This is a genomic window from Geobacter anodireducens (genome assembly GCA_001628815.1).
GTDB lineage: Bacteria > Desulfobacterota > Desulfuromonadia > Geobacterales > Geobacteraceae > Geobacter > Geobacter anodireducens.
In genome coordinates, this window is the sequence record CP014963.1 from 2216957 (window position 1) to 2417500 (window position 200544).

Below are 200544 nucleotides of genomic sequence, written 5' to 3' on the forward strand. Positions count from 1 at the left end.
AATCCCATGTTCAAGGGCAAGGGGCAACTGCTCCTGAGCGGCGAGTTCCCGGCCAGCTTCCCCCTCAAGCACATGCAGAAGGACCTGCGCCTGGCCGTCGAGCTGGGCGACCGGCTCGGCCAGCCGCTCCACGGCGCGGCCACGGCCAACGAGAGCTTCAAGCGCGCCCGTGCCGCCGGCCATGCCGACGAGGATTTCGCGGCGGTCTTCCGGGTGCTGGAGTAGCGCCATTCCGGCCGGAGCACGCGCCCCGGTTCGCAACGGCGAATTCGGTGCTATGCTGTAACCAGGGCACCGGAATCACCGGCTGCCCGGACCGGGCGCCCTGCCCGCGAACCACGTTCCAAGGAGGCATGCCATGTCACATCTCTTCGAGCCCTTGACCATACGCAGCCTGACCCTGCCCAACCGCATCGCCGTATCCCCCATGTGCATGTATTCCAGCGAAGACGGCTTTGCCAACGACTGGCACCTGGTCCACCTGGGCAGCCGCGCAACCGGCGGCGCCGGCCTGGTGCTGACCGAGGCCACCGCCGTCACCCCCCAGGGGCGGATCAGCCCCCAAGACCTCGGCATCTGGCGCGACGAGCACATCGAATTTCTGGCCCGCATCGTCCACTTCATCACCCGGCGCGGTAGCGCCGCCGGCATCCAGCTGGCCCATGCCGGCCGCAAGGCGAGCACCCCGGCCCCGTGGGAACAGCGGACCGCCACCCTGTCCGGGGCCGAGGGGGGCTGGCCCATCGTGGCCCCCAGCCCCATCCCCTTTGACGAGGGGTGCATCGTACCGCAGGAACTGAGCACCGGGGAGATCGACGCCATCACGGCGGCCTTCGTGGACGCGGCCCGCCGCTCCCTGCTGGCCGGGTTCCAGATCGCCGAGATCCACGCAGCCCACGGCTACCTGCTGCACCAGTTCCTCTCGCCCCTCAGCAACCAGCGCACCGACCAGTACGGCGGCAGCTTCGAAAACCGCACCCGGCTGCTCCGGACCGTCGTTACCGCGGTCAGGGAGGTCTGGCCCGAGCACCTGCCGCTCTGGGTCAGGATCTCGGCCACCGACTGGGTCGAAGGGGGCTGGGACATCGAGCAGTCGGTGGAACTGGTGCGCCGGCTCCTGCCGCTGGGGGTCGATCTGATCGACTGCTCGTCCGGCGGCAGCGCCCCCCATGCCCGGATCCCCCTGGGCGCCGGCTACCAGACCCAGTTTGCCGAACGGATCAGGCGGGAGACCGGCGGCAAAACCGGGTCAGTCGGCCTGATCACGGCCCCGGCCCAGGCAGACCACATCATCCGTTCCGGCCAGGCCGACCTGGTGCTGCTGGCGCGGGAACTGCTGCGCGATCCCTACTGGCCCCTCAGGGCGGCCCGGGAACTGGGGCATCCATCCCCCTGGCCCGCCCAGTACGTCCGGGCCGCGCCGCACAACACCCCGGCCTATCTGCCGAAGAGTTGACGGGCTGAAACACGAACCTCTATGCAAAACTGCTGCGGGGCCGGCCTGCTCTGTTGCCGCCTGCCCAACAGCTCAACGTGCCAACACGTAGGCCTCGCTACCTCGTTCGCGTGCGCCGCGCATTCCGCCCTCCCCGCTACGTTGTGCACGAACCCGGCACATCAGTTTGAGGTGACCAGATGAAATACCTGCCGCTCGGCTCCACCGACCTGACCGTTTCGGAATGCGGTTTCGGCTGCATCCCCATTATCCGCCTGCCCCAGGACGAAGCGGTCCGGGTCCTCCGGCACGCCTTCGACCGGGGGATCACCTTCTTCGACACGGCCAACGCCTATCGCGACAGCGAAGAGAAGATGGGGATCGCCTTTGCCGGCATCCGCCACAAGGTGGTCATCGCCACCAAGAGCCTGCTGCGGAGCGCCGAGGGCGTAACCGGCCACGTGGAGAACAGCCTCCGGAAGCTGGGCACCGATTACCTGGACCTCTACCAACTGCACCAGATCGCCCAGGGAAAGGACTGGGCCGAGGTCACGGGCCCGTCGGGCGCGCTGGAAGCGGCCATGGCCGCCAAGGCCGCCGGCAAGGTCAGGCACGTGGGGGTCACCTCCCATAACCTGGAGATGGCCCTCAAGCTGGTCCGCACCGGCCTGTTCGACACGATCCAGTTCCCCTTCAACCTGATCGAGGAAGGGGCCAGGGATGAGTTGCTCGGCGCGGCCCGCAACGCGGGCATGGCCTTCATCTGCATGAAACCGTTCGGGGGCGGCGTGATCGACAATGCCGCCGTGGCCTTTACCTACCTCCGCAGCCACGACGGCATCTTCCCGATCCCGGGATTCGAGTCCTGCGCCCAGGTGGACGAGGTCCTTTCATTCTACGAACGCGACAACGTCGTCACCGAGCAGGACCTGGCGATCATGGAACAGTACCGCCGCGAGCTGGGCAAACGGTTCTGCCGCCGCTGCGAATACTGCCAGCCCTGCCCCCAGGGGGTGATGATCACCCCGGCCATGGGCTACCCGATCGTTGCCTCGCGCATGTCGCCGGCCGTTGCGGCGGATTTCTGCAGGAAAGCCATGGAAACGGTGCCCCTTTGCACCGAATGCGGGGCCTGCATCGCGCGCTGTCCGTACGAATTGCCGATCAGCGACATTCTCAAGGCGAATTATGCGATGTACCGGGGGCATGTGGCGGGGAGTCAGGGGGGATTCGCAGGTGGTAAATCTTCGTAACTGACGAATCATAATGACAAGCTGCTGAAACAAGACGGCCGCCGGACAAAATGCTCAATTGCGGCAACGCAGTATTATCGTGCAGGATCAAAAATATCCGCAGCTCTTGTGCAACGCAAAGCAGAAGGTTCAACAAAAACAAAAAGGCCTGCAACGATTGCTGCAGGCCTTTGATGTTAACGGCATCCCTTGGTTGTCGCACTTACGAGCGTTATCGGGTGGTGAAATGAGCTTGTTACTGCTCGACTAAGTAGAAACTGCCTGGTGTTTCAGGGGAATACTGCCTATCTATTCAAATAGGTTTTACTTCAGTTGACTATCTTTGCTCCCTCTTCGATTATAGAGCGCTGCTGACTTCTGATTTCTTTCGACTTCCGATTGACAAGCAACACAATAGCGAACTCCGGGCAGTGCCTTGCGGCGTGCTTCTGGTATGGCAGCATCGCACTCCTCACAATGGGTCAAACTTTCGCCGACCGGCAGTCGTTTTCTCGCCAACTCGATTTCAGACTCCACCGTAGCGTCTATCTGTTCCTGCACGGCACCATCGCGGGACCAACCAACAGCCATGGCTATCTCCAATATACGTGGAATTGAGCTACCCCATTTACAGGGCATCAGTCTTGTTACAAAAAATGACTAGAATTTTAAGATCTTGCCGTCAAAACATGCTTCAAATATCTTTTTCATCTCTTCCAAAGTCGGTTTCCGTGGATTGGTACCAGTGCAGGGATCATCCATGGCATTCTGCACCATGGCGTCAAGCTTTTCCTTCCAGGCCGTCGGGTCAATACCGTAGGCCTTGAAGCTCCCCTCAATCCCCACACGTTGCCTGAGGCGCTCGATCTCTCCGGCAAAATCCTCAGCGGTTTCCTTGCCAAGAGCCTGGGCCAGAAGTCGATACTTGTCTGTGTCGCGGCTATTGAAGCGTATCACGTTCGGCATCAGGATGGCGTTGGCGCGACCGTGCGGGATGCTGAACATGCCGCCGATCTGGTGGGCAATGGAGTGAACAATCCCGAGTAATGCATTGGAAAAGGCCACCCCTCCCATACAGGAGGCATCGTGCATGGCTTGCCGAACCTCCAGGTTGTTTCCGTCCTCAAAAGCCCGCGGAAGATTGACAAAGATCGAGCGGATTGAATCGAGGGCCATGGCATCGCTGTAAGGGCTTGCCAATGCGGCAACAAAGGCCTCCACATCATGGGACAACGCATCCATGCCCGTGTCGGCGGTGACATTCTTCGGCATGCTCTTGGCCAAGTCCCCATCGACAATGGCGATGTCAGGACATATCTCGTACGAGACAATGGGATATTTAATCCCTTTGCCGGTGTCGGTGATAATTGATGCGCACGTGGCTTCGGTGCCTGTCCCGCTGGTGGAAGGGATCGCCACGAAACGCGCCTTGTTGCGCAGTGGTTTTACCGAAAAAGGCTTGATGATTTCCTCAAAAGTTGCCTCTGGATATTCATAGAAAACCCACATGGCTTTGGCTGCATCAATGGCCGAGCACCCTCCCAGGCCTATTATGATATCAGGTTTCTCACGGTTAAAAAACGCCACGCCTCTCATCACTGTTTCGACTGATGGATCAGCCTCGACCCCCTCGAAAACAGCCGACTCCATACCGGCTTCCTTTAACAAGTTGATGGTCTTGTCAAGGAATCCGTATTTCTTCATGGAACCACTGCCAGTAACAATAACAGCTTTTTTACCTTCAATTGCTTTCAGGTTTTCCAACGAACCGAGACCGTGGTACGTTTCGCGCGGGACAATGAATGTTGACATGATATTTCTCCTTTGTGTTTTTGTGCAACGCTGTGTTGCCGGTTACCTGCACATGGGCGATGATTGGTACACATGCTGCCTTTTTGCCGCGCATATTTGGCGCGAACCATGGTCAGATACTAAGCTGAATCGATTGAGCCGACAATATACATTCCTATTGAAGTATTGCCTATTTCTGCCGACCAACACATGATATTGCAATAAATTACGTATATCTGTTATATTTTCGAACGAAACACAATAATGCCGCAGGGGGGCCAAATGACGCAGGCATCAGAATCGCTGCGAGAACGAAGATTGGTGGAATTACTTGATTCCCTGGCAACGGGAGAAGGGCTTTCTTCCTCAATTCTTGAGGGGGTTCAATTCATGCGGTCGGATAAATACAGCCCCCCCATTCCCATGCTCTATGACCCCTGTATCGTGATTGTGGGGCAAGGGCGCAAGACAAGTTACCTGGGAGATCAGGTCTATACTTATGATCCGTACAATTACCTGGTGCTTTCGGTACCATTGCCGCTTGTATGTGAGACAGAGGCCAGCCCTGAAGAACCCTTGCTGGCTGTTTCCATGCGGGTGGATCCGGCAACATTAGCAGAGTTGCTGATGGAAATGGATACGGACATAGCAATGAACGGAACCGTTCCGAGGGGTATTTATTCGGCACCGTTGACCGGTGAACTGATTGATGCCACGGTGAGGCTGCTGGAATGCCTGCGGTCACCCGTTGACAGCCGTATTCTCGGGCCGCAGACCATGAGAGAGATTACCTACAGGGTGCTTTGCGGGGAGCAGGGGGGCGCGTTGAGGGCAGTGGCCATACGACACAACCGTTTCAGCCAGATTGCCCGGGCGATACGACTTATCCATGCGTCTTATCAGCACGAGTTGAACATTGAAACCCTTGCCGGTGAGGCCGGCATGAGCGTGTCGACGTTTCACCACAACTTCAAGCAGGTGACTTCGGCATCTCCGCTACAGTACCTCAAAAGCATCAGACTGCATAAAGCCCGGATGCTTATGGTACAGGACGGCCTTACCGCAAACGCTGCATCCGGGCGGGTCGGCTACGAGAGTGCATCTCAGTTCAGCCGGGAATTCAAACGATTCTTCGGCAATACTCCAGCGGATGAAGCCGCAAAAATGCGGAACCTGGGTGGAGGGAATTCATGAGATCTGGGAATATATTGAAATATTCAACAACCGGCAGCAACGGCAGAGGCGTTTAGGATACATTTCACCGGCAGTATTCGCAGCAGGAGGTAGAAACGGTAACGGTGGTCGTCACTCAGAAAACGGGCTGACCATCGTTACTGTCAACGGAAGACAATGTGGTAGAGGATGATGTAAGCGGGGTTTGCGGGCCGTGGTTGAGACTTCGCTGCTGCAACTTGTCAACGTGGATGACCCTACTGCTGTGCTAGTCAACCAATCAACAACGTCCCCCCGCCTTCCCGTGATGCGGATAGACCCCGGTTCCACAAGGTCAATGGCGTCCTTGTCCCATGCTTCCATTTCAGTGATTTTGTATGTGCCGTCGATGTTCATCGCGGTTCGTATCTGCCGTTCATCTTGGCAGCTTGGGAGTGTGACCCTTCATTTTTCCCCATGTGATGGCGATTTGCCCGTGCCATTTCTTAAGGCCTCACTTTTCACGGCAAAAATGTGCTTCTAAGGCCGATAATGCGCCTTTATTATCGGAATAACTTTATAATTTCGGCTTATTAGCTTGGTCCGACCCCAGCCGCGTTGCCGACAAGCGACCACCAGACTGGGGGTCTGGTGATCGCTTGTCGGCTGTCACAGACGCACTGGACTTAGAATCCAGCGATTCAGACACATACGACTAATAATCCCTCGACGGCGGTTAACAGCCACGTGCTCTACCGAGTGAGCTATTGGGGAAATTTACATTGGCGACCCGCCAAAGGATACGATATACTGCCCCCATGAAAAAGTCGCTGCTCGAAACCAATCCCTACCTGAAAGATGCTGCCACTCGCAACAAGGCATTGGCCCGCAATGTCGCATCTTCTTCGGCTATCGAGGGGATAGTGGTAACACGCGATGCAAAGAGTGGACGCTTCGTCTCCCGGAAAAAAGACGATGGAGTTCCTACGAAGCTGGTAAAGACCTCTCGATAATCTCCGCAAACAACCGCTTCATCGGCAGATAATTTCTATCCAGCCCTGCCTGAACCGCGGCAAAGTATTCTTCCCGTCGATCGCCATCCAACAAACTGAAATCAAGGACCGGCAAACCAGCCTGCAACGCCATTAACGTTGCCAGCAGACGGCCTAATCGTCCATTTCCTTCGCGGAAGGGATGAATCAGCATCAATTCAACATGCACCTCGGCCAGGGCGTGGGCGGCCTCATCCCTCCCACCCAAACAGCAGGGTGTATATTCTCGCAACTGTTTGCGTTCGAACTCGTCCATCAACGCAGGGATAAAACGGGCCTGAGCGAAATCGAATCCTCCCTTGCTGATGTTAACGCCACGAAACTGGCCGGCCCACGGATAGATGCTCTTCAGCCAGAGGCGATGCATCATGCAGATATCCTCAACTGTGAAGGGCTGATCGTTCGTCACCTCCCCGATGAGTTTCCTCTGGGCCCGCCACAGAGCATTTGTCTCGGCTTCTCCCATTTCCACAGAATCGGTGATACCCTTTTTGTTGCGCAGCACTGTCCCGTTGGAGCCGGGCTCATATTGGTCCTCAATGAGGCGCGATGTGTCGTAACGATCTGGCGTCATTTTTCGATACCGATTGTGTCGCTGTTTTTGCCAAACAACTCTGTCATCTGCTTCTGGGTGAGCCAGACAGTGTCATGGTCAAGGCGAACTTCAGGCGAAGAAGCCCCGTCAGGAGTCTGATAAAGGACAATGGCGTTATCGGCTCTGTTCATGCAGTCCCCCCATGAAGTCAAATGGTGTCGCTGTTTTTGCCGAACAGTTCGGCCATCTGCTTCTGGGTCAGCCAGACGGTTTCATGGTCAAGATGTACTTCGAGGGAAGTGCCGCCATCCGAACTTTGGTAAAGAACGATCTGGTTTTTGTTTTTATCAGTCATGGCACTGCCCCTCATGTTTCACGTCGTTCTTTAGGGATTTACGAAAAACAGCTTGCTGCTGCCGCAATCCGCGCACTCTCGGAAAAACTTCTGTCCTTCCTTGCGAATGCGCTCGTTGTGGCCATCTTTGCCGCAGGTAATTTTTATCGGAGTATTGCCGTCGCAGACTCCGCATTTGAAGTAGTAACCGAATTTGCCATAGACAATGGTCAGGTTCTCGTTCCGGCAATTCCTGCATGCAGGCTTGTTTGCCGGCGCATCGGTATCTGGCCCATAGGTCGGGGCTTCCGGCATCGCGACTACAGGAGGAGCTGAAACAGCGTTGGCCCCTTCAACTTCCGCAACGCCAAACTTCGCCGCGTAATCAAACGAGCCCGGCCGGTGCAAACGCACCAGCTTCTCTGCAAAATCGCGTAGGGTATCGCTGCCGATGAGCTTCGGCGCCTCGATGATCGATTTCTTGTCCATTATCTGATCGATGTATGAAACGAAAGCATCTGCCTTCACGATTGAGGAAAGATCAAATGGTGCCTTTTCCGGCCTGATAATTTTTGACGTTGGCGCCAGCAGCACGAAATTGCGGTAATTGATCGAAATTGCAAAACAAAACCGACGAGGGGCAAGATTGCGGTCATCGACACTCATCTGAAGTGCCTGGATATGGCGAGCATTCTGCTCGACAGGAGACTCTATAGCTTGGTAGCCCTTGCCGTTCCAAACCAGAAACTCCCCTTCAGGGGTAATCTTGATCCCATAATAGTAGTTCTTCGACTCCAGCACATAGACATCCAGAAAGCGGTTGATCAAGAGATGATCTATCTGTGCCACCCTTCCCCGATGCTCTATCCGCAGGTCATGGATCACCGCCCAGTTCTGGGAATCCTTGTAGCTGAAGTCCAGATAGTAGGCTGAATTCTGTTCGTTGCGTTCACCTGCCTGAAGGCACTTCAGTTCCCGTTCCACGAGAAAGCGTTGCTTTGCAGAGAGATTGAGCCCCAACAGGCGGTTGAGTTCCTGAATGTCTTCCTGGCGGCTGTCTTTACTTTTGAGAATCATGATACCTCACGGGATTATTGGAAATGATCAAAGTCGCCACGCCCGGCGATGTTCGGCCAGATACTCACGAGCCGGAGATTTATCCGGGTCTGTCGGGGGGATGATGCCACGGCCGGAGAGGGTCAGGAGCAGGCCGGGGAAGTTGGGATCAATGCCGATGGAGCGGGAGGTGATGACGGTGTAGCTGTCGGAGACGCCGAGCATTCCCTCGTCAAAGCCCCAGTGGCAGAGCCGGCAAAGGGCCATGCCGTTGCGGATGTCGTCGTTCTGGCTTCTGCTCCACGGCACGATATGGGCCGCCTCCACCACGGTGTGGCCGTCTGGGGTGACGATACGGATGCCGCACAGGGCGCAGCGGTGGTCGTAGGCCGTGGTTACCACCTTGCGGAACGCCTGGTCCCGCACCGCCGGCCGGTAGTTGTCCGCCTCGACGATCTCCTTCACCAGCGGCAGGTGCGCCTGCTCCTCCAGCAGACGGCTGTAGTCGAACGCCTCCCGGTTGATGATCGACTGCTCCCGCAGCTGCGCCGCAGCCTCGGGTGAGAAGCAGGAAAGGAGCAACGCTTCCCGCAGTGCCTCCCGCCCCTCCCCGCTCTGCATGACCCGGAACAGCCCGTCTTCCAGCTTCGCCCCCAGGGCGTATTTACGCAGGTAGCTGACGGAGGCGGTGTTGTTGATCACCGCATCGGTGATGGTCTTTCCCGGTTGGGGGACCAGCTCCCAGAACGGTTCACGGGAAAGGCGGGAGAAGGGGAAGGCGATACTGCTGGTCTGCCCCAGCGGCACCACCCGCCGCCAGTATAGGTTGAACAGCTCGTTCAGCTCCACCAGATCGGCGGTGACGTCGATGAACGGGTTGGAGATGACGCCGCGGTGCACAAGGTCCAGCACCGCCAGCAGGAGGATGGGCTTATGCGGGGCCTTGCGCTTGGTAGCCTCTGTCCAGACCGCGCCGGGGGCGCGGGAGAGTGAGGAGAAGAGTTTGAGGGAGGGGGTGAGATCGGTCATGGTACGCGACCCGCGAGGACAGACTCAAAATAGCTTGGATACTGTTCAAGGACTGCTTCGATCAGTTTAGGATGAGACCTGAGTGCGGGAGCAAAGAAGTGACCGGTAAATCCCTCAGCGCATACGTCGCTGCAGAGGTGTTGAGCTACCACACGATCTGCAAATCCGTACTCATAACTCGAAATCGAAAGCCAGTCTGGAAGTCCGTATTTAAGAGACTTTTGAAATAGAGCCAAAGGTGCTGCTGTTGTGTCGGAGATTTTGGCATCACGAAAGAGAAACTGCGCTACTGCCGCAAGAATAAGACAGCAGTCGAAACCGAGCGTACTCTCGCAGAAACCGATTAAATCTTCATCTGTCAGTTGCCTGCGTTGTTTACTACCCCATGGCTTAGTCCCTCTTGCGGCACTCGAGACTTCAAAAAGAGCATTATAGGAATTACCTTGTATCCAAAGACGGGCCAATTGAATGGGAAGCGATTTAGGCTCCACCGCATGGAAAAACTTATCATCTGACAGATCAGAGAAAAGTTGCCATACTTGTGCCAGCCAGTCTTCATTGGACTTCAACGAAAGGAGAACTTCGCGATTGTCACGAACCCAGCTTTCAATAGCCTTAGCACTTTTCACACCGAGAAGTGTCTTCGAATACATAGCCTGTTTTTCTGCAGTCGGTTCATTTTGATGGATATATTCAGCGACTGAAACAAAAAGGCCTGTTATGTTGGGCTTAACATCATCGGAAGCCAAATGATAGGCAAGAGTTGCTGAAGCAAGCCTTTCTGCAGAAGCTCTAAAATCCTCGTAAGTGCCATCCCCACGATTTGCCATTAGATAACTCTCAACCGCATAAATAAGTTTACGTCGTCTGCGGAGTTCAGTCACTAATGATTGAGCTTTAAATTTGAACTTCGGATTCAATCTCACAACTTCATTGGCCCAAGCAAGCCAACTGTCCTCACCGAATAGAATGAAGGAACATAACCCTTCCGTGGGTAGCCGCAATAGCCCTTTGCCGTCACTGCTACGAAATGGAGCAAATATTTCCAACAGCGAACTAGTTGTACTCTCCGACCGATCTGAGGACAAGAGGTCAACAGAGGACCTGAATCGCCAGTGTTCCGAACGTCGTTTGTCAAATACATTAGGGTCAGAAAAGATAATAAGGCCTTCCGTGTGCATCCCTGAACGCCCTGCTCGGCCTACCAAGTTCTGGAAATCGCGAACCTTGATCTTTTCTCCTGCTTGATGGATACCAGGGACAATCAAGTATCTAATTGGCAGGTTAACACCTTGAGCCAATGTCGATGTACAGGCCACAAAATTAATCTTGCCCTGCTGCATTGCGTATTCGACGGAAAGTCTCACACCATGCGGCGTAGTTCCATGATGAACGAAAACCCCAAGTGCTGCCGCTAGGGTTATGCTTGATGCGTCTCCAAAATGTCGACCAAGAAGGTTCTTCATCCTCCGCAATTCATCTTGGTTAGCTGAAGTTGCAGGCGCTGGAATTGTTAATCCTCTTTCGAACACTTCGACGGCACGAGCAGCCATGTTCGCCGCCGTGTCTTTTCGTCCACAAAAAATTGCAACCGCTCCTTGCGAAACCAAGCGAAACCCGAGATACAGAGAAATGTCTTTCGAATTGTCCTTCTCAGGGAAAACTACACCATCCCCCGTGAGAGCTTGTTGTTCAATGACTCGAGGCACAAAATAATCATGCTGATCATAATTATCCGATTCGAAAAACATGAGCTGCCCAAGTCGCTCAATCCAACTCGCAAATGCCACTGATCTGGCAGTGGGCAGCAACCCGCGGCCACCAACAACTTGAGCATCATCTCCCATAAGCCACTGGGCAATAGCCTGTGCGTTCTGAATTACCGCAGAAACAAGGACAGTTTGTGCACCCGTTGGGAGAAGTCCTTTAATTTCCGTCAGCAGAAGTTCATACGTAATACCTCTGCTGCCAGAATCAAATTGATGACCTTCATCATATATGACTATACCGATGTCGTTAACGAGAGTTGGCGTCTGGCGGAGTACGTAGAGGAGTTTTTCCGGTGTTAAAGCAAGAATATACTGTGATGTAGTGGCCTCTTCTCCTATAAATTCAGCAATTTCATCAAGAAAGTCGAGTTGGATTGCGTCAGAAAGCTCATTAACTTTGACATCGTCATCTTTGAAAGCATGTCGCAAAGAGGTGCTAATTTCATGACAGAGTGCCCTGAATGGGGCAACTACCACAGCCAGCCTCGTTCGACCAGACAGGAATCCACTTCGAAGCACAATTTCAACTGATCGAGTTTTTCCTGCACTTGTCGGCATTTGAACAATGCCCGATTTTCCTGAAAAGAGTCCGGCCTGCCCAAGCAAAATCTGAGACGGCCATAGCTCTTTCGGAAAATCACGTCTACGAATCGCTGTGGCCCATTCTTCAGCCGGTATCCCAGTGAAATCTGGCAATGTGACCCAGGAAGAGGCTTTCACGCGCAACTTTGCAATCGCTGCAATGATATCTATGAAAAGCAGATCACGTGCCGATCCACCCTCATAAGCACGATGTCTCAATGAGTCAATAGCCGATGTCAGTTCTGTAAGACCTGAGCCGTCGTAAAAATGATTGGCCAGCAGTTTCGCCACGTCGTGAATTGCTTCCCCGTAGAATGGATGTATGTCATTTGGATATTCGTTCCACCGAGCCGAGAGAACCCAATGCAGTAGTCTATCCACTGACGAATCCGTATCCATTTGAATTCTACGTGCTAGCACCATACTGCTTCCAGGCCGGCGAGCAAGATAGTACGCAGACGAGGCAAGAAGAGCCGTGTCGCGCGAGATACTCTCAGAAAATCTGGATTCTAGGAATGCATCAAAGAAGCTTGCGGAAAAACCCACTTCGTCAATTGCTGTTGGTGGCAGCGGCACTCCGTCATTTGCAGTATCACTCAAGGCTGCGGCAACGTCACCCAACGTGCCAACAGTAAGGAGGAATAACTCTTGTGGCTCACTTTTCGGTGGCACTGCAATGTGCAAAGACTCTGGCAACCCGAGTTCATACATTTTGCCTTTTGATCGGGTTATACCGAATAATCGACGGCTGTTGAACTCATGCCTCATCAGCGGCCCTTTCATACAAGGCATGCACTAGCTTCATCAGCTCTTTCCCCCTAATGACGATAAGTTCAAGACTTCCTGCATTCTGGTGCCCCACTGCCTTCGTCGAATTCTGTATCAAAGTCTCGTCATAAGCCGAATCTGATAAAACAGCAGCTGCACCAGAGCGGTACACAAACGGGTAGTCTGAGAGATTCTGGAAACGTTGAACAACCAGAGCCTTATCGTGCTGCCCCGCTTTGAGCAGCCTTCTTTTTGTAGCGTTCAGAGTCATTGCTCGCCGAAGGTAGTCCTTTGACGAATCATCTATAGCGGTCTGCAAGCGTCCGGAGTATTTGTCACCTGAAAGCTGCGCTTTGACTTCAAAGGCAAGTAACGTGTCTGCGGGAGACAATGCGGGTGGAGAAGTCAGGTGAAACCCAAGAATGTCTACCCCCTTTACCGACTCATCTCGACTAGCCTTGTCGGCATATTTCTCACGTGGGACCCAGTACCCAAGCAAGTACTCAACGTAGTCAGATACAAGTATCTCTGCGAAGTCACCCGCCCGAATCCCTGGTCCAGGAGCAACTGATTTGTCCGGAAACACTAACCCTGTTAGATACTCGGCACGTGAAAGGCCGGTGCCAGCTCTGAGGGTGTCTATCTCTGTATCAGAACAATAATGTTGTCGAAAATGTGCAGCCCACGAGCTGAGACCGGCAGATGCAGGAACAGTTAATTCCCACACATCGACCTTATATCCGTCAGAGGTGGTGAGAGGAGTGACATGCTTTTTTAAATTTGCGATATGATGAGGCTTTACCATCGCTGTTTTTCCCCTTTTCTTAATAACTACCCACCCCTTCGATTATCCTCAAACATCTCCACCGGCATCGCATACCTGATCCGCCAGACCATCTTAATCGGCCGCTCGCTCTCGTAACTCACCATATCCACCGGCCCCAGGTAGGTAAACGGCACCGTCACATTGTTCCGCTTCTTCTGGCCACGGGCAAAGACCAGTATCGTGTATCCCCGCGACCGATGGTGAATCAGGTTCTGGCCGTCGGTGTGGTGCTGGGCGGTGTTGGCCTGTGACTCCCAATGCAGCAGCTCCCGGCTGATGGGGTAATCCGCATACATGGTGCTGGGGGAGAACTCCTTTTCCGTTTTTTGGAAGGTCACCAGCAGGGCATAAGTCTTCTGTTCGGCAAAGTGCATCACCCCGATGCCGGTCTGGCCGCTGCTCTCCAGCGTTGCCCGGCCAAAGGCCGCCTGAACTTCCCTGATGCCGTACTGGGCGTGCAGCTCCAGCGGCAAGGAATACTGCACCGGGGCAATACCGGCAACCTCGGTGCTGTCCAGCGACCAGGCCAGAATCTCGTCCAGATCGGCACAGACCGTCGGATTGGCGGACAGCCGCTGGAAGGCATCGGCCAGCGACGCTACCCCCACTTTCTCCGCCTTGTCCCCCCAGATGCGGTAATAGAGCAGCATGGCCGATGAACCGGCCAGTTCCAGCGCTTTGGTAACCTGCCGAGCCGCCAGCATTGCCAGCACCTGCCGCAGCAGTGCTACTTCCCTTGGTCCATTGATGAAGGCGGCCCGGATCAGCGCCTTCTTCAGCCGCGCCAGATCGGGATCGACTGGAATCGGTGCCAGTTGGGCCTTGGCTTTCCACTCACTCCATGACTCCTTGGCCAGCAGCACTTCCGGCTCGTAATCGTGGTAGCGGATGAAGTTGCCAAAGGTCAGCTCCTGCCCGGTCTCGCTGGTGAAGTGGGGAGAATTCTGGGGACACCATACATAATTCAAGTCAACACAAATCCCTCACCCAGACCCGCAAACATCCAGCTCCACTATCACTACCCCCACTCACCCTCATTCACTCCCTTCCACCATCTTCATCAACCGCTCACTACGCCAGACACGGACAATCCGGATGCGGGCAGCATCGACCCGATAAACAATCCGAAACGGCGGATGAATAATCTCACGCAGATTGGCAAGCTCGAACTCCGGCACGATCCGCCCGCTTTCGGGGAAGTCGGCGAACCGCTCCACCTGGGCGACAACCTCCCCGACCAGGCGCTTCCCCACCTCGGATACCTGCTGGTTGGCATACCAGGCAATGATGTCAGCCAGATCGGCGACCGCCGACTCGGCAAATTCAATGCTTGACCTGGGCGCCATGGATTCAGTCCAGCCCGAGACGCTTCCTGGCGTCGGCCAGACTCACGGTCCGCCCCTGCTCGATGTCAACGAGTCCCTGAACGACCGCCTTCAGAAATGCCCGCTCTTCGGCATCGGCCTCGAAATCCCTGACGGATTGCACGACGGCGACACCCCGGCCCCGGCTCGTCAGAAGCACCGGCCGGTGGGTTTTGTCCACCTGGCTGACAATACGCCCCGGATTGATCTTTAAATCGGAGAGCGGGACGATGTCCTCGGAAAACTTTGTGTTCGTGGTCATAGGGCCTCCCAACAGGTGCGTTTATAAGACCAGATAATAGCACCTGTTTACCGTCGGCACAAACACATGATTTCCGGATCTACACCGTGAACAACATCCGGAACGATATGCCCACCCGGCTTGCGTTGACCGCGCCACACCGTGACCACCGTGCCTCTACGCCCCCTGCTCATAAACCATTCCCAACCAAAGGTCAACCCAGGGAAATCCTGACAAAACGCCAGTGCGCCCGCTTCCCCTCCCTAGCAGGCAAAAACGAAAAGGGACCAGACGCTCCGTCCGATCCCTTCCAAACACCCGGCGCATGCGACCGTCTCACGCCGTGAAACAAGCTCGGCGCCTTACTCCTCCCCCTTTTCCACCGTCAGGACGTAGTAGCCGTCTGCCTCCTTGAGGCCAAGGAGTTTGTGTCCCTCGCCCTTGAGGCTGCGGGGGACGTTCTTGACCGGCTCGCCGTCGTCCAGGAGGAATTCGACCACTGCGCCGGTATCAACCGTTTCCAGCGCCAGCTTTGCTTTGACGAAATTGGTGGGGCAGGTTGCCCCGCGCAGATCAACGGTTGTCATGGGCCTGTTTCTCCTTTCCGACCTGGGTGGCGATGGCCTGGGGGGCAATGGTGGCATTGACCGCGAAGGCGGGGAAGCGCTCCCGCAGGCGGGTGAGCAGGGCTTCGGGCCCCTGGGCGCGAATCACGTCGCCGAGCCTGATCCTGCCCTGGCCTTCGGCCTTTTCCTGGTACCACCCCAGGACCGCGGCGATGAAGTCGACCACCTGGTCTTCGGGCAGGAACTCGGCGAACAGGGTGCCCACCAGGGGACGGCGGCCCCATTTGCCGCCGATCCGCACGGTGTAGCCCTTTTTTCCCGCCCGCCAGGCCTCGGTGGGGCAGACCTTGAGGCAGTCGCCGCAGTAGAGGCAGTTGGCGGGGATGAAGCGGGGCTTGCCGTTGTCTCCCGTGGCAATGGCGTCTTCGGTGCATGATTTGGCGCAGAGGCCGCAGCCGATGCAGTGGTCCGCGAAGAGGACGGGCCAGACCGCGCCCTGGAAGCCCACGTCATTGGTGGCGGACTTGGGACAGTCAAAGGGGCAGCCGGCAAAGCCGACCTTGAACTTGTGGTGGCCGGTGGGGGTGCCGAACAGCTTTTCATCCACCTCCAGGGCCGACTTTTGGGTGTCCACCAGGCCGTTGGGGTTGTACTCGCAGCCGCCGCAGGCGGTGGGCACGCGCACCCGGGCCCCGCAGGAGGCGACCTTCTGGGTCCCCTCCCCCAGCTCGGCCACCACGGCGTCGAAGTCCCTGAATTTGATGTTGATCAGCTCCACCGACTGGCGCACCGAGAGATGGACCATCCCCTGGCCGTATTTCTCGGCCACCTCGGCGATCTTCTTGAGCCGCCCCACGGGCAGCCGCCCGCCGGGGACCCGCAGGCGCACGGTGAAGAGATCCTTACCCCGCTCCTTGATGAAGCCGCCGGCCTTGAGGTTCTTGAGGTCGATGGCGGTATTCTTCTTCTCCTCGGGCATTGATCTTTTCCTTTTCAACAACGGAACATCCGCCACAGAGACACGGAGGAAGTCACAGAGATACAATCGTATTACCGACCATCACCACACGGATGAAGTTCAGGAAGTCTCGATGTCGAGCTCGTCCACCAGTTCCGTGATGGTGGGATTGTCGCCGCAGACCGGGCACCGGGCGCTCTTCTTCACCGGCACTTCGCGGAAGCGCATCCGCAGGGCGTTGTAGGTGAGGAGCCGGCCGGTGAGGAGGTCTCCCTGGCCGAGCAGGTACTTGATCGCCTCGGTGGCCTGGATGGTGCCGAGCACGCCGGGGAGCACGCCAATGACCCCGGCCCGGGCGCAGGTGGGGATGGCGTCCTTTGGCGGCGGGGCCGGAAAGATGCAGCGGTAGCAGGGGGATTCCCCCGGCTTCACGGTCAGGGTCTGGCCGTCGAACTGGAGGATGCCGCCGTGGGAGTATGGCGTGCCGGCCAGGACGCAGGCGTCGTTGACGAGGAACTTGGCGGCGAAGTTGTCGGTGCCGTCGATGACGAAGTCGTAGTCGGCAATGATCCGGGCGATGTTGGCGGCGGAGATCCACTCCTGGTAGGTCCGCACCCTCACGTCGGGGTTGATGGCCTCCATCTTCTCCCGGGCCGATTCCACCTTGGGCTTGCCCACGTCGGGGGTGAAGTGGATCACCTGCCGCTGGAGGTTGGAGATGTCCACCACGTCGGCGTCGGCAATGCCGATGGTGCCGACCCCGGCCGCGGCCAGGTAGAGGGCGATGGGGCCCCGAGCCCGCCGGCGCCGATCACCATCACCTTACCGTCCAGGAGCTTCTTCTGCCCCTTGCCCCCCACCTCCTTCAGGATGATGTGGCGGGAATAGCGCTCGATCTGTTGGTCGGTGAACATGGTTATGCAACTCCGTGCGGAAACGCCGGGCAGAACATCATATCTGATAATCCTCCACAAAGGTCTGAATCCTGCGCGGCCGGGCATAGACCGTTTCGCCGGGGCTGAGGGCGAGGCGCTCGGCGCCGTCGCGGGAGAGTTCCGCCTCAACGGTCTTGCCGGTGCCGCGCACCAGGAGCTCAACCCGCACTGCCGGGCCCACGGACTGGATGTGGCGCACCTGGGCCTCCACGGCGTCGGCGGTCTGGCTCCGCTCCACCTCGATGTCGTGGGAGCGCACATACCCCACCGCCGCTTCGGGGGTGGCGGCCCGCGCCTGTTGCCCCTGCCCGGTCCGGCAGTGGAAGAGGTTGACGCTGCCCAGGAAGTCGAAGACAAAGGGATTGGCCGGCTGGTCGTAGACCTCCGCCGGGGTCCCCACCTGCTCGATCCGGCCCCTGTTCATGACCACGATCCGGTCGGCCACTTCCAGGGCCTCTTCCTGGTCGTGGGTGACGAAGACGCTGGTGACGTGGATCTCGTCGTGGAGCCGGCGCAGCCAGCGCCGCAACTCCACCCGCACCTTGGCGTCCAGGGCGCCGAAGGGCTCATCCAGGAGCAGCACCTTGGGTTCCACGGCCAGGGCCCGGGCCAGGGCCACCCGCTGGCGCTGGCCGCCGGAGAGTTGGGACGGGAAGCGGGCGGCAAGCCCCTCAAGCTGCACTAGGCGCAGGAGCTCGTGAACCCGCTCCCTGATCTCCTGTTTCGGCCGCCGCTCCCGGCGCGGCTTCACGGTGAGGCCGAAGGCCACGTTCTCCGCCACGGTCATGTGCCGGAACAGGGCGTAGTGCTGGAACACGAAGCCGACCTGGCGCTCCCGCACGTGGCGGTCGGTGGTTTCCTCGCCGTCGAAGCGGATCGAGCCGGCATCCGGCGTCTCCAGGCCGGCGATGATCCGCAACAGGGTGGTCTTGCCCGAGCCCGAGGGGCCCAGGAGGGCGGTCAGCTCCCCGGAGGGGACGGCCAGATTCACGTTGTCCAAGGCGGTGAAGCTGCCGAACTGCTTGGTGACGTTGGCGATCTCGATGCTCATGTCTTGGTTCCTTTATCTCGCTGCGGCGTCCGGGTCAGGCATCGGCCCGCATCCGCCACTCGACCACGCTCTTCAGGACCAGGGTGACCAGGGCCAGCAGGGCCAGGAGCGAGGCCACGGCAAAGGCGGCGGCGTAGTTGTACTCGTTGTAGAGGATCTCCACGTGGAGGGGGATGGTGTTGGTCTCGCCCCGGATATGGCCGGAGACCACCGAGACCGCCCCGAACTCGCCCATTGCCCGGGCGTTGCACAGGATGACCCCGTAGATGAGCCCCCACTTGATGTTGGGCAGGGTCACCCGCCAAAAGGTCTGGAAACCGTTCGCCCCCAGGGTGATGGCCGCCTCTTCCTCGTCCGTGCCCTGGGCCTCCATGAGCGGGATCAGCTCGCGGGCCACGAAGGGGAAGGTGACGAAGACCGTGGCCAGGACGATGCCGGGCACGGCGAAGATGATCTTTGCGTCATGATCCTGGAGCCAGGGGCCGAGCCACCCCTGGAGCCCGAACAGAAGGATGTAGATCAGGCCCGAGATGACCGGCGACACCGAGAACGGCAGGTCGATCAGGGTGATCAGGAGCTGCTTGCCCCGGAACTCGAACTTGGCGATGGCCCAGGCCGCGACCACGCCGAAGACCAGGTTCAGGGGCACGCTGATGGCCGCGGTGATGAAGGTCAGCTTCACCGCTGCCAGGGCGTCGGGCTCGCGGATGGCTGCCAGGTAGGCGCCCCACCCCTTTTCCAGGGCCTGGGCAAAGACCGCGGCCAGGGGCACGAACAGAAAGAGGCCGAGGAACAGGAGCGCGCCGGCGGTGAGCGCCCAGCGGACCGGGGCCGGCTCGGTGCGGGTGCGGATTGATGCTGGCATGGTCGGGTCCTCCGGGTCAGGCTGCATGGCGCCGGCTCCACTTCTGGAGCAGGTTCACGGCCAGGAGCATCAGGAACGAGAAGAAGAGCATCACCGTGGCGATGGCGGTGGCGCCGGCATAGTCGTACTGCTCCAGCTTGGTGATGATCAGGAGCGGGGTGATCTCGGACACCATCGGCATGTTGCCGGCGATGAAGATGATGGAGCCGTACTCGCCGACCCCTCTGGCAAAGGCCAGGGCAAAGCCGGTCAGGACCGCCGGCAGGAGCTCAGGGAACAGCACCCGCCGGAAGGTCTGCCAGCGAGTGGCGCCGAGGCAGGCGGCGGCCTCCTCGACCTCCTCTTCCAGCTCTTCCAGAACCGGCTGCACCGTCCGCACCACAAAGGGGAGACCGATGAAGGTCATGGCCACGAAGATCCCCACCGGGGTGAAGGCGACCGTGATCCCCCGGGGCTCCAGGAACTGGCCGAGCCAGCCGTTGGCCGCGTAGACCGACGACAGGGTGATGCCGGCCACGGCCGTGGGGAGCGCGAAGGGGAGATCCACCAGGGCATCGATGAAGCGCTTGCCCGGCAGGCGGTAGCGCACGAGCACCCAGGCCACCAAGAGACCGAAGACCGCGTTGACCCCGGCGGCGGCCAGGGCCGCGCCGAAGGTGACCCGGTAGGAGGCCACCACCCGGGGGGCTGCCACGGTGGCGAGGAATTCCCCCCAGGTGAGGCTGGCCGTTTTCACCGCCAGGGCCGAGAGCGGCAGGAGCACGACCAGGGAGAGGTAGAAGACCGTGTAGCCCAGGGCCGGGCCGAAGCCGGGGATGACGGTGTTTCGCGTGATTGGTCTTGTCGCCATGGTGGTTGGTCCTTTGCATAATCCCAATGCAGGGCTGCGGATTTCACGCCGGCTCGCAGCCCCTGCATCACGTTATTTCCCCGGCCCGTAGATCTGGTCGAAGACCCCGCCGTCGGCAAAGTGCTTCTTCTGGGCCGCCTGCCAGCCGCCGAAAGTATCATCGATGGTGAAGAGCCTGACCTTCGGGAAGAAGGCGGCATATTTGGCCGCAACCTTCTTGTCGATGGGGCGGTAGTAGTTCTTGGCCGCGATCTCCTGCCCCGACGGGGTGTAGAGGTACTTCAGGTACTCCTCGGCCACCGTGCGGGTCCCCTTCCGGTCAACCACCTTGTCCACCACCGTCACCGGCGGTTCGGCCAGGATGCTGACCGACGGCACCACGATCTGGAATTTGTCCTTGCCCAGCTCGTTCACGGCCAGGAATGCCTCGTTCTCCCACGCCAGGAGCACGTCGCCCTGGCCGCGCTGGACAAAGGTGGTGGTGGAGCCGCGCGCGCCGGAATCAAGCACCGGCACGTTCTTGTAGAGCCTGGTCACGAAGTCGCGGGCCGTTGCCTCGCTCCCCCCCTTCTGCTTCAGGGCGTAGCCCCAGGCGGCCAGATAGTTCCAGCGGGCCCCGCCTGAGGTCTTGGGGTTGGGGGTGATCACCTTGACGTCGGAGCGGATCAGGTCGTTCCAGTCGCGGATGTTCCTGGGGTTCCCCTTGCGGACCAGGAACACGATGGTTGAGGTGTAGGGGGAGCTGTTGTGGGGCAGCCGTTTCTGCCAGTTGGCAGGGATCAGCTTCGCCTTTCCCGCGATTTCGTCGATGTCGTAGGCCAGTGCCAGGGTCACCACATCGGCCTCCAGGCCGTCGATGACCGCCCGGGCCTGTTTGCCCGAACCGCCGTGGGACTGTTTCACCGTGACCGGCCCCCCGCCCTTCCCCTTCCAGTAGGCGGCAAAGGCGGCGTTGAAGTCCTGGTACAGCTCCCGGGTCGGGTCGTAGGAGACGTTGAGGAGGCTCACCTCGGCGCGGGCCCCCAGGGGAGCGGCAAGGGCGAGGAATGCTGCGGCAACGGCTGCGATGGTCTTGATCGGTTTCATGGTCGGCTCCTTTTGCGTTTTTAATCTATCGATTTAGTAGTCTAATAGGGCATAAAAAAACGCCCCGTTCAGATCGTGTAAAAAAGCACCCCGTCCTTCTTCTGCTTCTCCCGCTCCACCCGTTCCAGCACATCGGCCAGGGTGGCCCCGTCAAGGATCGTTGCCATGGCGTCGCGCACATCCTTCATGACGAGCCGGATGCCGCAGCTCCACTCGTCGTCGCACTCCTCGCACCGGGCGTAGGAGGTCTCGCTCACGCACTGGACCGGGGCCAGGGGGCCTTCCAGGATGCGGATGATCCGGCCCATGCTGATCTCCCGCGGGGGTTGGGCGAGATAGTAGCCGCCCCCCTTCCCCTTTTTGCTCTGGAGCACCCCCGCGTTCTTGAGAGCCAGCAGGATCAGCTCCAGGAACTTCTTGGGAATCCGCTCGTCCCGCGCCAGGTCGGCAATGAGGATGGGCCCCTTGTCCTGCTCCCGGGCCAGGTAGAGCATCGCCTTGAGCGCGTATTTGGTCTTTTTCGATATCATCAGTCTACAATCTCGATAGACAATAAATACACATTCCCCAACAACAGGTCAAGATATTATTTTACAATTAAACAATAAACTTTACGAAAAACGTTGTACTTCAATTAACTAAAGATCACGCCGCAAAAAAACGCACGGAAGAAGGGCCATGGTCACAGGCTAAAGGCAGTTGCCGGCCGTGCACTGTGCAGTGGCAGCCGCAGGAGCCGTGAAAGACCCCCTGGCAGTTCCACAGGCATCCGCTCCTCACGGCCTGTCGCGGCTGAAGATCGCCGGTGGACGCTGCCTGACTTTCCGGCACCACCAGCACCGCCATCATCAGATGATCACCATCGCCGCAACCGAACGCTCCACAGACAACGCCGGCCAGCCTTTCACTCTGAACGGAGCCGTAGCGGGAAACGCAATAGTCCGATATCACTCAACTCAAAGTATACTCATCCAAGCAAATTCGGGAGGGGGTTAAGGGAGACAACACGAGAGACCACGCGAACGGAAAAGGGGCTAGACCATTCGGCCTAACCCCTTGATTTTTTGGAGCGGGAAACGGGATTCGAACCCGCGACTTCAACCTTGGCAAGGTTGCACTCTACCACTGAGTTATTCCCGCGAAACAGGTTCCCGTTATATAGCAAAGGGACGCGGGGGGAGTCAACACTTTTTTTCTTCGGCGTGACTCCCTACGATATCCGGGGGCCGCTTCAGGCGGCGGTTCGCGCAGTTGCGTCGGCCGCGCCGTCTTCGACGACCAGGCCGTCGCGCAGGCGGATGGTCCGGTCGGCGTAGGTGCAGTTGTCGGGGTTGTGGGTGACCATGACAACGGTGTGGCCGGCGGCGTTGAGGCGGCGGAACAGGTCCATGACCTCTTCGCTGGTTTTCGTGTCCAGGTTGCCGGTGGGCTCGTCGGCCAGGATGATGGGGGGCTTCTTGACGATGGCCCGGGCGATGGCGACCCGCTCCTGCTCGCCGCCGGAGAGCTGGTTGGGGAGCCGGTCGGCCTTGCCGCCCAGCCCGACCCGCTCCAGGGCCTCGCGCGCCGCGGCGACCTTGTCGCGGTTCTTCATCTTCGTGATGGCCAGGGGAAGCATGACGTTCTCCAGGGCCGTCAGGTACGGTACCAGGTGGAACGACTGGAACACGAAGCCGAGCTTCTCGGCGCGGAAGTCGGCCAGTTGCTCGCCGGTGAGGTCGTAGAGCCGGACCCCGGCCATTTCCACCTCGCCGGCGGTGGGGTGGTTCATCCCCCCCAGGACCGACAGGAGCGTGCTCTTGCCCGATCCGGACTGGCCCATGATGGTGACGAACTCGCCGTCTTCGATGGCGAGGCTCACGCCCCGGAGCGCCTGGACGGTTTCGTCGCCGCCGGCGTAGTGTCTGGTGAGATCTTTGATCCGTATGAGTGCCATTGCGTTCCCTCTGACTGTGGTTGCGGTGCGGGTTACAGCGCCCTGAGCGCTTCGGTGGGGTCCATCCTGCTGGCGTGGAGCGCCGGGTAGAGGCTGGCCAGCATCCCCACCACCAGGGAGAGGAGGACCGACCCGGCCAGTACCGTTGAATCCCAGACCAGGACGGCGTCCTTGCTTTCGGCCATGAACGGGAGCGCCGCGGTGGCGCCGCCCATGCCGGCGGCGTAGCCGACGAGCCCGGCCAGGACGCTCACCAGGGCCGCCTCCAGCAGGATGATCCGGATGATGTGGCTCCTGCGGAAGCCGATGGCGCGGAACACGCCGATCTCTGTGGTGCGCTCGTTGACGCTCCCCATCATAGTGACGAAGACGATGAGGGAGCCGATGAAGATGACCACGCCGGCCACGGCGTAGGCGAAGCGGCGGAAGTGGTCCAGGGCCTTGATCCGCGATTCGACCACCTGCTGGATGGCGGTGACCTTGGCTTCGGGGAGCTTTTCGGCGATCTGCACCACCATGTCGCCGATGGGGCAGCCGGAGCAGAGGGCCGCCACTTCCACCAGGGTGATCCGCCCTTCCTTGCCCAGCAGCTTCTGGGCATCGGCCAGGGGCATGAAGATGAGAGAGTCGTCCTGGGAGCCGGTCTGCTCAAGGATGCCGGTGACCGTGAACGTGCGCCCGGCAATGGTGACGGTGTCGCCCGGGGTAAGATGGGCCGTGTCAGCCGCTGAGCTACCCAGAAGCACGCCGGCGCCGTCCTTGGGCACCTCGCCGAAGACTCGCCACCACTGTTTCATCTTGAGTTCGCTCTCGAAGTCGACCCCCACCAGCAGGGCGTCCTTGTCGCCGAACCGGACGCCGCCGAGGACCTTGGGGGATACGGCCAGGATGTTCGTGCTGTTCTTGATGGCGGTGATCCGCGCCAGGTCTTCCTGACGGATCTCCCGCTGGTCGAAGGTGACCCGGCCCAGGCTGATGCCCCCGTAGCTCATGGAGAGGTCGTTGCTCTGGGGGGTGATCAGGATGTTGGCGCCGAACTCGTCCATCTTGCGCCCGATGTCGTTGGACATGGAGGCGGTGAGGGTCATGAGGGTGACGATGGTGGCGATCCCCACGGCGAGTCCCACCGTGAGAAAGAGCATCTTGGCCCGGCGGCGGCGCAGGTTGTTGATGGAGATGTTATGCAGCTTCATGGGGTTCCCCGTTCCTGTGTGCTGTTGTCAGGCTGCCGGGCTCAGAAGAACCGGGCGCCGGAGCGGATGTCGGCTACGCTGATAACCAGATTGCCGCCGGCCTGCCGGGCGGGGATGGCCGCCGGGTTGCACCCGCCGCCCGGCCCCTCGCCGATGCGGTCGGTGGCGAACTTCTTGTTGCACTGGCGGCAGGTCATGAAGCCGCCGTCCTGGACGTAGCCCTTCTTCTCCTGGAAGCAGACCTCGCAGGCGTCAAAGGCAACCCGGTAGCTGCCGTTGGGGGCCTTGACCGCGAAAAAGGCAATGTCGCGCCCCCCTTCGCTGTGGCGGTAGAAACGGGCCTTGCCGTCCTGCAGGTCGGCAAGGGGAACGCTCACGGCCCCCTTCGCGACCTTGGCCTTTGCGAACTTGCCGACCCCCGGCAGGCTGAAGGCAGTCACCGCTCCCGCCACGGCCAGCACGGCCGCCAGCGCGACCACTCCGAGTTTCATCATGGTTTTCACTGTTCCGGTCTGCATTGCGAATATCCCCCTTGTGCGTTTCTCCCTGCCGGGAGTGCATCTGTGCATGTCGCTGGTTGTGTTTGCGTGGCTGAGGGACCGGGGCTGGAAACTCAACGCTTCCCCGATCAGCCGGGCTCTACTTACCGCAGCAGCCTGCGCCGCAGCCGCCCCCCTGCCGGACAAAGGCCGTTGTGCTGCCGGTCTGCGCCCGGTACTGTTCGGGAGTGAGTACCTGGAGGATGCTGCATCCGTAGCCGGCACCGGTGACGCGTTCGGCCAGGGTCTCGGGCCGCACGGTGCGGGAGTCGAAGCCGACCACCACCTCGCCGGCACCCACGTTCACCTGGACCGTGGCAACGCCCGCTGCCGTGCCGAGGGTCTTCTCGATCTTGCCGGCACAACTGCCGCAGGTCATGCCCTGGGCCCGCAGGACGGCCACGCTGTCCGCCGACGCCTCCAGCCTCACCGCGAAGGCACAGAGCACCACCACGATCACTGCCGCGGCCACGATGCCGATGGTTCCTTTTTTCATTGCACCCATGACAGGCTCCTTTGACGGCGGCTTCGGTTCCGCCGGGTTACGAGGGAGTCTTATCCAATTGGCGTGCCAGTGTGCCCGTTCGTGTATTCCATTGATTTATCTATAACTAAAAGTGGGGACGCATGATACGGGGAGGGGATTGCAGAATAATCTCCAGAAAGCCTGTGGACTATTCTGCAACAAAACGGGGCCGCTCCCCAAAGGAAGCGGCCCCGTCGAAACGCCGGCGACAGGCGCGGGTCAGCGCATCATGCCGCCCCGGTTGCGGGGGACCATGGTGGAGCCTGACAGGTTCCAGAAGGTGGTCGTGGTCATGTTGCGGAACATGCCCGTCATGTTGACGAAGGTGCCCGGCATGGTGCCGACGTAGCGCTGTCGCATGGCCGTAATGTCGGGGTTGGCGCTCTGGGTGGCCTCGAAGCAGATCTGGGCCAGGTTCTGGTTGATCCGGCCCATGATGTAGCGGTATTGGTTGACGTTGACGGCCACGTCGGAGCTCATCTGGCCCGCCATGAGGCCGGCCATGGCCCGGGCCACGGCCCGAACCCGTTGGAATTCGGTGCGGGTCGCCATGTTCGAGGAATTTGACAGGGCAACGTAATCGTCCGTGGAGCGGACCGTGCTGGCAGGGTTCAAAACCGTGAGCCCCAGTTGCTGCCGCACCTCGAGCATGGCCTCGGCCACGGAAGCGTAGGTGCCGGTTTCGTACTTCTCGCGCACCAGCGTGGAGATGGGGCTGACAAAACCGTACATTCCGCGGGGAGCCGTAAGGATGTACCCCGGGGGAGGGGCTGGGCCGGGCTGTCCATATCATAGGTGTTGGACGCCACCGCGCGGACCACCACCGGATAGAGCGCCTCGTCCCCCGGCGTGACCAGCAGGGTGAACGCGCCGTCCGAGTCGGTAATGGCAAACGGTTCGCCCGAGTCCAGCCGGTAGTTGCCGTTCAGGTCGAGGAACACCTCGGCCCGGTAGAGATACCCGTCCGCAGCCTTGCCGCTGATTGCCGTCTGGGTCGCGGCCGGCTGGCTGCCGACACCGCCCGATCCACCGCATCCCGCCAGCGCCGCTGCTGCGAGGCCGGCGGCCACAGCCGTCATCGTTCTGATGTTCATCGTCGTCCTCCCTGAGATGTATAGACTCTCACACAATAGAGTAAATCGCCGGCCGAATTCAAGGGAATATCCTATGGCCGGATGGTTGAAACCCGGCAATTTCATGATTGACATCCCTCGAACCGGTTGCGTATAGTTTCCCCATTCCGTAAAGGGGAGTAGCCATCGGTCCGTGGGGGCCGACCCATCGTCCGTCAAGACGGCATCGCTGCCCGGGCGTGGGGCCTTTGCTTCCGGCAGGCAAGACCTTTACCTGACGAGCTCACAGAGCCGGAGGTAGAGGTTTTTTTGTGCCCCGGCGTTATTGACAAAGGAGACATGGATCAATGGACTTATTGACCGACCCCCAGGCCTGGCTTGCCCTGGCCACCCTCACCGCCCTGGAGATCGTCCTGGGCATCGACAACATCATCTTCATCTCCATCCTTTCTTCGAAGCTGCCGGCGAAGCAGCAGGAAAAGGCCCGCATCACCGGCCTGGGCCTGGCCATGTTCACGCGGGTGGCGCTGCTGTTCTCACTCGCCTGGCTCATGGGGCTCACGGAACCGCTGCTGTCGGTGCTGGGAACGGAGATCTCGGGCCGCGACCTGATCCTGATCTCCGGCGGCCTCTTCCTCCTGGCCAAGAGCACCATGGAGATCCACGACAAGCTGGAAGGGACCGAGGGGCACGGGGTGGTCAAGGCCGCGGCGTCCTTCGGGGCCATCATCTTCCAGATTCTCCTGCTGGACGTCGTGTTCTCCCTCGACTCGATCATCACCGCCATCGGCATGGCCAGCCAGTTGGCAGTCATGGTGGCGGCCGTGGTCATCGCCGTTGGATTCATGATGCTCTTCGCCGGCAAGATCAGCGCCTTCGTGGACACGCACCCGACCATCAAGATGCTGGCCCTCTCCTTCCTCATCCTGATCGGGGTGGCGCTCATCGGGGACGGCCTCGACATGCACATCCCCAAGGGGTACATCTACTTTGCCATGGCCTTCTCCATGGGGGTCGAGATGCTCAACATGAGGATGCGCGCCAAGGGAAAACCGGTAAGGCTGCATCAACCCTACACGAAGTGATGCCGACGCCCCATCGCCCCGGCAGGCACTTTTTGCTTGACTGCACAGGCGCCGCCGGTACACTGTTAGAAATTCGGGCGTTAAATCGACATGTTACCTCACCCACCCACTCTTCCTGACCAGTTGCCGACACGCCTGTGATTCCATGATGTTACAAAGACCACCCCGTCCTTGACGGAGGGGCGGTCCGATCCGACGGCACCGGCGCCGACTCTCGTTCAGGAGGAACGGTCATGGCGTTACCGAGTCTGTGGGGCATATTGTCGGCAGCGGCAGGGGTGGCGGCCCTCGCCTCCATCGCCTGGTCCCAGGTGCTGCCTCCGCCCGCCAATCAGTACCTGGGGATGTTCGACACCGTTCCCACCTATCAGTCCACGGAGGACTGCATCGTCTGCCACGCGGGCAGCGATACCATCGCCTTCCGGCACCATGCCCTCATCAACACGACCACCCCGCCGGTCAGTTGCGTCAACTACACCGGAAACCCGGCCAGCCTGGCCAACGGATGCCACGTGCTCATCCCCGACGGCTCGGGGGGATATACCCTCCAGGACTTCCGCACCTGCGGCGTCTGCCACGTGTCGTCCCCCCACCATTCGACCCGGGCGGCCCTCCAGCTCGACTGCAAGTCCTGCCACGGCAGCTTCGTCGACAACCCCGGCGACGGCCACTACATCCCGGTCGGCAGCCTTGGCTTCATGTCCCCTCTGCCCCACGGGGAGGAGACCTATGACCCGGCGACCGGAAAAACGATCGTCGTCAACGGGTGCGCGGCCTGCCACCAGGCGGACCCGACGGCCGTCGATCCCCGGACCGGCGTGGTCAGGCCGGTGTTCAGCAATGCCGACACCCACCACGCGACCCAGCTCGACTGCATCGTCTGCCACCCCGGGTCGGATCCGACGGGCACCGGCATCCGGAGCTGCGAGGCCTGCCATGGGCCCGACACGCTCCACAACATCCAGATGGACTCCCCCGCGGCCGAAAATCCCGGCATCATCGTCCCGTTCAGGGAGACGCCGGGGTGGGGACACGTGGGGAGCAACTGGGACTGCATCGGGTGCCACTATTCGTGGCTTGAGGTTTCGTGGCTGGCGGCCTCGGCCGGCCCCTGGTCCGCCACGGTCCCCTACCTGAAGGAGCAGAGCGCGTACACCCTTCCCGCCGGCAGCGCCCGGAGCCTGACCCTTGCGGGTTCGGGCTTCGTCAACGTCGGCGGGGACGGCCTCACCTATTCGTCGGTGGTCGTCCTCGACAACGGCCGGTCGCCGGTGACCATCCAACCGGCCGCCATTACCGACGGCGAGATCCGGATTCTTCTGCCGGCCCTGACCCCGGGCAACTATACGCTGCGGGTGGTCAAGAACGACAAGCAGAGCAACCGGGCCACCCTGACGGTGGTACCGCCGCTGCGGATCAGCCGGGCCACGCTCGGCACCGCCAAAACCCTCACCATCACGGGCAGCGGCTTCGGCCCGCCGCCGCCTACCGAATACAAGACGGGACTCGGCGTCTTTGCCGGCGCCACCGAAGCGACGGTGATCTCCTGGTCTCCCACGCGCATCATCGCCATGAGCCCCGCCTTTGCCCGGGGGACCGCCATCACCGTCAAGACCATCAACGGCACCGTGTCGGGAGCGGTGCTGACCACCTCGAAGCACCTGCGCTGAACCATTCCACAACGCTGAAAGCCCCCGCTCCATGCGGGGGCTTTCAGCGTTGCCCTTCCCCTTCCCGAAACGTATCCTCGCCAGCTCGCTTACTTCACTTCATACCAGAACCTGGCGCTGCGCACCGTGCCGTCCTTTACCTTGAACTTGCTCATGACGCCGTATTTCCCCTTTTTGGAGAGGTTGAAGTCGGCGCCGAAGTGTCCCTGCATCGCCATCAGCGCCTTGGTCTGGGCCGTCTTGTCCGGACCCTGGACCTTCAGGTTCACCTCGCCCTCGGTAATGGCCTTGCCGGTTTTGGCATCCTTGAACTCAACGGCAATGTGGTGGGTCTCCTTCATCCCCTTGGGCAGATCCATGTTCATGGCCTTCATGTGCTCGGCCATGCTCATGACCTTGAAGGTGACCTTGACGCCGTCGACCACTTCCTCGTGGGCCGCGGTGCCGTGGTCGGCATGGCCGCCGTGCTTCATGCCCCCCTTGCCGTGGTCGGCGGCGATGACCATGAGGGGGGCCGCCAGGGCGAGGGTTGCGACGGCGATGACAACTGCGAGTTTCTTCATGATGCGTTCTCCTTTTTTCGTGGTATTGACTTCGCTTAGTGCTTCATTCCCGAATACGTCAGCTTTCCCTTCTTCAGATCGTGCTTTTTCATCAGCACGAAGATGACCGGCGTCATGATCAGCACGTGGATGGCGGAAGAGATCATGCCGCCGATCATGGGGGCCGCGATGGGCTTCATGACGTCGCGCCGGTGCCGCTGGACCACATGATCGGCACGAGCCCCAGAAGAGCCACCGCCACGGTCATGAGCTTGGGCCGCAGGCGGAGCACCGCCCCCTCGTAGGTGGCGTCATAGATGTCCTGCTCCGTCACCGGGCCGGCCAGAAGCTTTTTGTCCAGGGCCTCGTGCAGGTAGATGACCATCACCACCCCGGTCTCCACGGCCACGCCATAGAGGGCGATGAAGCCGACCCAGACCGCCACCGACATGTTGTAGCCCAGGGCGGACACCAGATAGACCCCGCCCACCAGGGCAAAGGGGACCGAGAGCATGACCATGCTCGCCTCCAGGGCCGAGTGGAAGGTGAAGTAGAGCAGGATGAAGATGATCGCGATTCCGGCCGGAATCAGGACCTGGAGCCGCGCCTTGGCCCGCACCTGGTTCTCCCACTGCCCCGACCAGGACACATAGTAGCCCGGCGGCAGCTTCAACTGTTTCTCGACCACGGCCTCGGCGTCCGTCATGAAGCTTCCCATGTCGCGGCCCCGGACGTTGAGGAAGACGATGGAGCGGAGCAGCCCCCCTTCGCTGGCGATCTCCGGCGCGCCGGTGGAGACCGTGAGCGTGGTCACCTGGGACAGGGGCACCTGGCGCCGCCCATGCCGGAAACGAGGATGCGCTGGATGGCCGGGATGGAATCGCGGTAGTCGCGCAGGTAGCGGAGCCGGACCGGGAAGCGGTTGCGGCCGTCAACGGCGGTGGTGAGCGTTTCGCCCCCCAGGGCCGTGGCGATCACCTCCTGCACGTCGGCCACCTTCACCCCATAGCGGGCCGCCGCCTCCCGGTCGATGTCGATGTCCAGGTAGTTGCCGCCGGTGACCCGCTCGGCCACCACGTCCGCCGCGCCGTTGACCCCCTTGAGAATCCCTTCCGCCTGTATCGCCAGATCCCGCAGGACGTTCAGGTCGTTGCCGAAGATCTTGAGCCCCAGGTCGGTCCGCACCCCGGTGGAGAGCATGTTGATCCGGTTGATGATCGGCTGGGTCCAGCCGTTGCGCACCCCGATCTGCTGCAGCCTGGCGTCCAGCTCGCTGACGATGTCGTTCTTGGTGATGCCGGGCCGCCACGTATCCTTGGGCTTCAGGATGATGATCGATTCGAACATGGAGACCGGCGCCGGGTCGGTGGAGGTCTCGGCCCGCCCCACCTTGCCGAGCACCAGTTCCACCTCGGGGTGGCTCTTGATGACGGCGTCCTGCACCTGGATGATCCGCTTGGCCTCGGTGATGGAGACGTTGGGGAGGGTCACCGGCATATAGAGGAGCGACCCCTCGTCCAGGGGCGGCATGAACTCGGAGCCGAGCTTCATGTACAGCGGCACCGCCACGAGCAGCGCCACCACGTTCAGGGCGATGACCGTCTTCTTCCACGTGAGGCACCACCGGATCACCGGCCCGTAAAGCCGGATGAAGAAGCGGGAGACCGGGTTGGCGCTTTCCGGCGGCATCTTGCCCCGCATGAAGAAGTACATGAGGACCGGCACCAGGGTGATGGCGATCAGGGCCGAGCCGACCATGGAAAAGGTCTTGGTGAAAGCCAGAGGATGGAACATCTTCCCTTCCTGGCCCTCCAGGAGGAAAACCGGCACGAAGGAGAGGACGATAATGGCCAGGGAGAAAAAGATGGCGCGCCCCACCTGTTTGGCGCTGGCGATGATCACCTCCAGCCGCCGCGCCTTCCGCTCCTCCTCGGGCAGCTCGGACAGGTGCCGGTAGCAGTTCTCCACCATGATGACCCCGGCGTCCACCAGCACGCCGATGGCGATGGCGATCCCCCCCAGGGACATGATGTTGGAGCTGACTCCCATGAGCTTCATGGTGATGAAGGCGATGAGCACTGCAATGGGCAGGGTCAGGACGATCACCAGGGCGCTCTGGAAATGGAGCAGGAACACGAGCACCACCAGGGAGACCACGATGGACTCCTCGGCCAGGGCCCGCTTGAGGGTGTGGATCGCCCGTTCGATTAGATCCGAGCGGTCGTAGGCGGTCTTGATCTTCACCCCCGGCGGCAGCCCCTTCTCCAGGGCGGTGATCTTCTCCTTCACCCGGTCGATGACGTCCTTGGCGTTCTCGCCGTAGCGCATGACCACGATGCCGCCCACCACTTCCCCTTCGCCGTTCAGGTCCAGGAGCCCCCGGCGGATGGCGCCCCCCATCTGGACGGTGCCGAGGTTCTTCACGTAGACCGGGGTGCCGCGCATGTCGGCGGTGACCACGATGTTTTCGATGTCCGCGGGCGACTTGACGTAGCCCCGGCCCCGGATCAGGAACTCGGCATCGGCCTGCTCCAGTAGACGGCCTCCCACGTCGTTGTTGGCCGCCTTGATCGCCTCCATCACGTCGGAGACCTTGATGTTGTAGGCAAAGAGCTTGTGGGGGTCCAGGTCGACCTGGTATTCGCGGACAAAGCCGCCGATGGAGGCCACCTCGGCCACGCCGGGCACGGTGTTGAGCTGGTAGCGGACGAACCAGTCCTGGAGGGTCCGGAGCTGCTCCAGATCGTACCCCTTCCCTTCCAGGGTGTACCAGAAGACGTGCCCCACGCCGGTGCCGTCGGGGCCCAGCGTCGGCACCACGCCGGCGGGAAGGAGCGAGGCCGCGTAGTTCAGCCGCTCCAGCACCCGGGTCCGGGCCCAGTAGACGTCTGCCTTGTCGTCGAAGATCACGTAGATCATCGAAAAACCGAAGGCCGACGACGCCCGCACCGCCTTCACCCGGGGAAGGCCCTGGAGGTTCACCGCCAGGGGATAGGTCACCTGGTCCTCCACCACCTGGGGGGAGCGGCCGGGAAAGTCGGTGAAAACGATCACCTGGTTGTCGGAGAGGTCGGGGATCGCATCCACCGGCGTCTTGTAGACCGCCCAGATCCCCCAGCCGATGACCAGGGCGAAGAGCATGAGGATGATGACCCGGTTGCGGGCCGAATATTCGATGATTTTCTCGATCACTTGAAACCTCGGGATCAGGTACTGGGGACCAGGAGCTGGGGGAAACGGATGTTACGAATCCCGGGTCCCGCATCTCACATCTTCATGTCATCCATGCTCATGTCGTTCTTCCTGGCGGGAGGCGCGGCCGGAGCCTGTTTCGCCCCCTCCTTCTCCATGCCGGGCATCCCTTCGTGGCCCGCATGGGAGCCGGAACCGCCCCGCAACTGCGACTCGGAGTCGATGAGATACGCGCCGGAGCAGGCGATCACTTCGCCTGCCTTCAGGCCGGAAAGCAGCTGCACCTCGTCGCCGACCCTCGCCCCCACCTTCACGTCGCGGGGCTCGAAGGTCCCCTCCTTCACCTGGACCCAGACCACCTGCCGGGTGCCGGTATCCATCACCGCCGCAACGGGGACGACAACGGCCGTGCCCAGGGGCATCTTGATGGCAGCATTGACGAACATGTCGGGCTTCAGCTTCAGCCCCGGATTGGAGAGCTCGATCCGGGCCTTGATGGTCCGGGTCTTGGGATCGAGGAACGGGTAGACCAGGGAGATGCGCCCCGCAAAGGTCCTGCCCGGCCACGAGGCAGTGGTCACCTCGACCCGCTGCCCCACCTTGACGAAGGAGACGTCGCTCTCGTAGATCTCGGCCTCGACCCAGACCGTGGAGAGGTCGGCGATGGTGAAGAGGGGATCGCCCATGTTCACGTACTGCCCTTCGATGGCGATCTTTTCGATCACCACGCCGGAGAGTGGGGTATAGACGGGGAGCTTGATGTTGGGCTGTCCCGCCTTCTCCAGCCCGGCGATCTGCTGTTCCTTCACCCCCATGAGCAGCAGGCGCTGCCGGGCCGAGGCCACGAGCCCCTGCCCCCCCTGGGAGATGGAGGCGATGGGAGAGTCCTTGAGTCGGTCGCGGCTCTTGAGGGCCAGGAGATACTCCTGCTGGGCCGAGACGAGATCGGGCGAATAGAGTTCCGCCACCGGCCGTCCCCTGGAGACGAAGTCACCGACCGCATTGACGTTGAGCCGGTCGATCCGCCCCGCCACCCAGGCGGTCACCTTGGCCTGACGCCGCTGGTCGTAGGCCACGATCCCCGTGGCAGTGATCTCCTTTTGCAGGCTTTTGGCCGTCACGGGCTGGGTCGCCACGTTGGCCATCACCATCTGGGTGGTGGGGACGGCTACTTGGGCGAGCTTCTCCAACTCCTTGGCGTCGGCGCCGGCTCCGGCAACCTTTTTCACCAGGTCCATGCCGCAGATGGGGCATGATCCGGGCTTGTCCTTGATGATGAAGGGGTGCATGGGGCAGGTGTACTCGACCTTGGCCTCGGCGGCGTGGTCATGGCCGTCCCCTTTGGGGGCTTCGGCCCCCTGCTTCTGGCAGCCGGCGGCGGCCAGGGCCAGCAGAAGCGCCACCAGCGGCAGCATGATTTTCCTCGTGAACAACATGGCATATCCCTCGCGATGGCGACTCACTCCAGTTCCCTCCCCACCAGCGCCTCCAACTGGGCGCGGCGCATGCCGTGCTCGGCCAGGGCCTCGTGGTACTGGCGTTCGTAATTGAAGACCGTGACCCGGGCGTCCAGCAGGGAGAGGAAATCGACCTTCCCCACCCGGTAGCCGATGGTGGCAGATTCCAGCGACTGCTCGGCCTGGGGGATGATCCCCGTGCGGTAGAGCTGCGCCAGCTTTTCGCTGCGTTCCAGCCTGGCCAGGCTGTCGGCGATGCCCAAGGCAATGGCATTGTTCAGGGTGTTCAGCTCGGCCCGGGCCATGTCCGTGTCGGCCACGGACTCCCGGGCCATGGCGCGGCGGCGCTCCCGCTGCACCGGCAGATTGAAGGTGAGCCCCACCGAGTACATGTCGTATCCCCGATCATCCATGGAGGGGTCCCGCTGCATGTACTCAAGGGAGAGGGTCACGTCCGGGAACGCTTCCAGGCTGGCCAGCCGATGCCCTGCCGCCCCCTTTTCCAGTTGGGCCCGCAGGCTCCTGAACTGGGGACGGTTCTCCTCGGCCAGGGCACGCAATTCGATGGCGGAGAGGGAAACGGGACGGATATCCAGGTCGGGCACACGCCCCACCGGGGTCTCGGCCGGCCTGAAGAGGAGGGTGTTGAGGGTGGCCTGGAGGCTCGTGCGCTGCTGCGCGAGGGCGATCTGCATGTCGAGCATCCGGGAACGCTCCACCTGCCCCTTGAACACGTCCTGCTGGGCCCCCTGCCCCACCGAGTAACGGGTTTCGGCCAGGGTGACGAAGTCGTCCATCACCCGGATGTTGCGTTCCACGATATCCAGCTCCCGATCAACCAGGTAGAGCTGGTACCAGGTTTCCTTGACCATGCGGGCCAGCTCCAGCTTGCGCTCCTCCACCTGCCACCTGAGGGCCTCGGCCTCCCGGTCGGCGATCTCGGCCTTCAGGGCCCGCTTGCCCCAGAAGGGAAGCTCCTGGGAGATGCCGATCACCCGCTGGGTCATGGGGTCCCGCCGGCTGTCCAGGGGGTCGCGCAGAAGGAAGTTCTGGAGCTTGAACATGAGCATGGGGTCGGCCAGGGCACCGGCCTGGGCCACGCGGTTGCGGAACATCTCCCACCGGGCCTCTGAGGCCTTGAGCTCCGGGTTGACGGAAAGGGCGCGGCTCACCAGGGAGTTCAGATCCTCCGCCGCCGGTGCATCGCCGGACCGGGCCGGGCCGGCAAGGAGCAGGACGCACGCCACCGATGCGAGAAGGGTCCTCAGGATGCGAGTGATCATTTCAGTCTCCGGTACCTCTGAATAGGGTCTCAGATCGGCATTACACAGACCGTGCCATGCCGTAACCGGCTGAAAGTCCGTGCGGCGCGGCGCGACTATCCGCCGGGCGGTGCAGAATATTCCACAGTAGCGAAGAATATTCTGCGAAAAGTATAAACCCGTAACGGGCCTGCGCAATGACGGGCCAATGGATTCCGGCGTGACATCGAGGGGTGGAAACGGCGGGTTTCAGGGAGAAGCGTGAAAGGGGGCGGCCGCGGTCGGGATTGCCAAGGGGTCGAAGTTGCCGGCGGCCCACTGGAGCACGCGGGCACCGGGCGCCCCGGCCAGTTCCGCCGGAGGAGACTGCCCCAGGAAGCGGAGGGCGGTCAGCAGGAGCAGCCCCCCTTCCCGCGTCAGGTCGCGGCCGGCGGCCAGGGACAGGGCGTTGTCCCGCTTGGAGAGCTTGCCGCCGCCGGGGCCGGTCACCAGCGGCACGTGGGCATAGGCGGGGGTGTCAAAGCCGAGCAGCCGCTGGAGCACGATCTGCCGGGGGGTCGATGAGAGGAGGTCGGCGCCGCGCACCACCTGGGTCACCCCCTGGGCCTCGTCATCCACCACCACGGCCAGTTGGTAGGCAAAGAGGCCGTCTGCCCGCTTGATCACGAAGTCGCCGCAGATCGCGGCGAGGTCGTGGCGTTGCGGCCCCATGACCAGGTCGGTGAACTCCACGGGTTCCGCCGGCACCCGCACGCGGAAGGAACGGGGCTCCTTGCCCGGCAGGAGTCCGCCGCGGCAAAGATTCGGGTAGGGAATCTCGCCGTCCCCGTCGTGGGGGGCGGTGGCTGCCCGGGCGATCTCGGCCCGGGAGCAGCCGCAGGGGTAGGCGTGCCCCGCCGCCAGGAGACGCTGGAGGGCGGCCCCGTAGCGTCGGCGCGGAGGCTCTGCTGCATGATGTCGCCATCCCAGTCAAACCCCAGGCACTCCAGGGTCCGCAGGATGTCATCCGCCATCCCCGGCACCACCCGGGGGGTATCCAGGTCCTCCATGCGGACGAGCCAGAGCCCCCCCTGGCGCCGGGCCATGGCGTAGCTCGCCACCGCCGCCACGAGGGAGCCCACGTGGAGCGGCCCCGTGGGGGACGGGGCGAAGCGGCCGATGACCGGCGGCGGGGAGGTGGAAGGGACGCACATGGGCGGTCTGCCGGAGCGGTTCGAGACGATGCCGGCCTAGCCGAGGAACGAGCAGCAGTAATCGGTGAGAGACAGCACCTTCATGGTGAAGGAGGAATTGGCCGGCACATCGAAGGACTCCCCCCCGCCGACGCGGTTCCACGCATCGCTGCCCGGCAGCTTGAGATCCAGCTCGCCCGAGAGGATCTCCATGATCTCGGGCGCGCCGGTGGTGAAGGTGTACTCGCCCGGCTGCATGATGCCGAGGGTCTTCTTCGTCCCGTCGGGGAACACGACGGTGCGGCTCACGACGCCGCCGTCGAAGTAGACGTTGGCCTCGCGGATGACGGTTACGTTGGTGAATTCGGACATGGTGTTCCTCCTCTGTGTGGTGAGTGGTCGTACTGATTACCGGGCGGCGGTGCCGGAGAGCTCAGCCGCCAGACATTCGATGTGCCGGCCGTCGGTGCCACAGCAGCCGCCCAGCACCTTCATCCCCAGGTCCCGGTGAAGGGCGGCCACGGAGCGGCCAAAGGTCCCGGGGGACTCCTCCACCAGTTCGGCCGCATTGTCCAGTTCCTCGGGGGAAAGGGCCGCGGTATTGGCCAGCAGCCCCACCACCCGTTGGCGCACCAGGGGCGACGAGTTGGTCTCGTGCAGGAGCGCGCTCCGGAAAAACGAGGCATGGGTGCAGTTCACCAGATAGGCCACGGGCCGGGGGCTCACGGCGGCATCCAGGGCCGCCACCGCCTCCCGCAGCGGCGTGCCGTCCAGGAGCGTCCCCCCGGGCCGCACCACGACGCTCACCACGTGGGGCATGCCCGTGGCCGCCATGGCCCGGGCCAGCCCCACGGCCTCGCCCAGGGCGGGGAGCGTGGCGGCCAGGAGGAAATCCACTCCGGCGGCGGCCAGGGCATCGGCCTGCCAGGAGTGAAACTCGCGGGCTTCATCCTCCGACAGGGCCTCGGCCGGCCGGTAGGCATCTCCCCGGCAGCTCATGAGGCCGCAGATGAGGACCTTCCGGCCGTAGGCGCCGTAGCTCCGCCGAAGCTCGTCCAGAAACCGGAAATTGTCGCCGTTCACGTCCCTGCCGGCCAGTCCGGCCGCCTCGATCCGCTCCCGGCTGGCCCGCCAGGTGGGGGTGGACAGGAGCAGCGGCAGATCGTGACGCGCCCCGATGTCCAGGTACTCGCGACAGATGGTTGCCAAGGCGGAGCGGCCGGCGGGGTCGTACACGAGGGCCGAATTCACCAGCCAGGGGTCCAGGTCCACTCCGGCCCGGCGCAGGCGCTCGATGACCGCCCCTTCGCCGAGGATCACGGGGGCCTCCGCCAGAAACGCGGAAAACGACAAGTGGTCAGTCATGCTCTCACTCCTCAGGCCACCCCGGCCAGTTCCAGCCGGCCGCCCCAGCGCCGCGCCAGCTCCTCCCGGAGCGGCTCGTGGCCGGGGGCCCGCAGCTCAGGGTCCCGCTCCGCCAGATCAAAGGCCTCGGCCCGGGCCTCTTCCAGGATGCGGCCGTCCCGCAGGATGTTGGCCACGCGGAAGTCAGGGATGCCCGCCTGGCGGGTGCCGAGGAAATCGCCCGGCCCCCTGATCTCCAGATCAGCCTCGGCGATCCTGAAGCCGTCGGTGGTTGATTCCATCACCCGCAGCCGCTTGACCCCGTCATCGGACAACCGGTCCGACGCCATGAGGATGCAGCGGGACGTAGCGCTGCCGCGCCCCACCCTCCCCCGCAACTGGTGGAGCTGGGAAAGGCCGAACCGCTCCGCGTGCTCGATCACCATCACCGTGGCATTGGGCACGTCGATCCCCACCTCGATGACCGTGGTGGAAACCAGGATGTCGATCTCCCGTTCCTTGAAGGAACGCATCACCGCCTCCTTCTCCTCGGGCTTCATCCGGCCGTGGAGAACGCCGAGGCGCAGATCCGGGAACACGTCATTGGCCAGGTGTTCGGCCATCTGGGTGGCCGCCTTGAGTTCGCTCTTCTCCGACTCCTCCACCAGGGGGTAGATGACGTAGGCCTGATGCCCGGACCCCACTTCGTCGCGGATGATGCCGTAGACCTGCCGGCGGCGGGAATCGGTGCAAATCTTCGTCTCCACCGGGGTGCGGCCCGGCGGGAGCTCGTCGATGACCGACAGGGACAGGTCGCCGAACACGGTCATGGCCAGGGTGCGCGGGATCGGGGTGGCGGTCATCACCAGGATGTCCGGATTTTCCCCCTTCTTGCGCAGGAGCCCCCGCTGGAGCACGCCGAAACGGTGCTGCTCGTCCACGATGCCGAGCCCCAGCCGGTGGAACTCCACCTTGTCCTGGATCACCGCGTGGGTACCGATCACGATCTGCGCTTCGCCCCGCGCCACCCGCTCCAGCGCCCCGGCCCGGGCCTTCCCCTTCAGGGACGACGTGAGGAGCGCCACGGTCACCCCCAACTGCTCGCACCAGCGGTGGATGTTCAGGTAGTGCTGCTCGGCCAGGATCTCGGTGGGAGCCATGATGGCCACCTGGCAGCCGTTCTCCACCGCCACCAGCGCAGCCAGGAGCGCCACCAGGGTCTTGCCGCAGCCCACGTCCCCCTGCACCAGCCGGTGCATGGGGTGGGGCGCCATCATGTCGGCCTTGATCTCGGCCAGGACCCGGCGCTGGGCCTCGGTCAGGGCAAAGGGAAGCAGCTTCAGGAGCGGCTTGGTGTACGTGTGGTTCACGGAAAACGCGATTCCCTGCTCCAGGGTCACCCCCCGCCGCTTGAGCGCCAGGCCCAGTTCCAGGAAGAAGAATTCGTCGAAAATCAGGGTCCGGTGGGCCGGGTCCCGCCCCTCCTCCAGGGCACGGGGGTCGGCGTCGGCAGCCGGAAAGTGGACCGCTCCCAGGGCCTCGGCCAGGGGCAGCAGCGCCCGCTCACGGATCACCCGGGCCGGCAGGGCGCTCTCCACGCAGGGGGCGAAGCGGTCCACGACCTCCTTCATGACCTTGCGCAGCGCCTTCTGGTTCAGCCCCTCGGTGAGCGGATAGACCGGCACCAGCCGGCCGAATCCCACCGGGTCCCGCGCCATGGCCGCCTCCACCGCCTCCCCCTCGGCCAGCCAGTCAACGTCCGGATGATGTACCTCCCGCTGGAGACCGTACTGGGTCACCTGGCCGGTGAAGATTCCCCGCCGGCCCGGCTGCCAGGCCTTGCGCATGAACGCCGCATGGTAGTTGAACCACTTGAAGGACATGACACCGCTCGCATCCCGCGCCATCACCTCGAAGAAGCGGCGCCCCCCCTTGGTGGTCACCACGTCGGCCGATACCACTTCCCCCGTGAACACGCAGGTCTCACCGGGGCGGAGCCGGTTCATGGGCACCACCTGGCGGCGGTCCTCGTAGCGGTTCGGGAGCAGGTAGAGGGCATCCTCCACGGTGACGATCCCCTTCCGCGCCAGGATCTCGGCCATCTTCGGCCCCACCCCCTTGATGAACTGCATGGGGGTCTCAAGGTTCTTGCGCGCAATGGCCTGCCGGAGGCTCCCCTCAGCCGACGGCTCCCGGGCCGCCGACCGGGTCAGCACCAGGCGCCCCTCTGCGTCCGCCTCCACCGCCACCCGGTCGCCGGGCGCAAGTCCGAGGGGCCCCAGCAGATCGGCGGGGATCAGGAGCGAACCGTCTTCAGACCTCTTCATCACGGGCATGGGGGAGTCCTTCACAACTGCTGCGGGGAGCGGAGTGGCGTTCCCGCTCCGGAATGAATTCATCATGACGCCGTGTGGGCATCGATTGAACAGACATACTGCCATCACCATGCGCGGCCCGCAAGGGGATACTTGCGACCGGCAATCACGCCCCCCTTGATTCGCCGACACCACCCCGCCCCCCTTCCATTCGCGGCTGGAGAAGGAAACCTTGTGCCCGGGGAGAGTATGTGTTAATAACCTTCCACCCCCTGACTTCCACCTGCAAGACTGTTGAAAAACTATTGCGGGGTGGCAGCTTCAGCCGGTGGAGCGGCCATGCAGGATCAGGCACTCCAATGACACACGAAAGGGTTGACCATGGCTAAAGAGCTCTATGTGGGGCATATGTCGTACGAAGCAACGGAGGACGATCTGCGGCGGCTGTTTTCGGTGGCCGGAACGGTGACGTCGGTCCACATCATCACCGATCCCGAAACGGGTCGGTCCAAGGGGTGCGGCTACGTGAGGATGCTCACCGAGGAGGAGGCAAAAGAGGCGATCGAGACCCTTGACGGCGCCCTGCTCAGGAACAGGGTGATCACCGTGAGCGTGGCACGCCCCCAGAAACAGGCCACCCGTCCCGCTCCCCGCCGCGGGAAGCCCGGACCGGCGGGCAGGTCCGGTAAAAAACGGCCGTCGTAAAAACCTCTATTCAATAATCCGACTATCTGATAGAATTGTTCAGGGAGGTGCGACGATGCAAGAACTACTGTATATGCTTGGGTTTTTGGCGTTCTGGATCGTACTCAACAAATTCATCCTGCCCCGGCTCGGGGTACCGACCTGAATGGCGGACACCTGTTCTCCCGGCGGGAAGAACGAAAAGAAGGACGACAAAGGGGCGTGAGCGATCACGCCCCTTCGCTTTTCCGCACACTGCCGTTCCGGCGCTGCCGGTGCGGCTCCTCCACCACCAGCAGGTAGCCGTCCGGGTCGAAGCACCAGAACTGCTTGACGCCGTAGGGCTTTTCCTCCAGGGGATAGACCACGTCGAGCCCCTCCTCCACCACCGCGTCGAAGATATCCTCGATCCCCTGCACCTGCACATGGATCGTCATCCCCACCCCCTTGGGGTACTCCTCCAGGCGCTCGCCCAGAAAGGGGTGGGCCTGGACCACGGCATCCTCCTCCACGAAGATGATCTCCCAGGCACCGCTGTGCAGCTCCAGATGCTCGGGCGCGCCGCGGGCGGTAAGGGCGCGGTTCACGTCCAGCTCAAGGATCCCCACGTAAAAGGCCTCGGTGGCGTCCAGGTCGGCCACCGCCAGTTGGATCGAGACGGAGGCTCCGGCCACCCTACATCCCCCCGAACCACTTCATGGTGTAGCGGGAAAGGACGCTCAGGTAGTTGGTGAAGATCATCACGCCGACGATGACCAGGAAGAGGCCGGTGACGATCTCCAGGATGCGGATATGCTTCTTGAAGCGGTTGAAGAAGGTCAGGAACTGGTGCATGGCCAGGGACGACAGGAAGAACGGAATGGCCAGCCCCATGGAATAGGTGAACAGGAGAAGGATCCCCTTGGTCACGGTCTCTTCGGTGGCGGCCACCATGAGGATGGAAGCCAGGATCGGTCCGATGCAGGGGGTCCAGCCGGCGGCAAAGGCGAGCCCCACCAGGAAGCTCCCCAGGTACCCGGCCGGCTTGCGGTGGACGTGGAGCCGTTTTTCCCCCAGCAGGAGATGGATGGGCACGAGGCCCGACACGTGGATGCCGAAGATCACGATCAGCGCGCCACCCACCTTGCGGATCACGTCCATGTGCTCGTGGAGGAATCCGCCGATAAAGGTCGCCGAGGCGCCGAGAAGCACGAAGACGAAGGTGAATCCGGCGATGAAGAGGAGCGAGTGGGCAATGGTCTGCTGCCGCACCTCATGGGTCGGGTGCTCGGCCTGGATGTCGGCGAAGGAGAGGCCGGTGATGTAGGTTATGAAGGACGGGATGAGCGGCAGCACGCAGGGGGAGAGGAAGGAAAGAAGCCCCGCCACGAAGGCGCCCACAAAGGTTATGTTGGTTGATTCCATGAATACCTCGACTTGGCGGGGTGCCCTACTTGGCCAGGGCGCCGTTGAGATAAGCGATCACGTCGGGGTGGTCCCACTCTACTCCCCCCACGACCTTCTTGAGTATAACCCCATTTTTATCCACTACAAACGTCTCCGGCACGCCAGTGACGCCGTAGAGTTTACTGGCTTGCTTGTCGGTGTCCATCAGCGTGGGCAGATTAAAGCCGGTCTTGCGGAAGAAATCCTCCACCGCCACCTGCCCGCCGTCATCGATGGAGATGCAGAGCATCTTGAACGGCTTGCCGGCCATGGCCGTCTCAAGCCGCATCATGGAGGGAATTTCCTCCCGGCAGGGGGGGCACCAGGTGGCCCAGAAGTTGACGAGAACCACTTGTCCCTTCAGGTCGGACAGCTTCACCACCTCCCCCTTGAGGGTGTTGAGGGTGAAGTCGGGGGCGGGATTTCCCTCCACGGCGGGCTTCTGCTGCTTGGAGCAGCCCAGGAGCGCCAGCAGGATCAACAGCGGCAGAAGGCGGACAATCTTTCTCATTTTTTTCTCTCCGGTGCAGTGATCTGATACTTCTCCATCCTGTAGATGAGCGTATGGCGCGGGATGCGAAGAAAACGCGCCGCCGAGCTCTGGTTCCAGTTGTTCCGTTCAAGGGCTTCAACCACGATTTCCCGCTCCAGTTGCTCCAGGGAGTATCCCCCGTCGGGAAGGCTGATAACGGGACATTCCATGGGCTGTGCGCGGCGGCTGCGTAGCTTGTCGGAGAGGTCCGCCGGAGTGATGGTGTCGCTGCCGCGCATGATGAGAAGCCGCTCCACGGTGTTTTCCAGCTCCCGGACGTTGCCCGGCCAACCGTAGGCGGTCATGAGCTCCAGGGTCTCCGGGGCGAAGGTCACCCGATCGCCGCCGTGCCGCGCGGCAAAGTGACGCACCAGCAGGGGGATGTCCTCCTTCCGTTCCCGCAGCGGAGGAAGGTGGATCGGGATGACCGAAAGCCGGTAGTAGAGGTCCTCGCGGAAGCGTCCCTCCTCGATGGCCTGCTCCAGATCGGCGTTGGTGGCGGCCACCACCCGGACATCCAGCTTCCGGACCTCGGTGCCCCCCACCTGCTGGACCTCCTTTTCCTGGAGCGCCCGCAGGAGTTTCGACTGGAGTTCCACGGGCAACTCGCCCACTTCGTCGAGAAAAAGGGTCCCTCCCTCGGCCTGCTGGAATTTCCCCGGCTTGTCGCGCACGGCCCCGGTGAAGGAGCCCTTCACGTGGCCGAACAGCTCGCTCTCCAGCAGATCGCGGGGGATGGCCGCGCAGTTGACCGCCACGAAGGGGGCTGCTATCCGGGAGCTGCGGGTGTGCACGGCCCGGGCCACCAGTTCCTTGCCGGTGCCTGACTCGCCGGTGATGAGGACCGTGGCGTCCGTGTCGGCCACCCGGTCAACGATCCGGAAGACCTCCTCCATCCGGCGGGAGATGCCCACGATGTTCCGGTAGTCCTCCCGCTCCGTGAGGGCCTCCCGCAGGCGCCGGTTTTCCCGGGAAAGCCCGAGCATCTCCAGGGCCTTTTTCACCGTCAGCTTCAGGGCATCGCGGTTGAATGGCTTGGTAATGTAATCGTAGGCCCCTGCTTTCATGGCGTCGACCGCCGTCTCCACGGCACCGAAGGCGGTGATCACGATGACCGCCGTGTCGGGCGAACGCCCCTTGATTTCCTGCAGGAGCTGGAATCCTCCCATGCCAGGCATTTTCAGGTCAGTGACCACCAGGGCCGGCGAACGCTCGTCGAACAGGCGCAGGCCCTCCTCGCCGCTGCCCGCCGTGATCACGTCGTACCCCTCCTCCTGGAGGTTGTATTCGAGTACCCGGCGCAGCGATACGTCGTCGTCGACGATCAGCACCCGGGCCGGTTGCCGCTCTTCAGCCATCACTCCCCCCTGCCTCCCCGATCACACCGGCAGCCACACCCTGAAAGTGGTTCCCCTGCCGGGCTCGCTCTCCAGGCCGATGGTGCCGCCGTGGGCCTCCACGATCCGCTGGGTAATGACGAGCCCCAGGCCGGTTCCTCCCTCCTTGGTGGTGAAAAACGGGGTAAAGATCCTTTCCCGCTGAGCCGGATCGATCCCACGCCCCGTGTCCGACACCGTGATCTCCACTCCGGCGGGCGTGTCGCCGCTGGCTCCGCGCATTGCCAGGCGAACGGCCACGCGCCCGCCCTCGCCGGTTGCCTGGAGCGCATTGAGGATCAGGTTGAGTAAGGCCTGGCGCAGCCGTTCCCGGTCACCGGCCACCGGCGGCGCATCTCCCGCCTCCAGACTGAGCCCCACCCTTCGGGCGTTCGCCTCGCTCTCCTGGAGCGCCACGAGCTCACGCAACTCGGCCGCCAGGTCGCACCGCTTCTTCTCCCCATCCAGCGGACGCGCCAGGCGCAGGAAATCCTCGACCACCCGGTTGAGCCGGTCGGTTTCCTTGATGAGAATCTCCAGGAACTCGAACTTGCGGTCGCCGGGGCTGAAGTCGTCGCGCAGGATCTCCGCCGTGCCCCGAATGGAGCCCAGCGGGTTGCGGATCTCGTGGGCCAGCATGGCCGACATCTCCCCCAGTGCCGACAGGCGTTCGGCCCGGCGCAACTGCTCCTCGATGCCGATGATGAGGTCGGCCTGCCCCCTGAGGGTGCGGTAGGAATCCTCCAGGCGCCGGGCAGCGCGCTCCAACTCGTTCCTCCGCTCCTCTTCCTTCTGGCTCAGGTAGCCGGTGATGCCTCCCACCACGTTGTAGAGGAGAATCTCTAGAAACTTCTCCAACTCCAGCGACGGCCGCGCCCCCCACTGGAACAGGACGTGGGGCACGTAGAGGATGCTGACGGCGACTGCCGTGCCGAGCCCCCCCCTGAGCCCGAACCAGAATGCGGCCAGGATGATCGGGATGTAGTAGAGCCTCTGGAACAGATCATGGAGAGCGGGCAGGTGAAGGGGTGTCAGATAGTGGAACAGGCTGATCCCGACGATGAACACCGCCAGCAATGGAATCCGCGCCGAACCGGGCAGTCGCATGGCATTCCCGTGAAAAGCAAAAGAGTTTCCCATCCTGCATACGGGATGGAAACTATGTAGTTCATGGCCGGAGATAATGCAAGGACAAAAGGGTAAAACTACATGAATAGACGGACCCGGGCCCGTGAACCAAGCGCCCTGGCAGGGGCGCACGTTCCGCGGCAACGGGGCCGCTAATGGGAAAGCTAATGGGAAAACTTGAGCAGCAGTCCGTTTGAGCGGCGGAATTCATCCAGAATGACCCGGGAGCCGACGGCGAGGGGAAGGACCCCTTCCTGCCGGGCAAGGGCCTCTTCTTGGGTCTCCCCGTCGTTGATGATGATGTCGCCGTTCTTCAGATGGGTCACGGCGAAGCAATGACCGTCCTCGCGCCGGTAGACGAGAATCGCGTAGGTGATGCCGTTGATCTTCACTTCCGATTGCATAACAAGAGTGACGTCTTCCATCGCACATCTCCCCGCGCCGAAAAGGGCGCCGTGCACTGATTACATACCGGGGAGTGAGCAATATGCGGGCCAACCCGTGAACAACGGAAATGACTGGCAAAAAAAGACGGCAAATCGGAACGGAGCGTTATTTGACCAAAGCGTACGGTTATTTAGCGCTTACGATTCACCACATAATCGGCAAGTTCGATCAGTGCGACTTTTTCCGGTGAATCGACGAATGCGCCAAGGTGGGCCTTGCAGCGGGCAATGTATTCGTTGGCAACGGAGACGGTGTACTCGATGCCGCCATACTTGTGGACGAGGGTGAACACCGCTTCGAAATCCCCCGGTTCCAGGACGTCCTTTTCCACGACGGCGGCAATGGTTTCGCGCTCCTCGTCGGAGCACTTCATGAGGGTGTGGATGAGAGGGAGCGTGATTTTCCCCTCCTCGAGGTCGTGGCCGATCTCCTTGCCGAACTGCTCTTCGCTGGCAGTGTAGTCGAGGGTGTCGTCCATGAGCTGGAAGGCAATGCCCAGGTCCATGCCGAAGTCGCGCAGGGCCTCCTGCTGCTCGGCCGACGACGCGCCCAGGATGGCGCCGGCCTCGCAGGCGGCCGAAAGGAGCACGGCGGTCTTGCTCTTGACCACCTCGATGTAACGCTCCTGGGTCATCTCCAGATCGCTGGTGCAGAGGAGTTGCAGGACCTCCCCCTCGGCGATGATGGTAGTGGCGCCTGAAATGACCTTGAGCACCCGCAGGTCCCCGGCCTCCACCATGAGGGAAAAGGATTTGGAAAAAAGGAAATCGCCCACCAGCACCGAGGCCTCGTTGCCCCAGACCTCGTTGGCGGAGGCGTTGCCCCGGCGTAGCGTGGCGTTGTCCACCACGTCGTCATGGAGCAGGGTCGCGGTGTGGATGAATTCGATGACGCTGGCAAGGGGGACGTGGCGATCGCCCTGGTAGCCGCACAGCTTTGCCGAAAGGAGCAGCAGCATGGGACGTATTCTCTTGCCGCCGCTGGCAAGGACGTACTCTCCCACCTTGCGGATCAGATAGACATCTGATTCCAGGTCCTTTCTGAACTGTGATTCGACGTTTTTCAGGTCGTCCCCGACCAGGGAAAGGGCAGCGTGCATCAGGCAACCTCGGGTAAATTTTCGCCAATACTAGGTAATTACGCCTTTTTTGTCAAAGCATTTCTCTCCGCCAGTCTTCCGGAGAGCGTAACCCTGTCGATTTCCGATTCCTTTCTGATTGATTTTTGTATCATCCTGAACTACCATCCAAAATTCCAGATACAGACGGGATGGGGAGGTGTACAAATGGGCCACGCCATCGAAATCCGAGTCCTGGTCGTGGACGAATCGGCCCCTTCCCGCGCGTTCATCGCCTCAACCCTCGAAAAAGGCGGCCATACCGTCACTTCGGTCGCCTCCGGCGAAGAAGCTATCCACGAGGTCAATGCCGCCCCCTTCGACATTCTGGTGACCGACATCAACCTGCCGGGGATGAGCGGTCTCAATCTCCTCAAACTCCTGAAAGACTCCTATCCAGACCTGGAAGTGGTGATCGTCACGAGCAACGCCTCCAGCTTCACCGCCATCAAGGCCCTCCGCCTGGGGGCCTACGATTTCATCATCAAGCCCGTGGACGACCCCGCCATCCTGACCAACATCGTGGGACGCGCCGTCGAGAAACAGTCCCTCACCCGTGAGAACCGGCGGCTCATGGAGGACATGAAGAAGAAGAACCGGGAGCTCCACGACGCGCTTCACCTGATGAAATCCGCCAATCGTCTCTGCACGGCCATCTCGGCCTCCCTGGATGCCGGCGAGATCCTGAAACGGCTGGTGGAGGGGGCCGTGGAGGAAGTAACGGCGAAAAAGGGATACCTTCTGCTCCTGGACCGGGACGGGAGCTCCTTCTCCATGAAGGTCAGCGTGGGCGTGAGCCGCACCCTTGCCCATGGATTCAGGCTCCGCCACGACCAGGGAATAGCCGGGCTCGTTGCCGCCAACAACAAGCCCCTGTGCATCGACGGGGAGGTGCCGCCCCCCCTCACCCACCGGATGCTGGAGGAAGACCCCAACGGCGAGCTCTTCACCACTCCCGGCATCATCACGGTGCCCCTCCAGTTCAAGGGCCGGGTGGCGGGCGTGGTAACCCTTTCCGGCAGGGCCGACGGCAGAGCCTTCACCGATGCGGAAATCGAATTCCTCACAACCCTGGCGAACCACTCGGCCATCGCCCTTGACACGGCGGGCGCCTTCTACAAGCTCAGAAAAGGGACCTCCTGACCCGCCCGCTCCCACGTCCGTTGCATCACCGCCATCATCCAAGTACACTCTCTATCAGACCCTTGAAAAACTGCTGTGGGAGCCATCTGCTGCGTTGCGCGGCGCTCGCACCCTTGCCTGGCCATCTGGCATGCCTCGGCTGTACTGCTCCGCGCGCCGGGTATCATGCCCTCCTTGCAGCGTTTCTCAACAACGGGCTATCGCCTCGATACCCCTGGGACTCCCCCTTCCCCGCCGGATCCGCGGAGGAACACCGTGTCCGACAATCCCGCTTCCCCACACGGCCCGATCCTTGGCGAACCGCTGCGCCCGCCCGGGCCGGATCATACCGTTGCCGGCTTCACGCCATGACCTGGCGGTTGTCGGAGCAGGCAGCGGCCACGGGGACCGGGAACCCAGCAGGAGCTCTCGCATGTGTCGCGAACCAATCGACTGCGGGTGACGCATGGAAAATATGAATATATCCCTATACCTGATTGCATCAGCACCCGTGACTGGTATATAACCTTCGTTCATGAACGCACAACGAATTACCGTCATTTCCCTCTTTGCCGCGCTGGTGGCCCTGTTCTTCATCCTGGACCTGGGGCGGCTGCTGACCTTTGCCTCGCTCAAGGCCAACCATGGGGCCCTGCTGGCCTTTTACGACGAACACCGGATCCTGACGGTTGCCATGTTCCTGGCGGTCTATGTCATTCAGACCGCCCTGTCGCTGCCGGGGGCCACGATCCTTTCCCTTGCCGCCGGCGCCCTGTTCGGGGCCGCGGCAGGGACCGCCTGGGCAGTGACCGGCGCCACCATCGGGGCGACGCTGGCCTTCCTGCTCACCCGTTACCTCTTCCACGATGCGGTCCAGCGGCGCTTCGGCCCCAGGCTGGAGGGGATCAACCGCGAACTTGAAAAGGCCGGGCTCAACTATCTGCTCTTTCTGCGGCTCGTCCCCCTGTTCCCCTTCTTCCTGATCAATCTGGGGGCGGGCCTGACGCGGCTCCCCCTGCGCACCTTCGTGCTCGGGACCTTCGTGGGAATCATCCCGGGCGGCTTCGTCTACGTCAATGCCGGCGCCAGTCTCGCCGCCATCGCGAGCCCCGCTGACATCGCCTCGCCGCGGGTGATCGGCTCTTTCGCCCTGCTGGGACTCTTTTCCCTGGTGCCGGCCCTGTACAAGAACATTACCGCTCAAAGGAGAACCTGATGGACTCGTACTATGTTCCCGACGATCTGGCGAAATTCGGCGACATCGGCAAGGATGCGCCTGACCTGGCCAAGAAGTTCTTCGATTACTACGGCGCCGTGTTCGCCGAGGGAGAGCTGACCGAGCGGGAAAAGACCCTCATCGCCCTGGCCGTGGCCCACGCGGTCCAATGCCCCTACTGCATCGACGCCTATACCCGGGCCTGCCTGGAGAAAGGGTCGAACCTGGGGGAGATGACCGAGGCGGTCCACGTGGCCAACGCCATCAGGGGCGGCGCGGCCCTGGTCCACGGGGTCCAGATGCGCAAGATCGCCGAGAAGCTGTCGCTGTAGCGCAACGGACCATGACGGAATCCCTCGCGCCATCCTCCTCCCCCTGCATCGAGGCGTTCTCCCACGCCCTGGAACGGTGCGGGCTGGAGCTCCGCCGGGACCGGACCACCACTCTCCAGGTGAATGTGGGTTCCCTCTGCGACTTGGCCTGCCGCCACTGCCACCTGGAGGCGGGACCCTCCCGGACCGAGGTCATGGCGCGGGAGACCATGGAGGAGGTCATCGCCTACGCCTCCCGCTGCCGGTTTCAGGTCATCGACATCACCGGCGGCGCTCCGGAGCTCGTCCCCGGCATCGACCGCCTGGTGACCGGGCTGGCGCCGCTGACGCCCCGGCTCATCGTCCGGACGAACCTCTCGGCGCTCCTGACCCCCGGCGCGGCGCACCTGCCCGAACTGCTCAGGTCGGCTGGCGCGGCCGTCGTGGCATCGTTCCCGTCGGCCAATACCGGTCAGGCCGAGGCCCAGCGGGGCCATGGCATCATGGAGAAGAGCATCGCGGCCCTGAAGCTCCTGAACGATCTCGGCTACGGCCGCGATGGGAGCGGCCTGGAACTGGACCTGGTGGCAAATCCCACGGGCGCGTTCCTTCCCCCGTCCCAGTGCGAGGCGGAGCGGAAGTTCCGCCGGGACCTGGAACGCAAGTACGGGGTGGCCTTCTCCCACCTCTACACCTTTGCCAACGTCCCCCTGGGGCGCTTCCGCCGCTGGCTGGAGGAGTCGGGCAACCTGGAGGGGTACCTGCAGCGGCTGGCCGGGAGCTTCAACCCGGCCACGGTGCCGGGCCTCATGTGCCGCTCACTGGTCTCGGTGGCCTGGGACGGCCATCTCTACGACTGCGACTTCAACCTTGCCGCCGGCCGGGGGCTGGGGGGAGAGCGTCGTCACGTGGCCGGCATGACCGGCTTGCCCCCGGAGGGAACCCTGATCCCCACCGACGATTACTGCTATGCCTGCACCGCCGGCTCCGGCTTCACCTGAGGCGGCACCATCGGAGCCCCGGAGGGGCCCGGAACACCATAACGACCGGAGGAGGAGTCCAATGAACGCCCATGAGCTGTGGCAGCGCTACCAGACCTATCTTCTTTCCGATGCGGACACGGGACTCATTCTTGATGTCAGCAGAATGGCCTTTACCGACGATTTCCTCGCTTCCTTGGAACCGGCCATGCAGCGCGCCTTCGACGCCATGGAACGACTGGAGGCGGGTGAGATTGCGAATCCGGACGAAAACCGGATGGTGGGGCACTACTGGCTCAGAAGTCCCGAACTGGCCCCCGACCCTGCCATCGCCGCCGCGATCCGTGAGACCGTGAAGCGTGTAACCGCCTTTGCCGCCGACGTCCATGCCGGAGCGGTCACGGCACCGGGAGGCCGCCCCTTCCGCAACGTCCTGGTGATCGGCATCGGCGGCTCGGCCCTGGGCCCCCAGTTCGTGGCCGATGCCCTGGGCGGCCCCAACGACCGGATGCGGCCCTTTTTCTTCGACAACACCGACCCGGACGGCATGGACCGGGTGCTTGAGACCCTCGGGGGGGATGGGCTGGCGGAAACCCTTGCCATCGTCATCTCCAAGAGCGGCGGCACCAAGGAAACGAGGAACGGCATGCTTGAGGCGGAGGCGGCCTACCGGCGCGCCGGGCTCGACTTTTCCCGTCATGCCGTGGCGGTCACCGGCGCCGGCAGCGAGCTGGACCGGACCGCCGAGGCCGGCGGCTGGCTCTACCGCTTCCCCATGTGGGACTGGGTCGGCGGCCGTACCTCGGAAACCTCGGCCGTGGGGCTCCTGCCGGCTGCGCTCCAGGGAATCCCCATCGGGGACTTCCTCGACGGCGCCCGGGTCTGCGACATCCTGACCCGCCGGCGCGAGACCCTCCGCAACCCGGCAGCCCTCCTGGCCCTCATGTGGCATCACGCCACCGGCGGCAGCGGCTCCCGCGACATGGTGGTGCTCCCCTACAAGGACCGCCTGCTCCTGTTCTCCCGCTACCTCCAGCAGCTCATCATGGAGTCCATCGGCAAGGAGCTGGACCTGGCCGGCGCCGTGGTGAACCAGGGGCTCACGGTCTACGGCAACAAGGGCTCCACGGATCAGCACGCCTATGTACAGCAGTTGCGTGAGGGGACCAACAACTTCTTCGTCGCCTTCATCGAGGTCTTGAAGGACCGTGAGGGGGTCTCCCTGGCGGTTGAGCCAGGCTTCACCAGCGGCGACTACCTGTCCGGCTTTCTCCAGGGGACCCGCACCGCCCTGAGCGAAAAGGGGCGCGAGTCACTCACCATCACCATCCCTGCCGTGACCCCCCGCACCGTGGGTGTCCTGGTGGCCCTCTTCGAGCGGGCCGTGGGGCTCTATGCCTCCCTGGTCAACATCAATGCCTACCACCAGCCCGGCGTGGAGGCGGGTAAAAAGGCGGCAGGCAGCGTCCTGGCCCTCAAAGGTGAGGCCATTGCCTTCCTGCGGCGGGAGGGAGCACCCCTCACCGCCCCTGAAATCGCCGCGGCCCTCGGCAGGCCGGAGGAGGCGGAAACGATATTCCGCAGCCTCCTGCACGCCGCCGCCAACCCGGACCACGGTGTCGTCATGACAGCGGCATCCCCCCTTGCCCGGAGCCGCTTTTCCGCCCGATGACCAGCCGCGCCTCCCGGCCTCCTGGTGGTGGGCGGCGGCGGCATCGCCTTCGAGGGCATCCCCTGCTGCGGGTGGAAGTCCATACGGACCGTCAGGGACCGCTTTTCCGTGCAATCTCCGGGTGCACCTCGCCTGGCGCCTCACGGACTTGATCGATTGCCGGTTCGTGCGGACCGTTCAGGAGTGGTGGGAGATGTCAGACAGGATGTGTAAAGGGTACGGAGGCGTGTCAGAAGCCTGGGATGCCAGGAACTGCCCGAATGAGGCAAGATCGAATGAGGTGTCCGGCTTGAGCGGGAAGCCGGTGTTCGGCTCCCGGTCCGCCATGCCGATGGAAAGAACGATGGTGTCCGATTGCCCCGGCGCCATGAGGCGGGGGCCCACTGGAGGAAAATGACCCGGTCCTGGGGGTGGGACAGGGGGATTCGGGCGGAGCTGTCAGAGAATGAGCCGATTCTGTTGGAAAAATAGACCGTATCCGGCACGAGGGGGCCCTTCCACTCGATGAAGTTGGCCAGACCGCTGCGGTCATGGGTTTCGCCGGCCGCTTCGTTGCCGTGGTCCACGTAGCCCGTCCAGCCGTAGCGTTCCGGATCAATGGTCCCTTCATAGGGAACGAGGCCGTCGACAACCCAACCCACGTTGCCCTCGGCCGAGCCATAGTTCCCCACCCACGGCTCGTCGCCGTAGACATAGTAGTAGCCCGTGGGCTGCTTGCCGATGTTGGTCATCCGGATCACGAGGGTCACGTAGCGGGTACCGGGCCTGAAGACCATGAAGCGGTCCATGGATACCGGCACGCCATCCAGTTCGAACCAGTGGCTGCTGCTGAGAACGAGCCGCTGGGGCGTAGATTCGAGGATGCGGCTCCCCCGGTATTTCAAGGCCGAAGGGGGCATCACCGCGGCCGGATTGCTCCAGGGCGAAATGGCCTCGTTAACGTTGCACCAGATGTGATGCCAGGATTTGCCGTCGAAAAAGGCCATTCCGGTTTCGTTCATGCTCACCCGGCGGTCCTTTTCCAGATCAAAGGGCAGCCCACCCCCCACGAACAGCCCCTGGGTTTCCTCCCCTCCGCTATCCAGATACCTGCTGAGACACGTGAGAAACTCCGTGCCGTCGGCGGCAAAACTACGGACGAATCCGCTCCCGTCACGGCGGAACCACTCGTATTCGAGACGCGGCCCGCCCGTGGCGTGGCTCACATCGCCATTGAGAAAACGGAACACGGGCTCGGCCGGCAGGGCGAAGAGAAGGCCGTTCTCGTCGCCGAGCATCAGGTCGTCCTTCACCAGCAAGCGGCCGTCCGTCCCCTTGAGGATGTAAATACCCTGCCAGTGTCCGTAATAGCGGACCCGCACCGACGTGGCGGCCGCAAGTGCCACCACGAGCAGGGCTGCAAGGGTGAACAGCCTGCGCTTGGGCCATCTGAACAGAGGAAACCTTGGGATCGCCATGCGTCATCCTGCCGGAAATAACTGTCGGCAACCAAACCCCGGACCTGGTGGCTCCATGGACCGGCTGCCTGCATCCGTCATACATTTTCGCCATATGACAGATCCTGTGCCTGACAGAATAACGCCAATATTCAATTATATGCTACATAAGTTATTTTCATGATTACGTATACACAAAGCCAACATCTTGATTATTCGTAACTTTTGGAATAGTCGCCGGAATCAGCCAGGGAAAAGACAGGGAATTCGGAGAGAGATGAGGCGTGGCACTATTTGGTTATTTGCCCATTTCCTTCACGATCTTTCCATACAGGTCTTCGGAGTCAATACCACAGACCGTTTTTCCGTTCACAAGGGCAAAGGGGGTCTTGTGGCAGGGGCCGCACTTGCCGATGCAGTCCCTGATCTTCACGTCGAGCTTGGGGAACTGTTCATGCAGCCGCTTGGCCACCTTGTTCTTTCCCTTGTTGTGCTCGCAGAAGCGTATTTTCATCACGCCATCCTTTCACACACGGACCGCGGAGAAGGCGGGAAAAACCGCCTCCCCGCGGCCGATCTCGCATGCCGGACAACGAGGCCTCAGGGCACCTGGCCGTCGGCAGGGGGAGCGGTGAACACCCGCGCACCCAGTTCGTTGTCGATCATCAGCAGCCCGTAGCCGTTGTCTCCCACCAACTTCAGCTTGCCGATGATCTCCCGGTCGTTTTCCTCCTCTTCGATCTGCTCGGTCACGAACCACTGGAGGAAAATCTGGGTGGCGTGATCCTTCTGCCGGACCGCCAGCTCGGTCAGGTCGTTGATGCACCGGGTGATGAACATCTCGTGTTCGAGGGTCTTTTCGAACATCTGCAGCAGGGAGGCGAACTCGGCCGGCGGTGCGTCTATGGGACCGAGCGTCACGTGCTCGCCCTGGCTGTTGATGTACTGATAGAACTTCATGAAATGAAGCATCTCCTCCTGGTACTGGACCATGAACCAGGTGGCGGCCCCCTTGAGCCCAATGGAGTTGGCATAGGACGACATGGAGAGGTACAGTTGGGCCGAATAGAGCTCGATATTCAAGTGTTTGTTGAGGGCCGCGGCCATCTCGGTGTTCAGCATGGACGATATTCCTCCTTGGGTGTGGTGAGTTGGGATCAGTATATCGGAAAACGAGCGAAAGGCCAGGCGGTTCAACCGGCCGGACCGGCTGAGAGATTGCTGATGGAGCGCTCGGCCTCCACGATCACCCGCCACAGATCCTCGCTGTCCCCCAGCCCCACCTTCACCAGGTAGGCAGCGATGCTCATGTTGGTCCGGGCGCGGAACAGTTCCACCTGGCGGAGGAAATCCGGCTCCACCTGATCGGAATCACGCAGATAGGCATCCAGGAACAGCTCCTCGGGATAGGCGTTCGCTATCTCCCCATGGCGATAGAACTGGTTGCGGAACTGGGCCAGGAAACACCCCACGTCAAAGGCCCGGGGGAGCACGTAGGAGCTTTCGAAGTCTATGGCCGCCACGAACAGGGTCGACCGGTTCTCCATGACATCCTGGCCCACGAACACGTTTTTCGGATGGAAATCGCCATGTCCCTGCACCATGTACCCACTCCCCTCCGCCACCACCCGCCGCTCCTCTGCCGCCACTGCTGCGAGGATTTCCCGCACCTTGCGGGTGTGCCTGTGCTCAATGGCGGTGAACCGCTCCAGGTATCGGGCCAGGCGCTCGTCTTCCCGGACCAGAAACTCATCGGACGGCGTGATCCTGAGACGGCAGTTATGGAGCCGGGCCAGCCAGCCGGCCGCCAGGGACAGGTATTCCCTCCCGTCCTCCGGTTCGGCGGCCAGGAGCTTGTCGAAGAGCGATTTCCCCCGCAAGCCCTGTTCGATGAGCGTCATGGAGGCATCATCCTCGTCGATGGGGCGGGGCACCCTGAATCTCCCCGCGTCGAAGCCGTGGCCGACGATCTCCCCCATAATGCGGAAGGCCCGCTCGGCGGACCGCCACTTGTGCCGGGTTCCGATCTCCTTGATGATGAGCCGCTCGCGCACCTCATCGGCCCCCTTGGTGCCGATGGTCACCTCGATGACCTGGCTGTTGGCGCCCGAGCGGGGAATCTCCTTCAGGAACGGCCGGCACCTGCCGTGCCTGATCTCGGCTGCCAGGGCGGCGATGGTCTTGACGGCATGGTCGAACTGGGTCGGATAGAGCCCTGCGTAGTTTTCGCCATGGGTGTCGGTGCCCGCGATGGCGGTGAACCGCTCCCGATGCCAGTCCTGGAGCCCCTGGCTGTTCTCCCGCACCGTGTGGTTGGAGTTGAAGATCTCCACACCGTCCAGCAGCGGATGGCAGAGCTGCTCAGGCGCGGGACGCTTCCCCCTGCGGTAGGGATGGGCCCAGACAAGGGCGGCAGCCGGGTAGCGCCGCCGGATTTCGGCCAGGGGAGTCCCCCGGTCGATCGTCGCATCCGCACCGTAGACGAGCACGTCGCCCAGTTCCGGCGTGGTCACTTCCTGACCGGTGAGGATGACGAAATGATCGGGAACCTCAGCCCGGCGCCGGACATCGGCCAGCTCAGAGGGATCCCAGAGGTGATGGTGATCCGTAAGAACGATCCCCTGCAGGTTCTTCGCCGCCACCTGGCGCACCAGGTCCACGGCCGCAACGCCGCTGCAGGAGGAGTATTCAGAGGTATGACAATGCATTTCGACCAGCACGGTGAATCCTCCCTTCATTCGGGTCTCACGAAAAGGATACCAGACCCCCTCCCGGCAACAACCGTTCCGCTCGATCAGGATGCGCCCGCCTTACAGGCAATCTACACGACAGTGTACATTATATAATCACCGGACTCATCTCACCGCAGGCAGCCACGATGCCCCCTTCATTAATTTAGTCGTAATATCAACTGATTAGTCAGACAAATACACTAAACTCACAATCTTGGTCCGCTATATGCATTAAACAAACGATCTACTCAGAAAACAGGACGCAATCTGTTCACACAGCTGGCTGCCTACATCTTAACCAGAGGAGGAACCATGTCACCGCATCAAGTTGACGAGAAACTTCAAGGCATCTATCAGGACGTTCTCAAGCGCAATCCGGGCGAAGTGGAATTCCATCAGGCAGTGGCCGAAGTGCTCGAATCCCTCGGCTCTGTTGTCACCAAGCACCCCGAATACCTGGAGCGCAAAATTATCGAGCGGATCTGCGAACCCGAGCGCCAGATCATCTTCCGGGTGCCCTGGCAGGACGACAAGGGCCAGGTCCACATCAACCGCGGCTTCCGCGTGGAGTTCAACTCGGCCTTGGGCCCCTACAAGGGGGGCCTTCGCTTCCATCCGTCGGTCTACCTGGGCATCATCAAGTTCCTGGGCTTTGAGCAGATCTTCAAGAACTCCCTCACCGGCATGCCCATCGGCGGCGGCAAGGGCGGCTCCGACTTCGACCCCAAAGGAAGGTCCGACGATGAGATCATGCGTTTCTGCCAGAGCTTCATCACCGAGCTCTATCGCCACCTGGGCGAGCACACCGACGTTCCCGCCGGCGACATCGGCGTGGGCGGCCGCGAGATTGGCTACATGTTCGGCCAGTACAAGCGGATTACCAACCGGTGGGAAGCGGGCGTGCTGACCGGCAAGGGGCTCAAGTGGGGCGGCTCCCTGGTGCGCACCGAGGCCACCGGCTACGGCGCCACGTTCTTCATCAACCAGGCCCTCAAGGTCCGCAAGGACTCCTTTGACGGCAAGATCTGCACCGTGTCCGGCTCCGGCAACGTGGCCATCTACACCATCGAGAAGATTCACCAGCTCGGCGGCAAGTGCGTGGCCTGCTCCGACTCCAACGGCGTCATTTACCACGAAAAAGGTCTCGACCTGGACCTCATCAAGCAACTGAAGGAAGTGGAACGCCGCCGCATCCAGGACTACGCCTCCTATCACAAGGATGCCAAGTACATCGCGAGCGGCAACATCTGGGACATCCCCTGCCAGGTGGCCATGCCGTCGGCAACCCAGAACGAGATCAACGGCAAGGACGCCAAGACCCTGGTGAAGAACGGCTGCATCGCCGTGGGCGAGGGCGCCAACATGCCCACCACCCCCGAAGATCAAGATATTCCTCGACGCCAAAATCGCCTATGGCCCCGGCAAGGCCGCCAATGCCGGCGGCGTTGCCACGTCGGCCCTGGAAATGCAACAGAATGCCCAGCGTGATTCCTGGTCCTTCGAAGACACCGAAAAGAAGCTGGAGAACATCATGAAAGGCATCCACCGTCTCTGCCACGAGACAGCCGAGGAATACGGCGCCACGGGCAACTACGTGCTGGGTGCCAACATCGCCGGCTTTACCAAGGTTGCCGACGCCATGGTGGCCCACGGCCTCGTCTAGGAACCTGTCCGTAACCGGGCATGACCCACGCAAAAAGCCCGGCCCGGAGATGATCTCCGGGCCGGGCTTTTTGCGTTAGACTCCATCGGGAGCTAGAACTTCTCGAACTGGTCGTCCAGGTAGTCGCCGTCCATCTTCAGGTCAACGCCCCTGCCGGTGGCAGCCTTTCGCAGCACGGCCGGCTCAGCCCGGCGGTCGTTTACGCTGCCGTGGCCCAGGCGCAGCACAGCCGGTTTCTTCGCCTCCGCAGCCGTTCGCACAACCGGGGGATTCCCGGCAGATCGCCCCTGCTCGTCGGTCTTGAAAAATGCGATTGCCGACTGGAGATGCTCCGCCTGACCGGCCAGTTCTTCACTGGTGGAGGCCATCTCTTCGCTGGCGCTGGCGTTCTGCTGGATCACCTGGTCAAGCTGCTGGATCGCTTTGTTGATCTGCTCAGCGCCCGTGTCCTGCTCTTTGCACGCGGCGCTGATCTCCTGCACCAGTTCCGCGGTCCGCTGGATGTCCGGCACGATCCGCGTCAGCATCTCGCCGGCTTCTTCCGCTACCTGAACGCTTGAGGCAGACAACTCGCTGATCTCGCCCGCCGCCTTCTGGCTCCGCTCGGCAAGCTTTCTGACTTCGGCCGCTACCACGGCGAACCCTTTGCCGTGCTCGCCGGCACGGGCCGCTTCGATGGCCGCGTTCAGGGCCAGCAGGTTCGTCTGGCGGGCGATCTCTTCGATGATCGAGATCTTGGAGGCGATTTCCTTCATGGCACTCACCGTGCCGGCAACGGCCGCGCCGCCTTCCCGGGCGTCCATGGCGCTCTTGAGGGCGATCTTCTCGGTCTGGGAGGCGTTGTCCGCATTCTGCCGGATATTGGCCGCCATCTGCTCCATGGAACTGGATGCCTCTTCGGCAGCGGCAGCCTGCTCGGTGGCCCCCTGGCTCATGGCCTCGGAGTTGGCGGACAGTTCCTGGCTGCCGGCGGCCACGTTGTCTGCCGAGTTCTTCACGTCGGTTACAATGTCGCGGAGCGTGGCAACCATGTCGTTCAGGGCCGCCACCAACTGCCCCACCTCGTCCTTCCGGTCGATGTCGAGGGTGCTCCGCAGGTCACCGCCGGCGATCTTCAGGGCGAATTCAACCCCCTTCAGGACCGGGCCACTAATGGAGCGGGAAATGAGCAGCGCCAGAACGATGCCGATCACCAGGGCGGCGACGCTCAGGGCAATGACGACAGCCTTGGTGCCGTTGGCGTTGGCGATCATCTGCTCATCGGAAAGGATATGCGTGCGGGATGTCTCATTGAGCCCGCCCAGGTGCTTCTGCACCAGTTGCAGGTTCGGCTGGGTCTGGCTTGCGAAGATGATCTCCGCCTCCCGGCGGCCCTGCTCACCCTGCTCCTTGTTGTAGGCCTTCCTGATGAGTCCCGCCGACTCGTGGAGCTTGCGGTGGGGGTCCTCGATGGCAGCCAGTTCGTCCTTCAGTGCGGGAAGCATGGCCTCGGCCTGCTTACGCCCCTCGCCGTAGTACCACTCGCCGAACTTGCACTTGGTGTGATCCACCTGAACGGTGAGCTCCTTTACCCTGTCGTCCAGGAGGAACGCGCTGACGTTCTTGGCCCAGTTGAGGTGATCCACCTCCCGCTGGAGGAGCTCGGCCCGCAGCTTGTTGCCGTCGCTGACCTCCTTGCCGTCCCTGACGGCCTCAGACAGTCCCTTCACCGACCAGACGCCGATAACTGCCAGCAGGACAAGGACACTGCCTATGCCCACCAGCACCTTGAGGCTCAGCCTCAGGTTTTTCCAACTCATTAACTCCTCCACACTCCGTTCATTCGGGGTTTTTCTGATAGCATCTCCAGGACGCCCCCATTCCCCACATTTCATTGCATATATCGGTTTAGCCAGTAAAACCTTGAGGAAAAACTTTAGCGAAGGGGCCCACCAGACAAAGCAATTGGTCTAACAACAGGACATACAGACAGTTGCGGAACAGCAACTCGCACCGCAGAGTATCCCCCTCTCTGCCCGAGAGGACTATGAAACCTTAAAAAAGGCGATGGTTGCCTGGAGCTGTTCGGCCTGGCTGGCCAGTTCTTCGCTGGTGGAAGCCATTTCCTCGCTGGTGGAGGCGTTCTGCTGGATCACGTTGTCCAGTTTCCGGATGGCCCGGTTGATCTGATCCGCGCCCGAGTCCTGCTCCTTGCACGCAGCGCTGATCTCCTGCACCAGTTCCGCGGTCCGCTGAATATCGGGGATGATGCGGGCGAGCATCTCTCCCGCCTTCTCCGCGACTCGCACGCTGGATGCGGAGAGCTCGCCGATCTCGCCCGCTGCTTTCTGGCTCCGCTCGGCCAGCTTGCGCACCTCGGAGGCCACCACCGCGAACCCCTTGCCGTGCTCGCCGGCCCGGGCCGCCTCAATGGCCGCGTTCAGGGCCAGCAGGTTCGTCTGGCGGGCGATCTCTTCGATGATCGCTGTCTTGCCGGCGATAACCTTCATGGCAGATACGGTCTCGGCCACCGCCTCCCCGCCCTCGCGGGCATCCTCGGCGCTCTTGCCGGCTATTTTCTCGGTCTGAACCGCATTATCGGCAGTATGCCTGATAGTGACGCTCATCTCCTCCATGTTGCCGGACGCCTGCTCTGCCGCTGCCGCCTGCTCGGTGGCCCCCTCGCTCATCTCCTCGGCGCTTACGGACAGTTCGCGGGCACCGGCGGCAACGTTGTCCGACGCGGACTTGACGCTGGTGACCACCTTCCTGAGCTTGTCCACCATATTGCCCATGGCGGCAAGCAGGCGACCGATCTCATCCGTCTCCGTCGCTTCAATGGCAACGGAAAGATCGCCGGTGGCCAGCCGGTCCACGGTGGCAACTGCGTCGCGCAGCGGGCGCACGAGCCGCCCCGACACGAACCCGGCCACAAGACACGCCAGCAGGACCGTGCCCACTGCGCTGCCAACGATGATCAGCTTGAGGCGTTCGTAGGATTCGAAAAACTCGCTTTTCTTCACGCCGACGTACAGCACGCCGATGATCGAACCGCTCGCGTCCCGAAGCGGATCATAGGACGTAAAGTAGGGGACGCCGAGAATCTTCGCCTCGCCGCGGTAAGGTTTCCCTTCCTTGAAAATGGCATCATAGGCGGGCCCCTGGAGTTTCGTGCCGATGGCGCGGCTGCCGTCCTCCTTCTTGACGTTGGTGGAGACCCGCAGATCGCCCATGAAGATGGTTGCCGTCCCGCCGCAGAGATCCTTCACCTTGTCGGGTATCTCGAAGTTGTCGTTCACCACGTACTCGCCGACCATGAGCCTGCCGTTGTCGATCCGGGCGTTGGATCCCTTCTGGCGGAGCAGTTCCCAGAGGGTCTTGATCCGCGTTTCCTGGGAAACCGTGGCGACTCTCATCAGATCGGCCCTGAACCGCGCAAGACAGATGGCGGTGATAACCGTTGCCGTCAGGACAACGATGACCGCGGTCATGGCTATGAGCTTCCACCGGATGGTCATGCTGCGTAATCCCATGCGTACCTCCCGAACATTCACAATGTGCTATGAATACCTTTCGACAGGCCGCGACCCATCTTTAGCGGCGATTGCGCGACGCCTTCAAACCAACAGCAGTTTTATAACCGCGTATACCATACCCGGGAACGAGCTGCCGAGCACCCCGGCCGTAACCCGGTGCCATCATTAGATCTATAAAAACATGTTCCGCAATTCCCCGCACGGAGTGCTGACGCCAACCTGTACCGGACATCAGGAATTTCCTGATACCTACGGTCATGATGGCGACGGCGTGAAACCCCGTTGCCACGTCATCCAAACACAAGGGCGCCCCGATTCCCCGGAGCGCCCTTGTGTCATTCCTGCTCTTGATTATCTCTGTTACGCAGCCGCCTCCCCTGCCGCGGCCAGCCCGGCCAGATCGTCCTCCCCGAACACCCGGTCGATGTCCAGAATGATCAGGAACGTATCGCCGCGTTTCCCCATGCCCTTCAGGAACGAGGTGTCCAACTTCGTCCCGATCCGGGGCGCAGGCTCGATGTTTCCTCTCTCCAGCTCGAACACCTCCTGCACCGAGTCGGCAAGCATCCCCAGTACCAGCGTCTCCATTGCCGTCTCCACCTCGACTACGATGATGCACGTGTCGATGCTGCGCTCGGTTTCAGGCATCCCGAACTTCTGCCGCAAGTCGATTACCGGCACTACGCTCCCGCGCAGGTTGATCACCCCGCGCATGAATCCGGGCGTCTGCGGAACCTTGGTGATGCTGTTCCATTCCAGTATCTCCCGCACCTTGGCCACGTCCACCGCAAATACTTCCCCGGCAAGGGTGAAGGTCAGGTACTGCTGCGTTTCTGTTGTGTCTGCGTGTGCCATCGCTCTCTCCTAGAATTTCTCGAACTGGTCGTCCAGGTGATCGTTGGCCAGGTTCAGATCCACCCCGCCGCCTGCTGCGACTTTCTTGGATTCTCCGTGATAGCCGTTGGCGTGGTAGCCGTTGGAGGAACCCTGGCCCAGATGGGGAGTGACTGCCTTTTTCTTGGCCGCGAACTGGCGCACGACTGCGGACTTGCGCACCAGACCCCCTTGTTCGCCGGTCTTGAAGAAGGCGATTGTTTCCTGCAGTTGTTCGGCCTGGCTGGCCAGTCCTTCGCTGGTGGAGGCCATCTCTTCGCTGGCGCTGGCGTTCTGCTGGATCACCTGGTCAAGCTGCTGGATCGCTTTGTTGATCTGCTCAGCGCCCGTGTCCTGCTCTTTGCACGCGGCGCTGATCTCCTGCACCAGTTCCGCGGTCCGCTGGATGTCCGGCACGATCCGCGTCAGCATCTCGCCGGCTTCTTCCGCTACCTGAACGCTTGAGGCAGACAACTCGCTGATCTCGCCTGCCGCCTTCTGGCTCCGCTCGGCAAGCTTTCTGACTTCGGCCGCTACCACGGCGAACCCTTTGCCGTGCTCGCCGGCACGGGCCGCTTCGATGGCCGCGTTCAGGGCCAGCAGGTTCGTCTGGCGGGCGATCTCTTCGATGATCGAGATCTTGGAGGCGATTTCCTTCATGGCCACGACGGTTTCGGCCACGGCCGTGCCACCCTGTTTGGCGTCGGCGGCGCTCTTGAGGGCGATCTTTTCGGTCTGGGTGGCGTTGTCGGCGTTCTGCCGGATGTTGGAGCTCATCTGTTCCATGGAGCTGGAGGCTTCTTCGGCAGCAGCAGCCTGCTCGGTGGCACCCTGGCTCATTTCCTCGGAGCTGGAGGAGAGCTCCTGGCTGCCGGCGGCCACGTTGTCCGCTGCGCTCTTCACGTCAGCTACCACTCCCTTCAGCTTCTCAACCATGTTGTGCATGGCCGCCAGCAGTTGGCCCGTTTCGTCCTTGCTCGTTGCCTCGATCGTTACGGTCAGATCCCCTTCAGACAGGCGGTTCGACACATCCACGGCCGATCTGAGCGGGCGGCTGATGATGCGGGAAAGGAATATGCCGAGTCCGACCGCCAGGGCCACACCAATCACAAGGATGATGCCCGTCATGGCGACCGCGGCCTTGGCGGCGGCGGTATTGCTCTCGGATTTCTTCTTTGCCAGATCGATTTTCAGATCAGCGAGCTTCTGGATCGAATCGTCCACTGACCGGGCAAGCCCGGCGACGGCATCGCTCCTCATATAGGCAATGGCCTGATCGTTCTTCCCATCCATTGCCAGTGCCACAATTTTGTCAAGATGAGGGACAAACTTCGCCAATTCGGTCTTGATATCCGCGTAGGCCTTCTTTGTCTCATCTGATTTGAGAGACTTTTCGATTTCAGGGAGATTGTCATCTATTATTTTATGCAGTTCTTCAATCCTGTTAGAAAACTTTACCTTGCCTTCATGTGTCTGCTCCAAAGCTATTTCTCGATAGTTTACCCTTATTCTTTGAAATGCCACAGCAGTGGTCAAAATGGGACCCATCGGTTTTGCGTTGAGCTCGTACATCTCTGTATCGGCTTTTTCTATTTGCATGATTTTTGTTATCCCTATTACGCCAATGATGCAAGCTATCAGCGTAACAAGAGAAAAACCCAGTATCAGCTTTGATGCAATCTTCAAATTGTAAAACCATGTCATATCATCCTCCTTTGCTTTGACTCAACGTACCAACACATGGACTTTGACTGCTTTGATATATCTATCGGGAGAACGGTTTTCAGGAGTATAGGGAAATCCCTGACAACCCGCCTCCCAATCCCCTATACCGATTCATTACACCATTTTTATCAACTCCAGAATAACGGCAAGTGTGCGCAAGGGGGGATGAAAGTCTGCGCGAGGGGGTGGCGAATATGAACGTGGCGGGGCCGTGGCAGAAACAACAATGGTCAGTGGACGGCGGACATGATCTGGCCTATATGCTCTCTCAGCACGTCCAGGGCAAAGGGCTTGCGGAGGAGGGGCGCATCGGCGTCCACCGCGCCGCGCCCTTCAACGGCGTCCGCCGGGTAGCCGGACATGTAGAGCACTCGGGCCGCTTTCTGATGGGGTAGAATGGCCCGGACCATCTCCCGGCCGTTCATGGACGGCATGATGACATCCGTGAGGATCAGATCGACGACAATGCCGGGCTGTTGACAGAGACGTATCGCCTCGCCGGGGCTGGTTGCGGTTATCACGGTATGCCCGAGCCGCCGCAGCATCAGCGCGGTGACATCCCGCACGGCAGCGTCGTCATCCACCAGGAGCGTGGTCCTTGCGGGAAGGATGCCGCCCTCTCCTGGCCTGCGGGTTTCGGGCGTCTCTCCCACAAAACGGGGCAAATAGATGAAAAAGGCCGATCCTCCGCCCGGCGCGCTCTCAACGCTGACGGCACCGCCATTCTGACGTACGATCCCGTAAACCGTGGCAAGTCCGAGACCGGTTCCCTTCCCCATTTCCTTGGTCGTGAAAAAAGGTTCGAAGATATGCTCCATAACCTCGGGGTCCATGCCACAACCCGTGTCACTCACGGTCATCAGGACGTATTCTCCCGGCGATGCGCCTTGCAGGTGCCCCGCCGTTCCCTTGTCGAGCACGATGTTCTGGGTCGCGATGGTGACGCTGCCGTTGCCCGCTATGGCGTCGCGGGCGTTCATCACCAGATTCATGAGGATCTGATCGGCCTGGGTCGGATCGATCCGCACCGGCCAGAGATCCGCGCCGGCCACATGGCTGAGGGTGATATCCTCTCCGATCAGGCGGCTGAGGGATTTGCTGCTCTGGGAGATGAGCCGGTCGAGGTCGACCCTGACGGGATTGACCCGCTCGCTGCGGGTAAATGCCAGCAATTGGCGGGTGATGTCGCGGGAATGCTCGGCCGCCTTGATTATCTGGTTGAGCTGTTCGGGCGCATCCTTGCCCTGGAGACCAGTGAGCCTGAGCACGTGGGCGTAGCCGAGAATCACCGTGAGCTTGTTGTTGTAGTCGTGGGCAATCCCTCCGGCCAGCCGGCCGATGGCCTCCATCTTGTGGGCCTGGCCCAGCCGCTGCAGCATGTCCCGCCGCTCCGCCTCGATCTGCCGCCGCTCGGTCACGTCGATGCCGAGGGCCATGGCGGCCATCACCACCCCGTTTTCGTCCGCAAGGGGAGCGAACTGGACCCACAGCACGCGCTCCTGGTACTCGATTTCCTCGCTCAGGGTCTCGCCTGCAAGCGCCAGGCGATAACAGCTCTCCAGCCGGCCGGCAAGATGCTCTCCGAACAGCTCGCCCGGCATGCGCCCCAGCGTCTCTTGGCCACTCAGGCCAAGGGTTTCCACGAGACTTCCCTCAAACATGATGTAGCGGACATCAGCGGCAACCACCCACACTCCGCCGTTCGGTATCCTGTGGGCGATCGCCCGCAGCAACGCCTCGCTCTCGCGCACGGCCTGGAGCATGCCCTGCTGCTGCTGATAGGCGACGGCAAGGGATTCCCGCATCCGGTTGAATGCCTCCACCAGGGCGTCGATCTCATCCCCATGGCAGGTCTTGTCCAATTGAAGGGGCTGCTGTACCTGGGCGAGGCCGAAGGAGGTGAAGTAGTCGGCCGCAGCAGCCAGGTGCCGGGTGACCTGGCGCTCGAAGAGCATGAAGGCGAAAAGCATCACGATGGTGATGGTCAGGGTCTGGAACAGCAGGGTTACGGCCGCGGTGGACAGGGCATCGCGCATGATGGCCTGGCGGTCGATTTCCAGATGGAGATACCCCAGGGGCATCTGATGGCCGTTATAGGTCGCCGCGAGATCTATCCTGCGGACATCGCCGAACAAATCGCTCCTGGTTCCGGCTTCGACGACGATCCTTCCCTGATCGACCACGGCCACGTAGCTGACGAATGGGTAGTGGTGCAGCCCGTCGATCTGGGCCGCCATCTGCTGGTGGTCGAGACTCCAGAGGGCGGCGGTGATGGCGTCCAGGTGGGTCTTTTTCAGAAGCTCCACGGATTCGTTGAGGGAAGCCTTGCTGCGGTAGTACTCGGCAACGGTTGCTGCGGTAGTACTCGGCAACGGTAAAAACAGCCGAGAACACGACGCTGAGAGCCAGGGCCAGCAAAAGTGTCTGGCGGAACAGCCGTTTACCGAGGGTATGTGGGGAGGTTTCTGCTGACATCGGGTTAGTCTGCGGTTCCGAGGACCGAAATCATGATCCGCCTGATCGACCCGTCCCGCTTCATCCGGCGGAGAGGGTCAGCCATGGCCGGGACCAGTGCCGCGTGCTTTCTGTTGGGATTGAGATACAGGGGGCACCGAACGGAGATGAGGGTCTCGACCCTGCCGCTGGCGAGCGACTCGAACAGTGCCTCGTCATCCTCGATCGTGGTCGGAGATTTGGCGTTTAGCACAGGGAATGCCAAACGTCAGGAGTCCATGCCCGCACCAGCAACGACAAAAGACTCCATCCGCCGGCCAGATGGGAACCGACGGATGGAGTCATGACAGAGGGACGCCCCGTTCCTTGTCAGGATGCCGGCTCCACCGGCACGGAACGTTCCGATTGCAGAGGGTATGGAACGCCTTGAATTCGAAACCCAGGAAGTCTCCCCCCTTAAGATTGAATCGGTTTACACGCCCCGGGGCACTATCAGGATTATCCTGACAACAGCCGGCGAATTACCTGACATGCGTATTTGATGGAAGAACTGCCGGTGATGTGCAACGGGAGGGGAGAAGGCAATGCCGCCGTAACGGCAACGGCGGAACCTGCTGCTCCGGCTCGAAGCGCCGTGAACGGAGCAGGGAGACTGGCGTTCAGTCGAGGGTGGTGAGCCCTTCGCGGATGGCGAATTTGGTCAGGTCGGCGATGCTGTTCGTCTTGAGCTTGCGCATGATCTGCATGCGCTGGGATTCTACGGTCTTGACGCTGACATCGAGGGAGAAGGCCACTTCCTTGGTGTTCTTGCCCTCGGCAATGAGCTGGAGCACCTCCCGTTCGCGGGGCGTGAGGCGGATGGAGGAAGCGGACTCGGGTCGGCCGCGCCGGCCGAGATAGTCCTTGACCACGACGCCGGTAATGCGGGGGCTGAGGTAAAACCGGTCGGCAACCACTTCGTGGATGGCATTCACCAGTTCGTCAAAGGCGCAGTCCTTGAGCAGAAACCCCTGGGCGCCCGCCGAAAGCGCCTCTTCGATGAAGCGGCGGTCCGAATGCATGGAAAGGGCGAGAACCCTGACCGAGGGATAATCGGCGGCAATGCGCCGGGTCGCATCAATGCCGTTCATTTCCGGCATGGTAAGGTCCATGAGCACCACGTCCGGATCAAGATCCCTGACGCACTGGGTGGCGGCCCGGCCGTTGTCGGCCTCCCCGACCACCTGGATGTCCATCTCCCGCGTAAGGAGAGACTTGAGCCCCTCGCGCATGATCTTGTGATCGTCGACAATTACTACCCGTATCCCCACTCGGCAACCTCACTCCCCCAGAACTGCCCGCGGCCAATCGCTCCCGACTTCACGCTGTCTCCGGCCGGTCGCTCGCACCATTGCCGGCGCCATGCCTGCGGCGCACCCCAACCGCCGGCCATATCCGTCATACCCCAAGTCGCGACCCGTTGGAACACCAGGCATGGCCAAGTTCCCGGCATCAGTGTATGTATACTTCAATGCACCGGCTTGTTACAATATCGTTTTTAATTATATGTATCAACGGTCATCACGGGCACGTTCAAGGGGCGCTACGACGGTTACCATGGTCCCTGACCCCGGGGTCGATTCGATCGCCAGCGAGCCCCCCAGGCGCTCGATCCGCTGGCGAATATTGAAGAGGCCGAATCCGGCACCCGACCTATCCCTTGATTTCTGGGCAGCCTTTGCCACGTCGAATCCCCGGCCGTCGTCCCTGACCGTTATGCGGACGGATTCGCCGATACCGCGGATGTCGATGTGCACCGTATCGGGTGAGGCATGCTTCGTCGCGTTGATGAGCACCTCGCGCACCACCTGGAACAGGGTAACCTTGATCTCCTCCCTCAGGGGCTTGAGCGTGTTGTCGTCACTGAACGTGACGCGAAACCCGTGGTTGTCCTGAAAATTCTCTCCCAGCCATTCTAGGGCGGCTTCAAGCCCCACCTCGTAGAGAATCGGCGGGCTGATCTGGAAAATAAGAGAGCGGACATCCTGGATCGACTGGTCAAGGAGCCCGGTGAGCTCTGCCAACTGCGTCAGGCCGTCATCCGCCACATGCTCCCTGAGCGAATGGGCGCGGATCTTGGCAAAGGCCAGGGTCTGGCCGATGAGATCGTGCAGGTCGGTGGAGAGCCGGCGACGCTCGCGCTCCTCGGCCAACGACAGTTCGGCAGCCAGGTTTCTGAACTCTTCCTGATAGTTGAGCAGCGCGTTTTCGGCCTTGGTGCGCTCGGTAATGTCGTCGCCGATGCTCATGGTGCCGATAATGGCTCCCGAGCTGTCGCGGATGACCGTATTGGTCCAGGAGATGAACAGCCGCTTGCCGCCACAGGTGACAATGTCGTTCTGAACGTGTACCGGCATGTTTCCCGACTCGAGGGACGAGTAGAATATCCGCTTGACCGTTTTCTGGTCAGGGGGGACGAAACGGTCGAACCAGTTGACGCCGATCACTTCCCGTCGCTCCCATCCCACGATCTGGAGAAAATAGTCGTTGCAGAAAACCAGGTTGCCGTGCGTATCGAGTTGAATCGCCAGGAGCTTGATGTGTTCCAGCGTTTCCCGGAACAGCCGCTCAGCCTCGATGCGCAAGGCAACCTCGCGCTTGAGCTGTTGCCAGCGGCGCAGATAGAGCAGAGCAAAGGCCAGTGCCAGGATGGTTGTGCCAAACACGGAAACGTCCTTGATCACTCGAATCAGGAAGAAGTGAGCTCGTTCACCAGATTGAGCAGCGCATCACGGGTGAAGGGCTTGTGGAGGATACGGTCGGCACCCAGGGTTCTGGCGAGCCGCAGGGGGAGATCAGGTTGCATCTGGGGAGAGCCGCCCGACATGGCGATGATTTTCGCGTCCGGGAAATCGCGCCGCAACTCCATGATGGTTTCCACACCTTCCTTTTCAGGCATGATGATGTCGGTAATCACCACGTCTGCCGGCGCCCGTCTCATGGCAGCAAGTCCGGTAACGCCGTTGTCTGCCATTTCCACGGCGAAACCCGCTCCGGAAATGAACCTGCCCACGAGGGTTCGAACCTGTTCGTCGTCATCAATGACCAGAATATGTTTCATGAAATGGCCCGGACTCCGGCGGAAGGAATAGATGTGCCTGTTGCTGCCCATTAAACCCTACTCTTGCCCGTTTCACAACCTATTACCTCGGGGCCCGTGCAAATTTCCTGCGGACAACTGCCCGCTTTGCCCCCGGCTCCCCGAACAGGAGAAAAATGCCGCGTTTTACCGCGGCATCGCCGTTTACCATTGCATTACAGACACTGCCGGCAGAGCACCATCCTGCTACCCCGCGGCCTGCTCCCGTTCCACCTCGCGCACCAGATGGGGAACATCCAGAATAAGGGCCACGGAGCCGTCCCCGAGGATTGTCGCGCCAGAAAGCCCCTTCACATCCTTGTACATCTTGCCCAGGGACTTGATGACGGTCTGGTGTTCGCCGATCACATCGTCGACCACGAAGCCGATCCGGCTCCCCTGGATGGACGTGATGACGATCTGCTCGATTTCCGGAAGCTCGCCGGGAATACGGAAGCGCTCGCGCAAGGGAATGTAGGGAATTATCTGGTCACGGACGTTGGCCAGGTTGCGGCCGTGGGCATTGGCCACATCCTCGCGGGTGAGCTCGATGCACTCCTCCACGATGGAGAGCGGCATGACGAAGCAGTCGGTGCCGATCTTGACCAGCAGGCTTTCGATGATCGCCAGGGTCAGCGGAAGCTTGATCGTGATGGTACTCCCCTTCCCCCGTTCGCTGGTGATGTCGATGGTGCCGCGCAGGGCGTCGATGGCCTTCTTCACCACGTCCATGCCTACACCGCGCCCCGAGACGCTGGTGACTTTCCTTGCCGTGGAGAAGCCGGGAGCGAAGATCAGGTTGTAGATCTCCTTATCCGACAACTCGGCACCGGTGGTGACGAGACCACGCTCGAGCCCCTTGGCTCGGATCGCCTCCTTGTCGAGGCCGGCACCATCGTCGGTAATGGTGATGAGGACACTGTCTCCCGAATGGACCGCGGCAAGGTGGACGGTGCCCTGCCGGGGCTTGCCGGCGGCCTCGCGGTCCTCGGGCATCTCGATGCCGTGGTCGATGGAATTGCGTATCAGGTGGACCAGGGGATCGTTCAGTTTTTCGATGACCGTCTTGTCCAGTTCGGTTTCGGCACCGGCGGTGGTCAGTTCGATGTCCTTGCCAAGTTCCACCGACAGGTCGCGGACCAGCCGCTTGAACTTGCTGAACGTGGTGCCGATGGGAAGCATCCGGATGTTCAGGGCCGTGTCGCGCAGTTCGTTGGTAAGGCGCTCCACTTCTTCGGCAATGGTGTCGAGGAGGGCATCGCCGCGGCCGGCGGCGGTCTGCGAGAGCCTGGCCTGCACCGTCACGAGCTCGCCCACCAGGTTCACGAGGATGTCGAGCTTCTCGGCCGGCACCCGGATGCTGGAAGCGCTTTCCTGGGCCTGGCGTTCCTTGCGGACCTCCTTCACGTGCTGCTGTTCGATCAGGGCCGACTCGACCTTCTCGGGCTGCAGGATACCCTGCTCCACCAGCAGTTCGCCGAAACGCTTCTGGCGTGCCAGGATCGCTTCCATGTCCTGCCGCGTCAGGTCCCCCCGCTCGGCCAGGATGATGCCGAGCTTCTTGTAGTCGGCATCGGTGTCGAGGATGCCGCCGTCGTCGATCACGTCGATCTTAAGCTCGCAGTCGTCCTCGATGAAGATGAACACGTCGCGGATGGCATCGACCCCACGCCTGCTGGTGAGGATCACGTCCCAATACACGTAGCAAAACTCGGGATTGCCCTCTTCCAGTGCCGGCACACGCTCCATCTGGGCCACGACCCGGCATGCGCCGAGCTGGCGCAGTTCCGCCAGCAGGAGGAGCGGGTTGGTGCCGTTGGCGGTTATTTCCGGAACAGGGATGAACCGGATGCGGTACGTCACCGCCACATCATCCTTACCCTCGGCGCCAGGGGGGGCGTGCACCATCTCCACCGGCAGGGGATCCCTCACCTCGGGAGCGGGAACCAGTGCCCGGAGCCCGGCAATAACCTCTTCCGCTTCGCGCCCCTCCACCGGATCGCCCCCCTCCGAGACATCGAGCATCCCCTTGACAAGGTCCCGCGCCCTGAGGGTCAGGTTCACCAGGTCGCGAGTCACCGTCATCTGGCCGTTGCGGACCTTGTCGAAGACCGTCTCCACTTCGTGGGTGAAGGTGGCGATATCCTCGAAGCCGAACATGGCGCCGGACCCCTTGATGGTGTGCATGGCCCGGAACACGCGGCCGATGAGGTCCATGTCGTCCGGGTTCTCTTCCAACTCCAGGAGCGAGCTCTCCAACTCGGAGAGCAGCTCGTAGGCCTCTTCCCTGTAAGCCTGCCGATGGGCGTCCATTAGCCGAGCACCTTCCTGACCACCGCCACCAGTTGCTCGGGCTTGAAGGGCTTGACGATCCAGCCGGTGGCACCGGCGGCCTTGCCTTCCTGCTTCCGGCTTTCCTGTGATTCGGTGGTGAGCATGACGATGGGAGTGAACCGGTAGGAGGGGTTTGCCCTTACCCCCTTGATAAGCCCGATACCATCCAGGTTCGGCATGTTGAGGTCGGTGATCACCATGTCGACCCTGGTACCGGCGAGCTTGGCAAGGGCATCCTTGCCGTCGACGGCCTCCACCACGTCATAGCCGTTCTGCTTGAGGGTGAAACTCACCATCTGGCGTACGCTGGCGGAATCGTCAACCGTCATGATAGTCTTGGCCATTACTCATCCCCTCCGATCCAGATACAGTTCTTGCCGGCATCACGCGAACAGCCCACGTGCCGCTCGAACCCGGCAAGGCCGACCGATTCCACGAAAACGGGGTTATCCCTTCCCGTGAGGAAAAACCCCTTTTGTCTCGTGCAGGCGGCACGGTGGGCCGAACAGAGCAGTTGCAGGCCGGTGATATCCACGGTGCTCACCCCGCTCACGTCCACCTCCACCGAAGCGGCCTGGTCCAAGGCTTCGAGCAGCGCTCCCCTGAATTCGCCGGCAAAGGGTATGGTCAGGTCACCCCCGATACAGAGGATGCATCGCTCACCCGAATCCCCCCCTTGTCTCCGCTTAATCGTCAGTCCGTTCATGATATCTCCTCACTGGCTAAAACAGCTCCACGTTATCGCCGAGGCCATCGCCCGAAGACGGGGGCCCCCCTGCCGAGACCGACGGGGCGCCACCGACCACCCGGTGGTGCACGGTACGCTCGCTGTGCATGGTATACCGCTGGGCCAGGTCCAGCAGCTTGCCGCCGTTGCCGCGCCGGGCCGCAGCAGGGACCGTCCGGCGCATGTGGCGCAGCGTTTCCTCGATGGCCTCCGCCACCTCGCCGAGCAGGGCACCGGCGGTGTCGTGGACCGAAAGACCGCTGGTGGCAGCCTCGATGTCGCACGAAAGGCTCCCCACCGCGCTGTCCATATCCGCAAGCAGTCCGACCAGCCGGCTGTTGATGGTCTCCACCGAGCCGAGCAGCCGCTTGAGTTCCACCAGCAGGCTTTCGATCTCATCGGTTCTGGAGCTCACGTCGGCATCCACTTCCCGGACGAGGCGGCCGGTGACCTCGGTAACCTCGCGCAGGGTGGCCGAGACGTCGCCCGTGCGGGTGCGGGCATCCACCGACAGGTGCTGGATCGCCTCGGCAAGGACCCCGAGGGCCGCGCCACCGTCGCCGGTATTGGCCGCTTTCACCTGCGAATTGAGGGCAATCAGCTCGATTTCGGTCCCAATTTCTTCAATGTCGGTCACAAAGGCGGAAATGTCGTTCACCGAATTGACCACCTGCATCATGGCCGAAGCCGTGTCGCGCTTGGCGCGCACATTATCGGAGAGGACCCGGGTCACGCTGGCCATTTCCTCTTCCATCCTGGCGAAAAACGAGTGCCCCGTCTGGTCGGCGCTGCCGGTAATGCCGCGGGTCTCCTCGGACATGCGAGTCTCTTTCGCCACGATGTCGCGCAGATTGATGATGATCCTCTCCACCGCCGACACGAGTTCGTCCCGAGAATGGAGGAGCTGCGCCAGTTGAAGATCGCAGACCTCGGCCGCCTCGGCCACATCCTCCCGGGGATTGTCGCCGGGCCGGGCCAGATGGCGGACGACATCTTCCAATGCTTCATTGACATGCTCGATCTGCTGGCGGGTAATGTCGTGGAACTGGAGCGACGTGACCACTTCGCCGATGCTGTCGGCTATCTCGGCCGACAGGGTGGCCACATTGTTGGCCACGTCGGAACAGCGGGCATGGAGCGTGCTGAGCGCACCCAGGTTCTCTCCAGTCTCGGAGATGATCCGGCAGACATCTTCGTGCTGGCCCGCCTCGATGCGGGAGATGCTTTCAAGGGTGGCGGTGATGACCTGGCCGAGCGAGTCCTTTTCCCCAAGGATCCTTGCCGACTTGTCTTTGATGGAAACCGACAGCCGCTCGACGTCCCCGGCAAGGGTGTTGAATCCGGCAGCCCCCTCGCCGAGCCGCGCGCTTTCGATCTTGACGGCGGTGCTGAGCATGTGGAGATTCTTGATGATCTTCCTGAAACCTTCCAGTGGAGTGTCAACCCGGTCGATCAGTTCGAGGACCGACCTGAGCGTCCGGGTCAGTTGCTCGGTCTGGCTGTCGGCCTGGCCAAGATACGTGGCGATCCGGTCGAGAATCGCGGACAGCGCGTCCATGTCGCCACTGAACTCGTCACCGAGAACGCTCTCTGCCACGCCGCGGGTCATTCGCTCGATATCGCCCGCACGGCTGTAAAACTCGTGGAGCCGGGCACCTACGGCAAGAAATTCCTCCTCGGTCGAGCCGGTGACCTGCCGCAGCCGCTCGCCGGCATTCGTGAGGCATTCCTTCCAGACCTGCAACTCCTGCAGCAGGGTGTCGTCCACAGCAACCGCCGGCGCTCCTCCCGGCGGACATCCCGCCTTTGCCCCATCCTGCCTGAACCTGCGAAACACGTCAAAAGCCACTGTGTTGAGCCTCTCTGGACCCCCTCGAGCCGGGAGCCCTAAGCCACCGTTTTAACTAACTGTTTACCGTATCGACAAATTCTGGGATTACTTTAGCGAATCCGAATCAGGAAATTCCTGATAGGCACCGCGCCGGCCCGGCTGCTCAGAGCAGGCCGTGGCTCCTGATCTCCTTCATCAGGCGCTGCTTGGTGATCGGCTTGACCAGATACGAGGTGGCCCCGCCGCGATAGAATGCCTCCACCACGTTCTTCGGATCGTCCAGGGCAGTTGTCATGATGACCTTGACCTCCTGGGCGCCGTTAAGCCCCAGCCCCCGCTCTATCTCGCGGATTTGCTCCAGGGCCTCGTGGCCGTCCATGTTGGGCATCATGATATCCATGCAGACGAGATCATAGGGGCGGTGCTCATCAAGGGCCAGCCGGAACGCCTGGACCGCCTCCTCCCCGTCGGTGGCGATATCGCACTCACCGAGCGAGGCAAGAAGCTCCTTCATGATTTTGCGCGAAATGAAATCATCCTCAACAATAAGCGTCTTCATTAACATCTCCTTTCCACATCAATCATTACCCCGTCCCGCTTCCGACGGATCGCATGCACGAGCCGGTGCCGGCAGCAGTGCGGCCACAACGCCGAGCAACTCGTCCACCCGCTCCCAATCGCCCCGCCGCGAGGCGAGCTGCAGTCGAAATACCTCATCAACAAGCCCGTTCCTGCCAAGATGGGCAGCTTCCCGTTTCAGCATGCGCGTGCAGCGTTCCACCGCATGCTCGTCCCGATCACCCACGGATGCGCCCAGTTCGTCCATCAGCCCTCCGGACAGTGCAGCCGGCTGAGCTCCGCCGCTTGCATCGGGCCTGATCTCCGCAGGCGGCGCCGACGGCGTGGTCCCGCGGCAGCCATGGCGACTGATGACCCGCCTCAATTCGCCGAAGTTCACCGGCTTGGCCAGGTAGTCGTCGGCTCCTGCCTCCAGGCAGAGCTCCCGGTCGCCAACCAGGGCGCGCGCGGTCAGCGCAATGATCGGGAGCCGCCCTCCCCCTGCCGTTTCGCGCGCGCGGATGGCCCTCATGGTTTCAAAGCCGTCCATGACCGGCATCTGGACATCCATCAGCACGATATCAAATGCCTCCCGGCCGAGCACGGCCAGGGCACCGGCGCCGTCTCCGGCAAAGCTGACCCTGTGGCCGTCGCTTTCAAGCAGCAGAGAAACAACTTTGCGGCTGACCGCGCTATCGTCGACCAGGAGCACCGACAGGGGCCGGACCGCAACAGATTTCTCCGCCACCGCCCAGCCGGCCACAGGCTGCGGGGAGGCGATGGCGTCCGGCGCGCCGCGCAGACTGACCGAAAAGGAAAAGGTGCTCCCCGTGCCAGGCTCGCTCGCAACGGAGATCGCCCCATCCATGGCCTCCACCAGTCGGCGGACAATGGCGAGGCCCAGGCCGGTCCCCCCGTGGATGCGGGTGGTGGAGCCATCGGCCTGGACAAAGGGCTCGAAGATCGTGTCGAGCTTTTCAGGGGGAATGCCGGGGCCGGTGTCTCCGACCGAGCAACTGACGTCAAACCGGCTGTCGCCGGCAGCGGCTGCTCCCAACTGGACGGTAACGGCCCCCTGCTCGGTGAATTTGACGGCATTGCCCACCAGGTTTGCCACGATCTGCGAAAAGCGCACCGGGTCCCCCACCACCGTCTCCGGCAAGTGAGGCGGCATATCGACCGCCACCATGACTCCTTTGCGCGCCGCAACGGCCCTGAAGGGCTTGACGGTCCGCTCGACGGCCTCCCGGATGGCAAAAGGAACCGATTCGAGCACCAGTTGCCGCGATTCGATCTTCGAGTAGTCGAGGACCATGTTGATTACTGCCAACATGCTCTCAGCCGACTCGCGGGCTATCTCGGTGTACTCCCGCTGCCTGGGGTCCAGCACGGTTTCCCTCAGGAGTTCCAGGGTGCCGATCACGCCGTTCATGGGGGTCCGGATCTCGTGGCTCATGTTGGCCAGGAAATCGATCTTGGCCCGGGAAGAGTCGACAGCAGCCGCATGGGCGGCCCTCAGATCGCCCTCCATCTTTGTGCGGTCGGTGATATCGATCGATATCCCGCCAACATTGACCACGACCCCGGCGGCATCCCTGAGGGGAAATCTGACCGTGTGGAACACCCGCGCTCCTGCACCGAGATCAAGGGATTCATCAAGGACGACAATGGCATTTGTTTCGGCAACACTGCGATTGAGCTCGGAGAACTGGGCACACACAGCGGCTGGAAATATTTCGTTCAGGCGGCGGCCAACGGCAACGTTGCGGGGGATGCCCGTCTCCCGCTCCCAGGCGTTGTTGGCAAGCCGGAGCGTTCCGTCCACGGACGTAATGTAGATCGGCAGCGGGGTTTCATCGAGTATCGTGTCAAGGAATTCGCTGGTGGAACGCAGCGCCTCTTCCATCCGCCTGCGCTCGGATACGTCCCGCACGATCCCGAAAATCGTGCCGTCCGGCAGCAGGTGAGCCGAAAGTTCCACTGTCAGTTGATCTCCGTTGCGGGTCCAGACGGTCCGCTCTTCCCGCAGGGGCTCGCCGCCGGCTATCCGCGCCAGGGACGACGCAGCCCATTCGGAATCGATCCCTCTGCTGAGCACGCCCCAAACCAGGGCAAGGAATTCCTCTCTGGTGTAGCCGGTTGCGGAGCAGATGGCAGGATTGACGTCAAGGTAGCGTCCTTCGGCATCCATGATGAATATGCCGTCGAGCGCATGCTCGAACAGCCCGCGATAGCCGGACCCGCAGCGAAAATCCGCCGGTTCGGCCGCGTCTCGGGGCAGCAGTCGGGAAAGCAGCGCACCTGGCACTCCCAGCACCGATGCAGCGCTCTTTTTCAGAAAGGTTGCCAGACTGCCGACCATTAGAGCTCTCCGAAAGCCGGGATTGGTGCTCAGAGCGTTTGCATACACTGCTATGTCAGCTTATCGTCCCCCACACTGAATAGTTGAGAGTTTTCTGAAAAAATGTCCGGAGCCCGTCCCTGCCCTGCCCACGGCGACCCGCGGCAAAAAAAGAAAACGCCGCGGAAATCCGCGGCGTTGGTTCCTCCCATGCCGTGAGGTGCTATCTGAAATCAGCGTACCGTGATATGACCAAGTCACGACTCCCGGCCTCTTTGAGATGGCACTCGTAGCAATTCTTGACCGTGTCCACGCCGGAGGGCTTCCCTTCGGCAGTAAAGCCGGCAAAGAGCCAGCCGCCGGTTGCGGTCTGCTTTTTATCCTTGGTCATGAGGACGATCATGTTCCGTTTTCCCTTGGTCGGCTTGCCCCCCGCATCCTTGATGCTGTGCTGGACCACCACGAACCGGCTTCCCTCAGGATAGGGACCGCCCTTCCGATAGGCCGCCATGGCCTTCTTGTCCACGTAAATATTGTGAATGCCGTAAAACAGGGAATTCTTGTCGGCTATCACCTTTTCCTTGCTCATGTCCCACTTCTCGTAGCCCTTCGGCAGCGACGCGCCGGCGGCGTGCGCCGTTGCCGCGGCCGCAACCCACAGGAGGGCCGCCGCCCATGCAATGCCTTTCATCAATTCCTCCGGTTTCGGAGCGTGTCCGCAACAAACTGCCGCGCAAAATCCGCCCCCGAAACGGGTGCGGAACAGCAACGCCTGGTTGCGAACAAGCTCTGCGTGTTGCGGAAAAATCCCGCTGGTTTCTTCATCACAGCTCGTCCGTAGCCGCCTTGAGCGCTTCGGCAAAGGTGGCGGACGTGCCGCCGTGCCGGGCAATGAACGCCTCGGCGGCCCCCTTGTCGGCAAAGGCCCACTTGGGGGTCTTGGTCATGACCCCGCGCCGGGCGCCACCGATGACCCAATGGGCCTTTCCGGCGTCGATCAGCGTGCCGTTCGTGAGGTCGCCCACCTGAAACGACGCCACGGGCTTGTTTTTCTTGTCCTTCAGGTCCAGTGCGACGCAACGGATGCTGCAGGTGGCCACCTTTTCACCGTCGTGGTAGACGATCAGCATCCTGCTGTGGGCGAACTTCGCCCGGTCCATGCCGCAGTGGGCGCAATCGGGATACTCCACGGCATCGGCAGGTGCGGCGGTCGACGACTCCACGGCTCCGCCGTGCCCGTGATGGCCCTGTCCCGCAACCGCCGGACGGACGGACGCAAGAAAAACTCCCGCAACAACGAGCATGGCAGATGCGAAGTATCTCATGTTCATGACAGTACCCTTTCTCGTGCGTTTGTGCCGGTTGGTGCAATGCCGCGCGAGGCCCAGGGGACCAGACGGCATTGCCCCACAAGAATACGTACACTACAGGATAAACTTCAAGAAGTTTTATGCAGCTCCCCGACCGGCCCCGCTGTTCTCTCCGTGACCACTGTGCACCGGCGGGATGGCCGTCCCGTTATCTGCCGCGGGCCTGCTTCGGTTTCGTGTGGGACAGATCGAACTGGAACATGAGATACCCGTAGTGGATGTCCCCATTGCTCCCCGAGGCGTCGCTGAAAAATCTGCCGGTAAAGAACCTGTCGTAGCCGGCAATGATCGATAGCGCGTCAGAAACTGCGTACGTCAGGGTGAAATCGGTTTCCAGGCCGATCCGGCGACTGAACCCGTCGGGCACGTAGTTGGCCAGAAAATAGCGGCCAGTGGCTGTCAGGCTCAACTCCCCGGTCAGATCGACTCCCCAGCCGAGCGTGTAAACCTGGAGCCCGCTGGCGTGATAATCACCGACATCCAGCCCCGACAGATCACCGACCACGTTCATATCGCCAGTGAGAGACGAGTCGGTGGCCTGATTCAGAAACTCCTTCCTGCCGCTCACGCCGAGGGCCGCATCACGGCTTCCCGAGCCATAGGCGACGCCGGCAAAGAAATGGTTGCCGATCCCTCCGAGATCAGTGTCGATCATGATATCGGCATGGCCACCCCAGGCCCTGATGCTTTCATTGGCATCATCACCGTTGAACAGGCGTCCCGTCTGCCAGACCGGTTCGATTTCAATACTGGCGGAGCCGAGCTTGGCCGTGGCCCTGAGGCCGAAGGAATTGCGATGCGCCCCGTCATGACGCTCAGTGGAGCCGCTATCGCGAAATCCATAGAATTCCAGGCCGGTACCGTCGCTGATGTTCCATGTGGCATAACCCCCGGCAAGGCCACCTTCTGTGCCGTCGGACCAGGGGGAGGCATACCAGCCGCCGAAGATGTCGACCGTCAGCGGTGTCAGAGGAGTTATCCGCAACCGCACGGCATCATAGACGAGTCCCTTGTAGAACGAATCGCTCCCCAGCATGAAGGAGCTGCCGTAGACAAGCTCCTGACGGCCGGCCTTGAGGGAATTCCCGTCCCGGAGGGGGCAGAGGACCTCGCAAAGCCCTGGTAGAGGGAAATCTTGCCGTAATCCTGGCTCCCCCCGCTGAAGCCGTACCCCTGTCCCTCGGCGTGGAGATCGAGCCATGCCACCGGATGCCAGAAAAGGTACGGCTTGACGCGATAGAGGAAGCGCCCTTCAGCGTGCCCGGGTGCCTGGCCGAACTCGGGGAGCCGGAAAGAGCCGGCACCTTCTCCCCTGACAAACCCATTCATGCCGAGCCGGTATTCATAATCGTACAGGTCGGGCTTGGCGAGCATGGCTTCGACTTCCTCCCGCAGCGTGTGGTAACCGTGCCGGCTCTCCAGCTCGGCGTCGAGCTCTTCCCTGAGGCGGAGAATCAAGGCCCGCTCCTCGGGAGCGAGCGAATCCTTGCCCTCTGCCCGACACTTCGCGAGCACGTTTTCGAGGACACCGAACAGGCAGTCGGCAGCCTCGCTCCTGAGGCACGGCTGCCCTTCAACGGCCATGTCGCCAGGAAGCGTTCGGCCGGTGTCGTATTTGCGGGTCAATTCCGCAATCTGGCGGCAAGTGCGTGCCTCCGTTCTCGCATCATCGGCCGCCAGTGCCCATGGCGCAGAACCAAGGGCAACAGAGGCAGCAATGCCAATGACCATACGTTTCATGCAATCCTCCCGCAGTTACCGGATCAACGGCCGCACACCGGACACCCCTGCATCGACAGGGGACGTTCCAGCCGGCAGGCGGCCAGCAGTTCATCGTTGCCGAAGATCTCGCGGGTGGGACCATCGGCCGCCACCTTCCCCCCGCGCAGGACAATGGTCCGTTCGCACAGATCCATAACCATGTCCAGGTCGTGGGACGTAATAATCTTCGTGTGGCTGAAATCCCGCAGAAGCCCCATGAGCTGGCGGCGGGCATAGGGGTCGAGGCCGGTGGTGGGCTCGTCGAGCACCAGAATGTCGGGGCTCATGGACAGCACGGTCGCAATGGCGACGCGCCGTTTCTCGCCCCCCGACAGGCGATAGGGGGGCTTGTCGCGAAGATGTGCGACGCCGACCCGTTCCAGGGCATCCGTGACCCGGCGCTCCACCTCTGCCGGTGGCAGCCCCAGGTTGAGGGGGCCGAAGGCGACATCGTCAAAGACCGTCGGCATGAAGAGTTGATCATCGGGATCCTGGAAGACCATGCCGACGGTCCGGCGCACCTCGGGAAGCGTCGTGCGGACCACGGGCGTATCGCCCACGCGCACATCTCCCCGGGTGGGCGCGAGATACCCGTTCAGGTGCAGCAGCAGAGTGGATTTCCCCGCCCCGTTCGCCCCCACCACCGCCACCGACTCGCGTGATGGATCCGGAAGCTGATGCCGCGCAGGGCTTCGGTGCCGTCGGGATAGCAATGACAGAGGTCGCGGACCTCGACGATGTGATGGCTCATGGATATCCCCCCGTTATCAGCACCCCCAGCAGATGGGGAATGTTGACCAGCCTGAACAGCACGAAGAGTGCGCACCAGCCGGCCGTAAAGATCAGCTCGGCGCGGCCGATGCGGCCCTCGCGCCGCACGTGGAATTGCCCGTTGAAGCCCCGCGAGAGCATGGCCATGTGAATCCGCTCGGCCCGGTCCCAGGTACGCAGGAGCAGGCTTCCCACCAGGGCGGAGTAGGCCCTCAGCCCCCTCCCCCGACCGGAAAAGGTGCGCAGCTCCCGCGCCCGGACCATCCGTCCCCCCTCGTCTCCCAAAACGAAGAGATATCGATAGAGAAACAGCAGTTGGACCACGAACGGCCGGGGAACCCCGAACCGCTCCAGGGCCATGCAGATGCCTGAAAACCCGGTCACAGCCACGAGCACGACGGCAGCGCCCACCGTAAGGACTGATCGGACAATAATGGACAGGAATGAAATCCATCCCCCGGAAATCACCAGGGGACCGAGGGTGAGCAAGGGGTGCCGGTCCAGCAGCGGATTGAACAATCCCACCACCACGGCAAAGGGGAGGACCACCAGCAGCTTCCGGAGGATGGCCGTTGCCGGCAGGCCTGCGGAGGCAGTCAGTGCCACCGGAAATATCGCAAAGGGGACAAGGGCCGCCAGCTCATAGCGACCCAGGGAAACGACCGCGACGATGAACGCGAGGGTGACGAACACCTTTGCCCGGGGATCGAGCCGGTGGACAGCCGAGTTTCCGCCTGCGAGGAGGTCGAGCCGGTTCAGCTCGCGGAGCGCCGATTCAAGGGGAGCCATGGAGGGCGGCGATCAGGGCGGAACCGCTTATGAAGACGCGCGGCGGCGCAGAATAAGGCCGATGAGGAACGCGATCCCGAGAGTCAGCACCCCCCCCACGACCCCTGAAACCGAGGTACCGAGCCGGCCGCTGCCGGTCGAAGCGGCAGCGCCGGCGGCATCATGGGCAGCGGGGGCGGAAAAGGAATAGTCGGGCAGGAACGCGATCTTCTCCTGAAAGGAGGCTGCCGCGCCGTGGACGCCATCGGGCGGCGCAGCCAGCTCATCGGAACCGGTAACCCGGCTGATGGCCCATTCGAGGCCATCGGGGTTCTCCGATGCGAACCAGGAGACTATGCCGCCGGTGAGCAGTGCCGTCACCCCCAGGGCCACCAGCACCCGCCGGAGGCCGGGAACGGTGCTCCGCTCCGGAAGGAACCCTCGCAAACCGGTGATCTCGGGATGAACGCGGCTCACGAAACCGATCACCGCCGCGGTGACGAGCCCCTCCACCACGCCGATGGCCAGATGGATCGGTTGCATGAGAAGCACGAAGGAGGTGAAGGGAAGCGCCGAAATACCGGAAGCAACCGTCTGGAGCACCACGGCCAAGGCGCCGAGCTGCAGGCCGGCGACCGCTGCGGCCAGAGATGCCATAGTGACTCGCTCCTGGTCCGAGCCGGGAGGCGCAATCACGCGGTAGATAAAGGGGTAGGCAATGAATGCGGGAAAGAAGCCGAGATTGAAAATGTTGCATCCGAGCGCCAGCAGGCCCCCGTCCGCAAAGAACAGGGCTTGCACCACCAGTACCGATGCAATGGTCAGAAACGCTGCGTGGGGTCCCAGCAGCACCGCCAGCAGCAATGCCCCCCCCAGGTGCCCGCTGGATCCGGTCCCCGGAATGGTGAAGTTGATCATCTGCGCCGCGAACACGAATGCGCCGAGTACCCCCATGAGCGGCACCTTCCGCTCATCGAGCTCCTGCCGCACCCTGCGGCAGCTCCAGGCAACGGTACCGGCCGTAGCCGCCCACAGCGCCCCCCCGATTGCCGGTGAAATAAGCGCATCCGCCATGTGCATGCTGTCCCCGCTTTCCGGCACCACTCGCGTGCCACCAATCAAGCACATCGTAACACGCTACAAATAACCGACACAGGATGGTATGTCAACAGCATTATGGCGTATACATATTCCCGAGAGCTCTCTCCACAAAAAAAGGGGAGCCCGGCCCGGGCTCCCCTTTTTCATTAATGGTGCTGCTCCTCAGGAGAGGGCGTTCAGATCCCTGAGAATATCATCCACATTGAGACCGTGGGCGTTGGCGCCCTGTTCGAGGGATTCGTTCTGGGCACCCATGCAGCCGATGCAGCCGAGGTTGTAGGAACGAAGCACGCCGGCCACTCCCGGATGGGTCTGGAGGGCCTGGGCAAAGGTCATGTCTTTCGTGAACTTCTGGGTCATGTCGGATCCTCTTTCAAAGGTGTTGCGGGGAAATCCCCGCAGGCAGCATTTCTGCGATTAAAGACTCGCGCTTCAGACGTACTTGATGTCGATGATTTCGTATTCCTTGAGCCCGGAAGGCACCTTGATCTTGACGCTGTCGTCGAGTTTGTGGCCGATGAGGGCCTTGCCCACCGGCGAGGTGCAGGAAATCTTGCCGAGCTTGATGTCGGCCTCTTCTTCGCCCACGATCTTGTAGGTGACTTCTTCTTCGGTGGCCGTGTCGTAGAGGGTAACGGTGGCCCCGAACACCACCTTGTCCGGCTTCATCCCCGTCAGGTCCACCACATAGGCCCGGGCGAGCTTGCCCTGGAGTTCCAGGATGCGCCCTTCGATGAAGGCCTGGCGGTTTTTGGCCGCATCGTACTCGGCGTTTTCCGACAGGTCGCCGTGGCTGCGGGCCTCGGCTATGTCCTGGATCACCCGGGGCCGCTCCTCGCGGATCAGGCGCTTGAGCTCTTCCTGGAGCGCCTCGTAGCTTTCCTTGGTCATCGGTATGGTGTGCGACATGTACTCCAGGCTCCTCTGCGTATCAAAATGACGAGGCAGCCCTGCGGGCCGCCTCGGGATGAATGAACTATGTTGTAACCTCTGCGCGTCAGCGAGGTACTCCTGAAGGGGGTTCACGTCAAGCTCCCCTTCCAGCATGGCGACTATTCCGCCCGCAGCAGCGTTTGCCCCGGCAACGGTGGTGAAGTAGGCCACGTTGTGCATGAGGGCCTCGCGCCGGATGGAGAAGGAATCGGCCACGGCCTGGGCCCCCTGGGTGGTGTTGAGCACCATGCAGATGTCGCCGCTCTTGATGGCGTCAACCACGTGGGGACGGCCTTCAAGCACCTTGTTGATCACCTCCACCTCAACCCCCCTCTCCTTCAGGAAGGCTGCGGTACCACGGGTGGCGACCAGTCTAAAACCGGCATTATAGAGTTTTTTAGCTGATTCGACAATATGTTTCTTGTCAGCGTCGTGGAGGCTGATGAAAACCTTTCCGGACCGGGGAAGCTTCACGTTGGCGCCGAGCTGGGCCTTGGCAAAGGCCGTGGCGAAGTCGGGACCGATCCCCATGACCTCGCCGGTGGACTTCATCTCCGGCCCGAGCAGGGTATCGACTCCCGGGAACTTCACAAAGGGGAAAACCGCCTCCTTCACCGACATGTGCTTCGGCACGATATCACCGGCTACGCCCAGCTCCTTCAGGCTCTTGCCCGCCATGATCCGGGCCGCGATCTTGGCCAGGGGGCGGCCCGTGGCCTTGGACACGAAGGGGGCGGTCCGGGACGCCCGCGGGTTCACTTCCAGAATGTAGATGGTGCCGTCCTTGATGGCGTACTGGACGTTCATGAGCCCCTTGACGTTCAACTCCAGGGCCATGACGGTGGTCTGGCGCCTGATTTCATCAACCAGAGCCTGGGAGATGGAATGGGGCGGCAGGCAGCAGGCCGAGTCTCCCGAGTGGATCCCCGCCTCCTCAATGTGCTCCATGATCCCGCCGATCACCATCTCGGTACCGTCGCAGAGGGCATCCACATCGATCTCGATGGCCTTGTCCAGGAACTTGTCGATGAGGATCGGATGCTCCGGCGATGCCTGGACCGCGGTGGTCATGTAGCGGCGCAGGCCTCCCTCATCGTAGACGATCTCCATGGCCCGCCCGCCAAGAACGTAGGAGGGACGCACCACCACGGGGTAGCCGATCCGGTTGGCCACCTCCTCTGCCTCCTCGAAGGAGCGGGCCGTACCGTTCTCGGGCTGGAGCAGGTTAAGCTTGCGGAGCATCTCCTGGAACCGCTCCCGGTCCTCGGCCCGGTCGATGGCGTCGGGGGAGGTGCCGATGATGGGTACCCCGGCCTTTTCCAGGGCCACGGCCAGTTTGAGCGGTGTCTGGCCGCCGAACTGGACGATGACCCCCTCGGGCTTTTCCAGATCGACGATGGAGAGGACATCCTCATAGGTGAGGGGTTCGAAGTAGAGGCGGTCGGAGGTGTCATAGTCGGTGGAGACCGTTTCCGGGTTGCAGTTGACCATGATGGTCTCGTAGCCGTCTTCGGCCAGGGCGAAGACCCCGTGGACGCAACAGTAGTCGAACTCGATCCCCTGGCCGATCCGGTTGGGGCCGCCGCCGAGGATCATGATCTTCTTCCGGTCGGTCACCTCGGCCTCGCACTCGTCCTCGTAGGTGGAGTAGAGGTACGGGGTGTAGGCCACGAACTCGGCCGCACAGGTATCGACCCGCTTGAACACGGGCTTGATGCCGAGTGAAAGCCGCAGCTGGCGGATATCCTCGTCGCTCGTGGCCCAGATCCGGCCGAGCATCCGGTCGGAGAAGCCGTACTGCTTGGCCTCGCGCACGATGGCCCGCAGAGTGTCCGGGGCTTCGGCGGCCACATCGACCTTCTTCAGTTCCTCCTCCTTGTCGATGATCTGCTTGATGTTGTGGAGGAACCACGGATCAATGGCAGTGAGCTGGAAAACCTCGTCGATGCTCATGCCGCACCGGAAGGCGTCGCCCAGGTACCAGAGCCGCTCCCAGTTGGGCACCCGTAGCTTATCCTGGAGCAGTTGCTGCTCATTGGGAGCCAGGGCCCGGCGGGTATCGCCGTTGGCGAAGAGCCGCGACTCGAACCCGGCAGAGCCGATCTCCAGGGAACGGAGCGCCTTTTGGAACGACTCCTTGAAGGTGCGGCCAATGGCCATGACCTCGCCCACCGACTTCATCTGGGTAGTCAGTGTCGCATCCGCTGCCGGGAACTTCTCAAAGGTAAAGCGCGGAATCTTGGTCACCACGTAGTCGATGGTGGGCTCGAAGCAGGCCGGGGTTTCCCGGGTGATGTCGTTGCGGATCTCGTCCAGAGTGTAACCCACGGCCAGCTTGGCCGCGATCTTGGCGATCGGGAAGCCGGTGGCCTTGGAGGCCAGGGCAGACGAGCGGGAAACCCGCGGGTTCATCTCGATGACCACGAGGCGGCCGTTGCGCGGGTTGATGCCGAACTGGATGTTGGAGCCGCCGGTGTCCACCCCGATTTCGCGGATGATTTTCAGGGCCGCGTCCCGGAGGATCTGGTACTCCTTGTCGGTCAGGGTCTGGGCCGGGGCCACGGTAATGGAGTCGCCCGTGTGGACCCCCATGGGATCGAAGTTCTCGATGGAGCAGATGATGACCACGTTGTCGGCCGTGTCGCGCATCACCTCCAGCTCGTACTCCTTCCAGCCGATGACCGACTCCTCCACCAGGATCTCATCGGTGGGAGAGGCGTCGATGCCCGCCATGGCCATCCTCTCGTACTCTTCCATGTTGTAGGCGATGCCGCCGCCGGTGCCGCCCAGGGTGAAAGAGGGGCGGATGATGGCGGGGAAGCCGACGGCCTTGACCACCGCCATGGCCTCGCTGTGGTTGTGGGCCAGGCCCGAGCGGGGCACCGAAAGGCCGATCTTCTCCATGGCCTCCTTGAAGAGGGTCCGGTCCTCGGCCTTTTTGATGGCCGGAAGCTTGGCGCCGATCAGTTCCACGCCGAATTTTTCCAGAGTGCCGTTCTCGGCCACGGCCACGGCGGTGTTCAGGGCCGTCTGACCGCCGAGGGTCGGCAGCACCGCATCGGGACGTTCCTTCTCGATGATCTTGGCCAGCACCTCCGGGGTCACCGGCTCCACGTAGGTCCGGTCGGCGAAATCGGGATCGGTCATGATGGTGGCCGGGTTGCTGTTGAGCAGCACCACCTCGAATCCCTCCTCCTTCAGCGCCTTGCACGCCTGGGTGCCGGAGTAGTCGAACTCGCACGCCTGGCCGATGACAATGGGACCGGCGCCGATGATGAGGATCTTTTTGATGTCGGTACGTTTGGGCATTACAACTCCTTGGTGACTGTATCGTCGTTAACGAAAGGGCTACGCGCGAAAGATGAAAAACACCGCTCCTGCAAGGCAGCAGCCGGCCCAGAGATAGTCCAGTTTCAGGGGCTGGCCCATGTAGTAGACCGCGAAGGGGACGAAGACCGCAAGGGTGATAACCTCCTGCATGATCTTGAGCTGCCCCAGGCTGAAGGTCCCATAGCCCATCCGGTTGGCCGGCACCTGGATCAGGTACTCGAAGAAAGCGATCCCCCAGCTCACGACCACGGCAATGTACCAGGGTGCCGCCTTCAGGTTCTTCAGGTGCGCATACCAGGCAAAGGTCATGAACACGTTGGACAGCGCCAGCAATACGATCGTCCTCATGCTACTCCTGCACCCAGCCGTTTTCCAGGCCGGCCTCCTCCAGGGCCTCCACCGCCTCGTCGTACTCCTCGTCGGTGATCTTGCGGTGTATCCCCGGCGTCTCAACGGCCCGGTGGGCCGGGAAGAACTGGTTCATCAGGGCGATGTGGGTCTCGGTCCCCAGGTTTGCGGCAATCCAGCGGAGCGTCTCGCCGCTGCCGGCTGCCCCTTCCGGCAGCACCAAGTGGCGGATGACGAGCCCCCGTACCGCAATCCCGGCGGCGTCCAGCTCCAGGTGACCCACCTGGCGGAGCATCTCGGCAACCGCCAATCGATTCGTTTCCCGGTAGCCGGGGGCCGAGGAGAACCGGACCGCCGGTTCTTCCGCCGCATACTTCATGTCCGGCAGATAGACGTCCACGATACCGTCCAGAAGGCGGAGGGCGTCCACCTTCTCGTAGCCGCCGGAGTTCCAGACGATCGGAAGCCGGAATCCGCGGGGAATCGCCAGCCAGAGCGCCGCCAGGATCTGCGGCAGGAAGTGGGTCGGCGTGACGAAGTTGATGTTGTGCACCCCGCGCCTCTGCAGCCCAAGCATCCGAACAGCCAGATCCAGCGTGGTCAGGTCGGTCCCGGTCCCCTGTTGGCTGATGGGAAAGTTCTGGCAGAACCGGCAGTGGAGGCTGCACCAGGAGAGAAAGATCGTCCCCGATCCTTTTGTCCCGGAGATGGGGGGCTCTTCGCCGTGGTGGACATTGGCCGACGCGATCCGGGGCTGCCATCCGGCCCGGCAGGAACCGGTTTCGCCCGCCAGGCGGTTCACCCGGCAGTCGAGGGGGCAGAGGTCGCAGGAGCGGAGCCGGGCATAGGCCTGCCTGACCCGCGTCAGTAATTCGCCTGATTGATAAAGATCGATATACCGCATGATTGTGCAGGGGCGATCCCGGGGGTCACCATCGTGCCGGACGCAACCGTTCCGGCCCTATGCCTTTCCCTTCTCCATCAGCTCCACGAAGCGCCCGAACAGGTAGTGTGAGTCGTGGGGACCGGGCGATGCCTCGGGGTGGTGCTGGACCGAAAAGATGGGGAGATCCTTGTGCTTCATCCCCTCAACGGTCTGGTCGTTCAGGTTCTCGTGGGCCAGTTCGCAGGCATGGCCGAGCGAGACGATATCCACCGAGAAGCCGTGGTTCTGGGCGGTGATCTCCACCCTGCGGGTTTCCAGGTCCATGACCGGCAGGTTGGAACCGTGGTTACCGAACTTGAGCTTCATGGTCTTGCCGCCGAGGGCGAGGCCCAGGAGCTGGTGACCGAGGCAGATGCCGAAGATGGGCTTCTTGCCCACGAACTTCCTGATGTTCTCGATGACGGCGGTCATGGGCTCCGGGTCGCCGGGGCCGTTGCTGAGGAAGATGCCGTCCGGGTTCATGGCCAGGGCCTCCTCGGCCGGGAACGTGGCGGGCACCACGGTCACGTCGCAGCCGGCCGACACCAGGCAGCGGAGGATGTTGTACTTGATGCCGAAATCGTAGGCCACCACCTTGTACTTCAACTCGTCAGGTGTTGCGGCGGTGTACCCGGCCTCCAGGTCCCAGAGCTTCTCGGTCCAGTGGTAGGGCTTGTCGCAGGAAACGCCGGTCGCCAGGTCGAGGCCGGCCATGCTCGGCACGGCACGGGCCTTTTTCACCAGGCTCTCGTGGTCCGAATCCACGGTGGAAATGATGCCGTTCTGGGCTCCCTTGTCCCGCAGGTGCCGGGTAAGTGCCCGGGTATCGATCCCCTGGATGCCGACCACCCCGTTCTCCTTGAGATAGGCGTCGAGGCTCATGGTGGCACGCCAGTTGGAGTAGCAGTCGTGGTACTCCTTGACGATGAAGCCCGACAGGTAGAGTTGTTTGCTCTCGATGTCCTCCGGATTGATGCCGGTGTTGCCGATCTGGGTGTAGGTCATGGTGACCATCTGCCCCCGGTAGGAAGGATCGGTCAGGACCTCCTGGTAGCCGGTCATGGCGGTGTTGAAGACAACCTCGCCGGCGGCCTCGCCGGTGGCACCGAATGATTTCCCTTCAAAGACGCGCCCGTCCGCGAGCGCTAGGACTGCTTTCATAACAACTCCCTTTGCAACTATACAATCAGCCACGGATTATTTTGTGCTTAGCGTTTGTGAACCACTCTACCGGAGACGATGGTGTATGCCGCGGCGCCCTTCATCTCCCACCCGAGGAAGGGAGAATTCTTGGACTTGCTGGCGAGGTTGTCGGCCTCCACCGTCCACGTCGCGTTCGGATCGATGACCGTGACGTCGGCAATCGCGCCTTGCCGGAGCGTACCCCGGTCGATGCCGAGAATCGCGGCCGGGTTGCACGACATTTTCTCGACCAGCGCCGGCAGGGTCACTACCCCCTCTTCCACCAGCTTCAGCGACAGCGGCAGCGAGGTTTCCAGGCCGATGATGCCGTTCAGGGCCACGTTGAACTCCACATCTTTCTCGTCCAAATGGTGCGGGGCGTGGTCAGTGGCGATGGCGTCGATGGTGCCGTCCTTCAGGGCCTCCTTGACCGCGGCCACGTCATCGGCCGTGCGGAGCGGCGGGTTCATCTTGGCGTTGGTGTTGTAGCCGCGCACCGCATCGTCGGTGAGGCTGAAGTAGTGGGGCGCGGTCTCGCAGGTGACCTTCACGCCGCGGGCCTTGGCGTTGCGGATGATCCGCAGCGCCCCCCTGGTGGAGACGTGGGCGATGTGGAGCGGCGAGTTGGTGAACTCGGCCAGGTACACGTCACGGGCGGTGGCGACATCCTCGGCGGCCCAGGGTATTCCCTTGAGCCCCAGTTCCGTGGAGACGAACCCCTCGTTCATGACCCCCTCGCCCACCAGGGAAAGATCCTCGGCATGGGAGATGACCATGATCCCCATTCCCTTGGCGTACTCCAGGGCCCGACGCATGAGCTCGGAGCTGGTCACGGGCCGGCCGTCGTCGGAAACCGCCACGCAGCCGGCTTCCTTCAGATCGCCCATCTCGGCCAGGGCATCCCCCTTGCTTCCCTGGGTGATGGACCCCACCGGGAAGACGTTGACGAAACCCTCTGCCTTAGCCGTGGCAACGATGTAGCTGGTCACTGCCTTGCTGTCGTTCACCGGCTTGGTGTTGGGCATGCAGGCCACCGACGTGAACCCGCCGGCCGCGGCCGCCTGGTGCCGGTCACGATGTCTTCCTTGTACTCGAGTCCCGGGTCACGCAGGTGCACGTGCATATCGATGAGCCCCGGCGTGACGATCAGGCCGGTGGCGTCGATGATCTCCGCCCCGGCCGGAGCCTTCAGGCCCGTGCCCAGCTCCTTCACCTTCCCGTCTGCCACGAGAACGTCGAGCGTCTCGTCAATCCCCAGGGACGGGTCGATCACCCTCCCTCCCTTTATCAATAGATTCATAGTGGTCACCTCGCGATTCGTGTAGGGACGATCCGTGCGATCGCCTTTGCATGGGGCGAACATGAGATTCGCCCCTCCGACACCCAGAATTATTCCGTGGCCAGTTCGCCGCCGTGCACGTGATAGAGCATCGCCATCCTCACGGCCACGCCATTCTCGACCTGGGTGAGAATTGCCGACTGGTCGCTGTCCGCCACATAGGAGGAAAGTTCCACCCCCCGGTTGATGGGACCCGGGTGCATGACCATGGCGCCTGGCTTGGCCAGCTTCAGGTTCTGGGGATTGAGGCCGTAGTAGCGTGAGTACTCGCGCAGGGTCGGCAGCAGGGTCTTGCCCTGGCGCTCAAGCTGAATGCGGAGCATCATTACCACGTCGACACCCTCGATGGCCTCGCGCATGTCGCGGCAGACGGTCACGTTGCCGAGCCGCTCGATACCGGGGGGCATCATGGTCGGCGGACCGGCCAGGCGAACGCTCGCCCCCATCTTCGTGAGGCCGAAGATATCGGAGCGGGCGACGCGGCTGTGGGTGATGTCACCGACAATGGCCACCGTGAGCCCTTCGAGGGTTCCGAACTTCTGGCGCATGGTCAGCATGTCCAGAAGCCCCTGGGAGGGATGCTCATGGGCGCCGTCGCCGGCATTGATGACCGAGCAGGAGACCCGCTGGGCCAGATAGTGGTGAGCGCCCGAAGCGGCGTGGCGCATGACGATGATGTCGGGCTTCATGGCCAGGATGTTCCGGGCCGTGTCGGAAAGGGTTTCCCCCTTGGTCACGGAGCTGGTTGAGGCCGAGATGTTGATCGTATCGGCGGAAAGGCGCTTGGCCGCGATTTCGAAGGAGGTCCGGGTCCGGGTGGATGCCTCGTAGAAGACGTTCACCACGGTCTTGCCGCGCAGGGTCGGCACCTTCTTGATGTCGCGGAAGTTGATCTCCCTCATGTTGTCGGCCGTGTCGAGAAGGAGTTGAATTTCCTCCCGGGCCAGGTCCTGCAACCCAATGATATCCTTATGCTTGAACCCCATCGTCCCCCCTGTTTGCCCGTCTCGCGGGCAGGTAATGGTAGTTGCTCGTTGCGTCTCGTCCCCGGTCACTTCTCCAGCACGACATCGGTGGGCCGGCTGGCTGCATCGAACAGGACCGCGATCTTTTCCTTGAGGCTCGTGGGTACGTTGCGGCCCACGAAATCGGCCCGGATCGGCAGCTCACGGTGACCGCGGTCCACGAGGACGGCCAGTTGGATGCAGGCGGGACGGCCGTGGTCCATCATGGCGTCCATGGCGGCACGGATGGTGCGGCCGGTAAAAAGGACGTCGTCGACCAGCACCACCCTCTTGTTTTCGAGGGAGAAGGGAATGTCGGTCCTGCCCACCGGCAGATGGCGAGCATGCCCTTTGAAGTCGTCGCGATAGAGGGTGATATCCACCTCGCCCACCGGCACGGTCACACCTTCGATCTCTTCGAGCCGCGCGGCGATCTCCCGCGCCAGGTGGACGCCACCGGTCCTGATGCCCACCAGCACCAGGTCGTCGACCCCCTTGTTCCGTTCCAGGATTTCGTGGGCAATGCGGGTCAGCGCCCGTTTCACCCCAGCCGTATCAAGAATCACCGTTCCGTTTGCCACCGTGCTCCCCCTTTCGCCGGCTCACCGGCCGCTCACATGCCACAAAAAAAGCCCTCCCGCGGACTATAGGCGGAAAGGCTCGTGGAGTAGTGACCATACAGCGACACTATCTTCATCACCTTTGCTAACCTCACGGGGCTAAATTAAAAGGGACGAGAAAAATCTTGACGAATTTATCACCTGGCCCACCCGGGAGTCAAGATTGTTTTGTCGCCCTGGACAAAGAATCCCTTCCCCTGCGCGGCGGATGCGCCATCTTCCGCCACTTGGCACGGACAGGCGCCCACACGGAAAGAACAACCATTTCCAGTGGGGTCGGCTGGGCATTATGCGTGCTACCCGCGGACATCTCAGTGATCCCCATGCGGCGACACCCTGTGACACAGAAAAGGCCCTCCGGCAGGAGGGCCCCTCTGAACAGTTCCGTCACGAACAATGCGGCTATTTGATGATGTCGCCGATGCTTCCCCAGCGCACGCGGAACTTCTCCCGGTCCCAGGACCAGTACTTGATGAAGGCGAGCCCCTTGATCTGGCTGTTCTTGACGAAGCCCCAGAACCGGCTGTCATAGGAACGATCCCGGTTGTCGCCCATCACGAAATAGCTGTTCTCCGGTACCGTGACCGGCCCGAAGTTGTCGCGGGGATTCTGGGCCGCGGGGATGACATCCTTTTCCTTGTGAACCTCCTGGGGAACCGAGAACGGCTTGCCGTTGATGAAGACCTGCTTCTGGACCACCTGGATCGTATCGCCCGGCAGGCCGATCACCCGCTTGATGAAATCCTTGCTGGGGTCTTCGGGGTATTCGAAGACGATCACGTCACCCCGCTTCGGGTCGCGGATCTTCAGGTAGCGGCCGTCCACAAAGGGGATCTTGGTGCCGTAGATGAATTTGCTGACAAGGATGTGATCGCCGATGGCAAGCGTGTCCTCCATGGAGCCGGAGGGAATCTTGAATGCCTGCACCACGAAAGTCCGGATGATGAGGGCCAGGATGACGGCTATGATAATCGACTCGGCGTATTCCCGGACGATGTGCTTTTTCCTGACCGGCTCGGCAGCCTGCTCCGACGGCGTTGACTGGCCGTACTGGGTTTCCTTGTAGTCCATTGATGGTCCTTTCGGAAAGGGTAACTACTTCTCTTCCACCTTGAGGATGGCGAGAAACGCTTCCTGGGGAAGCTCGACGTTCCCCACGTTCTTCATCCGCTTCTTTCCTTCCTTCTGCTTTTCCAGAAGCTTGCGCTTGCGGCTGATGTCGCCGCCGTAGCACTTGGCGAGCACGTCCTTGCGCAGGGCCTTCACCGTCTCGCGGGCGATGACCTTGGAGCCGATGGCCGCCTGGATGACCACCTCGAACATCTGGCGCGGGATCAGTTCCTTCATCTTCGAAACCAGGTCGCGGCCCCGGTAGTAGGCCTTGTCCCGGTGGATGATGAGGGAAAGCGCGTCCACGGCCTCGCCGTTGATGAGGATGTTCATCCGCACCAGGTCGCTGCGGCGGTAGTCCAGATGTTCGTAATCCAGTGAGGCGTATCCCTTGGTGATTGATTTCAACCGGTCATAGAAGTCGAGGACCACCTCGTTGAGGGGGAGTTCATAGATGATCATCACCCGCGTGGGGGTGAGGTACTTGATCTCGCGCTGGACGCCGCGCTTCTCCTCGCACAGGGAGAGAATGCCCCCCACGAATTCGTTGGGCGTGTGGATGGAGGCGAGGATGAAGGGCTCTTCGATGTAGTCGATCTCCTGGAGCGGCGGCAACTGGTTGGCGCTCTCAATGGTGATCATGTCCCCCTTGATCCGGTTGACCTTGTACACGACCGTGGGGGCGGTGGTAATCAGATCGAGGTTGAACTCCCGCTCCAGGCGCTCCTGGATGATCTCCATGTGGAGCAGACCCAGGAAGCCGCAGCGGAACCCGAAGCCGAGGGCCAGGGAGGTCTCCGGCTCGAAGGAGAAGGAGGAGTCGTTCAGCTTGAGTTTGGCCAGGGCGTCGCGCAGTTGCTCGTACTGGGCGGTGTCGATGGGATAGAGCCCCGAGAAGACCATGGGCTTCACTTCCTTGAACCCGCCGAGGGGCGTTGCGCAGGGCTTGAGGGTGTGGGTGACGGTATCGCCGATCTTGGCGTCGGCCACATCCTTGATGCCGGCAATGAGGAAACCGACCTCCCCCGCCGCCAGTTGGGGCACTTCACGCATCACCGGAGCAAAGACGCCGACCTTCAGGGCTTCGTAACTGCGGCCGGTGGAGACGAGCTGGATCTTGTCCCCCTTCTTCACAGTGCCGTCGATGACCCGGACAAGGATGATCACGCCCTGGTACTGGTCGTACCACGAATCGAAGAGCAGGGCCTTGAGCGGAGCAGCCGGATCTCCTTCCGGAGGTGGGATCTTCTTGACGATCTCCTCCAGAATCTCCCGGGTGCCGATCCCCTCCTTGGCGCTGGCCATGACCGCGTCGTGGGCATCGAGGCCAATGATCTCCTCGATCTCGTGCTTCACCCGCTCCGGCTCGGCCGCGGGCAGGTCGATCTTGTTGAGGACCGGAAAGACTTCCAGATTGTTGTCGATGGCGAGATAGACGTTGGCAAGGGTCTGGGCCTCGACCCCCTGGGAGGCGTCCACCACCAGCAGGGCACCTTCGCAGGCGGCCAGGGACCGGGAGACCTCGTAGGTGAAGTCCACGTGGCCCGGCGTGTCGATGAGGTTCAGGATATACTCGCGGCCGTCGTCAGCCCGGTACGTGAGCCGCACCGTCTGGGCCTTGATGGTGATACCCCTCTCCCGTTCCAGGTCCATTTTGTCCAGGAACTGGTCCTGCCTCTCCCGCTCCGTGAGGGCGCCGGTATACTCCAGCAGCCGATCCGCAAGGGTGGACTTGCCATGGTCAATGTGGGCGATAATCGAAAAATTCCTGATGGTCTCAATCTTCATAAACACCTGTCTCTTCTGAGTGTAACCGATGAAGGATAATGGATAACCAGCTCTGTTGTAAAGGCATTTTCTCCAGGGCCGGTTTGCGGCACCTGCGTATTAGCAAGATCAAACTTTTTCCCTTTGCCGCACCCTGGCAATTATGATAACATTTTTAATGCAATTTCATCAAAGTAACATCAGATCACGGGACCAGATACAATCCACCATGACGCTTCAACCAGCTTCCGGCCAGCACCAGACCACTGACAACGGCTCCGACAGCCGGCAAAATCTTGTGCCGCCCACGGACCGGAACCGGATTCGGGAACTTGAGAACCAGTTGACCGGACTTCTGGGCGAGAACGAACGGCTCCGGACCGCGCAGCAGGAGCTTCGAGCCGCCGCGGCAGCGGCAGACGCGGCCACCACGCCAAAAGTGAACTTCTGGCCCATGCCAGCCACGAGATCCGCTCGCAGCTCCAGTTGATCTCCGGGGCCATCGATCTCTTCCGCCAGACCCGCCTCGACGAAACCCAGCGCCACTACCTGGACGGATTCCAGCACGCCAACGAACTCCTGCTCTGCCTCGTGAACGACATTCTGGACACGTCATGCCTGGAAGCGGGCCACTTACGCCTGGAGAGCCTTCCCTTCGACCTGGCCGGGCTTGTCGCGGCCACGGGAAACCAGCTTCTCTGGCAGGCGAGGCGCAAGGGGCTGGAGCTTTCGTGGCAGGTGTCGCCGGACGTTCCGCCGCGCCTCCTGGGCGACCCGGCGCGGGTCCAGCAGGTGATCGTCAATCTGGCCGGGAATGCGATAAAGTTCACCCCGGAGGGGGCGGTAACGATCCGCGTCGAGAGGATACCCGGCCCGCTGCCGGCTTCGTCGCCGGCAATGATACGCTTTGTCATCGAAGATACGGGCATCGGCATCCCGGTCGACAGGCTGGGCGGCATTTTCGAAAGCTATGACCAGGGACCCCCCGAGACCCCCAAGCGCTTCGGCGGAACCGGCCTCGGGCTTGCCATCGCCAAGGGGCTCATCGAGGCCATGGACGGCGACATCACCGTGGAAAGCTCCGAAGGCAGGGGGAGCCGCTTCATTGTGACGATCCCCTTCAGCCTCACCATTACCGGCGACCGGCAGGCATCCGCCGACGGCCAGGAAAAGGCGTCGGAATCCGCCCCCCCGCTGCGGGTGCTGGTGGTTGAAGATGCGGAGGACATCCGGCTGCTGATCGCCGCCTTCCTGCGCGGGGCCTCCCATCAGGTCCGCAGTGCCGTCAACGGCCAAGAGGCGCTGGACATGTTCATGGCCGAAGACTTCGACTTGGTGCTGATGGATATCCAGATGCCGGTGATGGACGGCTACACCGCCACCCGGGCCTGCGGGAATGGGAACGGCAACGGGGGCGCACGCCGGTGCCGGTGGTGGCACTCACCGCATGCGCCGAAAAGAGCGATTCCCTGAAAACCATTGAAGCGGGATGCACGAGCCATCTCTCGAAACCGATCAGAAAGGACACCCTGCTGCGCACGGTGGCAGAACTGGCGCGGCAGTGACCGGGAGACGCCATGGCAGAACGAGCCTTAAAAACGTACCGGGTCAGGATAGACCCCGAGCTCATCGACATCGTGCCGGTGTTCATCGCCCACCGCTGGCAGGACGTGGCATCACTCCAGGATGCACTCGCGCATGAGGATTCGTCCCTCATCCGGAAGATAGCCCACAACCTCAAGGGGGCGGGAAGCTCGTTCGGTTTCGATGCCGTGAGCGCCATCGGCGAGCGGATGGAGCGGGCTGCGACCCAGGGTCGGTGGCCGGCGGTCGAGCGGTTCATCAACCTGCTCGCCCGCTACCTGGAGATGGTGGAACCGGTCTGCGAGTGACGGGGCATGGGGCCGGTTGTGCCGCCCGCTGTTTCGTGCTATACCATCTGCATTCTCCCTACGAAAAGGATCCGTACGCATGCTGACCGGCAAACAGAAACGACACCTCCGGGGCCTGGGACATTCCCTTGCTCCGGTCATCACCATCGGCAAAGGCGAGATCAGCGAGGCCCTTGTCAAAGAGACCGACGAGGCCCTTGAGCACCACGAGCTGATCAAGGTCAAGATCCTGGAAAGCTGCCTCCTGGACCGTCACGAAGCCGCCGAAGAACTGGCCTCGGCCTGCGGCGCCGAGGTGGCCCAGGTCCTCGGCCGAACCTTCCTGCTGTTCCGCAGGGCGCAGGAACCGAAACTGGAACTCCCCAAAGCGAAGTAAGGCCTGCGTCCCGCCATGCACGAAAAAGCCCGGAGCGATCCGGGCTTTTTTCATTGCCTGAAGGTCTGCCCGCTACCCGAGCCGCAACTCGGAACCCATCACCTGCCAGGCCGCGATCCCGCCGAACAGCCCGTAGCAGACCATGGCGAAAAGGACCAGACGGCGCTGAAGCGTGGGAAGCGACGATGCCAGGCTCGCCACCCGCCGGAAGGCTGGAGCCCTCCCATGCCCACCCCCGCCACCCCACCGCCGAGCAGGGTCGCATAGAGGAGATAGCCCACATGCCCGTATTCGCGGTGCAGCATGCAGAAGGGGCAGTGGTGGGTGGGAAGGGCATAGATGTAGACCGGGATCGCCGAGAGCAATCCCACGACGCCGACGGCAAAGGTCGCGGCGGATAGCGCGGCAAACAGGTACCCCAGCCTTCCCTGCCACAGGTAGATCCCCCCGCAGATCAGGGTGAGCGTTATGACGCCCCCCAACGCGGCGAGCACCGGAGCATCCCCCAGGGTAGTCAGGGTCGGGACCATGCCGCCCGCCTCCCCGCCAAACAGGCTGCCGCAGCAGGACGTGATCACCCGGGGCTGTAGGGAGAGGAAATACCCCCCCTGCAATCCCGTCTCGATCAGCAGCAGCGGCGCTATCATCAGAAGCAGCGAATACTTGATCCGGATGAGGGGATAATCGTACCCCCGGTTGTCCGCATGATTGAGGATGAGCCAGACCCCGGCCAGCAGGAAGGTGGCTGTTTTCAGGATCAGGGTGGGATAGCCGAAGCGATTCAGGTTGAGGGTCCCTGCCGCGCACATGGCGCCGGGAAAGAGCGTGCTCAGGCTGTCGGCCACGTGAATGAAGAGAAACAGGGACAGGAGCTGGAACACGCAGCAGCAGGCCATGATTGTGGCAAGGAGGTACGTGCGGCGCTCGAACGAAAGCTGCCGCTCGCTGCCGCTGGCAAGGTCCCAGTGGCACAATATCTTCACGGCGAAGAACGCCGTCGCCACGAGCATGCCGCTGGTCAGGAGCGAACCGACGAACAGGGCGATAACGGCCGGGTGAAGGATCACGGGGCAGCCCCGTCGGCCAGCCGTCCGTCGCGGATGGGCACGATCCGGTCGACCAGTCCCGCGTCGATCACCAGCGGATCGTGGCTCGCCATGATGATGGTCTTTCCCTCCTCCTTGAGGCGGGTCATATGCTCCAGGAACTCGCCGGAGAGCTTCGTGTCCAGGTGCGCCGTGGGCTCGTCCGCGATGATCACGGGCGGATCGTTGATCAGGGCCCGGGCAATGGCGGCCCGCTGCATCTCCCCCCCTGAGAGGAGTTCCACCCGGGTGGCGGCCCTGCCGGCAAGGCCGTACACCTCCAGGGTGGCCATGGCCCTCGTCTTGAGCAGGCCATGGCGCTCTCCCATGGGATAGGCGGGGATCATGACGTTTTCCAGCAGGCTGATGCCGCGGATCAGGTGGAACTGCTGAAAGATGAACCCGAAGGTGCGGCGCCTGAGATCGCTCAGGAACCGCTCGGGCAGGCTGGTGATCTCGCGATCGGACAGGACGATCCGGCCGGTCGTGGGACGCGCCATCCCGCCAAGGATACTGAGCAGGGTGGTCTTGCCCGAGCCGCTGGGCCCTTTCAGGACCGTCACGCGGCGGGGAGCGATATCGACGGTAATGCCTTGGAGCGCCGCGTACTCGTTGGCTTTGCCGCTGTTGAAGATCTTGCTCACATCGTGCAGGGATATCACGCTACCCTCTCATGACCGAATCGGGATCCACGGTGGCCGCCCGCCATGCGGGAACGATGGTCGCCACGGTATAGGGGACCACCACCAGGAAGAAGAGCACTGCCAGTTGTCCGAAGTCGACGTGCGGAACGAGCCGGAACGACGGATAGAGCACCGACCACCCCTTGAGCACCGGCCCGAACAGGGCGGCCGAGGTAAAGAAGACGTGCCCGTAGGCCAGGGTTCCCCCCACGAGAAATGCCGTGAGCGAGATGATCGCCCCTTCGCCGAATTTCATCACCAGCACGTCGCCGGTGTCCCATCCCACGGCCTTGAGGATGCCGATCTCCTTTCGCTCCTCCGCGGACAGGCCGGTGGCCTTGTCCCAGGCGAAAATAAAAAAGGAGAGGAGCGCCCCGCAGAGAACGGCCAGCATGATCCCGCTGCGCCAGTTGAAGACCGCGTCATAGGTGCGCAGGATCTCGTCCCGGGAAATGGGGCGGGCATCGGGGAGGAGCTTCACGATCTTGCCGGCGATGGTGGGGACTTCCACGGGGTTGGCGACCTCCACCACCAGATCGGTTGCCATGCCCTGCGGCACACCGAAGAGCGAACGGAAATCGTCAGCCCCCATGAGCACCAGATCCGCCGAAACCATCTCTGTCGCGGCCGGCAGCACCTCGGCCACGGTAAAGGTTACCAGGGTCCCCCCGTGGTTGTAGAAGGGCATGATGTTGTCTTTCGCGGCCATGCTGCTGCGGGTCAGACCGTTCCCCACTGCCACGCTCCCCGTCTCCCAGGTGAACTGCTCCGGGGCCATCAGGGTATAGTTGGCGCCGAAGAGCGGATCGTAGTAGTACCCCCACAACCGCGCTCGCACCGAGCGGACCCCGCGGATATCTTTGATTTTCTCGCTGTAGTCGACCGGAATCAGGTCGTGCCGGCCCGCCATGATCCGCTGGACCACCAGCTCAGGGGCATCGGCCAGGACCGCCGTGGCCTCCCGGCGCAGGGCCTGGGTGTAGAGCATGAGCGAGGCCAGGAGGAACACCACCAGGGTGTAGACGAAGAGCAGGGCGCTGTTCTTGCCCTTGCGCCTCAGCAGTGAAGACAGGGTGAAATCGACGATGCTCCGGTATTTTTCAATGCCGGCCATAGGTCCTCACGTGGGGAGGCGGCGCCATGAGGGAGCCGGAGGGGAAGTGTTCAAATGACAGGGGATAATCCTGGAACGGGCTGTGGAGGTCGGCCATGGACGGATGCCGGGTGTAACGCGCATCGGTAAAGAGTGCCAGGTCGGTGAGGGAAAGGCGCTTCACCATGGCACGCTGCTCGGCGAGGCGGGAGTCCCTGCCGACGACGACAAAGGCGTGGACGGCAATGGCAATCAGTACCAGCAGCTCCGCTGCGACAAAGGCGATGAAGACCGTAGACTTGCGCACCGTCACGGCGGTCAGTCCAGGCCGGCGATGAGGGCGGCGTTCACGTCCCGGAACCGGACGATCCGTACCCCCCGGTGATCCTTCCTGAACTCCTCCGCATCGGCCGCGCGGGCGAAAGGAATCAGCTCGTGCCCCATGGGCCCGAGCACGTCGCTGCCGATCACGTAATGGGCGCTCATGCCGTCAATGGGGCTGAGTCCGTAATAATCGGTCACCAGGACTGAGGCGATCTGGCTGGCGGATTTAGCGGGGGCATATTTTTTCAGATTGAGATAATAGGTGAGCATGTCCTTGGCGCCGTCGAACACGGCGTAGGAACCGTCGCGGTAGGTGATCCGGGCCGCAAATGCGGGAAATTTAGCCACGAACATGCCGCAGACCGGACATTTGTCGCGGGGGGCGATCTTCAACTGCTCGGCTTTTCCCGCCCCTGCCGCCGTAGCCGCGCCGACAGCGAGCACCAGGGCAAGCAGCATCGTCAGAAAGGTATGCATGCCGGGACTCCTCAGGGAACTATTCAACCATAAAGAGTTACAGAGTTCAAGCGCCCCAGGACAAGCACACGGCGTTTTTGGCCCTGATGCCACTCGCACCGGACAGCGGAACAGGCATGCGTCATGTGCCATCTGCAATGTTTATCAATGCCGGCCATCTCTGCCCCACTGGAAACATAAAAAGGGGCCGCAATTGCGGCCCCTCGTCCGCCACCCGCGGCAGATGCCCGGGGCTCGGCAGAAAGCGGTTTCATGAAAGGCTAGTCGTCGTGCCCTCTCCCCCGGCCCTTGCCGCCGTGCTCCCTGTAACCATCCTTGCCCCCCCTGCGTTCATCTTTCCAGCGGTCATGGTCCTTCTTGCGCTCACGCTTCGACTCCTTGCCGGGACGGAAATGCTTGCCCCGGTAATGGTCGCGCTCCACCTCGTAGACGCGATACTCACCGTCACGGTAGTAGCGGATCCGATCCAGCTTGTGCTTGCGCAGGCCAGGAGGGAGATGCTTGTACTTGACGACGCCCCAGGGGCCGTTGTAGTGGTTTGACCGGTACCACACGTCACCGGACGAGAGATAGTAGCTCCCGGAGAAATAAAACAGATCATAGGGAACCCCCACGGCCACGTAAAACCCCAGGGAGCGGGGGGCAAGAAAGACGGGCGGCTCGACGATCGCCACAGGCGGGCCGGGAACGACCACCGGCGGCGGAGCCGGCACCACCACCTGGGGCCGGTTGCCGACATTGATGTTGACGTCGAAACCGACATCGGACGCGGCAAAGCAGGGTACGGCCGTCAGGGCCAGGGATAACACGAGGACTGCTCTTTTCATGACGATCTCCTTTCGGAACAGAGGGGTCTTGCCGTCCCGGACGGCAGCAAGCGGGCACAAAAAAACGGGATGGAAACATCGTATCGATATTTCGGCATCCCGGCTGTCTCGGTGAGACCCGTGGGCTTTCCGTCCCACCCTCGCGGGTGGTTTAGTCTTATCGTCTATCGAGCTGCGTTTTCTTCATTCTATGCACCAGAACACGCGTCGCGTCAAGCGCCGTGTCCCCGCAGCACCCGCAAAGCCGGTTCAAACGCGCTCGTAGGGCTCGAACAGGCGCTTGAACTCGTCAAGGGCGAAACGGTCGGTCATGCCGGCGATGTAGTCGCAGACCACGCGCTCGCGCCCCAGCGTGTCCATCTTCTGCTGGTACTTGCGGGGGAGCAGCGTCGGATGCTTCACATAACTCTCGAACAACTGCGTCAAATAGCGCTCCGCCTTGACCCTCATCCGCTCCACCTTGTGGTGCCGGTACAGGTTCGTGAACAGGAACCGCTTCAAGGCACGATTCCGCTCCTCCATGGCGGACGAAAAGGCCACCAGGGGACGGTTGACCCCCCTCACGTCCTCAAGGGTCATTATGCCGTAAGAGCGCAGATTCGCCTCGGTGGCGGTGATCAGGTCCCGAATGAGAAGGCCGATGAGCGCGCTTATGGTCTGGAACTTCTTCCGCTCCCGGTCCAGGCCGGGATGGGCGGCATCGATTTTCTCCCAGACCTCCCGCCAGAGGTCAATCCCGTTGAGTTGTTCGATCGTGATGTAACCCGACTTGAGACCGTCGTCGATATCGTGGTTGTTGTAGGCTATTTCATCGGCAAAGTTGATGATCTGCGCTCGATGGTCGGCACCACGCCGGGCAGGAACCCCTCGATCAGGCCGGCCGGCCGTAGGGCGATGAATGCTTGATGATCCCTTCCAGCACTTCCCAGGAAAGATTGAGCCCGTTGAAGCCGGGATACCGCTCCTCCAACTGGTCCACCACCCGGAACGACTGGAGATTGTGCTCGAAACCGCCGAAGCCCTCCATCAGGCGGTTCAGCACCTCCTCGCCCGTGTGGCCGAAGGGGGTGTGCCCCAGATCGTGGGAAAGGGCCAGGGCCTCGGTCAGCTCCTCGTTCAGGGCGAGCCGGCGGGCAATGGCCTTGCCGATCTGGGCCACCTCCAGGGAGTGGGTCAACCGGGTGCGGTAGTAGTCCCCCTCATGGTTCACGAAGACCTGGGTCTTGTACTCCAGCCTCCTGAACGCCGCACAGTGGATGATCCTGTCCCGGTCCCGCTCGAAAGCGGGGCGGTCGTCCCTGAACTCTTCCGGGTGCATCCGCCCCCGCGAACGGCAACTGCGAGCCGCGTAACCGGCAAGATCCGTCCGCTCCAGGGACCTCATCCCCTCTTCCTCGGCCATAAGGACACCTCCCCTTTGAACGAAAAAACTCTAATGGGACGTCCCGGGGGTGTCAACAACAAAAACATCCCTTGACTAGACATTACGCATCATGTTAAATTTTTAAGCCTTTTTTAAGATTCTACCTGGGTATGCACAAGCCGTTAACCGGATAGGTATGAATACTTCTCTTCTTGACCACGTGCCGGATCATATCCGGAAAAAACTCGGCAACCGGTCGTCCGTATGCTTGCTCAACGGCCGCGATGTTTTCAGGGCACTGAGGAATGAACACACGATCCTCATGGCCTGTAACGCCCGCATCAAACATGTGATCCCCGGCATCATGCAGGCTGCGGAAGAGCTGGATGCCGTGGTCGCCTTCGAGCTCACCCGCACCGAGGGTGGCGTCGACGGCGGCTACACGGGCCAGACGCCGGCGGTTTTCTTCGAAACCGTGGTGGATTATGCCGAACGGTGCGGATTCACCAAGCCCTTCATCATCCACGGCGACCACATCACCGTCCAGAACACCGGACCACAGGAGCTGGAAGAGGCCCGTGCCCTCATGGCCGCCCAACTGGAGGCGGGCTACACCTCCTTTGCCGTTGATGCCTCGTTCAACCCCCTGCCGGACAACATCCGTATCACCGTCGACCTGTGCCGTGCCGTCATGGAGCGAGGGTACGGCCTGGAAGTGGAGCTGGGCGAGGTGCCCCCCGTCGGCACCGAGTCGAATCTGGCCACCGCGGCCGAAACGGCGGAATTCCTTTCCGCCCTGGCGGAACAGGGCGTCCACCCCCAGCTCCTCGCCATCGCCAACGGATCCAAGCGGGGGAACTACCTGGACGGCCAGATGGTACGGATTGACCTCAAGCGAACCAGCGAAATCCACCAGACGGCCCTGCGCTTTGGCCTGGACGGCTTGGTGCAGCACGGCATCACCGGCACCCCCCTCAAACTCGTGGGAAAGCTGGCCGACTACGGCATCAGAAAAGGAAATATCGGCACCCTCTGGCAGAACGTGGCCCATGCCGGGCTTCCCCTGGACCTGATGGACGCCATGCGGCGCTGGGCCAAGGAAAACGGTCGGGACATCAAGTTCGCGACCCGGGTCTTTAAGGCCGACATCGACGCCATCCCCGAGGCCAACGCCCGGCTCATCCACGACATGGCCTACCGGGAGGCCAAGGAATTCCTGCTGGCCTTCCACGCCAGGGGTAGCGCCTCGCGCATCGCCCCCCTCATCGGACAGGACCGGTGCGGGTCGTAGGCGGAAGCGCCCGGGGCCGCCGCCTGGCCGCACCCCGCGGCAACCGGGTGCGCCCCACGGCCGACCGGATCAAGGAGGCTCTCTTCAACATTCTTCATTCAGGGATGGAGGGATTCGAAGGGGCACGCGTCCTGGACCTGTTCGCCGGGACCGGGAACCTGGGAATCGAAGCATTGAGCCGCGGTTGCAGCGAGGCGGTGTTCGTGGACAGCCACCGGGAATCGGTGGCCGTGATCCGGCGCAACCTGGATGAACTCGGCTTTGGCGACCGGGCCCGCATCATCGCCAGGGATGCCCTGGCCGCCATTGATTCCCTTGAGCGGGAAGGAGCCCCCTTCCGGCTCGTGGTGCTCGACCCGCCCTACCGGCTCGGCTTGGCTGACAAGGTCCTGGGGCGCCTGGCAGGGTCGCCCCTGATCGCAGAAGAAACGATCATTGTCGTCGAATCCGCCGTGGACGAGGTATTGCCCGATCTCATGGAACCGCTCCACCTGGTTGACCGGCGGATCTACGGCGATACCGCCCTCTCATTCTTCCGGAAAAGGAACTGAACGCCCATGCCGACCAAGATTGCCGTCTACCCCGGCTCATTCGACCCGATCACCTACGGCCACCTGGACATCATCGACCGCGCACTCAGGATATTCGACCAGGTCATCGTTGCGGTGGCCCGCAACTCGGCCAAATCGGCCCTGTTCACCACTGACGAGCGGGTCGACATGATCCAGCGGGTGCTGGCCGACAACGTCAGGGCCAGGGTTGACACTTTCGACGGCCTTCTGATAGATTACGTCCTCTCCCAGAAGGCAACGGTCATCATCCGGGGCCTGCGGGCCATATCCGACTTCGAGTACGAGTTCCAGATCGCCCAGATGAACCGGAGCATCTCCCAGGACGTGGAGACCCTCTTCATGATGACCTCGGTTCCCTACGGCTATCTTTCCTCCTCCATCGTGAAGGAGGTGAGCTCCCTGAACGGCCCCATCGACGGCTTGGCGCCACGGACAAATTCGCCAGACCAGATCGTTAGTGTCCCATTCGGACATTTCCATCACCCCCAAGGAGGGTACAATGAAACTTGCAGACCGCGTCAACAAGATCCAGCCTTCCCCCACCCTGTCCATCGATGCCAAGGCAAAGGCACTGAAGGCTCAGGGCATCGACGTTGTCGGCTTCGGTGCCGGCGAGCCCGATTTCGACACCCCGGCCAACATCAAGGAAGCCGGCAAGAAAGCCATCGACGCAGGTTTCACCAAATACATGCCGGTGGGCGGCGCCGATGATCTGAAAGATGCCATCATCGCCAAAATGAAGCGCGATCACGGGCTGGAGTACACCCGCGACGAGATTTCCGTCGCCTGCGGCGCCAAGCACACCCTCTACAACATCTCCCAGGCCATGATCCAGGAGGGAGACGAAGTCATCATCCCTGGTCCCTACTGGGTCTCCTACCCGGACCAGATCGTGCTGGCCGGCGGCACGCCGGTATTCATCATGACCGACGAATCCACCGGGTTCAAGATCACGGCCGAGCAGCTGGAAAAAGCCATCACCTCCCGGACCGTCTACGTCATCCTCAACTCCCCCTGCAACCCGACCGGCTCCACCTACACCAAGGATGAGCTGAAGGCGCTGGCCGCGGTGCTGCTCAAGCACCCCCACGTCTATGTGGTTTCCGACGACATCTACGAGAAACTTCTCTATGACGGGCTCGAGTTCTGCAACATCCCCATGGTCTGCCCGGAGCTCAAGGACCGCACCATCATCGTAAACGGCGTCTCCAAGGCCTACTCCATGACCGGCTGGCGGATCGGCTACGCCTGCGGGCCCAAGGCGCTCATGGCCGCCATGACCAAGATGCAGTCCCAGTCCACCTCCAATGCCACCTCCATCGCCCAGAAGGCCTCCGTGGAGGCACTGAACGGACCCCAGGACGCCGTGGCCGAGATGGTCAAGGAATTCGAAAAACGCCGCACCTACATCGTCGACCGGCTGAATGCCATTCCGGGGGTCACCTGCTTCAAGTCCACCGGCGCCTTCTACGCCTTCCCCAACTTCTCCGGCGTGTACGGCAAGACCACCCCGGCCGGCAAGAAGATCGAGAACTCTTCCGACTTTGCCGCTTATCTGCTGGAAGACGCCAAAGTGGCGTTGGTCCCCGGCGTCGCATTCGGGGACGACCGCTATGCCCGCCTCTCCTACGCCACGAGCCTGGAAACCATCAAGAAGGGACTCGATCGGATCGAGGAAGCGATCGGCAACCTCAAGTAAGGAGCCGCACCGGTGTTGCGTTGTCGCGCAACCCTGCTATTGTTTGGAAAAAGGCGAGGATGACGGTGCCATCCTCGCCTTTTATATTGCACGAACGGGCAGCGGGCTAAAGAGAATCCCCCCGGTGCCGATGAGTACCGGGAGGACAGGTGACAAGGGAGGCGCGATGATTACCAAAGACATGATCATTGGCGACATCATCAGGAAACATCCCCGGACGCTTACGGTGTTCGTCAAGTACGGACTCGACTGCAATGAATGCCAGATTGCCGACTACGAGGAACTGGAGCACGGGGCGGGTGTGCACAAGGTCAATATCGAGCAACTGCTCAGGGAGTTGAACGAGCGCATCGGCTCCGGCACGGAATGAGCGACGAACTATTCAACTACTATAAATACTTCGACCTCGCCCAGCGGATCGAGGTACGTTTTCCCCGAGCCCAGAACGTCTCGTTCAGGGAATGGGGCGTCGTAACCCTTTTTGATGGGGACCTGCTGGAACTGCAGCTCTCCCGGGACAGCCTGCCCGAGAACGTAAGCGCCCGCACCGGCACCATCCTCGATCTCAGGCTCGGCAAGGGAGGGTATGGCTACTGCTGCCGCGCCATCATCGTCGAAGAGCACGGTGATGCCCGGCTGACCGTCCGGCTCATCGGCGAAGTCATTCCCGACGAATTGCGGGAATACTATCGGATCGATGCCTATATTCCGCTCCGCTACTCCGTCCCCCGCGGCCTTTCCGACCATGAAATCCGACAGCGATGGCGGGCACGCCGGTACCCCCCCCCAACGGCGGTGGAATCGCCGGGCACCTCTCCCCCTGCCCCTCCCCAGGAACCGTTACGGGAGAATGAGTTGGATCAACCGCCCCCCCTGGCGGCAAACATCAGCGGATCAGGCATCAGGATCAGGATCCCCGAGGAACTCCCCGTGGATACGCTGGTGGATATGGAGTTGTTCATCTCCCAGGACAAGCTTCGCGTAGTGCCGGTCGTCTGCCAGGTAGTCCATGTGGCAGCGCTGCGGCACAAGGCAGGGGAGCCCCCCCTGTTCAGCACAGCGCTCCGCTTTCTCTGTATCGACGAACGGGACCGGGACATGGTGGTGGGGTTCGTTTCGGCTGCCCAGTTGGAGCATCTGCGCATCATGCGCGGAGGGAACGTGAGCGTCACCGACCTGGAGTACGCCGAATACTCGCGCCACAGGCGCGTCCGCCGTATCATCGTGGGCATCATCGTCGTCACGCTCATCATCGTTGCCGTTGTTGTCCTGATCATCTCGCGCATCAACGGCAGAAAAGGCGAGATTGAGCAGACATACGAGCGGGAAATCAAAAAATACCGCCACATCGTTCCCTGGCGCTAACGCGCCGTCCGCACCGACATGGGTGACGACGACACCGGTACGCACCAGGCATGCCACCGACTCACCTGATTACTTTTTCTACACCACCACCCCCTCCTCCTGAACACCCTCCAACCACCCATGCGCCAACCGGCTTCAAACGGCAGTTCCACCCAGAACAAACAACAATAATTTCAAGCACATACCCACAACAACACACCTCCAGCCCACCAACACCAAAATAGGCACACTCTTTGCTTTAAATCAAAACATCATCAACGTGTGTACTCTAAAACGCATGCGACCCGAAGCCAGGAGGTCCCAAGGTGCTCTATAAATCCGTAACCGAGTCGTTCAACGAGTTCATTGTCGACCGTAGCGACGCAAAATGCATCCGCTGCAAGGTCTGTATCCGCCAGTGCGCCTACGAGGTCCATTCTTACGCCGAGGCCATCGACACCCTCACCGAGGATCACACGCTCTGCATCGGATGCCGTCGCTGTTCGGCCCTCTGTCCCACTGGCGCCATCACGATCCGCTCCAATGAAGAGGTCTTCAAGCGGAACGAGTCCTGGTCCAACGGCCACATCCGCAACCTTTACGCTCAGGCCGACACCGGCGGCATCCTCCTGGCCGCCATGGGCAACCCCGCCAAGTATCCCATTTACTGGGACCACCTGCTGCTGGACGCCTCTCAGGTCACCAACCCGTCCATCGACCCTCTCAGGGAACCCATGGAACTGCGGACCTACCTGGGCAAAAAGCCCCACTCCATCGAGATCGTCCGCGATGAGCAGACCGGCAAGCCGAAGCTCGCCACGAAGCTGACGCCGCAGACCGGCAAGCCGAAGCTCGCCACGAAGCTGACGCCACAGATCCGGATGGAATACCCCTTCATCTTCTCGGCCATGAGCTACGGCGCCTTGAACCTTAACGCCCACAGGGCCATGGCCATGGCTGCCAGCGAGTTGGGCACCCTCTACAACACCGGCGAGGGGGGGCTTCACAAAGACCTCTACCGGTACGGCGCCAATGTCATGGTCCAGGTGGCCTCGGGCCGCTTCGGCGTAAGCGAGCAGTATCTCAACGCCGGTGTCGCCATCGAGATCAAGGTTGGCCAGGGCGCCAAGCCGGGCATCGGCGGCCATTTGCCCGGGGAGAAGGTCAACGACCAGATTTCCGAGACCCGGATGATCCCGGTGGGTTCCGACGCCATCTCGCCGGCGCCCCACCACGACATCTACTCCATTGAGGATCTCCGCCAGCTCATCTTCGCCCTCAAGGAGGCGACCAACTACGAGAAACCGGTGTCGGTCAAGATCGCAGCGGTCCACCACGTGGCGGCCATTGCCTCCGGCGTTGCCCGGGCCGGTGCCGACATCATCACCATTGACGGCTTCAGGGGGGGGACCGGCGCGGCTCCCCAGGTCATTCGCGACAACGTGGGACTTCCCATGGAACTGGCCCTGGCATCGGTGGACGCCCGGCTGCGCGACGAAGGAATCCGCAACCAGGTCGCCATCGTGGTGGGGGGCGGGGTCCGTTCCTCCGGCGACGCCATCAAGGCCATCGCCCTGGGTGCCGACGCCATCAACCTGGGCACCTCGACCCTGCTGGCCCTGGGCTGCACCCTGTGCCAGCGCTGCTACACCGGCAAGTGCCCCTGGGGCATCACCACCAACAACCCCTACCTGGCCAAGCGGCTCAATCCGGAACTGGGAGCCGAGCGGTTGGTGAACCTGGTCCACGCCTGGGGCCACGAAATGAAGGAAATCCTCGGCGGCATGGGCCTTAATGCCCTGGAATCCCTCCGTGGCAACCGCTACAAGCTGCGGGCCGTGGGCCTGAGCGAAAAAGACATGAACATTCTCGGCGTCATGCCGGCTGGAGAATAGCCCCATGAAACGTATCTACATGATTGAAGACGCCTGCATCGGCTGTCATCTGTGTGAAGTCGGCTGCATCACCGAGCATTCGCTTTCCAAGGATCCCGTGCGGGCCTACCTGCACGAGCCCGAGCGCCCCATTGCCCGCTGCACCGTGGAGGAGATCGACGGCGGCATCGTCTCCTTCTCCACCACCTGCCGTCACTGTGACGAGCCCGACTGCCTGCGGGCCTGCATCTCCGGTGCAATCCAGAAGAACGACAAAGGTGTGGTCCGGATCGACACGGAGCAGTGCGTGGGCTGCTGGTCCTGCGTCATGGCCTGTCCCTACGGGGCGATCCAGCGGAACCTGAAGAAAAAGAAAGCAAACAAGTGCGACCTCTGCCCGGACCGCATGTCTCCGGCCTGCGTCGACGCCTGCCCCAATCGGGCGCTTGTCTTCAAGGAGGGGAGCCAGAAATGAACTACGTGATCATCGGCAACTCGGTGGCTGCCGTAGGAGCCATCCGGGGCATCAGGAGCATCGATCAGCAGGGGACCATCACCGTTATCTCCCGCGAGCGCCACAACGCCTATGGCCGCCCCCTCATCTCCTACCTCCTGGGAGGACTCGTTACGGAAAAGCGGATGGCATATCTCCCCGAGGACTTCTACGAGAAGAACCGCGTCAACCTGCTCCTCAACTCGGAAGTGACGGGCATCGACACCGCCGCTCGTCAGGTGCGGATCGCCGGCGGGGACACCATCGGCTATGACCGTCTTCTGGTCGCCACGGGAGGCGACCCTTTCATCCCTCCCATCGAAGGGATGGCCGACAAGGACCGGATCTTCACCTTCACCACCTGGGACGACGCGGCCAAGCTCAAGGGAATAGCTTCCGACATCGGCCGTGTGGTGGTCATCGGTGGCGGCCTCATCGGCCTCAAGGCCGCCGAAGGGCTCCACCTGCTCGGCAAGCAGATCACCATCGTGGAACTGGCCGACCGGATTCTCTCTGCCGCGTTCGACCGCCCTGCAGGACGCGTGGTAGCCAAGAAGATGAAGGCCAACGGCATCGACGTCATCACTGAAGATACAGTCGTCCGGATCGAGGGGGACGGGGCCGAGATTGCCGGCGTAACGCTCCGCTCCGGCGATTTCATCCCTTGCGATACGATTATCGTGGCCATCGGGGTGCGCCCCGCCTGCGGCTTCCTCAAGGGAAGCGGGGTTGAGGTGAACCGCGGCATCGTGGTCGACGACCGGATGGAGACTTCGGTTGAGGTGAACCGCGGCATCGTGGTCGACGACCGGATGGAGACTTCGGTTGAAGGCATTTATGCCGCGGGCGACGTGGCCGAAGCAAAGGACTTCTTCTCCGGGGTAAAGAATCCCATGCCCATCTGGCCCGATGCGTACATCCAGGGCGACATCGCCGGGGTGAGCATGGCCGGCGGCGCCAGGGCCTACGAAGGGGGCCTGGCCATGAACTCCATCGAGCTTTTCAAGGTATCGACCATCTCCATGGGGATCACCAATCCGGCGGAGCCCAAAGAGTACGAAATCCTCACCTACCAGGACCTGGAAAACTACCAGTACCGCAAGATCGTCATCAAGGACGGGCTGCTGGCGGGTGCGGTCCTCGTGGGTGCAGTGGACCGGGCCGGAATTTTCTCGGGACTCATCCGGGAGAAGATTGCCGTAGCCCCCTTCAAGGACCAGTTGCTCGCGCCTGACTTCGGCTTTGCCAACCTGCCGAAGGATATCCGGACCACCCTCTTCGCCCCGGCCGGCAAGGTGACGGAAACCGGCAGACAGGCCGTGGCGCTGGGGCACTGAGGGGCCGGCAGCTCACACGATTCGACGACCAGACCGAGGTTCGAACAATGATACAGACAACGCGGAAACCGACGCATAACTTCCAGAAGGACATCTCCAACTGCGGCCTGACCGGCTTCATATCCACGGCGGGAAACCTCGTGGAGGGAAGCGTGATCATCAAGTCGATCTCCCTGATGCACGACCGGGGCAACGGCCTCGGCGGAGGATTTGCCGCCTACGGCATCTACCCGGACTTCAAGGAATTCTTCGCCTTCCATCTCATGTACGAGAACGGCATGGCCCTGCAACTGACCGAGGAATACCTGGAGCGCCACTTCTTTGTGGAGCACTATGAGGAGATTCCTACCCGCCGCACCCCGGCCATCGTCCACCCACCCCTGTTCAAGCGCTATTTCGTGAGGCCCCTGGAAACGCCTGAGTACCGCGAGGCCATCGACTTCCAGAACATGACCGATGAGGACGTGGTCGTGCGCCACGTGATGGCCATCAACAACGAAATCGAAGGCGCCTTTGTGGTTTCCTCGGGCAAGAACATGGGGGCATTCAAGGGGGTCGGCTACCCCGAAGAGATCGCCGACTTTTTCCGCCTCGAAGAATACACGGGGTATATCTGGACCGCCCACAACCGATTCCCGACCAACACCCCGGGCTGGTGGGGCGGCGCCCACCCCTTCACGCTGCTCGACTGGTCCATCGTCCATAACGGCGAAATCTCGTCCTACGGCATCAACAAGCGCTACCTGGAGATGTACGGATACGTCTGCACCATGTTGACCGACACCGAGGTGGTCGCCTACACCCTCGACCTTCTGATCCGCAAGCACGGCCTGACGCCCGAACTCGCCAGCCTTGCCATGGCCGCCCCCTTCTGGGACATGATCGACGGGCTCCCCGATGACGAGCGTCAGCTTCTCACCGCCATCCGCCAGGTTTACGGCAGCGCGCTTCTCAATGGTCCGTTCGCAATCCTCTTCGCCAGCAACGAAGGGCTCATCGGCCTCAATGACCGGGTCAAGCTGCGGCCGCTGGTCTGCGCCACCAAGGACGACTTCGTGTACATGGCATCCGAAGAGGCTGCAATCCGCGAGATCTGCCCGGCCCCCGACAAGGTATGGTCACCCCGCGGCGGAGAACCGGTGATCGTCAAGATGCAGCCGGGCGTCATCTAAACCATCGGGGACCAGGGACCGGATGTCGGTTGCTCCGAGCCTGCCCCCTCAGGAGAGGTTGGTATTATGAACATTAACGCACAGGGTCTTTACTACCGGGATCTGAACCGGAAAGTACGCGAGGCGGTGGCGGCCGGAGCATCGGAGATCGTGCTCGACAACGTGAACGGGCAGTATTTCATCGGCGACGGGATCAACAAGCCGGTAAAAATCATCATCAACGGCGTTCCCGGCAACGACCTGGCAGCGTTCATGAACGGCGCCACCGTGGTTGTCAACGACAACGGCCAGGACAACATCGGCAACACCATGAATGCGGGTAAGGTCATCGTGCACGGCCACGCGGGCGACGTCCTGGGCTACGGCATGCGCGGCGGACGGGTCCACATCCGCAAGGACGTGGGCTACCGGGTCGGCATCCACATGAAGTCCTATAACGAGAACAAGCCCGTGCTCATTGCCGGCGGCAAGGCGGGTGACTTTTTCGGCGAGTACATGGCAGGCGGGGTACTGGTACTGCTCGGCATGTTCACGGATGACCCGGAAAAGCCGAAGCACGGCTTCCGGTTCGGCACCGGCATGCACGGCGGCACGATCTTCGTGCGGGGCGGCGTGGACGAGTCGAAGCTCTCCCGCGAGGTCGGGGTCTTCGAACTGACCGATGGCGACCGCGCCGAACTGGAGCGCTACCTGAAGGACTACTGTGCGGACTTCGACATCGACTTCAGCGAAGTGATTGCGGAAGAGTTCGTGAAAGTCCTACCCCGGAGCAGGCGCCCCTACGGCACCCTCTACTGCCCCATGCCGCGCTGACGTGGCAATCCTGAAAACGACAGTGTTCGACTGTCGAATAGAGGATAATTCTCCTGGAAATGAAAAGAGGGATGCCGCCCGATGGCGGCATCCCTCTTTTCATGGAATCAGAGAGGGGCGGCTCACTCCAGCTCGTAGCTGAAGCTAAGCCCCTCCCCCTTACGCACCGACCCGCGCACCGCCTCGGCCACCTCGCCGAACAGCATGTCCCGCAGCAGCTTCCGCTTTTTCGGGGGAATGATCAGGGTTGGCTCCCCCTCGATCCCCGCCAGACGCCCCGCCTCCATCACGGCATCGTGCAGCGTGCCGAGCCGGTCCACGAGCTTCAGGCGCAGGGCCTGCTCGCCGGTGTAGACGCGACCGTCGGCAAGCCGCCGCACCTCCTCGACCGGCAGCTTTCTTCCCTCTGCCACGGCCCGCACGAACTGATCGTGAAGGTTGTCGATAACCCCCTGGAGAACGGCCCGTTCCTCCTCGGTGAGCTTCCGCACGGGGGAGCCCGAGTCCTTGAACTTGCCGCTCTTGAGGGTGAAGGCCTTGAGTCCCACCTTGTCCATGAGCCCTTCGATGTTCGAAAGCTTCATGAGCACGCCGATGCTGCCGGTGATGGTACCCGGATTGGCATAGATCACGGCCGCGGGCACGGCGACGTGGTAGCCGCCCGAGGCCGCCACGCTCCCCATGGAAACCACCACCTTCTTGGTGGCGGCCAGCCGCTTGACCGCGGCGTAGATCTCCTGGGACGGACCGATGACCCCGCCCGGCGACTCGACCCTCAGCACCACCGCCTTGACGCTGCTCTTCTTGCGCAGGTCGTCGAGCTGCTTGACGGTCTCCTGGGAATCGATGATGGGCCCCTTCACCTCCGCGTAACCAACCCCGTCGCCGATGGTTGCGGCCGTCATGTCTCCCATGAGAATCCGCGCCACCTGCACCGAAAACGTGAAGAGGATGATCAGTGCAACCAGGGTTACCCCGGTAATAAGAACATGTTTCCTGGTCATGAATGGTCCGTCGGGTCCGCTCCGCGCCGGAGAAACTGGCGTCGCTTTCCGTGATCAGTGCTTGGGCGCTTCACCATGAGCGGGTGTTCCCACTATTCCTGTTGAGGCGTTCAGTGGCGCTCTGCTAGAATGAACAGTATGAAAATCGTGGTCCTCTCCGATACCCACGGCAATCAGAGCCTGGCACTGAGCATCCTCGACCTGCACGAAGATGCCGGCCACGTGGTCCATCTGGGCGACGAGCTCCAGGATGCCGACTTCCTTGAGGATGCCACGGGAAAAACCATCATCAAAGTCCAGGGTAACTGCGACTGCTCCCCTGCCCACCCCCGTGAGGCATCGCTGGAACTGGCCGGCCGGCGCTTCCTCCTGACCCATGGGGACGCCTACCACGTCAAATCGGGCCTTGAACGGCTCCGGGAGCGGGCCGCGGCCGTTGACGCGGCAGTGGTCCTCTTCGGGCATACCCACGTTGCCTGCGTCGAAGCAATCGACGGCATCCTCTACGTCAATCCGGGCTGCCTGAAGCGCGGTGCCGGCACCCTCACCTATGCCGTTGTAACCATGAACGGCGATACCGTCACGGCGGAAATCCTCCCTGCCGTGCTACCCTGAAAGGGCTGTGTCAGCAACCGCAGCCGCAGTTGTGGCAGACCTTGCGGTTATGGTCCTCGGGAGGGACGGTTTCCGGGGCAAAGGCAATGCGGGTCACGGCGCGCCTGATATCGTCCAGCAGGTCGAGATTCGGGCTCTGGCCGATCACGTGGCCAACGCACACGTTGGCAAAGCCGTCGGTCGGGGACGATATCCGGACCGCGTTGAGCAGATCGTTGTAACTGTTGATGTCGATGGTGAAACCGTCGTTGACCGCCCGTTTGAGAATAACCCCGCTACGGGAGAGATCGTCGGCCAGCGTGCCGAAAAACCGTTGCGACTCGGGTCCCTGCAAATCGACCTTCCAGTTGTCCCTCACGTGGTTCTGTTGATAGAAAATGACCGTTATCTCCTTGCCAGCCATCCCATGGCCTCCTTCGTCACCGGCATACCGCTTCCGACGTCTTGCGCTGCAGTGATCCCAATACCATGTCGAGCACTGCCTTCTGGCCGGCCTCGTACTTGTTCATGACCGCCAGGCAGGTTCCCAGGGGAAAGTGCTGGTGCAGGTAGTCCGCATCACGGCTCGACAAGACGATGATCCTGTTCCGGTCCATGCCCACCTGGCAGGCATAGCGAACCACCTTTTCCCCATCCATGACCGGCATCTCGTAATCCACGAGGAGGAGATCCACATCCCCCTTCCTGATGAGTCCGAGGGCCCGGACGGGATCAGAGCAGGTATGCACGCGCAGCGCGGGAAAGCACTGCCGGATGTACTTTTTCAGAAACTGCGAAAACGATCTGTCATCATCAACGATCAGGATGTTTCCCATCAACTACCTCAAAGGGAGCGCCACGGCTGCTCCCTACTTGATCACTCGTGTGGCTGCGCTCAGTGCTTTGAATGGTACATGGAGATCCAGCGTTCTGGCAACTCCCATGTTGAGCACCAAGTCAACCTTGCGCGGCGTGTAAACGGGGAACTCTCCCGGCCTTCGGCCGGAAAGTATCTTGGATGCGTAATCCGCCGCCAGTTGCCCCTGTTCGGTCGGGCTGATTTCGAGGGAAACCAGCGCCCCCCGCTCAGAAGAGCCTGGCGTAAGAGAGATGACCGCCACCCGTGCGTCCGTGGCTTTCCGGACGATGCGGTCGAACCCCTTGCCGATCACCGAACTCTCGGAGACAAAAAGGCAGTCAGCGCGGCCGAGCAGATAGGTAAGCGCCGTATCGAGCCCCGCGGCGGACGGAACGTTCGCCTCGACAACCGCGAACCCCTGCTGGGCAGCCACACGCTTGACCTCCTTGAGCTGGAGGATGGAGCCGGCTTCCCGGGTATTGTAGAGAACGCCCAGCACCCTGATGGGCCGGATATCGCCCATGGCCCTGATGAGGGTTGCCACGGGCACCTTGGAACTGACTCCGCAAAGGCTTCCCCCCGTCTGGGACATGCTGCGCGAGATGCCGGTTTCGACCGGCCCGTAGACGTCCACGAACACAACGGGAATGCCGCTGGTTTCCTGCTTGGCGGCAAGGGTGGCGGGAGCGCCGAACGTCACGAGAAGATCGGGCTTGATGGCATCGAATTTCCGCACACTGTTCGCCCAGGAGATGGGATCGGGGTTGGGCGTCTGCGTTACCACTTCCACGGCCCCCTCCTCATACCCCCTTGCCGCCAGGGCCTTGAGGAACGAACGGTATGCATCACGGTAACGCTCCATGTCGCTGGTCAGAACGGCAGCCACCAGCTTGCCCGCCGCGAACGCCGACGACGCGCCGCAACAGAGGCAGAGCATGCACGCGAGTGCTATGAACGGTTTTCTGAACGCCATTACTCGGTTCCGGTCATCCCGCTACCACTTCGCCCTCACAAGAGCGGTCACCTGATGCACATTCCCCTCGTACAGGGAAGAGAGTTTATTGTCGTAATCCCGATAGGAATAGTCGAGGCCGCAGGAAACCAGTCGCGAGAGATGGTAATTGACCCGCGCGGAGAGCGAGTTCTCGATGGTCTTGGCTCGCGACACATCCCTGATCAGGAAGGTTGATATCCCGTCGGCCGTGGTATCTTCGGGCTTGAAGTCGGAGAGTGAGCGCACCTGCTGGAGCGCCAAGAAAAGGTCGACCCGCTCCGTGAACCGGTAGGATGCGTTCAATGATACAATCTGTGCCTCGGAAGTGTACTGGGTTCCCGCGTATCCGCCGAGGAGAAAGCGGGACAGGAGGATGGCCTGATCGGAGTGGTCCCGGAGGTATCCTGCGCTGACGCTCACCATGAGGGGCTCAAGGGGTGCGAACCAGACACTCGCCGCCCCGTGGACCGAACGGCGATCGCGCGGCAGGGTCAGGGTTCCGTGCAACGGCGGATCGTCGAACGTAGTGACGTCCTGCGTGACGTGATCGTTGTTTTCACGGACGATCTTGTAACTGGCGGAGATCCCCCAGCGCCCGGCCATGGTGTAGGAGGCCAGGATGTTCCCCTCATGGCGGTTTTCAGCTCGGTGCCGTAGGACGGGCTGTCGGTGGCCGTGTAGGCGTACAGCGCCCGCAGGCGCATCCCCTTGAACGGGCGATACAGCAGGGTCATCGTGCCGCGGTTTGAGGAGGTGGTATCGGGCAGGCGCCAGCGGTCAACGTCCGTGCCGGTGTTCGACCGCTGCAGGAAGTCGCCCCGATACTCGCCGTTAACGGTCAGGATGGTGTTCGGACGGAGGGAAAAGTTGGCCGACACCACATCGCGCCGCGTGTCCATGCCCGACCGGACACCCACAACCGGGTTCGACAGCGAGGGGACCTGAACGACGGACGGCGTGTCCCGGTCGATCTCCTGGTGCCGGTACTTCACCGAAAACGAAAACCATTGACAGGGGGTATAGACGAAATCTCCGGCCACATTCTGCAGGGTGTTGGAGGTCTGGTCGGCCCCGGCCACGGTCGTGAGCGACGACTGGTTGTCCCTTTTGCCGTACGAATAGGAGGCGGACCCGATGATCCCCCCCGTAAGCGACGTGTAGAGCTTGGCGGTATGGGAGTAGTAGCGGCTCTCCGGGGTGGTGTTGTGCTGGAGGAGCCCGGCGCTGCGGATCAGGGCGCCGTTTTCGCCATAGCGGGGCGCAAACTGGAAGCCCGGCGGCGCGATGCCGTCGTCCAGTTGCCTGATCAGGAAGGTGTAGAGGATATTGACCGGTCCCAGGTGGGCGTCAAAGCCGATGGTCCCCTCCTGGGTGTGGTTCTTGACGGGACGGGTCCGGAACAGGAGCCTGTTGCGCCGGTCCTGGTTGTTTGCATCCAGGTCGGCCGGGTCGGGCGACTCGTCGAAGCCGTAATCGGAGAAACGAAGCTGGGAGTAGCCGTCGCGTACCAGCATCCAGTGGCCGAGATTGAGGTGAATGGGATAGTCGTGGAATTTATAACGGAAATTGACGCTGTCCTGCCGCACGTACATGCCGTACTCGTCAGCAGGGTTCAGGTCGGTCGCGATGGGAACGTGCGGCGTTTCATGGTCAAGGTTGTGGTAGAGCGCCTCGGTCCGTAGGTTCAGCCGGTAGTACCCCTTGTAGTCAAACAGCAGGGACGCGTTGTAGTCCTTGGTATTAAGGTATTCGCCCTCAACGACCAGCTTGAGATCCCTGCCCACGGATCCGGCGGTGAACCGCCCCGCCCCGCTCGACCGGAGACGATCGTATTCCGCGGCCCGGCGCCCCTCGCGGCTGACATCGACAAACCGGTAGCCGGCGGAAAGATCGACAATCTCCCGCGTGCGGACGTCAACCTCCTCAAGGGGCACCTCGACGTACTCGCCTTCTTCCGTGACACTCTCCAGCGGAACAGCGGCAGTGTAGGAGAGTTCCTCCGGCTCTGCCGCCACAGCCAGCTCCTCGCCTCCGGCACCGGCCGGAATTGCCGCCGCAAGCAGCACGAACGCCGCCGCCAGCGTTGCTCTTAGCCTCACGAGTTCCTTCACGGGTCAACTCCTTGGCACAGTTGTCGGCAACTCACTGCAGGAACCAGGCACGCCCTTCGGCGGAAGGCATGTCGGTTCCATGGATCTGTGAATGGCAGTCGGTACAGCGGCTGGCGAAAAGCCGCCTGTTCTGGGACGCAGTCGCCGGGTCCGCGTCGAGGGTGTAGAAATGTCCCGAATGGCACTGGAGACACAGGAACGGCATGGCCGCGTTCAGAAGATGGTTGCTGACCGAGCCGTGGGGAGTGTGGCAGGTGGAGCAGTTCTCGGTCACGTCGCCATGCTCGAAGGCAAAGGGGCCCTGTTTGTCCATGTGGCAGCGGGTGCACATCTCCTTGACCGTGTTGCCCCGCAGCAGGTGCTCCTGGGTGGAGCCGTGGGGTTCGTGGCAGTCGGTGCACGCCATTTTCCTCTCCCGGAGCGGATGGTGTGAAAAGAGCTGGGCTTCGGCCTTCACCTGGGGATGGCAGCCGTAGCACATCTCCGCCATCTCCTCCCGGCTTACCTTCTGCTGGGAGCCTGGTGAAGCTTGTGACAGTCGAAGCATCCGACGTCGTTCAGGGCATGAACGCCGGTGTTCCAGTGGGCAAGACTCGGCGTTGACGCGGCGGTATGACATTTGAGGCAGATGAGCGATTGGGCGGGGGTATGCAGGTTCTTGATATCGAGGAGCTTGCCGGTGTCGCACTTGACCTTGTGTTCGTCATTGTACTCCACGTCCTCCCCGACTTTCTCGATGGCCAGGCTTCCCGGGCCGTGGCATGATTCGCAGTTGACCAGGGGGAGGCCTGTTTCGGGGCGGATTTGCTCCCCGTGGACGCTGTGGCGGAAATCGTCGGTTATCTTCTCATGTTTGTGGCAGCGGGCCACACAGTTGTCGGTCCCCACGTACTCCGCATCGAGCCGCCCGACGATCATCCGCTCATACTCCCTGACCGGCAGGAGCGGACGGTCCTGCTTAAGCGCGGCACAGCCCGCGAGGAACGAGACGCCGGCGACCAGTGTGGCACTCAATGCAACAAACGCTTTTCCGTATCCTCTCATGGATCTTCCCCTGTGGGCGAAACGCCAGACGCGGTCACGCGGTCATTCGCCCTTGATCCCCTTGGTGGTCGTGTAGATGAACCCCCTCACAATCGGGTTCTGGCTTGCCTTTATCTCGGCGGGGGTGCCCACGTCGACGATCCCGCCGTCGTGCATCATGGCGATGCGGTCTGAGACATAAAGGGCGAAGTTCAGATCGTGAGTCACGATTATGGTGGTGTTTTTCGTCGTTTCCTTCAGCCTCAGGATGGTGTTCGCCAGTTCGTCGGTGGTCACGGGATCCAGCTCCGCCGTCGGCTCGTCATACAGGATGAGGTCGGGGTTCATGGCCAGGGACCGGGCAATGGCGACCCGTTTCTTCATGCCGCCCGACAGCTCCGACGTCTTGAGCTGCTCGGTATTCTCCAGCCCCACCATGGCCAGCTTTTCGCGGATGATCTCCCGGATGCGCTGTTCCTTGCAGATACGCTTCTCGCGCAGCCAGAGCCCCACGTTCTCGCCCACGGTCAGGGAGTTGAACAGGGCCGACGACTGGAACACCATGCTGTAGCGGTAGTCGCTCGGCGTATCCTTTCCCCTGTTGACGAAGACCGGATGGCCGTCGATGAAAATCTCTCCGCTGTCAGGTCGCTCCAGCTTGACGATATGGCGCAGGAGAACGCTCTTGCCGGTTCCGGACGGACCGATGATGCAGAAGGTCTCCCCCGCGTTGATGGCCAGATTGACATCCTTCAGGACATGTTTCTCGCCGAAGTGCTTGTTGAGGTTCTCGATCCGGATGGAAACCCCGCGGGTATCGGTCAGGTCAACCCGGCAATCGCACCCCTCTTTCTGGAAAAAGGAGGGGGCAAGACCGTGCATCAGCTTATGAAAGAGCCCTTCGCCATCGTGTGCCGAATCCATCTGTGAAACAAAAACCACGGTATTATTCCTCGCGCGATAGTGGCCGGCATGATACCAGAGGCGCGGTCGTGCCTCAACAGCGGTGTTCAGGGCCGCTTCGCGCTCACATTAAAAAAGATAGCGACGCCGGTTGGTAAAAAACGAGCGGTGCCGGTAAATGTACTGCGTTAACAGCAGGATCGCCAGGGCGCTGGCGATGTTGTTGACCACCAGGGCTTCCTTGTCGATCGGCTCTCCAATAATCCGTTCCAGCTCGGCAGTGGAAATCATGTTCAGGTTGACGATGGTGTTCACCACCTCGAAGAGGTTGTAGCCGATCAGGCAATACCAGGTCAGCAGTTGTCTCTTGTGGATCCCCAGAAAGAGATAGAGGCAGATGAGGCTGTCAACGAACACGATTGCCTTGGCCGCCGTGCCCACGTATATCCTCCCCAGGAAGGGGAAGGGATTACCGTAACTGGTGGCCGTGACGATGAAGAAAAAGAGATAGAGCCCGGTCAGCAGCACGAGGCCGAGGGGGCGCGATTCCATTTCCAGTTCCTGATCTTCGGTCATTTGGCGGCCTTTCCGGGTGATCCGGCTGAATTGCTTCAGCGCTTCGGGCGGCGCATGTCGCTAATGGCGACACAGGCGAAAATCGTGGCCATGACCAGCGCGATGAAGATCCAGTCTGCAATACTGAAGCCAAACATATCCTATTCCTCCCCCGTGGCCTTCCTGAGGCAGGCAAGCGACTCCTCGTGGGCCGGATCGAGCTGAAGCGCGGCGCGGAACGACTCCTCGGCATAACGCGGCATGTCCAGGTGCATGAAGCTCTTGCCAATGACGCAGTGGATGTCGGCAATGGGAAACTCGGCGCAGAAGATCCCGTCCATGAGCACGTCCTGGAGAATGGCGACGGCTTCCTCGTAGCCGCCGGCGTGAAAACAGGCAAAGGCGGCTCCGATGGCCTCCAGGTAATCCACCGGGGCAATGAGGGGGAGCCGCCCCTCGCTGATTCGGGCAAGCCGTACCCGGAAACGCTCCGCTTCATCGGCATCGGCCGGATCAAGGGTATCGCGCCAGCAGGAGGCAGCCTCTTCGTATTTCCCCAGCAGGTAGCAGACCTCCCCCAGCAGGCGGAGCGCTCTGCCGTCCCCCGGCTTCAGTTCCAGGGCGCGCCGCAGGAAGTGCTCGGCCCGGTAGATGCTGACCGTGGACATGTGAAGCGCCGAAAGCCGCAGTCCCCGGTCAAGATAGGCACGGCCGATCTCCAGGGGAAGCCCCCCATTGCCGGGTTCGAGGAGGGAGAGGACCTTGAGGCTGGCGATCTTCCGGTCGATGTAAGGGACCTCCACATCCTTGCTGTCCAGCATGATGGCGTGGCTGGCCAGCTCCGCCAGGTAGTGGGGGTAGGCGTCCCGCAGCAGCGTCGCATAGGCCGCGCAGTGGATGCAGTCCGGGTTGGTCCGCAGGGCCTGGTAGACGCCCCTGCCCACCGCATCATAGGAGGGCTCTCCGTCGAGGGAGGCGTAATCCTCCTCCAGAAGGGGGACCGGCAGCCCGCCATAGGGAATCTCGGCCGCGCCGTCCTTGAAGACGAGCACCGCGTCAAGGGGGGGATAGTAGTAGGTGACTCCCTTGATGGGAGTCAGGTCCTGCACCTGCGCACTCATAGTCGTACTCCTCCTCGTGTTTCGCCAGCGGGGTCGTTCTGCCGGTCGGGAAAGGTATCGACTCCCGCATGGATGCCGATCATCTTATAGATGCGCACGTCGTCCCACGGCTCGTCCATGATGCCGTCGTGGATGGCCCAGCTCCGCCCCCGCACCGTCCGTTCGGCGCCGGGCAGCCGGAATGGCGTCGAGCCGTCGAGCCGCTGGTGGAGAATTCCGCCGGGCCTGAATTCCCGGTCGATCTCCAGCATGAGTCGCTTGCCCGTGACATAGTCGAAGCCGTACTTCTCGTACCGGATTGCATTGTCGTAGGTCAGGGGCTCCGCCGCGATCATTTCCACGCCGAGGGCATCCACAAACCGCTCGAACCGGGGAAAGAACTCGCCGAACAGATTGAGCCCGTGACGCGTCTGGTTCGGGAACAACCCCGCAGCCATGGCACGGATCTCCTCGGGAACGTTCCGCCCCTGGGAGGCGAAATAGTTGGACCGCCCTTCGGCATCCCTGTCCACATCGAAACGCGGGGCATGCGGGTCGGCAATGATGCAGAAGGCCAGCTCCATCTGCCGGTACGGGGTATCGGCCAGTTCCAGAAAGAAGACCGTGTCCCGGTCATCGGGCCGTGCCCTCACCTCGATCCGCACCAGGCCGATTCCCTCCGGGGCGATGATCCGCACCCTGCCGAGCCCGTCGGCCCCCCTGAGGGTTTCGTGCGACATTCCGAGCAGTTCGAACAGCCGGGGCGGAATCAGGCCGGCGTAAATCCGGTCGCGCTCCGCCTGGCCGAGACCATTGATCTCGCGCAGGGTATGGAGCTCGCGGCCCGAAGCCGCCACCAGCGGTTCATTCCCCGGAAGTCTCGCCATAGGAACCGATGATCACCGGGAAAATCGTCTTCCGGATGAGGGCTATGCTGTGCTCCACCGCATCCAGGGCCTGGTTGCGGTCGTCCTCCTGGGCCCAGTGCATGGCATCGAGGAGCATCCTGTTGGGATAGCCGAGCCGGCCGATAATCGACACGAACGAATCCGGCAGCCGCGGCGGCAGCTCGACCCCGTTCATCACACCCCAGGCAAGGGTCCAGGCCCTGGCCACGTTGACCAGGTTGTATCCGCCCCCTCCCACGGCAACCCAGGGAATGCCGAGCGCCTTGAGCTTGCGCAGAATATAGGTGTAGCTGTGAGTCGTCACCTCAAGCCGCGTGAGGGGATCGGTACGGAAGGTGTCGGCGCCCAGTTGGGTCACGAGGACATCGGGATTATAGGCGGCGAGAAGCGGAAACGCCACTTCGTCGAAGGCCTTCATGAAAAGCGCATCGTCGGCGTGGGCCACAAGCGGGATATTGACCGAATACCCCGTGCCCGCGCCGGTGCCGGTTTCCCCCTCGAAACCGGTGCCGGGGAAAAAGTACATGCCGCTCTCGTGAATCGAAATGGTCAGGACCCGGTCCGTATCGTAGAACGCTTCCTGCACGCCGTCGCCGTGGTGGGCGTCGATATCGAGGTACGCCACCCGCAGGCCCTTTTCCAGGAGCAGGTTGATGGCCACGACCGCGTCGTTCAGATAGGAAAATCCCGAGGCCTTGGCCCGATGGGCATGATGCCACCCCCCCGCGAGGTTGAAGGCGATGTCGTAGCCCTCCTCGGCAACCAGCCGGGCCGCCTCGATGGTCCCTCCGGCACCCAGCCGGGCCCAGTCGTAGAGCCCCCGGAAAACCGGGTTGTCCAGATCGCCGAGACCGTACCGGAAATCAGCGCGGGCATCGTCCGACTCGCTGAATTCCCTGAGACGATCGAGATAGTCGGGGGAGTGAAAGGTGAGCAGCGCCTCTTCCGTGGCCCGGGGACAGTCGAGGGTGCTGGCGTCCGGAAGCTCCATGAGGCCATAGGCGCGCATGAGCTCGAAGGCGAGGAGAAAACGCTGAATCTTGAACGGATGGTCGTCGCCATAGCTGAACCGGGCGAAATCGTTCGAGTATATGAGGGCTGTTCTGGCTGGCAATAGGATTCCCGTGACAAAAAGACGCAAGAAACCTCAATTTCTTTTAACCACGCGAATTTACAATGTAGACGTTCCCCCGTCAACCCCTATTTTCCCCAGCGGTCGGAGCGTACCGCAGAACGGACGCCATTATGTGAGGCAGCCTTGCCGAAGGGTTGGCCAGGGCGAACATCCAATGGTGCATTCGAATACAGCCATTTCCTGTGATTTCAAACCATTATCGGTTTTGCAGAGAGAGTGCCATCGAAGGCAGAGCCCCAACGGCTGGCATGACCGCAGACCACTGGATGGCTTCTCTGTCACCCGCGCCGGCACCGACTGCCCAGTTCACCAGACAGGCACCTATCCTGAGGATCATGTGCGTTAATCCTGCCTGACATATCGAACAAAAGCCCCCGCCTGCGCCTCCTGTTTCCCCACGACAACCCCCCGGATTTTTTGACAACAACTCTAAAGTATTCTCATTACCGGCCGATTTGATTACCATGGGATACACATGCGACAGGCGAGTGCGCATACGCCGGCCAAGGGTCACACCGCAACCGGTGTGATATCAAGCGGTTGGTATACGGTGCAAAGTGTGTCATAGTAGTGGTCGGACCGCAAGATCACTACCACAAACGCAATGGAGAGCATACATGCCGGACAAGAAGCAGTTGGGCGATCTTCTCGTGGATGCGGGGATCATCACGGTAAAGACCCTTGAGCGGGCCCTTGATCGGCAAAAGGGGAGCGGCAAGCGCCTCGGCCAGATCCTGGAAGAGATGGGGGTCATTAACGGCGACGAACTGATCGACGCCCTCTCCAAGCAGTTCGCCTTCAAGACGGTAAGAGATTTCGCGGACTATGCGTTCCCTCCCGAGCTGCTCGCGCTTGTGCCCCAGGACATCGCGGTACAAAAGCAGGTGTTTCCCATCAAGCAGAAGGACAACATGCTGGCGCTCGCCATCAATGACCCCTTCGACGTAGAAACGATCGATTTTTTGGGCAAAAAAAACGGGGTACAGATCATCCCGGTCCTGGCCACCCGCCAGGAACTGCTGACTGCGATCGAAAAGCACTACCTGCACGGCAAAGCCAAGGATTCCCAGCGTCAGAAGATTCTGGTGGTTGAGGACACGCCGCCGGTGGCCACGATAATCCAGGTGGCCCTGCACAAGGAAGGATACGACGTCCTGCTGGCCGGCGATGGGGTGGAAGGGCTCAAAACCGCCGTGGCGGAAAAGCCCGACCTGATCATCTGCGACTCGGTCATGCCCCGCATGGATGGATTCAGTCTCATGCGGGCGGTACGGGCAAACCCCCTGATCGCCGACACCCCCATGATCCTCCTTACCTCCAAGGCTACCGGCGAGGACGAGCAGCGGGCCCTGGAGGCCGGCTTCATCGACTTCATCGCCAAGCCGGTCCAGCCCATACGGATCGTGACCCGTGTGCGGCGGGCCTTCGATCTCCTGAAACGGTTCAAATAATACCCTGCCCCCAGCCTCGGAAAGTCGCCGGGGCAAGGGCCGGACCTCTCGACACCAAAGGGGCGGCACGAATCCGATCGTGCCGCCCCTTGTGCAGTGCGCTACATGCTTAGGTCTACCGTTCCAGGTACGCCACGGCCCGGCGCAACCGCCGCAGTGTCTCGTCCTTGCCGAGAGCCTCGACAACCTCGTAGATACCGGGTGAAGCGGTGCCGCCGCACAGGGAAACGCGCACGGCCGGTCCCAGTTGCCCGAACTTGATCCCCTTTTCCGCGATGAACTCCTTGAACGCGGCCTCGAGCCCCGAATGGCTGAAATCGGCACACGCGTCGAGCTTCTCCGCGAGCGAGGCGAGCAGGGGCAGCGTTCCCGGCACCAGGTGCTTGGCGGCGGCCTCCTCGTCATAGCTGACATCGCTCCGATAGTAGAACAGGGCGCCATCGGCCATCTCCACGAGGGTCCGCGACCGCTCCTGGAGGGTCTTGACCACCAGGGGAAGGTTCGGTCCGGCCGAGGGGTCGACCCCCCGCTCCCGGAGAAACGGCACCAGCAGCTCCGCGAGCCGCTCGGGTGAGCTCTCCTTGATGTAGTGATGGTTGAGCCAGAGGAGCTTGTCCGGATTGAACACCCCAGCCGACTTGCCCACCGCTTCAATCGTGAACTTCTCGACCAGGTCCTGCCGGCTGAAGATCTCTTCGTCCCCGTGGCTCCAGCCAAGCCGCACCAGGTAATTGACCATCGCCTCGGGCAGGAACCCCATGTCGCGGTAAGCCATGACGCTCGTGGCGCCATGCCGCTTGGAAAGCCGGGTCTTGTCGGCGCCGAGGATCATCGGCACGTGGGCAAAGCGGGGCACCGGATAGCCCAGGGCCTCGTAGAGCAGGATCTGACGGGGCGTATTGTTGATGTGATCGTCACCCCGGATGACAGTGGTGATCCCCATAGTTGCATCGTCGATTACCACCACGAAGTTATAGGTGGGAGTCCCGTCGGTGCGCTGTATGATCAGGTCGTCCAGTTCCTCGTTGTTAAAGGCGATCCGGCCTTTGATCAGATCGTCGAACGCGGTCACCCCTTCGCGGGGGGCCCTGAAACGGACCACGAAGGGCCTGTCGGCGTCCTGAGCGTCAAGTTCGCGGCAGGTACCGTCATACTTGGGCTTGCGTCCCTCCTTCATGGCCTGTTCGCGCCGCGCCTCCAACTCCTCGGGCGTGCAGTAGCAGCGGTACGCCTTTCCCTCGGCCAGGAGCCGTTCCACGAACTCCCGGTAGACGGGAAACCGCTCGGATTGATAGAAGGGCCCCTCATCCCAGTCGAGGCCGAGCCACTCCATCCCCTGGAGGATGGCATCCACCGATTCCTGGGTGGAGCGGGCAACATCGGTATCCTCGATGCGCAGGATGAACGTCCCGCCCTGCTTGCGGGCCAGCAGCCAATTGAAAAGAGCGGTACGCGCTCCCCCCACGTGAAGGTAGCCCGTGGGGCTCGGCGCGAAGCGCAGACGTACGTCGGACATGGAGTGCTCCTTACTCTCGGTCGTTTTCGTCGTTGTCGGCAGGGGTCTCGGGACCGGCGATGCGATATTCCTCGTCGGCCCAGGCGGCCAGATCAACGGTCTTGCAGCGTGCCGAACAGAACGGCCGGTGGGGATTCCCCTCCCAGACGGTTTCGGTTCGGCAGCGGGGGCATTTCAGAGTGGTGATCATCGGTGTCTCACGGTGAAACAAAAACCCCCAGGAGCAGGCGCATCCCGGGGACGTACGGTATCGGTCGGTCAGATCCCAAGCACGGAATACTACCGCCATCGCGCGTTTCCAGTCAATGTCAAAGTGGGATCAACGGAAGAACTGGAAGCCCCGCCGGTGGAGTTCGCCCACCATGGCGTCGGGAACAACCCAGTACATGTTGTCGGGGCCCAGGACGATGGAGACCGGCTGGTCCATGGCAAACGAATGGACCTGGGCCACTGAAAGAAAGGAAAAACGGTAGACTGGCTCTTCCACGTACCTTGGCTCCCTGGACGATTGCGCGTCGGCTCTTTATCTGATTCATCGGCACAACCTCAGTGAACTTTAAAGAAATAGTGCACCCGTTCAGCCAGGGCACCGCAGGCTGGGCGGTGGGAGATGATCAGCACGGTCTTCCCCCCGATCCGATTCGCCAACGCTGCAATCACCCGTTGTTCGGTGGTCCAGTCGAGCCCTTCGGTGGGCTCGTCCAGCAGAAAAACCGGCGCATCCTTCAGCAGGGCCCGGGCCAGGGCGATCCGGCGGGCCTCTCCTCCCGACACGGCACTCCCCCCCTCACCCACCGGGGTATCCAGACCCAGGGGCAATCCGTCGACCCACTCGGCAAGGGCAGCATCCCGGACGGCCCGACGCACCTGTTCCTCTTCGGCCGCCGGGTTGCCCAGAAGGATATTCTCTCTGATGGTGCCGTTGAAGAGGTGGGGCTGCTGGGGAACCACAGCGATCAGCCCGCGAATAGCCTCCCCTCCCAGGTCACGGAGCTCGACTCCCCCCAGGGTGACGCTCCCCCCGTAATCGCGGAAGCGAAGGAGGATGTCGGCCACGGTGCTCTTGCCCGAGCCGCTGGGACCCATGAGCGCCACCCGTCCCCCGGCGGGCACGTCCAGGTTGAAGTCCCGAAGTACCGGCAGGGAAGGGGCATGGGAAAACGAGACGTTGCGGAAGGCGATCCCCGCGGATGCCGGGAGAGGCGCTGGCACGGCAGGTTCCGGCACCGGCGGCGGAGAATCGGCCAGCTCGAGAATTCTTCGCACCGACTCCCGGGCGGCCGGCAGGTGCTGGAGCGCAGCGGGCATTCCGCCGGCTGACTCGAAGGCAGCCGCGGCAAAGAGCAGCAGCATCACCAGCAACGGTCCGCCGAGTTCCCCGGCGGCAACCTGAAAGGATGCAATCGCAAGGACCGCGGCCACCCCGACCCCGCCGCAGGCAATCCCTCCCGCCAGGGTGATGCCTCCTCCTGCCGCCAGACGCTCCTGTTCCGCCACCAGCCGTCGCGAAAGATCGTCAACCAGTGCGGCCTGACGCTCGGTCGCCCCCAGCAGGATCAGCTCCTCTCCGCCCTGCAGCCCTTCGGTCACGGTTTCCCGCAGGCTGCCGGCCAGTTCGGCGGAACGGCGGCCGGGCTCCTCGGCCAGTCGCCGCGCCACCAGGGGCAGGCCCACCCCGGCGGCCAGCAGGGCGAGAAAAAGAACCCCGGCGGCAGAGGTGCTCCAGATTGCAACAAAAGCCGTCGCAGCCAGGATTGCAACCCCACCGGCGGCGAGAGGGAGCATGATCCGCAGATAGAGACTTTCCAGGGCATCCACGTCAGCCCGGAGCCTCCCGGCCACGTCTCCCCCGCCCAACCGCTCCAGCGTTGCCGGCGCCAGGGGCTCAAGCCGCCGGAAAAGCCAGACGCGCAAGAGGGCAAGGACCCGGAAACCGGCCTCGTGGGTCGCCAAGCGCTCCAGGTAGCGCCCCACGGTCCGCAGGATGGCGAGGCCCCGGATGGCGGCCGAGGGGAAAAAGTAGTTGAAGGCGGCGCCCGTGGTGCCGGCAACGGCCATGGAGGCGATGAACCAGCCGGAGACGGCCATGAGAAGCGCGCTGGCGGCGATAACGAGCACGGCGAGGAGCATGCCGGCCGTCATCCAGGGCCACTGCCCGCGGGCCACGGCGAGGATGCGGAAGAGCTCTCTCACGCCGGGCCCTCCTGCGCCAGAAACGCTTCGGGCTCCATGACCCGTTCGATGGTGCCTCCCGCGAGCACCGCCACCCGCCCGGCCCGGCGGATGGTCTCCTCACGGTGGGAAATCACCAGCACCGTCCTTCCCGCGGCGATCCGGTCCAGGGCATCGCCCACCAGGCGTTCGTTTTCGGGGTCGAGACCGGCGGTCGGCTCATCCAGGACCACGAGCGTCGCCCGGCGCACAAACGCCCGCGCCAGGGCCAGCCGCCGCAGCTCGCCCCCGGACAGCCCCGCGCCCCGATCGCCCAGCAAGGTTTCAAGCCCCTGGGGCAGCCGTCGGATGAAAGGCGTTGCCGCCGCCCCATCAAGGGCGGCACGGATATCGTCATCGGAGGCATCCGGCCGGCCGAGCAGAAGGTTCTCCCGAATGGTCGCCCTGAAGAAAAAGGGACGTTGGGGCACCCAGGCGATAGTCGACCGCCAGGCGTCCGGTTGTACGAGTCCCAGGTCGACCCCGTTGACAGTGATCCTCCCCTGCTCCGGCCTGGCCAGCCCCACCAGAAGCCGGACCAGCGTGGTCTTGCCCGCGCCGCTCCCTCCCGCAAGCGCCGTGATGCTGCCGGCCGGCAATTCCAGGTCGATCCCTTCGACCCCGCCCCGTTCGCCGCCATAGCGGAAGCCGACCCCTTCGAACCGGACGGCCGGCGCTCCCGGCGGGACGGGCAGCCCGTCCATCCCGCCATGGGGCAGGGGAAGGGACATGAGGGGGGCGAGCCGCTCGGCCGCGGCCACCCCCTGCATTCGGGCATGGTAGGAGAGCCCCAGCGTCCGGAGCGGCAGGTAGAACTCCGGCGCCAGGAGCAGCACGAAGAGGCCATCGGCGAGCCCCAAGTTGCCGGCCAGGAGCCGGAACCCCACCACCACGGCCACCACGGCCGTGCCGACGGTGGCGAAAAACTCCAGGGTAAAGGCCGAGAGAAAGGCGATCCTGAGCACCGCCATGGTCGCTTGGCGATACTCCTCGGAAACCCGCGCCACGGCCTCGGCCTCGCGCTTGACCGCGCCGAACAGTTTCAGGTCCGGCAGCCCCTGCACCAGGTCGAGGAGGTGTCCGGCCAGCAGGGAAAGCCGGCCCCACTGGCGCCGGTTGAGGCTTTCGGAGCCCCGGCCGATGAGTACCATGAACAGGGGAATGAATGGGGCGGAGAAGAGGAGGACGAGGCCGGCGCGCCACTCGGCCGGGACCACGACGAACAGGACCGCCGTCGGCAGGAGCGCCGCCAGGGCCAGGTGGGGCAGAAAGCGGGCCACGTAGGGTTCGAGCCCTTCCACGCCCGCCGTCACCGCTTCCACCAGAGGGCCGGTCTCCTCCCCTGCCCTGCCGGCCGGTCCCAGGGCCAGGAGCCGCCGGTAGAGAGCGCTGCGCACCCGTTCCTTGAGGCGCGCCGCAGCCGCGGCGGAACGCCGTTCGGACACAAGGGCCAGCACGCCCCGCGCCAGGGCCACGGCGGCAACGGCAGCCGCAAGGGGAAGTACCGACTCTCCTCCGGCGCCCTCGATAACCACCCGATGGCAGGCCGACGCCAGAAGCCAGGCCTGGAGGATGACCAGCAGCCCGGCCACGAAGGCACAACCTATCGCGACCAGGAGAGGATCCCGCACCTGCCGGGCCTCGCCCATGAGCCACTGCTCGGGTCGTTGCCCGGTATGCTCAGGCGTGTCGTTACTCATGAAGGGATGAATCTCAGGCAACGGTCCCGACAATGACGCCGGCACCGTTGGGGAGATCCAGGGGAAGACGCCGCAGGTCACGCACGCCGCTGCCGCCATCATGGCCGTCAGCTCACCTTCGGCATAGGACTGTCCCCGCGCTGTCCCCACCAGCATGTTCAGGGAAAAGAGGGCCGGGAAGAGCGGCCCGTCCTTGGCATCGTTCAGAATAAACTCCTGGACCATGATGATGCCTCCGGGCTCGAGGGCCGCCACCGCCTTTCCAAGGATGACCGCGCACCCTTCGGGCCCCTCGGAGTGAAGAATCTGGGAGAGCCAGGCCACGTCGTACCTCCCCGGAATGTGCCCGGAGAGGAAATCCCCCTCCTCGAAGGAAACCCGGTCTGCCAGGCCGAAGCGGGCAATGGTCCGCTCGGCAAAGGGACGGGTGGTGGGAAGGTCGTAGACCACGGCCCGAAGCCCGGCATTGTGGAGACAGAACTGGATGGCCCAGGTACCGGGGCCGCCCCCCAGGTCCAGGAGCCGTTGCCGTCCCGAAAGATCGATCCGGGGCACCACCTGCGGAGCCGACAGCATGGCCAGGTTGAACATGCCCATCAGGAAGCTCTCCCGCGCCGATTCGTCGCTGCCGTGGGACGAGCTCTGCCGAACCGGTCCGCCGCTGCGCACCGCTTCGTCCAGGCGCGCCCACCCGGCCACCAGGTGATGGTGGTGGCTGATGATATGGCCCAGGTAATCGGGCGAATCCTGCGAGAGAAAGCGGCAGGCGGCGGGAGCTGCCCCGTAGCGCTCTCCCCGCTTGCGCACGAGCTCCATGGCGGTGAGGGCATCCAGGAGCATGGCGAGGGCCCTGCCGTCGACGCCCAGCCGCTCCGCAAGTTCCCCGGCCGTGATATCCCCGCCGGTAAGGGGGGTAAAGACATCCAGGCTCACTGCGGCGTGGAGCGCGCCGATGTTCCAGTGGCCACTCGAAAGGTGCAAGAGTTCTGCCGGTGTCCAGTTTTTCGGTTCCATGCGTGCCTCCGGTCGTAAGCTGTCTCCCGCGGCCGTGAATGGCTCAGGCGCGGGATAATGACAATGAACATACCCGCGTCACTGAAATATGCAAGATTCTTTATTCTGATTTCGGTGCGCGTGCGGCGGATAAGCGGCAGCGCCGCACCCCGTGCCGCCGCTGGAGGCCCGTGCGCACGCGGCTGTCCAAATGGCCGGGCAAGGGATGCGCAACAAAAAATTGCCGTTATACTTTAGGAGATTCAATCGAAGCCCGGCAGCTTCCGGACCGGGTCATGACGCTCCGGAAGGCACCAGAGGAGATCGTATGAAATCGATAATCACGAGAGCGCTGCGGTTGGCCTGCATCATCATCGTCATGCTCATGATACCGGCCGGCTTGCTTGCGCAGGACGAAGAGAGCGCACCCGAGCAGGCAACTACATTCAGCAAAGAGGAATTGACCCAGATGCTTGCGCCGATTGCCCTCTACCCCGACTCATTGACGGCCCAGATACTGATGGCTTCCACCTATCCGCTTGAAGTGGTGGATGCGGAGCGATGGCGGCGGCAAAACATGGGCCTTAAGGGTGAAGAGTTGGATAAAGCCCTCCAAGAAAAGTCTTGGGATCCCAGCGTCAAGTCGCTCTGCCACTTCCCGGAGGTCCTTTTCGCCATGAGCGAAAAGCTCGACCAGACGAGGAAGCTGGGCGATGCCTTCCTGAGTCAGGAGGACGATGTTACGGCCACCATTCAGGAACTGAGGCGCAAGGCCGAGGAACAGGGAAATCTCAAAACAACCACCGAGCAGAAGGTCATCCATGAGAAGGAAATCATCCGGATCGAACCGGCCGACCCGACCATCGTCTATGTGCCGGTCTACAACCCCCTGTATGTGTACGGCCCCTGGTGGTATCCCGCCTACCCGCCCTACTACTGGTACTATCCGCCCGGGTTCGCCGTCACGGGCGGCTATATCGGCTTCGGCCCGGGGATTTTCATCGGCTTCGACCTCTTTGCCTGGGCCTGGTTCGATTGGCCGGTCCACCGGGTCTACGTGGACATCGGCAAGACGAGACGGTTCCACCGCTACTACTATCGAGGGAACGTGGTCAGCCACGTCTGGCAGCACAACCCCGTTCACCGGCGGGGCGTGGCCTATCGGGACAGGAGAACGAGCGAATTCTACGGCAAGCGGCCGCCACGGATGGCACCGGTCAGGCCGGAAACGCGCGGCTACCCCGATAAATTCCCTGGCCGGCCGGAGAGCAGGCAGCAGCCGGCTCGTGAGCGGCGTGACGTGCCGGGCACGCCACAACCGGGGAAAGGCCCCGGCCAAGTCCAGCGGCGGGACAGCACGGTCGCGCCACAGGCGCAACCACCCCAGCGCGAGCAGGTGCAGAAGCCGGCAAGACGCGATACCCCCTTCCAGGGCGTGGGCGAAGGTTCGTTTGAACGCCGGGCCATCAAACGCGGCGAATCCAGCTTCCGGAGCGTCACGCCGGCGCCCCAGGGGGGCAGCAGGGGGGGCTGGAGCGGACAGCGGGCACCTTCCGGCGGCGGCAGAGGGGGCGGCGAAATGAGAGCGCCGGGCGGCGGTGGCCGCGGTGGAGGCAAGAAGGAATTCAGGTAGCGCCAGCCACTGCCGGACGTTCCGTTCCCCGAGAGCCCACTGCGCGCAGAGGAGAAGACACATGAAACAGTTCGCATCCCACCATCAAGGCGCACGCGGCCGGCTCGCCCTGGCGGCCGTTATCGCAGCCGTTGCCATGCTCCTGTCGCTGATAGCCTCGCCCTCCACGGCCGCAACCGTTCGGCACAGAACCTTCGCCTCACCCGACGATGCGGTCAAGGCCCTCGTTGCTGCCGTAAGAGCGCATGACGAGAAGGAACTGCTGCTGATCCTGGGCCCCGGCAGCAGGGAGTTGATCTCTTCGGGCGACGAGGTGGCGGACAAGACGGATCGGGAGCGCTTCCTCAGTTCGTACGAACAGGCGAACCGACTTGAGCGGAAATCGGCAACCACGGCAGTCGTGCACGTGGGCCCCGACCAGTGGACCATGCCGATTCCCATCGTAAAAAAAGGCTCCCGCTGGGCCTTTGACGTGGGGAAAGGTAAGAACGAAATCCTGAAGCGGAGGATCGGCAGGAATGAGCTGCACGTCATCGATGTGCTCGACGCATACGTGGATGCCCAACAGGAATATGCGAGCAAGGATTGCCGCGGCGGAGGAAAGGTCGAGTTCGCCCAGCGGCTTTTCAGCACGGAGGGAAACCGTGACGGGCTCTACTGGGAAGCGAAGGAGGGCGAGCCGCAGAGCCCCCTCGGCCCGCTGGTGGCCCAGGCGGCAAAGGAAGGGTATGCGCCGGAGCGCAACCTCTCCCCCTTCCACGGCTACTATTTCAAGGTTCTCAAGGGCCAGGGAAAGCATGCCGCCGGGGGAGCATACCACTACGTGATCAAGGACAAGATGCTCCTTGGCTTTGCGCTGGTTGCCTATCCCGCCGAATACGGCAACTCGGGGGTGATGACCTTCATCGTGAATCAGGCGGGCAAGGTGTACGAAAAAAATCTCGGCAAGGACACCCGGCGCAGGGCCGAGGCCATGGAACTGTTCGATCCCGATTCCACGTGGAAGCAGGTAAAGACCGAGCAGGTTCCCGCGCGGAAATAGCGGCGCCGGGGTTCTGCCCCTGCGCAACCTTGCGAGACAGAAAAGGCCCCGGGTTCCGGGGCCTTCTTTATTCCGGAGGTGGCAGTTGCCTACTCACGTTTTGCTGCGGTCGTCCAGATAGTCCCCAAGCACGCCGCGGCTGTGCTCGTCGTCGTGGCACCATACACAGAGGTTCTCCCAGTTGCTGCCATCGGGGGGATTGTTGTGATGGTTGCCGTCCCGGTGGTGCACCGTGAGCAGGTGCAGATTGTTGAGTTCAAACTCCCGGCCGCACTTGGCGCAGATCCAGCCGTGGATCTTCAGCGACTGCTCCCGGTAGCTGCCGGGGCCGGACTGTTCCGCGCGCATGCGCCGCACCATCTCATCGAGCTCGGCATCGCTGCGCACGGGCGGTTTGCCGGGCCTGCGGGGTCGGAACGACTGTCCCATCTCACGCCTCCCGTTGCTCGGCGGCGCCCCAAAGCAGCCTGCCCCCGTCGAAGATCATGGCGATCCGCCCCTCTTCGGACAGGAAGGCGAGGATGGAGCGGATGGTATTCCCCACGAGCACGTACTGGTTCGGGTCGAGGACGATGCCGTACTCCCCGCAGACGCGTTCAAGCACCGTTTCGAAGGAGGCCGGCGCCGCGCAGCAGGACTCCACAAAGGAAACGGTCTGGCGCACCCGCTGTTCATTGGCTTCTATCAGCGGGCCGATCTCCGGGGAAGGCGCCCCGTGGCTCGGCACATAGATGGCCGCGTCCAGCTCCCGGAGCCGCCGGAGCGACGCCAGGTGCTCCCGGACGTCGTAGAGGTAGAAGATGGGGTACTTGGCGAGGATTGACTCCGGAAACAGGCTGTCGGCGGCAAAGAGGACGCCGTCCGGGGTGCGGATGCCGATCATGCCGAAAAAGTGTCCGGCCAGCGTGACCGCCTCCAACCCCGTGTCGAGGATGGGGCCGGTGGCTTCGATGATGTCGGTGACCGTGGACGGCTTGGCCATGAGAAACTTGTTGCGCAGCGCCTTCACGGGATAGCCGCCGTAGAGGAAGGACGGCTCAAGGATCGGATTGGCGATGAAGGCGGCCTCCGGGACCGTGGCAGCGATGCGGCAGCCGGTCTTTTTCTGAAGGAACGCGTTGCCGCCGATGTGGTCGGCATTGGAATGGGTGTTGACGATGAGGTCAAGGGTCCACCCCTGGCCGTTCAGGAGCTTCAGGATCTGCCGTCCCGCATCCTCGTCGTTGCCGCTGTCAATGAGCACGGCCCGTCCGTCGCGCACATACACGCCGATGGCGGCCGGTGCGGGGATGAGCCAGGTGTTGCCTGCCAGGTGTCGAAGGGTGAGGGAAGCCATAACTCTACCTCGCTGGATGGAAATGGGACGGAAGGTGCGTCCTGTCTTGCATAATCGGCAAAACCAATCATACTTCACGTGGATGGGGAGGCACACTCGGTACGGAAAAGGAGGCACCCATGAAACGTCTGCTGCTGCTCGCCTGTCTGGCAACGCTCGTGACCGCAGGAGAGTGCCGGGCCGGTTTTCTCGATGAACTGACGCAACGGGCCGCGCCCCTGCTGCAGGGTTCCGCCCTCGACGACGCCACGGTGGTCAAGGGACTGAAGGAGGCACTGGCCACGGGCACGGAACGGGCAGTGAACGCCGTGGCAAAGCCCGACGGCTATTTCGGTAACCAGTTGGTCAAGATCCTCCTGCCGGAAAAAATCCGCACGGCTGCCGACGTCCTCGGCACCCTGGGCTACCGCAAGCAGGTGGACGAATTCGTTCTGAGCATGAACCGGGCGGCCGAGAAGGCGGCGCCCAAGGCCGCGGGACTCTTCGGCGACGCGGTCCGTCAGATGACCTTTGACGACGCCAAGAAGATCCTCAACGGCGGAGACCGGGCCGCCACCACGTTCCTGGAAGGGAAGACCCGCCCCAAGCTGTTCGAAGAGTTCAAGCCGGTCATCGCCAAGAGCATGTCCGAGGTGGGAACCACCCGGGCGTACCAGGAGATGATCGGCAAGTACGAGGCCCTTCCCCTGGCGGCCCTGGCGGGCGGGACATCCCTTGACCTGGACACCTACGTGACCGACAAGGCCCTGGACGGTCTCTTCACCATGCTGGGCGAAGAGGAGAAAAAAATCAGGACCAACCCCGCGGCCCGCACCACGGACCTGCTCAAGACCGTGTTCGGCTCCAAGTAGGGGGGGCGGATGTCCCGTTTTACCCCTTACCGTCCTCTGCGTCTCCCTCCCCCGGCCTGGGGGCGAGCCCCTTTATCCGCGGGAGGGAAAGGCCGAAGCGCATGGCGAGCAGACGCAGAACAAGGGTGACCGTCAGACAGGTGAAGAGCTGGACCTGCTCTGGCGCGCCGGCGGCCCGGACCGCCACGAAGCATACGCCGCCGAGGATGGCGGCGCTGGCGTAGAAGTCGGTGCGGAGCACGGCGGGGATCTCCATCACCAGGATATCCCGCACCACGCCGCCGCCGGTGGCGGTCATGGCCGCCATCATGACGATGCCGAAGCCGCCGAGCCCACCCGCGGCCCCCTTTTGGGCACCGATGGCGGCAAAGGCGCCCAGGCCCACGGCATCGGCCACCATGACCCAGTCCCAGAGCGGGGCGAGCCGGCCGGCGGCCAGAAAGACCAGGAGCCCTCCGGCCACGCAGATGGCCAGATAGGATTCATTCCTAAAGACCATGGGCGGCGTGGTCCCCAGGAGCAGATCGCGGATCATGCCGCCCCCCACCCCGGTGGCAACCGCCAGCACAAGCACTCCGAGAAGGTCCAGTTCGTGCTTGATCGCCCTGAATGCCCCTGACAGGGCGAAAACGAACGTCCCGAAGACGTCCAGCGCATAAATCATGATCCGGCTCCACCCTTAGCAGCAGACATCGCCCGATTCCCGCCTGAAGACGAGTCCCTCTCCGTGCTCATTGGTAATGTAGTCAAGTATCTGGTCGTCCAGGAGGGAGCGGAAATTACTGGTCACCGCCACCTCGATGCCGTTCAGGACCATCCGCTCATCATTGTCTGCCGGCTCATCCAGAGCCAGTCCCAAGCGGGGACCGCCTCAGCCGAACCCCTCGAAGACAACGCGCAGGATCTTTCCGGGGTGCTCCCCCACGATCGGCGTAAGAACCGCTTTTGCCGCATCAGTGATCGTCATGTCATGCTCTCCTTTCGTCATTGAGCAGATCCGCTATCTGCTCGATCTTGTCACCCTTGTCGCTGCCGCCGTGGGAGCCGTCCGCGTCGGCGCGGCAGACCTCCAGCAGCAGCGGCAACAGGGGGTGGTCCAGGAAGCGGTGCTGATTGCGGGTGAGCCGCGCGGCCGGCGCCAGGTTCCAGGAAAAATGGAAGGTATGGTGCCTGACCAGCCAGGCCACGTCCGCTGCCAGCTCAGGGATTCCCAACCGCTCCATGACCGCCGGTACCATGGCTGCGCCGCGCTCGGCATGGCCCCAGGCGCGCCAGCGCCCGCTGATGAATTCGGTGGTCTCCGCCTTGCCGATATCGTGCAGGAGCACCCCCCAGAAAACACGCGGATCAGCCCCTCCGTCTACGGCCGACAGGGCGAGCATGGTATGGACGAAGGCGTCTCCCTCGGCGTGATACACCTCGGGCTGGGGAACGCCCCGCAGCCGCGCGACCTCCGGGAGGCGCCGGTCGAAACTGCCGTCGGCCAGCCAGCGGTCGACGAGCTCACGGCAGTGGCGGGCGGTCTTCGGGATCGTCTCGCCCCCCTGTGCAGCTCCGTCCCTCATCGGACCCGGTTGACCAGCTCGGTGAATGTTGCCGCGAGAACGTTCACCTCATTGGCGATCCGTCCGTCGGGCGCCCCCACGGCCACGGGGCCGTAGTGCCCGGCCGACGTGAGCCCCTGGACGATGCAGCCGTGGATCAGGAACGCCTTGAGGATGTCGAGGACCACCGTGTCGCCCCCGCCGCCGATCATCCCTTCCGAAGTGAACGCGGCGGCGGCCCTGCCGTCGAGCTTCCTGAAGTACTTGACGCTCTCGTCGATGAACTTTTTCACGGGCCAGGCCATGGTGCCGAAGTAGTTGGGAGAGCCGACGATGAAGCCGTCATAGGAGGGGAGCGTGTCGATGTCGACCTCCTCGACCTTGATCAGCTCAACGGTCAGATCTCTGGTCACGAGGCTGTCGGCGATCATGCGGGCCATTTTTTCAGTATTGCCGCTGCGCGAGTAATAGGTTACGAGTACTTTTTTCACTGGTCTCTCCTGTTGCTGGTGTCGTGTCGGCTGTTATCCGCCCGGGGCGCGGCAACGGGCCCGCCCCCTGTCGCCGGCGCATCGAAGAGGCGCGAGGCTGCGGCGAGTTGCTCCGGCGTGCCGAGCAGCAATACGATGTCTCCCTCGTGCAGGACCCAGACCGGGTCGGGGTTGGGGGTCACCTCGTCCCCCCGCTTGATCACCAGGAGCGTGGCGCCCGAGCGGGCTCGCAGGGTCCCCTGCCGCAGGCTTTCTCCTTCGATGGAGGCTCCCTTCTTTACGCGAAAGGTGGCGATCTCCGCGCCGGAGAGGTACCCGGCGATCCCCACGGCGTGGCTGTGCCGGCGGCTCATGGTGCGGAACATGTCGTAGGAGCCCCGCCGGATTTCGCCCACGCACTGCTCGATCTGATCCTGGGGGACGAGGAAGTTGCGCAGGACCCGGGAGAATATCTCGATGGACGTTTCGAACTCCTCCGGCACCACCTCGTTGGCGCCCAGCTTGTACAGGGGCTCCATCTCGGCAATGTAGCGGGTCCGGACGATGATGTGGATGGTGGGGCTCATCTGCCGCGCCTGGGCCACGACCCGGCGGCTGGCGGCCGCGTCGGAAATGGCGATGACGATGCTGCGCGCGCGCTCCACGGCTGAGTGGGTGAGGACCTCGGGCCGGGTGGCGTCGCCGAACATAATGCGTGTTCCCTTGCTCTTTTCCGTAGAAACCGTGAAGGGATTGGTCTCGATCACCACATGGGGGATCTTCTGGACCTTCAGCACCCGGGAAAGATTCCTGCCGTTGACGCCGTAGCCCACCACGATCACATGGTCCGTCAGGGAGAGCTTCTTCTCTTTCCCCCGCAGCGCACCCCGTCCCCGGATCAGGGGAGTCGGCAGAACCCCCACCAGATAAGTCGCCACCGGTGCGCCGATCTTGAGGCAGAGGGGGGTGAGGGCCATGGTGGCCACCGATGCGGCCAGGAATATCTGGTAGAACTCCTTGGAGAGGAGGCCGTACTGCATGCCGGTCTGTGAGAGAATGAATGAGAATTCGCCGACCTGGGCCAGGGACAGGGCCGTGACGATGCCCACCCGCGCAGGGATGCCGAGGGCCATGGCCGCCCCGCCCGTGACCAGAAACTTCACCACCAGGATGGTCAGAACGAGCGTGACCACCAGGACCGGCTGCCGAACCAGGACGGACAGATCCAGCAGCATGCCGACGGAGATGAAAAACAGGCTCATGAAGGCATCGCGGAACGGGATGATGTCTCCCAGGGCCTGGTGGCTGTACTCCGATTCGGAGATGGCAAGGCCGGCGATGAATGCCCCAAGGGCCAGCGACAGTCCCACCTGGGCCGTGAGCCAGGCCGTGCCGAAGCCGATGAAGATGATCGTAAGGATGAAGAGTTCGCGGCTGCGGCTCTTGACCACCTGCTCGAATATCCAGGGGACCAGGAACCGGGAGCCGAAGTGGGCCACCACCACCACGGCCGCCGCCTTGAGAGACACCAGGACTATCCCTGTCCAGCCGTTGCCGGCCCCGGCCAGGAAGGGAGTGAAGAGCATGAGGGGGACCACGCAGAGGTCCTGGAAAATCAGGATGCCGAGCGCCATCTTGCCGTGGGGCGTGTCCATCTCCCCCTTGTCCATGAGCAGTTTCATGAGGATGGCGGTACTGGAGAGGGCTACCAGGAAGCCGAAGAAGGTGGCCTGGGAGAGTGGTATGCCGAAGGCGTATGCCAGGACCGCCACGATGGCGATGGTGACCCCCACCTGCATCCCCCCGCCCCAGAAGACGAGGTGCTTGATCCGCATCAACTCCTTGAGGGAGTATTCGATGCCGATGGTGAAGAGCAGGAGCACCACCCCGATCTCGGCCATCTGCTCGACCTGGTGGGTATCCTTGATGAGCCCCAGGGCGTAGGGCCCGGCCAGAATGCCGGTGGCGAGAAAGCCGATAATGGAAGGGAACATGAGCCGGCGCAGGAGCACCACCGTAAAAACAGCCAGCCCGAAAAGTATTTCCATGTCACGGAGTACCTGAAATTCCACGAAGACCTCATCTTGAATGTTGAAAGGGGCCGGCCGGACCTGAAGCCATGGCTGCCCCAAAGGATGGGATGGCTCCCCGCCGGTCAGAGCACCGTTCCGGTTCTGATCATTCCCAACGAAAGGAGTACGGCAACTGAATCAAGCGGCGCGACCGGTGGTCAAGGCGGTGTTTCGAGCATGGCGCGTATCGCGTTGATTCGCTCGCGCTCGGCCAGGAGATGCACCGTGTCTCCCGCCTCGATGAGGGTGCCGCCGCCGGGGACGACGAACTCTCCCCGCCGCTGGATCAAAACGATAAGTGATCCCGGTGGGAGATGGAGATCCACGATCTGACGATTCACGGCCGATGACGCGGACGAGATATCAACCTCGACCAGCTCGCCCTTTTCCTCGTCAGACGGCTCGAACTCGAAAGGACGTCGGGGCTTGGCGGAAATGGGGGCGTCCAGGCCAAGCCAGCGGGCGGTGAGCGGGATCGTGGACCCCTGGAGGAGCGCCGAGGTAAAGACTATGAAGAAAACAATGTTGAAAATCATCTCAGCCTTGTCGACACCGGCCATCAACGGAAAGGTGGCAAGCACGATGGGGACCGCTCCGCGCAGGCCGACCCACGAAATCATCGTTTTTTCCCGAACGGTCATGGGGGTAAAGGAAAGCGTCGCAAAGACGCTGACGGGCCGGGCCACCAGCATGAGAAAAGCTGCCGTGCTCAGTCCCACGAGCGTCACGGGAACGAGGTGAGTGGGAAAAACCTGCAGCCCGAGAATCAGGAACATGGTGATCTGCATCAGCCAGGCAAGACCGTCGTGAAACCGGATAAGGCTCTTTTTCTGCACGAAGGAGCTGTTCCCCATGACCAGCCCCGCCGCATAGACCGCGAGAAAGCCGTTCCCTCTCAGAAGAGCGGTGCCGCTGTAGATCAGAAGCACCAGGGTCAGGGTAAGCACGGAGTAGAGCCCTTCGTACTCCAGGCGGAGCCGGTTGATCAGGAGGACTCCTCCCTTGCCCAGGAGATAGCCTGCAGCCGCGCCGACCGCCATTTGCCACAGAACGAGCAGGGGCAGATGGTAGAGCTTGGCGCCGGGATCCACCAGCAGGGAAATAATGGCAACGGTCAGGAAGACCGCCATGGGATCGTTGCTACCCGATTCAAGTTCGAGGAACGGTTTCAGTTCGCCGCGAAGACTTACGTTGCGGGAACGGAGCACCGAAAACACGGCCGCAGCATCGGTGGATGAGACAATGGCCCCCACCAGCAGCCCCTCGAGCAATGAAAAATCGAGAACCTCATGGACAAACCAGCCGACCAGCAGGGCCGTGACAAACACTCCCAGAGTCGAGAGAATCAGCGCCCGGCCCAGCACCGGCCGGACAGAGCGCCAGTTGGTGTCGAGACCGCCGGCAAAGAGGATATAGGCGAGAGCCACGATGCCGAGAGACTGGACGAGGACCGGCTTGTCGAACTCGAAGCCGCCCGGGCCGTCGGAGCCGGCCAGCATCCCCACCAGAAGGAAGAGAAGAAGCGCCGGCACCCCCAGTCGACTCGACACCTTACTGGCGAGGATGCTCACCAGCAAGAGGAGGGAAGTACCCAAAAGTAGATATTCGAATGGGGTCATGGGCAGCGGGATCCCCTCGCGGAAGGTGCGATGTCACGGCCGGGGCGCCGGGAAACGGCGGGAGCCATCAGAGATACTGCTTCAGGCCGCGGCGCTCCAGGTCTTCCACAATCTTCCTGACGTCCTGGGCTCCATCCTTGGCGCAGACCATCAGGCATCGGGGGTGTCGACGACCACCAGATCCCTCACCCCCACCAGTGCCACGAGCTTTTCACCGCGCACCACGCAGCCGGCCGAGTCCACACTGATGACGGTTTCGTGGCCGAGACGGATGGTACCGTCGTCGTCGGGGGCGATCAATCCGGGCAGCGCGCTCCAGCTTCCCACATCGCTCCAGCCGAAGGAGGCGGGGAGCACCAGCACGTTGTCGGCCTTCTCCATGACGCCGTAGTCGATGGACTGGCCAGGGACCATGGCGTAAACGGCCTCGATCTGGGGAGCGAGGTCGGCCGGTTCCCAGATGTCGGTATCAAAGGCAATGCCGGCAAAGGCCCGGGCCAGGTCGGGCATGTGGTTGGCAATCCGGTCGAGGATCACGTCAACGCGCCACATGAACATACCGCTGTTCCAGTAGAACCCGCCGGCGGCCAGGTACTGGGCCGCAGTGGCTGCGTCGGGTTTTTCCACAAAGCGTTTGACCGGATACGGACCGTCGCCCCGCAGGTCCCGGTCGGCCTCGATGTAGCCATAACCGGTTTCGGGCCGGTCCGGTAGGATGCCGAAGGTGACCAGCCAGCCGTTCATGGCTGGGTTGCGCCCCTCCTGAAGTGCAGCGCAGAAGCCGTCCTCGTCGGCAATGTAGTGGTCGGCGGGCAGCACTGCCATGACCGCCTCCGGGTCGTGGCGGGCAATGAGGGTGGCGGCCAGGCAGATGGCCGGCGCCGTGTTGCGCCCCATGGGCTCCTCGATCACCTCGATGCGCATTCCCCTCAGGTATTCCAACTGACGTCGGGTTTCGTCCGCCTGCAAATGGTTGGTGACCACCAGGATGCGCTTGGGGTTGAGGGGTATGACCCGCTCCACGGTCCGCTGCAGCATGGACTTTCCGCCAAAGACCGACATGAGCTGCTTGGGGTGGGCCTTGCGCGACAGGGGCCAGAAACGGGTGCCGGAGCCGCCGGCGAGGATGACGACGTACATGGGGAGCTCCGGGACTATCAAGCTGACAATGAAGACGCAGGGATGGGATGAAACCGGGTCAGCCCGGCTCCTTCATCCTGCGTCTGACGGGGAAAAACCTGTTAATCCGGCGGTTGGTAGCCGACTTCGAGCAGGGTGAAGACCGCCTCGCCCGCCGGACGGCGAACGTGGATCTCGTCTCCCTCCCGGCGACCGAGCAGCGCCTTGCCCATGGGGGAGTCGAGACTGATGTGCCCCTTGGCGGCATCGGTCTCGTCCGGGCCGACAACCCGGTAGACGACCTCGTCGCCCTCCTCGTTTTCGAGCCGTACCCAAGCCCCGAAAAAGACCGTACCCGTGGCCGGGGGCGGAGCGTCCACCACCGTGAGGGCATCGAGCCGCTGAGTAAGGAAACGGATGCGGCGGTCGATCTCCCGCAGCCGTTTCTTACCATAGATATACTCGGCGTTTTCGGATCGGTCACCCTCGGCGGCCGCATCGGCAACCCCCTGGGTGACCCGGGGGCGCTCCTCCTTCCAGAGCCAGGTCAGCTCGGTCCGGAGCTTTTTCGCCCCCTCGGGAGTGATGTAGTTGGAATGACCCGCCATCCGACCTACTTCTTGTCGTCGAGCTGGGCCTTGAGAATGTCGCCGAACGTTCCCATGGAATCCTTGGCCTGTGCTGCGCCCTTGCCGCGGAATTCGGCAATGCTCCGCTCCTCTTCCTCTGCCGCGCGTTTGGTGGCGGCCAGCGCAAGGGAAAGACGGCGGCTCTCGCGGTCCACACCCTCGACCGTTACCTCAACGGAGTCACCTTCCTTGAGCACCTCCCGGGGGTGGGCGATCCGCTTGCCGGCACCGAGCTTGGAGATGTGGATGAGGCCGTCGATGCCCGGAGCGAGCGTGACGAAGGCGCCGAACGGAGCGAGCCGCGCCACGGTTCCCGTGTGGTAGGACCCTTCCGGGAAACGCTCGGCAACCCCCTCCCAGGGATCGGCCTGAATATCGCGGAGGCTGAGGGATATCTTGTTGTTCTCCCAGTCGATCCGCTTCACCAGGGCAGTCACCTGCTCGCCAGCGGACAGGACGTCGCCGATCTCCTTGACCCGGGTCCAGCCGGCCTCGGAAATGGGAATGAGCCCCTCCACGCCGCCGATGTCAACGAACGCGCCGAAGGGCATAAGGCGGGTCACGGTGCCGGTGACGGTCGTCCCCTCCTTGAGCGTCTCCTTCAGGGCCTCGCGCTTCTGCCGCTCTTCCTCCTCAAGGATTGCGCGGTGGGAAAGGACGATGTTGCGCCCGCGCTCGGCGAATTCCACCACCTTGAACATGAGCTGGCGGCCGACGAATTCGGCCGGGTTGGCCGCCCGGCGGAGCGAAATCTGCGAATAGGGGCAGAAGGCGCGAACAGTGCCGCCGACCTTGATCTCGAAGCCCCCCTTGATCTCCTTCTCGACGTTCCCCTCCACGGGTATGCCGGCACGATAGGCGTCCTCCAGGGCGGACAGGCCCGCCTGCCCCGCGCCGACCTTGGTGGTGAAGCGCATCTCGTTCCGTTCCACCTTCACGAACCAGACCGAGATGGTATCCCCCTCGGCGACGGTCAGGTTGCCGTCCTTGTCCAGGAGCTCCTTGCGCTCCATGACCCCTTCACCCTTGCTGCCAATATCGAGGAAGACCCACTCGGCGCCGATCTTGAGCACCCGTGCGTCAACCTTTGAGCCCGGCCGCAGCCGCTCGGTCCTGCGATTGCTCTTTTCGAAGAGCTCGGCGAAGCTCTCCTCCTCGGCCGGCTCGTTTACGTTGTTTTCGTTGTCGATCATCGTTGTCTCCGTTGCGAAAGAGTTTCGGCTGTTTCGGCGGGTCGGGGCCGGTACAGCCGCACCATGAGAAAGTAGTCGAAAGGGAGTGATTAGTCAAGCTTCTGGAGCCTCTGTCGCTTGCGAAACTCCCATGGCGGCACGGGGTTGTGCTCCTGCCAGAGCCCGAGCCGTTGCCGGCGCGCCTCATCTTCGGCCCCCCGGTACTCGGACACGTGGGGCCTCCGCAGGTACTGGACATAGGCCCAGGCATAGCCCCGGCGCACCATCTCCAGGTTCGCGTTCACCCCATCAACCTCGATGGTCCCCACCTGGCGATTGTAGGTCGTGTCGCCGGTCAGGGTCACGTGCACCTCCCGGTTGAGGACGAGACGGCTCAGTTCGTCGGCCGCATCCTGCCCGTACGGCTGCCCCTTTTTACGTTTTTTCGGGGTCTCGGGCGTATCGATGCCGTAGAGTCTGCAGGTGTAGGGCTTGCCGCCTCCTGCCGGGGCGATGACCACCGTGTCGCCGTCCTTCACCGCGATGACCCGGTCGCCGGCGGCGCGGTCGGAGGATTCCGGCGGTACCGGAGCCCGCTCGGGGGTGAGCAGGTAGAGCGCCAGGACGAGCCCCATGAGCAGAAGCGTGCCCCCGAGCCACAGCGTGTTTTTCATGCGTCATCCTCCTGCGCAAAAGGGCCGGTCCCCAAAGGAAGACCGGCCCCGCGCGTTAAACAAGGAAATGGCCACGGATCAGACGCCGCAGCCGCAGCTCCTGCTGCACCGGGCGCCGGGCATGTGAATGGCCTTGATGAAGGTGGCGTCGGTGGCGGCGCGTACCTCATCCAGCACCTGGGGCGGCACCGCCGAGTCCAGGGAAAGGATGACCATTGCTTCCCCCTTTTTTTCACTGCGCCCCAGGTTCATGGAGGCAATATTGATCTCATGCTGCCCCATGATGGTGCCGATCTTGCCGATCATGCCCGGCCGGTCGGCGTAGTGGAGCAGCAGCATGTGCTCTTCGGGCGCGAAGTCCATGGAGTAGTCGCGCAGCCGCACGATGCGGGGCACCCCGTCGAAAAGGGTGCCTGAGATAGTGCGGCGCTTGCCCCCCTCCCCTTCAACCACGACGGTGATGAGGTTGGAGAAGGCGTCAACATGGGTCGTCTTGGTTTCCTCCACCACGATTCCCATCCCTACGGCGATCAGGGAGGCGTTCACCATGTTCACGTCCTGGTCCACCATCCGGTTCAGGATCGACGCCAGGCCGCAGACGGTAAGCGGGGTGCAGTCATAGTGGGCGATGGAACCCGCGTAGCCGAAGACGATCTTCGAGATGTTGGCGTCCAGCAACTGAATGCCGAATTCGCACAGGGTGTTCATGAGGTTGAGGAACGGCCGCATCTGGTCCATGAGCGCAAGGTCGAAGCGCGGAATGTTCACGGCGTTCTCCAGGGGCTGGTCGTCCAGGTAGTTGAGAATCTCGCGGGATACGTCCACGGCCACGTTCACCTGGGCCTCAAAGGTATTTGCCCCCAGATGCGGCGTCACCACGACCCTCTCGTGGCCGATGAGCTTTTTCAGATACTCGCTCTTGGGGGGCTCCTCGCTGAACACGTCCACGGCGGCTCCGGCAACCTTGCCCGACTCCAGGAACTTCAGCAGGGCCGCCTCTTCGATGATGCCGCCCCGAGCGGCGTTCACGATGATGACGCCGTCCTTCATCATGGCCAGCTCACGTTCGCCGATCATGTTGCGGGTCTCGTCGGTGAGAGGGGTGTGGACGGTGATGATGTCGCAGTTCTTGTAAATCTCGTCGTGGGAGACCAGCTTGACTCCCAGGTCATGGGCCCGCTTCACGGCGATGTAGGGATCGCAGGCGAGCACGTCGCACTCGAAGGCCTTAAGCCGCGTGGCTACCCGGCCGCCGACCTTGCCGAGGCCGATGACGCCGGCCGTCTTGCCCTTGAGCTCGTAGCCGGTAAACGGGGCCCGCTTCCACTCGCCGCTCTTCAGGCTGCCGTTGGCGCGGGTCACGTTGCGGCAGAAGGAGAGCAGCAGCGCCATGGCATGCTCGGCCGCGCTGTTGGTATTGCCGAAAGGAGCGTTCACCACGATGACGCCGCGAGAACTGGCATAGTCCACGTCTACGTTGTCGATGCCCACGCCCGCCCGGGCCACGAGCCTCAGCCTTTTCCCCGCGTCCAGGAGCTCCCGGTTCACGGTGGTGCCGCTGCGGGTTATGATGACGTCGTAATCGCCGATTATTGCGAGGAGTTCTTCCTTTTTGAGGCCGAGCTTCACATGGAGCTCAACACGTGGATCCTGGGCAAGAAGCGCCAATCCTTCTTGAGCCACCTCGTCAGTAACGATGATTTTCATTGATGATCCCCTGTGGTGTGGAATAGTAATGAGTAGCCGGGATAACCCGATGGCAAGAAAGTGCTTTGCGAGGCTGCGGAGAAGCGCTAATAATAGACCCCCCGATTGAAAATTGCAAGGCCGGCGAACCTCCTGCCGGTATACGAGGGGGGAGCGTTCCCGCAGGAAGGACCCATGACTGGACACCAGCTTTTTCACATTGTGCTCGTGGAGCCGGAAATCCCACCCAACACCGGCAACATTGCCCGCCTTTGCGGGGCCACCGGCACTGTGCTCCATCTGGTCGGAAAACTCGGCTTTTCTACCGATGACCGGTACCTGAAGAGAGCCGGCCTCGACTACTGGAGCGAGGTGGACATCCGCTACTGGGAGAGCCTCGACCAACTGCGGCAGGCCTGGCCCGAGGCACGCTTCTTCTATACGAGCAAGAAGGCGGCGCGCTGTTACGTGGATGCCGGCTTTCGCGAGGGCGACTTCATCGTCTTCGGCAAGGAAACCGTGGGACTGCCCGAAGACCTGCTCCGGGCCAACGAGGAGCACTGCGTGAGGATACCGATCTTCGGCAAGGTGCGGAGCCTCAACCTCTCAACCGCCGCGGGGATCGTCCTGTACGAAGCCCTGCGCCAGACCGGACGCCTTGCCGACCGGGCGGGTGAAAACGGAGAGTGATGTCGATGATCAAGGCCGGAATCACGTTCATGGTGCTGGCTCTCGTCTTCTACACCTACGCGGTCTTCAGCGGCAGGAAAGAGGGACTCCACGCCAAGCATCTGCTGGTCTTCGGCGCGGGGCTGCTGTTCGACTACCTGGGAACCCATCAGATGAGCCTCTACGCCAGGACCTTCGGCAAGGCCCCCGAATGGCACAACCTTACCGGCATCCTGTCCCTGGCGGGCATGGCCTTTCACTTTTTACTGGCTCTCGCGGCGGCGTTCGCCCGCAAGACCGAGCGGATCAACCACACCTTTCACCGGGTGAGTCTCACCATCTACACCCTCTGGTGCATCGCCTTCGCCAGCGGAGCTGTCGCCGGAATGCTGAAGGCGGCTAAACACTAGCCCGACCGCGCCAGATACTCCCGCACGAACGCCACAACCCGGGCGACATCCTCTCCCGGGGGCAGGGTCGCCGCCATCTGCTCCACGTAGTTTCGCTCCGCCACCAGCCGCCGCGACACGGCGAAATTCAGGTCGAACACCCATGAAAGCTGAAGGAGCTTGAAGTCGTTCAGGGTCCTCAAAGTCGCCAGATTGACCAGTTCTCCCCGCATGACCGTTTCCACCACCCCGGGAGTACAGACCGGCAGGTCCGGAAACCCCAGCCCCACCGCCGAAGCCTGCCTCTCCGGGGGCAGACGGTAGAATTCGAGGAACACCCGCCAGATATCAAGCTTGTCCGCGTCGCGCACCAGGTGCAGCAGCCGGCGGGCCGGGCCGTCGATAGCTTCGGGAATCCGGAACGCGTTGTGGAGCGCCACCGTTCCGAGGATCATCCGCCGCTCTTCCGGCGTCAGGCCGTCGAGCACCCTTTCCCGCGTCAGCACGCGGACGCCGAGTGTCCCATGGTTTTCCGACTCGCTGTCCTTGAAGGAGCCGTAGCAGCGGTACTGCTCGAACCGCCCCACATCGTGCAGCAGGGCAACCGCCCCGGCCAGGCGCCGTTCACCCGGATCGAGCCCCAGGTGCAGCGTCAGGATGTCCATGAAGGCGCAAACCTGCTCCGTGTGCTCCTCTTTCAGGCGGATGTTCCGGTTGTCTTCTTCGCGTGAGGTGTAAAAGGAGCGGCAGTAGCCGAGGAACCACTGCCTGAGGGAAGCAAGCCCCTCCTCGTTCAGGGTGGTTATGACGAAGGGGTCAGCGGACATCGGGCAGTGCCACGCGGATGCCGAGGCCGATGAAGGTGACGCCGGCCAGGACCTGGAGCCGTCCGGCAACGGCAGGTCGACGTCTGAGCCAATCCCCGATGAGTCCCGCAAAAATGGCCACGGCGCCGAAGATGATGATTGTCACGACCATGAAGATGATGCCGAGCCCCATGAGCTGAAGGCCTGGAGTTGCCGACGCGGGGGACACGAACTGGGGCAGGAACGCGAGAAAAAAGAGGGTTACCTTGGGATTGAGGATGTTTGCCACTATGCTCTGGCGGTAGATGGCCCCCAGGGCGTCGAAGCCGGCCGGCTCGCCCACCAGGGCAGCTCTCCGGTTCCGCAGCGACCCGATGCCGATGTAGATCAGATAAAAGGCCCCGGCAAGCTTGATCAGGGTGAATGCCACCTCAGAGGACCGGATGAGGGCCGACACTCCCACCGCCGCGAGAGTCGTGTGGAAGATACAGCCGGTGCTGAAACCGGCCGCGGCAGCCAGGCCGGCCATCCGCCCCTGGCTTACTCCCCGGGTGAGAACCTGGATGATATCGGGCCCCGGTGCAACGGTGACGAGAACAACGGAAACAAGGAACACACTGAGATTTGTCATGGTCTGCTCCGGAGCAGCAACGGAAAAAGGGGGCTTTTGCCCCCCTTTCACGCCCCTGGCAGCGGGATGCTAATCGTCGAAATTACCTTCAGCGCCCTTGTCACCCACAATTGATTTCGCCCGCTCGATGATACGGGCTTCGGTCCAGAGGGCCGGATCCTCTATACGGCTTCCCTTTGCCCCCACGTCGTGGGAACCGGCCGCGAGAATCGCCTCTATGGCGTAAGGTGCCGTGTCACGGGCGTTGAGCACCTCGGTCATCATCTTGTAGGCGAACTCCTCGACCCCCTTGGCCATCCGTTCGCGGATCTCCCTGGGCTGCGCCAGCAGCTTGTTCTCGAAGGGAAGGTTCAGGTTCTTGTAGTCCCCCTTCTTCCAGCCTTTGCCTTCGGCATGTGCCACCATCTCGGCCCACAGCTCGTCGCTCATGCCGGCATCGGACTTCTTGATGAAATTGCCGCCGGCATCAAGTTGGGCATTGCCGTAATCGTTCACTTCAAGCCCCCAGGAGATCATCTGGAGCGCGGTGGCCACGTTGGCCTTGGTGGTGGCAGTTTCATCGGCGATGGCCCGGAGCCGCTCGGAGCTGTTGCCCGAGGTGCCGTGCTGGGCCCCGTTGACCCGGTAGGGTTCCAGGGCCTTGTGGATCTCGGCGGTGAGCCCCACCTGGATACCGGCATCCGACGCCTCCAGGCCGTGGGTGGTGCCGTTGTTCAGGGCGATCCAGTCGGGGAAGATGCCGTGGGCATTGAGCCCCTGAATGAGGAATTTCGCCTCGTCCACCGTGGAGAGCCCCGTGTTCCCCTTGATCTCGCCCACCTCGGTCTCAAGGCCGGCCCAGGACGGGATGAACGGATTGATGGCCAGGTTGGCCAGCAGGTTCCGGTCGTCCGGCAGGTGGGAGGCGTCGATGGCGATGGAGGTGATGCCCGCCTCGAACATGGTCGGAATCTCCACCTTGGCGGCGTTCAGGTCCTTTTCGTTCTTGATGCCGTAGTGGTCGGCGTGGATGGCCACCGGCACGGTGATCCCCAGCTCGTTGCAGAGGGCGTCGACGATGCGGGCCATGTTCCAGTAATTGACGGCGCAGTAAGCCTTCTGGCCCCCCTCCGACTTGGCGATTTCGATGATGAGCGGGCAGTTGGCCCGCTGGGCGGCCATCAGTGCTCCGCGAATGACGAAGTAGTTGCGGCCGTTGGCGGCCATGGCGATGGCCTTTCCCTTGGCGAGCATGGCCCGGTCCACAACCTTGCCGCTCACGATGAGGGCCTTGGAGTTGGGGAAAAGAGCCCGGATATTGGGGGGGCGGCCGACCTGCAGGGCCTTCTCGAATTCGGCGGAGTACTGGGCTGTCATAGCACCTCCCTGTTTAGTGACATTCAAACATATTTACTACAAATAAAACAGCCTGTTATTAGCACGACCGGGGGTAAAAATCAAGGAACGATTGCCCCGGCGACACTGGTCCTCACTTCCGGCCGAGCCGATCTTCCACGTAGTCGGCGAACTCGTCCATGACCCGGGTCGGCTCGGGCGTGTTGTACTCCACGATATTGCGCAGGTGGATGAACGAATCGACCTCGATGCGCGAAAAGCGGATGGCAACGCCGCTCGCGTCGGCGCGGACCACCTCGCCGGCCAGTTCCACATTCAGGGATGGACTTCCCTCGGCCAGGGAGATGACGACCTCCACCTCCTCGCCGATGGCCGGCTGTTCCTCCGTTTTCACGAACATACCGTTCAGGCTCAGGTCGACCACTTCGCCAGTGAACGAGATTTCGCCGCGAGTAACCGTTGCAGAAACAACAAAGGGAACGCGCGTGAATCGCCTTTTATCCATCTTGGACACCTCCCGGATCAGTGCCGCCGCCTCCCTGTGCGAACCGGGCCTCCTGCCGTGCAATCACTGGGGATGATTAACGTTCCGCGCCCATTTGTCAACAGCATTTTGACCGACTAAAACCATCTGCACCACCGATGGAACGGCTCACGACGGCCCCGTCCCGGGCAGAAACAGAGAGAATGCACCCCTCCCCGGCCATCCCGCACGTGGTGGCGCGCCGTCCTTGCAATTGGCCTGGCTCCCCCCGTATAATGCTGTGGTTTGCAAGGAGAATGACGTGATCAAAACCACACCGTTTCATGAATCGCTGCTCGACACCCACCTGGCGGTGGATGTCCGGACTCCCCTCGAATACGAGGAAGACCATCTCCCCGGCGCCATCAACGTCCCGCTCCTCACCAACGAGGAACGGGTGGAGATCGGCACACTCTACAAACAGACCGGCCCCCTGGAGGCACGCCACCGGGGGCTGCACCTGACTGCCCACCGCTTTCCCGCCATGGTGGAGGAGATTGCCCGGGCCGCGGCAGGCCGCCCCATTCTCGTCTACTGCTGGCGCGGGGGGCTCAGGAGCAAGACCGTCGTGTCGATCCTCGACCTGGCAGGGTTCGACGCGATCCAGCTCCAGGGAGGCCACAAGGCGTTCCGCCACCTGGTTCTGTCGTCATTCGAGCCCTTTACCCCGCCCGCGCCGCTGGTTGTCCTCCACGGCATGACCGGCGTGGGCAAGACAACGTTCCTCCTGCAACTGGCACGGACCGGCCATGCCGTGGTCGACCTGGAGGGACTCGCCCGCCACCGGGGATCGGCCTTCGGCGAACTGGGACTTCGCCAGGACATCTCCCAGAAACGGTTCGAAACCCTCCTCTGGGATGCCTTCCGCCGGTTGCCTGCCGGCTGCCCCATCCTGCTGGAGGGCGAAAGCAGGCGCATCGGCAGGCTCACCCTGCCGGGCAACCTCTACGACGTCATGCGGGGAAGCGTGAAGCTGTGGTGCGAGGCGTCGGTGGCCACCCGGGTGGCCCGCCTCACGGAAGAGTACGGCCGCACCGAGTACCGCGACGGCATGGCCGGCGCCCTGGAGCGGATCAGAAAAAAGCTCGGCGGCGACAACTACGAAGCGATCAAGGGCCACCTGGACCGCTGGGAAATGGAACCGTTCATGGAGGGCCTGATCCGGCACTACTATGACAAGCTCTACTACAAGACCCGCGACTGGGTGGAAGATGCCGTCATCTCCCTGGAGGATTTTTCCGAAGGAGAGCGGGACCTGAACGCGTTCCTCGCGTCGCGCCCACAGGCCGCGGTGTAGCCCCATGCTGGCCCAGAGGTTGCGCAACCTCATCCAGTCCATGGTGCTCGTGGCGGGCATGGTGGGGCTTCTTCTCACCCTCGGCTGGCTCTTTGCCGGCGTCTACGGCATGGCATGGACGCTCCTGGTGGGAATCATCCCGCTGGTGGTGAGCCTGAGGGTCCTTCCCGCCCTCGTCCTCAGGATGTACAAGGCAAAGCCCCTCTCCGTCGCCGAGGCCCCCCAACTTCACGCTATCGTTAACCAGCTTTCCCGCCGCGCCGGCCTGGCGGAGCCCCCCCGCATCCACTATATTCCCAGCTCCGCCCCCCTGATCTTCTCCATCGGCAGCGGCAAGGGAGCCTCAGTGGCCGTAACCGACGGCCTGCTGCGGCTTCTGACCGTCCGGGAGCTTGTCGGCGTCCTGGGGCACGAGGTCAGCCATATCGGAAACAGCGACACCTGGGTCATGAGTTTCGCCGACGTGGTGACCCGCGTAACCCGCCTCATCTCGCTGATGGGACAGGTACTGGTCATCCTCAACCTCCCCCTGCTGATCCTGGGGGAGTGGTCGCTGCCGTGGATCCCGCTGATGCTCATGCTCTTCGCCCCCATCATCAGCGCCCTGCTCCAGCTTTCCCTGTCGCGGACCCGCGAGTTCGAGGCGGACCTCTCCGGCTCAAAGCTCACCGGCGACCCGGCGGGGCTCGCCTCGGCCCTGGGCAAGCTGGAGGAGTATCAGCAGAGAGTCCTGAAAAAAAGCCGGCTGCCGGGTATGAAGGGGATCGAGCCGTCCCTGCTCAGGACTCATCCCGTAACCGATGAACGGATCAAAAGGCTGAAAGAGATCGTGCGGGAGATGTACCCGGACGACAGCATGCTGGTCTGCCCCGAAGACGGCGGGCCGTGCGTCCCTCACCACATGGCGGAGGTGAGCCGCGTGCCGCGCCGCCACCTGAACGGCCTGTGGCACTGAAGCCCCGGGCTCGCCTCAGCCCCTGAAGGTGTAGTAGACGCTCAGAAAACCGAGCAGAAGCGATACGGCCGTGGCAAGGGCGCAGGCACCGGCCAGGAAGGTGTGAAAGAGATTGTCGCTGCGCCGTTCACGGTAGCCGAGGATGAAGGCCATAATGATTCCCCCCAGGATTCCCCCGCCGTGCCCCCAGTTGTCGATCCCCGGCACAACGAGGCCGAACAGGAAGAGACCGACCACCCATCCCCAGACCTCCTTGAAAACCGCCTGGCCGTAGAGCCCGCCCCTGCTCTTGCCGTAGTAGAGAAGCGAACCGATCAGGGCGCAGATGGCGCACGACGCACCGATGGTGTAGCCGGTGCCGGCCAGGTAGGATGCCACGTAACCGGCCACCCCGCCGAGGGTATAGATGGAAAACATCCGCCAGGTGCCGTATTCGCGCGCCACCAGCGGGGCGATCTGCCGCAGGGCCATCATGTTGAAGAAGATGTGTAGCAGGCCGCCGTGGAGGTAGTTGGCCGACAGGAGCGTCCAGAACCGGCCGAACCGGTCGATGGGCACCACGCCGGTGGCCCCCAGGAGCAGCAGGCTGTTGCGCCCCGGCGACAGGGCCGAAAAGAGCCCGCCCTGCCCTGGCGGGCGGTTGTCGACCAGCAGCGACGCCACATACATGATGACATTGACCGTCAGGATGATGGTGATGATCCTGTCCGCGTCGCCCCCACTCCTGGTGAAGGGGTTGTTCTTCAGCCACGACCCGGGACGGGAGGTGCCGCAGTAGGGACAGGACGGCTCATCACGGCTGATGAGGCGGCGACAGTTCGGGCAGAGTATCGAGCGGCGCTCGGCAGTGGCCATTCATGGACCTCTCGCTGGGATGGGTGCGGCAGGGGAGCCACCCGGGAACCGGGGCGAACGCCCACGGGGCACGGGCACCCCAGCATCGTACCGTGAAACGTCCCGGCGCGCAAGGTTCCCCTGCCGAAGCCGCGCCCCGAGCCAGTGCACCATGGCGTACAAATGACAGTCCGGCGCGGCTTCACGGATACGGTGCCTTTGACGGTTCAGGACAATGGGTGTAGTATGTAACTGAAAGAGATGTTCTTTGACAGCTTCGGTGCCGCACGGACGACGCTGCAGACGCTGTTGCGATGCCATCCGCCAGGAGCGTGACAACCTCTTGAAAAAGGCGAACCGGATCGGTCCCCCGCCCCCGTGGTCCCGCAAGGAGCGCGTGGGCGCAGCCCGTGAACGTACGACCGACGGATTGGGATGAAGTGCCTGATGCGGCACCGGACGAAAAAGAAGGCCCGGCCTGTGAGCCGGGCTTTCGTGTGTGGTGAACTCCCTGAACGTTCCGGGGATGCATTGACATCATCGCAGGACTTTTTATAGTTGTTGCTAATCATACCCCAGCAACCCGTGATACCGGGAGGCCATCATGAACCTGGAAATCCACGCCATCAAGATCGATATCCCCCAGGACTGCAACGTTATCCTTGGGCAGACCCACTTCATCAAGACGGCCGAGGATCTGTACGAGGTCGTTGCCACCACTGTTCCCCAGGCCCGGTTCGGCATCGCCTTCACCGAGGCTTCGGGCCCCTGCCTGATCCGCACCGAGGGAAACGACGAGGAACTGATCCGGACCTGTGTCAGAAACCTTCAGGCCATCGGAGCAGGCCACGTCTTCTGCATCCTGCTGAAGGATGCCTACCCGATCAACATCCTGAACCAGATCAAGAACTGCCCCGAAGTCTGCCGGATCTTCTGTGCCACCGCCAATCCCCTCCAGGTCATCGTGGCGTCCACCTCCCAGGGGTGGGGAGTGCTGGGGGTCATCGACGGATATCCGCCCAAGGGAGTGGAGACGGACGACGACCGGCAGCAACGCAGGGACTTCCTGAGGGCTGTCGGCTACAAGCGTTGAATGCATACGGTACGCACACGCGTCCCGCACACAAGGGGACATCCGCTCATCGAGCGCATGTCCCTTTTGATATTGCCACGGCCCGGCACCGTCCGCCGCACATCCCGGCGCGACGGCAGGACAATCGGTCTGACATGCACGTAGTAGAGCCGCTTCACCGGTAGGGGACAATCAGGGGGCGTCACCCGCGACGGGCGAGAAAGTCGACCACAAATGTGGCAAGGGCCGGGTGGAACTGCTGAAAGTCCCCCCTGAGCTCCCGGTGGCACCGGAGCAGTTCCCCTTCGCCCAGGGCAAGGGGATTCGGCCGCCCGACCCGCGCCGACATTCGGCGGAGCACCCGGCCGATCCCGGCAGTGTCTGCGTAAGAGGGAAGCCATTCATCGAACATGGGGGGAAGCAGTTGAACCAGTCGCCCGGGCATGAGGTGGGCGAACCCGAGGGCAATCGCACGGGCACGCGCGATAAAGGAGTGGAGCGGCTCGACGCGGTAGTGCTCCCACTCCGTGGCGAGGAAATGGTCGTAGTAGATATCCACCAGCACCCCCCGGTAGTGACCGAAGAACGGGTCGAGCAGCCGCTTGCTCCGGGTAAACGACTCATGCCCGCTGGCAAAGGAGTCGATGGCCCGGTGGAGCTCCAGGCCCAGCGTGAGCCGCGGAGGATAGCGGCCCGCCAGGGGCCCCTTGACGAAATCCCCCATGAGGTTGCCGGCCATGATCTCCGGATCGTCCCCGGAGAATGCCAAGTGGGCCAGGATGTTCACGGAGCCCCGTCCGCTGGGGGAAGCGCCGGCAGCATCCCGGAGACGGCCCAACGGCCGTTCCAGGGCGGAGTTGCACACGTGGGCTCAGGATTGGGAGGCATGCAGGGCCTGATCGATGTCGGCAATGATGTCGGCCACATCCTCGATGCCGACAGAAAGACGGATGAAATCCGGAGTTACCCCAGCCGAGAGGCGCTCTTCATCGGTGAGCTGCTCGTGCGTGGTGGACGCCGGGTGGATGACGAGGGACTTGGCATCGCCGATGTTGGCCAGGTGCGACAGAAGCTTCACGCTGTCGATGAACTTCTTGCCCGCATCGAGCCCTCCCTTGACTCCGAAGCCGATGATGGCGCCGGCCCCCTTGGGGAGGTACTTGCCGGCATTGCCGTGGTCCCGGTGGCTGGGCAGGCCCGGATAGTTGACCCAGGTGACCAGGGGGTGCCGCTCCAGCCATTCGGCAACCCTGCGCGCGTTTTCCACGTGGCGCGCCATGCGCACCGGCAGGGTTTCCAGCCCCTGGAGGAAGAGGAATGCGTTGAACGGCGCGAGGCAGGCCCCCATATCGCGCAGGAGCGTGATCCGCATCTTGAGGATGTAGGAGAGGTTCCCCAGGGCTTCCCAGTAGCGCAGCCCGTGGTAGGAGGGATCCGGGTCAGTGAACTCGGGGAACCGGCCGTTGTTCCAGGGAAAGCGCCCGCTGTCTACCACCGCCCCCCCGATGCTCGTACCGTGGCCACCGATGAATTTGGTGAGGGAATAGACGGCGATGTCGGCACCATGGTCAAAGGGCTTGAACAGGTACGGAGTGGTCACGGTGTTGTCCACCGCGAACGGGATTCCCGCCCCATGGGCGATCCGGGCTATGACTTCGAAGTCGTCCACGTTGTTTTTCGGGTTCCCCACCGATTCGGTGTAGACCAGGCGAGTGTTCTCATCGATGGCCCGGCGGACGTTTTCAGGGTCAGAGGTGTCGACGAACCGGACCGATATCCCCAGTCTGGGCAGAGTATAGTGGAAGAGGTTGTAGGTTCCGCCATAGAGATAGCTGGTGGAGACGATATTCTGCCCGGCGCCGGCGATGTTGAGCACTGCATAGGTGATTGCCGCCTGCCCCGAGGCGAGGGCAAGCGCGCCTACTCCGCCGTCAAGTTCTGCCAGGCGCTTTTCCAGCACATCGCAGGTCGGATTCATGATCCGCGTGTAGATATTGCCGAACTCCCGGAGGCCGAAGAGATTGGCCGCGTGGTCGGAGCTGCGGAACGCATAGGAAGAGGTCTGGTAAATGGGAACCGCACGCGACAGCGTGGCAGGATCCGGCTCTTGGCCGGCGTGGAGTGCGAGGGTATCGAAGCCTTTGGGGATGTCGGACATGATGGAACTCTCCTTTCGCATGCGACGCTACCCCTCAACAGGAGTATAGTTACTCGTCACAACACAGTATATATACCATACCTAACATGTCAACAAAAAGAACCCTGCCAACCACCACATTCAATCAACTACTTTCTTCCAAAAAGCACGGTTAATTCGAGAAGTTTTTTTGCGTGCTTCTCTGCAAGCATACCTTCACTGTAGCGCCACGACCAGTTGCCGTGGGGCGTGCCGGGAAGATTCATCCGGCTCGCCCCATCGAGTCCCATGACATCCTGGAGCGGAAAAATCGCCATATCGGCCACCGAGGCCATGCCGAGACGGATCAGCTCCCAATGGATATCCTTGCCCGTGGTGCCGGTATAGGCCAGAACCTCGCGGCGCTCCCGGGGGGAGAGGCTCTGAAACCAGCCATGAGTGGTGTCATTGTCGTGGGTGCCGGTGTAGACCACGCAGTCACGGGTGAAGTTGTGAGGCAGGTAGGGATTGCCCGGGCCGGAGTCAAAGGCGAACTGAAGGATCTTCATGCCGGGAAAACGGTAACGGTCGCGCAGTTCCTCCACGGCCGGGGTAATGACTCCCAGGTCCTCGGCAATGATCGGCAATGATCCCACCGCCCCGATGACGGCATCGAAGAGTGCCGTCCCCGGAGCGGGGACCCATCGGCCGTTGACCGCCGTCTTTTCTTTGGCCGGCACCTCCCAGCACGCCTCGAACCCGCGGAAGTGATCGACCCTGACCACGTCGTGAAGCGCGAATGAGCCGCGGAACCGCTCGATCCACCAGCGGAATCCATCGGCGGCCATGGCATCCCAGTTATAGAGGGGATTTCCCCACCGCTGGCCGGTCTTGCTGAAATAGTCCGGCGGAACCCCGGCTACCACGGTGGGCTTGCCCTTGTCATCCAGCTTGAAAAGACTCGGATTTGTCCAGACATCGGCTGAATCGAAGGCCACAAAGATGGGGATGTCGCCGACAACCGCGATCCCCTTGCCACTGGCATACTCCCTGACATGTCGCCACTGGCGGGAAAACTGCCACTGGATGTACTTGTGTTCACCGATGGCCACGCCGAGCCGCACCGAATATTTCTCGACCATCGCCGGTTCGCGGCGGGCAATGCCCTTGGGCCAGGCGTTCCAGCTCTTGCCGCCGAAATGCTCCTTGAGAGCCATGAACAGAGCAGCGTCGTGGAGCCAGGGGGTGGTATCGCAGAAGTGCCAGAACTCCCGCTTACGCTCCGGGTCGCCGTGGACGTGGAACCGGGCAGCGGCGGTCCGGAGCGCCCTCGACTTGAACGCCTCAACTGCCGGAAAGTCCACCTGACCGTCCGACAACTCCGCCACGGCCTCCTCGGGCTCCAGGTCCCCCTCTTCCACCAGAGCCCTCAGGTCGATCAGCAGGGGGTTGCCCGCAAAGGCCGAATAGCAGGAATAGGGGGAATTGCCATAGGCCGCGGGTCCCAGCGGCAGGACCTGCCAGAGACCCTGCCCCGCCTCTTCGAGAAAATCGATGAAATGGCGACACTCTTTCCCCAGCGAGCCGATACCACCGGGGCCCGGCAGGGAGGTCGGATGGAGCAGGATGCCGCTGCAACGCTTCTGTTTCATGAAGTCCTCGCTTTCGGTAAAATCCGTTTACAAATCCGGGGAGAAGACGGTATACAGAAAACAAACGGCCAGCGTCATGCCGGCCGGAAACTGTATCATGGAAGGAGCCGGCCAATCATGGAAACAATCAAGACCGCCCTCTTTGAAACCCTCGTCGACAGCGCAGTCAAAAACGATGACGGCACCTACGCCTTCTCGCTTGAAGGCAAAAGCTACATCATCAGCGATCCTCTTGAGATATCCAAGATAGCCCAGGACCACGGCTACATCATAATCTACTGACCCCTCACGACACGGAGGCCAGGACCTCGTCGATGCGTTTGCCGTCCAGGGTTTCCTCTTCCATGAGGGCATCCACCAGCGCATCGAGCTTGCCGCGGTTGTTGGCAATGACGTCATCGGCCTTCTGCTCGGCCTCCTTGATGATTGCGGCGATTTCCTGATCAATGAGCCATGCCATCTGTTCGGAAAAGGTCTTTTCCTCGGCCAGCTTGCGCCCGAGGAACGGATGCTCCTCCCCGCGGCTGAAGGTCATGGCGCCGATCTTGTCGCTCATGCCCCACTGGCAGACCATCTTCACCGCCAGGTCGTTCACCATCTTGAGATCGTTCTGGGCACCGGTGGAGAGATCGCCGAACACGGCCCGCTCGGCCTGCCTGCCGCCGAGTGCCACGGACAGGCGGTTCATGAGATAGGATTTCGGATAGTGGTAGCGGTCGTCCTCGGGCAGTTGCTGGGTTACCCCAAGGGCTTGCCCCCGCGGGATGATGGTCACCTTGTGGACCGGGTCGGTACCAGGCAGGAGCTTGGCCACGATCGTATGGCCGGCCTCGTGATAGGCGGTAATCCGCTTCTCCTGCTCCGTGATGAACATCTTCCGCTCCCCGCCCATGAGGACCTTGTCCTTGGCCCGTTCCATATGATCCATGGTAACGGTCGCTGCGTTCTCCCGGGCCGCCAGGATGGCCGCCTCGTTGACGAGGTTTTCCAGGTCGGCGCCGGCCATGCCGGGTGTTCCCCGGGCAATGATGGCTAGATCCACATCCTTGTCGAGGGGAACCTTGCGGGTGTGAACATGGAGGATTTTCTCCCGGTCACGCCAGTCGGGACGGTCGATGACCACGTGACGGTCGAACCGGCCTGGACGAAGGAGCGCCGGGTCCAGAACATCGGGCCGGTTGGTGGCTGCCATGACGATCACCTCGTCAAGGGAGTCGAACCCGTCCATTTCGGAGAGGAGCTGATTAAGGGTCTGCTCCCGCTCGTCGTGGCCCCCGCCGAGTCCGGCACCGCGGCTGCGCCCCACCGCATCCAGCTCGTCGATGAAGATGATGCTCGGAGCCGACTTCTTGGCCGTGGCAAAGAGATCGCGCACCCGTCCGGCGCCGACGCCGACAAACATCTCGATGAACTGGGACGCCGAGATGCTCAGGAAGGTAACGTCCGCCTCCCCCGCCACGGCCCGGGCCAGGAGGGTCTTTCCCGTGCCCGGAGGCCCCACCAGGAGCACTCCTTTGGGCACCTTGCCGCCGATTCGCTGGAACTTTTTCGGATCCTGCAAATAGTCGACGATCTCCTTCAGCTCCATCTTCGGGTTCTCCATGCCGGCCACATCATCGAAGGTTACCTTCACCTTGGCACTGGGGGTGTACATCTTGGCACCCGACTTGGAGAAATTTCCCATGACCGAGGAGGGTCCCTGCCCCCGAATCCCCCGCATGGCCAGCCACCAGACGCCGATGATCAGTATCCACGGCAGCACATAGAAAAGCCCGCTGACAATCGGCGACGTTTCCGTTGTCACTGCGGTCACCTCGACATTTTTTGCCTGAAGGTCCGCCATGAGAGAGGGATCGTCGATACCAGGCTTGACAGTGGAAAACCTGGCCGTCTCCCGAGCCACGGTCTTTTCACCCGCAGGCTGGTCCACAGTCACCTTGCTGCGGAACTCACCGGTAATGGTGGTGCCCTTGATGGTGATGCGCTTGATGTTGCCAGCCGCCAGCTCGGCCCGGAACCGGCTGTAGGACACGACCGCGCCGCCATCGACGGACTGGCGGGCAACATAGGTGTAAATCAGGTTGAATACCACCAGCAGGCCAAGCATCCAGAGTATCGGTTTCCAGACCGACTGCCCCATTCATCCACCTCCTGATCATACGCTGTCCGGCTCCCGTGTGGCGAGAGCGCGCCAACGTCTGTTAATTCCTATCACACACGGCCTGCAATGCAAGATCAGCCGACGTCACCGAGCAGATGAAACCGGCCCATGCCGAAGGGAGCCCCTTTCCCCGCGCCGAGATACTCTCCCACCAACAGATAGGGAATGAACTCCTCCACATCGTTCACGGCAAAAACCGCATCGCCGACAAGTCCTCCATAGCGCCCGCGCCGGTCCGCCTCCCGCCAGTCGGTCCACCGCACGGCCTGACCGATGGGCTTCACGTTGGCGCTCAGTTGCGCAAGCCACCTGAAATCGTCATCGATCTCCCGGTCGCAATAGGCTGATGCAAGGGCCGATACCCGCCTCATGAGCGCACGGGCAAACACGGAAAACGAAAAGCTCTGCAGCGGTGCACCATCCTGGATGATCTTCAGGGGAGTAACGAAGGAAAGCGACAGGGCTTCTCCCAGGATGCGGTTGTCCATAAGCCCGGTCCCTGAGAGGATTGTGGGCCCCGCGCCTGCAGTTGCGCCCTCATCGGTCAGACACGGACTCCGCTCGCCGAAATACCCTGCGGACTCGACACGCGCGAGTTCGGCTGTGACGCCGGTGAAACCGCGATCCCCCAGCATTCCGGCAAAAGCCTTCACGAGAAGGGAGGCATGGGTGATCGCCGTCCCCACAAGGGTAAGCCCAACCTCGAACTCCGGCCGATCTCCCAGAACCGGGAACGTGAAGGCAAAAGGAACCGGTGGTTTTTGATGGCGCCTGACCGTGGCCGGATCATTGCCGAGCGGTTGGAGAAATGCACTGCCATAAGCGCAACTCCCCTCCCGGCAGCGGGGGCACCCCTCACCGCCGCAGCCTGAGAGGCGCAAGAGCCACGCCTGAAAGTGTTCACGACACCGGTACAGGGCATACGGGTCACGCACGCTCCCCCGGATCACCCCGGAGAGCAGGAGCTTCACAAAAGTTATATCAATGACAGCCCCCATCACCGCTCCTACAGCAGAGTCGCATCCCGCGCGGATAGTTCCAGCCCGTCAACCACCGCCGGAGTTGCGGGCTTCCCGGCCACGCCTGTATCAACAACGCCGTGGTGCTGACCACAACACCTCCGAATTCCTTCGCAGGACGGGACACGGGAGACGCCGGGGACATCTTCACCGGCCCGGCACTACCGTCCCCAGCGGTGTACAAAAAAAGGGGCGGATTGTCAATCCGCCCCTTCCGTTCATTTGTCGCAGCGTGCAAAATCCACTGCGCGCCCGCTATTTGCAGAGAGACTTGAGATACTCCCTGTTCAGCGTGGCGATGAACTTCACGTCGATCCCCTTGGGGCACGCAGCCTGGCACTCGTAGTGATTGGTGCAGTTGCCGAAACCGCACTCCTGAAGGGCCTCGCTCATTGCTTTGACGCGGCGGGCAGCTTCGGCCTTGCCTTGGGGCAGGACCGCCAACTGTGACACCTTGGCAGAGGTGAACAGCATGGCCGAGCCGTTGGGGCAGCCTGCCACGCAGGCACCACAGCCGATACACTCGGCGGCGTCCATGGCGTAATCGGCATCGCCCTTCGGAATGAGCAGGGCATTGCCGTCGGCAACCCCTCCGGTGTGGGCCGAGGTATAGCCGCCGGCCTGGATGATGGTGTCAAGGGCCGTCCGGTCAACGACCAGATCCTTAACGATCGGAAATGCGCGGGCACGCCACGGCTCAATGTAGATGGCATCGCCATTCTTGAACATCCGCATGTGGAGCTGGCACACCGTTGTCCGATCCATGCCGCCATGGGCAACGCCGTTGATGACCTGGGAGCACATGCCACAAATGCCCTCGCGGCAGTCGTGATCGAAGGCGATGGGGTCCTTCCCCTGCTTGATGAGTTCTTCGTTGACGTCGTCGAGCATCTCGAGGAACGACTGGTCGGGACTGACGTCTTTCGCCTCGTAGACCTCGAATTTCCCCGGGTCCTTCGGCCCCTTCTGGCGCCAGACATGAAGGGTAAGAGTCATATTCTTGTCATGATGGCTCATTATTTGTAGCTCCTTATCGCAAGGTGGACGTTTTCAAACTTCAGCGGCTCCTTGTGAAGCTCGGGCTCCTTGCCAACCCCCTTGAATTCCCATGCGGCGACATAGCAGTAGTTTTCGTCGTCACGCTTGGCCTCGCCGTCGGGCATCTGGTGCTCGACCCGGAAGTGACCGCCGCAGGACTCGTTGCGATGCAGGGCATCCAGCGTCATGAGCTCGGCAAACTCCAGGAAGTCGGCCACGCGGCCGGCGTTCTCCAACTGCTGGTTGAACTCGGCGCCGGAGCCGCTAACCTTCACGTTCTTCCAGAACTCATCACGGATCTGCGGGATGACCTTGAGAGCCTCCTTGCAGCTCTCCTCGCTCCGGGCCATGCCGACGTTGTTCCACATGATCTTGCCCAGTTCGCGGTGGAACTCGGTGACGGTTTTCTTGCCGTTGATCGACATGAACTTCTTGAGGTCGTTGTTGACATCGTCGATCGATTTCTTGCACTCGGGGTTATCCGCCTTGACCTTGCCGGGGGCAATGCGGGCCAGGTAGTCGGCGATGGTGTAGGGAATGACGAAGTAGCCGTCGGCAAGCCCCTGCATGAGGGCGCTGGCGCCGAGGCGGTTCGCTCCGTGCACCGAGAAGTTGGCTTCGCCCAGGACAAAGAGGCCCGGCACGTTGCTCATGCAGTTGTAGTCGACCCAGAGGCCGCCCATGGAGTAGTGGGGGGCCGGATAGATCCGCATCGGGACCTTGTAGGCGTTCTCATCGGTGATCTTCTCGTACATTTCGAAGAGGTTGCCGTAACGCTCGCGAATAGTATTTTCGCCAAGGCGCTGAATGGAGGAGGCAAAGTCCAGATAGACGCCGCGTCCGCCCGGTCCGACGCCGCGGTTGTCGTCGCACTGCTCCTTGGCCGCGCGGGATGCGATGTCACGGGGTGCCAGGTTTCCGAAAGAGGGGTATTTCCGCTCCAGATAGTAGTCGCGGTCCTCGTCTGGAATCTGGCCCGGCGCACGGTTGTCGCCCTGCTTCTTGGGCACCCAGCAGCGGCCGTCGTTACGGAGCGACTCGGACATGAGGGTCAGTTTTGATTGCTTGTCACCGTGCTGCGGAATGCAGGTCGGGTGAATCTGGGTGTAACAGGGGTTGGCGAAGAAAGCACCCTTCTTGTGGGCCTTCCAGACAGCGGTAACACTGCACCCCATGGCGTTGGTGGAGAGGTTGAAGACGTTCACATAGCCGCCGGTGCAGAGAACAACCGCATCGCCCACGTGAGTGCGGATCTCGCCGGTCACCAGATCGCGGATCGTGATCCCCTTGGCCTCGCCGTCAACAATGATCAGGTCGAGCATCTCGGTGCGGGGGAACATCTTGACGGTACCGGCCTTGATCTGCCGGGCAAGGGCGGAATAGGCGCCCAGCAGCAACTGCTGGCCCGTCTGGCCCCGGGCATAGAAGGTACGGGATACCTGAGCGCCGCCAAAGGAGCGGTTGTCCAGATAACCGGCGTAGTCGCGGGCAAAGGGTACGCCTTGGGCCACGCACTGATCGATGATGTTGTTGGACACCTGGGCCAGACGCCAGACGTCGGCTTCACGGGCGCGGAAGTCGCCACCCTTGATGGTGTCGTAGAAAAGACGGTAGATGCTGTCGCCGTCGTTCGGATAGTTCTTGGCAGCGTTGATACCGCCCTGGGCGGCGATGGAATGCGCGCGGCGCGGGCTGTCCTGATAACAGAACGCTTCCACGTTGTAACCAAGCTCCCCCAGCGATGCAGCGGCTGCACCACCGGCAAGGCCGGTCCCGACGACGAGGATCTTGTACTTGCGCTTGTTGGCGGGGTTGACCAGCTTCATGTCGAAGCGGTGCTTGTCCCACGTTTTCTCAATTGGCCCTGTCGGACATTTTCCGTCGAGTATCACTATGAACCCCCTAACCTTTCAGAATGCCGGTGACGATGACGAACGGAATGGTCGCATAGCCGAGGAGAAGAACCACTGCGGCGACCATGCCGATTCTGTTGAACACCGGAAGTGACTTGTTATTGTTCCACCCCATGGTCTGGAAGAAACTCTGGATCCCGTGGGAGAGGTGGAGGAACAGAACCACCATGGCCGCGATGTAGATGAACGCGATGATGCCATGGGAGAAGCTGTTGGTCACCATGCCGAAGACATCGATGCGGCCCAGGCTGTCTACGCCGATCTTGATGTCGGGGGTAGCGCGGATGGTGAAGTGGAGGAGGTGATAGATGATGAAGGACAGCAGAAGGAGGCCGGTGTACAGCATGCTCAGGCTCCCCATGGTGGCCCTTCTGTAGTTCTTGACCGCATAGGTGTCGGGGTTGGCGGCGCGGTTCTCAAGGCTCAACTGGATGCCGAACAGGATATGAATGCCTGCCGCAACCAGCATGACGAGACGAAAGCCCCAGACAAGAGGCGGAAGGGCATGCAGGTGCTCCGCGTAGGCATTGATGCCTCCGGGAATGAAGATGGATGAGTTGCCAAGCATGTGGACGATGACGAACAGAACCATGACCTGGCCGGTAATCGCCATCAGGACTTTTCTTCCCACAGAACTCGTGAACAGTTGCATAATAATTTCCCTTTGCGTGTAGATAGTTGTTCTTTGGGTTCAGACCACGTACCGCCGGCCGGCACACAGCCGGACCGCGGCGCCCTCACGAAAAAACGCAGATATTCCGGGCGGCGCCCGCCACTCCTTACAATTGTCCATAGATACCTCCCCTGCAAGGATTTAGTGAAGCCTGATGCCGGAACACGCTTCTTACATTAGTATTTATTCATTTTTATACTGTATACTGTATACTAAACGTCGTTTTAGGAAAAAGCAATAGAAAAGTATCGTTTAAAAGAGCGCGAAGCCAGTTTCCGTCTGCTTTCAGGGCTGTTGACAACAAACGTGGCCCGGCAGGCCGGGACAGTGAGGCCATGTCGCCTGCCGGACAGAGGATGGATGGGGTCTCGGCGAGCGCGGGCACGGCCCCGTTGCATTTCAGCGGCCAGTCTGATACAACCAGAGCTGAACTGCACGGAAAAGCAGCACGTTACGTTAACAAAAGCCCATATTCTCGCGAAGTTGTAATACAACCTCCCCAAAAAGGCAACATGAAATTCAAATTAATTAAAAAAGACACCAGAACATCTGCGCGGCGGGGATCACTCACGACCCCCCACGGCACCATCGAAACCCCCATCTTCATGCCCGTCGGCACCCACGCGGCCATGAAAGCGATGACGCCCTCCCAGGTCAAAGAGACGGGAGCACAGATCATCCTTTCCAACACCTACCACCTTCACCTGCGCCCCGGCGAGGACCTTGTCGCCAAGGCTGGGGGCCTGCACCGGTTCATGGGATGGGACGGACCGATTCTGACCGATTCGGGCGGCTTCCAGGTCTTCTCGCTGCCCAACAAGAAGATTACCGACGAGGGGGTCTTCTTCCGCCACGAGGTGAGCGGCGAAGAAGTGTTCCTCGACCCGGCACGGGCCACGGCGATCCAGGAAGCGCTGGGCGCCGACATCATCATGGCTTTTGACGAGTGCATCCCCTACCCCTGCGACAAAAAGTACGCGGCGGCATCGACCCGCAAGACCATAAGGTGGGCGGAAGCGTGCAAAAAGGCCCACACGCGCAAGGACCAGGCGCTGTTCGGCATCGTTCAGGGGAGCGTATTCGAGGACCTGCGTGCCCAATGCGCCAGGGAACTGGTCCAGCTCGACTTCCCCGGCTACGCCGTGGGAGGCGTATCGGTGGGCGAAGGGCTTGAACTGCTGAAAAAGGTAGTTGAGTACACGGCCCCGTTCCTCCCGGAGAACAAGCCCCGCTACCTCATGGGGGTGGGACTGCCGGAGGATATCCTGGAGAGCGTGGAGCGGGGGATGGACATGTTCGACTGCGTGATCCCGACCCGCTATGCCCGGAGCGCCACCCTTTTCACCAACAGGGGGAAAATTCGACTGACCCATCGTAACTACCGGCGCGACTTCTACCCCGTCGACCCCAACTGCACCTGCTATACCTGCCGGAACTTCACCCGGGCGTACCTCCACCACCTCTTCAACGCCAACGAGATACTCTCCGCAACCCTGGCGAGCATCCACAACGTCCACTTCTATCTGAACATGATGGCGGAGATACGTGCTGCCATCGAGGAGGGGCGCTTTGCCGACTACAAGCGGAACTTCCTGGCGAGCTATCTGAAGGGTAAGTAGGAAAGAGTGAAGCGAACGCGTGCAAGGGCATCCGAACGGGTGCCCTTTTGCCTGGAGGAACAAACACCATGACGGACGAACAGGCCGGCTTCGGCAGGATCATGGAAATCATGCGGCGGTTGCGCGGACCGGGAGGATGCCCGTGGGACGCGGAACAGACCCATGAGTCGCTCAAGCGCTATCTGCTCGAAGAGGCCTACGAGGTCATCGAAGCCATTGATGCCGGATCTCCGGAAATGCTTCGGGAAGAATTGGGCGACCTTTTGCTCCAACCGGTCTTCCACGCGGTGGTGGCCGAGGAGCGGGGAGCGTTCGCCATGGCGGACGTACTGGAAACGCTGGCGGAAAAACTCGTGTCGCGCCACCCCCACGTCTTTGGCGATCAGGTAGTCCGTACCAGCGACGAGCAGATAGAAAACTGGGAGCGGATCAAGCAGAAGGAAAAGGCTCAGGAACGTCGCTCGGCCCTGGCCGGCGTCCCGGCCCACCTGCCGGCACTCATGCGGGCGCAGAAGGTCACGGAGAAGGCGTCCCGGGTCGGCTTCGACTGGACCCGCGTCGACGAAGTGCATGCCAAGGTGATGGAGGAGCTTGCGGAGTTCGAAGAAGCCATGGCCGCGGGGAACCAGCAGCGCATGGAGGCTGAGCTGGGCGATCTCCTGTTTGCCATTGTCAACCTGGGCCGATTCCTCGCCCTGGACCCCGAAGAGGCGCTCCGCAAGACCATTGAGCGTTTTACCCGCCGCTTTTCCCACATCGAAGAAACGCTTCACGACCGCGGGGTGGCGCTCAAGGATGCATCACTGGCTGAGATGGAGGCCCTGTGGGAGGAGGCGAAAGCGGGGGAGGCAGGGGGTTGAGCCGCACAACAGCCGGGAATGAAGACGTTTTTTACAACCGCGACCAATTTTCCACAAAAATTGTGGATAACCTGTTGATAACAATGTGAACAAGATGGCAAACGGATACAGGAACGAAGGGTTTTCACCTTCTGCCTATTTTTTGCCCACAAGATAACATATTGATTTTAAAAAATAATCTCCATTCACCTTGAACTTCAGGCAGTTATCGCCCCATTGTTCAACCCAGGCTTCACGAAAGCAGGCGTTCCATCGGAAAGCTGTGCATAACTGCCCGATTTCTCACTCCCCGGACACGACATTTGCTTCCAGCTCCAGAAGCCAGCGCTTGGAGTCGATCCCGCCGGCCCCCGAATAGCCGGTAAGGGCGCCACCCGCCCCCACCACCCGATGACAGGGAATGATGACGGGAAGGGGATTGGCGGCCATGGCCGAGCCAACCCCCCGGGCAGCGCCGGGGCTGCCCGCGGCAACGGCTACCTGGCCGTAGGTCATGACCTGGCCCCTCCCTATGCCGCGTACGATCTCGTACACCTTTTTCCGAAACGGCGTAACGTGCTCCTCGTCGAGAGGAACCGTGAACTCAACCGCCTCGCCTGCAAAGTACGCAACAAGCTGACGAGCCGCCTCGCGGCCGAGGGAATTTTCGCCTGCCAGGCGGGGGTAGCGGCTGCGGACGGTTGCGGCCATATCCTCCCGCGTGGCGACCCTGAAGGGGAGGAACACCTCCCTGAGTCCCCTCCTGCCCGCCACCACGGCACCGACTCCCACCGGCGCCTCGAAAAAGGACACATACACCTCGTTGCGCGCCGCTGTTCCCGTCATCGAGCGAACCTCCTTCTAAGGTGTGCCGCCAGTTCGCGCGTCTCTTCGCTGCGGAGCAACGAGGCGGCTGCAAGAAACAACACGACGCCCACGCCCACGGCACCGAGCAGAACTACTCCCTTGAGCATCTTTTCCCCCGGCAGTGACCAGTCGATAAGCGCCACCATCCAGCGGACCGCCAGCGCCATGGGCAGGGATGCCGCAAGCACCTTCATGCCTGAACGGACCAGGGCCCTGCCGCCGAAGGGACCGATTTTCCGCCGCAGGAGGACCAGAAGGAGCCCCATGTTGGCAAGGGCGGACAGGGAAGAAGCCAGGGCCAGTCCGCCGTGGGCGAGGGGCTTCATGAGGATGAGGCTGGCGATGGCGTTCATGATGAAGGCGACAAAAGCGACCATGACCGGCGTCCTCGTATCCTTGAGAGCGTAAAACGCGGGGACCAGAACCCGCACCAGGGCCACGAGCGAAAGCCCAAGGGCGTAGTAGAACAGGGCGATTCCCGCATTGGCGGCCTGGGCATAGTCGAACTCCCCCCCCATGAAAAGGAGGCTGAAGATGGGGGTGGCGCAGACCATGAGGCCCACCGTGGCCGGAATGGTGACGAACAGGGTGAGCCGCAGGCCGAAAACGAGAGATTCCCGGAAGGCATCCATGTCGCCGGCCGCCGCCTGCCGGCTAAGGGAGGGCAGGACCGCCTGGGCCACGGAGACGGTGAAGATCCCCTGGGGAAACTCGAACAGCCGCTGGGCGTAGTAGAGGTACGAGACGCTTCCCTCGGGAAGGAGCGAGGCAAGGATATTGCCCACGGTGATGTTCAGGTAGTAGACCCCAACCCCGAAAACCGACGGTCCCATGAGAAGGGCGATGCGCCGTACCGCGGGATGGTGGAGATCGAAACGGACGCGGAGCGGGAATCCCTTGCGGTAGAGCACCGGCAGTTGAAGGAGAAGCTGAAGGACCCCCCCCAGCAGGACCCCCACGGCCAGGGCGGTGATCGGCACCGCGAACCGATCGCGAAGCAGCCAGGCACAGAGAATCATGGAAACGTTCAGGAACACGGTGGAGATGGCCGGGGTGAAAAAGTGGCGAACCGTATTGAGTATCCCCATGCAGAGCGCCAGCAGGCTAATGAAGAAAATATACGGAAACATGAGCCGGTTGAGAAAGACCGTGAGCCCGAACTTGGCCGGATCGGCCCTGAACCCGGGAAACATGACCGAGACGATGCCGGGGGCGAGCAGGATCCCCGCCAGAGTCACGCCCGCCATGACAATGGTGAGAAGCGTGAAGCAGACGTTGGCGAGCTCGCGCGCCTCCTCGGGGCTTCGCTGGGAGTGCCACTCGGAGAAGGTCGGCACGAATGCCGACGTGAGGGCCCCCTCGGCGAAAAACCGGCGCAGCATATTGGGAATCTGAAAGGCGGCGAAAAAGGCGTCGGTCTGGAGGCCGGCGCCGAAGAACCGGGAAACGGCCATGTCGCGCACCATCCCCATGATGCGGGAGATGATGGTTGCCAGGCCGAGGACGCCGGCGGCCCGGGCTATCTGCTTCTTTTCAGACATGGGCTCCCCTGGAGAATGTGATCAGGGGAGGTATGTACCACAGTCGCCGGGTCTTTGGGAACTTTTTCAGCGTTTCGCCTCTGTCCCGACGGCCGGATGACGTGCCGGCCCAGGATATCCTCCAACCCTTCGGGCTCCGTGACCGGCGGCAGACAGGCACCGGCCGCGCAGACACGGGCGATGCCCCTGCTTCCGCCCTCCCCCCTGGCCGGCGCATCCTCTTCCCGCTCCCTCAGGACCAGTCCGGGAATCAGGCGGCCACCGAGGATCCGGAGCAGTTCCCGCACAGCATGCGGCCTGGTCGCCGCGGCGATCACGACCTCGAACGGGTCGGTCAGGAGTTCGCCCAGGGCGCAGAGGAGATGGATGTGTGCTGCGGGCTGTCGGGTTGCTCCGTCCAGAAACGCCCGGATGATGCCGCGCCCTGCCTCCTCGAATACGCCGTGACCGGTTATCCTGCCGAGGCGGATCAGAACCGAGGCAGCCATGGCGTTGCCCGAAGGAATGGCGCCGTCCAGCGCGTCCTTGCCCCGCACGAGGATCGTTTCCGCATCGCTCCCCGTATCAAAGAGCCCTCCCCCGTTGTCGCCGAAAAGCCGGAGCATGTCGTGGGTCAGCGAGCGTGCCAGGGCCAGATGCCGGGGGTCGAGGGTGGCTTCGTGCAGTTCAAGGAGGCCGCGAATGAAAAATGCATAGTCCTCCAGGAAACCGGGACCGCTCGCCTCGCCCCGATGACAACTGCGCACCAGCCGTCCTGCCGGCGTACGGAGATCAATACTCACACGCCGCACCGCGCGTTCGGCGCCCTCCAGCAGACGCTCATCGCCGCAGATCAGGAACGTGCGGGCCAGGGCCGCAACCATGAGTCCGTTCCAGCCGGTTATGATCTTCTCGTCGCGGAAGGGGCGCGGCCGCCGCTCCCGCGCCTCCAGAAGCAGGGTGCGCCAGCGGTCGCTCCGCTCCCACAGGTCGTGGGGATCAACTCCCTCGATTCGGGCAAAGGCACCGGGGGCTCGGGGAAGGTGGAGCACGTTCGCCCCCTCGAAATTTCCCTGCTCGGTAACATCATAGAGGCGACAGAACAATTCGCCGTCTGCCGCCCCGAGGACCTCCCGCACCTGGGCGGGAGTCCAGAGGTAACAGGCCCCCTCCCTTCCCTCGGAATCGGCATCCAGAGCCGAGTAGAAGCCCCCGGCCGGCGCGGAGAGCTCCCGCAGGACAAAGCTGCAGGTTTCCTGTGCCAGATCCCTGAAGGCACTGTTCCCCGTAACCTGTGCGGCCTCGACCAGCGCAAGGGTGCAGAGGGCCTGGTCGTAGAGCATTTTCTCGAAATGCGGCACGAGCCAGCGGCCATCCACGGTGTAGCGGTGAAAACCGCCGCCCAGGTGATCCCGGATGCCTCCCTGCGCCATGGCGGTGAGGGTATCCGTGGCCATGGCCACGGCCTCGCCGTCGCCGTATCGCTGGCCATAGCGCAGGAGAAAGGAGAGGTTCAGGGCCATGGGAAACTTGGGCGCACCGCCGAAGCCGCCGGACTCGCCGTCATAGATATCCGCCAACTGCCGTCGCGCACCGTGGAGCGGCGCCTCATCCTCGGCGGCGGCTGGGCGGACGGAGTTGAACCGCACCAGGGCATCCATGATGGCGGAACAGTTCTGCCTGATCACGTCCCGCCGCTGCCGCCAGACATCGGCAATCTTTTCCAGGAGATCGATCAGCCCCGGCATGCCGCCCCGGGAGCGCCGGGGAATATAGGTGGCGGCAAAGAAAGGTTGCCGGTCGGGGGTCATGATGATGGTGAGGGGCCAGCCGCCGCTGCCGTTCATCATCTGCGCGACGCGCATGTAGGTATCGTCGATATCGGGGCGCTCCTCCCGGTCGACCTTCACCGGCACGTACTCCCGGTTCAGGACCGCGGCAATCTCGGCATCGTCGAAGGACTCGGCCGCCATGACGTGGCACCAGTGGCAGGTGGCGTAGCCGATGGAAAGGAAAACCGGACGGTCCTCGGCCCGTGCCCGCGCAAAGGCCTCCTCCCCCCAGGGATACCACTCCACCGGGTTGTCGGCGTGCTGAAGGAGATAGGGGCTCGTGGCAAAGATGAGCCGGTTGAAGTATGGACCGCCGTCTGGCGGAAGCGTCCGCCGGTCCGCCGAAAAGATGCGCTCGATCCGCTGTTCATCGTGGTGCCGCCTTTCATTGCCCATTGGTTTTCGCTCCCGTTTCGGCCACATGCCGTCGTGAAGATCATGCCGCCTGCCCAGTGACAAGTCTACCAGACCGGAGCGAACGGCAACCGCCGATGGTGAGTTTATGGCGCGGCGGATCTTTCGCCCCGCTGCCTGACCTGCTACACTGGCTCTCACGGGAGGAACGCCATGGGAAGAATCGTCGCCACAGCCCTGCTGCTGACCCTTGCCGGCACCGCGGCCGCCATGACGGTGGGCCGTTTCAGTGCCGGAGACCTGACCGGCTGGCAAGAGCAGACGTTCCGGGGAAAAAGAAAAACGACCTACTCGCTGGTGAAGGATGGAGAGCGGACTGTCCTGAAGGCGCAGAGCCGGGGCTCGGCGTCGGGACTGGTCAGAACGATGAGTTTCGACCCGAAGGCACAGCCGTGGCTGCGCTGGTCGTGGAAGGTCGCCGGCACGCTGACCAGGGGGGATGAAGGAGTCAAGGGAGGAGACGACTACGCGGCGCGGGTCTATGTAATTTTTCCCGGCACCTTCTTCTGGCAAACGAGGGCGATCAACTACATCTGGGCAAACCGGCTTCCCAAGGGAGCCTCGACTCCGAACCCCTTCGCCCCACGGAACGTGATGATGGTGGCGGTGGAAAGCGGCGGCGCCGGCGCGGGGAAATGGCTTTCAGAGGAGAGGAACGTCTATGAGGACTACGTGAGGCTCTTCGGCGAGGAGCCACCGAGGGCGGAGGGGGTGGCGCTCATGACCGATTCCGACAACACCGGCGGTGAAGCGACCGCCTGGTACGGGGATATCGTGCTGGCGGAGAAATGAAAAAAAGAGACGGGATCTCGTCCCGCCTCTTTACCGCATGAGTACGCGCCGGCTCAACCCAGCATCTTCGCCAGCCGGGTCCGCTCCTTCTCCAGGCGATCCTTGCCATCCTCAAACGCCTTGAGCAGGTCTTTCTTCACGTCCTGGGTAATGTCCTTACCCCGCTCCAGAATCTCCTGGGTCCGGTCATTCAGGGAATCGACCACGTCCGAAACCTTGTCGGTGAAATCCTCCACCATCTCCTCGGCCTCGTTCCTGGCGCGCCGAACGTACTTTTTGATATCCCGGCGGGTCTTCTTGCCCGATTGGGGAGCAAAGAGAAGCGCCGCTCCCGCACCCAGGATGCCTCCCGCAATGAGCATGAGCGCTCCGACCACCACGGTGTTGTTCTTTTCTTCCGACATGACCTGATCCCTCCTTTCGTTCATTCATCGCTACTTAAATGGTACCGCACATTGCGGCGATTCAAAGAAGGAATGGCAAAAAATCAGGGTTTGCCGGCCACCTCGGCCCGCAGCCCCTCCAGCACGGCCTTGACCTCGTCTACGGTCTCGCGGGCCTGGGGAGATTTCTCCTTTTTCAGATAGAGCTCCAGATACCTGATGGCGTCCTTTACCCGCTCGTCGTCCATGCAGAGGCTGCCGAGGGTGAGATAGGACATGGTGAAGTCGGGATCGAGCCTGACCGCTTCGAGGCACTCCTTCTCGGCCTCCTCGATCTCGCCGAGATCGTAGTAGAGCTCGCCCAGGTTGAAATGGGCCGCCGCATCGGTTGGATCGAGCTCGATCCCCTTGCGGAAGGCGTCTATGGACTTTTCCCGCTCACCGAGCCCGTACCAGGCATCACCCAGGCCATTGTACGCGAAGACATTGGCCGGATCGATCTCCAGGGCCTTTTCAAACGACTCGATCGCCTTGCTGGTCTCTTCCAGGGCGTTGTAGACGAGGCCGATGTTGACATGGCCGTCGGCGTTGCGGGGGTCGAGTTCCACAGCGCGCCGGTAGGCGGCCAGGGCGGCCTCGTGCTCTCCCAACTCCAGACAGATGTCGCCAAGGGCGATCTGGGCATCCACGTCTTCCGGGGCCAGGGCGAGCCCCTTCTCGTACTGCTGGCGGGCTTCTGTGAGCTTGCCCTCTTCCATAAGGGCCTCTCCCAGGTAAAAGTAGCCTTCGGGGTCATCGGGAGCCCTTTCCACACAGGTCCTGAACAGCGCTTCGGCAGCGGCGAAATCGCCCCCTTCGGCAAGGCTGATCCCTTTTGCCAGCAGTTCATTGTTCGTTTCGGTCATGCTCTCACCCCCCGGATAGCGTCATACGTCGCGGCACACTATAGCAGAAAGAATCGAACGTTGCCACCTTTCAGCCCATTTCCGGGTTCCGGGGCGTTAAACGTGCTTTCCTTTCGGGTCGTTCATGGAATATAATGAGCGGACTTTACGTCGAGGGCACTGCACACCATGGCCGACGAACGACTCGAAGCGACCGGACTGCGCATTCTGGAGGACATAAGCGCCCTCATCCTCCATTCCCACGATCTCCAGGAAACCCTGGACAACATCGTGCAGATGGTTGCCAAGCGGATCGGCACCGACGTCTGCTCCATCTACCTGCTGGAGCAGGACGGCGAAACCCTGCGCCTGGCCGCGACCCGCGGACTCTCCAAGAGCTCCGTGGGACGGATCACCATGAAGATCTCCGAGGGGCTCTCGGGGCTCGTGGTGCAGCAAGAGGGGATCGTCGCCACCGACAATGCCCCCCTTCACCCCCGCTACAAGTATTTTCCCGAGACCAAGGAGGAGCGCTTCAACTCATTCCTCGGCATGCCCTTGCTCCATCGGGGGACCCCCATCGGCGTAATCGTCATCCAGACCAGGGAGCAGCGGACCTTCCACCAGGAAGAGGTCAGCACACTCTCCACCATTGCCTACCAGATCACGAGCATCGTCATCAACGCCAAGCTCCTGGACTCCATCCGCCGCAATGAGGAAGAGCGGGACCGACTGGAGCGGGAGCTGGAAAAACTCAAATCCATCGGCGCGCCAACGGGAAAGACACGCAAGGCCCGCGGCAGGGAGCGCCGCTCGCTGCACCTGATGGGGACTCCCGTTTCCTCGGGTTTCTCCGTGGGCAAGGTGGCGGTCATCGATCATTCGGTGGCCGACGGCATGGAAGTGGCCACGGTGCGTCCCACCAGCGAGGAACGCCGCCGCTTTCTCATGGCCCTGGAAAAGGCCCGGATCGAAACGATCTATATGGAGAAGCGGGTGGCCGAGACCCTCTCCAAAGAGGATGCCGCCATCTTCCACACCCACCTGATGATCCTGGAGGATCGGGGTTTCATCGCCCGGGTCATGGATTTTATCGAGCAGGATTACGGCGCGGTGCGGTCGGTGAACGAGGCGGTTGCCCACTACGTGAACGCCTTTTCCCAGATGGAAGACCCCTACCTCCGGGAACGCTCCGCCGACATGGAAGACATCCGCCGCAGGATCATCTCGTGCCTGGACGGCTCGTGCAAGCCCGTTCCCAAGCTCCGGGAACGGCGCATCATCGTGGCCCGCGAAATACTCCCCTCCGACATGGCCACCCTTGACCACGACAAGATTCTCGGCATTGTGACCGAAAGAGGGGACGTGAACTCCCATGCGGCGATCATGGCCAAGTCCCTCGGCATCCCGGCGGTGGTGGGGGTGGGCGGAGCGTTGCAGAACCTCGGGCTCAAGGATGAGGTGATCGTGGACGGCAGCTCGGGGCATGTCTACATCAACCCCAGCGCCAAGGTCAAAGAGGAGTATGCACGGCTGGAGGCCGACTTCAGCGTCAGACTGCGCGAGCTGGAAGAACTGCGGGACGTGCCCGCAGTGACCCTGGACGGCGAACAGGTCTGGCTGCGGGCCAACATCGGCCTGCTGAGCGACATCAGGATCGCCCAGGCCAACGGCGCCGAAGGGGTCGGACTCTACCGGACCGAGTTCCCCTACATGACCCGTTCGGCCTTTCCCTCCCGGGACGCCCTGTTCAGCCTCTACCGACGCGTCCTGGAGGGGTTCTCGCCCAATCCGGTCACCATCCGGACCCTGGACATCGGCGGCGACAAGACCCTCCCCTATTTCCCCATGCCCAAGGAAGACAATCCGTTCATGGGATGGCGCTCCATCCGCGTATCCCTGGAGCGGGAGGATATCTTCCGGGTCCAGTTGGCAGGGATCCTGCTGGCATCGGCCCACGGGAAAATCAAGCTCATGTTCCCCATGGTGTCGAGCATCGGCGAGATCTGGCAGATCAAAAAGATCATGAACGAGGTGCGTAGCGAGCTTAGCCGCGAGGGGGTGCCCTTCGACCAGAACCTCGAGCTGGGCATCATGGTGGAACTGCCGGCCGCGGTGCAGACGGCCCACATCCTGATCCGGGAGGTGGATTTCTTCAGCATCGGCACTAACGACCTGATCCAGTACACCATGGCGGCCGACCGGAATAATCCCAAGGTGAGCCGCTACTACGATCCCTACCAGCCGGCGGTGCTCCACTCCATCAAGCGCGTGGTCGACACGGCAACGGCTGCGGGCAAGCCGGTTTCCATCTGCGGCGAGATGGCGGCCGACCCCATCAATGCAGTGCTCCTGTTCGGCATGGGCATCAGGGAATTCAGCCTCTCGGCCCCCTCCATCCCGGTGGTGAAACAGACCATCCGCGCCCTTTCCAGCACCATGGCCGAAGAAGTGGCGCGGGAAGTCCTGGCCCTGGAGAGCTCCGGCGCGGTCAGGGCCTATCTGCTCGACGCGCGGACGCGGCTCGGCCTCTGAGCCCCCTTTCAGCTCGCCCGCAGGCGTCCACGATGTTCATCCGCGCTGCCCGGAACGCCGGGAGCAGCCCCCCCACGAACCCCATGACCAGGGAAAACACCAGCGACGCGCCGATGATGCGGGGGGTAAGGGTAAAGCTGAACGCCAGCTCCGAAAAGGTCTGCCAGTTCATGGTTGAGATGGTCACCAGTTGCATGAACGAGGCGAAAAAGATCCCCACCACCCCGCCCAGAAGTCCCAGAAACAGCGCCTCCAGGATGAACGCCCCCAGAATGCTCCGCCGCTGGAAACCGAGGGCGCGCAACGTACCGATCTCGGTGATCCGGTTGGCCACGGCGGCATACATGGTGATCATGGCGCCGATGACCGCGCCCAGTGAAAAAATTACCGTGAGGGTCACACCCAGGATGTTCAGGAACGTGGCCATGGCTTCCGACTGGTCGGCATAGAAGCGGATCTCGCGCTTCGCCTCCACGGTGAGGCGCGGGTCCGCCTCCAACCTGGCCTTGACGCGATCGAACTCGGCGGCATCCCTGAGTTTGAAGATGACCGACGAGTAGACCGGGCGCCGGAAGGCTTGCATCAACTGATCCACGTCCCCCCATATCTCCGAGGAAAAACCCGTGTTGCCGGCATCGAAGATACCCACCACGGTCCAATCCCGCATGCCGAAGCGCAGGGTTTCGCCGATCCCTCCCCCCTGGAACCGCTTGGCAATGCTCGCCCCGGCGATGATCTCCGCCGAGCCGGGCCGGGGCATCCGACCCTCCCTAAGCTTCACCTGGGGTCTCAGCAGGAGCGAGGGCGCGCCGATGCCCCGGATCACCACGTTGGACGGCTTTCCCGTGCCCCGTTTCGGCAGGCTGATGAGCACCACAAGTTCCTTGGCCACCAGTCGCTGCCCCTCCGCCATGGCCACCTCGGGCTGGGTTTCCACGATGGCCGCCTGGGAGCGGTCAACCCCGCTCTGAACCTCCGTCTGGGCGGACTTGCGGATCACCACCACGTTGTCCCACGAGCCGGTGTCCACCAGGGTCTTGCGCAGGCCCTCGGAGAGCATGAGAGTCGCCGCGAACACGAAGACCACCAGCGCCATGCCCGATGCCGTCAGCACGGTAGTGAGGCGCCGGGTCCAGAGATTGCGCAGGCTGTAAGAGTAAGGGATTCCCACTATCCGATTCTCCTGAGACCCTCGGCGATACGGATGGTCACCCCGCGCCAGGTGGGGAAGATGCCGGCCACCGCCCCCACGATGAAGGCTGCCGCCAGGTCCATGCAGATGGTGGACGGCGCCACCGTGAACACGGGAAAAAACTGGGACAGCTCGGTTTCGATCCAGCGGGCCGCGGGAAAGGTGAGAATCACCCCGGTCACTCCGCCCGCCATGGCGATGACGAGCGATTCGCCGAAGATCACTCCCGCGATGTGGAATCCGCCGAAGCCGAGGGTCTTGAGGGTGGCGTACTCGGGAATCCGCTCCCGGGCCGTCATGGCCATGGTGTTTGCCGCCACGACCATGATGATGACGATTACCACGTAGGAAACGATCTGAATGGCGATGACGATGGCCTCGGTCATGGACACGAAGCTCATCTGGAATGCCCGTTCCGTCTCGGTCAGGGTCTCGGCCAGGGAATTCCTGAAGGTGGCATCCACGGCCAGGGAGACCTCCGCCGCCTGATCAGGCTTTTTCAGCTCGATGATGTAATACCCCGCCTGATCGGCCCGCCGGGGTACCGTCCGCCGTATGACCTCGTTCAGGTAGTCCCAGTGGAAGAAGAACTGGGTCTCATCGGTGCTCTTGGCTGCCCCATGGTAGATGCCCCGGACAACGAATTCCCACTGTCCGGGGAAGATGGTCCCCCGGAGCGTCACCTGATCCCCCACCTTCCAGCCGAAACGCTCGGCGGTCTTGGCTCCCACCATGGCTCCCTTCCGGTCCAGGAGGAAGGACTTCATCTCCACGGGGTCGACCCGGTACTCCGGGTACATGGCCAGGAAACTGCGTGGCTCCACGGCAAAACTGGGGAAAAAATTCTTCTCTTCCTTGTAGATGCCGCCGAACCAGTTGCCCCAGGACACGTCGCGAACCCCCGGCACCTGGCGGATCCGGTCCTTGTAGGAAATGGGGAGGGGGAAAACGAGAGAGATGGAGTTGCGCGTAATGAGACGGGAGGCAGAGGACGCCTCAACCCCCGCGTACCAGAGGTCCACCAGGGTCCGCAACAGGCCGAAGGCCACAATGGCGATGGCAACCCCCACGATGGTAAGCCCGGTCCGGAGCTTGTGGCGAAAGGCGTTGCGGATGAGGAGCTTGATGATGAACATCGGCTAGCCGGCCCCGTCGGTCAGTTCACCCTTCTCCAGGTGGAGGAGCCGGTGGGCCTGCTCTGCGGCCCGGGGATCGTGGGTAACCATGATGATGGTCTTGCCGAACCCTGACACCAGGCGTTCCATGAGGGTCAGCACCTCTCCCGCCGAAACCCGGTCCAGGTCGCCGGTGGGCTCGTCGGCCACGAGGATGTCCGGATCGGTCACCATGGCCCGGGCGATGGCCACCCGCTGCTGCTGCCCCCCCGAGAGCTGGGAGGGATAGTGATCCATCCGGTCGGCGAGCCCCACCAGCGAGAGGACGGTTGCCACGTGCTCGCGCCGCTGCCGTCGGGAAAGCCCCGTGAGAAGCAGCGGCAACTCCACGTTCTCGAAGGCCGTCAGCACCGGAATCAGGTTGTAGAACTGGAAGATGAACCCCACGTGCGCGGCCCGCCAGGAGGCCAGTGCGGCCTCGGAGAGGGTCGTGATCTCCACGCCGCCGATGGTGATGGTCCCCGCGTCGGCCTTGTCGATCCCCGCAACCAGGTTCAGGAGCGTGCTCTTCCCCGAACCGGACGGTCCCATGAGCGCCAGGAACTCCCCGGCCGCGATGTCCAGGGTAATGTCCTGGAGTACCGGGATCAGTTGCGCCCCCCGGCGGTAGGACTTGGAAAGATTGCGGATGGCGACGATGGGTTCCCGCGCTTCGCTCATCTACTTTTCCGCCGTTTTGACGCGGGCGCCGTCCTTGAGCTTGTCCAGGGGCTTGACAACAATCCTGTCCCCGGCCTTGGCGCCGGAGACAACCTCCACCATGTCTCCCTGGCGGGCGCCGAGGGTCACGGGCACGGCGGTCACCCGGCCCCCCTTCAGGACGAAGAGGACCGTGCGGCCGTCCCGATCGGCCACAGCGGCGGGATTCACGGCGGTCTTCGGCTTCTCTTCCCCCGCGGCCACGGGCCGCTCCAGAAATGCCACTTTGGCGCTCATCTCGGGGAGGATACGGGGATCAAGTTTCTCAAAGCGGACCTTCACCAGGACTGTCGCTTTGGAGCGATCAGCCGTGGGGACGATCATGTGGACGAAGCCCCGGAAGCGCTCATCCGGCAGGGAGTCGAGCTGGATCTCGCACGGCTGTCCCTCCTTGACCTTGGCCAGGTTGGATTCCGAGACGTCCGCCTCCACCTGGAGCGATGCCAGGTCGGCGATGCTGACCACGGCGGCCTTGGCGTCGGCCGCGGCCCCGATGGGGGTGACGATGTCGCCCACATCCGCATTCTTGGTCAGAACCACGGCATCGAAGGGAGCGCGGATGAGGGAATATTCCAGGTTCACCTCCGCCCCCCGCAGGGCAGCCGAGGCGGCCCGGATGGACGATTCGGCGGCGGTCACCGCGGCCCGGGCCCGGAGGAAGCGGGCCTCTGCCGCGTCAAAGTCGGCCTTTGCCACGATTCCCTCGCACACGAGCTGCTTCTGCCGCTCGTATGCCTGGCTGGCATCGGTCAGCTCGGCCCGGGCCTGATCCAGGCTCGCCCGGGCCGTGCCCAGGTTGGCGGCCGCCTGGTCCCGGCCGGCAGCGGCATCGTCGCTCTCCAGCCGGGCCAGCACATCTCCTTTGCGGACCCTGCTCCCCTCCTCCACGCCGAGCCAGACCAGCCGGCCAGTGAGCTTCGCAGCCACGGCCGCCTTGCGCTGGGCCACTACGTATCCGCTGGCGTTAAGCAGGGTAAAGGTCTGGGACGGGTAAACCTGGGTCACGGTGCCGGTTTCAACGGTCACGGCCGGCGTGAGAACGCCGGTGGCGAACAGGACCAGCAGCAGCGCAAGGGCAACGGCCGCCGCGATCCAGTAGAGGGGCCTGCGCCGGGCCGCGGGCCGGAATGCCGCTCCCTTGTCGATTTTCAGTTTCTGCAGATCCTCATGACCCATGGCATTGGCTCCGGACGGAGAAAGTGGCTGCCGGGCGCGGGGCCGGCGCGTCGCATCACCATACCACCGGTCGGCAATCTACTCAACCACCTCGATCACTCCTTCCATTCCCTTTTCACGATGGCTGGCGAAGAAGAGAAGCTTCTTATCGCAGTACATGGGATAGACCCCGACCTTGGTGGGCGTGAAGCGGACCATCTGCGCCTCCTTTTTCAGGTCGATGCGAAAATCCATACCCGCTTCCGGGGCCTTTACGATCAGGTCGTGGGGAACGAAGCGGGAGTCGTTGACCGCCGTGATCTCCACCGGCACATTCACCTTGACGATGATATGGTTGGGCCGGTAGTAGTACTCGCCCCCGACTATCCGCACCCGCTGCACGCCATCGTCTCCGATGGTTGCGCGGAATTCCACCGTTTCACCCGCACCGTTACCCAGGGCCGGCACCACGCCCATGCAAAAGACCATGACAACCGGGAGCAGTCGCTTCATGTCGCTACGCCCCTATCCCTTCAGCTTTTTCATGATCTCCCGCATGAACGCCGGGAGATCCGCCGGCTCACGGGAGGTGATCAGATTGCCGTCCACCACCACTTCACTGTCCTCGTAGAGGGCGCCCGCGCTGCGCAGCTCATCGGCCACCGACTGGTAGCAGGTGGCGCGCCTGCCCGACAGGAGCCCGGCACTGACCAGCGTCTGGGGACCGTGACAGATGGCGGCCACCGGCTTGGCATGGGCAAAGAAACTCCGGCAGATCTCCAGGGCCGCCGGCTCCCGCCTCACGGCAGCGGGAGCCTTTCCCCCCGGCAGGATGAGGATGGTGTAGTCGTCGGCAGCAACCTCGGCAAGCGCCAGGTCAGCCGTCACCCCATAGCCGTGCTTGCCCGTGATGGTCCCCCGGACCGGGGCCGCGATCCGGGCCGCAATCCCCTCTTCCAGAAGCCGGTAGTAGGGGACGAGAAGTTCCGAATCCTCGAACTGGTCGGCACTGATGATGAGTCCTTTCATGGCTGTCACCTCCTGTGGCCCCGCCACGGCGGGGCGGCACGCTCCCTGTCGCATGAAGAAAAAAGGGGGCGCCGTGAGCGCCCCCTCTGTCGGGTCTGAACGAATGTTACTTCAACCGGGCCTCGGCAGCCTTCCAGTCGATGTTCTTGAAGAATGCCTCGATGTAGTCGGGACGCTTGAGACCGTAGTCGAGCATGAACGCATGCTCGAAGACATCCATGATCAGGATGGGGGTACAGCCGGCGGGATGGGCAACGTCGTGCTCATTGACCCAGAAGTTGATGAGCTTGCCGGTGGCCGAATCCTGGTAGAGCACCGCCCAGCCGATGCCCCTCATGGCGCCGGTGGCCCGGAAATCCTTCTCCCACGCCTCATAGCTGCCGAAGTCGGCGGCGATCTTCGCGGCCAGTTTGCCGGCTTGGTCGATGGAGCCATTGCCCCCGAGGTTCTCGAAATAGATCTCGTGGAGCCGCATGCCGTTGAACTCCCATCCCAAGCGCCGCTTCAGCTCTGCATACTCGGGAGTGGCAGTGGCACCGTCGGCGAGCATCTTGGCGAGGATGTCGAGAACCTTGTTCGTATTGGTCACATACCCCTGGTAGAGGGTGAAATGGTTCTTCAGGAGAGCCTCGCTGAATCCCGCCATCCCGATCAGTTTCGAATAGTCTTTTGCTTCATAGGCCATGGTTGCTTCCTCCTTGACAGGTCTTGATTGGATCACATGCCGCCGGGCATGGTCTCAACCTTACCATGATTCCGGGAAAGGTCAACCAAAAAAGATAAATATGATCTTTTTTGTCTGCTCCACATCAACGGGCCGTCCGATTGGGTCAACGCTCCTCGAACTCGGCCGCGACAATGGTCACGTCGGGGCGCTCCTCGGCGATACGGTTCTCCAGGCGTTCCAGAAGATGCCGGCCGGGAGACCGGTCGGCCGTGACCGTTGCGAAGGCGAGCACCGACTCGTCCGGGACGTCCTGGAGGTCCACCTCGGCGGTGGACACGTTGAAATCCTGCCGCGCCCGGGCCAGGATGCTCTTGACGATCCCCCGCTTCCCCTTGAGGGAATGGCTCGGCAGGTGGAGATGGAGGCAGAGCGAATGAACGAACATGGTGCATGCTCCGGAAAGTGAGGTGCCGGAATCCTTAAAACTCCGCGTGACGAGGGGTACGGGGGAACGGGATCACGTCGCGGATATTCTCCATTCCGGTCAGGTACATGATGAGCCGCTCGAAACCGAGGCCGAAGCCGGCATGGGGGGTGGAGCCCCAGCGGCGGGAGTCCAGGTACCACCAGAGGCTCTCGGGAGCGATGCCGCTCTCGCGCATGCGGATTTCCAGAAGATCGCACCGCTCCTCACGCTGGCTGCCGCCGATGATTTCGCCCACCTTGGGCACCAGCAGATCCATGGCTGCCACGGTTCTGCCGTCGTCATTCAGGCGCATGTAGAATGCCTTGATCTCCCGGGGATAGTTGACCACGAAGACCGGCCCGCCCACCACCTGCTCAGTCAGGTAACGCTCATGCTCGGTCTGGAGGTCGAGCCCCCACTCGACCGGGTACTCGAAGGGGACTGCTGCCCGCTTCAGGTGCTCGATGGCCTCGTCGTACTCCATCATGGCAAAGGACGAACCGGCAACCTGCCTTACCCGGGCGAGCAGCCCCCGGTCCACGTGCTCGTTGAAAAAGGCCATGTCCTCGGCGCAGTTGGCCAGTACGTGGCGACACAGGTACCGGAAGAAATCCTCGGCCAGCGCGGCATCGTCCCTCAGGTCGGCAAAGGCCATTTCAGGCTCGATCATCCAGAATTCGGCGGCATGGCGGGGAGTGTTGGAATTTTCAGCCCTGAAGGTAGGTCCGAAGGTGTAGATGTCGGAAAAAGCCTGGGCAAAGAGCTCGCCCTCAAGCTGACCGCTGACGGTGAGGCCCGCCTGGGCCGCGAAGAAATCCTGGCTGAAATCGACCGCGCCGTCTGCCATGGGTGGGGCCGACGGATCGAGCGTGGTGACCCGGAACAGTTCGCCCGCCCCTTCGCAGTCACTGGTGGTGATGATGGGGGTATGGACGTAGAGAAAGCCCCGCTCGGCAAAGAAGCGGTGGACCGCCTGGGCCAGCGACGAGCGGATGCGGAACACCGCGCCAAAGGTGTTGGAGCGGGGACGCAGGTGGGCAATGGTCCGCAGGTACTCGAAGGTGTGGCGCTTTTTCTGCAGGGGATATTGTTCGTCGGCGCTGCCGATCACGGTCACCTCCGCCGCGTGGAGCTCCACGGCCTGCCCCGCGGCCGGCGACTCGGCAACGAGCCCCCGGACCGCCACGGCGGCGCCGGTGCCGATGGCTCGCACCTCGTCGTAGTTGGCGAGTCCCGGTTCGGCCACCACCTGGAGGCTCGCCAAGCACGATCCGTCATTCACCGCCAGAAAGGCGACCCCCTTGCCAACGCGGCTCGTCCTGACCCACCCCTTGACAGTCACTTCCCTGCCGGCCGGGGCTCCGGCCAGTATCTCCCGTATCCGTATCCGCTCGTTCAAGTGTCCTGTCCCCTGCCCATTTGACTTGCCCTTCCCCTTCGGTATAGTCTGGAGGAACGACGAAGCCAATTGTACAGCAAAGGAGAAGAGAGTCATGCGTAAAATATTCGCTGCGGCATGCGTTCTGGCGATTGCGGCTCTGGCCGTGCCGGCTCTGGCAGCCGACGTATCCCCCACCCAGAGCAAGATCGACGCGTCCGTCAAGAAGCAGACCTACCCCAAGGTGGTCCTCTATTCGGTGGCCTGGTGCCCCCACTGCAAGGAGGCCAAGGAGTACTTCACGGCCAAGAACATTCCGTTCATAAACAAGGACGTGGAACTGGATGCCACGGCCATGGAAGAGCTGACCAAGAAATACAAGAGCCAGGGCGTGCCGGTGATCATCATCGGCAATGACAAGGTGCTCAAGGGGTTCAGCCCCGACGCGTTCGAAAAGGCGGTAAAAGAAGTCCAGTCCAAGAAATAGGACGCCGTTCGTGCACGATGGACAGAACGAAAAAGGGAGCCGAACGGCTCCTTTTTTCGTTCTATATGAAGCATTCTGCCCTCAGGAGGTTCCGCTTTTCGTGATGAGCATGACTCCGACGCAGACCAGAATGGTGCCGGTCCAGCGAAGGGGTGAAACGGTCTCGCCGAGAAACCACTGGGAAAGAAACGCAACGAGGACGTAATTGAGGGCCTGCATGGGGAGGGCGACGGACAGGTCTTCCCAGGAAAGGACCGCCAGCCAGAGGAAGAAGAAGATTGCCAGCATGGCGGTGCCGAAAATCAACTTCGGCGAGGTGAGGGCCTGTCCGGCCACATTGAGGATGCCCCGCAGGTTCATGGCCGACAGGTCGCCGAGTTCCTTCATCCCCTTGGCCAGGAGAATGTCGCCGATGGTGCCGGCCGACACCGCCATGAGCATAATGATTACCGTTTTAAGCATAGGTCTTGACCTCTCCCCGATAGTTGCCGAGTTCGATGCCGAGCTCCTTCAGGCGCCCCTTGACCCGGGGGCTCGTGAGTGCCGCCAGTTCCTCCTCGTGCCGATAGTCCGGCATCCGGCGCGTGATCTCGGCGCAGGGAAGGCAGCCGGGATGGAAGTAGAGTTCCGTGGTCCCTTCTTCAAGGGTATCGAGCACCCGGAGCAGGTACTCCTCGGTCATGCGGCCCGAATTGAGGAGTCCCTTCACCTCCTGCGCATAACCGATGCCCAGGTGGTCGAGAATGGGCCGGCACCGGCCGGCGAGCTTCGAGAAGATGAAGCGTCCACCATCTTGCCGAACCCGCGTTCCCGGTCCAGGGCAAGGTTTGCCCTCAGGTTTTCCCGGCAGAGCCGGAAGGTGGTGATGCCGTGCTTGCGCATGAGTCCGCAAAGGAGGTCGAAGACCACCGGGTGCATGTGGATGTTCAGGTGGCCGTCCACATGGGAGAGCGGCAGCCCGGTCTGGAGGAAGCGGACGATCTGGGCCTCGATCTCGCGATAGAGTTGTTTGCGGAACGGGGGGATGAAAAAGTAGCGCATCCCCGTCTGGACCGGATCGTCGCTGAAAACCCCCTTGCTGTCGCAGATGGAGGGGAAACCACCGTGCTCCCCCACGGCCCGCCCCTGGACAAGGGTCAGGTGGAGCCCCACCTGGAGCCCGGGGTTGGCCTTTGCCAGGTGGACCGCCTCGTGAAATGCGTCGCCCCCCACCATGAGCGAGGCAGAGGTGAGTATCCCCTCCTGCCACGCCTTGATGACGGCGCGGTTGACCCCGTCGGAGAGGCCGAAATCGTCTGCATTGATAATGACGCGTTTCATGGGTTCGGAATCAGCAGGAATGGCCCGCGGCCTTGCGTTTTTTCATGTATTCCAGATACTGTTTCCCTTCCTTGAGCCGCTTGCGGCGCTCTTCGCCGTCGGTGATCATCTTCATGACCGTCCGGAGAATAAACTTGGGGCGGAAGTAGAACTTGTCGTAGAACTCCTCCACGGCATTGAAGATCTCCGCGTTGGAGAGGTGGGGATAGTTTATGACGCACATCTGGTGGCCCGTATCGTCAATGTAGGCGTCGGAGGCGATCCATCCCTCCTGTCGGCACAGGTCCCAGAACTCGGTGCCCGGATAGGGCGAGGCCAGGGAGGCCTGGATGGAGTTGAGATCCAAGGCTTTGGCGAACTCGATGGTCTCCCTGATGGTGTCCCGCGTCTCGCCGGGAAGTCCCATGATGAAGGCGCCATGCACGGAGAGACCGAGCTTTTTGCAGTTCCTGGTGAACTCGATGGCCTGTTCCTTGGTGACCCCTTTCTTGATGTTCTTCAGGATCTGCTCGTTCCCCGTCTCGTAGCCCACGACCACGTGGCGCAGACCCGCCTCGCGCATGATCTTGAGGGTCTCGTAGTCGCAATTGGCCCGGGCGTTGATGGTCCACGAGATGCCCAGCGGCTTCAGTTTGGCCGCCACCTCCCTGGCATGGCGCCGGTCCGCGGTGAAGGTATCGTCGTCAAAGGAGAGCTCGCGCATCTCGGGGATGTTGTCGACGATCCACTTCACCTCTTCGTAGACGTTCTGGGGGCTGCGGGTCCGCATGGCGCGCCCGGAAAAGGTCTGGGGCCAGAGGCAGTAGATGCACTTGGACGGACAGCCGCGGCTGGAGTAGATGGATACGTAGGGGTTTTTGAAGTGGGGGATGACATACTCGGCAATCGGCAGATCCCGCTTGTAGACCGGCGCCACGAACGGCAGCGCGTCCAGGTCCTGGATGGGGGGACGGTCGGGGGTATGGTGGATGACGCCGTCCTTCCAGAAGCTGATACCGTCGATCTTTTCCCACTCGCGCCCTTCGCAGAGCTCCTTGGTGGTGTAGTCGAATTCGCCGCGGCAGACGATGTCGATGACCCCTTCCCCCTGCCGGAGCGACTCTTCCGGGAGGACCGTCACATGGGGGCCGGTCAGGACCGTCACCATGGCCGGCTTGCGCTCCTTGATCCGGCGGGCGGTTTCGATGTCCAGGGAAAGCGTGGGGGTAGACGTGTACATCACCACCATGTCATAGTCAGCGGCAATGGCAAGACAGGCGTCCAGATCGAAGCGCTGCACCGGCGCGTCCACCACGCGGGAGCCGTCGATCATCCGCCGGGAAACAGAGCCAGGTGGGATACCAGAAGGACGTCACCTCCCGGGAGGCCTGGTAACGGGCACCGGCGCCGCCGTCGAAATCTTCGTAGGTTGGGGGGTTGAGAAACAGGGGCTTCATGGGTGCTCCTCTGCGCGCGGGACTGGCATATCCGCGTGAATAATCTGGCAGAATAGAGCCATGCAGCAGCAATGTCAAGGGTTATGGGATAACGTACGGCTGGGCGCGGTCAGGCGACTTCACCCAATTGGGTCGCCCAGTTGCAGGCATCCATCTGGACGGGAGCGAGACGCTCCATGGAGAGCTGGAACCGCTCAAAGCTGCAAGCGATGTTTTCGAAATCGTCCTTTTCGATCTTCTCCACCAGGGTAAGGAGCTCTCCCAGCTCCCCGGTTCGGGAAAGCAGCGCTTCCCGCACGTCATTGTCCAGATTGAGAGGGGCAAGGACCTCGTCCATGGAAACCTTGAGCAGTGCGTCAGCCAGGGATAGGATACCGGTCATGAAGGCGCGGTCGGGGTAGTCCCGATCCAGGCGGGCAGCGGGCTGTTCCGAGATGATGAGCTCCATGAGACGGGCCCGGGTGGCAGCCATGACCAGGAGTGGGTTGTCCCCTACCCCCTGGGCGTTGTTGGCGAAGAGTGCCATCATGGCCCAGCGCCGCAACTGGTGGTAGCCAAGCACCATGATCGCGTGGCGAAGCGAGGTGATCCTTTCCTTGAGACCAACAGCAACGGAGTTGACGAGCCGCAGGAGATTGAGGACCAGATTCGGGTTCTGCTTGAAGGTCTCCTCCAGTTCCGCCAGTTCCACTTCTGCCACCAACTGATTGAAAAGCTTGACGATGGCCAGCCGGCCCACGTCGACGCGGGTGCGGGTGAGCACCACGGGGCGGGCGAAGTAGTAGCCCTGGAAATAGGTAAAACCGAGCTTGGCGCACCGCTCGTACTGCTCCACCGTCTCCACCTTTTCGGCCAGGAGCTTGGTGTTCCACTTCCTGAGCGTCTCGACTTCCGAGGCAAGATTTTCCAGGCCGGTGCGGAACAGGTCAATTTTGATCACGTCAACGAGATGGTAGAGGGGCTCGTAGACCGGTTCATAGACATGGTCGTCAAGGGCCAGGGAAAACCCCTTTTCCCGCAATTCATGGCAACGGCCGATAACGGTTTCGGTAATCGGCACATGCTCCAGAAGCTCGATGACCACCTTTTCGGGCGGAAGAAGCTCCAGGGCCTCGCTCATGAGGACATCGGCGTTGACGTTGATGAACCCCTTGTGCTTGCCGAGTATCTCCCGGAAACCGAAACTGGAGAGCGCATCGAAAATCACACTGGCACTGGCCTGGAGATAGTCGGTCACATTGGCGTGGAGAGAGTCGGCTGACCGGAACAGAAGTTCGAAGCCGTAGAGCCGCTGCTCCCGATCAAGGATTGGTTGTCTGCCCAGGAAAAACTTTTCTTCCGCCATGTTTTCACCCACCCCCATGTACACCGCGACTATGCCAAGCTTAACCCGCTATAATCGAAACATCAAGGAGCTTTAGTTAAATAGCGCGTCGGACCATGCTCGGTGCCTGCCTCCATCCGGCCGGGTTACCCGTCATGGAAGAGCATGCCCACCCTGCCCGGTCAGTTACGGGGATTCAACTGCAATGCCTGATCACCTCCGCTGCAATGGCTTCCAAAGGCAGCACCTTGATTGCCCCGCCGCGTTTGATGGCTTCGTTGGGCATGCCGAACACCACGCAGCTCGCTTCGTCCTGGGCAATGGTCATGGCACCGGCATCCTTCATCTCGCGCATGCCGCTGGCGCCGTCGTCTCCCATGCCGGTCATAATGACTCCCATGGCGTTCTTACCGGCATACCGGGCCGCCGAACGGAACAGAACATCTACCGACGGGCGATGGCGGGACACTAGGGGCCCGTCCTTGATCTCCACATAGTATCGGGCACCGCTCCGCTTGAGGAGCATGTGCCGGTTGCCCGGAGCAATGAGGGCCCTGCCGCGGATCACCGAATCGTTGTCAACGGCCTCCTTGACCGAGATGCGGCAGATGCCGTCGAGTCGCTGGGCAAAGGCCCGGGTGAACCCTTCGGGCATATGCTGGACAATGACGATGGGCGGGCAATCGGCGGGGAAGGACTCCAGGAAAACGCGCAATGCCTCGGTACCACCAGTGGAGGCACCCACCACCACCACTTTCTCCGTAGTCTGGATCATGGCGCGGGAGGCCGGTTTCTCAAGGATTACGTCGGCACTGAGTTTGGGGGCAACGGCGTGGGGGCGGACGGGAATCTTCCTCAGCCTTGCCTGGCTGGCAGCCTTGATCGCATCGCAGATCCTGACCCGGGACTCCTCGAGAAACTGCTTGGTGCCGAGCTTCGGTTTCTGGATAATCTCCACAGCCCCGTACTCGAGGGCCTTCATGGCCGTTTCAGAGCCGTTCTCTGTCAAAGTGGAGCACATGACCACCGGAATCGGATGCTGGCTCATGATCTTCTGGAGGAAGGTGATGCCGTCCATGCGCGGCATCTCCACGTCAAGGGTAATGACGTCCGGCACTTCGCCCTTCATCCGCTCCGCAGCGATAAAGGGATCAGCAGCCGTTGCCATCACCTCGATCTGGGGGTCTGAGGCGAGAATATCCGCCATGGTCTGGCGGACCACAGCTGAATCATCGACAATGAGCACCTTGATTTTCTTCATGGATCTGCCCATCCCGGCCTTTTCCGGCTCAACTGTCCGCCTCGGTGCGGTTCAACCGTTTGAGCAGCACCTCACCCGTATGGGTATAGAAAAAGAGCTTGCGCCCACGGGTTCCCCCCACATCTGCCGCAACCACCTCAAGCCCTTCGGATGCAAGAACCTGGTGAGCGATGTCCACGTTGCGGCTGCCGACGCCCGGTCGGCTTGCGGTCGCCCCCAGCATGTCAGAACCGCCGAACAGTTTCACCTGGAGCTGCCTCGGGGTTATCCCGCGAGACATGAACATCTCCAGCATCCGGAAGATAGACGAGTCCACGTAACGAAAGGCGTCATCCCGCGGCCCGTCCGGCAATAGCGCATGACAGATGGCCGCCGCCCGGGAGAATACGTCGAACATGGTGACTGAAACGCAGGACCCCAGCACGGTCGTTACCACTGTCGGCTTCGTGGCGAAATGGAACTCTCCCGGCTTCAGGTAGATGTGAGGCAGCTTGGGATGCCGGGTGGTCATAACCCTTTCCGGTACACGGTGGATGCCATCTGGACAAAGGGAACATCCAGGCCCGAGAGGGTCTCGGAATGCCCCATGAACAGATAGCCGCCCGGGATCAGTTGCCGGTAGAACTTGTTCAGCAGCCGCTCCTGCGTCGTCTTGTCGAAATAGATGACCACGTTGCGGCAGAAAATAATGTCCATCGGTTCCCGCATGCCAAAGTCGCCATCCATGAAATTGAGGCGGCGGAATGTGATGCGGTGGCGGAGTTGGGGCACGATTCGCACCAGCCCCTTCTGCTCCCCTTTCCCACGGAGCAGGTACTTGCGGCGCAACGACAGGGGGACAGGATCGATCCGCTCTTCGTCATACACGGCAAGCCTGGCCTTATCGAGAACAGTGGTACAGATGTCGGTGGCGAGAATCGAAAACGAAATATTCTGCTGCTCGCTGAACTCCGAAAGCACCATGGCGAGGGTATAGGGCTCTTCACCGCTGGAACAGCCGGCGCTCCAGATGGAAAGCGGCTTGCGCAGTCCGGCGCCGGTCCGCTCCATGAGCTCGGGCAGGGCCTGTGAGACCAGATAGTCGAAATGGGCCGGTTCGCGAAAAAAGTCGGTCTTGTTGGTGGTTACGACATCGATCAGGTGGACGAGCTCTGTCTCGGTACCAGTGCGGCTGAACAGGTACTCCGAATAGTCCTTGAACGAGTTGATCCCCAGCTTGCGCAACCGTTTCTGGAGCCGGGCCTCCAGCATGGTCTTTTTGACCGGCGGCATCTTGATGCCACAAGTGTCGTAGATAAACTCGCTGAATCGGGCAAACTCCCGGTCGGTCATGGCCGTCGTGGTAATTCTGTCAGTCGCAGCGCTAAACATCCCCCCCCCAGCCATACCCCGGAAACCCGGTCTCTACGCCGCCTCGCCCGACATCGATCCGGCAGTCGCAAGTTCGCCGCTGGTGAAGGTCCGATCGATGTCAAGAATCATAATGAACCGTCCATCGTGTTTTCCCATGCCGAGGATGAAATCGGTGTTGAGCTTGGTTCCTATCCGGGGGGCCGGCTCGACCTGCTCCGGTTCCATTTCGAAAACCTCCTGTACCGAATCGGCCAGGGCACCGAGTATGAGCGTTTCGCTCCCATGGGCCACTTCAACCACGATGATGCAGGTATCGACGGTCGGCGCAGTCTCGGACATGCCGAACTTGAGCCTCAGATCAACCACCGGCACCACGCTTCCCCGCAGATTGATCACCCCGCGCATGAACTGAGGAGTCTGGGGCACTCTGGTAATGGAGGTAAGCTCAAGGATCTCCCGAACCTTTGCCACGTCAACGGCAAACACCTCATCGTCAAGCTTGAAGGTAAGATACTGCCTGATTTCGGCGATTGCGACAACGCTCATGGTAAACCTCCGTAACGCATGGACAGCCAAGCACCCGGACCTGTTTCCTCCCAACGGAGGAACCTTGGGCCGATGGATGTCACTTTGTTGTGATATCGGTGAATAACGGGAAATCTTTAGGCTTCTCAGGATATTCCCGATAGGCGGCTACGGGAAACCTGATGCCGTGCCACGACACAACGCACTACATGGCTGCCCCTACGTTCTGAACGCCAATGGCCTCAGAATTTCTCGAACTCGCTATCCAGATGATCGTGGCCTGCCATGTCCAGGGCAAAGCCGCCTGTAACGGGAGCACCCGTGCGACCATAGCCGTTGGCCGTGCCATTGGGGACCGCAGGAAGCCTGATGCGCGCTTGGCACTCGGCCGTGACGGCTTTGGCGCAGTCTTGCGTCTCACCTCTTCGCCGATCCTGAAGAAAGCAACCGTATCCTGGAGCTGTTCGGCCTGCGACGAAAGCTCCTCGGCCGTGGACGACATTTCCTCCGCTGCCGAGGCATTCTGCTGGATCACCTGGTCGAGTTGCTGGATGGCCTTGTTGATCTGCTCGGCACCCGTATCCTGTTCGCGGCAGGCGGCGCTGATCTCCTGCACCAGTTCCGAGGTGCGCTGAATATCGGGCACGATGGTGGCAAGCAGTTCGCCTGCCCGAATTGCAACCTCAACGCTCGACGAGGAAAGTTCACTGATTTCGCCTGCTGCCTTCTGGCTTCTCTCAGCAAGCTTGCGTACTTCGCTCGCCACCACCGCGAACCCCTTCCCGTGCTCACCCGCCCGCGCCGCCTCGATCGCCGCGTTGAGCGCCAGCAGGTTCGTCTGGCGGGCGATTTCTTCGATGATGGAAATCTTCGAAGCGATCTCCTTCATGGCCGAAACGGTATTGCCGACCGCCGTCCCTCCTTCGGTTGCGTCAGTTGCAGACTTGACGGCGATCCTCTCGGTCTGCGCCGCATTGTCTGCGTTCTGGCGGATATTGGACGACATCTGCTCCATGCTCGACGAGGCTTCCTCTGCCGACGCAGCCTGCTCGGTGGCCCCCTGGCTCATCTCCTCTGACGTGGCCGACAGTTGCTGACTGCCTGACGTGACGTTGTCCGCGGCCGCCATGATATCCGCCACCACGTCGCGCAACTTGGCCACCATGGAGGCAAGGGCCTTCATCAGTTCGTCGCGGTCTGAGCGCTCCTTCACCTCCACCGTCAGGTTGCCGGCGGAAAGTTCCTGGGCGAGCCTGGTAATTGCATTCATGGCATCAATGAGACTATTGAGGTTGTTTTTAATTTCGTTGAAATCTCCCTTGTATTCGGTCGTTATCTTCTCCGGAATATCACCGCGGCTGATCCGGTCAAGTGCCGTTGCCGTCACCTGTATCGGCTGCACAAATGCGTCAACCAACTGGTTAATGCCGGTCAGGAGCTCACCCCATCCGCCGCTGAAAGCCCGGGCATTGCCACGCACGCCCAGCCTGCCGTCTTGCACGGCGAAGATAAGGTCATCAGTTTCCTGACGCAGCCCCTTGAGCGTCTCGAGCATGGCATGGAGATTCCTGGCAAGAACGTCGCGGTCGGAGCGGACAACAACCTCGACTGCCAAGTCTCCTTCAGCCACGCGCTCTGCCGTCGTGGCAAGAGAACGCAGGGAGCCGATCATATTCTTCATGGACTTAAGTAGTTGTCCTGCCTCATCTTCGCGATCCGCGACGATCTCCATGGTCAAATCACCCTCTGCAAGGCGATTGCTTGCTTCCATGGCGCGGACGAGCGGGAGCGTAATGCTCCGAGTAATGAAAAAGGCCACGGCAACACCTATCAGGACAGCTATGATGCCGAACCCGATAAGGACCATGGTCACCTTGCCGATCGCGGCAACGTTATCGCGGCTATTGCTCAGGGCCTCGTTCACCTGGCTCTTCTGAAGTTTCTCGACCTTTTCGATCAGTGCTTCGTGGGATTTATCAAACTCCCTCATGAGAGGGTTGCCGGCTGTAATCCCCTGCTCCATATAGACCTTGGCCATCTTGACCCCGCTGAGATGAAAGGAGGTAAAGGCTGCCTCCAGTTCTTCCAGCTCCTTTAATGCAGCCGTATCATTTTCCTTGCGGAACATTTCGCGGAACTTCTCTACTTCCCGCTTTACAGTGGCAGCCGCTTCCTCAGCCCCCTTGAAACCATCGGGGTTATGGGTGGCGGCCACGGCTGTGAGACCCTCCGTCAACTCTGACAGGGCTAAGTCCATCTCGTACGCACTCATCAGGAATGGTATCGATTCTTCGGCCACCTGGCGCGACTCCTGATTGACCTCGCGCAGCAGAACAAGCGTTGCAAGGATCGCTGTCATGAATACGGCAACCACAACTCCGAAGCCGATACCAAGCCTCAAACCGACCTTCATGTTCTTGAACATAATCCGCTCCTTTGCCTGCGTATAGACGTCGGCATCTACATCCGGCGCTCATCCATGCAACACATATCTCTTCGACGGAGATGTAAATATATTTAGCTGGATTTTCTTTGATCTCCGATTGGCTGCAGAAAACGTTACCGAAATCATCTGTTCAAGGATAGCGACCAGTTGTTCCCGCGCCGGAGTTTTGGGGGTATTACCAGGGGTGATTGGCTCGTTGCAGGCGACAGAGGCATTGAAGCACCTGCTGGGAGTCGGAGAATTGCTGACGGGGCGTTTGCTCACGTATGACAGCCTGTCGCTGCGATTTCGTGAGATCGGTGTTGGCCGGCGTGCCGGCTGTGGAGCATGCGGGGAGTAGGGGGAGGGGGTTGTGCGGTGGCGGTGTTTGGGCAGAAGGGGTGGGGATCGGATGACCGAACGAAAGAACCCCCCTGATCCGTAGAGGACCAGGGGGGTTGGAAAAAATCCCGGCGGCGACCTACTTTCCCACACAGCTACCCGTGCAGTATCATCGGCCCAGAGGGGCTTAACTTCCGTGTTCGAGATGGGAACGGGTGTGACCCCCTCGGCATAGCCACCGAGAAACGGTATAAATGTATCTAAGTCAATTGCATTGATCGAGATTGAGTAGGGGTAGATAGTGGGGGTGGGGTTACCACCCCCGTATGAATAAAGCTCGGAAATAAATTATGGTCAAGCCTCACGGCCGATTAGTACCGGTCAGCTGAACGCATTGCTGCGCTTACACACCCGGCCTATCAACGTTGTGGTCTACAACGGGCCTTCAGGGGACTTGCGTCCCGGGGATACCTAATCTTGAAGGAGGCTTCCCGCTTAGATGCTTTCAGCGGTTATCCTTTCCGTACATAGCTACCCAGCGAATGCTCCTGGCGGAACAACTGGAACACTAGAGGTACGTCCATCCCGGTCCTCTCGTACTAAGGACAGCTCTTCTCAAGTATCCTGCGCCCACGGCAGATAGGGACCAAACTGTCTCACGACGTTTTAAACCCAGCTCGCGTACCGCTTTAATTGGCGAACAGCCAAACCCTTGGGACCGACTTCAGCCCCAGGATGCGATGAGCCGACATCGAGGTGCCAAACCTCCCCGTCGATGTGAACTCTTGGGGGAGATCAGCCTGTTATCCCCGGAGTACCTTTTATCCGTTGAGCGACGGCCCTTCCATACAGAACCGCCGGATCACTAAGGCCTACTTTCGTACCTGCTCGACGTGTCTGTCTCGCAGTCAAGCTCCCTTATGCCTTTGCACTCTACGGCTGGTTTCCAATCAGCCTGAGGGAACCTTCGCGCGCCTCCGTTACGCTTTGGGAGGCGACCGCCCCAGTCAAACTACCCACCAGACAGTGTCCCCGACCCGGATGACGGGCCTGGGTTAGACATCCAAAACAACCAGGGTGGTATTTCAAGGGTGGCTCCACCGAAACTGGCGTCCCGGTTTCACAGCCTCCCACCTATCCTACACAAGCTATTCCGAATGTCACTGTCAAGCTGTAGTAAAGGTTCACGGGGTCTTTCCGTCTTGCCGCGGGTACTCGGCATCTTCACCGAGAATTCAATTTCGCTGAGCCACTGGTTGAGACAGCGCGGAAATCGTTACGCCATTCGTGCAGGTCGGAACTTACCCGACAAGGAATTTCGCTACCTTAGGACCGTTATAGTTACGGCCGCCGTTTACCGGGGCTTCGGTTCAAAGCTTCGCTTGCGCTAACAAATCCCCTTAACCTTCCGGCACCGGGCAGGCGTCAGACCCTATACATCGTCTTGCGACTTAGCAGAGTCCTGTGTTTTTAGTAAACAGTCGCTACCGCCAT

General features: G+C 62.0%; 164 protein-coding genes, 1 tRNA gene, 2 rRNA genes, 26 pseudogenes and 1 other annotated feature (2 of these 194 only partly in view). Of the genes and pseudogenes, 44 read left to right on the forward strand and 149 right to left on the reverse strand.

The features are described from left to right. From A2G06_10120 to A2G06_10130, 3 genes and pseudogenes are all read left to right on the forward strand, one after another. Positions 1-225, forward strand: a pseudogene (locus tag A2G06_10120) (3-hydroxyisobutyrate dehydrogenase); it begins 635 nt to the left of the window's first position. A 133-nt stretch (positions 226-358) separates the two neighbouring features. Beyond that, positions 359-1456, forward strand: a complete 1098-nt coding sequence (locus A2G06_10125) for an oxidoreductase (protein ID ANA40585.1) — start codon at positions 359-361, stop codon at positions 1454-1456. 179 nt (positions 1457-1635) lie between these two features. Continuing rightward, positions 1636-2688, forward strand: a complete 1053-nt coding sequence (locus tag A2G06_10130; GenBank protein ANA40586.1) for an aldo/keto reductase — start codon at positions 1636-1638, stop codon at positions 2686-2688. A 639-nt stretch (positions 2689-3327) separates the two neighbouring features. On the opposite strand, the gene A2G06_10135 is transcribed toward A2G06_10130, so the two are convergent. Then, positions 3328-4479, reverse strand: a complete 1152-nt coding sequence (locus A2G06_10135; GenBank protein ANA40587.1) for a hypothetical protein — start codon at positions 4477-4479, stop codon at positions 3328-3330. Between the two features lie 261 nt (positions 4480-4740). On the opposite strand from A2G06_10135, the gene A2G06_10140 reads away from it, so the two are divergent. Then, positions 4741-5652, forward strand: a complete 912-nt coding sequence (locus A2G06_10140) for an AraC family transcriptional regulator (GenBank protein ANA41649.1) — start codon at positions 4741-4743, stop codon at positions 5650-5652. A 942-nt stretch (positions 5653-6594) separates the two neighbouring features. Here A2G06_10140 and A2G06_10145 read toward each other — a convergent pair. The 3 genes from A2G06_10145 to A2G06_10155 all read right to left on the reverse strand — a co-directional run bounded on the left by A2G06_10145 (position 6595) and on the right by A2G06_10155 (position 9616). Continuing rightward, positions 6595-7164 (reverse strand): hypothetical protein, encoded by a 570-nt coding sequence (locus tag A2G06_10145; protein ANA41650.1) that lies wholly within the window; start codon positions 7162-7164, stop codon positions 6595-6597. Between the two features lie 418 nt (positions 7165-7582). Then, positions 7583-8608 carry a hypothetical protein gene (locus tag A2G06_10150; GenBank protein ANA40588.1) on the reverse strand — a complete coding sequence of 342 codons (1026 nt, stop codon included), beginning with the start codon at positions 8606-8608 and terminating at the stop codon, positions 7583-7585. Positions 8609-8635: 27 nt separating this feature from the next. Continuing rightward, a complete protein-coding gene (locus tag A2G06_10155; protein ID ANA40589.1) occupies positions 8636-9616 on the reverse strand; it encodes an HNH endonuclease in 981 nt (326 codons plus the stop codon). A gap of 2230 nt (positions 9617-11846) precedes the next feature. Between A2G06_10155 and A2G06_10160 the strand changes: the two genes are divergently transcribed. After that, a complete protein-coding gene (locus A2G06_10160; GenBank protein ANA40590.1) occupies positions 11847-12071 on the forward strand; it encodes a hypothetical protein in 225 nt (74 codons plus the stop codon). Between the two features lie 653 nt (positions 12072-12724). Here the strand turns inward: A2G06_10160 and A2G06_10165 are convergent. The 18 genes and pseudogenes from A2G06_10165 to A2G06_10250 form a co-directional block, all read right to left on the reverse strand. Further along, entirely contained in the window at positions 12725-13540 is an 816-nt protein-coding gene (locus tag A2G06_10165; GenBank protein ANA40591.1) for a hypothetical protein, read from the reverse strand. 26 nt (positions 13541-13566) lie between these two features. After that, positions 13567-14529, reverse strand: a complete 963-nt coding sequence (locus A2G06_10170) for a hypothetical protein (protein ANA40592.1) — start codon at positions 14527-14529, stop codon at positions 13567-13569. A gap of 66 nt (positions 14530-14595) precedes the next feature. Then, complete coding sequence (locus A2G06_10175; GenBank protein ANA40593.1) at positions 14596-14907, reverse strand: addiction module toxin RelE; 312 nt, start codon at positions 14905-14907, stop codon at positions 14596-14598. A gap of 4 nt (positions 14908-14911) precedes the next feature. Then, positions 14912-15187 carry a prevent-host-death family protein gene (locus A2G06_10180; protein ID ANA40594.1) on the reverse strand — a complete coding sequence of 92 codons (276 nt, stop codon included), beginning with the start codon at positions 15185-15187 and terminating at the stop codon, positions 14912-14914. Positions 15188-15528: 341 nt separating this feature from the next. Next, entirely contained in the window at positions 15529-15753 is a 225-nt protein-coding gene (locus A2G06_10185; protein ANA40595.1) for a tRNA methyltransferase, read from the reverse strand. Continuing rightward, positions 15740-16711 carry a sulfite reductase gene (locus A2G06_10190; GenBank protein ANA40596.1) on the reverse strand — a complete coding sequence of 324 codons (972 nt, stop codon included), beginning with the start codon at positions 16709-16711 and terminating at the stop codon, positions 15740-15742. The genes A2G06_10185 and A2G06_10190 overlap by 14 nt, the downstream gene beginning before the upstream one ends. A gap of 99 nt (positions 16712-16810) precedes the next feature. Then, positions 16811-17604 (reverse strand): annotated as a pseudogene (locus A2G06_10195) (adenylyltransferase). A gap of 37 nt (positions 17605-17641) precedes the next feature. Beyond that, on the reverse strand, positions 17642-18676 hold the full coding sequence (locus tag A2G06_10200; GenBank protein ID ANA40597.1) for a sulfate ABC transporter: 1035 nt from the start codon (positions 18674-18676) through the stop codon (positions 17642-17644). Positions 18677-18710: 34 nt separating this feature from the next. After that, positions 18711-19541, reverse strand: a complete 831-nt coding sequence (gene cysW, locus A2G06_10205) for a sulfate/thiosulfate transporter permease subunit (protein ANA41651.1) — start codon at positions 19539-19541, stop codon at positions 18711-18713. A gap of 16 nt (positions 19542-19557) precedes the next feature. Further along, a complete protein-coding gene (locus A2G06_10210; protein ID ANA40598.1) occupies positions 19558-20391 on the reverse strand; it encodes a sulfate ABC transporter permease subunit CysT in 834 nt (277 codons plus the stop codon). A gap of 72 nt (positions 20392-20463) precedes the next feature. Next, entirely contained in the window at positions 20464-21477 is a 1014-nt protein-coding gene (locus tag A2G06_10215) for an ABC transporter permease (protein ANA40599.1), read from the reverse strand. Positions 21478-21545: 68 nt separating this feature from the next. Continuing rightward, complete coding sequence (locus A2G06_10220) at positions 21546-22007, reverse strand: Rrf2 family transcriptional regulator (GenBank protein ANA40600.1); 462 nt, start codon at positions 22005-22007, stop codon at positions 21546-21548. 535 nt (positions 22008-22542) lie between these two features. Then, positions 22543-22617, reverse strand: a tRNA-Gly gene (locus A2G06_10225). A 91-nt stretch (positions 22618-22708) separates the two neighbouring features. Beyond that, positions 22709-23413 carry an ABC transporter ATP-binding protein gene (locus tag A2G06_10230; protein ID ANA40601.1) on the reverse strand — a complete coding sequence of 235 codons (705 nt, stop codon included), beginning with the start codon at positions 23411-23413 and terminating at the stop codon, positions 22709-22711. Between the two features lie 32 nt (positions 23414-23445). Next, positions 23446-24606, reverse strand: a complete 1161-nt coding sequence (locus A2G06_10235; protein ANA40602.1) for an ABC transporter permease — start codon at positions 24604-24606, stop codon at positions 23446-23448. Positions 24607-24647: 41 nt separating this feature from the next. Further along, the gene (locus tag A2G06_10240; protein ID ANA40603.1) at positions 24648-25124 is read right to left on the reverse strand and encodes a hypothetical protein; all 477 of its coding nucleotides are present in this window, start codon (positions 25122-25124) and stop codon (positions 24648-24650) included. A gap of 121 nt (positions 25125-25245) precedes the next feature. Further along, on the reverse strand, positions 25246-25650 hold the full coding sequence (locus A2G06_10245; GenBank protein ANA40604.1) for a heavy metal transporter: 405 nt from the start codon (positions 25648-25650) through the stop codon (positions 25246-25248). 240 nt (positions 25651-25890) lie between these two features. After that, positions 25891-26765 (reverse strand): annotated as a pseudogene (locus tag A2G06_10250) (hypothetical protein). Positions 26766-27091: 326 nt separating this feature from the next. On the opposite strand from A2G06_10250, the gene A2G06_10255 reads away from it, so the two are divergent. Together A2G06_10255 and A2G06_10260 are read left to right on the forward strand one after the other, a co-directional pair. After that, entirely contained in the window at positions 27092-27829 is a 738-nt protein-coding gene (locus A2G06_10255; protein ID ANA40605.1) for a hypothetical protein, read from the forward strand. A 233-nt stretch (positions 27830-28062) separates the two neighbouring features. Then, positions 28063-29499, forward strand: a complete 1437-nt coding sequence (locus A2G06_10260; protein ID ANA40606.1) for a hypothetical protein — start codon at positions 28063-28065, stop codon at positions 29497-29499. An 89-nt stretch (positions 29500-29588) separates the two neighbouring features. Here the strand turns inward: A2G06_10260 and A2G06_10265 are convergent, their stop codons facing one another. From A2G06_10265 to A2G06_10300, 8 genes and pseudogenes are all read right to left on the reverse strand, one after another. Continuing rightward, complete coding sequence (locus A2G06_10265; protein ID ANA40607.1) at positions 29589-30062, reverse strand: hypothetical protein; 474 nt, start codon at positions 30060-30062, stop codon at positions 29589-29591. A 35-nt stretch (positions 30063-30097) separates the two neighbouring features. After that, a pseudogene (locus A2G06_10270) lies at positions 30098-33233 on the reverse strand (cation transporter). Positions 33234-33307: 74 nt separating this feature from the next. After that, positions 33308-34669 (reverse strand): efflux transporter periplasmic adaptor subunit, encoded by a 1362-nt coding sequence (locus A2G06_10275; GenBank protein ANA40608.1) that lies wholly within the window; start codon positions 34667-34669, stop codon positions 33308-33310. 23 nt (positions 34670-34692) lie between these two features. Further along, on the reverse strand, positions 34693-35973 hold the full coding sequence (locus tag A2G06_10280; GenBank protein ANA40609.1) for an RND transporter: 1281 nt from the start codon (positions 35971-35973) through the stop codon (positions 34693-34695). A gap of 228 nt (positions 35974-36201) precedes the next feature. Then, positions 36202-37145, reverse strand: a pseudogene (locus tag A2G06_10285) (tRNA glutamyl-Q synthetase). A gap of 36 nt (positions 37146-37181) precedes the next feature. Then, positions 37182-37496 (reverse strand): hypothetical protein, encoded by a 315-nt coding sequence (locus A2G06_10290; GenBank protein ANA40610.1) that lies wholly within the window; start codon positions 37494-37496, stop codon positions 37182-37184. 36 nt (positions 37497-37532) lie between these two features. After that, on the reverse strand, positions 37533-38489 hold the full coding sequence (locus A2G06_10295) for a homocysteine methyltransferase (GenBank protein ID ANA40611.1): 957 nt from the start codon (positions 38487-38489) through the stop codon (positions 37533-37535). Positions 38490-38500: 11 nt separating this feature from the next. Next, entirely contained in the window at positions 38501-40804 is a 2304-nt protein-coding gene (locus tag A2G06_10300; GenBank protein ID ANA40612.1) for an ATP-dependent DNA helicase RecG, read from the reverse strand. 360 nt (positions 40805-41164) lie between these two features. On the opposite strand from A2G06_10300, the gene A2G06_10305 reads away from it, so the two are divergent. After that, complete coding sequence (locus tag A2G06_10305) at positions 41165-41488, forward strand: RNA-binding protein (GenBank protein ID ANA40613.1); 324 nt, start codon at positions 41165-41167, stop codon at positions 41486-41488. 39 nt (positions 41489-41527) lie between these two features. Here A2G06_10305 and A2G06_10310 read toward each other — a convergent pair whose 3' ends face one another. The 8 genes from A2G06_10310 to A2G06_10345 all read right to left on the reverse strand — a co-directional run bounded on the left by A2G06_10310 (position 41528) and on the right by A2G06_10345 (position 47474). Beyond that, complete coding sequence (locus A2G06_10310) at positions 41528-41644, reverse strand: hypothetical protein (protein ID ANA41652.1); 117 nt, start codon at positions 41642-41644, stop codon at positions 41528-41530. Between the two features lie 53 nt (positions 41645-41697). Further along, a complete protein-coding gene (locus A2G06_10315; protein ID ANA40614.1) occupies positions 41698-42141 on the reverse strand; it encodes a glyoxalase in 444 nt (147 codons plus the stop codon). Between the two features lies 1 nt (position 42142). Then, a complete protein-coding gene (locus A2G06_10320) occupies positions 42143-42871 on the reverse strand; it encodes a cytochrome C biogenesis protein (GenBank protein ID ANA40615.1) in 729 nt (242 codons plus the stop codon). 25 nt (positions 42872-42896) lie between these two features. Continuing rightward, the gene (locus tag A2G06_10325) at positions 42897-43403 is read right to left on the reverse strand and encodes a thioredoxin (protein ID ANA40616.1); all 507 of its coding nucleotides are present in this window, start codon (positions 43401-43403) and stop codon (positions 42897-42899) included. After that, positions 43400-44782 carry a Fis family transcriptional regulator gene (locus A2G06_10330; protein ANA40617.1) on the reverse strand — a complete coding sequence of 461 codons (1383 nt, stop codon included), beginning with the start codon at positions 44780-44782 and terminating at the stop codon, positions 43400-43402. Before A2G06_10330 ends, A2G06_10325 begins: the two co-directional genes overlap by 4 nt. Positions 44783-44803: 21 nt before the next feature. Further along, the gene (locus A2G06_10335) at positions 44804-45907 is read right to left on the reverse strand and encodes a histidine kinase (GenBank protein ID ANA40618.1); all 1104 of its coding nucleotides are present in this window, start codon (positions 45905-45907) and stop codon (positions 44804-44806) included. Between the two features lie 185 nt (positions 45908-46092). Further along, positions 46093-46353 (reverse strand): hypothetical protein, encoded by a 261-nt coding sequence (locus A2G06_10340; GenBank protein ID ANA40619.1) that lies wholly within the window; start codon positions 46351-46353, stop codon positions 46093-46095. Positions 46354-46505: 152 nt separating this feature from the next. Then, the gene (locus A2G06_10345; GenBank protein ID ANA40620.1) at positions 46506-47474 is read right to left on the reverse strand and encodes an octaprenyl diphosphate synthase; all 969 of its coding nucleotides are present in this window, start codon (positions 47472-47474) and stop codon (positions 46506-46508) included. Positions 47475-47660: 186 nt separating this feature from the next. Between A2G06_10345 and A2G06_10350 the strand changes: the two genes are divergently transcribed. The 5 genes from A2G06_10350 to pgi all read left to right on the forward strand — a co-directional run bounded on the left by A2G06_10350 (position 47661) and on the right by pgi (position 52793). Further along, complete coding sequence (locus A2G06_10350) at positions 47661-48635, forward strand: two-component system response regulator (GenBank protein ANA40621.1); 975 nt, start codon at positions 47661-47663, stop codon at positions 48633-48635. 514 nt (positions 48636-49149) lie between these two features. Further along, entirely contained in the window at positions 49150-49830 is a 681-nt protein-coding gene (locus A2G06_10355; GenBank protein ID ANA40622.1) for a dihydrolipoamide dehydrogenase, read from the forward strand. Beyond that, positions 49830-50162, forward strand: coding sequence for a 4-carboxymuconolactone decarboxylase (locus tag A2G06_10360; protein ID ANA40623.1), 333 nt, complete (start codon positions 49830-49832; stop codon positions 50160-50162). Before A2G06_10355 ends, A2G06_10360 begins: the two co-directional genes overlap by 1 nt. 11 nt (positions 50163-50173) lie before the next feature. Then, positions 50174-51142 (forward strand): radical SAM protein, encoded by a 969-nt coding sequence (locus A2G06_10365; GenBank protein ID ANA40624.1) that lies wholly within the window; start codon positions 50174-50176, stop codon positions 51140-51142. A gap of 61 nt (positions 51143-51203) precedes the next feature. Next, entirely contained in the window at positions 51204-52793 is a 1590-nt protein-coding gene (pgi, locus tag A2G06_10370) for a glucose-6-phosphate isomerase (GenBank protein ID ANA40625.1), read from the forward strand. A 177-nt stretch (positions 52794-52970) separates the two neighbouring features. On the opposite strand, the pseudogene A2G06_10375 reads toward pgi, so the two are convergent. From A2G06_10375 to A2G06_10390, 4 genes and pseudogenes are all read right to left on the reverse strand, one after another. Next, positions 52971-54250 (reverse strand): annotated as a pseudogene (locus A2G06_10375) (hypothetical protein). Between the two features lie 277 nt (positions 54251-54527). Further along, the gene (locus tag A2G06_10380; GenBank protein ANA40626.1) at positions 54528-54746 is read right to left on the reverse strand and encodes a hypothetical protein; all 219 of its coding nucleotides are present in this window, start codon (positions 54744-54746) and stop codon (positions 54528-54530) included. Positions 54747-54829: 83 nt separating this feature from the next. After that, positions 54830-55351, reverse strand: coding sequence for a ferritin (locus A2G06_10385; GenBank protein ID ANA40627.1), 522 nt, complete (start codon positions 55349-55351; stop codon positions 54830-54832). A 71-nt stretch (positions 55352-55422) separates the two neighbouring features. Next, positions 55423-56949, reverse strand: a complete 1527-nt coding sequence (locus A2G06_10390) for a phosphotransferase (protein ANA41653.1) — start codon at positions 56947-56949, stop codon at positions 55423-55425. 324 nt (positions 56950-57273) lie between these two features. Here A2G06_10390 and A2G06_10395 point away from each other — a divergent pair. Beyond that, positions 57274-58624: pseudogene (locus tag A2G06_10395) on the forward strand (glutamate dehydrogenase). Between the two features lie 92 nt (positions 58625-58716). On the opposite strand, the gene A2G06_10400 reads toward A2G06_10395, so the two are convergent. The 32 genes and pseudogenes from A2G06_10400 to A2G06_10555 form a co-directional block, all read right to left on the reverse strand. Continuing rightward, a complete protein-coding gene (locus A2G06_10400) occupies positions 58717-60423 on the reverse strand; it encodes a chemotaxis protein (protein ID ANA40628.1) in 1707 nt (568 codons plus the stop codon). A 225-nt stretch (positions 60424-60648) separates the two neighbouring features. Further along, positions 60649-62136, reverse strand: a complete 1488-nt coding sequence (locus A2G06_10405; protein ANA40629.1) for a chemotaxis protein — start codon at positions 62134-62136, stop codon at positions 60649-60651. 363 nt (positions 62137-62499) lie between these two features. Beyond that, positions 62500-62994 (reverse strand): chemotaxis protein CheW, encoded by a 495-nt coding sequence (locus A2G06_10410; protein ID ANA40630.1) that lies wholly within the window; start codon positions 62992-62994, stop codon positions 62500-62502. A gap of 9 nt (positions 62995-63003) precedes the next feature. Next, entirely contained in the window at positions 63004-64716 is a 1713-nt protein-coding gene (locus A2G06_10415) for a chemotaxis protein (protein ANA40631.1), read from the reverse strand. A gap of 251 nt (positions 64717-64967) precedes the next feature. Beyond that, positions 64968-67212 (reverse strand): annotated as a pseudogene (locus tag A2G06_10420) (hybrid sensor histidine kinase/response regulator). 4 nt (positions 67213-67216) lie between these two features. Further along, positions 67217-67444 (reverse strand): hypothetical protein, encoded by a 228-nt coding sequence (locus A2G06_10425; protein ID ANA40632.1) that lies wholly within the window; start codon positions 67442-67444, stop codon positions 67217-67219. Between the two features lie 406 nt (positions 67445-67850). Beyond that, positions 67851-68501, reverse strand: coding sequence for a DNA-binding response regulator (locus tag A2G06_10430; protein ID ANA40633.1), 651 nt, complete (start codon positions 68499-68501; stop codon positions 67851-67853). Positions 68502-68741: 240 nt separating this feature from the next. Then, positions 68742-69896 (reverse strand): histidine kinase, encoded by a 1155-nt coding sequence (locus A2G06_10435; protein ID ANA41654.1) that lies wholly within the window; start codon positions 69894-69896, stop codon positions 68742-68744. A 23-nt stretch (positions 69897-69919) separates the two neighbouring features. After that, positions 69920-70291: a hypothetical protein gene (locus A2G06_10440; GenBank protein ANA41655.1), complete on the reverse strand. Its 372-nt coding sequence runs from the start codon at positions 70289-70291 to the stop codon at positions 69920-69922. 225 nt (positions 70292-70516) lie between these two features. Then, the gene (locus tag A2G06_10445) at positions 70517-72622 is read right to left on the reverse strand and encodes a chemotaxis protein CheA (GenBank protein ID ANA40634.1); all 2106 of its coding nucleotides are present in this window, start codon (positions 72620-72622) and stop codon (positions 70517-70519) included. Beyond that, positions 72622-72987 (reverse strand): two-component system response regulator, encoded by a 366-nt coding sequence (locus A2G06_10450; protein ID ANA40635.1) that lies wholly within the window; start codon positions 72985-72987, stop codon positions 72622-72624. Before A2G06_10450 ends, A2G06_10445 begins: the two co-directional genes overlap by 1 nt. After that, on the reverse strand, positions 72987-73349 hold the full coding sequence (locus A2G06_10455) for a sulfate transporter (GenBank protein ID ANA40636.1): 363 nt from the start codon (positions 73347-73349) through the stop codon (positions 72987-72989). Before A2G06_10455 ends, A2G06_10450 begins: the two co-directional genes overlap by 1 nt. A gap of 16 nt (positions 73350-73365) precedes the next feature. Next, complete coding sequence (locus A2G06_10460; protein ANA40637.1) at positions 73366-75219, reverse strand: chemotaxis protein; 1854 nt, start codon at positions 75217-75219, stop codon at positions 73366-73368. A gap of 145 nt (positions 75220-75364) precedes the next feature. After that, positions 75365-75760 (reverse strand): two-component system response regulator, encoded by a 396-nt coding sequence (locus A2G06_10465; protein ANA40638.1) that lies wholly within the window; start codon positions 75758-75760, stop codon positions 75365-75367. Between the two features lie 18 nt (positions 75761-75778). Continuing rightward, positions 75779-78121 (reverse strand): histidine kinase, encoded by a 2343-nt coding sequence (locus tag A2G06_10470; protein ANA40639.1) that lies wholly within the window; start codon positions 78119-78121, stop codon positions 75779-75781. 202 nt (positions 78122-78323) lie between these two features. Continuing rightward, a complete protein-coding gene (locus A2G06_10475) occupies positions 78324-78791 on the reverse strand; it encodes a cytochrome C (GenBank protein ID ANA40640.1) in 468 nt (155 codons plus the stop codon). A gap of 133 nt (positions 78792-78924) precedes the next feature. Further along, entirely contained in the window at positions 78925-79431 is a 507-nt protein-coding gene (locus A2G06_10480; protein ID ANA40641.1) for a NosL family protein, read from the reverse strand. Positions 79432-79618: 187 nt separating this feature from the next. Next, positions 79619-81210 (reverse strand): annotated as a pseudogene (locus A2G06_10485) (hypothetical protein). Positions 81211-81233: 23 nt separating this feature from the next. After that, positions 81234-81982, reverse strand: a pseudogene (locus A2G06_10490) (cobalt ABC transporter ATP-binding protein). Further along, positions 81979-82791 carry a cobalt ECF transporter T component CbiQ gene (locus tag A2G06_10495; protein ID ANA40642.1) on the reverse strand — a complete coding sequence of 271 codons (813 nt, stop codon included), beginning with the start codon at positions 82789-82791 and terminating at the stop codon, positions 81979-81981. The pseudogene A2G06_10490 and the gene A2G06_10495 overlap by 4 nt, the downstream one beginning before the upstream one ends. 27 nt (positions 82792-82818) lie before the next feature. Then, positions 82819-83850, reverse strand: a complete 1032-nt coding sequence (locus A2G06_10500; protein ANA40643.1) for a cobalamin biosynthesis protein CbiM — start codon at positions 83848-83850, stop codon at positions 82819-82821. A gap of 183 nt (positions 83851-84033) precedes the next feature. Continuing rightward, on the reverse strand, positions 84034-84231 hold the full coding sequence (locus A2G06_10505; protein ID ANA40644.1) for a disulfide oxidoreductase: 198 nt from the start codon (positions 84229-84231) through the stop codon (positions 84034-84036). A 72-nt stretch (positions 84232-84303) separates the two neighbouring features. Next, positions 84304-84780: a transcription elongation factor GreA gene (locus A2G06_10510; GenBank protein ANA41656.1), complete on the reverse strand. Its 477-nt coding sequence runs from the start codon at positions 84778-84780 to the stop codon at positions 84304-84306. Positions 84781-84873: 93 nt separating this feature from the next. Next, positions 84874-88113 (reverse strand): annotated as a pseudogene (gene carB, locus A2G06_10515) (carbamoyl phosphate synthase large subunit). A 39-nt stretch (positions 88114-88152) separates the two neighbouring features. Next, complete coding sequence (locus A2G06_10520) at positions 88153-88482, reverse strand: hypothetical protein (GenBank protein ANA40645.1); 330 nt, start codon at positions 88480-88482, stop codon at positions 88153-88155. A 1-nt stretch (position 88483) separates the two neighbouring features. Further along, positions 88484-89386 carry a radical SAM protein gene (locus tag A2G06_10525; protein ID ANA40646.1) on the reverse strand — a complete coding sequence of 301 codons (903 nt, stop codon included), beginning with the start codon at positions 89384-89386 and terminating at the stop codon, positions 88484-88486. 57 nt (positions 89387-89443) lie between these two features. Next, positions 89444-90568 (reverse strand): carbamoyl phosphate synthase small subunit, encoded by a 1125-nt coding sequence (locus tag A2G06_10530; protein ID ANA40647.1) that lies wholly within the window; start codon positions 90566-90568, stop codon positions 89444-89446. A 47-nt stretch (positions 90569-90615) separates the two neighbouring features. Continuing rightward, positions 90616-91889 (reverse strand): annotated as a pseudogene (locus A2G06_10535) (dihydroorotase). 89 nt (positions 91890-91978) lie between these two features. Further along, positions 91979-92914, reverse strand: a complete 936-nt coding sequence (locus A2G06_10540) for an aspartate carbamoyltransferase (GenBank protein ANA40648.1) — start codon at positions 92912-92914, stop codon at positions 91979-91981. Positions 92915-92979: 65 nt separating this feature from the next. Then, on the reverse strand, positions 92980-93513 hold the full coding sequence (locus A2G06_10545) for a bifunctional pyr operon transcriptional regulator/uracil phosphoribosyltransferase (protein ID ANA40649.1): 534 nt from the start codon (positions 93511-93513) through the stop codon (positions 92980-92982). A 441-nt stretch (positions 93514-93954) separates the two neighbouring features. Beyond that, positions 93955-94623, reverse strand: coding sequence for a signal peptidase I (locus A2G06_10550; protein ANA40650.1), 669 nt, complete (start codon positions 94621-94623; stop codon positions 93955-93957). A 24-nt stretch (positions 94624-94647) separates the two neighbouring features. Beyond that, positions 94648-96450, reverse strand: coding sequence for an elongation factor 4 (locus A2G06_10555; protein ID ANA40651.1), 1803 nt, complete (start codon positions 96448-96450; stop codon positions 94648-94650). 208 nt (positions 96451-96658) lie between these two features. On the opposite strand from A2G06_10555, the pseudogene A2G06_10560 reads away from it, so the two are divergent. The 3 genes and pseudogenes from A2G06_10560 to A2G06_10570 all read left to right on the forward strand — a co-directional run bounded on the left by A2G06_10560 (position 96659) and on the right by A2G06_10570 (position 98697). Beyond that, a pseudogene (locus tag A2G06_10560) lies at positions 96659-97994 on the forward strand (hybrid sensor histidine kinase/response regulator). A 12-nt stretch (positions 97995-98006) separates the two neighbouring features. Beyond that, the gene (locus tag A2G06_10565; GenBank protein ID ANA40652.1) at positions 98007-98321 is read left to right on the forward strand and encodes a histidine phosphotransferase; all 315 of its coding nucleotides are present in this window, start codon (positions 98007-98009) and stop codon (positions 98319-98321) included. Between the two features lie 79 nt (positions 98322-98400). Continuing rightward, positions 98401-98697 carry an RNA-binding protein gene (locus A2G06_10570; protein ANA40653.1) on the forward strand — a complete coding sequence of 99 codons (297 nt, stop codon included), beginning with the start codon at positions 98401-98403 and terminating at the stop codon, positions 98695-98697. A 72-nt stretch (positions 98698-98769) separates the two neighbouring features. Here the strand turns inward: A2G06_10570 and A2G06_10575 are convergent. The 7 genes and pseudogenes from A2G06_10575 to A2G06_10605 all read right to left on the reverse strand — a co-directional run bounded on the left by A2G06_10575 (position 98770) and on the right by A2G06_10605 (position 104588). Next, positions 98770-99764 (reverse strand): annotated as a pseudogene (locus tag A2G06_10575) (hypothetical protein). Next, complete coding sequence (locus tag A2G06_10580; protein ANA40654.1) at positions 99761-100444, reverse strand: ABC transporter ATP-binding protein; 684 nt, start codon at positions 100442-100444, stop codon at positions 99761-99763. Before A2G06_10580 ends, A2G06_10575 begins: the two are co-directional and overlap by 4 nt. Before the next feature lies 1 nt (position 100445). Beyond that, positions 100446-101579: an ABC transporter permease gene (locus A2G06_10585; protein ANA40655.1), complete on the reverse strand. Its 1134-nt coding sequence runs from the start codon at positions 101577-101579 to the stop codon at positions 100446-100448. Then, positions 101566-101871, reverse strand: a complete 306-nt coding sequence (locus A2G06_10590; GenBank protein ID ANA40656.1) for a hypothetical protein — start codon at positions 101869-101871, stop codon at positions 101566-101568. Before A2G06_10590 ends, A2G06_10585 begins: the two co-directional genes overlap by 14 nt. A gap of 5 nt (positions 101872-101876) precedes the next feature. Continuing rightward, positions 101877-102359: a nitrous oxide reductase accessory protein NosL gene (locus A2G06_10595; protein ID ANA40657.1), complete on the reverse strand. Its 483-nt coding sequence runs from the start codon at positions 102357-102359 to the stop codon at positions 101877-101879. A gap of 260 nt (positions 102360-102619) precedes the next feature. Further along, positions 102620-103186, reverse strand: a complete 567-nt coding sequence (locus A2G06_10600; GenBank protein ID ANA40658.1) for a hypothetical protein — start codon at positions 103184-103186, stop codon at positions 102620-102622. 90 nt (positions 103187-103276) lie between these two features. After that, positions 103277-103352, reverse strand: a binding site (cyclic di-GMP riboswitch class I). Between the two features lie 83 nt (positions 103353-103435). After that, positions 103436-104588: pseudogene (locus A2G06_10605) on the reverse strand (deoxyguanosinetriphosphate triphosphohydrolase). Between the two features lie 157 nt (positions 104589-104745). On the opposite strand from A2G06_10605, the gene A2G06_10610 reads away from it, so the two are divergent. From A2G06_10610 to A2G06_10660, 11 genes and pseudogenes are all read left to right on the forward strand, one after another. Then, entirely contained in the window at positions 104746-105840 is a 1095-nt protein-coding gene (locus A2G06_10610; GenBank protein ANA40659.1) for a fructose-bisphosphate aldolase, read from the forward strand. Further along, the gene (locus A2G06_10615) at positions 105828-106391 is read left to right on the forward strand and encodes a 16S rRNA (guanine(966)-N(2))-methyltransferase RsmD (GenBank protein ANA40660.1); all 564 of its coding nucleotides are present in this window, start codon (positions 105828-105830) and stop codon (positions 106389-106391) included. The genes A2G06_10610 and A2G06_10615 overlap by 13 nt, the downstream gene beginning before the upstream one ends. Before the next feature lie 6 nt (positions 106392-106397). Further along, positions 106398-106870 (forward strand): annotated as a pseudogene (coaD, locus tag A2G06_10620) (pantetheine-phosphate adenylyltransferase). Between the two features lie 41 nt (positions 106871-106911). Continuing rightward, positions 106912-108111 carry an aspartate aminotransferase gene (locus tag A2G06_10625; protein ANA40661.1) on the forward strand — a complete coding sequence of 400 codons (1200 nt, stop codon included), beginning with the start codon at positions 106912-106914 and terminating at the stop codon, positions 108109-108111. 166 nt (positions 108112-108277) lie between these two features. Next, positions 108278-108481, forward strand: coding sequence for a disulfide oxidoreductase (locus tag A2G06_10630; GenBank protein ANA40662.1), 204 nt, complete (start codon positions 108278-108280; stop codon positions 108479-108481). Continuing rightward, positions 108478-109476, forward strand: coding sequence for a pilus assembly protein PilZ (locus tag A2G06_10635; GenBank protein ANA40663.1), 999 nt, complete (start codon positions 108478-108480; stop codon positions 109474-109476). Before A2G06_10630 ends, A2G06_10635 begins: the two co-directional genes overlap by 4 nt. A gap of 305 nt (positions 109477-109781) precedes the next feature. Further along, on the forward strand, positions 109782-111350 hold the full coding sequence (locus A2G06_10640) for a glutamate synthase (GenBank protein ANA40664.1): 1569 nt from the start codon (positions 109782-109784) through the stop codon (positions 111348-111350). 4 nt (positions 111351-111354) lie between these two features. Next, entirely contained in the window at positions 111355-111804 is a 450-nt protein-coding gene (locus A2G06_10645; GenBank protein ID ANA40665.1) for a 4Fe-4S ferredoxin, read from the forward strand. Continuing rightward, positions 111801-113159, forward strand: a complete 1359-nt coding sequence (locus A2G06_10650) for a pyridine nucleotide-disulfide oxidoreductase (protein ID ANA40666.1) — start codon at positions 111801-111803, stop codon at positions 113157-113159. Before A2G06_10645 ends, A2G06_10650 begins: the two co-directional genes overlap by 4 nt. A 47-nt stretch (positions 113160-113206) precedes the next feature. Further along, on the forward strand, positions 113207-114331 hold the full coding sequence (locus A2G06_10655; protein ID ANA40667.1) for a hypothetical protein: 1125 nt from the start codon (positions 113207-113209) through the stop codon (positions 114329-114331). 66 nt (positions 114332-114397) lie between these two features. After that, a complete protein-coding gene (locus tag A2G06_10660; GenBank protein ID ANA40668.1) occupies positions 114398-115144 on the forward strand; it encodes a hypothetical protein in 747 nt (248 codons plus the stop codon). Between the two features lie 122 nt (positions 115145-115266). Here A2G06_10660 and A2G06_10665 read toward each other — a convergent pair whose 3' ends face one another. Continuing rightward, on the reverse strand, positions 115267-116148 hold the full coding sequence (locus tag A2G06_10665) for a multidrug transporter (GenBank protein ID ANA40669.1): 882 nt from the start codon (positions 116146-116148) through the stop codon (positions 115267-115269). 138 nt (positions 116149-116286) lie between these two features. Here A2G06_10665 and A2G06_10670 point away from each other — a divergent pair, with 138 nt between their 5' ends. Further along, positions 116287-116763, forward strand: a complete 477-nt coding sequence (locus A2G06_10670) for a phosphoenolpyruvate--protein phosphotransferase (GenBank protein ANA40670.1) — start codon at positions 116287-116289, stop codon at positions 116761-116763. A gap of 10 nt (positions 116764-116773) precedes the next feature. Here A2G06_10670 and A2G06_10675 read toward each other — a convergent pair whose 3' ends face one another. The 10 genes and pseudogenes from A2G06_10675 to A2G06_10720 all read right to left on the reverse strand — a co-directional run bounded on the left by A2G06_10675 (position 116774) and on the right by A2G06_10720 (position 126309). After that, complete coding sequence (locus A2G06_10675) at positions 116774-117166, reverse strand: hypothetical protein (protein ID ANA40671.1); 393 nt, start codon at positions 117164-117166, stop codon at positions 116774-116776. Positions 117167-117182: 16 nt separating this feature from the next. Then, positions 117183-117578, reverse strand: a complete 396-nt coding sequence (locus A2G06_10680; GenBank protein ID ANA40672.1) for a histidine kinase — start codon at positions 117576-117578, stop codon at positions 117183-117185. 33 nt (positions 117579-117611) lie between these two features. Beyond that, a complete protein-coding gene (locus A2G06_10685; GenBank protein ANA40673.1) occupies positions 117612-118574 on the reverse strand; it encodes an ABC transporter substrate-binding protein in 963 nt (320 codons plus the stop codon). 21 nt (positions 118575-118595) lie between these two features. Further along, positions 118596-120706 (reverse strand): annotated as a pseudogene (locus A2G06_10690) (hypothetical protein). A 31-nt stretch (positions 120707-120737) separates the two neighbouring features. Next, positions 120738-121750: pseudogene (locus A2G06_10695) on the reverse strand (cytochrome C). A gap of 42 nt (positions 121751-121792) precedes the next feature. Further along, positions 121793-122653: an ABC transporter ATP-binding protein gene (locus A2G06_10700; GenBank protein ANA41657.1), complete on the reverse strand. Its 861-nt coding sequence runs from the start codon at positions 122651-122653 to the stop codon at positions 121793-121795. 108 nt (positions 122654-122761) lie between these two features. After that, positions 122762-123208, reverse strand: a complete 447-nt coding sequence (locus A2G06_10705; protein ANA40674.1) for a hypothetical protein — start codon at positions 123206-123208, stop codon at positions 122762-122764. A gap of 140 nt (positions 123209-123348) precedes the next feature. Next, positions 123349-124308: a hypothetical protein gene (locus tag A2G06_10710; GenBank protein ID ANA40675.1), complete on the reverse strand. Its 960-nt coding sequence runs from the start codon at positions 124306-124308 to the stop codon at positions 123349-123351. Further along, entirely contained in the window at positions 124305-125174 is an 870-nt protein-coding gene (locus A2G06_10715; GenBank protein ID ANA40676.1) for a hypothetical protein, read from the reverse strand. The genes A2G06_10710 and A2G06_10715 overlap by 4 nt, the downstream gene beginning before the upstream one ends. Further along, on the reverse strand, positions 125152-126309 hold the full coding sequence (locus tag A2G06_10720) for a histone deacetylase (protein ANA40677.1): 1158 nt from the start codon (positions 126307-126309) through the stop codon (positions 125152-125154). The genes A2G06_10715 and A2G06_10720 overlap by 23 nt, the downstream gene beginning before the upstream one ends. A gap of 638 nt (positions 126310-126947) precedes the next feature. Between A2G06_10720 and A2G06_10725 the strand changes: the two genes are divergently transcribed. Beyond that, complete coding sequence (locus A2G06_10725) at positions 126948-127781, forward strand: two-component system response regulator (GenBank protein ANA40678.1); 834 nt, start codon at positions 126948-126950, stop codon at positions 127779-127781. A gap of 115 nt (positions 127782-127896) precedes the next feature. Here A2G06_10725 and A2G06_10730 read toward each other — a convergent pair whose 3' ends face one another. From A2G06_10730 to A2G06_10755, 6 genes and pseudogenes are all read right to left on the reverse strand, one after another. Next, positions 127897-129297, reverse strand: coding sequence for a glutamate--tRNA ligase (locus A2G06_10730; protein ANA40679.1), 1401 nt, complete (start codon positions 129295-129297; stop codon positions 127897-127899). Positions 129298-129307: 10 nt separating this feature from the next. Beyond that, positions 129308-129487 carry a DNA gyrase inhibitor gene (locus A2G06_10735; protein ANA40680.1) on the reverse strand — a complete coding sequence of 60 codons (180 nt, stop codon included), beginning with the start codon at positions 129485-129487 and terminating at the stop codon, positions 129308-129310. A gap of 129 nt (positions 129488-129616) precedes the next feature. Continuing rightward, complete coding sequence (locus A2G06_10740) at positions 129617-129784, reverse strand: hypothetical protein (GenBank protein ID ANA40681.1); 168 nt, start codon at positions 129782-129784, stop codon at positions 129617-129619. Positions 129785-129843: 59 nt separating this feature from the next. After that, positions 129844-131490: a thiol reductant ABC exporter subunit CydC gene (locus A2G06_10745; protein ID ANA40682.1), complete on the reverse strand. Its 1647-nt coding sequence runs from the start codon at positions 131488-131490 to the stop codon at positions 129844-129846. After that, the gene (locus A2G06_10750) at positions 131487-133208 is read right to left on the reverse strand and encodes a thiol reductant ABC exporter subunit CydD (GenBank protein ANA40683.1); all 1722 of its coding nucleotides are present in this window, start codon (positions 133206-133208) and stop codon (positions 131487-131489) included. Before A2G06_10750 ends, A2G06_10745 begins: the two co-directional genes overlap by 4 nt. Before the next feature lie 13 nt (positions 133209-133221). Next, positions 133222-134222: pseudogene (locus tag A2G06_10755) on the reverse strand (SAM-dependent methyltransferase). Between the two features lie 307 nt (positions 134223-134529). On the opposite strand from A2G06_10755, the gene A2G06_10760 reads away from it, so the two are divergent. Beyond that, complete coding sequence (locus A2G06_10760) at positions 134530-135834, forward strand: hypothetical protein (GenBank protein ID ANA40684.1); 1305 nt, start codon at positions 134530-134532, stop codon at positions 135832-135834. A 61-nt stretch (positions 135835-135895) separates the two neighbouring features. Next, positions 135896-136876 (forward strand): hypothetical protein, encoded by a 981-nt coding sequence (locus tag A2G06_10765; protein ANA40685.1) that lies wholly within the window; start codon positions 135896-135898, stop codon positions 136874-136876. 93 nt (positions 136877-136969) lie between these two features. Here A2G06_10765 and A2G06_10770 read toward each other — a convergent pair whose 3' ends face one another. Next, on the reverse strand, positions 136970-137305 hold the full coding sequence (locus A2G06_10770) for an HNH endonuclease (protein ANA40686.1): 336 nt from the start codon (positions 137303-137305) through the stop codon (positions 136970-136972). A 1-nt stretch (position 137306) separates the two neighbouring features. Then, positions 137307-138212, reverse strand: a complete 906-nt coding sequence (locus A2G06_10775) for an MBL fold metallo-hydrolase (protein ANA40687.1) — start codon at positions 138210-138212, stop codon at positions 137307-137309. Between the two features lie 119 nt (positions 138213-138331). On the opposite strand from A2G06_10775, the gene A2G06_10780 reads away from it, so the two are divergent. Continuing rightward, the gene (locus A2G06_10780; GenBank protein ID ANA40688.1) at positions 138332-139063 is read left to right on the forward strand and encodes a hypothetical protein; all 732 of its coding nucleotides are present in this window, start codon (positions 138332-138334) and stop codon (positions 139061-139063) included. Positions 139064-139082: 19 nt separating this feature from the next. On the opposite strand, the gene A2G06_10785 is transcribed toward A2G06_10780, so the two are convergent. From A2G06_10785 to A2G06_10835, 11 genes and pseudogenes are all read right to left on the reverse strand, one after another. Continuing rightward, entirely contained in the window at positions 139083-139727 is a 645-nt protein-coding gene (locus tag A2G06_10785) for a hypothetical protein (GenBank protein ANA40689.1), read from the reverse strand. 15 nt (positions 139728-139742) lie between these two features. After that, positions 139743-140030, reverse strand: a pseudogene (locus A2G06_10790) (heme biosynthesis protein HemY). Between the two features lies 1 nt (position 140031). Further along, positions 140032-140628, reverse strand: a complete 597-nt coding sequence (locus tag A2G06_10795) for an HD family phosphohydrolase (GenBank protein ID ANA40690.1) — start codon at positions 140626-140628, stop codon at positions 140032-140034. Beyond that, complete coding sequence (locus A2G06_10800; GenBank protein ID ANA40691.1) at positions 140625-141098, reverse strand: flavodoxin; 474 nt, start codon at positions 141096-141098, stop codon at positions 140625-140627. The genes A2G06_10795 and A2G06_10800 overlap by 4 nt, the downstream gene beginning before the upstream one ends. Then, positions 141095-143149, reverse strand: coding sequence for a sodium:proton exchanger (locus A2G06_10805; protein ID ANA41658.1), 2055 nt, complete (start codon positions 143147-143149; stop codon positions 141095-141097). The genes A2G06_10800 and A2G06_10805 overlap by 4 nt, the downstream gene beginning before the upstream one ends. A gap of 158 nt (positions 143150-143307) precedes the next feature. Continuing rightward, the gene (locus A2G06_10810; GenBank protein ID ANA40692.1) at positions 143308-144768 is read right to left on the reverse strand and encodes a K+/H+ antiporter; all 1461 of its coding nucleotides are present in this window, start codon (positions 144766-144768) and stop codon (positions 143308-143310) included. Between the two features lie 67 nt (positions 144769-144835). Next, positions 144836-145908, reverse strand: a pseudogene (locus A2G06_10815) (mannose-1-phosphate guanylyltransferase). Positions 145909-146009: 101 nt separating this feature from the next. Further along, the gene (locus tag A2G06_10820) at positions 146010-146495 is read right to left on the reverse strand and encodes a transcription elongation factor GreB (protein ID ANA40693.1); all 486 of its coding nucleotides are present in this window, start codon (positions 146493-146495) and stop codon (positions 146010-146012) included. Between the two features lie 5 nt (positions 146496-146500). Next, on the reverse strand, positions 146501-147709 hold the full coding sequence (locus tag A2G06_10825; protein ANA40694.1) for a 30S ribosomal protein S1: 1209 nt from the start codon (positions 147707-147709) through the stop codon (positions 146501-146503). A gap of 89 nt (positions 147710-147798) precedes the next feature. Further along, positions 147799-148362 (reverse strand): nuclease, encoded by a 564-nt coding sequence (locus tag A2G06_10830; protein ID ANA40695.1) that lies wholly within the window; start codon positions 148360-148362, stop codon positions 147799-147801. 78 nt (positions 148363-148440) lie between these two features. Beyond that, the gene (locus tag A2G06_10835) at positions 148441-150069 is read right to left on the reverse strand and encodes a phosphoglycerate dehydrogenase (protein ID ANA40696.1); all 1629 of its coding nucleotides are present in this window, start codon (positions 150067-150069) and stop codon (positions 148441-148443) included. Positions 150070-150243: 174 nt separating this feature from the next. On the opposite strand from A2G06_10835, the gene A2G06_10840 reads away from it, so the two are divergent. Next, a complete protein-coding gene (locus A2G06_10840; protein ANA40697.1) occupies positions 150244-150738 on the forward strand; it encodes a tRNA methyltransferase in 495 nt (164 codons plus the stop codon). Between the two features lie 5 nt (positions 150739-150743). After that, positions 150744-151127 carry a hypothetical protein gene (locus tag A2G06_10845; GenBank protein ANA41660.1) on the forward strand — a complete coding sequence of 128 codons (384 nt, stop codon included), beginning with the start codon at positions 150744-150746 and terminating at the stop codon, positions 151125-151127. Here A2G06_10845 and A2G06_10850 read toward each other — a convergent pair. From A2G06_10850 to A2G06_10865, 4 genes are all read right to left on the reverse strand, one after another. Then, positions 151124-151903 carry an HD family phosphohydrolase gene (locus tag A2G06_10850; protein ID ANA41659.1) on the reverse strand — a complete coding sequence of 260 codons (780 nt, stop codon included), beginning with the start codon at positions 151901-151903 and terminating at the stop codon, positions 151124-151126. The two genes, A2G06_10845 and A2G06_10850, sit on opposite strands and share 4 nt — an antisense overlap. Positions 151904-151922: 19 nt before the next feature. Further along, on the reverse strand, positions 151923-152543 hold the full coding sequence (locus A2G06_10855) for a lysine transporter LysE (GenBank protein ID ANA40698.1): 621 nt from the start codon (positions 152541-152543) through the stop codon (positions 151923-151925). A 69-nt stretch (positions 152544-152612) separates the two neighbouring features. Further along, on the reverse strand, positions 152613-153899 hold the full coding sequence (locus A2G06_10860; GenBank protein ANA40699.1) for a ketose-bisphosphate aldolase: 1287 nt from the start codon (positions 153897-153899) through the stop codon (positions 152613-152615). Between the two features lie 112 nt (positions 153900-154011). Continuing rightward, positions 154012-154383 carry a pilus assembly protein PilZ gene (locus A2G06_10865; protein ID ANA40700.1) on the reverse strand — a complete coding sequence of 124 codons (372 nt, stop codon included), beginning with the start codon at positions 154381-154383 and terminating at the stop codon, positions 154012-154014. Positions 154384-154663: 280 nt separating this feature from the next. Between A2G06_10865 and A2G06_10870 the strand changes: the two genes are divergently transcribed. Continuing rightward, the gene (locus A2G06_10870) at positions 154664-155698 is read left to right on the forward strand and encodes a tRNA 2-selenouridine synthase (GenBank protein ID ANA40701.1); all 1035 of its coding nucleotides are present in this window, start codon (positions 154664-154666) and stop codon (positions 155696-155698) included. A gap of 4 nt (positions 155699-155702) precedes the next feature. Continuing rightward, positions 155703-156653 (forward strand): peptidase M48, encoded by a 951-nt coding sequence (locus A2G06_10875; protein ANA40702.1) that lies wholly within the window; start codon positions 155703-155705, stop codon positions 156651-156653. A 15-nt stretch (positions 156654-156668) separates the two neighbouring features. Here A2G06_10875 and A2G06_10880 read toward each other — a convergent pair whose 3' ends face one another. Continuing rightward, complete coding sequence (locus tag A2G06_10880; protein ANA40703.1) at positions 156669-157508, reverse strand: rhomboid family intramembrane serine protease; 840 nt, start codon at positions 157506-157508, stop codon at positions 156669-156671. A 583-nt stretch (positions 157509-158091) separates the two neighbouring features. On the opposite strand from A2G06_10880, the gene A2G06_10885 reads away from it, so the two are divergent. Next, the gene (locus A2G06_10885) at positions 158092-158580 is read left to right on the forward strand and encodes an adenosine monophosphate-protein transferase (GenBank protein ANA40704.1); all 489 of its coding nucleotides are present in this window, start codon (positions 158092-158094) and stop codon (positions 158578-158580) included. A gap of 181 nt (positions 158581-158761) precedes the next feature. Here A2G06_10885 and A2G06_10890 read toward each other — a convergent pair whose 3' ends face one another. The 3 genes from A2G06_10890 to A2G06_10900 all read right to left on the reverse strand — a co-directional run bounded on the left by A2G06_10890 (position 158762) and on the right by A2G06_10900 (position 162327). After that, entirely contained in the window at positions 158762-159346 is a 585-nt protein-coding gene (locus tag A2G06_10890; GenBank protein ID ANA41661.1) for an ACP phosphodiesterase, read from the reverse strand. An 84-nt stretch (positions 159347-159430) separates the two neighbouring features. Further along, on the reverse strand, positions 159431-160717 hold the full coding sequence (locus A2G06_10895) for an O-acetylhomoserine aminocarboxypropyltransferase (protein ID ANA40705.1): 1287 nt from the start codon (positions 160715-160717) through the stop codon (positions 159431-159433). Positions 160718-160845: 128 nt separating this feature from the next. Beyond that, positions 160846-162327, reverse strand: coding sequence for a 4-alpha-glucanotransferase (locus tag A2G06_10900; GenBank protein ANA40706.1), 1482 nt, complete (start codon positions 162325-162327; stop codon positions 160846-160848). A gap of 117 nt (positions 162328-162444) precedes the next feature. Here A2G06_10900 and A2G06_10905 point away from each other — a divergent pair, with 117 nt between their 5' ends. Beyond that, the gene (locus tag A2G06_10905) at positions 162445-162609 is read left to right on the forward strand and encodes a hypothetical protein (protein ID ANA40707.1); all 165 of its coding nucleotides are present in this window, start codon (positions 162445-162447) and stop codon (positions 162607-162609) included. Positions 162610-162613: 4 nt separating this feature from the next. Here the strand turns inward: A2G06_10905 and A2G06_10910 are convergent, their stop codons facing one another. The 5 genes from A2G06_10910 to A2G06_10930 form a co-directional block, all read right to left on the reverse strand. Then, positions 162614-164467 carry a cell division protein FtsH gene (locus A2G06_10910; GenBank protein ANA40708.1) on the reverse strand — a complete coding sequence of 618 codons (1854 nt, stop codon included), beginning with the start codon at positions 164465-164467 and terminating at the stop codon, positions 162614-162616. 95 nt (positions 164468-164562) lie between these two features. Beyond that, a complete protein-coding gene (locus A2G06_10915) occupies positions 164563-165486 on the reverse strand; it encodes a hypothetical protein (protein ID ANA40709.1) in 924 nt (307 codons plus the stop codon). Between the two features lie 276 nt (positions 165487-165762). Further along, positions 165763-166524 (reverse strand): succinate dehydrogenase, encoded by a 762-nt coding sequence (locus A2G06_10920; GenBank protein ID ANA40710.1) that lies wholly within the window; start codon positions 166522-166524, stop codon positions 165763-165765. Next, entirely contained in the window at positions 166524-168437 is a 1914-nt protein-coding gene (sdhA, locus tag A2G06_10925) for a succinate dehydrogenase (GenBank protein ANA40711.1), read from the reverse strand. The genes A2G06_10920 and sdhA overlap by 1 nt, the downstream gene beginning before the upstream one ends. 10 nt (positions 168438-168447) lie before the next feature. Beyond that, positions 168448-169110, reverse strand: coding sequence for a fumarate reductase (locus A2G06_10930; GenBank protein ID ANA40712.1), 663 nt, complete (start codon positions 169108-169110; stop codon positions 168448-168450). 533 nt (positions 169111-169643) lie between these two features. Between A2G06_10930 and A2G06_10935 the strand changes: the two genes are divergently transcribed. Together A2G06_10935 and A2G06_10940 are read left to right on the forward strand one after the other, a co-directional pair. Next, the gene (locus A2G06_10935; protein ID ANA40713.1) at positions 169644-170750 is read left to right on the forward strand and encodes a tRNA-guanine(34) transglycosylase; all 1107 of its coding nucleotides are present in this window, start codon (positions 169644-169646) and stop codon (positions 170748-170750) included. A 68-nt stretch (positions 170751-170818) separates the two neighbouring features. Next, on the forward strand, positions 170819-171610 hold the full coding sequence (locus A2G06_10940) for a pyrophosphatase (GenBank protein ID ANA40714.1): 792 nt from the start codon (positions 170819-170821) through the stop codon (positions 171608-171610). Positions 171611-171892: 282 nt separating this feature from the next. Here A2G06_10940 and A2G06_10945 read toward each other — a convergent pair whose 3' ends face one another. From A2G06_10945 to A2G06_10955, 3 genes and pseudogenes are all read right to left on the reverse strand, one after another. Continuing rightward, positions 171893-172435, reverse strand: a complete 543-nt coding sequence (locus tag A2G06_10945; GenBank protein ANA40715.1) for a cysteine methyltransferase — start codon at positions 172433-172435, stop codon at positions 171893-171895. After that, positions 172432-173997, reverse strand: a complete 1566-nt coding sequence (locus A2G06_10950; protein ID ANA40716.1) for a lipid II flippase MurJ — start codon at positions 173995-173997, stop codon at positions 172432-172434. The genes A2G06_10945 and A2G06_10950 overlap by 4 nt, the downstream gene beginning before the upstream one ends. Positions 173998-174086: 89 nt before the next feature. Then, a pseudogene (locus A2G06_10955) lies at positions 174087-176204 on the reverse strand (thioredoxin). Positions 176205-176375: 171 nt separating this feature from the next. On the opposite strand from A2G06_10955, the gene A2G06_10960 reads away from it, so the two are divergent. Next, on the forward strand, positions 176376-177014 hold the full coding sequence (locus tag A2G06_10960) for a hypothetical protein (GenBank protein ANA40717.1): 639 nt from the start codon (positions 176376-176378) through the stop codon (positions 177012-177014). Positions 177015-177067: 53 nt separating this feature from the next. Here the strand turns inward: A2G06_10960 and A2G06_10965 are convergent, their stop codons facing one another. After that, on the reverse strand, positions 177068-177418 hold the full coding sequence (locus tag A2G06_10965) for a hypothetical protein (protein ANA40718.1): 351 nt from the start codon (positions 177416-177418) through the stop codon (positions 177068-177070). Between the two features lie 83 nt (positions 177419-177501). Further along, on the reverse strand, positions 177502-178302 hold the full coding sequence (locus A2G06_10970; GenBank protein ANA40719.1) for a hypothetical protein: 801 nt from the start codon (positions 178300-178302) through the stop codon (positions 177502-177504). Between the two features lie 168 nt (positions 178303-178470). On the opposite strand from A2G06_10970, the gene A2G06_10975 reads away from it, so the two are divergent. Next, complete coding sequence (locus tag A2G06_10975; protein ID ANA40720.1) at positions 178471-180816, forward strand: diguanylate phosphodiesterase; 2346 nt, start codon at positions 178471-178473, stop codon at positions 180814-180816. Between the two features lie 22 nt (positions 180817-180838). On the opposite strand, the pseudogene A2G06_10980 reads toward A2G06_10975, so the two are convergent. The 9 genes and pseudogenes from A2G06_10980 to A2G06_11020 form a co-directional block, all read right to left on the reverse strand. Beyond that, a pseudogene (locus A2G06_10980) lies at positions 180839-181987 on the reverse strand (multidrug ABC transporter permease). Beyond that, positions 181987-183144 (reverse strand): ABC transporter ATP-binding protein, encoded by a 1158-nt coding sequence (locus tag A2G06_10985; GenBank protein ID ANA40721.1) that lies wholly within the window; start codon positions 183142-183144, stop codon positions 181987-181989. Before A2G06_10985 ends, A2G06_10980 begins: the two are co-directional and overlap by 1 nt. A gap of 3 nt (positions 183145-183147) precedes the next feature. Next, the gene (locus A2G06_10990) at positions 183148-183843 is read right to left on the reverse strand and encodes an ABC transporter ATP-binding protein (GenBank protein ID ANA40722.1); all 696 of its coding nucleotides are present in this window, start codon (positions 183841-183843) and stop codon (positions 183148-183150) included. Then, on the reverse strand, positions 183844-185058 hold the full coding sequence (locus tag A2G06_10995) for an efflux transporter periplasmic adaptor subunit (GenBank protein ANA40723.1): 1215 nt from the start codon (positions 185056-185058) through the stop codon (positions 183844-183846). 78 nt (positions 185059-185136) lie between these two features. After that, positions 185137-185550: a quinol oxidase gene (locus A2G06_11000; protein ANA40724.1), complete on the reverse strand. Its 414-nt coding sequence runs from the start codon at positions 185548-185550 to the stop codon at positions 185137-185139. Between the two features lie 12 nt (positions 185551-185562). Further along, positions 185563-186066, reverse strand: a complete 504-nt coding sequence (locus A2G06_11005) for a protease (protein ANA40725.1) — start codon at positions 186064-186066, stop codon at positions 185563-185565. A gap of 106 nt (positions 186067-186172) precedes the next feature. Beyond that, positions 186173-186751, reverse strand: coding sequence for a superoxide dismutase (locus A2G06_11010; GenBank protein ANA40726.1), 579 nt, complete (start codon positions 186749-186751; stop codon positions 186173-186175). A 145-nt stretch (positions 186752-186896) separates the two neighbouring features. Further along, positions 186897-187178, reverse strand: a complete 282-nt coding sequence (locus A2G06_11015) for a hypothetical protein (protein ANA40727.1) — start codon at positions 187176-187178, stop codon at positions 186897-186899. Positions 187179-187212: 34 nt separating this feature from the next. Next, complete coding sequence (locus A2G06_11020; protein ANA40728.1) at positions 187213-188598, reverse strand: asparagine--tRNA ligase; 1386 nt, start codon at positions 188596-188598, stop codon at positions 187213-187215. 94 nt (positions 188599-188692) lie between these two features. Between A2G06_11020 and A2G06_11025 the strand changes: the two genes are divergently transcribed. Continuing rightward, complete coding sequence (locus tag A2G06_11025; protein ID ANA40729.1) at positions 188693-189064, forward strand: NrdH-redoxin; 372 nt, start codon at positions 188693-188695, stop codon at positions 189062-189064. Positions 189065-189145: 81 nt separating this feature from the next. Here the strand turns inward: A2G06_11025 and A2G06_11030 are convergent, their stop codons facing one another. From A2G06_11030 to A2G06_11080, 11 genes and pseudogenes are all read right to left on the reverse strand, one after another. Beyond that, positions 189146-189526, reverse strand: a complete 381-nt coding sequence (locus tag A2G06_11030) for a hypothetical protein (GenBank protein ID ANA40730.1) — start codon at positions 189524-189526, stop codon at positions 189146-189148. After that, positions 189519-190384 (reverse strand): annotated as a pseudogene (locus A2G06_11035) (hydrolase). Before A2G06_11035 ends, A2G06_11030 begins: the two are co-directional and overlap by 8 nt. 10 nt (positions 190385-190394) lie before the next feature. Then, positions 190395-191820, reverse strand: a pseudogene (locus tag A2G06_11040) (hopanoid biosynthesis associated radical SAM protein HpnJ). Positions 191821-191929: 109 nt separating this feature from the next. Then, positions 191930-193165 (reverse strand): diguanylate phosphodiesterase, encoded by a 1236-nt coding sequence (locus tag A2G06_11045; protein ANA41662.1) that lies wholly within the window; start codon positions 193163-193165, stop codon positions 191930-191932. A gap of 175 nt (positions 193166-193340) precedes the next feature. Next, entirely contained in the window at positions 193341-194405 is a 1065-nt protein-coding gene (locus A2G06_11050; GenBank protein ID ANA41663.1) for a chemotaxis response regulator protein-glutamate methylesterase, read from the reverse strand. Positions 194406-194433: 28 nt separating this feature from the next. Beyond that, positions 194434-194916, reverse strand: coding sequence for a chemotaxis protein CheD (locus tag A2G06_11055; GenBank protein ID ANA40731.1), 483 nt, complete (start codon positions 194914-194916; stop codon positions 194434-194436). Then, positions 194913-195776 (reverse strand): chemotaxis protein CheR, encoded by an 864-nt coding sequence (locus A2G06_11060; protein ANA40732.1) that lies wholly within the window; start codon positions 195774-195776, stop codon positions 194913-194915. Before A2G06_11060 ends, A2G06_11055 begins: the two co-directional genes overlap by 4 nt. A gap of 33 nt (positions 195777-195809) precedes the next feature. Then, a complete protein-coding gene (locus tag A2G06_11065) occupies positions 195810-196304 on the reverse strand; it encodes a chemotaxis protein CheW (GenBank protein ANA40733.1) in 495 nt (164 codons plus the stop codon). A 221-nt stretch (positions 196305-196525) separates the two neighbouring features. Further along, a pseudogene (locus tag A2G06_11070) lies at positions 196526-198708 on the reverse strand (chemotaxis protein). Positions 198709-199176: 468 nt separating this feature from the next. Next, positions 199177-199293, reverse strand: a 5S ribosomal RNA gene (gene rrf / locus A2G06_11075). A gap of 106 nt (positions 199294-199399) precedes the next feature. Next, positions 199400-200544, reverse strand: a 23S ribosomal RNA gene (locus A2G06_11080); it runs 1815 nt beyond the window's last position.

Bases quoted from the DNA above. Each gene is read 5' to 3' on its own strand.
- A2G06_10125 (ANA40585.1), top strand. From the start codon at position 359: ATGTCACATCTCTTCGAGCCCTTGACCATACGCAGCCTGACCCTGCCC.
- A2G06_10130 (ANA40586.1), top strand. From the start codon at position 1,636: ATGAAATACCTGCCGCTCGGCTCCACCGACCTGACCGTTTCGGAATGC.
- A2G06_10135 (ANA40587.1), bottom strand. From the start codon at position 4,479: ATGTCAACATTCATTGTCCCGCGCGAAACGTACCACGGTCTCGGTTCG.
- A2G06_10140 (ANA41649.1), top strand. From the start codon at position 4,741: ATGACGCAGGCATCAGAATCGCTGCGAGAACGAAGATTGGTGGAATTA.
- A2G06_10150 (ANA40588.1), bottom strand. From the start codon at position 8,608: ATGATTCTCAAAAGTAAAGACAGCCGCCAGGAAGACATTCAGGAACTC.
- A2G06_10155 (ANA40589.1), bottom strand. From the start codon at position 9,616: ATGACCGATCTCACCCCCTCCCTCAAACTCTTCTCCTCACTCTCCCGC.
- A2G06_10160 (ANA40590.1), top strand. From the start codon at position 11,847: ATGGGGCAACTACCACAGCCAGCCTCGTTCGACCAGACAGGAATCCAC.
- A2G06_10165 (ANA40591.1), bottom strand. From the start codon at position 13,540: ATGGTAAAGCCTCATCATATCGCAAATTTAAAAAAGCATGTCACTCCT.
- A2G06_10175 (ANA40593.1), bottom strand. From the start codon at position 14,907: ATGGCGCCCAGGTCAAGCATTGAATTTGCCGAGTCGGCGGTCGCCGAT.
- A2G06_10180 (ANA40594.1), bottom strand. From the start codon at position 15,187: ATGACCACGAACACAAAGTTTTCCGAGGACATCGTCCCGCTCTCCGAT.
- A2G06_10185 (ANA40595.1), bottom strand. From the start codon at position 15,753: ATGACAACCGTTGATCTGCGCGGGGCAACCTGCCCCACCAATTTCGTC.
- A2G06_10190 (ANA40596.1), bottom strand. From the start codon at position 16,711: ATGCCCGAGGAGAAGAAGAATACCGCCATCGACCTCAAGAACCTCAAG.
- A2G06_10200 (ANA40597.1), bottom strand. From the start codon at position 18,676: ATGAGCATCGAGATCGCCAACGTCACCAAGCAGTTCGGCAGCTTCACC.
- cysW (ANA41651.1), bottom strand. From the start codon at position 19,541: ATGCCAGCATCAATCCGCACCCGCACCGAGCCGGCCCCGGTCCGCTGG.
- A2G06_10210 (ANA40598.1), bottom strand. From the start codon at position 20,391: ATGGCGACAAGACCAATCACGCGAAACACCGTCATCCCCGGCTTCGGC.
- A2G06_10215 (ANA40599.1), bottom strand. From the start codon at position 21,477: ATGAAACCGATCAAGACCATCGCAGCCGTTGCCGCAGCATTCCTCGCC.
- A2G06_10220 (ANA40600.1), bottom strand. From the start codon at position 22,007: ATGATATCGAAAAAGACCAAATACGCGCTCAAGGCGATGCTCTACCTG.
- A2G06_10230 (ANA40601.1), bottom strand. From the start codon at position 23,413: ATGGCACTCATACGGATCAAAGATCTCACCAGACACTACGCCGGCGGC.
- A2G06_10235 (ANA40602.1), bottom strand. From the start codon at position 24,606: ATGAAGCTGCATAACATCTCCATCAACAACCTGCGCCGCCGCCGGGCC.
- A2G06_10240 (ANA40603.1), bottom strand. From the start codon at position 25,124: ATGCAGACCGGAACAGTGAAAACCATGATGAAACTCGGAGTGGTCGCG.
- A2G06_10245 (ANA40604.1), bottom strand. From the start codon at position 25,650: ATGGGTGCAATGAAAAAAGGAACCATCGGCATCGTGGCCGCGGCAGTG.
- A2G06_10255 (ANA40605.1), top strand. From the start codon at position 27,092: ATGGACTTATTGACCGACCCCCAGGCCTGGCTTGCCCTGGCCACCCTC.
- A2G06_10260 (ANA40606.1), top strand. From the start codon at position 28,063: ATGGCGTTACCGAGTCTGTGGGGCATATTGTCGGCAGCGGCAGGGGTG.
- A2G06_10265 (ANA40607.1), bottom strand. From the start codon at position 30,062: ATGAAGAAACTCGCAGTTGTCATCGCCGTCGCAACCCTCGCCCTGGCG.
- A2G06_10275 (ANA40608.1), bottom strand. From the start codon at position 34,669: ATGTTGTTCACGAGGAAAATCATGCTGCCGCTGGTGGCGCTTCTGCTG.
- A2G06_10280 (ANA40609.1), bottom strand. From the start codon at position 35,973: ATGATCACTCGCATCCTGAGGACCCTTCTCGCATCGGTGGCGTGCGTC.
- A2G06_10290 (ANA40610.1), bottom strand. From the start codon at position 37,496: ATGTCCGAATTCACCAACGTAACCGTCATCCGCGAGGCCAACGTCTAC.
- A2G06_10295 (ANA40611.1), bottom strand. From the start codon at position 38,489: ATGACTGACCACTTGTCGTTTTCCGCGTTTCTGGCGGAGGCCCCCGTG.
- A2G06_10300 (ANA40612.1), bottom strand. From the start codon at position 40,804: ATGCCCGTGATGAAGAGGTCTGAAGACGGTTCGCTCCTGATCCCCGCC.
- A2G06_10305 (ANA40613.1), top strand. From the start codon at position 41,165: ATGGCTAAAGAGCTCTATGTGGGGCATATGTCGTACGAAGCAACGGAG.
- A2G06_10320 (ANA40615.1), bottom strand. From the start codon at position 42,871: ATGGAATCAACCAACATAACCTTTGTGGGCGCCTTCGTGGCGGGGCTT.
- A2G06_10325 (ANA40616.1), bottom strand. From the start codon at position 43,403: ATGAGAAAGATTGTCCGCCTTCTGCCGCTGTTGATCCTGCTGGCGCTC.
- A2G06_10330 (ANA40617.1), bottom strand. From the start codon at position 44,782: ATGGCTGAAGAGCGGCAACCGGCCCGGGTGCTGATCGTCGACGACGAC.
- A2G06_10335 (ANA40618.1), bottom strand. From the start codon at position 45,907: ATGCGACTGCCCGGTTCGGCGCGGATTCCATTGCTGGCGGTGTTCATC.
- A2G06_10340 (ANA40619.1), bottom strand. From the start codon at position 46,353: ATGGAAGACGTCACTCTTGTTATGCAATCGGAAGTGAAGATCAACGGC.
- A2G06_10345 (ANA40620.1), bottom strand. From the start codon at position 47,474: ATGCACGCTGCCCTTTCCCTGGTCGGGGACGACCTGAAAAACGTCGAA.
- A2G06_10350 (ANA40621.1), top strand. From the start codon at position 47,661: ATGGGCCACGCCATCGAAATCCGAGTCCTGGTCGTGGACGAATCGGCC.
- A2G06_10355 (ANA40622.1), top strand. From the start codon at position 49,150: ATGAACGCACAACGAATTACCGTCATTTCCCTCTTTGCCGCGCTGGTG.
- A2G06_10360 (ANA40623.1), top strand. From the start codon at position 49,830: ATGGACTCGTACTATGTTCCCGACGATCTGGCGAAATTCGGCGACATC.
- A2G06_10365 (ANA40624.1), top strand. From the start codon at position 50,174: ATGACGGAATCCCTCGCGCCATCCTCCTCCCCCTGCATCGAGGCGTTC.
- pgi (ANA40625.1), top strand. From the start codon at position 51,204: ATGAACGCCCATGAGCTGTGGCAGCGCTACCAGACCTATCTTCTTTCC.
- A2G06_10385 (ANA40627.1), bottom strand. From the start codon at position 55,351: ATGCTGAACACCGAGATGGCCGCGGCCCTCAACAAACACTTGAATATC.
- A2G06_10400 (ANA40628.1), bottom strand. From the start codon at position 60,423: ATGAGTTGGAAAAACCTGAGGCTGAGCCTCAAGGTGCTGGTGGGCATA.
- A2G06_10405 (ANA40629.1), bottom strand. From the start codon at position 62,136: ATGGGATTACGCAGCATGACCATCCGGTGGAAGCTCATAGCCATGACC.
- A2G06_10410 (ANA40630.1), bottom strand. From the start codon at position 62,994: ATGGCACACGCAGACACAACAGAAACGCAGCAGTACCTGACCTTCACC.
- A2G06_10415 (ANA40631.1), bottom strand. From the start codon at position 64,716: ATGACATGGTTTTACAATTTGAAGATTGCATCAAAGCTGATACTGGGT.
- A2G06_10440 (ANA41655.1), bottom strand. From the start codon at position 70,291: ATGAAACATATTCTGGTCATTGATGACGACGAACAGGTTCGAACCCTC.
- A2G06_10445 (ANA40634.1), bottom strand. From the start codon at position 72,622: ATGGACGCCCATCGGCAGGCTTACAGGGAAGAGGCCTACGAGCTGCTC.
- A2G06_10450 (ANA40635.1), bottom strand. From the start codon at position 72,987: ATGGCCAAGACTATCATGACGGTTGACGATTCCGCCAGCGTACGCCAG.
- A2G06_10455 (ANA40636.1), bottom strand. From the start codon at position 73,349: ATGAACGGACTGACGATTAAGCGGAGACAAGGGGGGGATTCGGGTGAG.
- A2G06_10465 (ANA40638.1), bottom strand. From the start codon at position 75,760: ATGAAGACGCTTATTGTTGAGGATGATTTCATTTCGCGCAAAATCATG.
- A2G06_10470 (ANA40639.1), bottom strand. From the start codon at position 78,121: ATGGTCGGCAGTCTGGCAACCTTTCTGAAAAAGAGCGCTGCATCGGTG.
- A2G06_10475 (ANA40640.1), bottom strand. From the start codon at position 78,791: ATGAAAGGCATTGCATGGGCGGCGGCCCTCCTGTGGGTTGCGGCCGCG.
- A2G06_10480 (ANA40641.1), bottom strand. From the start codon at position 79,431: ATGAACATGAGATACTTCGCATCTGCCATGCTCGTTGTTGCGGGAGTT.
- A2G06_10495 (ANA40642.1), bottom strand. From the start codon at position 82,791: ATGGCTCCCCTTGAATCGGCGCTCCGCGAGCTGAACCGGCTCGACCTC.
- A2G06_10500 (ANA40643.1), bottom strand. From the start codon at position 83,850: ATGCACATGGCGGATGCGCTTATTTCACCGGCAATCGGGGGGGCGCTG.
- A2G06_10505 (ANA40644.1), bottom strand. From the start codon at position 84,231: ATGACCCAGAAGTTCACGAAAGACATGACCTTTGCCCAGGCCCTCCAG.
- A2G06_10510 (ANA41656.1), bottom strand. From the start codon at position 84,780: ATGTCGCACACCATACCGATGACCAAGGAAAGCTACGAGGCGCTCCAG.
- A2G06_10520 (ANA40645.1), bottom strand. From the start codon at position 88,482: ATGAGGACGATCGTATTGCTGGCGCTGTCCAACGTGTTCATGACCTTT.
- A2G06_10525 (ANA40646.1), bottom strand. From the start codon at position 89,386: ATGCGGTATATCGATCTTTATCAATCAGGCGAATTACTGACGCGGGTC.
- A2G06_10530 (ANA40647.1), bottom strand. From the start codon at position 90,568: ATGAAAGCAGTCCTAGCGCTCGCGGACGGGCGCGTCTTTGAAGGGAAA.
- A2G06_10540 (ANA40648.1), bottom strand. From the start codon at position 92,914: ATGGGGTTCAAGCATAAGGATATCATTGGGTTGCAGGACCTGGCCCGG.
- A2G06_10550 (ANA40650.1), bottom strand. From the start codon at position 94,623: ATGGACTACAAGGAAACCCAGTACGGCCAGTCAACGCCGTCGGAGCAG.
- A2G06_10555 (ANA40651.1), bottom strand. From the start codon at position 96,450: ATGAAGATTGAGACCATCAGGAATTTTTCGATTATCGCCCACATTGAC.
- A2G06_10565 (ANA40652.1), top strand. From the start codon at position 98,007: ATGGCAGAACGAGCCTTAAAAACGTACCGGGTCAGGATAGACCCCGAG.
- A2G06_10570 (ANA40653.1), top strand. From the start codon at position 98,401: ATGCTGACCGGCAAACAGAAACGACACCTCCGGGGCCTGGGACATTCC.
- A2G06_10585 (ANA40655.1), bottom strand. From the start codon at position 101,579: ATGGCCGGCATTGAAAAATACCGGAGCATCGTCGATTTCACCCTGTCT.
- A2G06_10595 (ANA40657.1), bottom strand. From the start codon at position 102,359: ATGCATACCTTTCTGACGATGCTGCTTGCCCTGGTGCTCGCTGTCGGC.
- A2G06_10600 (ANA40658.1), bottom strand. From the start codon at position 103,186: ATGAAAAGAGCAGTCCTCGTGTTATCCCTGGCCCTGACGGCCGTACCC.
- A2G06_10610 (ANA40659.1), top strand. From the start codon at position 104,746: ATGAATACTTCTCTTCTTGACCACGTGCCGGATCATATCCGGAAAAAA.
- A2G06_10625 (ANA40661.1), top strand. From the start codon at position 106,912: ATGAAACTTGCAGACCGCGTCAACAAGATCCAGCCTTCCCCCACCCTG.
- A2G06_10630 (ANA40662.1), top strand. From the start codon at position 108,278: ATGATTACCAAAGACATGATCATTGGCGACATCATCAGGAAACATCCC.
- A2G06_10635 (ANA40663.1), top strand. From the start codon at position 108,478: ATGAGCGACGAACTATTCAACTACTATAAATACTTCGACCTCGCCCAG.
- A2G06_10645 (ANA40665.1), top strand. From the start codon at position 111,355: ATGAAACGTATCTACATGATTGAAGACGCCTGCATCGGCTGTCATCTG.
- A2G06_10650 (ANA40666.1), top strand. From the start codon at position 111,801: ATGAACTACGTGATCATCGGCAACTCGGTGGCTGCCGTAGGAGCCATC.
- A2G06_10655 (ANA40667.1), top strand. From the start codon at position 113,207: ATGATACAGACAACGCGGAAACCGACGCATAACTTCCAGAAGGACATC.
- A2G06_10660 (ANA40668.1), top strand. From the start codon at position 114,398: ATGAACATTAACGCACAGGGTCTTTACTACCGGGATCTGAACCGGAAA.
- A2G06_10665 (ANA40669.1), bottom strand. From the start codon at position 116,148: ATGACCAGGAAACATGTTCTTATTACCGGGGTAACCCTGGTTGCACTG.
- A2G06_10670 (ANA40670.1), top strand. From the start codon at position 116,287: ATGAAAATCGTGGTCCTCTCCGATACCCACGGCAATCAGAGCCTGGCA.
- A2G06_10675 (ANA40671.1), bottom strand. From the start codon at position 117,166: ATGGCTGGCAAGGAGATAACGGTCATTTTCTATCAACAGAACCACGTG.
- A2G06_10680 (ANA40672.1), bottom strand. From the start codon at position 117,578: ATGGGAAACATCCTGATCGTTGATGATGACAGATCGTTTTCGCAGTTT.
- A2G06_10685 (ANA40673.1), bottom strand. From the start codon at position 118,574: ATGGCGTTCAGAAAACCGTTCATAGCACTCGCGTGCATGCTCTGCCTC.
- A2G06_10700 (ANA41657.1), bottom strand. From the start codon at position 122,653: ATGGATTCGGCACACGATGGCGAAGGGCTCTTTCATAAGCTGATGCAC.
- A2G06_10705 (ANA40674.1), bottom strand. From the start codon at position 123,208: ATGACCGAAGATCAGGAACTGGAAATGGAATCGCGCCCCCTCGGCCTC.
- A2G06_10710 (ANA40675.1), bottom strand. From the start codon at position 124,308: ATGAGTGCGCAGGTGCAGGACCTGACTCCCATCAAGGGAGTCACCTAC.
- A2G06_10715 (ANA40676.1), bottom strand. From the start codon at position 125,174: ATGGCGAGACTTCCGGGGAATGAACCGCTGGTGGCGGCTTCGGGCCGC.
- A2G06_10725 (ANA40678.1), top strand. From the start codon at position 126,948: ATGCCGGACAAGAAGCAGTTGGGCGATCTTCTCGTGGATGCGGGGATC.
- A2G06_10730 (ANA40679.1), bottom strand. From the start codon at position 129,297: ATGTCCGACGTACGTCTGCGCTTCGCGCCGAGCCCCACGGGCTACCTT.
- A2G06_10735 (ANA40680.1), bottom strand. From the start codon at position 129,487: ATGATCACCACTCTGAAATGCCCCCGCTGCCGAACCGAAACCGTCTGG.
- A2G06_10750 (ANA40683.1), bottom strand. From the start codon at position 133,208: ATGAGTAACGACACGCCTGAGCATACCGGGCAACGACCCGAGCAGTGG.
- A2G06_10760 (ANA40684.1), top strand. From the start codon at position 134,530: ATGAAATCGATAATCACGAGAGCGCTGCGGTTGGCCTGCATCATCATC.
- A2G06_10765 (ANA40685.1), top strand. From the start codon at position 135,896: ATGAAACAGTTCGCATCCCACCATCAAGGCGCACGCGGCCGGCTCGCC.
- A2G06_10770 (ANA40686.1), bottom strand. From the start codon at position 137,305: ATGGGACAGTCGTTCCGACCCCGCAGGCCCGGCAAACCGCCCGTGCGC.
- A2G06_10775 (ANA40687.1), bottom strand. From the start codon at position 138,212: ATGGCTTCCCTCACCCTTCGACACCTGGCAGGCAACACCTGGCTCATC.
- A2G06_10780 (ANA40688.1), top strand. From the start codon at position 138,332: ATGAAACGTCTGCTGCTGCTCGCCTGTCTGGCAACGCTCGTGACCGCA.
- A2G06_10785 (ANA40689.1), bottom strand. From the start codon at position 139,727: ATGATTTATGCGCTGGACGTCTTCGGGACGTTCGTTTTCGCCCTGTCA.
- A2G06_10795 (ANA40690.1), bottom strand. From the start codon at position 140,628: ATGAGGGACGGAGCTGCACAGGGGGGCGAGACGATCCCGAAGACCGCC.
- A2G06_10810 (ANA40692.1), bottom strand. From the start codon at position 144,768: ATGACCCCATTCGAATATCTACTTTTGGGTACTTCCCTCCTCTTGCTG.
- A2G06_10820 (ANA40693.1), bottom strand. From the start codon at position 146,495: ATGGCGGGTCATTCCAACTACATCACTCCCGAGGGGGCGAAAAAGCTC.
- A2G06_10825 (ANA40694.1), bottom strand. From the start codon at position 147,709: ATGATCGACAACGAAAACAACGTAAACGAGCCGGCCGAGGAGGAGAGC.
- A2G06_10830 (ANA40695.1), bottom strand. From the start codon at position 148,362: ATGAAAAACACGCTGTGGCTCGGGGGCACGCTTCTGCTCATGGGGCTC.
- A2G06_10835 (ANA40696.1), bottom strand. From the start codon at position 150,069: ATGAAAATCATCGTTACTGACGAGGTGGCTCAAGAAGGATTGGCGCTT.
- A2G06_10840 (ANA40697.1), top strand. From the start codon at position 150,244: ATGACTGGACACCAGCTTTTTCACATTGTGCTCGTGGAGCCGGAAATC.
- A2G06_10845 (ANA41660.1), top strand. From the start codon at position 150,744: ATGATCAAGGCCGGAATCACGTTCATGGTGCTGGCTCTCGTCTTCTAC.
- A2G06_10855 (ANA40698.1), bottom strand. From the start codon at position 152,543: ATGACAAATCTCAGTGTGTTCCTTGTTTCCGTTGTTCTCGTCACCGTT.
- A2G06_10860 (ANA40699.1), bottom strand. From the start codon at position 153,899: ATGACAGCCCAGTACTCCGCCGAATTCGAGAAGGCCCTGCAGGTCGGC.
- A2G06_10865 (ANA40700.1), bottom strand. From the start codon at position 154,383: ATGGATAAAAGGCGATTCACGCGCGTTCCCTTTGTTGTTTCTGCAACG.
- A2G06_10875 (ANA40702.1), top strand. From the start codon at position 155,703: ATGCTGGCCCAGAGGTTGCGCAACCTCATCCAGTCCATGGTGCTCGTG.
- A2G06_10880 (ANA40703.1), bottom strand. From the start codon at position 157,508: ATGGCCACTGCCGAGCGCCGCTCGATACTCTGCCCGAACTGTCGCCGC.
- A2G06_10885 (ANA40704.1), top strand. From the start codon at position 158,092: ATGAACCTGGAAATCCACGCCATCAAGATCGATATCCCCCAGGACTGC.
- A2G06_10895 (ANA40705.1), bottom strand. From the start codon at position 160,717: ATGTCCGACATCCCCAAAGGCTTCGATACCCTCGCACTCCACGCCGGC.
- A2G06_10900 (ANA40706.1), bottom strand. From the start codon at position 162,327: ATGAAACAGAAGCGTTGCAGCGGCATCCTGCTCCATCCGACCTCCCTG.
- A2G06_10905 (ANA40707.1), top strand. From the start codon at position 162,445: ATGGAAACAATCAAGACCGCCCTCTTTGAAACCCTCGTCGACAGCGCA.
- A2G06_10910 (ANA40708.1), bottom strand. From the start codon at position 164,467: ATGGGGCAGTCGGTCTGGAAACCGATACTCTGGATGCTTGGCCTGCTG.
- A2G06_10915 (ANA40709.1), bottom strand. From the start codon at position 165,486: ATGGGGGCTGTCATTGATATAACTTTTGTGAAGCTCCTGCTCTCCGGG.
- A2G06_10920 (ANA40710.1), bottom strand. From the start codon at position 166,524: ATGAGCCATCATGACAAGAATATGACTCTTACCCTTCATGTCTGGCGC.
- A2G06_10930 (ANA40712.1), bottom strand. From the start codon at position 169,110: ATGCAACTGTTCACGAGTTCTGTGGGAAGAAAAGTCCTGATGGCGATT.
- A2G06_10935 (ANA40713.1), top strand. From the start codon at position 169,644: ATGAAATTCAAATTAATTAAAAAAGACACCAGAACATCTGCGCGGCGG.
- A2G06_10940 (ANA40714.1), top strand. From the start codon at position 170,819: ATGACGGACGAACAGGCCGGCTTCGGCAGGATCATGGAAATCATGCGG.
- A2G06_10945 (ANA40715.1), bottom strand. From the start codon at position 172,435: ATGACGGGAACAGCGGCGCGCAACGAGGTGTATGTGTCCTTTTTCGAG.
- A2G06_10950 (ANA40716.1), bottom strand. From the start codon at position 173,997: ATGTCTGAAAAGAAGCAGATAGCCCGGGCCGCCGGCGTCCTCGGCCTG.
- A2G06_10960 (ANA40717.1), top strand. From the start codon at position 176,376: ATGGGAAGAATCGTCGCCACAGCCCTGCTGCTGACCCTTGCCGGCACC.
- A2G06_10965 (ANA40718.1), bottom strand. From the start codon at position 177,418: ATGTCGGAAGAAAAGAACAACACCGTGGTGGTCGGAGCGCTCATGCTC.
- A2G06_10970 (ANA40719.1), bottom strand. From the start codon at position 178,302: ATGACCGAAACGAACAATGAACTGCTGGCAAAAGGGATCAGCCTTGCC.
- A2G06_10975 (ANA40720.1), top strand. From the start codon at position 178,471: ATGGCCGACGAACGACTCGAAGCGACCGGACTGCGCATTCTGGAGGAC.
- A2G06_10985 (ANA40721.1), bottom strand. From the start codon at position 183,144: ATGTTCATCATCAAGCTCCTCATCCGCAACGCCTTTCGCCACAAGCTC.
- A2G06_10990 (ANA40722.1), bottom strand. From the start codon at position 183,843: ATGAGCGAAGCGCGGGAACCCATCGTCGCCATCCGCAATCTTTCCAAG.
- A2G06_10995 (ANA40723.1), bottom strand. From the start codon at position 185,058: ATGGGTCATGAGGATCTGCAGAAACTGAAAATCGACAAGGGAGCGGCA.
- A2G06_11000 (ANA40724.1), bottom strand. From the start codon at position 185,550: ATGAAGCGACTGCTCCCGGTTGTCATGGTCTTTTGCATGGGCGTGGTG.
- A2G06_11005 (ANA40725.1), bottom strand. From the start codon at position 186,066: ATGAAAGGACTCATCATCAGTGCCGACCAGTTCGAGGATTCGGAACTT.
- A2G06_11010 (ANA40726.1), bottom strand. From the start codon at position 186,751: ATGGCCTATGAAGCAAAAGACTATTCGAAACTGATCGGGATGGCGGGA.
- A2G06_11015 (ANA40727.1), bottom strand. From the start codon at position 187,178: ATGTTCGTTCATTCGCTCTGCCTCCATCTCCACCTGCCGAGCCATTCC.
- A2G06_11025 (ANA40729.1), top strand. From the start codon at position 188,693: ATGCGTAAAATATTCGCTGCGGCATGCGTTCTGGCGATTGCGGCTCTG.
- A2G06_11030 (ANA40730.1), bottom strand. From the start codon at position 189,526: ATGCTTAAAACGGTAATCATTATGCTCATGGCGGTGTCGGCCGGCACC.
- A2G06_11045 (ANA41662.1), bottom strand. From the start codon at position 193,165: ATGGCGGAAGAAAAGTTTTTCCTGGGCAGACAACCAATCCTTGATCGG.
- A2G06_11050 (ANA41663.1), bottom strand. From the start codon at position 194,405: ATGAAGAAAATCAAGGTGCTCATTGTCGATGATTCAGCTGTGGTCCGC.
- A2G06_11055 (ANA40731.1), bottom strand. From the start codon at position 194,916: ATGACCACCCGGCATCCCAAGCTGCCTCACATCTACCTGAAGCCGGGA.
- A2G06_11060 (ANA40732.1), bottom strand. From the start codon at position 195,776: ATGTTTAGCGCTGCGACTGACAGAATTACCACGACGGCCATGACCGAC.
- A2G06_11065 (ANA40733.1), bottom strand. From the start codon at position 196,304: ATGAGCGTTGTCGCAATCGCCGAAATCAGGCAGTATCTTACCTTCAAG.